Below are 230,198 nucleotides of genomic sequence, written 5' to 3'. Positions count from 1 at the left end.
GGATCGTGGTGACCTTCGCGGTGCTCGTCGCCTGGATCATCGCGGTGGCCAGCAGCGGCTGCCGCATCAGGGACCGGGTGGCCCGCAGCAGCGTCTCGAAGATCTCGTCCTGCGGGGTCGACGCGGGCTGGGCGCGCCGCGCGAACCCCTCCCCCATCTGGTCGATCTGATCGACCATGACCGCGACGAACAGGTGCGTCTTCGACGGGAAGTAGCGGTAGAGGGTGCCGATCGCGACGCCCGCGAGCTTCGCGACCTCGTGCATCTGCACCCGCTCGAGTTCCTTCTCGGTACCCAGCTGCGCCGCCGCCGCGAGCATGCGCGCGAACCGCGCCCGCTGTTCGGCCGAACTCGGCTCGGCCGCGTCCCGCGCCTCGGCAACTCTCGGCACCGCCGACCCCCTACTCTCTGCATCGTTCGACGACCGAACGGCGTCATCCCATCGTCGCGCACCGCGACGGACGCACGCGAACACCCCCCACGACACCGGAACGTCACCGAACCGGCCGGTGGGCTTCCGCTGAGTGGGAGTCCGGCTGCACCGAACAAGCACGTGCGATTGCGTTCATATGGAACCCGAATTATATGGAGGACACAACCATGACGGACTGGACAACCGAGTGCGACGTCGTCGTCGTCGGCTCCGGTGGCGGCGCGCTGACCGGCGCGTACACCGCTGCCGCGCAGGGGCTGCGCACGATCGTGCTGGAGAAGACCGACCTCGTCGGCGGCACCTCCTCGTACTCGGGCGCGTCCATCTGGTTGCCCGGCACCCAGGTTCAGGAGCGGGCCGGGCTGCAGGACTCCACCGAGAACGCCCGCACCTACCTGCGTGCCCTGCTCGGCGACACCGAGGCCGTGCGCCAGGACGCGTACGTCGACACCGCCCCGGTCGTCGTCGAGTTCCTCGAGCGCGATCCGCACATCCAGTTCGAGTACCGCGCGTTCCCCGACTACTACAAGGCCGAGGGCCGGATGGACGCCGGACGCTCCATCAACCCGCTCGACCTCGACCCCGCCGACATCGGCGACCTGGCCGCCGTGGTGCGCCCCGAGCTGGATCAGGACCGCACCGGGCAGACGCATGCGCCCGGCAAGCTCATCGGCGGACGCGCCCTGATCGGACGCCTGCTGGCCGCGTTCATGGGTACCGGCAACGCCGAACTGCGCACCCACACCGACATGTCCGAGCTGGTGATCGAGGACGGCCGCGTCGTCGGTGTCGTCGCCGACACGAAGGACGGCCAGGTCCGGATCAAGGCGAACCGCGGCGTGCTGCTGGCCGCCGGCGGCATCGAGGCCAACCCGGAGATGCGCACCGACGCCGGCACCCCCGGTGAGGCCGCGTGGAGCATGGGCCCGTTCGGTGCCAACACCGGCGCCCCGATCGCGGCCGGTGTCGCGGCCGGCGGGGCCACCGATCTGATGGATCAGGCGTGGTTCTGCCCCGGCGTCGCACAGCCCGACGGCTCGGCGGCGTTCATGGTCGGCGTCCGCGGCGGCATCCTCGTCGACCAGAAGGGTGAGCGTTACCTCAACGAGTCGCTGCCCTACGACCAGTTCGGTCGCGCGATGGACGCCCACGACCGGGAGACGGCCGACAACAGCACGCTGCCGTCGTACATGATCTTCGATTCGCGGGAGAAGGGCGGCCTGCCCGCGATCTCGCTGCCGAACACCCCGCCCGCCACCCTGCTCGACGCCGGCGTGTGGGTGTCGGCGGACACCCTCGACGAGCTGGCCGGGAAGGTCGGCATCCCCGCGGACGCCCTGCGCGCGACCGTCGAGCAGTTCAACGACTTCGCCAAGCACGGTGTGGACGAGCAGTTCCACCGCGGCGAGGACCCGTACGACGCGTTCTTCTGCCCGCCGAACGGTGGCCCCAACAACGCGCTGACCGCGATCGAGACCGGCCCGTTCTACGCCGCGAAGATCGTGCTCAGCGACCTGGGCACCAAGGGCGGCCTGGTCACCGACGCCGACGCCCGCGTCCTCACCGCCGACGGCACCGCGATCGACGGCCTGTACGCGGCCGGCAACACCAGCGCCTCGGTCAGCGGCAAGGTGTACCCGGGCCCGGGTGTGCCGCTGGGCACCGCGATGGTGTTCGGCTACCGCGCCGTCGCCCACATGCTGGCGAACTGATCCGCCCCGGTCGGGGACGACCCGGTCGCACTCAGACCAGGTTGTCCTCGACCGGCAGCCCGAACGCGCCCCGCCCGTACAGGGAGAGGGCGCGTTCGGCGTCGTTGGCGACGTGCACGCTGCCCGCGTGCGCGTCCCGCCACGCCCGCTCGATCGGGTTGCCGCGGCCGAGCGAGTTGCCGCCCGCGGTCTTGAACAGCAGGTCGATGGCCTCGAGGGCCCGTTCGGCGGCCCGCACCTGGTCGCGGCGCACCCGCAGCCGCATGCTCATCGGCAGCGGCTCACCGGCCTGCGCCAGCTCGTACAACTCCCGGATGTTGCGGTCCATCTGCAGGATCGCCGCATCGATCTCCGACGACGCCCGCGCGACCGCGACCTGCGCGAACTGGTCCTCCGCGAACCGTCCACCACCGAGGCTGAGCCGGACCCGGTCGCGCATCGCGGCCAGATACTGCTCGTAGCAGCCGGCGACCGTCCCCACGACCGGGGCGGCGACGGTGCTCGTGAAGATCGCCGCGAACGGCAGCTTGAACAGCGGCGCCGTGTTCACCTTGTGGCCGGGGGCCCGCAGCTGCGCGACCTCGTAGTTGCGGATGGTCCGGTACTCCGGCACGAACGCCTTCTGCACGGTGATCTCGTTGCTGGCGGTGCCGCGCAGGCCGACGACGTCCCACACGTCGTTGATCCGGTAGTCGGTGCGCGGCACCATCACCGTCATGAAGTCGACGGGCCGGCCCTCGTCGCCGACGACGAGGCCGCCGAGCAGCGCCCACGACGCGTGGTCGCAGCCCGACGAGAACCGCCACGTCCCGCTCAGTTCGTAGCCGCCGTCGACCGGCACCAGCTCCCCGACCGGCGCGTACGCCGACGACACCAGCACCGAGCTGTCCTGCCCCCACACGTCGTCCTGCACGCGGGCGTCGAACAACGCCAGATGCCACGGGTGCACGCCGAGCACGGCCGTCACCCAGCCCGTCGACCCACACACTCCCGAGATCGCGCGAACCACCTCGTAGAACTCGACCGGATTCGATTCGAATCCGCCGTAGCGGGCGGGCTGGAGCATCCGGAACACCCCGGCGGCACTCAGATCCTGGATCGTCTGGTCGGAGACGCGACGGGATTCGTCGACGGTCTGTGCACGTTCGGCGATGGCGGGCAGCAACTCGCGGACCGACTGCAGAACCTCGCGGGCCATGTGGTTCTCCTCTTCGACCCCGGTCGGGTCGGCTGTCGCAGATGGGGGTCCTCGCATGGTAGGGCCGGAGACGAGCCGCCCGTCCCGTGGGAGTCCTGTTCGTACGAATCGGGCGGGCCGACGGTTCCGCCCTCCGACGGTCCCGGCCAGTGGGACCATGAAGTCCCGGGTGACCGCAGTCACCTACCGTGTCGGTCAGATGCCACAGGTGTGCATCCTGCACATAGGACGCCACCGGCGGCAGGCGCTCGATCTTCGAACGCTCTCGAACTCGACACGCATTCCCTGAAAGGACGGACGAAGTGACGCTCAAGTCCGAAGAAGCCGAAGTCCGCGAAATCGTCGCCGGCGACGCCCCCACCCGCTTCGCCCGCGGCTGGCACTGCCTCGGCCTGTCCGAGTCCTTCAAGGACGGCAAGCCGCACTCGATCGAGGCGTTCGGCACCAAGCTCGTCGTCTTCGCCGACAGCAAGGGCGACCTGAAGATCCTCGACGCCTACTGCCGTCACATGGGTGGTGACCTGAGCCAGGGCCAGATCAAGGGCGACTCCGTCGCATGTCCGTTCCACGACTGGCGCTGGGGCGGCAACGGCCGCTGCACCTCGATCCCCTACGCGCGCCGCGTCCCCCCGATCGCGAAGACTCGCGCATGGCCCACCCTGGACCAGGACGGCATGCTGTTCGTCTGGCACGACCCCGAGGGCAAGGCACCGACCGACGAGGACATGTACATCCCTCGCATCGAGGGCGCGCTGAGCGACGAGTGGTCCGACTGGGTCTGGTTCACCACCGAGGTCGACACCAACTGCCGCGAGATCGTCGACAACATCGTCGACATGGCGCACTTCTTCTACGTGCACTACTCGTTCCCGACGTTCTTCAAGAACGTCTTCGAGGGTCAGGTCGCCAGCCAGTTCATGCGCGGCACCGCCCGTGAGGACGAGCGCCCGCACGCCGCCGGCACCCCGAAGATGAAGGGCAGCAACTCTGCCGCGTCGTACTTCGGCCCGTCGTTCATGATCGACGACCTGGTCTACGAGTACGAGGACCACAACGTCGAGTCGATCCTGCTGAACTGCCACTACCCGGTCAGCCCGGACAAGTTCGTGCTGATGTACGGCATCATCGTCAAGAAGTCCGAGAAGTTCCAGGGCACCGCCGCCGCCGACATGGCGAAGAACTTCGGCACGTTCATCGCCAAGGGCTTCGAGCAGGACATCGCGATCTGGAAGAACAAGACCCGGATCGAGAACCCGCTGCTGTGCGAGGAGGACGGCCCGGTCTACCAGCTGCGCCGCTGGTACGACCAGTTCTACGTCGACCGCGCCGACGTGACGGCCGACATGACCGACCGCTTCGAGCACGAGATGGACACCACGAAGGCCGTCGCCGCATGGCGCAAGGAAGTGGACGCCAACCTCGAACGGAAGGCTCAGGAGAATGCAGCCGCTGGAGTGTGACCGCTGCGGGGCCTGCGTGCAGGTCCAGAAGCACAGCTGGGAACACACCGCCGTGCAGTGGAACGAGGCCGCCCAGCAGGCGTGCCAGGAGATCCACGAGTGGGTCGGCCGTGAAGGCCGGCCCGGCGCGCCGGTGATGCGATGCGAGTCGCTCAGTGCCACCATCCAGAAGGCGGCGCTCGACGGCCGTCTGGACATCACCAACGAGGACCCGGTGCCCACCCCGCAGGTCGTCGACCACTGAGTCGACCTGCCCACGAGAAGGATCGTTCATGATCGACAAGAACCAGTACGGCCCGTGGGCCGTCATCGCCGGTGGCTCCGAGGGTGTCGGCGCCGGTTTCGCCGACGAGCTCGCGCAGGCCGGTCTGAACCTCGTGCTCATCGCCCGCAAGCCGGGCCCGCTCGAGGAGACCGCGGAGAAGGTGCGCTCGCACGGCGTCGAGGTCCGCACCCTCGCGCTGGACCTGCTGGCCGCCGACGCGATGGACCAGATCCGCAACGCCACCGACGACGTCGAGGTCGGCCTGCTGATCTTCAACGCCGGCGCCAACAGCTACGGCCACGAGTTCGTCTCCGGTGACCTGTCGGGCTTCAACGGGGTCATCGCGCTCAACATCGGTAAGCAGCTCGAGCTGTCGCACCACTTCGGTGGGCTGATGAAGGAACGCGGCCGCGGCGGCATCATGCTGCTCGGGTCGCTGGCCGGCTACATGGGCTCCGAGCACCAGAGCATCTACGCGGCGTCGAAGGCGTTCAGCCGGGTGTTCGCGGAGTCGCTGTGGCTCGAGCTCGAGCCGTACGGCGTCCACGTCGTCGAGTTCATCCTGGGTGTCACCCGCACCCCGGCGATGATCCGCGCCGGCCTCAACTTCGACATCCCGGGCATGATCGTCCAGGAACCGGAGGACGCGGCCCGCGAGGGCCTCGAGCACCTCGCCGACGGCCCCGTGTGGGTTGCGGGCGGCAACTACGAGGCTGCGGTCAAGCGCAGCGGCTTCCCCCGCGACAAGATGGTCAAGGGCGCGGCCGAGGCGATGCGCAAGCTCCTCAACCGCAAGTAGATTCACGTGTACGGCTGTGGCCGCGACCCGCGAGGGTCGCGGCCACAGCCGTCTTCGCATCCGAACTGGTCACCGGACCGTTGCACGGCCCCGGCGAGGTGGTGACACTGATCCGCTCGTGCAGGATTCCAGCCGTGACCCGGAACATATCCTGCGCGAATCGACTTCACGAGCAGGTCCGGCGCGGTACCTTACGGTGCATTTTCGTTCCTGAGCTTGGCTTCCCGACCGATGGGGGTTCGTACTGATGTGGGGTTCCGATCCGATGCGCACGTCGCTGCGCCGAGCCGGGCGCGGCGCGCTCGGCCTGTCGCTCGCCGTGCTGGCCGCCCTGCCGCTGGCCGGCACGGCCGTCGCCTCCCCCGGCAGTGCAGGCAGTTTCGGTAGCGCCGCCGGATCCAGCGGCGCCAGCTCCGACGGCGGCAGTGTCAGCGCCGGCTCGCTCATCCCCGGCCCGTGGCAGAACGAGCATCCGCCGCTGCCGGAACTGCGGGACGACATCACCACCGCCGCGATCGTCCATGAGGAACAGAAGACGGATCGGCTGGTCCGCTTCACCGTGGCCTCCCCTGCCCTGCACCGCGAGGTCGGTGTGGAAGTGCTGCTACCGAAGGACAACTCGGTGCCACGACCGTCGATCTACGCGCTCGAAGGTGTCGACGCCGGCGAGGACACCAGCGGCTGGGTGACGATGGGCGGTGTCCCGGAGTTCTTCGCCGACAAGAACGTCAACGTCGTCATGATCAACGGCGGCGTGTCCGGCATGTACACCGACTGGGATCGCATCGATCCCGGTGTGGGACTGCACAAGTGGGAAACCTTCATCACCGAGGAGCTGCCGCCGCTGCTGGAGGAACGACTGAAAGCCAACGAGACCAAGTCGCTGCTCGGCCTGTCGATGGGCGCGCAAGGCGCGATGATGCTGGCACACCGGCATCCCGGCATGTACCGCGGCATCGCCGTGTTCAGCGGCTGCTACTCCACCACCGACGACCTCGGCCGGATCAGCGTCCAGTCGACGGTGTCGTCGCGCGGCGGCGACCCAGCCAACATGTGGGGCGAGATCGGCGGCCCCGAATGGGCGGCCCACGACACCGTCCGCAACGTGGACGCGTTGCGCGGCATGGACATCTACGTCTCCACCGCCACCGGTATCCCCGGCAAGTACGAGACACCGGGCGCGTCGGACTTCGTCGACCGGGTGTTCATCGGCGGGCCGATCGAGGCGATGTCCAACGCGTGCACGCAGCGTCTCGGCGCCGCCCTGTCCCGCGCGAAGATCCCCGCCACCGTCGACTACGAGATGCAGGGCATCCACGGCTGGTCGTACTGGCGGGACCGGCTGCCGAAGGCGTGGCCGACGCTCGCGAAGTCGCTGGATCTGCCGGCCTGACACCGGTCGCCGCACGAAAGGGGCCCCGCACGGATGATTCCGTGCGGGGCCCTTGTCGGGTTCCTGGTGATCAGGCCTTCGGGATGAACGCCTTCAGCGGTTCGGAGGCCGACCAGTCGTGGCCCCAGTAGCTGTCGGCGGTGATCTCTTCGGCCGTGTAGTACCGCTCGTCGACGAGCGAGCCTTCGGTGCCGAACTCGAGGTCCCAGCCGCCGGGGGCGCGCACGTAGAACGACACCATCTTGTCGTTGGTGTGGCGGCCCAGGGTCGACGAGATCGTGAAGCCGAGCTTCGCGACGCGGTCGAGTGCCTGGCCGACGGCGTCGAGGGTGTCGACCTCCGTCATGAGGTGGACCATGCCGGGCTCGTCGCTCTCCGGCGCCGGGCACAGCGCGAGGCTGTGGTGGCGCTGGTTGACGCCGAGGAACCGGACGCGGTTGACGCCGTCCTGCAGGCGGACCGCGCCGCGCGGCAGGAAGCCGAGCACCTCGGTGTAGAAGGCGTACGACTCGGCGAACTTCGGGGTCGGCAGCACGACGTGGCCGAGGCCCTGGTCGCCGGTGATCCAGCGGCCACCGAACGGGGTGACGATCGGGCTGTGGTCGAGGACCGGTCCGAAGAACACCTCGACGCGGGTACCGGCCGGGTCGTCGAACGCGATGACCTTCTCGGCGTCGCGGTACAGCGATTCCTCCGCGGAGAGGACGTCGACCTGGACGCCGGCCTTCTCGACGGCCTCACGGACACGCTCGAGGGCGAACTCGTCACGCACCTCCCAGCCGACGGCGAGGGCCTTGTCGGACTCGCCCGGCAGGACGACGAGGCGGGCACGCCGCTCGTCGATCCGCAGGTACAGGCCGTCCTCCTCCGGGCCCTGGCCGACCGACATGCCGAGGCCGTCGACGACGAGCTCGCGCCAGCGGGCCACGTCCTGCGTCTGAATCCTGAGGTATCCGAGACCCCGAATTTCCGTCATATCAATCCGTCCCTGAGTGTGGAATGCAGAGGGCTGCGATCAGATCATCGAGCGGTGGACGCCCTGCGGCTCGCCACCGAGCTGCGTGAGCGCCGATGCGTGGTTGATCGAACCGGGCACGTGGATGGCGTGGGTGAGGCCGACGTGCGCGTCACGCCAGAAACGCTGCAGCGGCAGCGTCACCTTCATGGCACCGCCACCGGCGCGGGCGAAGACCTCGTCGAGGGCGCTGACGGCACGCCACGCGGCGTTCGTCTGGGTGCGGCGACCGATCGCCCGCTCCTCGAACGAGATCTTCTCGCCCTTCTCGGTCTTGTCCCAGAACCGGTCGACGGTCTCGAGGATCGCGACCCGCGACGCATTGATCTCGTCCGCGGCCTGACCGATGGCGTACATGACGTACGGGTCGTCCTTGATCGGGATGCCGGTGACCGCGACGCGCTCCTTCTGCATGGCGATGTACAGGCCGAGTCCGCCCTCGGCCATGCCGATCAGCGACGACGAGATACCGAGCGGGAAGATGCACGAGAACGGGAACTTGTACAGCGTCTCGTCGCGGCCGGCGTGTGCGGCGCCGTTGCCCTGCAGGACGATGTCGGCGTCGATCGTGCGGTACTCGGGCAGGAACGCATCCTTGACGACGAAGTCCTTCGAGCCGGTGCCGCGCAGGCCGACGACGTTCCAGCTGTCGTGGTCGACCGTGTAGTCCGACTTGGGGACCAGCACGTGCAGGTTCTTACCGGTGCGCTTGCCGTCCTTGTCGCCGAGAGCGGCGCCGATCATGACCCACTCGCAGTGGTCGTTGCCGGTGGAGAACGACCAGCGGCCGTTGAGGATGTAGCCGCCGTCGACGGGGACCGCGACACCCATGGGGGCGTACGGCGAAGCGATCCAGGTGTTGACGTCCTCGCCCCAGACCTCCTGCTGCGCCTTGGGATCGAAGAACGCCATCTCCCACGGGTGCACGCCGACGATGCCGGAGACCCAGCCGGTGGAGCCGTCGATGGCGCCGATGCCCATCGCCGTCTCGGCGAACTCACGCGGGTGCGCCTCGAGGCCGCCGAACTCCTTCGGCTGCAGCATCCGGATGACGCCGGAATCACGCAGACGCTTCGCGTTGCCGTCCGACAGGCGCATGAGCTTTTCGCCCTCGACGCCCTCGGCGCGGATCTCGTCCGCGAACTGCATGATGTTGTCCAAAACCTGACCCATGGCTAACCAGCCCTCTCTGTGTCGATCCCACGGCGACGCGGGTCAATTCTCACGGACGGACCCACTGCGTTCCAGAGCAATTGGTCTCTTTGTCCTCCCGCTCCGCATCCGGTCGGTGACCGGATGCGGAGTGGGGGTCAGCGTGTGCCGAAGCGCGCCGGAGCGTGTCGGCCTCGCACTGATCGTGTCTCGAACGGTCCCAGGAACGGGATCGGGGATCACGACCTCTCCCGCTCAGCGGGACTGGGATCCGACCACGTCAGAGCCGGTTTCCCAGTCCCACTGAATGACCACGGGAGTTCCGTGAACCTACTACTTGCCGGCCGTCGCCGACAGGCGGTCGGTGATGTTGTCGGCGACGTAGTTCGCGGCCACGTAACCGAAGATCATCGACGGGCCGATGGTGGCGCCGGCGCCGGCGTACTCGTTGGCCATGACGGAGGCGGCGGTGTTGCCGACCGCGAACAGACCGTCGATGGCCGAGCCGTCCTCACGCAGGACGCGGGCCTCGGCGTCGGTCATCAGACCGCCCTTGGTGCCCAGGTCGCCGGCCTCGATGCGGACCGCGTAGAACGGGCCCTTGGTGATCTCGTCGAGTGCCGGGTTCTTCATCGTCGGGTCGCCGTAGTACTGGTCGTACGCGCTGTCGCCGCGGCCGAACTCCTCGTCCTTGCCGGTGCGGGCGTACCCGTTGAACCGGTCGACGGTCTCGAGCAGGTTCTGCGGCGGGACACCGATCTTCTCGGCCAGTTCGCTCAGCGAGTTCGCCTTGTGGACGATGCCCTCGTCGTAGAAGCCCTGCGGGAACGGCATACCCGGCAGGACCTGCGCGAACGGGTACCGCGAGCGGGCCTTGCTGTCCATGACGAAGTAGGCCGGGACGTGGCCGCCGTCGATCTGGTCGTGCACGAAGTTGACGTACGGCGCCGACTCGTTCGTGAAGCGCTTGCCGTCCTTGTTGACGATCACCGAGGGCGGGATCGACCGCTCCGACACCAGCGGGATGACCGCACCCATCGGGTGCTTCACCGACGGCATCCACCAGGCGTCGTCCATGAGGTCGACGGCCGCACCGAGCTTCTGGCCGGCGACGATGCCGTCACCGACGTTCTCGCGGGCGCCCATGCTGATGTTGTCGACACCGTTCTGCGGCAGGTACTTGGCGCGCATCTCGTTGTTGTGCTCGAAGCCGCCGGTGGCGAGCAGGACACCCTTGCGGGCGCCGACGCGCACCTTCTTGCCGTCCTTCTCGACGACGGCGCCGACGACCGCACCCTTGCTGTCGGTGATCAGTTCGGTCATCGACGTCTGCAGCCACAGCGGGACGCCGGCGTCCTTGAGTGCCATCCGCATGCGGGCGACGAGCGCACGACCACCGGTGGACATGTGGCGACGACGGACCACGTTCGACGCGACACGCCACGCGGCGACCATCGAGGCACGGCGGCCACGCCACGTGCGCTTGACCATCGCGAGGTCGTGGTAGTCCTTGCCGGTGACCCACAGGCCCAGCGGGCCCTTCATGCTGTTGGGGCGCTGGAACTTCTCGTCGTCACCGAGCTTGCGGGTGTCGAACGGGGTGCACTCGACGGTGCGGCCGAGGGGTCGTCCGCCCTCGAGTTCCGGGTGGTAGTCGGAGTAGCCCTTGACCCAGTAGAACTCGACGTGCGGGCTGCGCTCGAGCAGTTCCATCATCTTCGGGCCGTTGTCGATGTAGGCGTCGAGACGGTCGCCGGCGACCTTGTCCTCGGTGAGGATGTCGAGGTAGCGGCGGATCGACTCCTTCGAGTCCCTCGGCGCACCCTTGCGCTGCAGCACGGGGGCGTTGGGGATCCAGATGCCGCCACCGGAGATCGCGGTGGAGCCACCGAACGTCTTGCCCTTGTCGACGATCAGCGCCGACATACCCCGGTCGGCCGCGGTGATGCCGGCGACCATGCCGCCGCCACCGCTTCCGATGATCAGGAAGTCGACGATGGTGTCGAAGTTCTCATTGCCGGCTTTCTTGTCTGCCATGGGTTTCGCCTACTTCTCGTCACGCAACAGGAAGGCCAGGACCGTGGCGATCCAGGCGTCCCGCGCCTCGATCATGGTCCAGTGGCCGCACTTGGGGAACACGTGGAATTCCGCGTTCGGAATGTCGCGCATGGGCAGCAGGCCCATGTCGACGGGGCTGACGCGGTCGTCGCGACCCCAGGTGATCAGGGTGGGGGCCTTGATCTTGCCGAACTGGGCCCAGTACGGGGCGACGTCGGACTGCGCGGCGGCCGCGCCCATCGCGGCGAACGCCTTGGAGCTGTACATGCGGCGCGCGATCTCGAGCGTCTTCGGCTCGGTCGCGAGTGCCCAGCGCTCCTCGATGAGCTGCTCGGTCACGATCGCCGGGTCGTAGACCATCGACGTCAGCCAGCGGATCAGGCCCTCACGGGTCGGGTTGTCGGTGAACTCCATGAGCAGCTTGATGCCCTCACCGGGGGCGGGCGAGACGACACTCTTGCCCATGCCGCCGATCGAGACGATCTTGTTCACCCGATCGGGGTGCGACATCGCGAACCGGCCGGCGACGATGCCGCCCATCGAGTTGCCGATGACGTGGACCTTGTCCAGGCCCAGCCCGTCGAGGAATGCCGGAACCGCGGCGACGGCCTCGACCATCGGATGGCCGTCGCACGGGTCGGAGACGCCGAAGCCGGGGAACTCGAGCACGTAGCAGCGGAAGTGCTTCGCGAAGTCCGCGAGCACGCCGCGGTAGTTGCGCCAGCCGGTGACACCGGGACCGGATCCGTGCAGCAGCAGCAGCGGCGGCCCGTCCCCGGCCTCGTGGTAGCGCAGCACGCCGTTGTCGGTGTGCAGTTCCTTCAGAGTGTCCTCGTAGCTCAGCTCAGTAGTCATCGTCGCCTCTGCGTAGTCGCCAGTGTCGTCCGGGTCCGCAACTGTCGGTGGGGTCCGGTGGAGTCACAGCCCATCCGGGCGAAGGGTGCCAGCCCGCACGGACGGCGGCCATCACCCATCCCGATCAGCGAGACCCTCCCGGCTTCCACGGGCCTCCCGATGTCCGTTTCCGCTCAACGAGACCGCAGTTCAGGACGCATATCCGGCGACCATACGCTCGCCGTCATCAACCAGTTGTCCCGCTCGAACAGTTCCGCAGGAGGTGGCTTATGACCGCAGAGACGATTGCACGCCCGACCACGGCAGGCTCGTGTGCTCCGACGCCCGACGAGATGCGTCGCGTCATGGGCCAGTTCGCGACCGGCGTGACCGTCGTGACCGGTATCGACGAGGAGGGCCCGATCGGGTTCGCCTGCCAGTCGTTCGCGTCGGTGTCGCTCGAGCCGGCCCTGATCCTCATCTGCGCCGACCACCGGGGCCGTGCCTGGCCGCGGATCCGCGAGGCCGGCCGTTTCTGCGTCAACGTCCTGCACGAGGACCAGTCCGAGCTGTGCGGCCGCTTCGGGTCCAGCCGCGGCCGCAAGTACGAGGAACTCGACTGGGAGCTGTCCCGCTGGAACACCCCGTCGCTGCCGGGCGTGCTGATGCGCGTCCACGCCGAGGTGGAGAACGTGCACGTCGCCGGCGACCACGACGTCATCATCGCCCGGGTCCTCGAACTCGACACCGTGTGCGAGGAACGCCCCATGGTGTTCTTCCGCGGCAAGTTCGGCATCGAAGCACCCGCGCTCGTCTGACGCACGGAACCGCTGAACGGGAAACGGCGGCACGCTCCGAAGCCGGATGCGTGCCGCCGTTTCCCGTTCGGCGTTACAGGATCGGATCCCGCTAGATCCACTGACCGCTCTGGATCGACAGCAGCCGGTCCATCGCGTCGGCCGACCACGTGTCGGCGGGGGTGGCGGCGGCGCGGCGGCCGCGGCGCGGCTGACCGAGCTCCGGGTACAGGGTGCGGGACACCTCACGGGCGGCGTCGACGACGAGCGGGGCGACGCGCTCGAGCTGCGCGGTGCGGGCGTCGCCGCACAGCGAGATCCCGGCGACCGGGCCGTCGTGACCACGGATCGCGACACCGACGCATGCGACGCCGCGGACCGATTCGCCGCGCTCGAACGCGAGACCGCGGCGCTGCCGGATCCGGTTGAGTTCCTGGTGCAGGGTCGCGATGTCGGTGATGGTGCGGTCGGTGCAGCGACTGAGCCGCTCCTCGTACAGACCGTCGACACGCTCGGGGTCGAGCCACGCGAGCATCGCCTTGCCACCGGCGGTGGAGTAGGCGGGGCCACGTCCACCGACCCGTGACGGCAGGGTGGTCGCGAATCGTCCGCCGACCTTGTCGAGGTAGATGCTCTCGCTGCCGTCGAGGACCGCGAGGTGCACGACCATGCCGGTCTGCATGTGCAGTTCGTGCAGCAGCGGGGCCGCGGCGGCACGGATCTCGCTGTGACCGCCGTCGCCGCCGCCGAGACCGAGTGCGCGGCGTCCGAGGCAGTACCCGAACGACGCGTGCTCCACCCAGTTGAGCCGGACGAGTTGGTCGAGGATGCGGTGCACCGTCGAACGCGGCAGCTGGGTCCGGCAGGCCACCTCTTCGAGCGTGAGCCGGGATGCGCGGCCGTCGAATGCGTCGAGGATGAGGGTCATGCGCTCGACCATGGACGGGGGCAGTTCGCGGCGTGCCGCGGGAGCGGCTACGGCCTCACTGGGATCGACGATGGTCATCGACACCTCCAAAACAGCGTCCGCGCCCCTGATCGGAGGGGCGGTGCGATGCAAAATTGAAATGAATTCTGACAGGTTAGCAGGTCCATCCCGCTGGGCGGGAGTATTTGTGGACGAATCTCACAGGACCACCCACGGACCCGGCCGGATCGGACACCGCCATCATGGCCGGTGCGGCGCCGATCCGCACCCTCGGAGGCAACGTGCGATCGGCTCCGGCACGTTCCCGGTGAACGGAAGAACCGCAGCGAACCACCCGGCCCACCCGGTAGAAACTGAGGCGATGCCGCTCGACCCAGCAACGGAGGCGCAGTGATGCACATCGGAATCGTCTCCCCCATCGTGGTCCGGCTTCCCGGCGCCCACGCGGAGTGGGAGCGCACCGGCGGGATCGACGATCTCGCCGCGATCGCCGAGACCGCCGACCGGCTCGGTTTCCACCACGTGACCTGCAGCGAACACGTCGCCGTGCCCGTCGACGTCGCCGAGAGCCGCGGCGGCACGTACTGGGATCCGCTGGCCACGTTCGGCTACCTCGCGGCCCGCACCACCCGGATCCGGCTGGCCACCCAGGTCCTCGTCCTCGGCTACCACCACCCGCTCGAGATCGCCAAGCGCTACGGCACCCTCGATGTCGTCAGCGGCGGACGGCTCGTCCTGGGTCTCGGAGTGGGCACGCTGAAGGAAGAGTTCGATCTGATCGGCGCCCCGTTCGAGGATCGTGGCGCCCGCGCCGACGACGCGCTCGCCGCACTGCGGGCGGGCCTGTCGCGCCGGGTGCCCGAGTACCACGGCACGTTCTACGACTTCCAGGACCTCGTCGTCGACCCGCACGCCGAGCAGGACCGGGTGCCGCTGTGGATCGGGGGACGCACCCTGCGGTCGCTGCGCCGCGCGGTCACCCACGGTGACGGCTGGGTGCCGTTCGGGCTGCGGCTCGAGGAACTCCAGACGATGCTCGGCAAGGTCGACGTCCCGGACCGCTTCGAGGTGGTCCTCAGCGCCGGCGGCCCCCTCGACCCGCTCGGCGACCGGGACCGCACGGCCCGCGCCCTCGAACGCCGCCGGGACGCCGGCGCCACCGTCGCGAGCGCGTCGATCGCCTCGACCGGGCCCGCGCACTTCCGTGAGCAGCTCGAGGCGCTGCGCGATCTGGGTGTCGAGCTCGGGCTCGCGTTCGAGCCTCCGCACCGCTGATTTCCACCTCCACACCGACGCACTAGGAGATTCGATGACCGATACCGCCGCACTCGTCCAGTCCCTGCTCGAGCGGGTCCAGTTGCTCGAGGACAAGCTCGCCATCCAGGAGCTCATCACCGCGTACGGCCCGGCCGTGGACGCCGGCCAGGCCGAGAAGGTGGGTGCGCTGTGGACCGAGGACGCGGTGTACGACGTCGACGTGCGGATGATGGACGGTCGCGAGGAGATCATGGAGATGGTCCGCACCAGCCCGCACCAGGACTACATCAAGGGCGGCTGCGGTCATCTGCTCGACCCGATGCACATCGTCGTCGACGGCGACACTGCGATCGTGACGTGCCATTCGCAGCTGCTGCGCCGCAACACCGACTCCGATTCGTTCCGGGTGTGGCGGGTGACCGCGAACCGGTTCGAGCTGGTCAAGGTCGACGGCGAGTGGAAGATCGCGCGCCGCACCTCGCGGGCCCTCAACGGCAGCCCGAAGGCCGTCGACCTGCTGGCCCGCGCCGGCAGCTGACCGCTTCCCCGTAACCGCAGAACGGCCCGCCCCTCCGGATGCGAGGGGCGGGCCGTTCGTGTGTCAGGACCGGATCAGCCGGCAGCCTCGAGCGTGGTCTTGGCCCACCGGTAGTCGGCCTTGCCGCTGGGCGAGCGCACGACGTCGGGGACGACGACGACGGTGCGCGGCACCTTGTAGCCGGCGATCTTGGTGCGGCAGTGTGCGATCACCTCGTCCTCGTCGAGGTCGTCGACGCCGCCGCGGGCCGAGATGACCGCGGAGACCCGCTGCCCGTAGGTGGGGTCCGGGATGCCGGCGACGAGCGCGTCGAGCACGTCGGGGTGGCTCTTGAGCGCCTCCTCGACCTCCTCCGCGTACACCTTCTCGCCGCCGGTGTTGATGCACGACGAGCCGCGGCCGAGGACGACGATGGTGCCGTCCGCCTCGACGCGGGCGAGGTCGCCGAGCACGGACAGTCGCACGCCGTCGACGACCGGGAAGGTGGCCGCGGTCTTGACCGGGTCACCGAAGTAGCCGAGCGGCACGTGCCCGGCGCGGGCCAGGTAACCGACGTTGTCCGAGCCGGCCTCGATGGTGGAGAAGTCGGTGTCGACGACGCGGGCCTTCGGGGACGGCGGCATCCGCAGCAGTCCGTCCTCGTCCTTCTTGAGTTCGCCGTCGTTGCCGGACTCGGACGAGCCGAACGCGTCCCGCAGGTACGTGTTGGGCAGCAGCTTGCCCAGCTTCTCCCGGACGCTGGCCGACCACAGTGCGCCACCGGAGCCGATGATCCACAGCGTGCTCAGATCGAACCGGTCGCCGTGCTCCTCGATCGCGTCAGCGAGCGGGCGGGCGATGGCGTCGCCGACCACCATCACGACGTTGATCTTGTGTTCGTGGACGAGTTCGAGTGCGGTGACCGGCTCGTACTTGGGCATGAGAACCTGCTTGGAGCCCATGAACATGCAGGTGAACAGCGAGTACGACGCCGCACCGTGCATCAGCGGCGCGGTGACCAGGTACGTCATGGAGAACTGGTTGGCGGCGGCGGCCGCGCCGAGCTCCTCGGGGGTGAGGATCGGGTCGCCGCCCATGACGGCGCCGCCGGACAGGGCCGCGTGGTAGAAGTCCTCGTGCCGCCACATGACGCCCTTGGGCATGCCCGTGGTGCCGCCGGTGTAGATGATGTAGATGTCGTCGTCGGAGCGCTCCGGGAAGCCCCGCTCGGGCGACTGGTCGGCGACGGCCTTGTGGTAGTCGGCGACGGACACCCCGGCGGTGGCGGCGGCGTCGGCGAGCGCCGGTCCGGCCGGCTCCCCGACGAGCACGATGTGCTTCAGCTCGGGGCAGGTGGGCAGCACCGCGGCGATGGTGTCGCTGAACTCGCCGTCGGCCACGACGGCCTTCAGCTTCGCATCGTTGTACAGGTACTCGAGTTCGGCGTCGACGTACCGGAAGTTGACGTTCACAGGGACGGCCCGCACCTTGAGGCAGCCGAGCAGCGCTTCGACGAACTCGATGCTGTTGCGCGCGTGCAGGCCGACGTGGTCACCCGGCTGCACACCCTGCGAGGCGAGGAAGTGCCCGATGCGGTTGGCGCCGGCGTCGAACTCGGCGAACGTCCGCGACTCGGAACCGCACGCGAGTGCAACCTTGTCCGGGATGGCGTCGACCACCGCTTCCGTCAGATCCGCGAGATTGAGTGACATGACTGGCCCTTCAGGTGGTTCGCACTACGAATAGAGTGCGTTCTACCACAAATCGGACGCTTGTGTGCTGGGCATCACAGCGGGTTTGGTAGAACATATTTCGGTATTGCGCACCGGAACGAACCGATGGGTCACCCCGGCGGTGGCGGTGTGAACGGTCGAGGTGCACGTCATCCGTGGCGGGCCGCGTCGACGACGCCGGTCGCAGTCAGTGGGAACCCGTTGCAATTCGACTAGAATGAATACTAGTTTTTAGGGAACTGCACGAAAGGTAAAAGGAGCCTGACATGGTGGAGAATCTGAGCTTGGCCGGTAAGACGGCCATCGTCACGGGCGCGGGTGCGGGCCTCGGCCGCGCCGAAGCCCTCGGCCTCGCGCAGGCCGGCGCGGCCGTCGTCGTCAACGACATGGGTGCCGCCGCGCACGACGTCGTCGACGAGATCAAGGCCGCCGGTGGGCAGGCCCTCGCGATCACCGGCGACGTGTCGGACTGGTCGCTCGGCGAGCGCATGGTCGCCGAGGCCGTCGCGAACTTCGGTTCGATGGACATCCTCGTCAACAACGCGGGCATCCTCCGCGACAAGATGATCTTCAACCTGTCCGAGTCGGACTGGGACGACGTCATCCGCGTCCACCTCAAGGGTCACGCCGCCACCTCGCACGCCGCCGCGGTGCACTGGCGGGCCGCCAGCAAGGCCGCCGACGCCCCCGTCTACGGCCGCATCATCAACACCTCGTCGGAGGCGTTCCTGTTCGGCGCCGCCGGCCAGCCCAACTACTCGGCCGCCAAGGCCGGCATCACCGCGCTGACGCTGTCCAGCGCGCAGGGCCTGTCCCGCTACGGTGTCCGCTCCAACGCGATCTGCCCGCGCGCCCGGACGGCAATGACCGCCCAGGCGTTCGGCACCGAGGACAACAGCGGCACCCAGGGCCTCGATCCTCTCGCCCCCGAGCGTGTCGCCACCCTCGTCAACTACCTGGCGTCGCCGGCGTCCGACGAGATCAACGGCCAGGTCTTCGTGGTCTACGGCAAGATGGTCGCGCTCATGGCCGCACCGCAGGTCGAGAACCGTTTCGACGCCGCAGGTTCGGAGTTCTCCGTCGAGGAGCTCGCCGGCCAGATGACGCCGTACTTCTCGGGCCGTGGCCCGTACGAGACCTACGCCGCCTACGGTGTCGCCGGCCTCGAGAAGTTCGCGCTCGCCACCGAGGCCCCCGTCGAGGCCTGATACGCGACAACCATCCGGGGTGTACCAATTTTCCGGTACTGCCTCGTAACCTCCTCTGTCGGCGGTATAACGCTCGCAGCCTGCACAGCTGTCCAGGCAACCGAACAAACCGCCGACAGAGGAGACACATGTTCGAAAACCGGGCGAACAAGACTGCTGCAACTCGGGGGGTTGCATCCGTCTCACGCCGCCGATTCATCGCCGGAGCGGGCGTGGCCGCGGGAGCCGTGGCGCTCTCCGCAACCTCGGCCACCGCCTCCGCCGCACCCCGCCGCGCGCTCTCGGACGGCGACCGTATTCCGGCACTCGTGATCGGCAGCGGATACGGTGGCGCAGTCGCCGCCCTCCGCCTGACACAGGCAGGCATCCCCACCCAGATCGTCGAGATGGGCCGCAGCTGGGACACCACCGGCGGCGACGCCTTCTGTGGCATGCTCAACCCCGACAAGCGCTCGATGTGGTTGTCCGACAAGACCGCCCAGCCCGTCAGCAACTTCATGGGCTTCGGCATCGACAAGAGCATCGACAAGTACACCGGCGTCCTCGACTGCGAACGCTTCGGCGGCATCAGCGTCTACCAGGGCCGCGGCGTCGGCGGTGGCTCGCTCGTCAACGGCGGCATGGCCGTCACCCCGAAGCGCGCCTGGTTCGAGGAGATCCTGCCCTCGGTCGACGCCAACGAGATGTACGGCACCTTCTTTCCGCGCGCCAACACCGGACTGGGCGTCAACAACATCGACCAGTCGTGGTTCGAGTCGACGCCGTGGTACCAGTTCGCCCGCACCGGCCGCAAGACTGCGCAGCGCTCCGGTTTCAACACTGTGTTCGTGCCCAACGTGTACGACTTCGACTACATGAAGAAGGAAGCCGCCGGGCAGGTCACCAAGTCGGGTCTCGGCGGCGAGGTCATCTACGGCAACAACCACGGCAAGAAGTCCCTCGACAAGACGTACCTCGCGCAGGCCGCCGCGACCGGCAAGCTCACCGTCACCACGCTGCACCGCGTCACGCAGGTCGCGCCGGCGTCGGGCAGCGGCTACAGCGTCACGATGGAACAGATCGACGAGCAGGGCAACGTCGTCGCCACCAAGACCGTCACCGCCGACCGGGTGTTCTTCGCCGCCGGCAGCGTCGGCACCAGCAAGTTGCTCGTGGCGATGAAGGCGCAGGGCCACCTGCCGAACCTGCCGTCGCAGGTGGGTGAGGGCTGGGGCAACAACGGCAACATCATGGTGGGCCGCGCCAACCACGCGTGGGACGCCACCGGCTCCCAGCAGGCCACCATCCCGACCATGGGTATCGACAACTGGGACGACCCCACCGCCCCGATCTTCGCCGAGATCGCCCCGCTGCCCGCCGGCCTCGAAACGTTCGTCAGCCTGTACCTGGCGATCACGAAGAACCCGGAACGTGCCCGCTTCCAGTTCAATTCGGGCACCGGCAAGGTCGACCTCACCTGGGCGCAGTCGCAGAACCAGGTCGGCATCGACATGGCCAAGAAGGTCTTCGACAAGATCAACAAGAAGGAAGGCACGATCTACCGCACCGACCTGTTCGGCCTGTACAAGACGTGGGGCGACAACTTCACATACCATCCGCTCGGCGGCTGCGTCCTGAACAAGGCCACCGACAACTACGGCCGCCTCCCCGGCCACCCCGGCCTCTACGTCGTCGACGGCTCCCTCGTCCCCGGCAACGTCGGCGTCAACCCGTTCGTCACCATCACCGCACTCGCCGAACGCAACATGGCGAAGGTGATCGCCGAAGACCTGAACTGACGCAACACCTTCCGCACCCCTGTCGGTGAGATATGTTCACCGGCGGGGGCGCGGTTCGTCAGCACACCTCCGCGGCAAGCGGTTTCACGATTCCCGGCAGCTCCACCTTCGCGGCTGCGCTCGCCACCATCGGCCTGCTGCCGAACCAGCACGCAATCCTCTGCAGGCTGTACGGCCCGGCCGATCCGGATGCCGGCTGAACGTACCGACCGGGGACGTTGATCGAGTACCTCACTCACCCTTGACTGTTCACGGGCCGTGCTGTCTCCGGCGGGGTTCCGATCTCGTCGATACCGTGGCCGCTGCAGGCGATGGTGGTGACGCCGGCGCGCTCGATACGGGACACGAGGAACCACCGCATCCCGTCGCGCAGCCTGCACCACCCGATCAGGTACCAATTGCCGTTCGTGTAGGCGAACATCACCGGCTCGACGTCCCGGGTCGTCGTGTCGCCGTCACGCGAGGTGTAGCGGATACGCACCACCCTCTGCTCGGCCATCGCTTCCTCCAACGCCGACTTGATCGCTCGCGGAGGAGGAGAAGGAGCGTCGACCCAGATGCGACCGGCCAGTTCGTCGGCCTTCGTCCGGGTCCGTGGATCGAGCACGTCCATGATCTTCCGCACGCCCGCCGAGGCGAGATCGGCGTAGGGGGCGTCGGGTGCGGCGGAGACCGCCGCGAGGAGCGCCACTGCCTGCGCCGGGGTCAAGGTGACCGGGGGCAGGGCGCCTCGGGCGACCAGTCCGTAGCCACCACCGGGGCCCGGGCGCGACCAGATCGGCGCGCCACTGTTCTCGAGTGCGGTGAGGTCTCGCTTGACCGTTCTCACGGACACGCCGAACTCTTGTGCCAGGCGCTCGGCAGTGCATCCACGCGGTCCGCTGCGTCGCAGCATCTCGGACAGGGCGTGGAGCCGTTCCGCCCTCTTCATGTCCCGACCCGGCAAAAAATCATGCCAGAAATGGTGACATACCGTTGTCCGGGTGGTGCGGGAGCATCGTGGTGTGACGAACAATGCGAGTAGCCCGACCATCGTCCTGATCCCCGGCCATTGGCTGGGAGCCTGGGCGTGGGACGAGGTGCTGGAACACCTGACCGCTGACGGCCGGCGAGCCATCTCGATGACGCTGCCCGGCCTCGATGAGCGGGACCCCGAGCGGGCGTCCAGGACGCTCGACGACCAGGCGGCGGCGATCGCGCAGACCATGACCCAGGCTGAGGCTTCCGAGGCCCGACCCATAGTCATCGTGGCGCACAGCGGAGCCAACGCGCCGGTGAGCCTGGTGCTCGATCGGCACCCTGAGCTTGTCCGCCGGATGGTGTGGGTCGACAGTGGACCCGTCGCGTCCGGCAGTGTCTTCGCCCCGGATACGCCCGAGGATCTGGTCGAGTTGCCGCTGCCGCCCTTCGACGTGCTCGGGGAGCAGGCCAGCCTCGAGGGCTTGAGCACCGAGATTCTCGAGCGTTTTCGAGCCCGGGCCGTTCCGGAGCCCGGTCCCGTGCTGCGCCGACAAGTGGAACTCACCAACGATGCGCGTCTGGCGGTCCCGACCACTCTGGTGTGCTGTTCGATCCCGAGCGCGCAGCTCATGGAGTTGGCCGACGCGGGTCATCCCATGTTCGCCGAGGTGTCGAACCTCGACCATGTCGACCTCATCGACCTCCCGACCGGGCATTGGCCCATGTGGAGCCGCCCCGGCGACCTCGCCCAGATCCTCGCCGCAGCAGCGACTCGGGGTTGAAGCACCGGGCAGTACAGCTAACCGAGTCCGAACAGCGTCGCCGCATTGTGGTGGACGACGCCGCGCACCCAGTCGTCGCCGAGGTCGAAGCGCTCGAGTGCCTCGAGGGCGTCGAGGTAGCGGTAGGGGATGTTGGGGAAGTCGCTGCCGAACAGGATCTTGTCGCCGAGGTCACGGAGGCGGGGGACAGCGTCGCGGGGGAACGGGGTGGCCGATTCGGTGAAGTCGGTGAACGCCATCGTGGTGTCGAGGCGCACCCTCGGGTAGTGCTCGGCGAGGTCGAGGAAGTCGACGTATTCGGGCAGGCCCATGTGGGCGACGATCAGCGGGAGCCGCGGGTAGCGGGCGAGCAGGGCCGCGATGCGGTCGGGGCCGGTGAACCGTCCGGGGGCCGGCCCGGAGCCGCAGTGCATCACGATCGGGGTGTTCGCGTCCCCGAGGATCCCCCACACCGGGTCGAGCAGCGGATCGTTCGGGTCGTAGTCGCCGACCTGGATGTGGGACTTGAACACCCGCGCCCCTGCGTCGAGGGCGTCCGTGACGTAGCCGGGGGCCGACGCCTCCGGGTAGAACGTCGCGGTGTGCAGGCAGTCGGGGGTGCGGGCCGCGAAGTCCGCCGCCCACTGGTTGAGCCACGCCGCCATGTCCGGCTTGTGCGGGTACAGCATCGACGTGAAGCGTCGTACCCCGAAGGCCCGCAGTTGGTCGACCCGCGTCTGTTCCTCGGCGCGGTACCGGATGGGCCAGTGCCGGCCGGTGAGCGGGCCGGCGGAGTCGAAGTACGCCCACACCTTGTCGAGGACGTTCTGCGGCATGAAGTGGGTGTGCACGTCGATCAGGGATTCCAACCCCAGCCGCTCCCGGAACGCGGCCACGTCGGCCACCTCGGACGCCCGGTCGGGTGTCGTCTCCACCGGTTCGCACATGGGCGTCCCCTCTCCGTCGAAGCTCGTGCAGGCGTTGCCGCCGACCCTAGCCGCGAGCGGCTCGCACTGGGTGAGACCTCGGTTTGACGGCCCGGAACACACCTGGAACTCTACCTAGCAATTGCTTGGTTAAAGGACGATCCCGAGAAGGCACTGACGACATGACCACTTCATCTCCCCTGTTCCAGCCGCTGACGGTCCGTTCCCTCGAACTCGCGAACCGCATCGTCATGTCGCCGATGACGCGCTCCTACTCGGTCGACGGCATCCCCGGCGACGACGTCGCCGGCTACTACCGTCGCCGCGCCGAGGGCGGCACCGGCCTGATCGTCACCGAGGGTGTCGCGATCGACCACCCGAGCTCCGTCGACAACTCCCGCGTCCCCCGCCTGTTCGGTGACGACGCCCTCGCCGGCTGGCGCACGGTCGTCGACGGTGTCCACGAGGCCGGCGGCAAGATCATCCCGCAGCTGTGGCACGTCGGCCCGCTGTGGGGTGCGATGGGCACCGTCGATCCCGCGATCAAGCCGATGCGTCCCTCCGGCGAGTGGGGACCGCTGGGCACCACGTCGTACCCGGAGTCGTACACCTCGTGGGCGCAGCAGGCCACCGAGGCGATGACCGAGCAGGACATCGCGGACGTCATCTCGGCGTTCGCCCGCGCCGCCCGCAACGCGATCGACGTCGGCTTCGACGGCATCGCCCTGCACGGCGGCCACGGCTACCTGCTGGATTCGTTCCTGTGGGCCGGCACCAACAAGCGTGACGACAACTGGGGCGGCGACATCGAGCGCCGCACCCACTTCCCCGTCGCGGTCGTCGAGGCGATCCGCGCGGAGATCGGCGACGACTACCCGATCTTCTACCGCTTCTCGCAGCACAAGCAGCAGAACTACACGGCCCGCATCGCCGAGACCCCCGAGGAACTGAAGATCATCCTCGGTGCACTCGCCGACGCCGGTGTCGACGTGTTCGACGCCAGCATCCGCCGCTTCGACTTCCCCGCCTTCGAGGGCAGCGAGCGTTCGCTGGCCGGCTGGGCCAAGGAGGTCACCGGCAAGATCACGATGGCCGTCGGTAGCGTCGGCATCGGAAAGTCGCTGCGCGACAGCCGTATCGAAGGCTCGGCACCCGTCGTCGACAACATCCCCGAGCTCGAGAAGCGCATCGGTGGCGGCGAATTCGATCTCATCGCGATCGGCCGCCTGCACCTCGCCGACCCGGCCCTGGCATCGCGCCTGCGCGCCGGCGAACCGCTCCCCGAGTTCGTCCGCGAGGTCCACGAGGGCTCGCTGACGTAAGTGGTGCTGTGCGCCTTTTTGGTAGTGGCAACTACCAAAAAGGCGCACAGGTGGCTTCAGAACAGTGTCATCTCCGGCTCCGGTGCCCGCTCGGGTGCCGGGGCCGGTGTCGTCGTGGCGAGGCCACGCCACGGCCGTGCCGCGGCCGGGTCGCTGCGGACAGCTCGGGCGGCCTCTCCTGCCAACTGGTCCGCTATCTCGTTGAAGTGGTTTCCGACGTGCCCGCGCACCCACCGGAACCGCACCGGGCCGGACCGCTCGGTGATGGCCCGGTCGATGTCCTGCACCAGTTCGAGGTTCTTCACCGGCGCCCCCGACGACGTCTTCCAGCCCTTGCGCTTCCAGCCGGGTAGCCATTCCGACGCACACTTGATGGCGTACTGCGAGTCCGATTCGATGACCAGCGGTTCCTCCCCCGGATGCGCGACGATCGCTTCCACCAGCGCCCACAGTTCCGCGATCTGGTTGGTACCGGAGACATCGCCCCCGGAGTCGCTCGGCCCGTCGTGCTCGACCCACGCCCACCCGATCGCGCCGCCGGGATTCTTCAGGCACGAGCCGTCCGTACTCACGATGATCACGGATGTGAACAATAGGCGCCTCCCTCCCCTGTGCGCCTTTTTGGTAGTGGGCGCTACCAAAAAGGCGCACAGGGGAGCAGCGCCCACCCTGGCCGGTATGCAGCGCGAGGTGGTCACGGCGCGGCCTGTGGACCTGGTGTCGACGTTGTCGCTGCGTCGTCGGGGCCGGTCACGGACCGGCGGCAGCCTTGACGCCGTCTACTCCGCGGGCAGCTTCGTCGTATCGACGACGAGGATCTCGGTGGTGTCCTGGGTGCCGTCGGCGAGGATCTTCGGTTCGAGGGTGTACGGCGGGGTGTCGTTCGCCAGGCCGACGAGCCCGAAGTCGCTGTCGTTGACGATGTACAGCGTCCTGCCGCCGTCCGGGGTGACGATGCCTTCGACCTTGTCGTGACCGTAGATCTCGCCTTTGGGGTTCATCCGGTCGACGAGTTTTCCGAGGTCCAGTGCGACCGTCTTCGTCACCGGGGTGACACCGACCTCGGTCAGTTTCCGTTGTGCCGTATCGGAATCGGTGACACCGACGATCGTCTCGACGGCCCGCCCACCGATCAGCAGCCCGCCGCCGTCGGCGCGGTATTCGGTGTTCGGGACGGTCGCGTCGGGGCCGATGTCGGTGGCGTCGGCCGTGTCGATCCGGTAGATCACCTTGTTCGCGCCGGGGGCGAGTTTGCCGTCCCGTTCGACGACGAGGAACTCGGTGGCGCTCAGTGCGGTGATCGCCGAGACCGCCTTCTTGGTGTCCTTCGGATTGTCGAGTACGTAACCGAATTCTTCGACGGCCTCGGTGTTCAGGTCGACGGTGACGATCCGGGTCAGCGGCACGCTCTTGGCACTGCCGTCGAGTCCGGGGGCACGCAGCCCGGACTGCATCATGCCGACCAGGGTGGTGCCGTCCGGGGTGATCGTGAGTCCCTCCATGCCCTGGTTCGGGGTGCGCAGCGCCAGTTCTGCCGGCAGCCCGTGGCCGGGGGACAGTCGTTCGATCTCCTTGCCCTGCGCATCGAAGTGGACGAGGAACGGACCGTATTCGTCGGAGATCCAGAAGGTTCCGTCGGGCAGCGCCACCAGTCCCTCCGGGTCGAAGCCGTGGTCGGACTGCGGCAGGACGGTGCCGTTCAGGTCGACGATCGTCTCCCCGGTGGTGGCGCCGGGATGCACCTGGCCGTCGAAGCCGGCACCGTCGGGGCCGGTGAGATCGATCGTGCCCAACAGTTCCGCGGTGCCACCGGAGAGTCGGAACCGTCCGATCTGCGGCACGAAATCCGGTGTGGGTTCCACCTTCTGCCCGTCCACGACACCGTCGACGTTCGGCCCGCGGTCGGTCAGACCGTAGAACTCGTCCGTCGTCCCCGGCACCGCGGCGAGCGCCGAACCGTAGGCGCTGGCCTGGATCGTGACCCCGCCGATCTCGGCGAGCGGCGCGATGTCGGTGGTGTACACGGCGACACCGGGCGGCAGCGCACTCGCCGACGGCTCCACCTCATCCGCCGTGTCGGCACCGCTCGAGCAGGCCACGAGTGTCAGGGCGGCGGCAACGGCTACGGGCAGGACGCGCAGGTTCGCTTTCACGAGGACTGTGTCTAACGGTGCAAGATGACCGGTGGGTGGCCGGGCGGCGAACACTGCTGCGGCGCACTCATCTACCGGAGAGTGCCGTCAGATCCGGATAGTTGGACAGTTCCCAGCCGCCGTCGACCGTGAGGCTCGCGCCGGTGATGTATCCGGCGTCGTCGCTCGCCAGGTACAGGCACGGTGCGGCGATCTCTGCCGGGGTCGCGGGACGCCCCATCGGGATGCGGTCGAGGAAGCCGTCCAGCAGTGGCTGCCGTCCGGTGACACCGGCGACCAATGGGGTGTCGACGAGGCCGGGCAGCACGGTGTTGACGCGAATCCGGTGCGCGGCCAGTTCGAGTGCCGCGTTCTTGCCGAACATTTCGACGCCCGCCTTGCCGGTGGCGTACGGGCTGCCGCCGGGCATCGGCACGTGCGCGTTGAGGGAGGCGACGTTGACGATCGCGCCGCCGCGAGCACGCCGGCGAACTGTGCCCCGAGATTTCCGGCCATGCGGTCGAGTCCGTCGCCCGTGATGTCGATACCGACGACCGACGCGCCCTCGTGGATCAGCCGGGTCGTGATTGCGGCTCCGATTCCCGACGCTGCACCCGTGACGACCGCGACACGCCCCGCGAACTGTGCACTGCCGCTGATGTTCTCACCCATGCGGCACCTCCACCAGGATCTTCGTCCGCGTGCCGTCGGATGCCTGCCGGACCCCGTCGACGATGTCGGCGAGCGGGATCCGCGACGTCCACCCGTCGAGTGGGTAGATGCCGGTGGCCATGCGGTCGATCACGGTGCGGAACTCGTTGCGTGTGTAGGTCAGGGACGACATGACGCGCATCTCCCCGAACATCATGGTGTACGGGTCCAGCGGGATCGGTTGCCGATAGGTGGCGAGCAGGACGACGACGCCCCGCGCCCGGACCGCCCGCAGTACGGTCGCCACGGCCACCGCGGCACCGGCGCATTCGAACACGGTGTCCGCACCCGATCCGTCGGTCCGGTCATGAACCGCGGCAACGGGATCCGTCGTGTTCGGGTCGATCACATCGAAGCCGAGGGCGGCGGCCACGACGCGCCGGGACTCCGACGTCTCGCTGAGCAGGATGCGGTCCACCCCACCGGCCCGCAGATTCAGTGCGGTCGCGATCCCGATGGGTCCGGCACCCACGATCAGCGCCGACTGTCCCGGTTCGATTCCCGACAGCGCGACCGCGTGCAGTGCGACGGCCAACGGTTCGACCAGCGCCCCCTGTTCGAGGGTCACCGTGTCCGGGAGGACGTGGACGGATCCCGCCGGGACGGCGGTGCGCTCGGCCAGTCCCCCACCGGGGGCGTTGATGCCGTGGAAGGCGGTGTGCGCGCAGAGGTGGTCGAGGCCGTCCCGGCAGCGCGGGCAGGTGCCGCACCGGTAGGTGGGCTGCACGACGACCCGGTCGCCGACGGTGATGCCGTCGACGTCCGGGCCGAGTTCGCGGACGGTACCGGAGAATTCGTGCCCGAGGATCTGAGGGCCGCACGCCCCGGTCAGCGGATGCGGCGCCCGGGCTGCGTCGAACGCGCCGATGATCCCGAGATCCGAGCCGCAGATCCCGTTGTAGGCCACGTCGATCAGGACGTGACCGGCCCGCAACTCGGGCTCCGGCACGTCCTCGACGCGCAGGTCGCCGACCCCGTGGAGGACGGCGGCTCTCACGCCTTCGGCCCGCCGGCCACGTAGATCACCTGGCCGGACACGTATCCGGCGCCCTCGCTGACGAGGAACGACGCGGTGTGGGCGATGTCGTCGGGCACCCCGACACGCCGGACCGGGGTGTCGGCCGCGATACCGGCCTTGAAGTCGTCGAACGACATCCCGAGTCGCTGTGCGGTGGCCTCGGTCATCTCGGTGGCGATGAATCCGGGTGCGATGGCGTTGGCGGTGACACCGAACGGGCCGAGTTCGAGTGCGAGCGTCTTCGTCAGCCCCTGCATGCCGGCCTTGGCGGCGGAATAGTTGGCCTGGCCGCGGTTGCCGAGCGCGGAGATGCTGGACAGGTTGACGATGCGTCCCCACTTCGCGTCGACCATGTGTTTCTGCACGGCGCGGGTGAGCAGGAACGCGCCGCGCAGGTGCACGTTCATGACGGCGTCCCAGTCGTCGACGCTCATCTTGAACAGCAGGTTGTCGCGGGTGATGCCGGCGTTGTTGACGACGACGGTGGGCGCACCGAGTTCGTCGGCGATCCGGTCGACGGCGGACGCGACCGCGACCTCGTCGGACACGTCGGCACCGACGGCGAACGCCTCGCCGCCGGCCTCACGGATCGCGGACACCGTGTCCGCACAGGATGATTCGTCGAGGTCGAGGACGGCGACGGCCAGGCCGTCGGAGGCGAGTCGCTCGGCTGTCGCCGCGCCGATACCCCGTGCCGCACCCGAGACCACTGCCACCCGTCGTGTCGCGTCTGTCATCGCCCGCTCCTTCCGTCACCGGTTGTCGTCGAGGGCCAAGTTACGCGGAAAAGTCGTTCAGGACAGGGAGACCGGGACGATGTCCGCGTGGATCCGGTGGATCGCGCCGTCCACGAGGTCGAACGTCTCGACGATCTCGACGGTCATCAGTCGCTGCCCGCCGATCCCGGAATCGAGCAGGTAGCGGGTGCGGACGGTGTCGCCGGTATCGGTCAGCGTCAGGTCCCGCACGCCCTGGACGACGCGGTACTGGATGCCGTGGTTCAGGTCGTTCGTCAGTTGCGGGCCGTCGAATCCGGTCTGCAGCCCGACCTCGACGCGGGTGGCACCGGGGGTGAAGCGTACGGCGCTCGCGTCGTGGCTGACGAGCGCGTCGATGTAGGCGCGGGCCATGGCCTGGTTCGGCGTGTCGGCCGGGTTCGGGGCGGCCGTGGCCACGGCGGGGGCGGTGACGGCGACGGCCGCTGCGGCGAGCACGGACAGGGCGGTGGTCGAGGTGATGCGCATGGCGCATCCTAACGAGAACACGTTCTCGTCGACGGATTTTCCGTGCATTCCCGGTCAACGAGACGAACCCCTGTTACCGCCGACACAGCTCGTTAACTTCGTGACATCGGCAACGACAGGAGTCACCCCATGAGCGAGACGGTCATCGTCACCACCCCGATCGCGGAACTGCCCCGGATCCTCGACACGCAGAAACGTGCCGCCGTCGAGCAGGGTCCGGCGTCGGCGGACGTGCGCCGTGACCGCCTGCAGCGGATGATCGATCTCCTGGTGCGCCACCACAAGCCGCTGACCGAGGCCATCGACACCGACTTCGGGGGCCGGCTCGCCGCGTACTCGATCATGAACGACATCCTGGGTTCGCTCACGTCGCTCAAGCACACCCGTGACGCGTTCGAGTCGTGGATGGCCGACGTGGAGCGGCCGGCGTTCGCGCCGTACGACCAGCTGGGCGCCCGGGCGTACGTCCAGTACCAGGCCAAGGGCTCGGTCGGCATCATCGGCACGTGGAACGCCCCTCTGTTCACGCTGCTCAGCCCGCTCGCGTGTGCGCTGGGCGCCGGCAACAGGGCGATCCTCAAGCCGTCGGAGATCGTGCCGCGGACCGCGCAGGTCCTCGCCGACGCCGTCGCCGAGGTCTTCGACCCGTCCGAGATCGCCGTCGTCACGGGCGGACCGGATCTCGCGGACACGTTCACGTCGCTGCCGTTCGATCATCTGGTGTTCACCGGCAGCACCGAGGTGGGCAAGCTGGTCATGGCCAACGCCGCCAAGAATCTCGTCCCGGTCACCCTCGAGCTGGGCGGCAAGTCGCCGACCGTCGTGGGCCGCAGCGCAGACCTCGACGCCGCCGCGAACAAGATCGCGATCGCGAAAGCGAGCAACGGCGGACAGCTGTGCGTCTCCCCCGACGTCGTCTACGTGCCGCGCGAGCACCTCGACACGTTCGTCGAGTCTCTCGAGAAGTCGTACGCGTCGCTGCTGCCGACCATCACCGACAACCCGGATGTGGTTGCGATCGTGAGCGATCGACACCTGGCCCGGGTCGAGGGCCTCGTCGCCGACGCCCGTGACCGCGGTGCACTGATCGTCGCGACCCCGGTCGACGAGTCCACCCGCGTCGACGGCGACCGCAAGCGTCCGCTGCGCCTGGTGGTCTCACCGCCCGAGGATTCGAAGATCATGCAGGAGGAGATCTTCGGTCCCGCCGTCATCCTGCTGCCGTACGACCAGACCGAGGACGTCATCGCCGATATCAACAGCCGGCCGAAACCGTTGGCTCTCTACTACTTCGGGACCGACCCGGTGGAACAGCACACGGTGCTCTCCCGCACCAGTTCCGGCGGTGTCACCGTCAACGACGTCATGATGCATCCCGGCATGACCGACGCCCCGTTCGGCGGTGTCGGCGCGTCCGGCATGGGGCACTACCACGGCCGGGAGGGCTTTCTCGAGTTCAGCCATACCCGCACGGTTTTCGAGGCACCCGGCCACGATCCGCGTGCCGAGTGGGGGACGCTGCCGCCGTACGGGGACGGTTTCCTCGAGGCCATGCAGGCCCAGGTCACCCCGTAGCCTCGGCCCATGACCCGCGAACCCGCCGATCGTCTCGCCCTGTCGGATCTCGTCGCGCAGTACGCGATCGCCGTCGACCGGCGCGACGCCGCAGTCCTGGCCGCCCTGTTCACCACCGACGCCCGCCTCGTGCAACCGCCCGCCCTGGTGCGTCGCGGCATGGACGCGGTCCTGTCGGGTGCGTCGGGGATCGCGTCGGGCATCCTCGGGGCCGTCGCGCACCTGCACTCGACGCGGCACGTCGTCGGACAGCAGCTCGTCGAGCTCGCCGGCGACACCGCGCGTGGCGAGGTGTACTGCGAAGCGCACCACGTGTATCCGTCCGGGGACGGGCATCACGACCATGTGGTCGCGCTCCGCTACCTCGACGAGTACCACCGGACGGACGGTTCGTGGCGGATCGACCGCCGCGAGTTGATCGTCGACTTCACCGAGAACCGCACCGTAGCCCTGCCGACGAACGGAAAGTGATCCGATGACCGAGACCTGCACCGATGCACTGACCCTGTCCCCCGTCGAACAGTTGCTGGCGATCGAGGAGATCAAGAAGGTGTTCGCGGCCCGGCTGCGGGTCATGGACACCAAACAGTGGGATCTGTACGGCACCTTCCACACCGAGGACGTGGTCAGCGAGACGTGGGGCGGACTGCCCGACGACAAGCAACCGCAGACGAACGGTACCGGCGGCCGCGTCGTGGGCCGGGAGGCGCTGACGAAGGCGATCAGCGGCATGCTCGGCAACTCCACCCACGTGACCACCGCGCACCACGCGCACACCCCGGAGATCACCCTCACCTCCGACACCACCGCCACCGGTATCTGGCCGATGGAGGACGAATTGTGGTGGACCAACGGCGATGTCGAGGAGCACCTCCACGGCTACGGGCACTACCACGAGGAGTATCGCCGGGTCGACGGCCGCTGGCTCATCAGCTACCGCACCCTCACCCGACTGCGGGAAGTCCACACGCCGAACTTCTTCGACTACATGAAAGCCCTCTAGTCACCGACCGCGCCACTGCGGTGTGCGCCGCTGCGCGAACGCCTCGAGTCCGGTACGGAAGTCCTCGGAGGCCAGGACGGTGCGCAGGGCGTCGGCGGTGACGTCCCAGCCGCGCTCGTCGTCGGCGGTGATCTGCGCGTCGAGGGCACGCAGGCTCTCCCGGACGGACACCGGTGCGGCCTCGCAGATCTCGCGGGCCATGACCAGTGCGGCATCCAGTGCGGCGCCGGGTGCGGCCACCTCGTTGACGACCCCGAGACCGTACGCGCGGTCGGCGGTCAGAGTGCGTCCGGTGATCAGCAGTTCGCGGGCCACGTTCAGCGGCAGGGCGCGCGGCGCCCGGAACAGTGCGCCGGACGTCGCCACCAGGCCCCGGCGCGTCTCCGGTAGCCCGAACGTGGCTGTGCCGGACGCGACGATCAGGTCGCAGGCCAACGCGATCTCGAAGCCGCCGCCGAGCGCGTACCCCTCGACCGCGGCGATCAGCGGGGTGGAGCGACGCCGACGGACGATGCCGTACTCGCCGCCGCGCGGCATCCGCAGGTCCGCGCGTTCCCGGATGTCGGTGCCGGCGGAGAACACTCGCGGGGTCCCGGTCACGATGCCCGCCCACAGGTCCGGGTCGTCGTCGAGGAGGTCGAACGCCTCCTCGAGCCCCTCGGCGGTGGCGCGGTCGATGGCGTTCCGCCGTTCCTCGCGTTCGATCCGTACCACGAGGATTCGTCCGTCCCGCTCGTATCGCACCGTCATGGCGTCGCCTCCACTGCTTCCTCAGGATGTCGTGTTTGCGAATATTACCGCCGGATCGCCGCCGTTCCGGGTAGTTTTACGATCCATATTCCAACCGGAACCTGCCGGTCGAGGATCGTCGGGGCAACAGACACGGGGGACGGGTATGACGGACGAGCGTGACACCGCCGCGCGCCGCGCTGAGCGCAAACAGCGCACCCGCGACCGCCTGCTCGACGCCGGTCGGCGCCTGTTCACCGAGCAGGGCTACGACACCACCACCATCGACGACATCGCGGCCGCCGCATACGTCTCCCGGGGCACCTTCTTCAACTACTTCGACGGCAAGGACGCCGTCCTCGCCGCACTGCACCAGGTGCACATGACGAAACTGCCCGGCATCGTCGACGACCTCCTCGCCCGCCCCCTCACCACCGCGCAGCGGATCACGTCCCTGTTCGACGACGTCGTCGATGCCGCCGTGACCCTCGAGAAGTACTTCCGGGCCACCACCCGCGAACTCGACCGGGACCTCGCGACCCCCGCGCTGAGTGCCGCCCGCACCGAACGGTTCATCGTCCAGTTCCAGCGCATCCTCGAAGCCGGACTCCCGGCAGGTGAAGTGCGGCAGGACTATCCGCTGCGGTTCCTCGCACAGATGGTGACCGCTGTCTACGTCACCACGATCCGGTACTGGCGGCAGGACACCGTGTTCGACATGCGCAGCGAGTTCGAGCGTGCCGCCGCCTTCGTCACCGAGGCGGTCGCGCCGCGCTGAACCGATATCACGGCAGGCCGATCGCGGGCCGGATGCGTCCGCGCACCTCACCGAAACCGATGCGCCCACCCGACAGGCCGGGCGACGTCGCGGTGATCACCACCTCGTCACCGTCCACGAGGAAGGTGCGGTGCGCTTCTCCTACTGCAACGGGATCCGTGCCACCCCAGGACAGTTCGACGAACGATCCCCACTGATCGCGTCGAGGGCCCGATATCGTTCCCGAGCCGAACAGGTCACCGGTCCTCGCCGACGCCCCGTTCGCCGTCAGGTGTGCGAGCATCTGCGCCGGCGACCAGTACATCTGCGCGTACGGCGGACGGGAGACGACGTGGCCGTTCCACCCGATCTCGAGGTCGACGTCCAGACCCCACGCCTCCTGCCCCCGCAGGTACGGCAGCGGCTCCGGGGCCTGCGCCGGGGTGTCGGTGCGGGCCGCGTCGAGCGCGGGCAACGGCACCACCCACGCCGAGATCGAGGTGCCGAAACTCTTGCCCAGGTGCGGCCCGAGCGGCACGTACTCCCATGCCTGGATGTCACGGGCCGACCAGTCGTTCAGCAGCACCACCCCGAAGCAGTGCTCGGCGAACGCATCCGGGGCGATCCGATGCCCCATCGGGGATCCGGCACCCACGACGAAGCCGAGTTCGGCCTCGATGTCGAGTCGCGTCGACGGCCCGAACGTCGGTGTCTGCTCGGACGGTGTCCGGCGTTGCCCGCACGGGCGGACGATGTCGGTGCCCGACACCACCACCGTGCCCGACCTGCCGTGGTAGCCGACCGGGAGATGCTTCCAGTTCGGTAGCAGTGCAGGCGAATCGGGTCGCAGTATCTTCCCGAGGTTGGTCGCATGGTGTTCCGATGCGTAGAAGTCGACGTAGTCGGCGACCGTGAACGGCAGGTGCAGGGTGACGGCGTCGACATCGTGCACGGCCTCGCCCGGAAGGTTGCCGGTGATCGCGTCGGAGATCCGCTCCCGCACGGTGATCCAGCGGTCCGGTCCCTGCGCCATGAACGCGTCGAGTGTCGGTCGGGCGAACACGTCGTCGCCGAGTATCCGGGTGAGATCGACGACGCGGTCCCCCACCCGGACACCCACCCGCGGTGCGGTTCCCGGTGTCGAGAACACCCCGTAGGGCAGGTTGTCCGGGCCGAACAGGGAACCGTCGGGGATCGCGATGCGGGTCATCCGCGGGCCTCCTCGCCGGTGACCGGCAGTCCCAGCACGGCCAGGTCTGCGAGCGGCTCGGTGATGCTGCACGTGCCGAAGGACCGGAAGGACGCCCGGATGCGGGCCACCGCTTCCGAGGTGAGCCGCGACAGGCCGCCCACCAGTCGCGCCCCGTCCCGGATCGCCAGCGCGGCGGCCACGTCGTCGACATCGGAACCGTCGGCTGCCAGGTGTGTCGCCCACAGCACGTCGAGGAACCCGTGCTGTTCGAATCTCGTTACGGGGTCGGTGTTCCGGACCGCACGATGCAGCCCGGCCGTCGCCTTGAACGGCACCTCGAGGGTGACGGCCGTGTGGATCGCGGTGGCGAGTTCGGCCTCGTCCGGGTACGCGGACGCCACGACGCCGCCCGTGCGGAATTTCGCGGCGTACCGTGTCCCGGACAGTGCCGCGAGCACGGACGGGCCGCGATCGCTGCGGGGAATCTCGAGGTAGATGTCGACCCCCGCGGTGTCGGCATCGTTGTCCTGCAATTCGTGCAGGACGTCGCCGAGTGCGATGGTCTCCGGGATCGCGACCTCGAGCGCGGCAAGCGTGATGCCGTCGAGGTCACGCACCCGTGCGAGGGTGTCCCGTACCGTACCGGCGGACACCGTGACACTCACGGTCAGCGGATCTACCTGCACGGCAGGAAGTTCCCCCAACCGCGGCGCCGGCACCACGAACGGGCCGACGAGATCGCGGTGAGCGCTGCGCCGGTGCGCGACATGCGCGGCGACCGCGGTACCGGGCGGCACGTTGCCCGGCGGGAACAGGGCCGCGTCGTCGAGCAGCCCGGCCAGCAGCGGCGGAACCGTCACGACCCCGGCCCCCGCCCCGACCACGTCCACGCGTATCCCCGGGCCTCGCAAGCACGTCCACCCTCACCGAGCTCGAGGGGTCGGAACGTGTCGACCATGACGGCGAGTTCGTCGAAGAAGTCGACCCCGATGCTGCGTTCGTAGGCGCCCGGCTGTGGGCCGTGCGTGAACCCGCCGGGATGCACCGACACCGAACCCGGGCCGATACCGGACCCCCTGCGGGCCTCGTAGTCGCCGCCGCAGTAGAACATGACCTCGTCGGAGTCCACGTTGGAGTGGTAGTACGGCACCGGGATCGACAGCGGGTGGTAGTCGACCTTGCGGGGCACGAAGTTGCAGACGACGAAACCTCGTCCGGCGAACACCTGATGCACCGGCGGCGGCTGGTGGATGCGTCCGGTGATCGGTTCGTAGTCCGCGATGTCGAACGTGTACGGGTACAGGCAGCCGTCCCAGCCGACCACGCCGAACGGGTGCTGCGCGTACACGGTGCGGGTACCGGAAATCGCCCCGCCGACGCGATGCTTCACCAGCACCGGGACGTCCGTGCCGTCGACGAGCAGTGGGGCGTCCGGTCCGTGCAAGTCACGCTCACAGTACGGCGCGTGCTCGAGGAACTGCCCGTACCGGGACAGGTAGCGGGCCGGCGGCGTGATGTGACTGTTGGCCTCGATTACATACGCGCGCAACGGTTCCGGTCCGACGGGTACCCATCGGTGGATGGTGGACATCGGGATCAGCACGTAGTTCCCGGCTCGCACGGACAGTGTCCCGAACACGGTGTCGACCGTCGCGGACCCGGATTCGACGTACACGAGTTCGTCGCCGATCGCGTTGCGGTACAACGGGGAGGTGGTGCCGGCCACGACGTAGGAGATCCGGACGTCGGTGTTGCCGAGGAGTAGGCGGCGGCCGGTGACGGCGTCGGCGCCCGTGCCGGCAAGGAACAGGTCGTGCGGTTTCAGATGCCGCGGGAGCAGTGGATGGTTGGGGACCGTCACACCGTCGCCGGGGTGCCACGCGGTGGCGTCGACGATCGACGACGGAATGTTCCGGTGGTACAACAGGGACGAGTCGGACGAGAAGCCGTCCTCGCCCATGAGTTCCTCGTAGCGGAGCCGACCGTCGGCGTCGCGGTGCTGCGTGTGGCGTTTCGGCGGCACGTCCCCGACCTGCCGGTAGAACGCCATGACCGACCTCCCACTCGTCTCGCCTCAGTCTAGGCCCGCCCCTCCCCACCCACCCCGCGTTTCGCGCACTTGTCGCGCCCGGATCCCGCCCGAAACGCGCGGCAAGTGCGCGAAACGCGGGAGAGGGGAATACTCACGGGTAGGTCTCTCTTCGAGGAGGCGGATCATGGCGTCACCGACTCATGTGACGGAAGAACAGGCCCGCGCGGTCGCCGAGGAGGCGCGGGAGAGCGGATGGGACAGACCCTCGTTCGCGAAGGAGTTGTTCCTCGGCCGGTTCCCGCTCGAGCTGGTGCATCCCTTCCCGCGGCCGGATGCCGACGAGACTGCGCGGACCGATGCGTTCGTCGCCGAACTCGATCGGTTCTGCCGCGGCCTGGACGGGGCGGTGATCGAGCGGGACGCCCGGATACCCGACGACTACGTGACGGGCCTGACGGAACTGGGCTGTTTCGGGTTGAAGGTGCCCACCGAGTACGGCGGTCTGGGTCTGTCGCAAGTGGCATACAACCGGGCGTTGGCGGTGGTGTCGGCGGTGCATCCGAGTCTCGGCGCGCTGCTGTCTGCGCACCAGTCGATCGGGGTGCCCGAGCCGTTGAAGCTGGCCGGCACCGAAGAACAGAAACGAAAGTTCCTGCCGCGCTGCGCGAACGGGGCTATTTCGGCGTTCCTGCTCACGGAACCGGATGTCGGCTCCGATCCGGCGCGGCTGGCGGCGACGGCCACCCCCACCGAGGACGGGGCCGCGTACCTGCTCGACGGCGTCAAGCTGTGGACCACCAACGGGGTGGTCGCCGAACTGCTGGTGGTGATGGCACGGGTACCGGACGTCCACCACGGCGGCGGCATCAGCGCGTTCGTCGTGGAGGCGGATTCGCCGGGCATCACCGTCGAACGCCGCAACGCGTTCATGGGGTTGCGCGGCATCGAGAACGGTGTCACCCGCCTGCACCGGGTGCGGGTGCCCGCGGAGAACCTGATCGGACGCGAGGGCGACGGCCTGAAGATCGCGCTGACCACGCTGAACGCGGGCCGGCTGGCGATTCCGGCGATGTGCACGGCGGCCGGCAAGTGGTCGTTGAAGATCGCCCGCGAGTGGTCGGCGGAGCGGGTGCAGTGGGGCCGGCCGGTCGGCGAGCACGGTGCGGTGGCGGCGAAGATCTCGTTCATCGCGGCCACCACGTTCGCGCTCGAGGCGGTGGTGGAGTTGGCGGGCCGGATGGCCGACGAGGACCGTAACGACATCCGTATCGAGGCGGCGCTCGCGAAGCTGTGGTCCAGCGAGATGGCGTGTCTGATCGCCGACGAACTCGTGCAGATCCGTGGCGGCCGCGGCTACGAGACCGCCGCGTCCCTCGCCGCGCGCGGGGAGCGGGCAGTACCGGTCGAACAGTTGGTTCGGGATCTGCGGATCAACCGGATCTTCGAGGGGTCGAGCGAGATCATGCGGCTGCTCATCGCCCGTGAGGCCGTCGACGCGCATCTGGCGGCGGCCGGGGATCTGGCCGACCCGAAGGCCGACCTGCAGCACAAGGCCAAGGCTGCGGTCGGCGCGAGCGGCTTCTACGCCAAGTGGCTGCCGCACCTGGTGTCCGGCAAGGGACAGCTGCCGGCGGCGTACGGCGACTTCGGCAGTCTGGCAACACATTTCCGGTTCATCGAACGCAACTCCCGCAAGCTGGCCCGGTCCACGTTCTACGGCATGACCCGCTGGCAGGCCGGCATGGAGAAACACCAGGCGTTCCTCGGACGCATCGTCGACATCGGTGCCGAACTGTTCGCGATGTCGGCGGCGTGTGTGCGCGCCGACATGGAGGCGAGCACCGACGACCACGACCGGGGTGCGTCCGCCGTGGACCTGGCCGACGCCTTCTGCCGGCAGTCCCGGCTGCGGATCGACCGGTTGTTCGCCGCCCTGTGGGACAACACCGACGACGTCGACCACGAGATCGCACGTGCCGCCCTCGCCGGCGACTACGCGTGGCTCGAGGCCGGGGTGATCGATCCCAGCGAGGGCACCGGGCCGTGGATCGCGTCGTGGGAGGCGGGTCCGTCGGCCGAGGAGAACGTGGCCCGGCGGTATCCGAAACCCTGATCGAGGGCTGTCGGTACCGCCCGGCACACTGGACGCCGTGAGAACGGTGCTGGTCCTCGACGGTGACGGTGCCACGCTGATCCGGACCGACGAGTCCGGTACCCCCGTGGCGCCGCCGCAGCGCACCACCGACGCCGCCGCCACGGTCCGGGACGCCGAGGCGGCCGAGCAGCCGCGCTGGGTGATCGAGGACGCAGCCCGGGTGTGCCCTCCGCTGCTCGCGGCGGGAGTGCGACTGCGGAAAACCCACGACCTGCGCCTCACCGGTGCCCTGCTCGACGCCCGCGCCGGACGCTTCGGCACCGCCGTCGACACCCCGGTCGACGACCGGCCGGGACTGTTCGACGCGGTCCCGTCCACCCCGCCGGAGGTCGTCGTGGACCGGCATGCCCGCCAGATCGCGGCGATCGGGGACGATCCGCGGCTGCGGCTGCTGGTGGCGGCCGAGTCGGCGGGCGGCCTCGCGGGTGCGGAGATGGGGCATGCCGGTCTGCCGTTCTCGGCGGCCGCACACCTCGACCTGCTCGAACGTTCGTTGGGTCCACGCACCCCCGATCACGTGCTGCCCACCCGGTTGCAGGCGGCGGCCGGCGAGGTGTCGGCGGCGTTCGGGCGGACGGTCAATCCGGCGTCGCACCCGGAGGTGGTGGCGGCATTCGCACGGGAGGGCATCGAGGTGACGTCGACCCGCAAGTACGTGCTCCGGGAGATCGACCATCCGGCGGTCGAGCCGCTGCTGCACTACCGGGATCTGGCGAAGCTGCATGCCGCGAACGGCTGGTCGTGGCTGGACGCGTGGGTGCGCGGCAACCGGTTCCGGCCGGTGTACGTGCCGGGTGGGGTGGTGTCGGGACGGTGGGCCAGCCGCGGTGGTGGCGCCCTGCAGATCCCGAAGACGTTGCGCACGAGTGTGATCGCCGATCCCGGGCACACGTTCGTCATCGCCGACGCCGGCCAGCTCGAGCCGCGGATCCTGGCGGCGATGTCGGCGGATCCGCGGATGACGGCGGCGGCCGGATCCGACGACCTGTACGCGCTCGTCGCGGCGGAGGCGTTCGGCGGCGACCGGGCGCAGGCGAAGGTCGCGATCCTCGGCGTCCTGTACGGCGCCACTGCCGGGGAGGCCCGGTCGCTGCTGGCGTTGCTGCGCAAGCGTTTTCCGGTGGCGGTGCAGTTCGTGGAGGATGCGGCCCGCGCCGGGGAACGCGGTGAGGTGGTGTACTCGTGGCTGGGGCGGGCGTGCCCGCCGCCGTCGGACGGATGGTGGTCGAGCGGGGATGCCCACGCCCGCGGCCGGTTCACCCGCAACTTCGTCGTGCAGGCGACGGCCGCCGAGTGGGCGCTGTGCCTGCTCGCGGATCTGCGTCGACGTCTCGGTGACTCGCCCGACGACGGCGAGTTGGTGTTCTTCCAGCACGACGAGGTGGTCGTCCACACGCGTCGCCCCGACGCCGCCGGCGCGCACGTCCTCGCGGCCGCGGACGCCGCAACAAGGCTGCTGTTCGGCAACACGACCGTCCGGTTCCCGATGGATGTCGGGGTTCGGGACTGCTATGCCGACCCCGAGTCCCTGTAACCGGGATCACACGACCCGGAGCTCACGAAAATCCGTATCGTCGGTTCCGAACGGAGGTCGTATTCACCACGACCACAACCACATCGGAGGACAAACATGAGGCTCGAGGGCAAAGTCGCGATCGTCACCGGCGGCGCGGGCGGTATCGGGCGCGGCATCGTCCGCGCGTTCACGAAGGAGGGCGCGAAGATCCTGGTCGTCGACATCAACGACGACGCCGGTGCCGCGCTCGAGGCCGAACTCGGCGACGCGGTCCGCTACCTGAACGCCGACATCTCGAAGCTGGAGAGCGCCGCGCGGATCCGCGACGCGGCCGTCGACGCGTTCGGGTCGGTGAGCGTGCTGGTCAACAACGCGCACGCGTCCCGGCAGGCGCCGCTGCTCGAGACCACGCAGGAGATGCTGGACCTGTCGTTCGGTACCGGCTTCTACCCGACGTTCTGGCTGATGCAGGCCTGCCACGAACAGTTGAAGGCGAACCAGGGCTCGGTCATCAACTTCGCCTCGGGCGCCGGCATCGAGGGCAAGGTGACGCAGACGTCGTACGCGGCCGCGAAGGAAGCGATCCGCGCGATCAGTCGAGTCGCCGCGAACGAGTGGGCGACGGACGGCATCAACGTCAACCTCATCTCGCCGCTCGCGCTCACCGAGGGCATCCAGGCGTACATCGAGGCGAACCCGGCGATGGAGGAGCGTCTCCTCTCGAGCACCCCGATGCACCGTCTCGGCGACCCGGAGTCCGACATCGGCCGGGTCGCAGTGTTCCTGGCCAGCGCCGACGCGTCGTACATGACCGGGCAGACCCTCATGGTCGACGGCGGCACCATCAAGCTGCGCTGACGCCGCACGCCCGGTCGGGCCGATCGCCCCACCCGACCGGGCGCCGCGTGCTGTACTGATCTGCGTTGGTACTCGGCCGCATTCGTCGACGAGGAGCCCCGATGGCACGTGTGGAATCGCCCCGGCGCCGGTGGCCCGTGTTCACGGTGGTGGCGGTCGCGATCGTCGTGTTCCTCCTCGGCGGTCTGGGAGGCGGGTTCCAGAGCAAGCTCGCCGAGGTGCAGAAGAACGACAATGCGTCGTTTCTGCCGCCGCAGGCGGAGTCGACGATCGTGACGAACGAGTCGGCGAAGTTCATGAAGGTCGAGACGGTACCGGGGGCGGTCGTCTTCCAACGGGCCGGTGGGTTGACGGACGCCGACCGGGCCGGGATCGAGCAGGCGCGCACCGCGATCTCGGCGGTCGACGGGGTGGATGCGAGTTCGGTGACGCCCACCCAGTTCTCGCCGGACGGCGCCGTCGCGTCGGTGTTCGTGCCGCTGATCGCGAAGCAGGACGGGACGGCGGTGACCGGGCCGGCGCTGGCCGCCGCCGAACAGCACGTCCTCGATGCGGCCCGCGGGGCTGTCGACACCGGGGTGGAGGTGCTGCCGGCCGGTCCGGGCGGGCTGCTGGTCGCGTTCATCGACGCGTTCGAGGGACTCGACAGCACCCTGCTGCTGGTGGCACTGCTCGTCGTGATCGTCATCCTGCTGGTGGTGTACCGCTCGCCGGTGCTGTGGGTGTTTCCGCTGTTCTCGGCGCTGCTGGCGCTGGGATTGTCGTCGATGGTGATCTATCTGCTCGCGAAGCAGGATCTGCTCACCCTCACCGGGCAGAGTCAGGGCATCCTGTTCGTCCTCGTGATCGGTGCGGGCACCGACTACGCGCTGCTGTTGATCGCCCGGTATCGGGAGGAACTGCACTTCCACGACAACAGGTTCGACGCCATGATCAAGGCGTGGCGGGAGTCGGTGCCGGCGATCACGGCGTCGGCGGTGACGGTGATCCTGGGTCTGCTGTGCCTGGGGTTCTCGCAGTTGAACTCCAACAAGAGCCTCGGGCCGGTCGCCGCGATCGGTATCGCGTGCACCTATGTGGTGATGATGACGTTCCTGCCGGTGGCCCTGTCGGTGGTGGGGCGGTGGGTGTTCTGGCCGCGTCGGCCGCGGGTCGACGGTGCGACGGATCTTGCCACGCACGGGATGTGGGGGCGGATCGCCGAGTTCGTCGGACGCCGCGACCGGCCCGCCTGGATCGGGGCGACGGTGCTGCTGGCCGTGTTGTTCGCGGTCGGGATCGGCAGCCTGCAGACCGACGGGCTGACCGCGACGGAGAACTTCACCAACACCCCCGACGCCGTCCGCGGGCAGGCCCTGTACGACGCCAACTTCGATCCGGGTGCCGGTGCACCGGCCGTCGTCACCACGAACGCGGCGGCGGTCGACGCGGTGATCGCCGCGGCGAGCGGTGTCGAGGGGGTGCGGCAGGGGCCGGGATCGGTGTGCGTGCAGACCGACTTCGAGAAGGTCAAGGCCCTGCTGCAGAAGTCCGGCGGCGTCCCACAGCAGCTTCCCCCCGGTTGTCCGCCCGCGATCCTGAACGTCGCCCCGATCGACGGGCGCACGGTCGTCACTGTGGCGCTTGCCGATTCGTACGATTCACCCGAGGCGCTGCAGACGGTGCAGCGACTGCGGGACACTCTGCACGAGGTGCCCGGCGCCTCCGCGCTCGTCGGGGGCAGTTCCGCCGCGACCCTGGACGTGCAGACGGCGTCGGTGCACGACCGGAATCTGATCATCCCGATCGTGCTGGTGGTGATCTTCGTGGTGCTGGCGATCCTGTTGCGGGCGCTGCTCACCCCGCTGATCCTCATCGGGACGGTCGTCCTGAGTTTCGCGGCGACCCTCGGCGTGTCCGGACTGTTCTTCACCCACGTGTTCCATTTCGCGGGCGCGGATCCGTCGTTCCCGCTGTTCGCGTTCGTGTTCCTGGTGGCGCTGGGCATCGACTACAACATCTTCCTGATGACGCGGGTCCGGGAGGAGACCCTCGAACACGGCACCCGGTCCGGTGTGCTGCGCGGTCTCGCCGTGACCGGTGGGGTGATCACGTCGGCGGGCATCGTGCTGGCCGGCACATTCGCGGTGCTCGGGGTGCTGCCGCTCGTCGTCCTCGCGCAGGTGGGGTTCGCGGTCGCGTTCGGTGTCCTCCTCGACACGATCATCGTCCGCAGTGTGCTCGTGCCCGCGCTGTCCCACGACATCGGCAAGACGATCTGGTGGCCGTCGGCACTGGCCCGCACGAAGGACTGAGCACACGGTCGGTTGACGGATCGCCGCCGAAGTGGTCTGGCTGGTAGACAGTGGGGCCGGACGGGCCGACCCTGCTGCAGGACCACCACCTGATCGAGAAGACGGCCCAGTTCGATCGGGAACGGATCCCGGAGCGGCAACCACAGGCGAAGGGCGGCGGCGCGTTCGGCACGAAAGGCGGCGCAGGAGAAGGCGTGATGCCCGTGTGATCCCTCCCCGTGATAGACAACTTCCGCAGAGGAAGTGAACTGTCACGGGGAGGGACATGAGCGACGACGACACCGGGTCGGGGTCACCGTCACGCCGGATCGCGGCCTGGAGTTTCGGGCTGTCGGTGGTGTCCGTCGTCGCGGCGGGTGTCGTCGTCGCGGGGCTGCTGCACACCCCGGAACCGGAGCTGACGACGGCGCCGCCGACCACGACCACACCGCCGCCCTCGCCGGAGCGCCCCGAATACAGCTATGTGACACCGTCGGTGACGTATCCGACGCAGATCACCGGCTGCGATGTCGTGGAACCGCCCTCGAAGGGAGAATTCGTCGCGTACCTGCGCGACAAGTCCCCCGGCTACGACAACCCCACCTACCCGTGGTTCTCCGGGCCGAAGGCGCTCGCCATGTCGGAGGCGCTGGTCGGCGCTCTCCCCGCCGGGACGGAGGTGGAGTTCGCGTCGCCGGAGGCGTCGCTGTACTTCCGGCCGATCGTGAGCGACGAGGAATCCGCCCCCGATCTCGGCGGCAGCACCGACACGTCCGGAACACTGCTCCGCGGCGACGCCCGCGGTTCTCTGTGGGTGTCGGTGCAGCAGAATGCCGATCCGGTGCCGCCGTGTGTCGCCGGGGCGCTCGATGCGCGCCGCACCCTCGGCGACGGCACCGTCGTCGACGTGCAGGACACGTGGTCGGAAACCGACGGCGAGCGGACGCTGTCGCGCAGTGCGACGGCGTACACGACGGACGGCAGCCGGATCCACCTGTCCGCGTCCGACAGCTCGTACTCCGGCGGCGAGGAAAAGCTCAGCGGTACGGTCCCGTTGAGCATCGACGAGCTCGTCACGCTTGCCACGCTGCCCGCGTTGCGGGTGACCGCGCCCGTCCCGCCGGGCACGGGTATGCCACCCACGTCCTGCGCCGCGTCGGTCGAGGGCGGTCCCGCGATCGACCGCACCACCGCGGCCCGGGTCGGTGCAGCCCTGGCGGTGGTGCCGCTGCCCGGCGTGACCACGGATCGTCCGCTCGGGGCGCTGTGGCCGGCGGGGTACGACGCGGGCACCCTGTGCCAGGCGGTGCAGGTCACGACACCCGGTAGCGAGTCGGAGTTGCGGGTGGCGATCTCCGGCGGACAGGATCTTCCGAACACGTCCGAAACCTCTTCCGGGCGAGGGTCGTACGACGGCACGGTCACCGAGTTCCGCACGCTCGCGGACGGCAGCATCGTCGAACGCCGCGAACATCACTACGCACAGGTCGGCATGGAGGCGGGTGCGCAGTCGACACAGATGACGTCGCGGACCGTCGCGGTCACCCGGCCGTCCGGCGGCTACGTCCAGGCGGTGTCGAATGCAGCCGTACCGGTACCGCCCTTGTCGTTCGAGCAGCTCGAGGCGATCGTGCTCGCCCCCGGCCTGGAGGTGACGTCGTGAACCGTGAGGTCCGCAACCTGACGGTGGCCGCCGCCGTGGCCGCCGTCACCGTCACCGGTGCCGTCGTGACCGTCGTCCAGGACGGCGGTGACGGCACCCGCAAGATCACCGGAACCGTCGATGCGGCACCGGGCCTGGGCTGGTCTCTCGACGCGGCCGCGATGTACGGGCAGTCGTTCGCCGAGTTCCGTGATCCGGTCACCGGTAGCGAATACGACTGGGGAAATACGGGTTTCGTCGACGCGGGCGACATGCTGGTCTCGATCGTCGGCATCTCGAACGGCGGCATGAGCCTGGGAGATCCCGTGACGGTTGGGGTCGACGCGGCGAGCGGCGATGTGCGCTGGCGCAGCCCCGCCGAGGAGCTGGGCGGGTGCACCTCCGCTCCTGTCGACGGCGAAATCGTGTGCTTCACATCGCCGGTGGCGGACGAGCCCGCGCTCGTGGGATTCGACGTCACCACCGGGGACGTCACCCGGACCCCGACGGACTGGATCGTGTTCGCGGTGGCCACCGTCGACGATCGCCTGTACGTCGCCGAGGGCAACATCGAGGACGCCGACGTCCGCGTCCACGCCGGCACACTCGACGACCCGGACGCGTCGTGGTCACGGTCGTTCGACATGGAGGGCTGGTGGGAGGACGATCTCTCCCATGCTCTGGACGTCGCGCACGGGCAGGGTGTCGTTGTGCTCGGCACCGACCTCGCCGGGTTCGATCTCGACACCGGCGAGCCGACGTGGACGTCGTCACTCGACGGCTGCTCACGGGTGGAGCCGACGGCCGGCGCCCTGGTGGTGACGACCCGCATCGAGTGCGACGGCTACCGTCGTACCGGAACCGAGGTGATCGACGGCGCGGGACGCGTAATCGCCGCCGTAGACGGTGAAGTGACACAGTCACCGTCGTTCGACGATCCCGTCGACGCGACGGTTCCCGTGCTCGTCGGCGACGGCGGACACGATCGGGCCACCGGCGAACGGCTGTGGACGAGCACCGATCTGGTGTCCACGCCGCGCGAGGTCGACGAGGACAACGCGAACACCAGGTTCGGGACGGCCACCGCGGTCGTCGGTGACATCGCGATCCTCCGGGACGGTGACGCGACGACGGCGCTGGATCTACGCACCGGGAAACGGTTGTGGCAACGGGACGAGAGCAACTTCGGCACCGTGCAGGGGCACGACGACCGGGTGGTGGTGACAGTGGATCACGAGGCGATCCGCGCGTTCGACCTCCGGACCGGGGAACCGAAATGGGAGACACCGTTCCTGGCGATCGACGACGATCCGAATGCGCTCGGGTCCGACGGCATGCTGCGGGTCGGCGGCGATGGACGCTACAGCTACGTCTCGAACCGCACGATGATCGGGCTGCGCCAGCTCCCCCGGTGACGGCGACTCACAGGTACGCCTGCGCCGTCCACAGGTGGAACAGGGCGTATGCCCGCCAGGGCCGCCACCGCTCCGATGCCGCGGCGGCCTCGCGGGCGGTCGCCACGCCGAGGGCGCGTCGGAGCACGAGGTCGCCGGACGGGTAGGCGTCCCGGTCGCCGAGGACCCGGACGGCGAGGTAGTCGACGGTCCACGGCCCGATACCGGGTAGTGCGTGCAGTCGGGTCCGGAACTCGTCGGGGTCCGTGCCCGGTCCGAGGGGAAGACCGTCGCAGGCCGCCGCGGCGAGGGCGTGAACGGTGCGGGCGCGGGTCCCGGTGAGGCCCACCGCTTCCCGAATGACCGACGGATCGAGTCCGGCAAGGACTTCGGGCACAGGGAAACTCGTGAAACCGTCGACGCCGGTGGGCGCACCGAATGCCGCCACCAGACGGGACCCGAACGTCCGGGCCGCCGGTAGCGACACCTGCTGCCCCAGCACGGTGAGCACCGCGGTCTCGAAGCCGTCCACCGAGCCGAGGACCCGCAACCCCGGTCGCGCGGAAACATGGTGTGCCAGAACACTGTCTGTCGACAGCGCCTCGTCGACGACGTCCGGGTCCGCATCGAGGTCGAGCCAGCGGCGCAGCACCGCCTCGAGGTGCGGGACGTCGTCGCCGTGCGCGGACCGGATCGTCGCCTCCACGTGGTCGGTGTCGAACCGGACCTGCACCACCGCCGGCCCGTGCGGGGCGGGTACGACGCGGGTGTGCGCGCCGCGGTCCGGGGCGTGCCGTTCGAGACCGGCCACGGTGTGCGCGGACAGTGCGGCGAGCAGCGGGGCCGACGCGAGCGGCGGGCGGAACGGCAGGCGCAGCGTCACGCCGCCTCCAGATCCAGCAGCGCCCGTTTCACCTCGACACCGCCGGCGTAGCGGCTCATGGTGCCGTCGCTGCGGATCACCCGATGGCACGGCACGAACACCGGCAGCGGGTTGGTGGCGCATGCGGTGCCGACGGCCCGCACCGCGCGCGGGCTGCCGGCGGCCTCGGCGATCTCGGTGTAGCTGGCGGTGGTGCCGTAGTCGATGTCGGGCAGCAGGGTCAGGACCGTGCGCCGGAAGCCGCGGGTGAGCCGCAGGTCGAGGGGCACGTCGAAGCGGGTGCGGCGGTGTTCGAAGTATTCGTCGAGCTGCCGGGCGGCGGCGTCCAGACGTCGTGGCGCCGCGAGGATGCGGGGGCTGATCCGGTCGGCGAGATCGACGAGGACGGCGTCGTGGTCCTCCCGCGGATACGCGACCCGGACCAGGCCGATGTCGGTGGCGGCCAACAGGAGTCGACCGACGGGGGTGTCGACGGACCGGTAGCCGACGTCGAGGATGCCGTCGCGATCGGCGGCGGCGGACAACCGGGCATGCAGGCGGTCCAGGTCCGCGGCGGCCACGTCCGGGGTGGGGAGAGCGGGCAGCGTGGGCAGGATGGTCATCGGGGGACTCCTTCCGAGGCGAGGGCCGGGTAGGTGCGGCGCAGCCGGGCGATGCCGTCGGCGGCGGCGCGTCGGGCGGCGTCGGTGCTGTTGCCGAGAATGGCGGCGACCTGCGCGTACGGCAGCCCGGCCAGATGGTGGTGGACGACGGCGGCCCGCTGGGTGAACGGCAGGTCGGCGAGCGCGTCCCATAGTTCGTGATTCCACGTGCCGGGCACGTCCCGGGCGGTGGCGCGCTCCGGAATCTCGTCGGTGGGGATCGGGATGCGGCCGCGCACCCGGTGGATGTCGACGGCCTTGCGGTGCGCGATGGTCACCAGCCACGCCTCGACGTTCGCGTCCGGCGGCAGCTCCGGGTAGGCGCGCAGCGCCGCCAGGAACGTCTCGGACCAGGCGTCGTCGGCGTCGGCCGGCCCGAGCAGCGCACGGCACACCCGCAGAACCACCGGCCCGTGCTCGGTGACGATCTGCTCGAACGGTGTCGCTCCCACACCCGGTAGACGCTCCGGGCGGCCGGAACGTGAGATCGGATCGTCAGAACAGTCCATCCTGGACTCCCGCGGCGCCCTCGAGGTCGAGTAGGAACCGTTTGCGGTCGAGCCCGCCCGCATAGCCGGTGAGGGATCCGTCGCTGCCGATCACGCGGTGGCAGGGGACGACGATGCCGATCGGGTTGCGGCCGTTGGCGGCGGCGACGGCCCGGATCGCGGCGGGATTACCCAACTGCTCCGCGAGCTGCAGGTACGTCCAGGTGTCGCCGTACGGAATGGTGCGCAGCGCCGCCCACACCCGCTGCTGGAACTCGGTGCCGGACGGTGCCACGTCGAGAGTGAACGCGGTGCGCTCACCGGCGAAGTACTCGGCCAACTGGTCGATCACCGCATCGAAGCCGGTGTCGCGGCGGGCACCGAACCGCTCCGGAGCCGGCAGGTGCCGCTGCTCGTGCATGTACAGCCCGCACAGACCGTCGGAGCCCCGGACCAGCGTCAGCGGTCCGATCGGGGAGTCGACGACAGTGTGCACGGTATCCACGTCACCGATACTGCCAGCCATCACCGACATCTCACGGGCGGACCGACTTCGCCAGCAGCGGCACCGACCGGTACGGGACCACCTGGGACAGCACGACGACGGACACCGACCGGGCGACGGTCGACGAGTGGTGCAGGTCGACGAGCAGGGCCTGCAGGTCGTCGTGGGACGCGGCCGCGACCCGGCACAGCACGTCCCCGGCCCCGGTGGTGGCCCACGCCTCGACCACCTCGGGGATGGCCTCGAGTTCCCCGGTGAGCTGGGTGAGCGAGCCCTGCGCGATCTCCAGGGTGACGAACGCCTGCACCGGGAATCCGGCCGCCCGCAGGTCGATGTCGGGTCCGTAGCCGGTGACGATCCCGGCCTCCTCGAGCCGGTGCAGCCGGGCGGCGGCGGTGGCGCGGGCGACCCCGGCACGACGCGCGAGCTCGAGTACCCCGATCCGGGGATCGCGGCGCAACCGGGCGATCAGGTCGACGTCGAGTCCGTCGAGCCGATGCCCCTGCCGGTCCACGCCGGGCCGCCGGTCAGGGGGTGGCCCGGGTGCGGGCGACGATGACGGGGCATTGCGCGTGATAGAGCAGCGACTGGCACGTCGAGCCGAGCAGCGCGCTCTCGAAGCCGCCCCGGCCGCGGTTGCCGACGACCATCGCACGGGCCGTCGAGCTGAGTGCGACGAGATGCTTGGTCGGGCCGGCCTCGGCGAGCACCGTCTCCACCGGCACCGACGGGAACTTCGCACCCCATGTCGCGATCAGCCGGTCGATGCGGGCGCGGGCCTCCTCGTCGGCCTCGTGGCTGCCGCGGCGGCGGCGCGCATGTACGGCGGTCATCTCGGCGTGCCGGATGGACGCCTCCTGCATCGCGGTGCCGACGACGATGTCGGCACTGTCCGAATGGTCCACGCCGGCGACGACGGGACCGGATGTGGGTGGGACGGGGCTGCCGTCGGCGCCGCGGATCACCGCAACCGTGCACTTGGCGTGGTGTGCCAGGGACAGGGCCGTCGACCCGAGGACCATGCGGGTGAAGAAGCCGCTGCCGACGGAGCCCACGACGAGCAGGCTCGCATGCTCGGACAGATCCACGAATGCCCGGTTCACCCGGCCACGCAGCAGTTCCACCTCGATGTCGAGCGTGTAGTCCTCGATCGTCGCGGCCTCCCGGGCCGCTTTCAGCGCTTCCCGACCGAACGCCTCTTCCTCCTCGAGGTCGTCCGCGGCGAACGGGAAGTCGTTCTCCGTGTCGATGACGTGCACCAGTTTCAACGAAACCTTGCGGGCGTGTGCCTCGGCGGCCGCCCACTGCACGGCATGGCGGGAGGCGTCGGATCCGTCGACGCCCACGATCACCGGCCGGGTCTCGTTCACGGGTGACATCGCCTGCTCCGATCGCCTCGACTACTGCGGCACGTGCGCTGTTCAGACTAACGCCGAACGCGGGTGCGCGGCGGCCTCCTCGAGTTCGTCGAGACGCCCCCGGATCAGATCGAGATAGTGGCCGGGGTCGGGCATCGACGCGGCATCGGCGACGACGGTGAGGGTGAGCCGGTCACCGTCCGCCGCGATCACGAAGTGGCGCAGACCGTCACCGTCGACCGGGGGTTGTCCACCGATCGCGGCGACACCGGGCGCCCCGTTCAGCGTGAGACCGTCGACGGTGAACGGCATGTTGCTCACCATCGTGTGCTGGTAGCGGGGACGGCTCGGGTCGTGGTCGTTCTTCTTCCGCGCGTACGCGATGAGCCGCATCAGTGGCGGCGGGGCGGTCTCCGACGCCGCGGCCTGCCGACGCACCGCAGGATGCGCGGTGCGGGTCTTCTCCGACCGCGACGACCGGACGATCGCCGTCAATCGGTCGATCGGGTCCGCGATGTCGGTGTGCATGTCGACGCCCATGATCGCCAGTCGGTTGGCCGACTCCGATTCCTCCACCGTCCGCATGGATCTGGGTACCGTCGCGACGAGTGAGCCACGATGCGGTTCGTGCTGCCGCTCCAGGTAGTCGGCGAGCCCGGCACCGACGGCGGTGAGTACGACGTCGTTGACGGTGGAGCCGGGGACCATCTCCTTGATCCGACGAATCCGGTTCAGGGAGAAGACGGTCGACGACAGGGCGACTCGCCCACTGACCGCACCGTTGAATCGGGTCGACGGCTGCTCACGCTCACCGTCCCAGGTGCCGGCGGCCAGTTCCTCTGCTACGGCACTGCCTGCGTCCCGGCTGTCGGGGACGGCCCGGACGAAACGCAGGACGCGACCGGGGAATTCCAAGATCGAACGTGCGAGCATCCGAACGGGCAGGAGCGGCGCCTGTTGCGCCTGTGATACCGACATTGTCCGGTCGGAGAAGAGACTGTGGGCCATCCCGAGGACTGCCAACCCGTCGCCGGCGCTGTGATGAACCTTGAACACCACAGCCGTCATGCGGTGGGGTAGATCGTCGAGTCCTTCGATACCGGTGAAGAAGTGCAACTCCCACGGCGGTCGCGCGAGGTCCATACGTGTGGTCAGCAGGACGCTCAACTGCTCCTGTAGTGGCGCCCAGCCGGATCCGATGATCGGGGTGACACGGACGTGGTCACGGGCGTCCACGGAGACCGGCTGCCAGTAGGGGTGTTCGAGCCCCAGGGGTACGCGCCGGACCGCGTGTGTGAACAGGTCGTGGTGACCGAGTCGCTCGGCAGTCCACCGGAGTGCCTGCTCGTGCGTGAACTCCGACTCGGGATGTCCGGTGGTGTCGAACAGATACACGGCGAAGACATGGCCGAGGTGCCCGTCGGACTCGTTGTAGACGAAGTCGGCGTCGTGGGAAGACAGCGTCATGGCACTCCTCGGGAGATCGTCACGGAACCACAGTGGGACGACGATTACTGGGCCCGAAGATGATTCACCTTCGAGCCCAGCATCTTCACACCACCATGTGCGAGTCGATCACTTCGGGGTCTTGAGGAGCGTGCTCCCCAGAGCCGTGAAGCCCACGATCGATTCGACCGAACCGATCAGAAAGTTGTTGATGTACTTCTGCAGCATCGCCGGTTCCTTTCGTCAGATTGTGGGCGCGAGGGACAGCGCGTTCAGGAACTTCGTGAACGTGGCGACCAGATCGACGGACCCGAACTTCGAGATGTCGGAACTGTAGGTGACAGACAGATCGAACATGCGTTCTTCCTTCCCTGGTTACTGGCCTGCGGCGGAGCCGAGACCGGTGAGGAGCGCATCGACACTGCCGTTCGCTGCGCCGGACCCTGCCGGCCAGAGGCCGATCACGTCACCGACGACCTTGAACAGCGCATCGACCACATCCTTCATCGATGCGATCGGGTCCGTGAGGGATCCGAGGTCGACACTGGTGACCAGGTCGACGAGACTTCCGGTATCCACTATGTTTTCCCCTTCCGTGTAGTTTCAGAAGCCTGATCAGACAGGCAGAACGGGCTCCCAGCCCATGTCGACGGAGCCCTGCAGCGGCATGAACAGCAACTGCGCCATGACGCTGTTGATGAGCGCAGCGAAGGGGCCGTCGAGGACATCGGCGAGCGAACTCAACTTCATCGGTCACTCCTCTTGTCGGAGAAAATCATTCAGATTGATCGGGCTCAGCTGAGCCGGAGAACGTCTGCCAGCGAGCTGTTCAGACCCCCGACTCCCGGCATGACCGAGCCGGAGAACAGGTCTGTCAGCAGACCATTCAGCAGATCCGATGCCGCCTTCAGGAACGACACACTCATACGAAAACCCACCCTCTCGGTCGGTGTTGGAACGGTTCGTAGAACTTCTGCACGACGTCGCACCCACCTTTACGCACGAGCGACATCGGGCAGCACGCAGAACACTCGGGGTAACTCACGCCGGACGGTTGTTGCCATGTTCCGGCACCCTTCGCGATCGTGATCGAAAGGAAAGTAACGCATAACCTTCGCCTCCGGAAGGGTTTTGGCAAAGATTGCCCCAAGTTCACCTCGACACCACCCCGCCGGTCAGAAGTGTTGAGAGGTAGACGGTTCCACACTCGACGCAGATGTCGACCAGACCACATTCCATACTGGACGACCGTCCATCTTTACGATTTCCTCGGTATGGGAAATCACTGCATTACCTGCAGCCGATCACTACCACCGATTGCACACATTGACCACCCCACGGGTGATTCTGCGGACTCGAACGTGCACTCCGTCCACCGCCGCCGGCTGATATTGCTCGGCCGAGCGCACAGCAGTGTGATCGATGTACACGACACGGGAGGTCGCCATGACCGTCGATCAGTCCGTTGCCCGATCGCTGCACCGCCTCGACGATGCGTCGCTGCGTCAACTGCTCGGACTCGTCGAACACGATCCGTCGGCCGATCCGTTCCCCGTCGTCGGCTGGGACGCGATCGTGTGGGTGGTGGGCAACGCGACCCAGTCCGCGACGTACTACCGCACCGCGTTCGGCATGGAACTCGAGGCGTACTCGGGCCCCGAGACCGGTAACCGTGACCACCGCTCGTTCGTGCTGCGCAGTGGCACAGCACGATTCGTGATCATGGGCGGGGTCGCCCCGTCGAGCCCGCTGCTCGATCATCACCGCCGGCACGGCGACGGCGTCTACGACGTCGCCCTCGAGGTCACCGACGTGGACCGGTGCATCGCGCACGCCCGCAGCCAGGGCGCCACGATTCTCGTCGACCCGCACGACGACACCGACGGTCACGGCACCGTCCGGTCCGCGAGCATCGCCGCGTACGGCGACACCCGGCACACCCTCGTCGACCGCTCCCGCTACACCGGCCCGTATCTCCCCGGATTCGTTGCGCGCACAGCACAGTTCGGTACCAGTCGGCAGGTGTTCGAAGCTCTCGACCACGTGGTCGGCAACGTGGAACTGGGGAAGATGAACGAGTGGGTCGACTTCTACCACCGGGTCATGGGATTCACCGATCTGGCCGAGTTCGTGGGCGACGACATCGCCACCGAGTACTCGGCGCTGATGAGCAAGGTGGTCGCGAACGGTAGCCACCGCATCAAGATTCCCCTCAACGAGCCCGCTGCGGGTCGCAAACGGTCCCAGATCGATGAATTCCTCGAATTCTATTGCGGCCCAGGATCACAGCATCTCGCACTCGCCACGTCCGACATCGTCGAATCGGTGGACCGACTGACGGAGTCGGGTGTCGAGTTCCTGCCGACACCCGCGTCGTACTACGAGGATCCCGCCCTGCGTGCCCGCATCGGCGACGTGCGGATCCCGATCGCGGAACTGCAGCGTCGCGGCATCCTCGTCGACCGCGACGAGGACGGCTACCTGCTGCAGATCTTCACCACCCCGATCGGGGACCGCCCCACCGTGTTCTTCGAACTCATCGAACGCCACGGCTCCCTCGGCTTCGGCAAAGGCAACTTCCAGGCCCTGTTCCTCGCGATCGAACGCGAACAGCAGCGCCGCGGGAACCTGTAGGCGGCTGCGCCGCTTGTGCGCCTTTTTGGTAGCTCCCACTACCAAAAAGGCGCACGGGTGCGGAGCGCCTAGATCGTCGTCAGCCCCAGGTCGAGGGACATCTGGGCGCCGGTGACGGTGCGGGACTGCTCGCTCGCGAGGTAGAGGACGGCGTCGGTGATGTCGTCGACGCTGCACTTGGTGAGGCCGGCCAGCGGCCACTTGTAGTTGTCGATGTAGCGGGGGTACTGGGCGAGGAGTTTGCCGACGTTGGCGTCCTGGCCCATCGGGGTGTCGACGGCGCTGGGGTGGATGGAGTTGACGCGAATCCCGTACTCGCCCAGTTCGATTGCGGCGGTCTTGGTGAGTCCGACGAGGCCGTGTTTGGCGGACGTGTAGTTGGCGGTGCCGGGGCTGGCCTTGATGCCGGCGGCGGAGCTGACCACGATGATCGAGCCGCCGCGGCCGCCGTCGATCATGGCGGGCACGGCTGCCTTGAGGGTGCGCCACACGCCGCTGAGGTTGATGTCGATCATCGTCGTCCACTGGTCTTCGGGCATCTCCCAGAAGCGGTTCCAGGTGGAGATGCCGGCGTTGGCGACGACGACGTCGAGGCGTCCGAAGCGCTCCATCCCGGCGTCGACGGCGGCCTGCAGCGCCGCCTGGTCGCGGACGTCGCCGATCGCGGTGACGATCTCGCGGCCCTCGGCGCGCACCAGTCGGGCGGTCTCCTCGAGGTCCTCGGGGGTGGCGGCCGGGTAGCCGACGTCGCCGGACACGGGGGCGCACACGTCGAGCGCAACGATGTCCGCGCCCTCCCGTGCGAACCGGATCGCGTGGTTGCGTCCCTGTCCACGTGCCGCACCCGTGATGAAGGCGACCTTGTTCTCGAGCAGTGCCATACCGATCCTCCGCGATCCGTCGTCGTGCCGTGTCCCCGCAGGTTAGGGCGGTCACGGGCGGGCTCGAGCCGCTGCTTCCGATCACCGGGACCGGCACCGATGCGGGGATTCCGGCCGCGTCGTGTACTGTAGGTAACGCATCGCGGGGTGGAGCAGCTCGGTAGCTCGCTGGGCTCATAACCCAGAGGTCGCAGGTTCAAATCCTGTCCCCGCTACCACCGGAAAACCCGGTATCGCATCTGCGATACCGGGTTTTTCTCTGTCCGGACCCATCCTGCACGCGAGTTGACGTCCCGCACGCGCGATCGTGCGCGCAGGAGACGAATCCGCGCGCAGCGGCCGCGTCCATGGCGGCACCACCGTCCACCCGTCGGGCGCACCCTCCCCACACCCCGTCTCGAGCGTTAGATTGCTTGTATGGCGGACCGTGATCGGGACACGCTCGGCAAGCCCCGCAACGCCCGCCCCCGGGATCGGCTGGGGCGGCCGCTGGCGTGGGGTGAGGAGGGGTTTCCGACGATGCCCGACGATCTGGATCTGGACCCCGGTGCGGCGATCACGGAGGCGCAGCGGCTGTTGGATCACGAGTTGCCGTTCCATGCGCACGAGGTGCTCGAGGCGGCGTGGAAGAAAGCGCCGCACGAGGAGCGCGGGCTGTGGCAGGGGTTGGCGCAGTTGGCGGTGGCGGTGACGCATCTGCTGCGCGGCAATCCGGCGGGGGCGGTGTCGCTGCTACGGCAGGGCCGGCATCGGATCGTGCCGTTCGAGGTGGATCCGCCGCATGCCCTCGACGTCACCGGACTGGTGGCGTGGGCGGATCATCTGATCGCCGAACTGGATGCCGGTACCCCACCGGAGACGGTGCCGGTGCCTCGACTGCGGATGCCGTGATGACCGAACCGTTGACCGTCCTGCCGATGTTCCCGCTCGGCGCCGCACTGCTGCCCGGGGAGCGGTTGCCGCTGCACGTGTTCGAGCCGCGCTATCAGGCGCTGGTGCGGGACTGTCTGTCCGCGACTGCCGGCCCGGTGTTCGGGACGGTACTCATCGAACGGGGCCGGGAGGTGGGTGGCGGGGAGGACCGCTACGACGTCGGCACGTCGGTGCGCATCGTGTCCCACATCGGGATCGGCGACGGCCGAACCTCCCTGAACTGTGTGGCGGAGGAGCGAATCCGGGTGCGGCACTGGCTCGGTGACGATCCGTACCCGCAGGCGGAGGTGGAGTCGTGGCCGGTGGAGGCGTCCGGGCGTCTCTCGGACGGCCAGTTGCAGCATCTCACCGACAAGATCACCGAGCTGTACATCCTGCTGACCCGGGTGCGGGAGTTGCGGGAGGATCCGCCGCCGGCGCCGCCGCGCATGTTCGACGTGCTCGCCCAGCCCGGTGACCACCTGTATGCGCTGGCGGCGTGGGTGCCGATGGGTGCGGCGGACAAGTTCACGATCCTGGCAGCCGAGTCGGCGGACGAGCGGCATCGGGCCTTGTCCGACGCGATCGACCACACCCGCGAGATCGCCGAGTTCCGACTTTCCGGACGTCGGTGACGCGGGTCACTCCCGACGTGTACTAGTGTCCGACTTCCATCGGAGGGAGGAACACATGATCCACGTTCGACACAAGGCCGTCGCCATCGTTCCCGTCGAGCTCGCGTTCGCGCACATCGACGACTACCGGAACGTGCCCGACTGGATGTTCGGCATCACCCGGTTCGATCCGATCGGTGAGCAGGTCCAGGGTCTGGGCGCCCGCTACGCCGCAGCCATGCAGATCGGGCCGAAGACGTTCACGTCGACGGTCGAGGTCACCGAGTGGGAGCAGGACCGGATCATCACGCTGTCGTCGGTCGACGGCTTCGGTAACCGGTCGAGCTGGATGTTCGCGCCGGTCGGTGACGACCGCACCGAACTGTCCGTCGACTTCGGCTACGAGCTGCCCGGCGGCGTCGCAGGGCGCCTGCTCGGCAAGCTGATCGAGCCGTTCGTCGTCACCGCGATCAAGCAGACGGAAGCGAACCTGCGCAAGCAGATCGAGGCACACGGCCGGTGACGGTCACGCCGCGTGCCGGCCGCGGTGGCCGAGCGCGCGGCGCACGAAGTCGAGGCTGAACGCGATCGTCATGGTGGCCTCGTTCAGATAGGTGCCGATCACCGGGTAGGCATGGATCTGGCCGCTCCACACGTGGGTCTCGACGGCCTGCCCGGCCGCTGCGAGCCGCTCGGTCATCGTCTCGACGTCGGGCCGCATCAGCTCGTACTGGGCGACGCTGAAGAACACCGGTGGGAACAGGCTCGGGTCGGCCTCGACGGGCGAGTCGGCGCCGACGATCGGATCGGGCCCACCGGCCCATCGGTCCTTCAGCTTCTCCACCTGGCTCATCGGCAGGTAGGCGTCACGGCGCATGTAATCCGGGTCGTGCTCCTCGAGCGCCAGGTTGAGCAGCGGCGAGTACCCGATCACCGCGGCCGGCGTGGCCAGGCCGCGGGTGGCGGCGAGTTCGGCGACCTTCATCGCCAGGTAGCCGCCTGCGGAATCTCCGGCGAGGACGATCTTGGACGGGTCCGCGCAGCGGTCGAGCAGGTCGGTGTACGCGGCCATCGCGTCGTGGATCGACGTGCCGACCCCGCCGTACGGCAACTGCCGGTATTCGACGGAGATCACCGGCACCCCGGCGCGGGCGGCGAGCACCGCACACAGGCTGCGGTGGGTGGCCAGGCCGCAGAACACGAATCCGCCGCCGTGGAAGTACAGGATCGTGGCGCCGGCGAGTGCGTCCGCGGCCTGCCGATGGTGGGTGACGCATTCGCTGGGCACCCCGCCGAGCGTCATCGGCTCGACGGTGACACCGGGCGGTTTCGGCAGCCGGTCGACGAGCTTCTCGAGATGCGCGAGCGCCGCGATCCCGCGGTCCGTCGTCGGCCACAGCGTGAACAGCGGTTTGACGAGGATCCGGACGATCCAGAACACCAGCCACGCCCGCAGGCTGACCTTCCAGTGCCGGACGATCGTCGTCTCACGCGTGCGCATGCCACTCCCCCAGTCGTCGTTGCCGAATCCGTCCGCCACCCTAGAGTCCGGCGCCGCGGCGCGCACCCACTCTCACACCTGCAGCAGCGGGACCAGCAGTTCGTCGTCGGTGAGGGCGCCGTGTTGGCCGATCAGCCGCGACATCCGCGGTTCGGCTTCCCCGCGGACGAGGGCGACCGTGCCGCGGGCGATCGCGACGACGTCCCCGACCCGTTCGAGCGCGTCCGATGTCGGGTCGGGACCGAGGAGTCCGGCGGCGACGACGTCGCCACGGGTGCCGACCCACGCCCGCTCCCCGAGCACGTCCCGCCACCGCCGCAGCACGGCGTCGGCACGGCCGGGTGCGGTGTGCACGTAGCGGCAGCGGGCCTCCCCGGCGATCGCGGCGACCCCGTCGGTGAGAGCCCGGTCGGTGTCGACGTCGACGCGTTCGTCGACGGTCACCATGCCGTGATCGGCGGTCACCAGCAGTCGGACGTCGGAGCCGAGGTGCGCGACGAGGTCCTCGACGAGCCGGTCGACGATCGTCAGTTGCGCCGTCCAACCGCCGGTTTCGGGTCCGTACACGTGGCCGAGGGTGTCGATCTCGCTGAGATAGCAGTAGACGAGGGTGCGGGGCCCGACCGACGCGGCCGCGACGGTGGCGTGCAGCAGGTCCCCGTATGCGATCCTCCCGGCGAACCGTCCGCCGCGCAGCGCCGCGCGGGTGAGTCCGGTGCCGCCGAACTCGCGGGGCAGCACCGTGGTCGCGACGACTCCGGCGGCGGTGGCCCGTTCGAACACGGTGCGGTGCGGCTGGATTCGTTCCGGCACCACCGTCGGCAGCAGATCGCGCCGGTCCCCGACCCGCTGCCAGCGCAGCCAGTTCAGCGGCCCGCCCGCGTCGGCGACGACGGACGTGTAGCCGGTGACCCCGTGCCGGCCGGACGGCAGCCCGGTACCGAACGTGGTGATGGAGGTGGCGGTGGTGGTGGGGAATCCGGCGCGGATCGGTTCCGTCGCCACACTGTTCAGGAAGGGTGCTGCATCGGTGTTGCGGCGCAGCAGATTCCATCCGAGGCCGTCGACGAGCAGCACGACGACCCGCGCGGCGTCCGGCAGCGCCAGCCGGTTCGCCTCACCGGGCACCCCCAGCGCGGCGAGTACCGACGGCAGTACGTCGGCCAGGGTGGGCTCGGAATACACGTCCCGCAACGGAAGTTCGTCGGACACGCCTCCGACGGTACGCGTGGACGCGGGACGAGTTCGCCGAATCGGCGCCGGGAACCGCCCCGGAGTGTCAACCTGGAGCGATGGACGGCAACGACGTTCGACGCGGTGATCGCTGATGGCCCGCCCGGTACGTGTCGTGGTGCTCGGCTCCGGTTCGTGGGGGACGACGGTGGCCGGGCTCGCGGCCCGCAACACCCCCACCCTGTTGTGGTCGCGCAGCCCGGAGACGGCCGACGAGATCAACCGCGAGCACCGCAACAGCCGCTACCTCGGCGACCGGGCGCTGCCGGACGGGTTGCGGGCCACCTCCGACATCGTCGAGGCCGCGAACGAGGCCGACGTGCTGGTGGTGGGGGTGCCGTCGCACGCGGTGCGCGCCACACTGAGCCTGATCTGCAACGAGGTGCGGGCGTGGGTGCCGGTGCTGTCGCTCGCGAAGGGCCTCGAACCGGGCACCCGGCAACGCCCCACCGAGGTGATCTCCGAATGCCTGCCCGGTCATCCGGTCGGGTTGCTGTCCGGGCCGAACATCGCCCGTGAGATCGCCGACGGCCTGGCCGCGGCCGCGGTCGTCGCGACGCAGGACGAGGACGTCGCGACCGCGCTGCAGCCGCTGTTCGCGTCGCCCGTGTTCCGCGTCTACCGCAACACCGACGTCCTCGGCTGCGAACTCGGCGGCGTCCTCAAGAACATCGTGGCGATCGCGTCGGGCATGGCGGACGGCCTGGGTGTCGGCGACAACACCCGCGCCATGGTCCTGGCCCGCGGGCTGGCGGAGATGACCCGACTCGGGGAGGCGATGGGTGCCAACCCGCGCACGTTCGCGGGACTGACCGGGGTGGGTGATCTGATCGCGACGTGTATGAGTCCGGCGTCGCGCAACCGCCGCGTCGGGGAGGCGCTCGCCCGCGGGCTCACCGTCGAGCAGGCGGTCGAGGAACTCGGTCAGGTCGCCGAAGGTGTCAAGACCGCCCCGACGGTGATGGAACTGGCCCGCGACTACGCCGTCGAGATGCCGATCGCGGCCGAGGTGGAGGCCGTCGTCGCGGGCCGGCACAGTCCCGCCGAGGCTTACCGTGGCCTGCGGAAAGTCCAGCCGGGTGGCGAGGACGAGGTGGCGTGACACGTCCCACCGATTTGTCTTGAACACTGTTCAAGTTGCACACTGACCTGCGTCGGGCAGTGAGGGGAGCGCTGCGGAATTCCCAGGGATCGGAAAAGCAGCGTGTCACAGGTTCGTCGTAGTCGGGTGTTGATCGTGGGAGCCGGGTTCGCCGGACTCGGCACGGCCCTCGACCTGGCCCGCAGCGGGGACCGTGATTTCGTGGTCCTCGAACGGTCCGACGCGGTCGGTGGCACCTGGCGGCAGAACATCTACCCGGGGTGTGCGTGCGACGTCCCGTCGGTGCTGTACTCGTATTCGTCCGAGCCCCGGCACGATTGGCGGGGTTCGCACGGTACGCAGCCCGAGATCCTGGGCTACCTCACGGAACTGACGCGGCGCTACCGGTTGGGCGACCACATCGAGTTCGGCACCACGGTCTCCGGCGCCCACTGGGACGAGTCCGAATGCCGCTGGCACGTCACCGATTCCGCGGGGCGGGAGTTCGTCGCCCAGTTCCTGGTGGTGGCGACGGGCGCTCTGAATGTGCCACGACTCCCCCGCATTCCGGGTGCGGAGTCGTTCGAGGGACCGAGCATGCATGCGGCGGCATGGCGCGACGACGTCGACCTCACCGGCCGGCGGGTCGCGCTGATCGGCACCGGCGCCAGCGCGATCCAACTGGCCCCGCAGCTGGCCGAGGCGGCGTCACACCTGCACGTCTTCCAGCGCACCCCGGCGTGGGTGCTGCCGCGCCGAGAGCATCCGGTCGTAACTGCACTCTCCCGTCGAAGCATGCTGGCACACAAGCTCTTCCGATCCGCCACCTACTGGTCCGACGAAGCGCTCGGGCTCGGCCTGAGTCGCTATCCGAGACTGCTCGGCGTCACCGAGGCCCGCGCCCGCCGCCATCTGCATCGGCAGGTCGCCGACCCGGGCCTGCGGGCGGCGCTCACCCCCGGCTACCGGATCGGCTGCAAGCGCATCCTGCGCTCGAACGACTTCTATCCCACCCTCGCCCGGACGGACACCACCCTCGTCACCGATCCGATCACCGAGATCCGGCCCGACGCGGTCGTCACCGCCGACGGCACCGCCCATGAGGTCGACGCGATCGTCTACGCCACCGGCTTCCGGGTGGCCGGGGCCCTGAACCGCATGCACCTGGTCGGCCGCAGCGGCGTGAGCCTGCTCGAGCGGTGGCGGCGCGACGGTGTCCGCACCCACCTCGGGATCACGGTGTCCGGGCTGCCCAACGCATTCCTGCTGTCCGGACCCAACACCGGGCTGGGCCACACGTCGGTACTCGTGATGATCGAGGCGCAGATCCGGTACGTGCGCGACGCGATGCGCCTGGTCGACGCGTCCGGAGTCGACGCGCTCGACGTCCGTTCCGGCGTCCAGTCCGTGTTCGATGAGGAACTGCGCGACCGACTGTCCCGCGGCGTGTGGAGCACGGGCGGCTGCGCGAGCTGGTACCTCAACGGGCGCGGATCCAACCACGCGCTGTGGCCGGGGTCGTCGTGGGGCTATCGGCGCCGGACCCGGCGGGTGGATCCCGACGACTTCGAACTGCTGCGTGCCGCGCGATATGCACAGATGCATACGTAAGTCTTTGACAATCATTTTCAACAAGGGATAGACCTTGCGGCATGAACCGCACCGATCCCCGCCCCCGACGTTTCACGCTGGCCGCATCCGTCGCGGCGTGCACGGCACTTCTCGCCGGCTGCACGGGCACCGACGCCGCCACGTCCACCACGACGAGCCCGGACGCCTCGACCACCGCGCCCGCCCAGGTCCGGTCCGCGACGCCACGGCTGGCCGTCACCTACGACGGCGGCGTCCTCGTTCTCGACGCCGAAACCCTCACGGTGGTAAATGAATCCGAGCTTTCCGGATTCAATCGGCTGAGCCCGGCCGGCGACGACCGGCACGTGATCGTCTCCACCGCAGGCGGCTTCCGGGTCCTCGACACCGGCACGTGGTCGCAGACGCACGGCGACCACGCCCACCACTACACGGCGGCACCGACGCTCACCGACATCATGTTCGGCGCCGACGAGCCGGGCCACGTCGTGCGTCATGCCGGACGCACCGTGCTGTTCGACGACGGCACCGGGCGCATCGCATCGTTCGACCCGACCGCACTCGCCGACGGTGTCCCGCCCACCTCGACGTTCACCACCCCGCACCCACATCACGGCGCCGCCGTCGAACTGCCCGACGGCCGGCTGATCACCACGCTCGGCGACGAGACGGCCCGCACCGGCATCGTCGTGTACGACGCGGGCCGCACCGAGATCGCCCGCAACGAGCAGTGTCCGGGCGTGCACGGGGAGGCGATCGCCGCCGACGGCGCCGTCGTCTTCGGCTGCCAGGACGGCCTGCTGATCTACCGTGACGGCGCGATCACGAAGATCACCAGCCCGGATCCGTACGGGCGGATCGGCAACCAGGCCGGATCGGAGGCGTCCCCGGTGATGCTCGGCGACTACAAGACCGACCCAGACGCGAAGCTCGAACGCCCGGAGCGGGTGTCGCTGACGGACACGGTGACCGGGGAGTTGCACCTGGTGGATCTCGGGACGAGTTACACGTTCCGGTCCCTCGGCCGCGGCCCGTTCGGAGAGGCGCTCGTGCTCGGTACCGACGGCGCCCTGCACGTGCTCGACGCGTCGTCCGGTGCGGTGCTCCGACGCCTGCCCGTCGTCGACCCGTGGACCGAACCGGTGCAGTGGCAGACTCCGCGACCGGCACTGTTCGTGCAGGGTTTCACCGCGTACGTCACCGATCCGACGACCCAGCGGATCCATGCCGTCGATATCGAGACCGGCGAGGTCACGACGTCCGCGGAACTGCCGCACACCCCGGACGAGATCACCGGCGTCCACGGCTGACGGTTGCATGCCCCCGGAGTCGCGCCTAGACTTCTCGGCCATGCAGCGCATCGAGGTAGTAGTTCACCGCCGTAGCGGGGTCTGAATCGGACCGACCCCTCGCTGCGGGTCGTCGAGCTATCTCCCGTCGGTCCTTCCTTCAGTTCAGGAAGACCTCGCATCATGCGCACCTCTCACGCTTTCGCCGCCCCCTCTCCGTCGTTCTCGGACGATCCGTTCTTCCACCGTTTCGGTGCCCGTCTGCCGCGTGACCTGCGCGCCCAGGCGCATGGCCTGAGCTGGTCCGAGTTCACGGCGCGGTTCGCCCCCACCGGCGGCCCGGTCCGTCTCGGCGCCTGGACCGCGGCCACGCTCGGTGCCGGCCGCAGCACCTACACCGCGACGCTCGGCATCGGTGACCGCATCACGTCGGCGTCCGCGGCGGCGACCGGTCCGATCGCGGCACTCACCGCGATGCTGTACGACGCGGGTTTCCAGCTCGAGATCCTCTCGTTCCACCAGCAGTCCACGCCCGCCGGCACCGCGACGTTCGTCCTGTGCGAGCACGACGGGCAGCGCCGCTGGGCGACGGCGATCGACGCCGACGGCATCGCGTCGTCGCTGTCGGCGATCATCGCGGGCGCCAACCTGCTGCACCGCTGACTACTCTCGACGGTCATGGAGACTCCGTGCGCACCGTTCGACATCGACGCCGACGGTGTGCAGGGGTATCTGCACCGGCCTGACGGGGACCCGGCCGGTGCGGTCGCTCTGACGCACGGTGCGGGCGGGGACTGCACGTCGGAGTTGTTGCGGGCCATGGCCGCCGGGTTCGCCGAGCGGGGACTGCTGGTGCTGCGGTACAACCTGCCGTTCCGGCAGCGGCGGGCGTCGGGTCCGCCGCACCGGGCGCATGCGGCACAGGATCGGGACGGCATCGTCGCGGCAGCCGCTGCGGTCCGCGCGCTCGAGGACGGGCCGCTGATCCTGGCCGGCCATTCGTACGGGGGACGCCAGTCGACGATGCTCGCCGCCGAATGCCCGGATGTCGCGGATGCCCTTGTGCTGCTGTCGTATCCGCTGCACCCACCGAAGAAGCCGGAGAAGTCGCGGATCGAGCACCTGCCGCAGTTGCGGACTCCGTCGGTGTTCGTGCACGGCGACCGGGACCCGTTCGGTACCCCCGACGAGATGCGGGCCGCGCTCGAACTCGTCCCCGCCGAGCACCGGCTGATCCTGATCGAGGGCGGCCGGCACGGACTCGATCCCGGCCGCGGCGACGTGGTCGCGCGCACCGTCGACGCGGCGGCGGACCTGACGTCCGGGCGCTGAATCCCGGCCGGTCGTCGAAACCCTGCCGAGGCTTGCCGTCGTGGGTACGCTGAAACCGACCAACTACCGGGAGGTCGAGGAATGCTCTACAGCGATATTCCGAGTCACGCCGAGATCCGTCGGCTCGCCGGGGTGGAGGGCCAGACCTGCATCTCGATCTACACCCCCACCGAGGACGACGTCCAGGAACCGGGCAAGAGCCGCATCGAATTCACCAACCAGGTCAAGGCCGCGCTCGACGAGGTCACCGATCCCAAGGAACGCGCGACGCTGGAGAAGGCGTTCGGTGACCTGATCGACGACGAGGCGTTCTGGCGCTACCAGGCGCGCACCCTCGTCGTGCTCGCCACACCGGAGAGGGTGCGCCGCTACCGGCTCCCCAATCGACTCGGAGCGTGCGCGATCGTCAGCGACCGCTTCTACATCAAGCCGCTGCTGCGGACGGTGACGTTCCCGCAGACCGCGTTCGTGCTGGCCCTCGCGGAGGGGTCGGTCCGGCTGATCGAGGTCACCGCCGACCAGGCACCGTCGACGGTGCACGTGCCCGGTCTACCGGCCGACGCCGCGAGCCACGCCGGTGTCGAATCGCTGGGACGCACCGCACCGGGCCGCGTCCACGGCCGGGTGCAGGGCACCGAGGGCCGCAAGCTCCGCGTCCACGAGTACGTCCGCGCGATCGACCACGAACTGCGCAGCGTCCTCACCGGCCGGGACATCCCGATGATCCTGGCGGCCGCGGAACCGACTGCGTCGCTGTACCGTTCGGTGAACAACTATCACAAGCTGCTCGACGAGGGCATCCCCGGCAATCCGGAGGAGATGACCGACGAGCAGATCGCGCAGGCCACCCGGAAGGTTCTCGACGGCTTCTACGCACAGCAGCTCGCCGACACCCGCGCACAGTTCGACGATCTGCGGTCGAAGGGACGCGCCCAGGTCGAGATCACCGACGTCGCCCGGTCCGCCACGTTCGGCCGGATCGACACCCTGCTGGTCGACATCGAGGGTGTCGTGCCGGGCACCATCGACCCCGAGAACGGCACGGTCGCCCTCGCCGAACTCGACGGCAACCACGCGTACGGTGTCGTCGACGAGATCGCCCGGCGGGCACTGCTCACCGGGGCGAAGGTGCTCGCGGTGCGGTCCGGCGACGTCCCCGAGGACGTGCCGGCCGCCGCGATCCTGCGGTTCGCCGAGTAAGGCTCCCTACCGGGTCTGCTCGCCCTGCGCGGCGACGATCGCCGAGAGCACCTCGGTGACGAAGGCATCGGTCGCGGCCTTGTCGACTCCGGCGTCGGCCAGCACCCCGGCCCCGTCCTCCTGCTCGAGCAGCGCCAGCAGGAGGTGTTCGGTACCGATGTAGTTGTGTCCCAAGCGAAGCGCTTCCCGGAAGGTCAGTTCGAGGACCTTCCGGGAGGCCGCGTCGAACGGGATGAGATCGGGGACGGCGTCGACGCGGGGCGGGAGGACCGCGGTCGTCGCGACGCGCACGGTGTCGGCGCCGATGCCCTGCACGGCGAGAGCCCGCACCGCGAGCGCGTTCGGGTCGCCGAGCAGACCGAGCACCAGATGCTCGGGGGTGATGGTGTCGTTGCCGGCTGCGCGGGCCTCGTTCTGCGCGGCCATCACCACGTTGCGGGCACGTGGCGTGTACCGGCTGAATCCCTGGCTCGCATCGAGGTCGGCCGGCTCCCCCGGCCCCTTCGGGACGAACCGTTTCTGCGCAGCCTGCTTGGTGACGCCCATGCTGTGGCCGATATCGGTCCACGAGGCGCCGGTGCGGCGGGCCCGGTCCACGAAGTGCCCGATCAGATGGTCGGCCAGCTCACCGAGATGTTCGGCCGCGAGCACCGCATCGGTCAACTGTTCGAGGGCGTCGACGTGCACCTTCTTGATCGCGTCGATCAGATCGTCGAGTCGGACGGGATTCGACATCGGTACCGGATTCGTCATACGTCAACAACAAGTTGACGATCCCCTGTCGTCAACCAACGGTTGACGATCGAGCGTTTTCAACTCTTCGCCGTCACGAACCCCTGGCCGACCATCCAGTCCCGTGCGACGACCGCCGGGTCCTCACCGTCCACGTCGACCCGGCGGTTGAGGTCGGTGATCACCGCGTCGGTGAGGAGCGCGGAGACCGGGGCCATGACCTCCGCGATCGCGGGGTGGTCGGCGGCGAAACCCTCCCGCATGATGATCGCCGGGTTGTACTTGGGGAAGAACTGCCGGTCGTCCTCGAGGAGCACGAGGTCGAGGGCCGCAATCCGGCCGTCGGTGGTGAACACCTCACCGAACCGGCACTGGCTACCGTCGGCGGTCGCCTGGTAGATGATGCCGGTCTGCAGGATCCGCCGCTCCACCCCCTTCGGATCGAATCCGTACGCGGCCGCCATGCCCGGGAATCCGTCCTGCCGGACATTGAACTCGGTTTCGACGCACGTCGCCGCGGCCGCCGGATCGCGGTGCACGAGTTCGGCGTAGTCGGACAGGGTCCGCACCCCGGTCTCCTCCGCGACCCGCCGGCTCGTCGCCAGCGCATACGTGTTGTTCATCGGTGCCGGATCGATCCACACCATGCCGTTGCGTTCGAGGTCCTCGTCGCGGACCGCCTCGTACTGGGCACGGGAATCCGGGATCGGCTTCTCATGGCCGAGATAGTTGATCCAGCCGGTGCCGGTGTACTCGTAGGTGACGTCGATCTGGCCGGCGATCTGGGCGTCCCGGACACTGTTGGAGCCCTGGATGTTGCTCAGGTCGCGGACGTCGGCACCGGCCGCCGCGAGCGCGAATTCGATGATGTAGCCGAGGATGATCTGCTCGCTGAAGTCCTTGGAGCCGACCGTGATCCGGACACCCGCGAGGTCCGGCACGGGCTCGATGCTGCCGGCCCCCACCTTCAACGGGACGGCGCTGCCGGATTCGAGTCCGCAGCCGGCCGCGACGACCAGTGTCAGCATCAACGTCGCCAGGACCCGGACCCGCCGTGTCACCGTCATGTCACCGCAGTCCCTTCGGTCCGAGGAACGATTCGGCGAGGGCGCCGAGCCAGTCGACCAGCAGCGCCAGCGCGACCGCCAGGACGGCGCCCACGACGAGAGTCACGTTGTCGCGCAGCTTGTATCCGGTGTCGATGAGGATGCCGAGCCCACCCGCGCTCACCAGGAAGCACAGGGTCGCGGTGCCGACGGCCAGCACGAGCGACGTCCGCAGACCCGCCAGGATGTACGGCACGGCCAGCGGGAACTCGACTCGTCGGAGCACCGTCGGCGCCGACATGCCCTGGCCGCGGCCGGCGTCGATCAGCGCCGGATCCACCTGCTGGTAGCCGAGGATCGTGTTCCGCAGCACCGGCAGCAGCGAGTAGAACGCGATCGGCAGCACCCCGATCCAGAAGCCCGTCGTCCGCGTCGCGAGATAGAACAGCACCAGCAGACCGATCGCGGGCGCCGACGCACCGATGTTCGCGATGCCCACGAATATCGGTGCGAGCCTGCGGAACCCGGGACGGGTGAGCAGGGTGCCGAGCGGCACCGCCAGCGCCAGCACGATCACCACCACCACCACGGTGATGAGCACGTGCTGCCACGTCAGGGTCGCGATGTTGCCGACGCTGATGCTCGCCTGCTGGGTCGCCGTCAACTCGCGGGTGAACGCCCAGCCGAGGACGCCGGCGGTCAGCAGCAGCACCAGCAGCGGCTGCACCAGCAGTCGCATGCGCTCGGCACGCGCGGTGGCCTCCCGGCCGGTGTCGGCGGTCACGACGACGGGTCCACGGCGTGGTCCCCGGCAGGGTCCCCGGCGTGGTCGTCGGCATGTTCGTCGCGCACCACCTGCAGGGCTTGGACGAGTGAGTCGATCGTGACCAGTCCGACGAACCGGCCGCCCCGATCCGTCACTGCCGTGGACGCGCTGGCCTGCACGAGCAGTGCCTCGAGTGCGTCCTGCAGGGTCGAGGTGACCGAGACGTTCTCGCCGACCGGGTCTCCGACGGATTCGAGCGAGGCCGCCGACACCAACTGCTCGGCCGACACCCAGCGCACCGGACGGTCCCGGCCGTCGAGGATCACCGCCCACAGGGCGTCCTGCTCGTCGAGGGCCCGGCGCAGATCGGCGACCGACCCGTCCGGATAGGCGGTGGGGCACGGTGTCAGCTCGATGTCGCCGACCCGGGACAGGGTGAGCTGTTTGAGGGATGCGTCGGCACCGATGAACCCGGCGACGGTGTCGTTGGCGGGGTTCGCGAGGATCGCCTCGGGGGTGTCGTACTGCATGATGTGCGACCGGTTGCCGAGGACCGCGATCCGGTCACCGAGTTTGACGGCCTCGTTGAAGTCGTGGGTGACGAACACGATCGTCTTGCCGAGATCGGACTGCAGCCTCATCAACTCGTCCTGCAGCAGTCCGCGGGTGATCGGGTCGACGGCACCGAACGGCTCGTCCATGAGCAGCACCGGCGGGTCGGCGGCCAGTGCCCGGGCCACCCCGACCCGCTGCTGCTGCCCGCCGGAGAGTTGCCGCGGATAGCGCCCGCGGTACGTGTCGGGGTCGAGACCGACCAGGTCGAGCATCTCGTCGACCCGTTCGGAGGTGCGTTTCTTGCCCCAGCCCACCAGGCCGGGCACGGTGGCGACGTTCTTCGCGACGGTCAGGTGCGGGAACAGCCCGGCCTGCTGGATCGAGTACCCGATGCCGCGGCGCAGCCGGTCCGGGTCGATCGCGTGGGTGTCGTGACCGGCGATGGTGATGGTTCCGGACGTCGGCTCGATCAGCCGGTTGATCATCCGCATGGTGGTGGTCTTGCCGCAGCCGGACGGCCCGACGAACACCACCGTCTCCCCCGCCGGGATGGTCATCGAGACGTGGTCGACGGCCGGATCGTCCTGCCCGGAATAGTGTTTGACGACGTCGTCGAGCACGATCTCGACGCCCTTGCCGGTGCGTTCCTCGTCGGTGAGCAGTTCAGTCACGGATCCCCCTCGAGGTGGTGAGGCGCCCGAGGAGGACCAGCAGTCCGTCGAGGGCGAGCGCGAGAACGACGATGAGCACGGTGCCGGTGAGGGCCTGCGGTACCGCAGTGGGGCTGCCCACCCGGGACAGGCCCGAGAAGATGAGGTTGCCCAGGCCCGGCCCCTTGGCGTAGGCGGCGATCGCGAGGATGCCCATGAGCATCTGGGTGCTCACCCGGATGCCGGCGAGGATCGACGGCCACGCGAGCGGCAGTTCGATCCGCCCCAGCACGTGCAGTCGGCCCATCCCGACGCCCTTCGCGGCGTCGGTGATCGCGGGATCGACCGCGCCCAGGCCGACGATGGTGTTGCGGATGATCGGCAGCAGTGCGTACAGCACCAGCGCGGTCACGGTCGGGGCGACACCGAGGCCCAGGACGGGGATGAGCAGGCCCAGCAGGGCGAACGACGGCAGCGTCAGGACCGTGCTGGCCAGGCCCGTCGCGACCGCCGACCCGGCCGGGCTGCGGTAGACCACGATCCCGATCACCACCGCGATGACACCGGCAATGACCACCGACTGCACGACTGCGCTGACGTGGAGGAACGAGTCGGTGAGCAGTTGCTGCCGCCGCACCGACACGAAGTCCCACCAGGTCCGGAAATCCATCCGGGGCCTCCTTCCGGCACCGAGTCGATCCCCCTACCCTTCCCCGGATCGTGACATTCTGCTGGGCAATCGGCCGATGAAGATCACTGAGCGAGAAGCGGCCTTCCGTTCACGCCGACCCCGCACCATCGTCGGGGTGGGCCGGGCAGTCCGGTCCACGACGCACTACGGAGGACGCATGGCACGGCTCGACGGCAAGGTTGCGATCATCACCGGAGCGGCCCAGGGTATGGGCGCGGCGACGGCCCGACTCTTCGCCGCCGAGGGCGCCCGGGTGGCACTCGGCGACGTTCTCGAGGATCGGGGCCGCGCGCTCGCCGACGAACTGGGCGACGCCGCGTTCTTCGCCCCCCTCGACGTGAGCAGCGAGGCGTCGTGGACGGCGTTCACCGAACAGACGGTCGACCGGTTCGGGGCCGTCGACATCCTCGTCAACAACGCCGGCGTGATGCACTGGGCGCCGATCGAGGACCTCGACGTCGCGAAGACCGAACGCCTCCTCGACGTCAACGTGCTCGGAAACCTGCTCGGCGCCAAGGCCGTCGTCCCGACGATGAAGAACGCCGGGCGCGGCGTCATCGTCAATATCTCGTCGGTGGACGGGCTGCGCGGCGTCAACGGACTGGCCGCCTACACGGCCAGCAAGTGGGCGGTGCGGGGACTGACGAAGGCCCTGGCCTACGAGTTGGGGCCGTCCGGGATCCGGGTGTGCTCGGTGCATCCCGGTGGCGTCGACACCACCCTCGGCAATCCGGCCGGCCTGAGCGGCGACGACCTGCAGAGCAAGTACGTCGGGGTGCCGCTGCAACGGATCGGGGAGAGCGAGGACATCGCCCGCGCCACCCTGTTCGTCGCGAGCGACGATGCCGCCTACATCTCGGGTGCCGAACTCGCCGTCGACGGCGGCTGGTCGGCCGGCACCTACTATCCGGGTCTGCCCGGCACCCCGGCAGCCCTGCTGCCCTGAGCTATTCGTCGTCCTCGTACTCGTCGAGTCCCGTGTCGTCGAGGTCGCGCCGCCCGGCGGTGACCTCGACGACACCGTCGATCGACGCGAGCCGATCCGCCAGTCCCGCCAGCCCGCCCCGGCCCTCGACGTCCATCGTCAGGCGCACGGTGCCGTCGAGTTCGGACCGGCTGGTGCCGACGTGGGTGACGGCGTAGTTCATGTCGGTGGCGGTCTGCAGGATCTGCCGCAGCAGACCCCGGCCGTCCACGTAACGAAGCTGGATCGGTTCGCGTCGTACCCGGCTGCCGGGCACCCGCCGCAGAATCGGCGGGTAGACGTACACGACCACGAAGTAGGCGACCGTCACCGCGGCCGCGAGGACCGGCAGACCGGCACCGCACGCCGACCCCACGGCCGCACTGATCCAGATGGCGGCCGCGGTGGTGAGCCCGCGGACGGCATCCTGCCGGACGAAGATGATTCCGGCACCGATGAATCCGATACCGGAGACGATCTGGGCGGCGACCCGGGACGGATCGAGGTTCACGGTGCCGACCGCAACCACGTCCGAGAATCCGAACTTGCTGATCAGCACGAACAGTGCCGCCCCGACACCGACGATCGCGTACGTCCGGATACCGGCGCTCTTGCGCCGGAACTCGCGTTCCAGGCCGATCGCCGAGCAGAGGAACAGCGCGTAGCCGAGGGCGATCAGCTGCGCCCAGCCCTGCCCGGTGGTCTGCCCCCACCAGATGGAACTCACCGGCCCCATTCTGGCACCCGGACGGCGATCCGGTATCCGTTCGACCACACCCGTTCGAGTGTTTTGTCCCCGATCGGCGACCGAAGTCCATACCGAATAAGCAACTTCGGGTCACGGAACCGAATCCTTCATGCATCGTGATGGCAGCACACGTAGGCATTCCGCAGGCATTTCCCGTCCCGGAAGGACCCACCGATGCCCGACACCTCACCTCGACCGCACGTCCCGCCGACACCCCGCGGCGCGCCGCCGGTGATGTTCGTCCACGGGTTGTGGCTCGCCGCGGCGTCGTGGGATCGGTGGCAGGACAAGTTCGCCGCCGCCGGGTTCCCGACACTCGCCCCCACCTGGCCGGGAGAGGTGCCGAGTATCACCGACACCCGCGCCCGCGCCGACGCCCAGGCGGGTATCGGCCTCGACGAGATCACCGCGCACTTCGCGGAGGCCATCGCCCCGCTCAACCGGAAGCCGATCGTCGTCGGGCACTCGTTCGGCGGTCTGATCGCGCAGAAACTCCTGGCTGCCGATGTTGCGGCGGCCGCGATCGCGATCGATCCCACGGCGATCCGGGGTGTCCGCGCGGCCCCGCTCGCGCACCTGAAGTCGTCGTTCCCGGTGCTCGGGAACCCGGCGAACGCCAAACGCAGCATCACCCTGACACCGGATGCGTTCGCGCACCGCTTCGGCAACACACTCGCCCGCGACGAATCCGACGAACTGTACGAGCACTGGACGATTCCGTCCCCGGGTCGGCCGCTGTTCGAGACGGCGCTGGCGAACCTGCGCCCCGGTTCCCCGACTCACGTCGACACCGACGTCGAGCGCGGTCCGCTCCTGATCCTCGGCGGCGGGCAGGATCACACGGTTCCCGAGTCCGTCAGCCGCGCCACGCACCACCGGTACCACAAGGCGCACACCGACAACGACTACGTGGTGTTCGCCGATCGCGGGCACTCCCTCACCGTCGACCACGGCTGGGAGGAGATCGCCGACACGGTCCTCGACTGGTTGGCGGCCAAGGGTTTCAGCGCCTGACCGGTTTCAGCGCCCGATACTGCGCAGCAGATCGTTGAGGTGCGTGCAGGTTCCGACACCGCGGAAGTCGCGGCGCACCCGCTCGTCTATCCGCTCCAGGGTCGTTCCGACGAGCGTGCCCGCGCTCGCCACGGCGCCGGGGCAGTCGAACCACGGCAGTACACGCGGTGTCGCGACCGCGTGTTCGATCACGCCGGTCGCCTCGTCCGCGACGACCGCCAGCTCGTACTCGTGGATCACGGTCTCGACGCCGTCCACCCGCCGATAGGTGTCGCGGAACATCGCGTCGACGCGGATTGCCCCGTCCATGTGGTGGCGGTCGATCCGCCGGATGCGCCGCATCCCGTGTTCGGCGAGCGGCTCGGACATCCACTCCGGCGCGTCGAGTGCGGGTGCGTCGGGGCCGTCCGCGACCGGGCTGCGGCCCCGCTCGGCAATCGCCGTCATCAGCGCGCCGCCGGCCGCGTAACCCGCGCACTGGTCCGCGACCGGAATGTATCCGCTACTCACAGTGACACTTTCATTGCCGGATGTCCGGGCCGCCGATACCGCGTGCCCGGAGATCAACACTCCGACCGGAAGGTCGTCGAGCAGCGCGGCCAGCGGCGCCGAGATGCCGGCCACCGTGTCGAGGTCCGCCCGGCCGCGGAAGCCCGCAATCACCGACGCCCCCACCAGCGCCGCGAGTTCCGGCAGTTCCGGAGAGGTTTCGAGATGGAGCAGGACGCGGCCACCGTGGTAGTCGACCGTGGCCTCGAGCCGGGCATCGTCGTACGACACCGGTCGGCCCCCGGAGTCCGTCGTGACGTCGAGGGCCCGGCCGCGGACGGTGAGGTCCCCGGCCGGGCCGTGCGGCCGGACGAGATCGAGGCAGGTGAGGCGCCGCCACGAACCCGGCTGCGCGGCAGGCATGTCGGCTCGCGACTGCCGCACGTCACCGTGCAGTTGCCGATCCGGCGGGTATGCACTCATGCTGTCGACCGTGCCACGATCCGTGGCGCGGTATCGAACCGGTTCTCACGAGACGGGACGCCGGAGGCACGCGCAGCCCCGATTTCCGGGTTTGCGATGATCAGATCAGTCGAACGGCTGGGGGTGGTTCCGGGTGGGTCGAAACAGAGACGTCCGCAGCGTCGGTCGTGTGCCGCGCCGTGCGGCCGGGTGGGCTCCGCCGCGCACCCGGCTTCACGCCCGCCTGGACCGCAATGCGCCGGTCACCGTGATCCGTGCCCCGCACGGATTCGGCAAGACCGACCTCGTGTCCTCGTGGTCGGAGTCGGTGCGGCCCGGTTTCCACGCGGTTCTGCAGGTGCCCGCCCCGGACGACGTCGTCGATGCCGACACGTTCTGGAATTCACTGATCGACGTCGCACGATCGATCGGGATCGTTGCCGGGGAAGGGATTACGGATCCCGCACTCGCAGCCGCCGAGAGAGTTCGGGATCTCCTCGCGTGCAGCGACGCACCGATACTGCTCGTGCTGCCCCGGATCGACCTGGTCGACGACGACCGACTCGAGGACGAGATCGAGCATCTGCTCGACCGGTGCCACAACGTCACCGTCGTCGCCACCGCGTGTGCCCGCACCCTGCTCGGGGATCCGATCCTGATGGAGCCGACCCACGAACTCGTGTCGGCTCGCGACCTGCAGTACACACTCGACGACGCGGCGGAACTGTTCGAGTACGCCGGAATCGACCTCGGGCCAGGGGAATTGGAGTACATTCAACAGCGGGTCGGCGCGCTGCCCGAACTGATGCGGGTCGCCGTGGCAGTCGCGAAGAGCCTGCCCGACGTGCCGGGGCGACGCGAACTGCTGACCCACCGCCTCGACACCGCGATCGACCGTTTCGTGCACGACGCCGTCCTCGGACATCCGGCGGTCGAGGGTGACCGCGACTTCGTGACAGCGGTGGCGTCCGCGCGGATCGTCACGGCGGAGGTCGCGGCCCTGCTCACCGGTGTCGACGACCCCGCGTGCCGGCTCACACGGCTCGAGCGGGCCGGAATCGTCACCTACTGCGAGACGACGGTGGGCGACGCGTGGGAGTTCCCCGGCCCCGTCCGCGAGCGCCTCCTCGTCCTGCAGGACCGGGCCGGTCTCGAACCGGGACGCCGCCTGACGACGCTGGCACACCATGCGGCGGATGCGGGTGACGCCGCCGGCGCCCTGTCCTACGCGATCGAGGCCCAGGACTGGGCGCTGGTCGTGGAACTCCTCGAAGCGCACTGGATCCACTTGGTGGGCAGTCATTTCGGACTGTTGCGGGCAACCCTGCGGGATCTGCCCGACAGCCTGATCGCAGAGCGTCCCGTCATCAAGGCCGGACGCGATCTGTTCCTGCTGCTCGGCACCCAGCCGACCATTCCCGCGGACACGTTGCCGAGCGACCCGGCCGCCATGGAGGCCCTCGGCGCCACCGACGCGGCCCGCGACGCCCTCGCCGTCGGGTGCATCCAGTCGCTCATGCTTCGGCTGGCCGGGGAGCATGCGCGGGCCGCCGCGACCACCCGACTGCTCTCGCATCTGGTGCGCGGTGCGCTCGCGGCCCGCCCCGACGACATCGGCCCGGGTCTGCCGATCATGCGCCTGCAGTGGGGTATCACGTATCAGCTCGCCGGTGCGATCGCCGAGTCCGCGGTGGAGTTGCGCCTGGCCCACCGCGGTGCGTCGGGCCCGCATGCCCCGCCGTCCGAGGGCGTCAATCTGGTGGCCCGCAACGCGGCCGGGAATTCAGCCCTGAACTGGGCGATCATCGGTGAACCGCGGCGAGCCGAGGAATGGATCGACCTCGAGGACGCCCACCCGGACCCGGACGGCTGGCTCGAACCGATGGTCAAGGTCGGCGGACTCGCCGCCCGGGTGATCGTCGCACTCGACCGACTCGACTTCGCCGCCGCCGGCCGGTGGCTCGACGAACTGGGTGAGGCACCGGATCGGGAAGAGTTGTGGCCGTACGTCACCTATGCCCACTGCCGCTACGCGCTGGCCACCGGTCAGGCGTACACGGGGATGGCGGTGCTGCAGCGCGCGATCGCCTCCCGGGCGGCGGTGCTGCGCCCCGGTTCGGTGGCCGCCCGGGTGCTGACCACACTCGACGTCAATCTGCGTCTCGCCCTGGGGGAAGGCAACCGCGCCCACTCGATCCTCGACACGCAACCGCTCGAGTACCCGCTGACGGTGGTCACGGCCGCCCGCGCCCACATGCTGACCGGCGCACCGGAGACCGCGCTCGCACTGTGCCGCACGTGCGATTGGTTCAGTTACCCGTTCACCCGCACCCAACTCGAGGTGCTGCTGGTCGAGGCCGCCTCACATCTCGCGCTCGGCGAGAGGATCGCCGCGGTGCAGGCGTGGACGCAGGCCACGGCGATCGTCGACCGCACCGGACTGCTGGGCACGCTCGCGACGGTGCCACGGCGCGTCGTCGTCGAACTCGACGCCGCTGCGCCGCACCGGTCGTCGTCCGCCGCCACGTTCCTCGCCTCCGACGCCCCCGAGATGTACCCGCCGACCGTCCACCGGGTGGGGCTCACCGAACGTGAGCACGCCGTCCTCGCCGCGCTGGCGCAGGGGCTGTCGACGCTCGAGATCTCACGGGAACAGTTCGTGTCGACGAACACCGTCAAGAGCCAGCAACGGTCCCTGTACCGGAAGATCGGTGCACACTCCCGCGACGAGGCACTCGAAATCGCTTACCGGACAGGTTTGTTGAGCTGACTATCGCATCGTGCCCGTCTCGAGGAAGCGCTGGTGGAACGAGAGTGCTCCACCGAGCAGGTGCGGGGTGTGCCCGGCCGACGGAGCGTGCTCGGCGCGGTCGACGTAGTCGAGCAGCATGGCCCGGTAGTCGGGGTGCGCGCACTTGTCGATGACGACACGGGACCGCTTGCGCGGGGACAGGCCGCGCAGGTCGGCGAGGCCCTGTTCGGTGATGAGTACCTGGACGTCGTGCTCGGTGTGGTCGACGTGCGGGACCATCGGCACGATCGAGGAGATCGCCCCGTTCTTCGCGGTGGACGGGCTCAGGAACAGCGACAGGTAGCCGTTGCGGGTGAAGTCGCCCGAGCCGCCGATCCCGTTCATGATCTTCGTCCCCATGACGTGGGTGGAGTTCACGTTGCCGTAGATGTCGGCCTCGAGCATGCCGTTCATCGCGATCACCCCGAGGCGGCGGACGATCTCCGGATGGTTGCTGATCTCCTGCGGCCGCAGCACGATGTGCTTGCGGTAGAAGTCGATGTTCGACACCAACTCGTCGATCCCGGCGTCGGTCAGGGCCAGCGACGTTCCCGACGCGTACCGCACGGTGCCGTTCTTGATCAGGTGCAGCATGCCGTCCTGGATGACCTCGGAGTAGCAGGTCAGTCCCTTGTGTGGGCCCGCGTCGAGGCCCTGCAGGACGGCGTTGGCGACGTTGCCGATACCGGACTGCAGCGGCAGCAGACCGTCGGCGGGCAGCCGCCCCTTCGACACCTCGTACTCGAAGAAGTCGATGACGTGCGCGGCGATGGCCTTGCTGATCTCGTCCGGCTGGGCCAGTTCGCTGGCACTGTCGCGGGCGTTCGTCTCGACGACCGCGACGACCTTGCGCGGGTCCACCGTCATGGTGGGCTGCCCGATCCGGTCCTCGACGTCGGTGAGCAGGATCGGCTTGCGGTGCGGCGGCAGCGCGGTGCCGTAGTAGACGTCGTGGATGCCCGTCATCTCCTCCGGCACCCACGAGTTGACCTCGAGGATCACCCGGTCGGCGACGTCGAGCCACGTCTTGTTGTTGCCGATCGACGCGGACGGGATCAGTTCCCCGGTCTCGGTGATACCGGAGATCTCGACGACGGCGACGTCGACGTTGCCGTAGTAGCCCTCCCACACCTGCTGCGCGACGTGCGAGAGGTGGATGTCGACGTAGTCCATCCGGCCGCTGTTGATGTTGCCGCGGGCGGTGGGCTCGGACTGGTACGGCATCCGCAGCGAGATGCCGTCCACCTCGGCGAGCATCCGTTCGGTGCTCGCGGACACCGAGGCGCCGGTCAACAGATCGACGGTGAAGTTCGCGCCCTCACCGCGGACCTGCCGGATCCGTTCGGCGAGCGCCGGAATCACCTCCTTCGGGGTGCCGGCGCTGGCGAAACCGCTGATCGCAACGGTGTCGTGCGGGTGGATGAATTCGACAGCCTCCTGTGCGGAGGTCACCTTGTTACGGAACACCGAACTGCGGATCCTGGTCGAGGTCCCGGTCAGATCGAGTGATGTCCCCGTGTCGTCTACGTGCTGCGTCACAGTGACAAGGCTAACGCCGGACGGGCCGATGACTCCCCGACCACGAACCGATGAAAACGCCGTGACGTGCGGTTTCGATCACACGTGAGGGATGTGAATCGGTGACGCGTCCGGAATGTGCGCCGAACGTGCGTCCCGGCGCGACGAACTGCATCGGTTCAGAAATCTGTTCAGACGAACAGCCAGTTGTGGAGGACGACGAACGCCGCGGTGCCGCCGACGATGCTCAGCAGTGCGTGCGACCGCCACAGGTGCAGTCCGACGGTGACGGCCAACGCGACGGCGACCGGCACCGACGACGCGGGCGCCGGCGTCATGTTCCGGAGCGTGTAGACGGCGAGGATCAGCATGATCCCGACCGGCATGTGCGCGCCCAGGTAGTGGACGACGGCCGACGAGCGCAGCGGCGCGATCACCGCGAACGGCAGCGCCCGCAACGCGAACGTCACCACCAGGATCACGGCGAGGGCCGAGAGGATGTACGACACGTCAGGCACGGGCGGCGCTCCTGCGCTGCCACCCGTAGCGCACCAGCAGGGCCGCGACGAACAGGCCCATCGCGACCACGAGCATCTGCTCCCGGGCGACGACGAGGGCGACGAGGGCGCTCAGCAACGCGAGGACCGTGGCCGGGACGTCCCGGCGGGCACGGAACGCGTCGATCGTGAGCACCACGAACAGCGCGGTGAGCGCGAAGTCCAGGCCCTCGATCTTCATCGGCAGCGCATTGCCGACCAGGGCGCCGGCCACCCCGCCGAGCACCCAGTACAACTGGCAGCACACCTGAATGAGCAGGATGCGGCGTCCGGTCAGCGATTCTGGATCCTTCGACGCGGTGACCGCGTACGTCTCGTCGGTGAGCGCGTACATGCTGTAGATCCGTGCCGCCCGGCCTTTGATCCGGTGCAGTGGGAACGACAGCGCGTAGAAGACGTGCCGGAAGTTGACGAGCAGCGTCGTCATCGCGATCGACGCGAGCGGGGTCACCGCGAGGACGAGGCCGATCACGAGGAACTCGAGCGAGCCCGCATAGATCGTCACGGAGAAGATGGGCGTCCACCACCAGGCGAAACCCGACTGCACCATCAGCAGGCCGAACGCCAGGCCGAGCGGGAACAGACCGAATCCCACCGAGACGGTGTCCCGGGCCGCGGTTCGCAGGTCCTCCCACACCGAGGTGGCGGTCGGATCGGCGACAGCCCGATCGGTAAACGTACTGGTCACACGGCAATATTAGTGCTCATTGCAGGAAATATGGTTGCCGGATATTGCCCACAGAGCACCTGTAGCGCAATATTTCACCGTGGATGATCTCGACCGCGCAATATTGCGCGAACTCACCGTGAACGGGCGTCTCTCCAACGCCGAACTGGCCGACCGAGTCGGCCTCACCCCGTCGCCGTGCCTGCGCCGCGTCCGCCGACTCGAGGCCGACGGCGTGATCACCGGATACCGGGCCGTCGTCGATCCCGATGCCGTCGGACGCGGCTGGGAAGTTCTCGTCAACGCCGAGATCGTCTCGCAGGACCGCCGCACCGTCGAGGCGTTCGAGGCCGCGGTCGGCGCGTTCGACGAGGTGGTCGAGTTCCGGCGGATGATCGGCCGGCCCGACTACTTCATCCGCGTCGCCGTCCCCGATCTGAGCGACTTCGAGGTGTTCCTGCGCACCAAACTCATGGAACAGCCCGCGATCGCGAAACTCGAGTCGCACCTGACGATGAAGAAACTGAAGGGATGACGTGGGTTGCGCTAACTCGCCTTCTGCTTGCCGCGCCCGCGCACGACCACCACCGACACGGCGATCGCCGCCAGCAAGCCTGCACCACCGCCGACCAGCCAGGCCGGATTGAGATCGCTGCCACTGGACATGCCCGTGTCCGCTCCCGGACCGCCACCGCTGATGGTCTCCATCACCCAGCCGTACTGCTCGGCGACGGGCGCATACGCGGCGACCTCGGAAATCCCGCCTTCGCCCTGCCCCAAGGAGGCCGACAGCGTGCCGGCCACCTTTCCGTCCACGAAGAGCGGGCCACCGGAGTCACCGGGCTGCGTCTTTCCGCCGTTGTGGGTGTCGACGTTGATCATCTGCTTGCTCCCGAACAGCGACATGTCCAAGAGTTCCGTGATCTGTCCCTCCGCAACCGGTAGCTTCGTCGTCTTGCCGCTGCCGTCCGGCGACCAGCCGTACAGCCTTGCGGCACCCGACTCGGGCACCGTGTCCGCCACCTTCGGGTAGCCGGCCAACCCCATGTCCTCGACCGTGTGCAGCAGCGCCACGTCCCCCGCTGGGGCGGACTCCCAGTGATCCACCTTCACCCGGCGTTGCTGGTCCCCCTGCCCCAGTCGCACGCTGCCGCCCGGGGTCGGGAACGGTTCGACGCAGTGCCGGGCGGTGAGTACCCACTGCGGCGCGATCGCGGTGCCGGTGCAGTCGCCGTCGAGCGAACCGGTATCGGAGATCTGCGCGGACACCACCGCCGCGGACTCGGCGTTGTCCTCGGCGAAGGTATCGCTGTGCAAGGCCTGCGCCGTTCCCGCCGGCCCCAACGCCACGAACGCGAACCCGGCAACACCGGCGGCGAACAATCGGGATGTGAACATGTTGATCCTTTCCATGGGCCGCGCATTCGGCGCGGCCACGAGTACGTAGAGAAGAAGAGAGTGATGTCGACGGCGAAGGCCGATATCGCGCTATCCGCGCGCCAGTTCGGGACGTGGCGGCAACGTGCGGTCGGCGGCGATCTTGCAGCAGCGCGCCATCGCCCACTCGCACGGCCCCTGTCTGAACCAGAGCGACAGCAGGGTCGAACCCGCAAGTGACACCGCGATCGTGGTCCACCCCAGCACCGGCAGCGAGGTAGGTGCGCTCGGGGTCGAGAACGGCCCGGCGGAGACGATGTGGGCCACGTAGACCGTGAGCGACATCGAGCCCATCACCTGCAGCGGCCGCGTCCAGCGCACAGGGCCACGCCACACCAGCAGGCACAGTGCCAGCGCCGCGAGCGCCCCGGCGGCGACGGTGACTGTGTCCAGCAGGCCCCCGCTGTGCGGGGTGGGGTCGACGAGGGCGACGCCGATGAGCCCGTTGCGGTCTCGGGCGGCCCGCGTGGCCTCGTAGTCGATCGCGCCGTTGCGCATTGCCGCACCGGCGACCGCGACGGCGGCGCCGACGACGAGTGTCCACACTTGTGCCTTCGGGGAACCGAGAAGATGGCGGTACGCCAGGATGCCGGCCACGGTCAGTGCCGCCCATACGGTCACCGGGTAGGGCGGTGTCAAAAAGACAGGCAGCGCCGTGAAACTGGCCACCGCGTGGATGACGGCCGAGGCCGCGACCAGCCACACCGCAAGCACCACAAGCGTTCTGGTGCGCCACCGCGGCGCGACGGCCAGGGCGATGTAGCAGATGCCGATGGTCTGCAGTACCACGAAGATGGTGCCCGACACCGGGGCCAGCAGTTGCTGAAGCAGGATCAGCAGCACGCCGCGCACCATCAGACTGTGACGAATGCCGGCGAGTTCGTCACCACCCGAACGGTTGCCGCGGTCGGCCATGATCGCAAGCGAGACGCCCGACAGCACGGCGAACAATGCCGACGGAAAACCGAGAAAGACCCTCCCCCAAGCACCTTCCGGCGGCATGAGATGCGAAACGATCATGCCGATGAGGGCGAGGGCGCGAGCAACATCGACAGCCACGATGCGCGCGCGACCGCTGCCGACGGCCGCCGGCGGTGACTCCGCCGCAGCAGCGGCGAACGACTGTGTATCGAACATCTTCGCAACGCTACGAACAACGGTGTTGTCATAGTGTTAAAGAAAATCGTCCGCTGCGACCAGCCACCGCCGAGCGGAGCGGCCACCGAGTCGAGGAGTCATCATTCGCGTCCTGGTCGTCGAAGACGAACCCTATCTGGCGCAGGCGATCGCCACCGGCCTGCGGCGTGAGTCGATGGCGGTGGACGTCAGCGGCGACGGTGCCGAGGCACTCGAACTGATCGCGTTCAACGACTACGACGTCGTGGTGTTGGACCGCGACCTGCCGACGGTGCACGGTGACGACGTCTGCAGGCACATCGCCACCACGCACCCGGAGATCCGTGTCCTCATGCTGACCGCCGCGCACGCGCTGGCCGAACGTGTCGAGGGCTTCGAGATCGGCGCCGACGACTATCTGGTGAAGCCGTTCGAGTTTCCCGAGCTGGTGGTGCGCCTGCGCGCGTTGGAGCGTCGCAGCCAGCCCGCGCGGGGGCCGGTGCTGGAAGCCCACGGGGTGCGCCTGGATCCGCTGCGGCACGAGGTGTGGCGTGACGGTGAGACGGTGCGGCTGAGCCGCAAAGAGTTTGCGGTGCTGCACACGTTGATGAAAGCCACCGGTGACGTGCTGTCGGCGGAGACTCTGCTGGCGAAGGCGTGGGACGCGAACGCCGACCCGTTCACGGCGTCTCCGCGCGTCACCATCTCCCATTTGCGCAAGAGGCTCGGCGAACCGCGGGTGATTCAGACGGTGATCGGCGTGGGTTACCGTTTCGGCGTGGCAGAGGAGAGCTGACACCATGCACTTGCGGGGCTTCGCCGCGGCTGTGCCGCAGACACCGATCGGCCGTGCCCGACGCTTGACCATTCGCGCCCGGCTCACTCTCACCTATGCCGGTCTGGTGACGGCCGTGGGTGCGGCGCTGATCGCGATCGTCTACCTGTTCATGTACTTCATGTCGGTCAACTTTCGGTTGGCGGTGCCGGCGACCCCGGAGGGCGTTCTCGAGGTGGATGTCCCACTCACGGCGTTGACGAACTTCCTGGACACCATGCTCGTCACATCGATCGTCACGCTGGCCGTACTGGCGTTGGCATCCGCGGCCGTGGGCTGGTTCGTGGCGGGGCGGATGCTCGCTCCACTGGCGGCGTTGAACGCGGCCGCCACCCGCGCCGCCGCCGGCGATCTGAGTCAGCAACTCGCGCTGAGCGGCCCGCGCGACGAGCTGCGCGATCTGGCCGATACGTTCGATCGGATGTTGTCTTCTCTGGCCGAGTCACTGAACTCGCACCGCCGTTTCGCGGCGAACGCTTCGCACGAACTGCGCACGCCGCTCGCCGCGACACAGACGATGATCGACGTTGCGCTCGCGGACCCGCAGGCCACCACGGCGGATCTGCGGGCGCTGGCCGAACGCATCCGGGAAGTCAATCGGGCGAACGCGGAAACCGTGACTGCGTTGCTCGAGTTGGCGCAGTCACAGTCGGGTCTACTGACGCGCGAGGAGGTCGATGTGACCGCCCTCGTGCACGAGAGCCTGACGGTGGTTGTGCCCGAGGCTGCCGCGCTGAAGGTTGCACTACCGCGGCCCGCATCGCAGCCTGCGACGGTGAACGGCGACCGGGTGCTGCTGCGGCAGGCACTGACCAATCTGCTCCGCAACGGGATTCGGCACAACGTTCCCGACGGTGCCGTGCAACTGGAGTGCGAGGTCGATGCGGCGGCGGTACGCATTCTGGTGCGCAATGACGGCCCGCCGGTGCCGGCCGAACTGCTGGCGACGCTGACCGAGCCGTTCGTGCGCGGCAGCGGCCGTGCCCGCACGCACGACGGCGGCCACGGGCTGGGGCTCGCGCTCGTGGCGGCGGTGGCCGAGGCGCACGCCGGCCAGTTGACGCTCACCGCGAATCCCGACGGTGGCTTGACCGCGCTGTTGCAGTTGCCGCGCTAGACGGACGAGCTCATGACGCCGGTGTGGAGTCGGGTCAGCCGGCGGAATCTCCCCCACCGAACGCGGCGGTGATCGCGCCCATGTCGAAGTAGTCGCGCCACGCCGCGATCTTCCCGTCCACCACTTCGAACACGCCCATGACGGGCAGCGGGGTCTCCTTGCCGAGGCCGCGGAGGACGTCGGTGCGCTCGTTCATGACGACGGAGCCGGACGCCGTCTGGCGGTGGACGACGAAGTCGATGCCCTCGAACGTGGCCAGGAAGCCGACGAGGAATTCGCGGATCGCGTTGCGTCCGACCACCGGATCCATCGGAATGTTGTGGTACACGGCGTCTTCGGTGAAGTAGCTCGCCAGGACGTCCGGGTCCGGATCGGACCATCGGGTGCAGAATTCGGTGACCAGATCGGCGGCAGCGCTCATGTGTCCACTCCTCGTCGTGCCGTTACGTACGTGCTCGGCGGAATCTACCGCGGCAGCGTCCCGTGCAACACGATGTCGACGAGTGCCGTCGCCAGCCCGTCCTGATCCTGCACGTCGCGCACCGACTGCGCGAAGATCGCCGCGCCGGCGATGACGTCGAGCAGGACGTCGGCGTCGACCCCGTCGCGGATCTCGCCGGCAGCGACGGCGTCGGCGATCCGCTGTGCCAGCACGTCACGGATCACGTCGATCTGACCGGTGACCAGTGCCATCCGGGCCGTCTCGTCGGTGCGGCCCTCGCTCATCAACCCCGGCACGGCCTCCCGCGTCGCCGGGGCCCCGAACAGCGCGACCGCACCGCGGGCAAGGCGTTCGATCTCGTCGGCGATCGGGAGATCCGACTCCCACTCGGTCACCACCGTCGGATAGACGGCGTCGTGCACGACGTGCGCCTTCGACGGCCAGCGCCGGTAGATCGCGGGACGCCCGACCCCGGCTCGGGTGGCGATAGCGTCGATCGATGTTCCGGCGTAACCGTTCTCGATCAACAGTTCGCGTGTCGCCTGCAGCACCGCGTCGTCGATCGCGGGATTACGCTGCGGACCCAACCGGTGCTGCGCAGGAATTTTCGACGACATTCTTGAAACCTCTTACACAAAAACGTGACAGTCGTTACATTGTGTCACGGCCCAGTCGATACGGGATGCATCGGGTAGGCAGATCGAGTTCGTAGACCGCGAGGCCTCGTCTTCATCACCGGCCTCCCGACCACCGAGGGGGCAGTCATGAGTGCCGAGCACACCACCGGAAGCCCGGATTTCTCCGAGGTGGCCCGCCCCGGCGCGTCCCGCACCGACCCCGGCGAACTCGCGCACCGACTGCAGGACTGGCTGCGCACGGCACTGCCCGCCGACGCGGACCCGCAGGTCACCGACGTGCAGGTACCCGCGGCGAACGGCATGTCCAACGAGACGATCCTGTTCGACGCGGTGTGGTTCGAAGCCGGGGAGCGCCGGCACCACGACCTGGTGGCCCGCATCGCGCCCGCCCCGTCCGGGGTGCCGATCTTCCCGTCGTACGACCTCGACCGGCAGTACCGGATCATGCAGGCCGTCGCCGAACGCTCCGACGTCCCGGTGCCACGCGTGTACTGGTCGGAGACGTCCCCGGACGCTCTCGGCGGCGAGTTCTTCGTCATGGAACGATGCGACGGCCTGATCCCACCGGACGTGATGCCGTACAACTTCGGGTCGTGGCTGTCGGAGGGTTCCGACGCCGACCGCCGCCGACTGCAGAACACCTCGGTTCGCATCCTGGCCGATCTGCACGCGACACCCGAACCGGCGCAACTGTTTCCGGACGCCGCTGCCACGTCGGCCACTGCTGCTCTGAGCGCCCACATCGACGGACAGCGCCGCTACTACGCGTGGGCGACGGAGACCGGGCCGCGGTCGCCGCTCATCGAACGCGGACTCGCGTGGCTCGACGAGCACCGGCCGTCCCCGTCCGGGCCGGCCGTGCTCTGCTGGGGCGACGCCCGGATCGGGAACGTCGTCTACCGTGACTTCGAGCCCGCCGCGGTCCTCGACTGGGAGATGGCGGCGCTCGGCCCCCGCGAACTGGACCTCGGCTGGATGATCTTCATCCACCGCTTCTTCGAGGACCTCGCCACCGTCGCCGGGCTGCCGGGCCTGCCGGACCTGCTGCGCCGCGGTGACGTCGCCGGCACCTACACCGATCTCACCGGGCACACCCCCGAGAATCTGGACTTCTACACGCTGTACGCGGCGCTGCGACACGCGATCATCATGTTCCGGATCCAGTGCCGCGCAGTGGCGTTCGGTCAGGCCGAGGCGCCCGCCGATCCGGACGACATGATCCTGCATCGGAAGACGCTCGAGGAGATGCTCGCCGGCACCTACTGGGACCGCGTCGGCGGGACGGAGGTGGCGTGATGCTCTCCCCGATGGACGACTTCCCGGTGCACCAGATCGCCGAACCGATCCGGCACGTCGGCACCTCCGACCGCAACTTCTACGACCGCTACTACTTCAACTGCCATCCCGGCCTCGACTACGACGGGCAGCCACTGTTCCTCATCGTCGGGCTGGGCCAGTACCCGAACCTCGGTGTCACCGACGGGTTCGCGGTGCTGCGCCGCGGCGACGACCACATCGTGGCGCGGGCGTCCAAGGCGCTCGGCAACGACCGGATGGACGTCTCCGTCGGGCCGCTGCGGATCGAGGTGATCGAGGGACTGCACCGGCTGCGGGTCGTGCTCGACCCCACCCCGGAGGCGCCGGATCTGTCGTTCGATCTCGTCTTCACATCCGGCACCCCGGCCGCGTTGGAGGCCAGGCACTTCCACCGACAGCTCGAGCGGGTCACGTTCGACACCCAACGGTTCGTGCAGACCGGACGGTGGGAGGGCACCCTGACCGTCGACGGCGACACGATCGCGGTCACCCCCGACACCTGGCGCGGCAACCGGGACCGCTCGTGGGGTGTGCGCCCGGCCGGCGAGGCCGAACCACCCGGCCGGCGCGCCGATCCGGCGCTCGCCGGGGAGCAGAACTTCTTCTGGATCTACGCGATCATGCAGTTCGACGACTTCTCGATCGTCGCGATCGTGCAGGAGGATCGGCACGGCCGCCGGATCGTCGAAGACGCCACCCGCGTGTGGACCGACCGCAGCCGCGAACCCGAATGGCTCGGCCGCCCCGAACACGACCTGACGTTCGTCTCCGGCACCCGTGAGATCGCTACCGGCACACTCGAATTCCACCGGTCCGGCGGCTACGGCAGACCCGACGACGTCCTCACCGTCACGTGCGACCCGGTCCTCCCCCACTATCTCGGCGTCGGCACCGGCTACGGCCTCGAACAGGATTGGCGGCACGGCATGTGGCAGGGCGAACTCGTCGTGCAGGGCCTGCGCGAGAAGGTCGCCGACATCGAGCCGTGGAAGAAGCTGTTCTGTCCCGTCGACAACCTGTCCCGGTTCACGCTCACCGAGGACGGCGTCACCCACGTCGGTTCCGGACTGTTCGAGGTCGCCGTCATCGGCCCGTGCGACCGCTACGGATTCGACGGCGCCGGCGACGTCGCCCCCTGAACCACCCCGACCCGCGAACGAGAGTCCACCCCTCGATTCTCGTTCGCCTCCCCGCCCGGGCGGTCCTGCCCTCCTCCCCCGACCAGGACCGCCCGGGCTCCTCTTTCCTCGATCGAGCACGGCATCACAGCACAGATCACACCCACAGATGGTGAACATCACCGTGAACCCACCTGAACACTCGGATAAGCCCAGGTAAGTTGCCTTCGTATGCATTGATGACCACACTCGTTTTCGCCGGAGACGACAGCGTGTGATCACCAGGGAAGGCACCATGGACAGCAGTTCGCCGAAAACCACCATCGTTGTACCCACGTACAACGAACGCGACAACCTGCCGAAACTGGTCGAACTGCTGGCAGCGTTGGAGGTCGAGAACCTGCACCTGCTGGTGGTCGACGACAACTCCCCCGACGGCACCGGCGATGTCGCCGAGAAGCTCGCCACCGAGTCGACGCTCCCGATCCGGGTGCTGCACCGCACCGTCAAGGACGGTCTCGGTCGCGCCTACGTGGCCGGCATGACCCAGGCCCTCGACGAGGGCGCCGACATCGTCGTCCAGATGGACGCCGACCTGTCGCATCCGACCGAGGTCGTCCCCACGATGGTCCGCACCCTCACCACGACGGACGCCGCCGTGGTCCTCGGCTCCCGGTACGTGCCCGGCGGCGCGGTCGCCAGCGACTGGCCGTGGCACCGCAAGGCGCTGTCGGCGTGGGCCAACTTCTACGTCAACGCGATCCTGCGACTCGGTGTCAAGGATGCGACGGCCGGCTTCAAGGCGTGGCACGCCGACACCCTCCGCGCGATCGACGTCGCGTCCATCCAGTCCAACGGCTACTCGTTCCAGGTGGAGATGAACTACCGCACCACCAGCCGCGGCATGCGTATCGCCGAGGTGCCGATCCGCTTCGAGGAGCGCATCGAGGGTGTGTCGAAGATGAGCCTGAAGGTGCAGCTCGAATCGGCGCTGGTGCCGTGGAAGCTGCGGTTCGGCAAGAAGGCCTGATCGGCGGTTCACCCGCCGCGGGTGATTTCGGCTCGGCCGCACGCATTCTCCGGAACTGTGTGCGGCCGAGCCGTTAGCGTGGGCGCCTCACCGACACGAAGGGGCTGCCATGCGCGTCTCCCGCACCTCCGCCGCCGTCACCGCGCTTGCCGGGGCCGCCGTCCTGGCGTTCGCGCCGGCCGCGTCCGCCGCCACCGTCTACGACGTCACCGTGATCCCGCCGATCGGCACCGTGTACGCGAACACGATCACCACCCTCGGTGTCGTCGTCACCCCCACCCCGTCCGGCGCCGACGCGACGACACCGGTCACGGCCCGGATCACCGAACCCGACGGCGACGCGCGCACCGTGACGATGCCGCTGACGCTCGGCGGGGCGACGGCGGCCACCCGGCTGCACGAGGCCGGGCGGTACACCGTCGCCTTCACCTACGCCCCGCCGTCCGGGGCGACGGCCACCACGACACTGCAGTTCGACGTGGCGCCGTCGCCGTTCGGGTTCGGCAGCGCGTCCTGACGCCGCCCGTCAGAGCCGGGTGATCTCGAGGTTCCCGTCGTGGAAGTCGGCGCGCAGCCGCTTCTTGTCGAACTTGCCGACACTGGTCTTGGGGACTTCCCGGATGCGGGCCCAGTTCTCCGGCAGCTGCCACTTGGCGACCTTGCCGGCCAGGAAGTCGCGCAGCTGGTCGAGGGTGGTGTCGCTGTCCTCGCGCAGCACCACCGCCACGAGCGGGCGCTCGTCCCACTTCTCGTCGGGGATGCCGATCACCGCGGCCTCCGCGACCGCCGGGTGCGCCATCACCGCGTTCTCCAGGTCCACCGACGAGATCCATTCGCCACCGGACTTGATGATGTCCTTCGTCCGGTCCGACAGGGTCAGGAAGCCGTCGGGGGTGATGGAGCCGACGTCGCCGGTGCGCAGCCAGCCGTCGCGGAACTTGTCGGGGGCGTCGACGCCGTAGTACGCCGCCGCGATCCACGGCCCGCGCACCTCGAGTTCGCCGATGCTGCTGCCGTCGTGCGGGACGGTGTCGCCGGCGTCGTCGATCAGCCGCGCCTCCACGGACGCCGGGAACCGGCCCTGCGTGTAGCGGTAGCGCCAGCGGTCGTCGCCGCTCGCGTCGGCGGGTGGGCGGGCGACGGACCCGAGCGGTGACGTCTCCGTCATGCCCCACGCGTGCAGCACCGACACCTGATGGTCGTCCTCGAACGCGTGCATCAGCGACGGCGGCACCGCGGACCCGCCGATGAGGACCTCCCGCATCGACGAGATGTCCTGCGGATGCTGCTCGAGATACAGGTGCAGACCCTGCCAGATCGTCGGGACGGCGGCCGCGAACGTGGGCCGCTCGGACGCGATCAGCTCGGCCAGCGGGGCGGGCTGCAGGAACCGGTCCGGCATGATCAGCGACGCCCCGATCATGAACGCCGCGTACGGCAGACCCCACGACATCGCGTGGAACTGCGGCACCACCGCGAGCGCCCGGTCCCCCTGCTTCAGATTCGGACCGTCACTCATGCACACCTGCATCGAATGCAGGTAGATCGACCGGTGCGAATACACGACGCCCTTCGGGTCGCCGGTGGTGCCCGACGTGTAACACATTGCGGCCGCGGACCTCTCGTCCACTTCCGGCCACTCGTACTCGGTGGGTTGCGCGGCGAGCAGCGCCTCGTAGCTGTGCACCTGGACGCCGTCCGGCGCCTCGAGGCCGGCCGTGGAGTCGCCGGTGACGATCACATGCTCGACGGTCTTGAGCTGCGGCAGCTGCGGTGCGAGCAGCGGGATCAGCGTCGCGTCGACGATGACCACCCGGTCCTCGGCATGATTCGCCACATGCACCAACTGCTCGGGGAACAGCCGCACGTTGAGGGTGTGCAGCACCGCCCCCATCGACGGCACCGCCAGATACGCCTCGAGATGTTCGGCGTTGTTCCACATGAACGTCGCCACCCGGTCGTCGCCGTCGACACCGAGACCGCGCAGCGCGTGCGCGAGGGCCGCGCACCGGCGTCCGACCTCCGCGTACGTGCGACGCCGCGGACCCGACTCCGTCCACGTCACCACCTCGGCGCTCCCGTGGACGGTGCTGCCGTGACGCAGCAACTGTGCGACGGACAGCGGCAGTTCGTTCATCGTGCTCAGCATGAGGCGGCTCCTGGTTTCCGTGTCCACCGGTGACGGACACGTCGTGAATGCAACCTACGCCACGAATGAGATGTGCGTCACTACCCTCTGTCGGCGGCGGCACGACGGCATCGGCGTCCGCCGAACAGTGCCCGGCCCGTTCGAAAACTTTCGATCCCGACTGCGCGAAAAGTAGTACGTGTGCACTTCCACCCGGAATACAGTGTCCCGCATGACGAAATTCCTCGACGGGTACCTGAAGTCACCGCTGTCGGGTATCGCCCCGTGGATTCTCATGGCAGTCCTGTCGGCGCCCGGCCGGTTCGAGGAGGCCGTCTGCGCCGCCCTGGGCCTGACGCTGCTGACGATGTGGCTCGGCACCCGTCGCGGAGTCAGGATCCACGCCCTGGACACATTCGGTGCGCTGTTCTTCGCGGCGCTCGCCGTCGTGGGTCTCGCCGCGTCCGACAGTGCTGTCGACTGGATCGAGGTGTGGGCCGGTGAGATCACCAACGCCGCCCTGGCACTGTTCGTCGTCGTCACGATTCTCGTCCGGCGGCCGTTCACGCTGCCGTATGCGAAAGAACAGGCACCGCAGGAGTATTGGGACACACCCCTGTTCGTCAAGATCAACTATGCGATCTCGTCCGTGTGGGCCGGTGCGTTCGCCTTCTCCGCCGGGGCCGGACTGTTCGGCGACGCGGTCCTGGACGACCCGGGCAACTTCTGGGCTGCCTGGATCCTGCCGCTGGCCGCGATCTTCTTCGCGGTCGCGTTCACCGAGTTCTACCCCGACCACGCCGGCGCCGCAGATGCGGCGACCCGCGGGGAGATCGAAGTCGCACCGTCGATCGTCACCCTGTTCGCGTGGGTGCCGATGTTCGTCGTGATCGCCGGCATCTTCGGCTGGGTGACCGATGCCCTGCCGGACGCCGCCGGAATCGGCATGATCGTCGTGGGTGTCGCCGGGAACGTGCTGGTGTCCAGGCTCGCCCCGAAGCCGCAGGCGGATCCGGCTTGACCCGGCAGGAACGCCGCAGAGCCTCCACCCGGGCACGGATCCTGGCAGCCGCCGACGCATTGTTCGACGAACGCGGCTACGCCGAGACCTCGATCGAGAACATCTCCGAGGCCGCCGACGTCGCGGTGCGCACCGTCTATCTCCACTTCCCGTCGAAGGCCGCGATCCTGCTCGCCTACTTCGACGGTTGGCTCGACGCGTTCGTCGACGCGATTCTCGAACGCCCCGTCGACGAACCGGTTGTCGACACCGTCCGGGACGCGCTGCAGGCGATGACCGCGGCCGGGTGGACCGACCGGGTCGAGAACACGGACACCCGCGTGCATCCTCTCGTCGCCCACCTCGATTCGGGGCCACCGGACGTCGCCGGACACGTGTTCCAGCGCTGGATGGGCGTGCAGGCCCAACTGATCACCGATGCCGTGGAGCGCGGGAACCACCCGGCCGATTCCCTCGTCCCCCACGCCCGGGCCGCCTCCGTGTTCGCGGCCTGGATCGCCGCGATGTCCGCGGCACGGGCCGCGGAACGGGGCGCCGCCCTGCCCGCGAACGCCACCGGCAACAGCCTCGGACTCGAGGCCCTGCAGCACGTCACCGGCGGACAACTCTGAGCGGAGCCACGAGGTCGATCACCTCGGCCCGGCAGTTCGACAACTACGAAACAACTCGCATCCCGATAGGAAAAGCATCCCTACCTGCACTTACACCGCCGGTAGATCCGTATCGGCAGGCCGCCCGACGCCATGCCGCCGACAAGTTGTTTCATAGTTGTTTCAACAACTATGAAACAACTGTGGGTACCATCCACACATGGCACCCACCCTCCCCGATACGGTCCACACCGCACTCGACGCGATCTGGGCCGGGGCCACGGGCGACTCACAGGAATCCACGGTGCTGGACTTCAAGGAGGATCCCGCTCGAGTGCCCGGCCGTCCCGTCGGCCGCGGGAACCCCGACGCCGCGGTCACCGAGACACTCATCGACGAGTGCATCTGCTTCGCCAACGGCGACGGCGGTGACGCCCACGTCGTCCTCGGGGTGTCCGACAAGCGTTCCGGACCTGACGCGTTCAGCGGCACCGACCGCGACGCCGAATGGATCGAACGGAAGGTGTTCGACAAGACCCGCCCCAACCTGCGGGTGGAGGCCGGCGCCGTCGACTACCACGGGCACCGACTGCTCCTCGTCCGCATCCCGGCCGGACTGTCCGTCTACTCGCGCACCACTGGGGCGGCCTCACGGCGCATCGGAACCGACTGTGTCCCCCTCACCGAACACGAACGCCGCGACTTGCACTCCGCGCGCGCCAACCCGGATATGACAGCGCGCGCCTCCGTGCTCACCGCGGACGATCTCGATCCACTTGCGATCACTCGCGCCCGGACCCTGCTCACCGCGAAACGTCGCGCCGTCGGCGACAGCACCGCCGTCCCTGAACAGTCACTCGCACTGCTGCGCGAGTTGGGACTGCTGACGTCGTCTGGATCACTCACCGTCGCAGCCGAACTGCTGTTCGGTCAGCACCGACCCGAGGTGGTGTCCGTCCGCTACCTGCGCCGCACCGTGCCCGGTGGCGAACCCGCCGTCACCGATCTCGGTGGCGCGCTGGTCCTCGTGTTCGATCAGGTGCAGGATCTGGTGCGCCGACACGCGGACGCGGAGATCGCCCGCGTGAATCTGCCCGGAGGGCAAGAGGTTGCGGTGCCCGCCTTCCCGAACAGGGCCGTCGACGAGGTGGTCTCCAACGCGCTGATCCACCGGGACTGGTCGATGGCCTCTCCGGTCGTCGTCGACCAGTCTCCCCGGGTCCTGAAGTTGTGGTCTCCGGGCGCCCTCCCCTTCGGTGTCACATCCGACCACCTGCTGACCACCCAATCCGTCCCGCGCAACAATCGACTCATGGCCGGGATGCGCGCGCTCGGTCTCGCAGAGGAATCGTCCCGAGGATTCGACCGAATGTGGTCGGCGATGCTCTCGACCGGACGCACCGCGCCCGAAGTCGAGGCGGACGACTTCCACGTCTGCGTCACGCTCGTCGCCTCCCGGCCCGATACTGCGTTCGTCGCGGGCCTCGCCCGGCTCCGACACCGGTACGGAACCGACACCATCGACGCCGTCAACACGCTCATCGTGCTCAAACACCTGTCCAAGGCGCCGTTGATGACGCTCCGGCAGGTCACCGCACAGACCCAGACCGGAACCAGCGAGGCGTTGCAGACGATGGAATGGCTCGTCGATATCGACATCGTCCAGCCTGTCACCGAGCGCGGCGACGAATGGGTGCTGACCTCGACTGCTCGCACCTGCCTGGGCGGCGCGTCGGGGATCGACATCGCGGCCGTGTCGGTACAGGACTGGATCGAGGAACGCCTCCGCGCCGGAGATGCCGTCACCAACCGGGACGTCGTCGCCGCGACCGGCGCCGACGGCAAGGACGTGACTGCACTGCTGCGCTACCTGCGCCAGTCCGGGCGCGCCGTCAAGGATCCCTCCGGACCGAGCCGTGGCCCCGGAGTTCGCTGGGTCGCCCCCGGGATGTGACGAACACCGTCAGCGCAGGACGCACAGCACCACGACGGAATCCTCCGCCGCGACGAGTCGGTGCACGATGCCGGTGTCGAGGTTGACTGCGGTGCCCGGCACGAGATCGACGGACGTGCCCTGGGTCTCGAACGCCACCTTCCCCACGAGGCCCTGCACCAGGATCGGGGCCGCCGCCTTGTGATCGTCGAGGACCTGACCGGCCGTGAAGCTCATGCGGACGACGGTCACGCCGGGGCCGGCGGACAGGCGTTCGATCCGCGGCATCGGACCGTCCTTCGGCTCGAACGTCACCAAACCGTCGATCCGTACCAGGCTCGTCTCCGCCGTCATCGCTACGCCTTTCTCGCAATCACCTCGATGGCTGTCAGATGGTCACGATACGTCGTGAAGGTGCGCCGCATGGCGAGCACACGGGTGCGGGCGTCGGCGTCGCGCAGCAGATTTCGTACGAACCGCAGCGTCCCGCGGACACCCTCGTCGGCGATCAGTCGACGCGGCCGCAGCAACGCCATCGGCGCGAACGACACCGTCTCGACACGGAAACCGTTGTCGTCCAGCAGGGACCGCCATTCGTCGGCCGTCAGCGGACGCGCATTGACCTTGATGGACCGGGCCAGTGCCGTGCGGATCTCGTCCTTGGTGTCGTCGGCGAGATCGTCCGGTGTCAGCGCCAGTTCGTGGATCGCGTACCGGCCACCGGGCCGGAGCACCCGCCGCGCCTCCTCGACGATCTCCCGCTTGTGCCGATCCGTCTGCATCGTGAGCATCGCCTCCCCCACGACGACATCGGCCGTCGCAGCGCTGCGACCGGTCGCCGACGTCTCCCCGCGCACCACCGTGCCCGCCGCGCCGACCGCGGACTGCGCCAGTCGTACCGCGTCGTCGTCGGCCTCCACACCGAGATAGCTGCGCGGGCCGCGGGCGACGATCTCCCGGGCCGTCCGTCCCAGGCCGGGCGCAAGTTCGACGACGTCGGCGCCGGAGACACCGGCGTCGGCCAACATGCGTTCGGTCAGCTCACGCCCACCCGGCCGCAACACCTTCTTTCCCAGCCGGGCCAGGAGCCAATGTCCGGGCAGATGGGTGGCATCGCGGTCCGCGAGCGGCATACGTGCCGGCTCGGCACCCTGTCCGTGGTCCGTCACCGTGATCAGCCTCCTTCGGGTCGATCCCCCTCTGCATCGACTCTAGGAGAAAATCTTGAAATAGGTAAGGCTATGTTTAGTTTCGATGTGTTCGGTTCCGGTGGGCTCAGTTCAGGCGTCCGAAGCCGACGACCGCATGATCGGACTGCCAGTCCAGATCGTGGACCCGGATCTTGCCGAGTTCGTTCCCGCCGACCGTGGTGGCGGTGTCACCGTCGACCGCGACCACGACATTGGTGTGCTGACCGAGCCGGAACTCGTTGTCGTACAACACCACATCACCGACCACCGGACGGTAGCCGTTGCCGATCGACTCGAGCCGGTTCTGCGACTGGTAGTACTCCTGCAGTGTGTACACGCCCGGGATCCGCCACGACCCCGAGTTCGGATTGGACAGCGGCTCGCCGGCCTCCCGCATGATCCAGCTGACGAAGTTGGCGCACCACGGTTCCTGCGCACCGTCCGAATAGAACGTGCCCGGACGCTGATCCGCATGCTCAGCCTCGAGCAGGTCGACGACCCGAACCTGCGTGGGCGACAAGGCCGTTCGATCCACATCCGGGAACGACGCCGTGTCCCACGGAAGATACCGGGGCGGCGCCCACACCAACACCGCACCCACCGCCACCGCCAGCACCGCAACGATCGACGCGATCCACACGGCAACTCTCCGGCGACGGGACGACTGCGCATTCATGGCGTCGAGAGTAGCCGCCGAGAGAGATCGCTACCCTCGGCCGGCATGGAGCAGCCCGGGTACGACGCCGTCGCCGACCTCTACGTCCGCACGTTCCCCTCCCCCTACCTCACGGTGCTCGAACGCCACGCGGTGGCGATGTTCGCCGAACTCGTCCACGCCGGCCCGGCCGCAGGCACCGTCGTGGACGTGGGCTGCGGCCCGGGCCGGATCACCGCCGACTTGGACCGCGCCGGCCTCGATGTGATCGGTGTCGACCCGAGTACCGAGATGCTGCGGATCGCGCGGACCGAACACCCGCACCTGCGGTTCGTGCTCGGTGACGCCGTGCTCGACACACTCCCCACCGTGACCGTCCGCGCAATCCTGGCGCGCTACAGCCTGATCCACGTCGCTCCCGCGAATGTTCCAGCGGTACTGGACCGATGGTTCCGGCTACTGGTACCGGGTGCGATCGTCGCGATCGTCGGGCAGGCCACCGACGAGGTCGGTGCCGTCACCGAGTTCGACCATGCCGTCGCCCCGGCGTGGCGCTGGCACCCGGACCGACTCGCCACGGTGCTGGATACCGCCGGCTTCGACGAGGTCTGGCGGACCGTCAGCCGTCCCGACGCAGACCACCGTTTCCCCGACGTGCACCTCGCCGCGCGGCGGCGGTGAGCGGACGCTACGACCGGACGGCCGCGAGGTCGATCCATCGGAGCCGGCCGAGACGGCTACAGGTGCGGTCGATGTCCACCGGAAGCCCCGCGCGGTCACCGCCCAGGGTGTCGAGCGATGCGTGGGCGAGGAAGATCACCGTGACGTCGCGATCGTAGAGTACGTCGATGACGTTCGCGAAGCGTTGCGCAGCATCTCTTTTCACATAGCGTAGCTCTGGAACACCGGACACCACCCACCGAGGAAAGTCCCGGGCGAGCACCAGATAGTCGGCCGGGGCCGTCGCCCGCTCACACAGATCGGCGAAGTCGATCCACAGGTGGTCGGCGGCCCGGTGGACGTGCACGGGGTGTCCGGCGGGCCGCAGGGTTCGGCATTCGGTGGGCGTCGGCACGTGCAGACCGAGTCGCGTGAGCTGCCCGGGCGTTCCAGGCGACACCCAGAATCCGGCCGCGAAGCCGCTGTCGTGTGCCGCAACCGTGCGGTAGTCGACCGGACCGTCGAGGGTGACGACCGTCAGACTGCGCTCGATCAGGTCGATCGTGGGCACGAAACCATCGTGGAACAGTGGATTGGGCATCAGGGATCTCGGTGGATAGTTCGATGTCAGCACCACCCGGATCTCGCGCTTCACGAGCACCGGCAGCAAGCGGGCGATGAACTTTCCGTCCGCGGGGTCGTACACGTGGAACTCGTCGAAGCAGACCACGTCGAGTCCGTCGAGTATCCGGTCCAACGCGACCCCGAGATCGTTGCGGGACGCCCGGATGGCCGCGTGCAGGTCCCGGAAGAACTCATGGAAATGCACCCGCAGCTTGCGTCCGTCCGGCAGCGCATCGAAATACGTTGCCATGAGCCAACTCTTACCCCGGCCGACAGGGCCCCACAGGTACAGATCGCGGTCACCCGCGGCGAGGACAGCAGCGGCGTGCCGCTGCGATGCGTCGAGCACGAATCCGAGTTCCGCTGCCGCCGTGTCGAACACGGCAGGATCGACGGATCGACCGGACTGTTGCGGTGGGGTTTTCCGGGACCAGCGCATGACGAGACTCTAGCATCGTAGAGGGTGCGAGGATGGAGACATGCCTCACCGCCCGTCCCGCCGCGAACTCATCTGCGAGGCCGCCCTCGACCTCGCCGCCGAGGGCGGCAACCATACACTCACCCACCAGGCCGTCGACGCGCGACTCGGGCTCGCCCGCGGGTCGACGTCGTACTACTACCGAACCCGCCACGCGCTGGTCACGGCCGCGGTGGCACACCTGACCGACCGCTCCCGCGCCGCCTTCCACGACCACCTCCCCGACGAGCCGCCACGGACATCGTCCGAGGCCGCTTCACTGATCGTCGACCACCTCGCAATGTCGACGGTCGAGCGGCGTCGGGACGTCCTCGCCCGCTACGCACTTCTCACCGACGCCGCCGGCGACGACGAACTGCGGGCCGGACTCGCCTCGTGCCTGCTCTCGATCCCGGAAGCCACCACACTGATGGAGGGACTGGGTGCGGCCGACCCGACCGGCGCCGGACGCGATCTCGTCAGCCTGCTCGAGGGGCTGGTGTTCGATCTCGCGTACGGGTCCCGCGCCGTCGATTCCCGAGCCGCGTTCGACGACCGCCGGGCCGCCCTGCAGACGGTGATCGGACGGTGGATCGAGATGCTGACCGCGAACCCTTGACTCGAACTTATGTTCGAATTAATCTCGTGTCATGAATCCGGGGGGGATCGCCGCAACCAGTCGCAGCACTCTCGCTGCGCGCCGAGGATGTCGACAACCTTCCCGCGCCGGCACTTCTGGACAGCACGCTCGAGGTGTCCCGCGAGATCGAACGCCTCGAGGCTCTCCGAGTGTCGCTGGTCGCCGAGATCGCGGAGCGTCCGGTGCCGCTCGACACGCTCGGCTACCGCAGCGTCAAGCAGTGGCTCGCCGCCCATACACTGCTCGAAATACCTGCTGCTGCACGAATTCTCAATCTTGGGTCGGCGCTCCACCGCGAACCCGATGTCGCCGCCGCCTTCCACGACGGGCGCCTGTCCGCCGACCATGCCGCCCTCATCACCGGATTCTGTGAACGACCACCGCGCGGCATGCCCACCGAGGCACTCGACTCGTGCCGGCAGATTCTGCTCGACGCGGCTACCGGCCCGAACGCCACCACCACCACCGTCCGCACCTGCATCGCCCGACTCGAGCGCATCTTCGAATCCGACGAACTCCCGCCCGCGGAGGACGCCGACCGCAACGAGTTCCACGCCGCGAAAACCCTGAACGGACGGGTCGCCGTCAAGGGAGATTTCGACGCCGTCACCGGCGAGATGCTGCTGAGTGCGCTCTCCGCACTCACCAGACCGGGCAACCCCACCGACGATCCTGCCGGCACCCGCACCTCGGGGCAGCGTCGCGCCGATGCCTTCACCGAAATTCTGCGCCGCTACCTCGATTCCGGCAACACCCCCATCGACGGTGGTGAACGCCCGCACCTCAACCTGCACGTCGACGCCCACGACCTGGCCCGGACGGCCGCGGACCACCCGGATCTGTTCGGCGGCAGTGACATCGCGCGCATGCCGTGGCTCGGGCCGCTGTCGATCCCGACCACCCGACTGATCGCGTGCGACTGCCACCTCACGCCGATCGTCTTCGCGGACGGCGCCCCGATCGACCTGGGTCGCACCACCCGCACCGTGTCCAAGAAGCAGCGCCGTGCTCTCACCGCCCGCGACCACGGCTGCGCGTTCCCCGGGTGCGGGGCCCCACCCGCCCACTGCGATGCGCATCATGTCCGGCACTGGGTCGACGGCGGCCCCACCGATCTCGACAACCTGGTCCTGCTCTGCCGACACCATCACCGGACGCTCCACCACACCCCCTGGACCGTCGCCATCGCCGCCGATCGCCGGCCGTGGTTCACCCCGCCCACCAGCGTCGACCCACACCGACAACCCGTTCCGGCCCACGGGCGGGCCGGCCCCCACGCCGCGTAGGCGCAGAAGCCCCGGACAACCACAGAGAACCGCTGTAGCCGACGCTCCCCGGGAGTGCCGGCCGCAGCGGCATGTGCAGGGTCAGACGCCGGGGCGGTACACCCTCGGATCGAGCGGCCCCGGCACCGGATGCGCCTTCCCGGTGCCGTCGGCCACCCGGTAGCTCATCCCGTGCCGGGCGGTCCCCCGCGGATCCGTCGGATCGTCGACGTAGAACCAATCCATTTGCGCGCCTTGCTTGTCCACCTCGAATACGCCGTAGCCGTGGGAGTCGAGTTCGACGTACCGCACATGACGGTTGATCGTTTTGAATGCTTCCTCCGCGGCGACGGTCGCCGTCCGCGGCGGCACGTTCAGCATGTCGTCGATGTTCGGTGACGTCACCGACGGCACCACGAACTCGGTGCCGACGGTGCCGGCGACCGGATAGTTCGCGGCGTCCACCGGCAGGTCGCACGCCCACGACGTGTGGATGTCCCCGGTCAGGAACACGGTGTTACGCACCGCATTCCCGGTGATCGCGTCGAACAGTCGACGTCGGTCGGCGGTGTAGCCGTCCCACTGGTCGGTGTTGTAGGGAATGCCCGCGTCGGGGACGCCGATCATCTCGGTGATCGCCGCCGTGGTGCGGGTGTCGAGCGGCGGGAACACACACGGCGTGATCATCACCGGGTTGCCGACGAGCTTCCACCGGGCCGGGGAGGTGACGATGCCGCCGGTCAGCCAGTCCATCTGGGCGCGCCCGGTGATCGTCCGGTCGGGGGCGTCGACCGTGCGCCAGCCGGCACCGGCGGACGCCTGCTCGTCCCGGTAGGTGCGCAGGTCCAGCATCGACAGTTCGGCGAGATTCCCGAACCGGAAACGCCGATACAGTGCGGCATCGGTTCCGGTTCCGTTGACCCGCACCGGCATCCACTCGAAGTACGCCTGCGTCGACGCGGCCTTACGGGCACCCCACTCCCCCTCGGTGGCGGGATCGTGGTTCTCGGCGCCGCCGTCGTAGGCGTTGTCGGCGGACTCGTGGTCGTCCCACGTGGCGATGAACGGCACCTTCGCGTGCAGGGCCGTCAGATCCGGGTCGGTCTTGTACTGCGCGTGCCGGATCCGGTAGTCGGCGAGGGAGACGATCTCGTGCGCCGGATCGTGCAGGCGCACCGATCCGGTGCGGGCACCGTATTCGCCGCGGCCGTACTCGTAGATGTAGTCGCCGAGGTGCAGGACGGCGTCGAGGTCGTCACGGTCGGCGAGATGCCGGTACGACGCGAACCAGCCGGCCTCCCAGTTGGAGCAGGACACGACACCGAACCGCAGCCGCGGCACGTCGGCGTCGACGGCGGGCGCGGTGCGGGTGCGTCCGGTCGGCGACGTCTGCCCCAGTGCGGTGAACCGGTAGAAGTAGCCGGTGCCCGGACGCAGACCGGTGACGTCGACCTTGACGGTGTGGTCGCGGTCGGGGCCGGTGGGGACGGTGCCGCTGCACACGATGGTCGTGAAACCGTCGTCGGCGGCGACCTGCCAGGTCGTCGGCACCGTCGGCCCGACACCGGAGCCGGGTGCCGCGTCGGCGGACGGGGTGACGCGGGTCCAGATGATCACACCGTCGGGCAGTGGATCACCGGACGCGATGCCGTGCCCGAAAACCGCGGACGGGGTCGCGGCGGCCGCCTTTCCCGCCGTCGCGGCGACCAGTCCGGCCCCCGCGAGCATCACGGAGCCGCGCAGGACACCGCGACGGCTCACTCCTGACATGTCGGTGTTCTCCAGGTTTTCCTGCACCACGTTTTCCAGCACCCCAGGATCACAACCCACATTCGGACGGGTGTTCAACTCGATTCCGGGGAATGCGGCGAGTGTTCATCGACTGTTCCGCGGACCGTCAGACCGAGGTGTGGCTCCCCGGCCGGTGCACGACTCCGCGGGCCACCAGTTCCATCGTCACCGCCACCGCACACGACTGCGCCAGCAACAGGGCCACCAGCACCAGGATCTGCACGGCCCCGGCCTGCACCGCGGACCCGGTGGCGAGCAGGACACCGACGAAAGCACCCGGCAGCGTGACGAGTCCGACGGTGCGCGTCTGGTCGAGGCCCGGCAGCAACGCGTCGGACGCGGCCGACCCCACCACCTCCATGCGCGCGTCCCGCACACTGAATCCGAGGCTCAGTCCGGCCTCCACCTCACCCCAGCGTTGCTCGATCGCGTCGAGACCACGTTTGGCGGCGAGCGCGGTCGCGGTCATTGCATTGCCCAGCACGATGCCCCCGATCGGGACGAGCGCCACGCCCTGCAACGGGACGACGCCGCTGACCAGCATCATCGGCACCACCAGGCCGACCCCCGACGCGAGCGCCACCGCCAGCCAGGCCGCGGATCGTCCGGCGCGGGCACGACGGGCCGCGGTGAAGACTGCGGCCACGAACATCACGGCCAGCACCAGCAGCGACGACCACAGGTGCGCGAGCGCGGCCACCAGGATCAGCGCGACCACGGCCAGCTGCAGGGCTCCGCGCACCGCAGCCCACGGTGCGGTCACCGGCCGGCCGAGGTGGGCGACACAGTAGACGACGGCCGTGCACGCGAGCATGACCGCGCACAGCAGCAGCAGTGCGACACCGGGGTTCGCCAACGATGCACTCATCGTGGACACCTTCCCACGGCCGAGACATGCCTCGGGCCCGGAGTGGTGGCGACTCCGGGCCCGAGTTCGGCGCGGCCACCCCTGGCCGGCCCCGTCCTACTTCAGCAGTGCAGCGAACGCCCCGACTGCGGCGACCAGTCCGGCGAACGCACCCACTGCTTCCGCCCCGGCGATCAGCTGGTCGAAATCCACCGAACCGGCGGCCGCCGCGAAATCCTCAGAACCCATTGTCATTCCCCTTCGTTTCTGCGAAGCCGACGCCTCACCGTTCCGCCGTTCTCGGCGACAAGGCATGTGTAGCCGAGCACGAGACCGGTTTCCAAGCCCCGAAGGTGATCTGCGGCAGGCTCTTACAGAAAAGAAACGCCCGAGGCCGCCGGCGTAAAGACGGCGTCACATCGCGTTAACACCGCGCCGCCCGCACCCGGAGATCGCGGGCGAGATGGTCGCGCTGTTCGAGCACCAGGCGGCGCAGCGCGTCGGGGGCGTCCGGGTGGGCGCCGAGCCAGGTGTCGACACCGTCGAGGGATTCGGCGGCGGGAAACAGGCCGAGCACGATGCGGCGGGCGATCTCGATGCTGCGCCCGGCCCACACGTCACCGATCGCCGCGAAGTAGGCGTCGTCGTACCCGGCGATCAAATCGCGCCGGCCACCGGACCGGAAGCCGCCGATGACGGCGTCGAGCTGGTCGTTGCTGAGCGTGGGGTCGTCGAGCGCGGACCGCCAGGCGTCGGCCTTCACGTCCGGGTGCGGGCGGGCCGCGAGGGCCCGCAGGTGTGCGGTGCGCCCGGAGGCGGTGTCGTCGCGGGCCAGTTCGGTGTCGACGTCGTCCGGGCCGGCATGCCCGGTCGCCGACAGCGCCGTCCACCACGCCCACCGCAGGTCCGGGTCGAGACGCAGCCCGTCCGGACCGGGACGGTCGCCGGCGAGGATCGCGCGCAGGTCGGCCGCGTGCCGGTCGTCGACGGCGGCGGCCGCCGCCACGGCCCGCGCCCACGCCAACTGCGCTCCGGAGCCGGGTGCAGCGTCGTGCATCGTGGCCCAACAGGTGTCGAGCCAGTCCTGCCTCCACCGGTCACGCGTCGCGTCGGGCAGGTAGTGGGCGATCGCGTACGACGCGTTCGCCAGGACCGCCGCGGTGAGGGCGGTGTTCGTCTCCGCCGGAGCGAACCGCCGCGCCGCGTCCAGGTAGCGGACGGGATCGAGTTCGCCGTCACGGACCGCGTTCCACAACGCCGACCAGATCAGACCGCGCACGAGGGGGTCGACGACACGATCGAGTGACTGTTCCACCGTGGCAAGAGAATCCGCGTCGAGTCGCACCTTCGCATAGGTGAGGTCGCCGTCGTCGATCAGTCGCAGCGCGGCCGCGGGAAGGTCGACGGGGGTCCGGGGGTCCACCACATCGAGTTCCATCCGGCCACTGCGCACCAGGTTCCCCACGTCGTCGACGTCGTAGAGGCCGACGGCGAGCCGGTGCGGCCGCGGATCGGTCTGCACGATCTCCCACCCGTCGGCCGCCCGTTCGAGGGTGAGCGTCGACATGCCGGTGGTCTGCAGCCAGGCCCGCGCCCACGACTCGAGATCACGGCCCGACGCCGTCGACAGCACCGCCAGCAGGTCGGCGAGAGTCGTGTTGCCGTAGGCGTGTTCACGGAAGTAGCGTCGGGCGCCGTCGAAGAACGCGTCCCGGCCGACGTACGCGACGAGCTGTTTGAGGACACTGGCCCCCTTCGCGTAGGTGATGCCGTCGAAGTTGAGTTTGGCGGCCTCGAGGTCGACGATGTCGGCGACGATCGGGTGCGTCGTCGGCAGCTGGTCCTGCGAATACGCCCACGCCTTACGGCGATTCGCGAACGCCACCCACGCGTCGGTCCACTCGGTGGCCTCGGCGCTCGCGAGGGCACCCATGTAGTCGGCGAACGATTCCTTGAGCCACAGGTCGTCCCACCACACCATCGTCACGAGATCGCCGAACCACATGTGCGCCATCTCGTGCAGGATCGTGTTGGCGCGCGCCTCGTACTGCGCGGCGGTCGCGGCGCCACGGAAGACGTACGCCTCGGTGAACGTCACACAGCCGGGGTTCTCCATGGCGCCCAGGTTGTATTCGGGCACGAACACCTGGTCGTACTTGCCCCACGGGTACGGGTAGTCGAAGTGTTCGGCGAAGAAGTCGAGGCCCTGCTTCGTGACCTCGACGATCGTGTCCGCGTCCAGGTGCCCGGCCAGCGACGCCCGACACATCACCCCGAGCGGAACCTTCAGATCGCCTCGACGCCACACGGATTCGATGCGATGGTATGGCCCCGCGACGATCGCGGTGATGTACGTGGAGATCGGCAGCGTCGGCGAGAACTCCACGAACTGGCGGTCCCCGTCGTCCTCGACGACGGCCACCGGACGGTTCGACGTCACCTCCCAGCCGCTCGGGGCGGTGACCACGAACGTGAACGGCGCCTTCATGTCCGGCTGCTCGAAGCACGCGAAGACCCGACGCGCGTCCGACGGCTCGTACTGCGTGTACAGATAGGTCTGCTCGTCTACCGGGTCGACGAACCGGTGCAGGCCCTCCCCGGAACGGCTGTACTCGCCGACCGCGCTGACCACGACCGTGTTGGTGCTGCGCAGCCCGCGCAACCGGATGCGGGCACCGTCGTGGTCGACGTCCACGAACTGGCCGTTGACGATGACGGACCGGATCTCGAGGCCGATGAAGTCGAGCCACGTCTCGGCGGCCGACGCGTCGAACTCGACGGTCGTGGTGGTGAGGAAGCCGGCTTCCGTCGGATTCGGCGCACCGGTGACGTCCAGTTCCACCCGGTACGAGCGGACGGTGACCTCGGCGGAACGGGCGGCGGTCTCGGCACGGGTCAGATTCGCGATACTCACGTCCCCGATCCTGCCAGGACAGCAGGACGACGGCGGGATCTCGACCTAGCATCGAGACGTTCCGACGATCACGGGAAAGGTGCGCCATGACCGACACGACGGACAGAGCAGTCCGGGCCGATATCGACCGCGGCTCCGGAATCGCCACACTCGTCCTGGACCGACCGCGGCAGCGAAACCCGCTTTCCACCAGCACGATGCGGGAGGTGACGGCGACACTGCGCACGATTGCCGACGATCCGGACATCCGGGTCGTGATCGTCACGGGGACCGGACCGGTGTTCTCCGCCGGCCACGACCTGTCCGAGATGGTCGACCGCACCCTCGACGACGAACGGACGGTGTTCGAGGTGTGTACCGAAATGATGGACGCCGTCCAGGCGATTCCGCAGCCGGTGATCGCCGCCGTGCAGGGACCGGCCGTCGCGGCCGGATGCCAACTGGTGGCGTCGTGCGATCTGGTGGTGGCGGCGTCGACCGCGGTGTTCGGGACGCCCGGCGTGCGGATCGGGCTGTTCTGTTCCACCCCGATGGTCGCCCTCAGCCGCGCGGTGGGCCGCAAGCGGGCGATGCAACTGCTGCTCACCGGGGAGACGATCGACGCGGCCACCGCGGCCGACTGGGGGCTGGTCAACATCGTCGTCTCCCCCGACGAACTGGACGCTCGTACACGAGCATTGGCGACGCGGATCGCCGAATCGAGTCCGCTGACCCTCGCGATCGGCAAACAGGCGTTCTACCGGCAGATCGACCTGCCGCAGGACGAGGCGTACGAGCTGATGTCGGAGACCATGGCGACCAACGCCGTCACGTGCGACGCCCAGGAAGGCATGAGCGCGTTCCTCGCCAAGCGGGCGCCGACGTGGACGGGGCGATAACCGCAACAGCCCGACACGCGGGGAGAAGTTGACGCGCGCGGAAACAGTTCGCGTTCTAGCCTGTGGTTCACCCCGCGTAGGTTCGTCCACGCACCGCGACAGAGAGGCACACCATGGCACTGCCCACCTTGACCCCCGAACAGCGCGCTGCCGCCCTCGAGAAGGCGGCCGCGTCCCGCAAGGCGCGCGCCGAGATCCGGGAGGGGCTCAAGTCCGGCAAGCTCACGCTGGTCGAGGTTCTCGACAAAGCGGAGACCGACGAGTTGGTCGGTAAGACGAAGGTGCTCTACCTGCTCGAATCGCTGCCGAAGGTCGGCAAGATCAAGGCCCGCGACATCGCCGAGTCCGTCGGCATCGCCGAGACCCGCCGGGTGTCCGGTCTGGGCGCCCGTCAGCGCGCCGACCTGATCGCCAAGCTCGGCTGAGCATCTCGACCCGGGCAGTGCCCCGCACCGTCCGGTGCGGGGCACTGCCCGTCTACGGCATCAGCATCCGGGCGATCGCGGCCTGCTCGGCCGGCAGGTGCCGGGCGCCGTCCTCGACGGCCCACAGCCCGTTCTGCAGGATCCGGGCCAGGGTCCAGGCGCGGGCCCGGTCCCGGTCGAGGCCGAGTGTCTCGGTCATCAGGTCGAACCGCCACCGGACCTCGTCCGCGTCGAAACGGTTGACCAGGGCGGGCAGCAGTTCGAAACCGGGATCCCCGGCGAGCGGTTTCGGGTCGATCGCGAGCCACGGTTCCCGATCGGAGGCCAGCACGTTGTCGAAGTGCAAGTCCCAGTGCAGCAACCGATCCCCCGGATCCGACACGACCTCGCGTAGGGCTGCCGCGCAGTCCGCGAGGACCCGGGCATCCGCCGGGTCGGTCATCGCCGCGACCACGGCGGGGGCGGCGTCGAGCATCCCCGTGGCCACGTCGCCGAGTCGGCGCATCCCGTCCGGAGCGGGGCGTGTGGACAGGCATCCGAGCAGTTCCGCGAGGACCCGGACGGCGACGCGGGTGTCCGCGACACCCGACAGCGGCCGCGACGCATCGAGTCGTTCGAGGAGCATCGAACCGGTATCGGGGTCGTGGGCGTACAACCGGGCCGCGCCGTCACCGTCCCACTCCCGCAGCGCGTCGGGTTCACCGGCGGTCTCGTCGTCGACGTCCTGCAGTTTGAGGACCGCGTCGCGACCGTCCCGCCGCCGTACCGGCAGCACCAGCGCGACGTTCCCGCGCATCGGCGGGCCGGTCACCCGCAGGTTCCACCGCCCGAGCATCTCGCCGACGAGCGGTGCGGAAACCTCGATCACCGTCCGACCGTATCCGAGGGCCGAGTGATTCCGGGAACCGGGAAACCGGGCTACCGTGCAGTGAGAGCGTGATTCCCCGGCACGACACGGAGGTCCCGATGACCGAGTCCGACACGGATGCACCACGGCACGTCGACGTGCTCGTCATCGGGGCGGGCCTGTCCGGGATCGGGGTCGCGGCCCGGTTGCGTCGCGAGCATCCCGAACGCACGATCCTGATCCTCGAGTCGCGTTCCGCGTCCGGTGGAACGTGGGATCTGTTCCGCTATCCCGGGATTCGTTCCGACTCCGATGTGCAGACGTACGGGTACGACTTCAAACCGTGGCGAGGGAACAAGGCTCTGGCGCCGGCCGCGGACATCCTCGCCTACATCCGGGAGACGTCCCGCGAGTACGGTCTCGACGAACACATCCGCTACGACCACAAGGTGATTCACTCCGACTGGTCGTCTCGGAACGCCCGCTGGACCGTCACCGCGCAGACCGACGACGGGACCGCCACGGTCACGGCGAACTGGCTGTTCTGCGCCACCGGCTACTACAACTACGACCGCGGATACACACCGGAACTGCCCGGAACCGGACGGTTCACCGGACGACTCGTGCACCCGCAGCAGTGGCCGGAGGACCTCGACTACGCGGGCAAACGTGTCGTCGTCATCGGGTCCGGGGCCACCGCCGTCACCCTGATCCCGGCGATGGCCGACGCCACCGCACACGTCACGATGCTGCAGCGGTCACCGTCGTACGTCATTCCGCTGCCCGCGGAAGACGCGCTGTACCGGGTGTTCCGACGGGTCCTCGGGGACGAGCGCGGCTACCGGCTCACCCGCAAGAAGAACATCGCCCAGAACGTGTGGGTGTACAAACTGTGCCAACGGTTCCCGCGGCAGGCGCGGGCCGTGATCCGGTGGCTGAACAAACGTCGACTGCCCGCGGGTTTCGACGTCGACACCCATTTCAATCCGCGGTACGAGCCGTGGGATCAGCGGTTGTGCGTCGTCCCCGGCGGTGACCTGTTCGCGGCGATCCGTCACGGCACGGCGTCGGTCGTCACCGACACCATCGACACGTTCACCGAGACCGGGATCGCCCTCACGTCCGGCCGGCACCTCGACGCCGACATCGTCATCACCGCAACGGGACTCGACCTACTCGCCCTCGGCGGCGTCCACCTGTCCCTCGACGGTGCACCCGTCGACATCACGACGCGACTCGCATTCAAGGGCACGATGCTCTCGGACGTCCCGAACTTCTCGTTCGCGGTGGGCTACACGAACGCCCCGTGGACCCTCAAGGTCGATCTGGTCGCCGAATACCTGTGCCGGGTGCTCACCACGATGGACCGACTCGGCGCCGCCGTCGCGGTCGCCGAGAACCCCCGCCCCGACATGCCGACCCGCCCGCTGCTCGACTTCGCCGCCGGCTACGTCCAGCGGTCGCTGGATCTGTGGCCGCGGGCGGGCACCGTGGATCCCTGGAATCTGCAGATGGACTACTACAAGGACATCGCCGTGCTGCGGGACACGCCCGTCGACGACGGCACCCTCACGTTCTCAGTCGCTGCTGCTACTGCTGGAGACGCTGCTCGACGACGGGATCTGCTGCCGTAGCCAGGCCACGAAATCGGTGGTGCTGCGAGTCTGCATCCACACCCGGCCCGGCCCGGTGAACTCGGTGACGACGCCCTCCCCGCCGAGGAACAGGGACTTCCAGCCGCCGGCCTTGCGGATGCGGTACTCGACGGTGTCCTCGAAGGCGACGACGTGCCCCGAATCCAGGATCATCGTCTCCCCGGTCGACAGGGTCAACGGCCGGATCGCCCCGTAACTGGACAGCAGGATCTGGCCGTGCCCGCTGCACCGCAACAGGACCAGACCGGCACCGCTGAAGAAGCCCTTCGCGCCACCCCACTTGGATTCGACCTCGATGGTCGGGTCGGATGCGATCCAGCACCCGGACTGGACGAGCAGCGCCGCCTCCCCGGTCACCGCCGTTTCGACGAGGTCGCCGGGCAGGGCGCCGGCGACACCGACAATTCCGCCGTTCTCACTGCTGAAGTCGTTGACGAAGAAGCTGGATCCGCCGAGGGACCGGCGTAGCCCCTTCATGAAGCCGCCCTTCGTCGAGGTGGTGATCGTGACGTCGCCGCGCATCATCGCCATCGCCCCGGCCTCGACGCGGACCGATCCACCCGGCGGGACATGGATTTCCGCGATCGCGAAGGCAGGTCCGCAGCTGATGTCGGTTTTCATGGGCATCCCCTCGTCCGTCGGCATCACGAACATAGCGCCCGAACCGCCGTCGGGCCGGACGAACGGTACGAATCCCCGACACCGAGCGTGATCCCCACGCCACCGCACCGGGGTCACGGGGCAAATCCCCCTACACCCCGCCCCACTGTCGAACTAGCGTTCATCATGTCGATCGGCTCGTCCGATCGACCCACGGTCCCCCGGACCCCCGACCTGGTGGACCGTGGTCGGGCGGTGGCGCCGGACCCCTTCCGGCACCACCGCCCGATTCCCCCCGGGGGATTCCTCTCAGCCCGCCGGTGTCGGCGTGGCCTCCGCGGTCGACTCGGATCCCGCGACCGGACTCTTCTGTGGCGGCGTAGTGGTGACCGTCGTGGACGGGGCCGTGGTCTCGACCGCGGTCGGCGGGGCCGTGGTGCCGACGACCGCGTCCGGGACTGTCGCTGTCGCCGACCGGGCCGACTCCCTGGACTCGGTCGCCGACGGCATCCCGGCCTCCTGCCCGTGTGTCTGCGGTGCGTCCGCACTCGACTCCCGGGACTCGGTGTCCGGGGCGGCGTCCGGCGTGGTACCCGGGGTGCCGCTCGGCGGCTCGACCTCAGTGAGGGCCACCGACAGTTCCGTCGCACCTGGCCTCACCGACGCGTCCACCCGTTTCCCGTCCTGCACCTGCTGCGCGAGGTGCGTCAACCACGCCGCCGCATACGCCGCCGACGTCAGCGGACGGCCGTCGGCGGCATCCCGCCAGTAGTCGAAGTGGTGTCCGACGCCCGGCGCCAACGTCAACTGGTAGGGGTCGCTCATGATCACCGGGACGGTGTTCTGGTTGGTGACGATCAGCCCGACGATCTCCTTGAACAGCTTCTGCGGCAGATAGGCGAGTGGCGACATCGTGTCCGCGTCGATCGAATCCTTGCCTCCCGCAGCAGGAGTCGTTGTCAAGACGTCGGCGGCAGCAGTATCGGTGGCGGTGGGCCGCGTGTACGACGGGTCCGACACCTTCAGTAGCACCTCGAGGAACGTCTCGTCGCTGCGCATCCAGTCCGGCTGCGATTCGATGTCGGCGAACGCGTCGAGCGCGATCCGCGACAGCACGGTCGCGACGTCCATGCCGGTGGCCGGCGTCAACTGTTCGCGTTCGAGCGCGTCGACGTTCAGTTGCCGGCCCACGTTCACCACCAACTGGAGCAGTGAAATATTCTGCGGCGCAGAGCAGGTGAGGTCCCCATCCGAGCAGAACGACGCGATCCTGCCGTCGAGGGCGCCGAAGTCGTCGCCGCCGGTGTCCGGGAGTGCGCCCTGGCCGGGTGCCGGGGTCGCCCCGTCCTGGTACTTGGTGTCGAATCCGTCCGGGTTCGTGAACGGGTTCTTCGCACCGGGGAACGGGCCCTGACCGGACGCGCGGCCGGCATCGGCGAGGATGACGACACCGACGACGTTCGCCGGATCCACGAGCCCGTATACGCCGTCCGCGCCGGCCGTCTGATGGCCGACGTTCATCGCGACCCGACGGGCCACGTCCGCGCCCTCGCTGTAGCCGACGATCGCGAACTTGGTGTCCGGACAGGAGATTCGGATCGCCTTCATCACGGACTCGGCGTTCGTGACACCGGTCGTGACGGCGTTCTCGTAGCTCGCCATATCGGCCGGGTACGCGATGTACATCGCCGCGTACGAGCCCGGCTCGACGGCGCCGAGTGGCGCATTGGACGCCTCGTCGATCCACGAACTGACGTAGTCGTCCGCCGATGCCGCCGGCAGTTCGTTGCCGTTCGCATCGACGAGCATCTTCGTGGTGCCCGGCCGTGGCGTGTCCCCACGCCCGGCGATCGACAGGGTCACCATGTCGTGGCAGTCCTTGGTGGACGCCGTCAACTCGGTGTCGACGGTGCGGGTCGGAGTGGACCACAGAGCCCACGCCAACACCACCAGCAGGGCCACGCCCAGCGCGATCGGTGTCGTCACCCGCACCGCGAGGCGGTGCCGTGTCGAGAATCCGCGAACAGTCATGTGCACTCCCCAAACCCGACTCACGGTCGACGCCCGGTGCGACCCCCACCCCGTGCATCACGTCAGGGAGAACGTCGGAAACCCGGCGGGCAGCGTTACATCCCAGCGATATCAGATGACGAGGAGGGCACCGGACTCGGTCATCGACTCGTTGCACCGGCTGATGCTCGCGACGACCGGGCAGGGTAACCCGGAGAAGCGGTGTCAGCTCGGTGCGAAGCCACCTATATCGAGCGATCCGAACACGGCGGCGAAGAGTCCTCCGACGCCCAGGAATGCGATCAGCAGCGCAATCACCAACGGCCGCAACGGCCGCAACACCCACAGTGCCCCGGCCAACACGACACCGGCAACGAACGGGACGATCCACGTCACCCAGTACATCGCAGTCGGACCCTGCCCATCGGGGCGACGCAGACCGGACGGAACCGGCGACATCTCCGGCACATGCAGCATGTCCTGCAAGGCCACCGGAATCGTCACCACGGCGAGCACACCGAGACCCGCGCCGAGCAACAGACCGACCGGCACCCCGAGGCCGAAAGCTCAGTCGTCACCGGCGCTGCGGTCGGTGTCCGCACGCGGATCAGTCATGGCTGCACTCGTTTCCGGGGCAGTCGACGGCTACTCAGGAACTCGTGGCCGAAGGCGAATACGACGGCCACCAATGCGATCGGAAGGTAGAAGCCGTAGACACTCGCCGCATAGTCGGAGGTGACGAAGCCTCGCAGCGATCCGAGCAGCAACAACCCGGCGGCCGCGCCCGCGACCCAACCGAACGGTGCCACCACCGGAAAGACGCAGAGCAACACCGGAACCGCGAGCATGCCCACGGTCGCCGGACCGAAGTAGTCACCGATCGGTTGCTGACACAACTCGGACGGGTAGAGCCCCGGAAGAAATTCGACCTCACACGACGTGACCTGCAGCATCGGCTCCCCCGCCACGAACCAACCGAACGCAGCGGTCAACGTGGCCAGGACGATCCAGGCGAGTCGGGCGAGAGTCATTCGGCCACACTACCGGTGGATGGATGCCCGTCGACCCGCACGATCGGCAGCCACGTCGCGAGCGTGCGTCCGAGCGAATTCACCAGTCGCTCACCGAACACGCAGAGCGTCTGTTCCCACGGATGGCCGAACGTCCCCTCTGTCACGGACGGAGTGCTCAGATCGAACGTCAGCGACAGCGTCGGTTCCGCGATCACCGGCCACGACGACGCATCCACGCCCGGACGGAACCCGAACCGGTCCACGAACGCCCGCCAGTAGCGATCTTGATCGACCGGATCGCTCCAGCCGGGCGGCAGAGGATTACCGAAATCGAGGGTGTGTCACACCCCGCCACTGTAGAGACACACCGGCCCCGGACTCCGCACACCGCTACCCTCGTGTCGACATCCGACTGCGAGGAGGACACGTGCGGTTCACGCTGGAAAGCCTCATGGTCGATGTGCCCTCCGAGCAGATCACGGAGGCGCAGGAGTTCTACCGGGCGCGGGCGGCCGGCCGTGGCCCCGGCACCTTCGAGGACCTGGTGGAAGCACGGGCTGCAACACCTGCTCCCACACCCGCCGAGCCGCCGACCGTCGAGGAGACCGTCGAACTCGCGGAAACCCGTGTGCCGGTGCGGATCTTCCTGCCCACCGACGGCCCGGTGCGGGGCGTGTACCTCGACTTCCACGGCGGCGGCTTCTACCTGGGGTCCGCGGCCCGGGACGACATACGCAACCGTGCGCTCGCCGACGCGCTGCACCTGGCCGTCGTCGGCGTCGACTACCGGCTGGCACCCGAGCATCCGTGGCCGGCCGCACCCGACGACTGCGAGGCGGTGGCACTGTGGCTCGTCGAACATGCCGCCGAACGATTCGGGTCGTCGCGGCTGACGATCGGGGGACGGTCGGCGGGAGCCACGCTCGCGGTGACAACGCTGCTCCGCTTGCGGGACAGGGGAGTGGCGGGCCGATTCCACGGTGCTGCACTACAATTCGGCACCTACGACATCAGCGCGCAGACACCGGCCGGACACCGGATCGCCGACGAATACTTCATCCAGGCCTACGCCGGCCACGTCGACGACCGCACCGCCGCCGACATCTCACCCGTCTACGGGGACCTGCACGGCCTGCCGCCGACACTGCTGGTCGTGGGAGCCGACGACATCCTGCTGGAGGACAATCTCGCCATGGCGGGACGTCTGACTGCCGCCGGCAACGACATCGAACTCCGCATCTATCCCGAAGCGCCGCACGGGTTCACGACCCACCCCACAGCACTGGCGAGGACGGCCCGCGTCGATGTCGAGGCGTGGCTGCGCGAGCGGGTCGGGCCCGCACGGAACGACAGCGACAGCGGATAGACGCCGCGGGCGGTTGCTGCACCGAACACCGAGAGACGGTCGCAGCAACCTCCCGCAGTGGGGGTTGTCAGCGGCAGTACGGCGACCTACCCCCGCGCCATGTCCACGAACCGCGAGTAGTGCAGCTGGTGCGCGACGGTGATGTTGGCGGTGGGGCCGCCACGGTGCTTGCCGAGGATGATGTCGGCTTCGCCGCCGCGCGGGTCGTCGCGTTCGATCGCGTCGGGCCGGTGCAGCAGCATGACCATGTCGGCATCCTGCTCGAGCGAGCCCGATTCACGAAGATCGGACACCTGGGGGCGCTTGTCGGTGCGCTGTTCGGGACCACGGTTGAGCTGCGAGATCGCCACCACCGGCACCTCGAGTTCCTTCGCGAGCAGCTTGATGTTGCGGGAGAACTCGGAGACTTCCTGCTGCCGGGATTCGACCTTCTTGCCGGACGTCATCAACTGCATGTAGTCGATGACGACGAGCTTGATGTCGTGCTTCTGCTTGAGCCGGCGGGCCTTCGCCCTGATCTCCATCATCGTCAGGTTGGGGGAGTCGTCGATGAACAGCGGCGCCTCGCTGATCTCACTCATCCGCCGCGCCAGGCGCGTCCAGTCGTCGTCGGTCATCCGACCCGACCGCATGTCGGCGAGTTTGATCTTCGCTTCCGCCGACAGAATGCGCATGACGATTTCCGTCTTGCTCATTTCCAGCGAGAAGATAACGCTCGCCAGACCGTGCTTGATGGAGCACGAACGCATGAAATCCATAGCGATCGTGGAGTTGTGCGTCGGAACCATCGAACGGCCGGCGAGGTACATGTGGTCGTCGTTGTCGACCTGGACGCAACGAACCGGAACGCTGTCGATCTTCCGAACGTCGACGATGTACCGCGAACCGATCCGGGCTGTGCCACTAGCCGCGCGACGCTCCTTGTGCAGCAGTGCTTTTCGCGTCAATCCGAACACGTCGTCATCCGCCCCGAACGTGAGGGTGTATGCGATGGACGAGGCTTCCGTGCGACCCTCAACCTTCTTCGCGCTCATCTGCACCCGGTACCCGAGACCGACGACGAGCTCGGATACGTCGTCGACGAGACGCTTGTTCGTGCCGGTGAACTGCACCGAGCCACCATGGGTGACAGTGCCGTCGGTATCGAGCAAACCGGCGAGCAGTGCCCGCCGCTGCGCTTCCGACGCCCGTAGGTACTGCACCGGAATGTGCTTGTTCCCCAGGACGCCGATCGTGCGCAGCCTCGAGTCAACGCTGCCGATCGTGGTCCAGCACGTGCGGCACATGTGTCTCCCGATCGACGGCCCACCGCAGATCGGGCACGTCGGTACCGGTACCGGTACCGGATCGGAGAGGAACCACGCCTTTCCGCCGCACGAACGGCCGCACGTACGGACCTCGCTCGTATACGGAACGAACTCCTTGCCGCAGACCGCACAGTCGCGGGGTTCGACCTCCGGAGCCTCAGGAAGCTTCAACTGGTAGCGCAAGTACGTGGCCGTAGGCTCGGCCACGATCCCCTCGGCCTCGATCAGCATGATCGTCTCGGGGTCCGCGGTCGTGAACGTGGCGGCCTGCGACGTTCCGTCGCCCAACCAGGCGCCGAGAGTGTAGGGCGGAACGAGGAATTCCTGCGCCGGCAACTGCAACGGCTGCGTATTCGTCACCGAATGGTTGATCCGCCGATCCGCCGTCTCGCACCGCAGGGTCGACGCGATGTCCGCCGTGGTGCGGACCTCGGCGAACATCCGCTGGTTCTTGTAGCGGTTGTAGCCCGTGGCGGCCTGCTGTGCGGAGCGGCGCGACGCCCGTGTCTCGGTCAGCCACTGATGCTGTTCGTCCGCAACGATGACGGTGCCGTCGGAAAACTCGACTTCGTAGCAGGGGCGCCCCGTCATCACCTCGGTGGCGGCGACGACCGTGGTCGGCGTGCCGTCCGCACCGACGAGTCGGTCGCCGACCGTGACCTCGCCCATCGTGGTCCAGCCGTCGGGCGTCGGGAGAGGTGTATCCAGCGACAGCGCCTTGCCGACGCCCGGCCGGGCCGCCACGATAATCATCTGACCTGGGTGAAGCCCGTTGGTGATCTCGTCGAGTTCGCTGAATCCGGTGGGCACGCCGAGGGAGATTCCGCCGCGGCTGGCGATGGAGTCGATTTCGTCCATCGTGGGCTGCAGCAGTTCTTCGAGGGGCATGAAGTCCTCGGTGGTGCGGCGTTCGGTGACCTCGAAGATCTCCGCCTGCGCGCGGTCCACGACCTCGGCGACGTCCTGCCCGTCGGCGCCGGCGTAGCCGAACTGGACGATGCGGGTACCGGCGTCCACGAGGCGGCGCAGCACGGACTTCTCGGCGACGATCTCCGCGTAGAAGGCGGCATTCGCGGCCGTCGGCACCGTCTGGGTGAGCGTCACCAGGTACGGGGCGCCACCGATGCGACGCAGGTCGCCGCGGCGTTCGAGTTCCGCGGACACCGTGACCGGGTCGGCGGGCTCACCACGGCCGTACAGGTCGAGGATCGCGTCGTACACGGACTGGTGGGCGGGACGGTAGAAGTCGCCCGGCCGCAGCACCTCGAGCACGTCGGCGATCGCGTCCTTGCTCAACAGCATGCCGCCGAGTACCGACTGCTCGGCGACCATGTCGTGCGGGGGTTGCCGGCCGAACTCCTCGGTCGGCTCCTCGGGCGGCTCCGGGTACTCGGAACGGCCCCGATCATCCACAACAGCCACGCGAACGCCTTTCCCGCAACGAGCTCTCCGACGGCCTGCGCGGTAGCCCGTACCGCCGCCGTGTCCACTCTGTTTGTACCCGCATGCCCCGACAATCCGTGCCGCCGTCCGGGGCAGCTCGAGCGACACGCCCGCAACGACGGTAAGTGCCCGGACAGGCCCCCGCAACCACCCCTGTGGATAAACTTGGGGATGAAATGGGGACGCGGCGGCCCTGAGTGTTAATCGTCCGCGGACAACTGGGGACAAGCTGTGGATGAACTGGGGACAGACGAACATCACACTCAACAAAGAGCAGGTCAATACGGGTTTTTTCGCACACAACCCTGTGGATGAAATTCTGTTCGGCGTGTCGCACGAGTTGACAGTGCGCGAGTGTGCGGCGAACAAAGTCTGAACATCGATATGGCCTGGGTAACAAAACTGTCCTGACGTGGCGAATTCATCCACAGCTCTTCCCCAGGCATGCGGAAGGCCCCGCGAACGATGTCCACGGGGCCTTCCGAGCGAACGCGACGACTAGGCGGCGACGACGTTCAGGTTGAACTTGGCGGCAACCTCGGGGTGCAGGTTGACCACGATGAGGTGCTTGCCGGTCGCCTTGATGTGCGACTTCGGCAGCTCCAGGTTGCGCTTGTCGACAACCGGGCCACCGGCAGCCTTGAGGGCGCCCGCAACATCGGCAGCGGTGACGGAACCGAACAGCTTGCCGGCGTCGGAGGTCTTCACCGACAGCGACACACCCTCGAGACCCTCGATGGCAGCCTTGAGCTCCTTGGCGTGGTCGAGACCACGGACCGCGCGGGCCTCCTGGGCACGACGGATGCCCTCGACCTGCTTCTCGGCGCCACGGGTGGCGACGATGGCCAGGCCACGGGGGAGCAGGTAGTTACGGCCGTAACCGTCCTTGACCTCAACGGTGTCGCCGGGCGCACCGAGGTTGTTCACGTCAGCGGTGAGGATCAGCTTCATGTCGTCCCTCCCTTTCCTCAGCGAGCCGTCGAGACGTAAGGCAGCAGGGCCACCTCACGCGAGTTCTTCACGGCAACGGCGATGTCCCGCTGGTGCTGGACGCAGTTGCCGGTGACACGGCGGGCGCGGATCTTGCCCCGGTCACTGACGTACTTACGCAGCAGCGTCGTGTCCTTGTAGTCGATCTGCGTGTTCTTTTCCTTGCAGAACGTGCAGACCTTCTTCTTCATAACCTTGTCGCGCAGCGGCGGCTTCGGCATGTCTATCTCCGTTTTCTGGATGTTCCGATCGAGGTACGGATCAGAACGGCGGTTCGTCGTCCACGGGCTGAGAGCCTCCGAAGGAGCCCGCCTGCGGCGCGCTACCCCACGGATCCTCTCCGCCCTGACTGAAATTGTTGTTGGACGCCGGACGTCCGCCGCCGGATCCGCCGGAGGAGCCACCGAAGCCGCCCCCGCCACCACCACGGTTGGCCTTGTTGACCTTGGCCGTGGCGTAACGGAGCGAAGGGCCGATCTCATCGACCTCGAGCTCGACGACAGTGCGCTTCTCGCCCTCACGGGTTTCGTACGAGCGCTGCTTGAGCCGGCCGCTCACGATCACTCGCGAGCCGCGGGTCAAGCTTTCCGCCACGTTCTCCGCTGCCTCACGCCAGATGTTGCAGCGCAAGAACAGTGCCTCGCCGTCTTTCCATTCGTTGGACTGACGGTCGAAGACTCGGGGCGTGGACGCGACGGTGAAGTTCGCGACCGCAGCACCCGCGGGGGTGAAACGAAGCTCGGGGTCAGCCGTCAGGTTTCCGATGACGGTGATGACGGTGTCGCCTGCCATGTGGTTCCTCCTGCAGTGTGGGGAGTTCCTGTTGTTCCAGAGCCTAGGTGCCGGTACCGACATCGGTGCCGACGAATTCCCGGGTCAGGATCACACGGGAATCACTTGCCGTGGCGCAGGACCTTCGTACGCAGCACCGACTCGTTCAGACCCAGCTGACGGTCGAGCTCTTTGACGGTGGCCGGCTCCGCGGTGAGATCGATGACCGCGTAGATGCCTTCGGCGTTCTTGGCGATCTCGAACGCGAGACGACGCTTGCCCCAGACGTCGACCTTGTCGACACTGCCGCCGTCCTTACGGACGACATTGAGGAACGTATCCAGCGACGGAGCGACAGTGCGCTCGTCCAGGCTGGGGTCCAGGATGACCATCAGTTCGTAATGACGCATAAGACCTCATCACCTCCTATGGACTGTGAATCGGCCACGGACTGTCCGTGGCAGGAGGGTCGTTGCGTCAGCAACCTTTGCAGGGTACACGAGTGGCCTGTGACCTGCGAAATTGATCGTGCAGCAGTGCTGTGCCCGGCTACGCTCGACGACGTGTTCCGTGCCCGGCGTCTCACCGCACCCGCGGCCGTCGCGGCAGCAGCGGTCGCGGTGTGCGGGTTCGTCGTGTGGGCCGATCCGACGACCCCGGGCGGGGTGATCCCGGCCTGTCCGACGAAGACCCTGTTCGGGATCGACTGCCCCGGCTGCGGCGGCACCCGCATGCTGTATTCGCTCCTGCACCTCGACATTTCGGCGGCGCTGCGGTTCAACGCGGTCGGGGCGATCGCCGTCGTCCTCGCCGTCACGGGCTACACCGTGTGGACGTGGGGGCGGGCGCGAGGCCGACCCGCCCGACTGCCTCGCGGCAAATGGATCCCGGTCACCGCCCTGGCCGTCACGGTGGCCTGGTTCGTGGTGCGCAACATTCCGGTCGCACCGTTCACGGCACTTCGGGTGTGAGGAGCCGATCTGCAGAACACCCCGACACGACGTGATGTCGTCCGCGCGTTTCACACCGGGATCGAAACAGGAAACGTAGTCTGCTCTGTTGCCCTTGTTCGAACCCGATGAGAAGGACCGAGTGGTGCCCAACCCACATCCTGCGCGCCCGGAGTACTCGTACGCCGTCCCCCCGTACCCGCCGCGCCCGACCAACACCCTCGCCGTTCTCGCCCTGGTCTTCGGGATTCTCGGCGGCGTACTCGCGATCCCGTTCGGGCATATCGCGCGCCGTCAGATTCGGCGCAGCGGGGAGGACGGCAACGGTCTCGCATTGGCCGGGTTGATCCTCGGATACATCTGGCTCACCGCCGCAGTCGTCGCCGCGGTCTGCTTCGTATTCCTCGTGCGATCGATCAACGACACCTCGACGGATCTGCCCCGCGCCTACGCCGATTACGGATACTCGGCACCGAACACATCGGCCGGACCGACGAGCCGTTCCACCCCTACGACGCACTCGGCCGCGACGTCAGCCGTCCCCTTGCCGTCGCGCATCCCGGGCACCGACGATCAAGGCTTCCTCAGAGGCACCGGACCACGATGCAATTCGACCAACCCAGCCGTCGTGATTGCGCGCACCGCCGAGTCTCGGGTTGTGGTGTGCCGAACGGGCGTCGGCCGCTACTACTACAAAGGCGTACGCGTGTCCGACGGTTCGTCGATCGAACTCGACGACCCCGTGCCGACCGGGTCGGGATTCGTCGCCACCAACGGAAGTGTCCGCTACACCCTGAGTTCCGACTCGCTCGTCATCACGGATGGGACGCGTGCACTCGGGAACGAACCGATGCACGCCTACTGGCACCGATGATCCACCGAAAGGCTCGTGAAAGCGGCCCGCCACCCGGGGCGTGGTGATGTAACAGCAGCTACCCGGATCCGACGGCCTCCCGCGGCCGCAGCCATCGCGGCAGCCGGCGCGGGGGGGCGTCGTCGGCCTGGTCGAGGACGCCGCCGGCGGGGTCGTCGATGAACCCGAATCGGACGAGGTCCTCGGTGGGCCGATAGATCTGCCGCAGCACCAGCACGCACAGTGCGATGACGGCGAGGTCGCGGACCGCGACGGTGGCGGTGAACCACTGTTCGGGTAGTCCCTTGTTGGTGACGCCGAGGTAGTACATCATCCGCGGCACCCAGACGAGGGCGTCGACCGTCATCCATGCCAGCAGGATCCGGCGGTGGGGGAGCGCGAGCACGGCGAGCGGCACCAGCCACAGCGAGTACTGCGGGCTCCACACCTTGTTGGTGAGCAGGAACCCGGCGACGAGCAGGAAACACAGTTGCGCCACCCGCGGCCGTCGGGGTGCGGTCAGCGCCACGTAGCCGATGCCGGCGCACACCGCGACGAACGCGAGCAGCGACACCACGTTGAGCATGCTCGGCGCCTCACCGGGGGCGAGGGGTCCGTCGAACCCGGTCCACCCGGTGAACGAGGAGAGCACGTTGTAGATCGAGTCGGGGTCGGCGCCGCGGTCGGAGTTGAGTCGGAAGAATTCGGCCCAGCCGCGTGGGAACAGCAGCGCGATGGGCAGATTCACTGCCAGCCAGGCGCCGGCGGCGGCCAGCGCGGTCTGCGACCACGCCCGCATCCGGCCGGCCCGCAGACACAGCACCAGCAGCGGTCCGAGCAGCAGCAGCGGATACAGTTTCGCGGCCCCGCCGAGGCCGAGCAGGATGCCGGCGAGCACGGGCCGTTTCCGGGACCATGCGAGCAGGCCGCCGGCCGCGAACGCGGTCGCCAGCGGGTCGAAGTTCGTGAACGCGTGCACGATCACCAGCGGCGAGCACGCGATCAGGGCCGCGTCCCACACCCGTCGGCCGGCCAGCAGCGCACTGGCCCACACCGTGATCAGCCACGCCAGTGCCAGCCCGAACGCGACCACGTCGAAGTAGATCGCGACCTGCAGACCACCGGGCAGCCACGGGGTGGCGTGCCACGCCTTCGCCACGATCATCGAGCCGTACTGGTACAGCCCGGACAGCACCGGATACTCCATGTAGCGGCGCTGCACGGAACCGTCGGGAAGTGGTTCCTCCCACCATTTCTTGTACGGGAACGCGCCCTCGTCGAGGTGTTCGGCACCGTACAGCGGGACGGTGTCCGAGTAGCACATCGCGACGTACTGACGGTTGCCGCTCCAGTCCAGGCCGAGCGCCCCGTCCGTGCCGACGGGGGCCTGCTGGATGCACGCGGCCTTGGCGAACCAGCCGAAACTCAGGAACACGAGTGTCAGCAGCAGGATCACCCGCATCGGGGTGAAGAACCGGGTGCGGCCGATCAGGGCGTGCCGGCCGACGGGGCCGCCGATCGTCGCCGTCAACTGCGCGGTGAGCGGATCCGTCCGGCCGGGCACGTCCCGCCAGTCCGCCGAACGACGATCGGCGGCGAGGGGTGCCGGGGACACCCACTCGCCGCCGTCTCGGGTGGCCGATTCGCCCCCCGGCTCACCTGTCGTGCTTCCGGTCACCCCGCGAGGCTACCGGGATGCGGCTATCCGACGGGGACGGGCCGCTGCTGCTGTCCGCGTGCCGCCGGGCCGCCCTCGGGCAGCGCCGGTTCCGTCGTCGACTCGTCGGTGGTGCCGCCGTAGCCCGGTTCCGTCGTCTCGGTGGTGCGACCCGGCGCGATACCCGGGATCGGGATCGTCACACCCGGCAGGATCTCCACGTTGCTCGTGGTGATCTGCAGCGGCGGGGTCGTCGTCGTGGACGGGGCCGAGGTGGACGGTGCGGACGTCTTCGGCGGTGCGGGCGCCGTGTAGGCGGGTACGCCCGCGACGCCGGCGATCGGATCGGGGGTCGGGAACTTCTCGACGTCGGTGCCCTTGAGTGCGCCGTCCATCGTGCCCTTCCAGATGTCCGACGGCAGACCGGAGCCGTAGATCATGCCGCCCCAGCTGTTCTCGAGCGGCAGGCCCTGCTCGGTACCCACCCACACCGCGGTCGACAGCGACGGGGTGTAGCCGACCATCCAGGCGTCCTTGTTCTTTCCGGTGTCGCCGAGCTGCGCGGTACCGGTCTTCGACGCCGACGGGCGACCACCGGCGAGGTTGTGGCCGTTGGAGTACCCGGCGATCGGGACCATCGCGGCCGTCGTGTTGTCGGCGACGGCGGCGTCGATGCGCTTGTCCCCGGTCGGGGTGCCACGGTCGAGCAGAGTGGTGCCGTCGGAGGTGACGACCTTCTGCACGAAGTACGGCTCGTGGTAGACGCCGGACGCGGCGAGCGTCGCGTACGCGGACGCCATGTCGAGCGGACGGGACTGGTACTGGCCCAGCACGATGCCGTTGTTGGGGCCGTTGCCGTCCGGCTCGGTGAGCGACGCGCCCACACCCGGGATGTCCTTCGGGATTCCGGCCTCGTGCGCCAAGTCGGCGATGGCCTGCGGGCCGTTGTCCATCTGCAGCATCATCCGGTAGAAGCTCGTGTTGAGCGACCGCTTGAGCGCCTCGGCGATGGTGCAGGTGCCGCAGGATTCGCCGCCGACGTTGCCGATGGAGATGCCGTGGACGTTGAGTGGACCACTGTCGTACATCTGCGACAGCGGGATGCCCTGGTCGAGGGCCGCGGCCAGACCGAACACCTTGAACGACGAGCCGGTCTGCAGGCCGGCGTTCGCGAAGTCGTAGCCGGTGCCGTCGGTGCCGCCGTAGTAGGCGCGTACGGCGCCGGTGTGCGGGTCGACGGAGACGACGGCGGTGCGCAGCTCGGACGGCTCGCCCTCCATGTACGTCTCCACCGCGTTCACCGCGGCCTGCTGCGCCGCCGGGTCGATCGTGGTGGTGATCTGCAGGCCCTCGGTGTTGAGGTCCTGGTCGCTGATCCCTGCCGCCGACAGTTCGGTGAGCACCTGACGTTTGATCAGCCCCTCCGGACCGCCACTGTTGCCGTAGTCGACCTCGGCGCTGGGGATGGTCTGCGGGAACTGGGCGGCGGCCCGATCGGCGGCGGCGAGCGTGCCGGTGTCGACCATGCCTTCGAGGACGTAGCCCCAGCGGGTTTCGGCGCCGGCCCGGTTGAACTCGGGGTCCAGCCCGGACGGCTGCTGGATGACCGCGGCCAGCAGTGCACCCTCGGAGACGGTGAGGCTCTCGACGGGCTTACCGAAGTACGACTGCGATGCGGCGGCGATGCCGTACGCGCCGCGCCCGAAGTAGATGGTGTTCAGGTAGGCGGCGAGGATCTCGTCCTTCGACCACTGCTTGGCCATCTTCGACGAGATGACCAGTTCCTTCATCTTGCGGGTGAGGGAGCGTTCGGAGCCGACCATCGCGTTCTTGACGTACTGCTGGGTGATGGTCGAGCCACCGCCGGCGCTGTCGCGGCCGAGCAGGTTGTCGCGGGCGGCACGCCCGAAACCGCTGATCGAGAAGCCGGGGTTGGAGTAGAAGTTGCGGTCCTCCGCCGCGAGCACGGCGTTGCGCACGTGCAGCGGGATCTGGTCGATGGTGACCTCGGTGCGGTTGCCTTCCGGCGGCACGACCCGGGTGATCTCCGTCGTCCCGTCCGAGGCGAGGAGCGTCGCGACCTGGTTGGTCTTCATGTCGCCGGGGCGGGGCACGTCTGCGGCGACGTACGCGACCATGAACGTCAGGATCGGCACGATCACACCGAGCGCGACGGCCGCGAGCACCGTGCGCCGGACGATCTTCCAGCGCTTCGGTGTCATCTTCTTGTTCGACGGCTTCGGCGGCTCCCCGTCGGATCCGCCACCGGACTTGCCGGGGGGCACGGGCGGCGGTCCCGGAGGACGGCCGCCACCGCCGCCCTGCGCGGGACGCGGCGGGGCCGGACGCGGCGGGACGGGCTGCTGCTGGGTGGGACGTGGCGGGACGGGACGCTGCTGGGCGGGACGCGGAGCTCCCGGCCCCTGGCCCTGGCGGGGCACGGGCCGACCGACCGGCGGCGGACCCGGGTTGCGGCGCGGCGGCGGACCGGCGGGCCCGTTCACGGGACGGCCGGGCTGTTGCCCGGTCGGTCGTCCACTCTGTTGGGGCCCGCCGGGCCGGTTCGGCCCGTCGGGTCGGCCGCCCTGCGGCGTGTTGGGGGAACTCACGTACCAATCTCCAGTAGTCGGGTGACTGTCGAACAGTCCTCGGTTGCCGGTGGGCGCAGCTGTCGGCGTCCTACTCGCTGGCGGTGCGGCGGGAGCGACTCGCGGCGGTTCGCCTCCGCTGTTTCGGTACCGGCACCGCACCGAGAACGTAGGACTGGACCAGGTGGTTCCAGCTGCATGTGCGGCACACCTCGACCACGTGCACCGAGAATTCCTCCTCGGTCGCGGCCAACCGGACGATCTCCTCGGGGGTCCGTGCCGAACCCGTCACCGGGCCCAGCTTGTCGCCGAACACCCAGGACACCAGGGTCAGTTCTTCCTTGCGGCAGACGGGGCACATCACCTCGCTGCCGCGGCCGTGGAACTTGGCCGCACGCAGCAGGTACGGGCTCGCATCGCAGACCTCGCTGACGCCGGTCCGCCCCGAGTACACCTCGGCGAGCAGTGACCGTCGCTGCAGCGCGTAGTCCACGACCTGCCGCTGTATCCGCACGCGACCAGAGTACGTGCGTCCCGGACGGACAGGACCCGTCGGACCGTCGCACGTGGGGACCGACACACGCTCTTGACAGGCGGTGTCCGATGGCTCCCAGACGTGGTCGAGCGGCATTTCGGACAATTTCCTAGGATCCCAGGAGTGTCCCGGCAAGCGTCACCGCGAACCCGTGCGCGCGACCTCGATCGGGTCCGCACGTGCGGGATGCTCGACGTCGGCTACAGCGACGGCCAACTCGACGCGAGCGAGTACCGGTCCCGCACCGACGTGGCGATGACGGCGAAGACGCTCGCCGACCTCGATGCCCTCACCGAGGATCTGCAGATCCCCGACCGCCTGCTGGGCGACGTCCCACCGCCGCCGCGGCGGCCGATCCCGGCCCGGTTCGCCGCGGCCGTGGTGGCCGCGGTGACCGCGGTGACCGTCGTGGTGGCTGTCGTGACCCTGGTGGTCGTGGGGACCCGCGACGACGGCGATCCGACGCCGCCCGCCGAGACGGTCGCCGCCCCGGCACCGGTGCAGCCCGCGCGGCCCGAGGGGGAGCCGGCGCCGATCGTGATCGAGCCGATCGACACGGCGACCGCCGACGGGTTCGCGGAGTTCCGGCGGCAGTTCCACGACAAGTTCGGCGACGGGATCGTCGACGATCTGTATCTCGCGCAGAGTCACGGCACGTTCACCCGCATGCTTCCCGAGCAGCCGCATCGTGCCCAGCGCTGGGACTACTACCGCGGGTTCGAACCGAGCGGGCCACCGACCTCTCGTACCTCCGATTCGACGGTCGATCTCGCGGAGATCGAGATCGACCGGTTCCGTGACCTGATCGCGGAGGCTCCGATGCGGGTGGGGCTGCCGGCGGGCCGGATCGACTACATCATCGTCCGTCCCGATCCGATCACCGCCGACCCCGAGATCGGCATCTACGTCAAGGATCCCTCCACCCGCACCGGCTACCTCTTTGCGACGTTCGACGGTCGGGTCACCTTCGTCTCCACTCCGTCGGCCGGAGGGAACTGACGATGTCCGGCACTCGTCGTGTGATCGCGGCACTCGCCGCGGCAGCGGCCCTCGCGATCGGTGGCATCGCCGCCGTCGCCGGACTGTCGAACTCGAGCGATTCGCCCGTATCGGCCAGGTCCGAGGCGGACGCGGCGGAGCTGACCACCGCGGCGGGACTCGACCGGTTGCTCGACGAGATTCGACAGAAGTTCGGGGACTCCGAGGTCGACGAGCTGGATGTGCATCCCGGGTACGCGCGGCTGGAACGCCGGGTGCCGGGGAAACCCGCACTGGCGCAGGCATACACCTATGAAGTCGATGGGGGTGCCGCCCAGTTCACCGAGTCCGGTGTCCCCTCGCCGCGCCGCCCCGGCGGTGATCCAGCAGTCGATCTGGCACCGCTGCGCCCGAACGTGCCCACCCTGATCGGCCTGTTCTACGGCGCCGAGCGCACACTCGCCGTCGACGGCCCCACGGCCGCGCACATCTCCGTCAAGCAGAACGAGCACGGTCCCGGGGCCGGGATCTATCTGAGCAACCCGGACCAGGGCACGCGCGGCTACCTGACCATGGGCTTCGACGGCGAAGTCCTGGAAGTCCGGCGCGCCGACCGCTGACCGGCACACCCCGACATTCCGGTCGGTTCTCTAGGATCGGCCGGGTGCCCCAGCGAGCCTCGTCCGGAATGCGTGCGCGTGACCGCGATCGGGTCCGCGCGTGCACGCTGCTCGACGCCGGGTACGGAGACGGCCAACTCGACGAGGCCGAGCACCGGGCGCGGACCGAGAAGGCCATGGAGGCGAGCACGCTCCGGCAGCTCGCGGCCCTCGTCGCGGATCTCCAGGTCCCCGAACACCTCACCGCGGCCGAGCCGGCACCAGAGTCCGCGGCGCCGGTGGATCGTCGGATCCCTGTCCGTGCGGTGGCCGCGGTCGCCGTCGCGGTGGTGGCGGTCCTCGCGACGGCGCAGTACACGAACCGTGGCGGTGCGGCGTCCGACCCGGTGTCCGTCGCCGAACCGGCACCGGCCGGCGAGCCGGAGCCGATCGTGATCGAGCCGCTCGACCCCGTCTCGCCCGCGGGGGTCCGCGACTTCCTGCACCGGTACGAGGAGAAATTCGAGGATCTGCGGGTGGACGACGTGATCTTCTTCCCGGACTACACGATGGCGACCCGGATGCTCGCGGACCAGCCGCACCGCGAGCAGGAATGGGTCTTCCGCGGCGGCTTCTCGGCGGCGGGGCAGCCGGACAGCCGCGACATGGGCACGGTCGACGTCGACCTCGCGGACCTCGACGTCGACCGGCTCGCCGACGTGCTCGCGACCGGGCCGGGCCGGGTCGGTCTGCTGTCGGCGACGGTGGAGCACATCCACGTGCGTCCGACGTTGGCCGGCGACGTGCTGGTCTCGGTGCTGTTCGAGGACCGGGAGGAACGAACGGGCATGATCGACACCCGCATGGACGGCACCGTCGTCGACGTCTTCCCCGTGGAGGACCGGTGAACGCGCAGGCCACTCGCTGGATCGTCACGCTCGCGGCCGTCGTCGTCCTGGTGTGCGCCGGCGTCGCGGTCACGTCGGAGCCGCGGCCCGCCGGTCCGGCCGCCGCCGCGACGGGCACCGACCTGACCACCGCGGCGGGGCTGGGACGGATGCTCGACGACGTCGCCCGGCAGTGGGGGGACCTGCGGGTCGACCAGCTGACGGTCTCCCCGGGGTACGCGTCGATCTCGCGACCGGTGCCGGGGTCGCCCGGTCTCGGACAGTCGTACACGTACGAGGACGGCCGCCTCACCGACCACGGCACGTCTCCGGGCCGCACCGAGGGGGTGCCCGTCGACCTGGCCGAGTTGCGGCCGAACGTGCCCAGGCTGATCGGGTTGCTCCGCGGCGCCGATCGCACGCTGCGGGTGAGCGACCCGACGAGCGTCCGGTTGATCGCGGACCGGGACGACGACAACGGTCCCGTGGTGAGCGTCGACGTGCGGAACGAGAACTCCGGTGCGCGGGGTTTTCTGACCGTCGGATTCGACGGCACCGTCCACCAGGTCTACCGGGCCGACCAGTAGGTCCGCGGTGGAGATGCGACTCGTCAGTGTGTCCGTATATATCGGTGCGATATAGTTGGGCATCGCATCGATCGGTTATGTTCCGGACACTCAGGGGGTGTAGTCATGCTCGAACTGGCGATTCTCGGGCTGCTCCTCGAGTCACCGATGCACGGGTACGAGCTGCGTAAGCGGCTGACCGGTCTGCTCGGCGCGTTTCGCGCCTTCTCCTACGGTTCGCTCTATCCGACGCTGCGTCGGATGCAGGCGGACGGCCTGATCGTCGAAGGTGGCAGCGAGGACGGCGCCGTCAAGCGTCGTGCCCGCCGCGTGTACGAGCTGACCCCGGCCGGAAAGAAGCGTTTCTCCGAGCTGGTGGCGGACACCGGGCCCCAGAACTACACCGACGACGGGTTCGGCGTGCACCTCGCCTTCTTCAGCCGCACCCCCGCAGAAGCGCGGATGCGAATCCTGGAAGGCAGGCGACGTCAGGTCGAGGAGCGCCGGGAAGGTCTCCGCGACGCCATCGGGCGGGCAACGGGGTCTCTCGACCGCTACACCCGTCAGCTCCACCAGCTCGGACTCGAGTCCAGCGAACGCGAGGTGCGGTGGCTGAACGAGCTGATCGCCGCAGAACAAACATCAACAGCAGCAGCAGCCAAGAAGAAAGAAGGAGAACCCGACCATGGGTGACAACAGCACCGCGGTGCGCGTAGCCATTGTGGGCGTGGGCAACTGTGCCTCGTCACTGGTCCAGGGCGTGCAGTACTACCAGGACGCGGACGAGAACTCGACCGTCCCCGGTCTGATGCACGTCAAGTTCGGCCAGTACCACGTCCGCGACGTGCAGTTCGTCGCCGCCTTCGACGTCGATGCCAAGAAGGTCGGGTTCGACCTCTCCGAGGCGATCAACGCCAGCGAGAACAACACCATCAAGATCGCCGACGTCCCGCCGCTGGACGTCCCCGTCCAGCGTGGCCCGACGCTCGACGGCATCGGCAAGTACTACGCGCAGACCATCGAGGTCTCCGACGCCGAGCCCGTCGACATCGTCGCCGCGCTCAAGGCTGCCGAGGTCGACGTCCTCGTCTCCTACCTGCCGGTCGGCTCGGAAGAGGCCGACAAGTTCTACGCGCAGTGCTGCATCGACGCCGGTGTCGCGTTCGTCAACGCGCTGCCCGTGTTCATCGCCTCCGACCCGGAGTGGGCCGAGAAGTTCCGTGCCGCCGGTGTCCCGATCGTCGGCGACGACATCAAGAGCCAGGTCGGCGCCACCATCACCCACCGGGTGATGGCGAAGCTGTTCGAGGATCGCGGCGTCATCCTCGACCGCACCTACCAGCTCAACGTCGGCGGCAACATGGACTTCAAGAACATGCTCGAGCGTGAGCGTCTGGAGTCCAAGAAGGTGTCGAAGACGCAGGCCGTCACCTCCATCCTCGAGGGCCCGCTGTCCGGCAAGGTCCACGACCGCAACGTCCACATCGGCCCGTCCGACTACGTCGAGTGGCTCGACGACCGCAAGTGGGCGTACGTCCGCCTCGAAGGCCGCAACTTCGGTGACGCCCCGCTGAACCTGGAGTACAAGCTCGAGGTGTGGGACTCCCCGAACTCGGCCGGCATCATCATCGACGCCATCCGCGCCGCGAAGATCGCCAAGGACCGCGGCCTCGGTGGCCCGATCCTGCCGGCATCGGCGTACCTGATGAAGTCCCCGCCGGTCCAGATCCCCGACGACAAGGCTCGCGCCGAGCTCGAGGCCTTCATCATCGAGGCGTAAGCGCCTGCTTTCTCTGTGCGCGGTCGGTGAATTTCCCTGTTCACCGACCGCGCACAGCTGTATGGTCACTCTTTGTGGGAACTCTGAATCACTAGATCGGGACGCCGCGTCGAGCATGCTCCGCGGTGGGTCCTGTGCGCACCCTCTTCCACCGAATCCGGTCGAAGACGCCTGTGCGAGGACATCTTCCGCTCTCACCGGATCCGTCCGGGTTTCAGGAGTTCTCCCATGCCCGTTCCTCGACTGTCCCTGCACGCCGCCACGAAACGCTACGGTGACCATCTCGTTCTCGACGCCGTCGACCTGTCGATCCCGCCCGGCACGACCGTCGGTGTCGTCGGCGACAACGGCTCCGGAAAATCGACGCTGCTCGCACTGCTCGCCGGGCGCATCCGTCCTGACGACGGGGATGTGCGGGCCATCGCACCGGGCGGCATCGCGCACGTCGCTCAGGTGCTCGACGTGCCCGCCGACGCGACTGTCGCGGACGCGATCGATCACGTCCTCCGCGACATCCGTGCTCTGGAGGAACGTCTCCGGGAGACGGAGGTGCGGATGGCGGCCGCCGACGGGGCTGCCCTCGACGCCGTACTCGACGAATATGTCCGTCTGGGAATACTTTTCGATGCCCTGGAGGGCCACACGGTCGACGATCGGGTCGACGCCGGACTGCACGCGCTGGGGCTGCCGTACCTGGACCGGGCGCGGCCGGTGGCCACACTCTCCGGCGGGCAGCAGACGCGACTCGCCCTCGCAGCGAGCCTGGCGTCGAATGCCGAGGTGCTGCTGCTCGACGAGCCCACGAACGACCTCGACGACGATGCCGTCGCCTGGCTCGAGCACCGACTGCTCGCCCACCGCGGCACAGTGATCGCGGTGACCCACGACCGGGTGTTCCTCGGTCGACTGACGTCGGTGATCGTGGAGGTCGCCGAGTGCCGGGTCCGGCGCTACGGCGGCGGGTACACCGGATACCTGGCCGCGAAGGCAGCCGAACGGCGAAAGCGTCTGGCCGACTACGAACAATGGCGATCCGAACTCGACCGCAGTGCCCGACTGGTCGACGCCAACGCCACACGACTCGACGCGATCCCCCGCAAGCGGGAGAAAGCCGGCTTCGGACACGGCGCCTTCCGGGCCCGGGGCCGTGGCCACGGAACGATGGGGCGAATCTGCAACGCCAAGCAGAGAATTCGTCACCTGACTGCCGAACCTGTCACGCCGCCGCCCGATCCGCTGCGATTCACGCCGGTCCTGGACGCCGAGCCCCGCACTGCCGGACCCCTCGTCCGGCTCCGCGACGTGCAGGTGGGATCGCGTCTCACTCTCGGCGAACTCGACGTCGAACCGGGAGGCCGACTGCTCGTCACCGGCAGGAACGGCACCGGGAAGACGACTCTGTTGAATGTGATTGCGGGGGAAATCGTTCCGGACAGCGGTTCCGTCGTCGTCCCCGATCGAGTCGGGTACCTGCGACAGTCCGCCCCGCCCCGGCCCGGGTCGACGACCCTGCTGGGTGCATTCGCGGCCGCACGCGGCCTGCACCGTGACGATGCGGCCGAGCGACTGCTCGCGCTCGGCCTGTTCCGCTCCAGCGACCTTCCCCGACCGCTGTCCGAGTTGTCGTACGGGCAGCAGCGCCGACTCGACGTGGCTTTGCTGGTCACGAGCGGCGCGGACCTGCTGCTACTGGACGAGCCGACGAATCATCTGTCACCGGCACTCGTCGAGGAACTCGAGGCCGCCCTCGACACGTTCACGGGTGCCGTGGTGCTGGTGACACACGATCGGCGGATGCGCCGGCGGTTCCACGGAGCCCACCTGGCTTTGTGACACGGTCGGGGCCTGTGCATAATGACCGCAGAATTGCTGACGCCCAGTCAGGGGAAGTCCGGTGAGAGTCCGGCGCTGACCCGCAACGGTGTGCCACCTCGGTGGTGAGCCCGATTACCTGGCCGGACGTTCGCGACTCCACCTATCGCCGTGGTCTGCGATGCGGGGTCCGGCGAGACGGTGTGCCGCGCGTCGCGGGCCTGCCGTCGACGGTCTGCGTGTCGCACCACCTGAAGCAGAACGTCGAGGTCCGTCTTGTTTCGTCGCTCCCGTCCCGTTGTCGTACTGACGCTCGCAGTCGGCACCGTTGTCGCGCTCACGTCGTGTTCCCGCGGCAGTGCCGTCGAGAACACTGCCGCTGCTGCATCTTTCGACCAGCCGGTGACGATCACCAACTGTGACCGCACCGCCACCTACGACGCGCCGCCGCAGCGGATCGTCACGATGAACGACCACGTCACCGAGACCCTGATCCAGATGGGGGTCGGGGACCGGATCGTCGGCATGGGGTACGCCACCCAGAACGACGTGCTACCCGAGGTGGCCGAGCAGTTCGCGGCGATCCCGGCCCTGGCCGAGCAGTATCCGACGGCCGAACAGATCCGCGACCTGGAACCCGATCTGGTGGTGGGCGGCATGCGCAGTGCGTTCGACGACAAGTCGGGGCTGAGTCGGGACACCCTCGAGCAGGCCGGAATCCACACATTCCTGTTCTCCGAGTACTGCGGGGCCGGCTTCCCCGAGATCTCGTTGCTGGAGAACGACTTCGCGCAGCTCGGGGAGATCCTCGGCGTCCAGGAGCAGGCCGCGGCCCTCACCGGGCGGGTGACCGACGGCCTCGACGCCGTCCGCGCGCGTCTCGATGCCGCCGGGGTGACACCGGTATCCACGTTCTTCTACGACAGTGGTGTAGCCGAACCGCTGTCCGTCGGCGGCGTCGGCGGCGGCCATCTCGTCGGCGAGTACGCGGGCGCCGCGAACATCACCGCGGAGGGCCCCAAGCCGTACTTCAAGACGAGCTGGGAGCTGGTGGGGGAGCGGGCCCCCGAGGCGATCGTCGTCCTCGACTACGGCACCGACGGCGCCGACAAGGTTGCGTTCCTGAAGAGCCAGCCGATCATGGCCACCACGCCGGCAATCCGAAACGACCGCATCGTCGTCGTGCCGCTCGCGGACTTCTTCGAGAGCTCGCGCATGGTGACCTCCGCCGAGACGATCGCCCGCGGACTGCATCCGCAGGCCTTCGCGGGCTGACGCCGTGACCGCCGTCGCCGAGAAAGTCGAGTCCACACCGCTGCCGGTCGCCCACCTTGCCCGTCGACGACCGTTGTGGCAGTTACTGATTCCTCTACTGGCGGCCGTCGCGACGGCCGTCGCGGTCGCCGTGTCGCTCGGCACCGTGTCGATCCCGGTGGGGGACGTGTGGGCGATCGTCGCGCACCGTCTGGCCCCGGAGTCGTTCGCGCCGTGGTGGACTGCGGCGCGGGAGGCGATCGTCGTCGAGTCGCGGCTGCCGCGGGCGCTGACCGCCGCGGCGGTGGGCGCGTCGCTGGCCGTCGCGGGTGCCGTCGCGCAGGCGGTGACCCGCAATCCGCTCGCCGACCCGTACCTGCTGGGCGTCTCGTCCGGGGCCGGATTCGGGGTGGCCGCGGTGACCGTCCTCGGGATCGGCGCCGGCACGTGGGGCGTGTTCACCCTGCCGCTGGCCGCGTTCCTCGGGGCGCTGCTGCCACTGGCCGGGATCGTGCTGGTCGCGAGCCGCGCCCACGACGCCACCGCCGTCGTCCTCGTCGGAGCGGCGATGACGATGGTGTTCTCCGCGGCCGTCACGTTCGTGCTGCTGGTGCTCGGCGACGACCACCAGCTGGGGACCGTGATGCGCTGGCTGGCAGGCGGATTCGGGGACGCCACCTGGACGACGCTGATCGCCCCGGTGACGCTGCTCGTCGTCGCCGGTATCGGGGTGCTCCTGTGCAGTCGGCGGCTCGATCTGCTGCTGACCGGCGACGACGGCGCCACCGCGCTGGGCATGAACGTGCCCCGGTTCCGGATCCTGATGCTGCTCGCGGTGTCGGTGCTCACCGCCGGTGCGGTCGCGGTGTCCGGCACCATCGGATTCGTCGGGCTGCTCGTCCCGCACCTGGCCGGGTTCCTGGCCGGGCGGACATCGGCGCGTCTGCTGCCGACCGCCGCGGTGCTCGGGGCACTCGTCCTCGTCCTCGCCGACATCGTCGCCCGCTCCGTGTCCAGCACCACCGAGTTGCCGGTCGGGGTGGTCACCGGCATCGTCGGCGGTCCGGTGTTCATCGCGATGCTGTGGCACCGCTACGGAAAGGCGAACCGATGAGCAGGCTGACCGCGACCGCGGTGGAGGCCCGGCTGGGCAGCCGGACGGTACTCGGCGGGGTCGATCTCGAGGTGCGGCCCGGGGCGGTGACCGCGCTGGTCGGCCCCAACGGCAGCGGCAAGACGACACTGCTGCGCACCTGTTACCGGGCGCTGCCGGTCCGCGGCGGGGTGATCGCGCTCGACGGCGACGACGTCACGGGTCTGCGCCGCCGGCAGCTGGCCCGGACGGTCGGGGTGAGCACGCAGGAACCGGTGTCGCTCGGCGGGGTGACGGTGCGCGAGTCGGTCCGGTTGGGCCGCACCGCGACCCGCGGCTGGCTCGAACCGCTCGGCGCCGACGACACGGCCGTCGTGGACCGGGTGCTGGCGCAGGTGGGACTCACTGCGCTCGCAGACCGGGACGTGCTCGCCCTGTCCGGCGGTGAGCGGCAACGGGTCTCGATCGCCCGTGCGCTCGCGCAGCAGCCGGAGGTGCTGCTCCTCGACGAGCCCACCAACCACCTGGATCTGCACCAGCAACTGTCGGTGCTCACACTGCTGCGTCGGCTCGCCGCCGACGGGATGGCGGTGCTGGTGACATTGCACGATCTGCGGCTGGCCACCGAGTACTGCGACGAGATCGCGGTGCTGCACGGGGGCCGGGTGGCGGCGGCCGGGCCGCCGGAGGACGTGCTGACCCCGGATCTGCTCGCCCGGGTGTTCGGGGTGCACGGCGCGGTGCGTACCGTCCGAGGCACCCGTACCCTCGACATCTTCGGACTCGCTGATGACTGATTTGCTACCCGGACGGCTGCTCACCGACGAGGCGTGGCTCGCCGACCGCGTCGCCGACACCGGACGCCGCTGGGACTTCCCGGACGACCGCATCAACGGCACCCTGTGGTGGTATTCGGCGAGTTCGACGATCGTCGCAGCATCGGTGAAGACCCTGCTCGCCACCGGGCACGCCCCCGACCCGACCCCGGAACACAACCGGATCACGTTGCGGGACAACGGCTACCTCGAGGCGTTGCACTCCGATCGACTCCTCGCGTCGGCCGAGGAGTACGCGCCGGCGCTGCGGGCGGCGTACGCGGCGGTCATCGCGCCGCTCGCGGCGGTCTCCGGTGCCGCACCACGCGCACTGTGGGCGATCGCGTCGGATTCGGTCGCCGGGCGTGCCCTCGACGCGGGCCGCGAGACGGACCGGGTCGACGACGCGTGCGCGGCGGCGGCGGCGCTGGCGTCGTCGCCGCTGCTGCCGCCGCGCTACGTCGACCTCACCGGCCCCGCAGGGGGGCGCCGGTTCGTCCGACGCAGTTCGTGCTGCCTGATCTACGAGGTGCCCGGCGGCGGCAAGTGTTCGAGCTGCCCGCGCCGCACCCCCGCCGATCGGGCGGAGGTGCTGGCGCGGTACGTGGCGGGCTGACGGGCGCCGGGCGTCACGGTATGCGCTCGAACGAGAACGCTTCTCACCATGTCGGTGCAGAAAACCGCAATTTCGCGCTCGACTGTTGAATACTCGGACGAAGGCACCCGGAAAGGACCGATCCTCATGGCTGTTCTCGTCAATGTCGACAATTTCGTGCGGGCCGAGACGGACCGCATGTTCACCGACCTGCAACGCGACGCCGGCGGCGTCAACAGGTTGCTACACAACCGAGAGCCGGCGTCGGTCGACCGGCAGACTGTGATCCGCCTCAACCGGGACACTCTGTACAGCTTCGCGGTCGTGGACGTCTCGGCCGGAGCGGTACTCATCCTGCCGGAACACGGCGATCGGTACCTCTCCGCGATGATCGTCGACCGGGACCACTACGTCACAGAGATCCACCACGACGCCGGCACGTACCGGTTGACCGCCGACACGACCGGATCCCCGTACGTATTGGTCGCTGTTCGGATACTGGTCGATCCAGCAGACCCCAACGATGTGCGGGCCGTCGCCGACATCCAGGACGGTGTCATGATCGACTCCGCTTCCACCGTGCCCTTCTCCCCACCCGGGTACGACACGGCAAGTCTCGACAAGACCAGGTCCGCGCTGCTCGAACTCGCCAACGGGCTCACCGGGTTCGACGAGACGTTCGGCCGCCCGGACCAGGTCGATCCGGTCCGGCATCTGATCGGCACCGCCGCCGGCTGGGGTGGGCTACCCAGCGACGAAGCCGCCTACATCGGAGTCGCACCGAACGTGCCGTCCGGCTGCTACGAGCTGACACTGCGGGATGTTCCGGTGGACGGATTCTGGTCGGTGTCCGTCTACAACGCGGCCGGTTACTTCGAGCCCAATACCCGAAACCTCTACAGCGTCAACAGCATCACCGGCGTACCGAACAACGACGGCTCGGTGACGGTACGGTTCGGCGACTTTCCGAACGGCACGCCCAACGCGATTCCGACCACCGACGGATGGAACTTCCTCGTCCGCCTGTACCGGCCGCGGGCCGCGATCTCGGACGGCACATGGCAGCTGCCGGAGTTGCGTCCCGCACGCTGACCTCCGTCAGCGCACCACCAGGTCGTGGTCGGTGGCGCTGAGGGTGATCGGTGCGATCTGCTTGCCGCGCATCCAGTCCCGCACGAACGCGTCGAGTACCGGATCGTTACCGCGGGCGGCGAACTGCTCCTGCGGGATCTCGATCGCGCCGACGAGGTGCCGCGGGGTGCCGTCGAGTCCGGCGCCGCGCGGCGCGAACCGCAGTCCGTCGGCGGTGTGCACGATCACCTCGATGGCGGTGCCGTTCGGGGCGGTCACGGTGGCGGTGCGGGTCGTCGCGATCGGGTCGAAATGTTCGAGCGTCAACCGGTATCCGGACGGCCCGGCGTGCAGGCCGACCTGGTCGAGCAGGCGCGGGTCGAGGATCGAGTACGGCAGCACACTGTCGACGAGGACCTGTGCGTCCACCGCGGCGTCCCGTGACGGCAGCGTCGTCGACAGCGTCCACGGCGCGGCCGGGGCGAGGGTGTCGGCGGACCGGTCCCGCGACGAATTCTCCAGTGGGGTGCCGGGCAGGTCGGCACCGGTCGCGGTGAACGCCCAGTCGCTCGCGGTCAGGTGTTTGTGCCAGAACCCGGTGGTGCCGCCGCTACGTCCGGCGACCCGCAGTTCACGGGCGTCCGGGCCGACGCCGGTGGAGTGCACGCTGATCGCCGACGTGATGTCGCCGGGAATCTTGGGCTGATGCACCCAGTCCTGCGCGGGCAACTGGATGGCCGCGTACCCCTTGAACCACGACTCGAACGCCGAGTTCGGCGCCGTCGGCTTCCCGGTCTGGGCGTCCCAGCTGTAGCGGAAGAAGATCGAGTCCGAACCGGAGCCGTCGACGTCGAAGTTGCGGGTGTACATATCGCCGTACTCGTTGGTCACGAACGTCGTCGACGCGGACGACGACAGCGCCACCGAACGGAACCGGCCGCCGAGCGGGCCACCGATCTCGTAGCTGTCGTCGTTCGGCAGCCACGGGTCGGCGTACGTGATGCGGCTGCCGTCCCCGGTCAGCGACGGCACCATCGTCATCTTCGCCAGCCCGAAGTAGTGCAGGCGTCCGGCGACGTCCGCGTACGTCTGGTTGTCCCACGGAGACGCGACGGACAGCGACCACTGTCCGGGTGCGCCGCCGAGGAGCCGCTTGCCGCCGCCGGTCCAGATGGGGGCACCGAACGCCGACGTCCAGTTCCAGGTCAGCGGCGTCTGCGACGCGTTGTCCATCGTGTAGATCCAGCCGTCGGTGTCGAGCGCGACCAGTTCGTCGTCGTCGGCGGAGATGCCGACGAGACGGTTCCGCAGGCAGTCCGGCAGCGGCGCGTACCGCCACGGCTCGGTGTTGGTGCCGGTCCACGACCGGGGCCGGGTGAGCAGCGCCCAGTCGACGAGCGCGAAGTCCCAGAACTTCGTGAACTGCGTTGTCTGCGTGCGCAGCTCAACGGATGTCGGGGCGTGGTCACCGAGGAACAACGGCAGGTTCGCCAGGCCGTCCCGGGCTCCCATCGACGGCAGTCCCGGCGGCAGCTGCGCGGTGCCGAACGGTACGCACGACGCCGGTCCCGGCTCCGCCGCCGACGCGGGTGCGACCGTCAGCACCCCCGCCAGCACCCCGGCGCACGCGACCGCGATGCCGAGTCGGGACAGGGGACGCTGACGGAAACCACGATCACTCACGCCGGTAACTATCCCAGAAATTCAGACAATCGTTACCAACGCGGAGGGTCAGCCGGGGAGCGGGATCCGGATGCCCGGCAGGATCTCGAGGAACCGCGGGGCCGGCGGCGGCGCCGGTTGCGCGGGCGGGGGAGCGTCGGGTGCCGCCGGGGCGGGCGTGGTCGCGCCCGTCGGCGGCGTGCCGGTGGAGACCCCGGTGAACGCGGAGACACCGGCCTGGCCGCCGATCGGATCCGGCCACGGGAACTTCTCGACGTCGGTGCCCTGCAGGGCGCCGTCCATCGTCTTCTTCCAGATGTCCGACGGCAGACCCGAGCCGTACACCAGTCCGCCCCAACTGTTCTCGACTGCCTGCGAGTCCGCGGTACCCACCCACACCGCGGTCGACAGGGACGGCGTGTATCCGACCATCCACGCGTCCTTGTTCTTTCCGGTGTCGCCGAGCTGCGCGGTACCGGTCTTCGACGCCGACGGACGACCACCGGCGAGGTTGTGGCCGGCCGAGTACGCCGCGATCGGCAGCATCGCCTGGGTGGCGTTCTCGGCGACGGCGGCGTCGAGGCGACGCTCCCCCTCGGCTGCGGGCCGGTCCAGCAGCACCTCACCGTCGGCGGTCACGACCTTCTGCACGAAGTACGGCTCGTGGTAGACACCGGACGCGGCGAGCGTCGCGTACGCGGACGCCATGTCGATCGGGCGGGACAGGTACTGGCCCAACACGATCCCGTTCTCCGGTGCGTCCCCCGCCTGCGTGAGCGTGGGGTACTCCCAGCCGGGGACGGTCTCCGGGATACCGGCCTGGTGGGCGGCGTCGGCGACCTTCTGCGCCCCGTCCTCCATCGACAACGTCAACCGGTAGAAACTGGTGTTGAGCGACCGTTTGAGTGCCTCGGCGATGGTGCACTTACCGCACGATTCGCCGCCGACGTTGCCGATCGTCACCCCGTAGATGCTCAGCGGGGAGCTGTCGTACGTCTGGGACAGCGGAATGTCCTGCTGCAGTGCGGCCACCAACCCGAAAATCTTGAACGACGAGCCGGTCTGCAGGCCGGCCTGCGCGAAGTCGAAGCCCTTGCCGTCGTCGCCGCCGTAGTAGGCGCGCACCGCACCGGTGTGCGGATCGACCGACACCACGGCCGTCCGCAGATTCTCCGGCTCGCCGTCGAACGTGGACGCCACGGCGTCGACTGCCGCCGCCTGCGCGGTGGGGTCGATCGTCGTGGTGATCTTCAGGCCCTCGGTGTTCAGTTCCTGCTCGCTGACACCGGACGCCGCGAGCTCCCGCAACACCTGGGCGCGGATCAGCCCCTCCGGGCCGGGTGCGGCACCCGAGTCCACGACCGGCGCCTGGGGCAGCGCGGCCGGGAACACCACGGCCTGCCGTTCCTCCGGCGACAGCGTCGACATCGTCACCATGCCGTCGAGGACGTAGTTCCAGCGGGCCGTCAACGCGGCCGGCGCGGTAACCGGATCCAGCGCGGACGGCGACTGGATCACCGCCGCCAGCACCGCCGACTCTGCGACCGTCAGATCGGCGAGCGGCTTGCCGAAGTAGGCGTCGGACGCGGCCGCGATGCCGTACGCGCCGCGACCGAAGTAGATGGTGTTCAGGTAGGCGGCCAGGATCTCGTCCTTGGACCACTCGCGGGCCATCTTCGACGAGATGACCAGTTCCTTCAGTTTGCGGTCGATCGACCGCTCCGATCCGACGAGCGTGTTCTTCACGTACTGCTGCGTGATGGTGGAACCGCCGCCGGCGCTCTCCCGGCCGAGGACGTTGTCGCGGGCCGCCCGCGCGAAACCGGACACCGAGAAACCGGGGTTGGTGTAGAAGTCACGGTCCTCCGCGGAGAGCACCGCGTTACGCATCTGCAGCGGGATCTCGTCGATCGACACCTCGGTGCGGTTGCCTTCCGGCGGCACGACACGGGCGATCTCCGTCGTGCCGTCGGCCGCGAGGATCGTCGACACCTGCTTGGTGCTCATGTCGGCGGGACGCGGCACATCCGCGTCCCGGTAGGCGACGCCGAACGCCACCAGCGGTGCCGCGATCAGCAGCAGCACGACCACCAGCGACACGTACAGCGTGATCCGCAGGCCCCTCCGGCGGGGCTTGGTCTGCTTGGATGCGGGCTTCCGGCCGCCGGGCTTACCGGGCTTCGGCGACGTGCGGGACTTGCCCGGCGTGGAGGTGGTCTTCCTCGCCGTGGGCTTCCTGGCCGGGGCCTTCTTCCCGGCACCACCGGGCTTCGTTGAATTCACAATCGAACTTCCGTCTCGAACAGCACGTCACCGGCATTTTCGCACCGGGTATCGGCGTGACCCGGCATTTGACCCGACACGCGCAGAACCTCTCGAACAGGTTGACATCCGGCATCCGTTCCCTGCAACCTCTATTCCACTAATGTTGTAGTGGAATGGAGGTTCGGTGTGGTCGAGTTCCACATCAACCGGAGATCCGGGATCCCGGCCTACGTCCAGTTGGTGCTCCAGGTGAAGCAGGCGCTGCGTCTCGGCGACCTGGAACCGGGCGACCGCCTGCCCACCGCGAAGGACGTGGTGACGGCATGCACCGTCAACCCGAACACCGTGCTCAAGGCGTACCGGGAACTCGAGAACGACGGGCTCGTCGAAGCGCGGCCCGGGCTGGGCACCTTCGTCACCCAATCCCTGCGCAAACCCGGCATGGCGGAACGGCAGGCACTGCAGGACGAACTGACCGCCTGGGCGCGGCACGCCGCGGCCGCGGGCCTCGACCGCTCCGACCTCGAGGCCCTCGTGATCGCGGCCCTCGACAGCGAATTCGGCGAAGACACGGGAGAAACGAAATGAGCGAGACAGGCAGCAGGACAACCGTGGCCCTGTCGGTGCGCGACGTCCACAAGCGGTTCCGCCGCACCGACGCCCTGCGCGGCTGCAGCTTCGACGTACAGCGCGGCAGCATCACCGCCCTCGTCGGCGCGAACGGCGCCGGCAAGTCCACCCTCATGTCGATCGCGGTGGGGCTGCTCGAACCCGACGCCGGTGAGGTGACGATCCTCGGCCGGCGACCCGGCCGTCGCGGCATCGCCCCCGGTCTCGCGTACGTCGCGCAGCACAAGCCGCTCTACCGCGCGTTCACCGTCGCCGACCTCCTGTTGTTCGGGGAGAAGTCGAACACACAGTGGGACAACGTATATGCGAGCCGACTGATCGCCGACGCCGGGATAGACCCGTCGGCACGGGTGAAGACGCTCTCGCCCGGACACCGGACGCGGGTCGCCCTGGCCCTCGCACTCGGACGCCGCCCCGACGTGCTGCTGCTCGACGAGCCACTCGCCGAACTCGACCCGCTCGCACGGCGTTCCGTCGTCCGCACCCTCATGGAGGACGCCGCCGACCGCGGCACCACCGTCGTGCTGTCGTCCCACGTGCTGTCCGAGGTGTCCGAGATCGCCGACCGGATCGTCATCCTCGGCTCCGGACGCACCCGGCTCACCGGCGCCCTCGACGACATCGTCGACGAGCACTACCTGCTCACCGGCCCCGGCGACCCGCGGGACGTCGTCGCCGACGGCACCGTCGTCGACACCCACCGCAGCACCCACCTCGTCCGCGGACCCCGCCCCACCGAGCCCGCCGGATGGCGCATCGAACCCGCGAACCTCGACGACATCGTCCTCGCCTACCTGACCGACACCGCCGAGGAGGCAGCATGATCTGGACGACCTGGCGGCAGTACCGGACGACGATCCTCACCGCCGTCGGCACGATTCTCGCGCCGGCGGTGGTGGCCGCACTCTCCGGAATCGTCGTGCGCCCGAAGTCGAACCAGAGTTTCGAGAACGCCTTCGGGTGCACACCTACGCGCGGCGTCGGGTGTTGGGCCGAAACCAGTCTCACCCTGATCACACTGTTGACGCTGGCGCTGCCGGTCCTCGTCGGCGCCCTCGTCGGCGTCACCGTGTTCTCCCGCGACATCGAACGCGGCACCCACGTGCTGGGGTTGACACAGTCCGTCAGCCGCATGCGGTGGTACTGGACGCGAATCCCGGTGGTGTTCGCGCCGATCGTGGTCGCGATGACCATTCTCGGGGCCGTGCTCGAGTGGACGCGTGGCCGATCCGGCGGGAACTACTCCTACGTTTCCCAGGTCCTGTTCAACGGTCACTCGCAGTTGTCGTATCCGATGTTCCAGTCCACCGGGCTGATCGCCGGCGCGTACACGATCCTCGGCCTCGCCGTCGGCAGTTGCCTCGCCCTGCTGCTGCGGAACACGCTGGGCGCCATGGTGATCACTCTGATCGCGACGACCGCAGTACTCGTCGGATTCCAACTCGGGGCGCGGCCGCACTATGCGACGCCGAGAGTGGAGGTGCAGGCGCTCGGATCCAACCCCTACGGAGCGCAGTACACCTCGGACAACGAAGCCAAGTGGACGATCGGTTCGGCCTACGTGGACGCGAACGGCCGCGACGTGGACTTCGACTACTCGAGCTGCACTCACGTGTGGAACAACCCCGAGTGGGAACAGCGACCCGACGAGACCGGTGCCGAGTACGAAGAGCGCAGAGATGTCGTCCAGGCCACCACGAACCGCGAATTCGCTACCTGCCAACGCGCCCAGGGCATCGACCGTTTCGAGGTCCGTTACCACCCGGACAGCCTGTTGCGCCGTTTCCAGGTGATCGAGGTGCTGTTGGCGTCGACGCTGTCGGCGCTGCTGTTGATTCCGTCGCTGTGGGCGGTACGCCGGCTGCGGCCCTGACCCGGACCTGCGACGGGCGAAGCGTCACATTTACGACGCTTCGCCCGTCGCCGTCTCGAAACATCCTATCCGTGAGGATGTTTCGGCACTCGGGGCAGCAAGTCGGGCGGGTTCCCGAACATCCCACTGAACGGACATGTGACTGGCGTCACTGCGTTCGCATCAGTGTCATGTGAGAACTCGAACTCACTCGAGCTCACCCCCGTTTGGGTGTCCGAAAGGATGACACGGATGGCCTTCACTCCGACCGACGGCGCGACGCCGTCGCACACCGCCCCACAGGGCGGCTGGAATCTCCGGCTCGCGCTCTCGCTGGCCGCGATCGTGCTCCTGCTCGAACTGCTCGCCGTCAGTTACATCATGATCTCGACGGCCCTCCCGGCGATCGCCACGCACTACCAGACCACGCAGGGCGCCTGGCTGTTGACGGCGTTCCTGCTGGTCGGCGCCATGTGTGCCCCGTTGATCGGCAAGCTCGCCGACATGTACGGCAAGCGGAAGATGCTGCTGGCGTGCGTCGCGATCTCCCTCGTCGGATCGCTGGTCTCCGCGGTCGCCACGTCGTACGCGGTGATGATCGTCGGCCGCTGCCTGGCCGGCCTGATGGTGCCGACCCTGTTCCTGAGCTACTCGCTGATCCGCGACGTCTTCCCGGCGAAGACGGTGCCGCTCGCCGTCAGTATCGCCACCAGCGGCATGGGCCTGATCGCGATCCCGGCACCGTTCCTCACCGGCTGGCTGCTCGACGACTACGGTTTCCGCGCCATCTTCTGGTTCTTCGTGGTGTGCCTCGTCGTGCTCGGTGGCCTCATCCAGCTGACCACCCCCGAATCGAACGTTCGACTACGGTCCCGTATCGACCTCGTCGGCGCGGTCCTGCTCGGCGCCGGTATCGCCGGTGTCCTCATCTCCCTGAGTTTCGGCCCGTCGTGGGGGTGGACGAACGGCGGCACCCTCGCATTCCTGGCCGGCGGTATCGCACTCCTGGCCGGCTGGCTCGTGTCGGCCCGCACGATCACCGAACCGCTGATCGACCTGAACATGCTCGGCAAGCGCCCGGTGCTGCTCACCACGATCAGCTCGGGTGTGGTCTACGGGTCGTCCGGCCTGTTCACGATCCTGCTGCCGATGATGGTGATGACCCCGGCGGTCCTGGGCCTGGGGTACGGATTCGGTGTCGACGCCGAGGGTTTCGCGCTGTACCAGCTGCCGGTCGGCGGCGCCGTCGTCCTCGGTGGGCTGCTCGTCGGCACCCTCGTCGGCCGGGGGACCCGTCCCCGCACGACGCTGGTGACCGGACTGCTCCTCAACGCCGTCGCGTTCGCGCTGATCGCCCAGACCCACGACACCACGGCGATCATCCTGATCATCTGCGCGATCTTCGGTTTCGGCATGGGCATGGGCTACGCGTCGATCCCCAACCTGCTGATCGAGGCCGTGCCGCCGCAGCTGCAGGCCAGCTCCGCGTCCATGGTGGGGGTGGCGCAGTCGGTGTTCCCGGCCGTGCTGCCCGTCGTCGCGTTCGCGATCATGAACAACTCGCACATCGTGACGTTCCCGGCCGAGATGCAGGCGCAGCTGCAGGGTGCCGTGTTCTACGCCGAGAGCGGCTACCAGATCGCGTTCTGGATCGGCGCGATCGTCGCCCTCGTCGGTGCCGTGGTGGCATTCCTGTTGCCGCGCAACATCGAACAGATCGCGGTGCCGACGTCGGCCACGCGAGTCGACGCGGGCGGCGACGAACTGGTCGCCGCGGGCTGATCGGCTGCCGGGTGAGCCGCCGTCACCGCGGCAGCGGGATGGTGATGCCCGGGAGGATCTCGATCCCCGGCGCCGGAGCGGGGACCGGCGCCGGGGGTGGGGGCGCCGGTGCCTGCTGTTGCGGCACCGGCGCATTCCACTGTGGTTGCTGCTGCTGTTGCAGCGGCTGGGCTTGCTGCGGAACGGGATTCGCCTGGACGGGGGCCGGTGGCACCGTCGGCGGGGGTGCCGACCACTCCGGTTCCTCCGCGTACGTCTGCGCCGGCCGCTGCCGGGTCGGGGCCGGTTCACTGTACTGCTGCTGCGTGTACTGCTGTCCGCCACCGGAGGACTCGGCGGCGGACGACCGGGTGGCCGGCGGGTTCGAGGCGGGGCTGCCCTGCGGGGACGAGAACTGTTCGTTCGTGGTGCCGGCGAGTGCGCCGTCCATCGTCTCCTTCCAGATGTCCGACGGCAGACCGGATCCGTAGATCAGTCCGCCCCAACTGTTCTCGATGGCCTTCCCGTCTGCGGTACCCACCCACACCGCGGTCGACAGCGACGGCGTGTACCCGACCATCCACGCATCCTTGTTCTCCCCGGTGTCGCCGAGCTGCGCGGTACCGGTCTTCGACGCCGACGCCCGCCCCCCTGCGAGCCCGTGCCCGCGCGAATAGTCGGCGATCGGGGTCATCGCGCGGGTGACGGTGTCCGCGATCGCCGGGTCGATCCGCTTCTCGCCCTCGGACGGCTGCCGGTCGAGCAGCACCCGGCCGTCCGCGTCGACCACCTTCTGCACGAAGTACGGCGGATGGAACGTCCCCGACGCCGCGAGCGTCCCGTACGCGGACGCCATGTCGATCGGCCGGGTCTGATACTGGCCCAACACGATTCCGGTTTCCGGGGCTCCGCCGTCCTGGGTGAGGGTGTCGTGGTCGAGGCCCGGGACCTGCTGCGGGATCCCGGCCTGGTGGGCGGCGTCGGCGATCTTCTGCGCCCCGTCCTCCATCGACAGCGTCAACCGGTAGTAGCTGGTGTTGAGCGACCGTTTGAGTGCCTCGGCGAGGCTGCACGTCCCGCACGTCTCGCCCTCGACGTTCCGGATCGTCAGATCGCCGACCGTCAACGGTCCGCTGTCGAACGGCGTCGACAACGGAATCTCGTTCTCCAACGCGGCCACCGCCCCGAACACCTTGAACGACGACCCCGTCTGCAACCCGGCCTGCGCGAAGTCGTAGCCGGCGCCCTCCGTCCCGCCGTAGTAGGCGCGTACCGCCCCCGACCGGGGGTCGACCGACACCACCGCGGTGCGCAGGTCGTCGGGCTGGCTGCCCAGAGTGCGTCGGACCGCGTTCGCGGCCGCCTGCTGGGCCTTCGCGTCGATCGTGGTGGTGATCTGCAGGCCTCCCGTGTTCAGGTCGCGTTCGCTGACCCCGGACGCCTGCAACTCCCGCACCACCTGCGTGCGGATCAGCCCCTCCGGGCCGGGTGCGACATCGGCCGGTGCCGTCGGCAGCACGTCAGGGAACGCGATACCGGCGCGTTCGGACGCCGCCAGCACCCCCATCTCGACCATGCCGTCGAGCACGTAGTTCCAACGCGCCGTGAGCGCGTCCCGGTTCGTGTCCGGGTCCAGCGCGGTCGGGGACTGGACGACGGCGGCCAGCACCGCCCCCTCCGGGAGGGTGAGCTGGTCGACGTGTTCACCGAAGAACGCGTGCGACGCGGCCGCGATACCGTACGCGCCGCGTCCGAAGTAGATGGTGTTGAGGTAGGCGGCCAGGATCTCGTCCTTGGACCACTGCCGCGCCATCTTCGCCGACACCACCAGTTCGCGGGCCTTGCGGATCACGGTGCGGTCGGTGCCGACGAGCGCGTTCTTCACGTACTGCTGGGTGATCGTCGACCCGCCGCCGGCGCTCTCGCGGCCCGTCAGATTGTCGCGGGCGGCGCGCGCGAACCCCGAGATCGAATATCCCGGATTGGAGTAGAACTCGCGGTCCTCCGCCGACAGCACCGCGTTCCGGACATAGCCGGGCACGTCGTCGAGCGGCACCTCCGTCCGGTTGCCCTCGGGTGGGATCACCTTCGCGACCACCGTCGAACCGTCGGACGCAAGGATCGTCGCCACCTGGTTGGGGCGCATCTCCTCGGGGTTCGGGACGTCGGCGAGCACATAGGCGGCGCCGAGCAGGATGATCGGCACGATCACGACGAGCGCGAGGGCACGCAGAATGCGACGGCGTCGTCGGTGCTGTGGGGGTTTTTCGGGTGTCGCGCTGCTCGTGGAGTTCACGTAGGCAACTTCCGGTCCGCAATCGGTGACCCGCCCGGTGTCGGTCGGATCCGGTCGTCACCCGATCGTGGCACTCCGCGCCGCTGTCGGCACGCCGTTCACCCCAGATCCGCCCCAGATCCGGGGACGGACGGGACGTACCCGACGCCCACTCCTCGCGTTGTGCGCACTTGGCGCGCGGCCGCCGCGGCGTGGCGTCGCGCCAAGTGCGCGAAACGCGGGGGGAGAGGGGGTCCCGCCTACAGCCGCCGATGCGCGACGAGCACCCCACCGAGTGCCAGGACACAGCCCAGCAGCACGAGGGACGCCGTCGCCGACGGTTCGCCGCGCACGATCGGCACGACCGCCGCGAGGAACGCCATCGCGGTGAAGAACCCGACGATCCCGATGAGCATTTCGAGGGACTGGCGGCCCCGCTGTGGTCTAGACACGGTCGGCCACCATGTCAGCTTTTCACGCCGCCCGCGGTCAGACCCGAGACGATGCGCCGCTGGAACAGCAGCACCATGATCACCAGGGGGATGGTGACGATCGTGCCGGCTGCCATGATCGCCGCGTACGGCTGCTCCCACGAGTTCGCGCCCGCGAACCGGGCGATCGCGACGGTGACCGGTTCGGTGCTCTCCGTCGACAGCAGGCTCGCCAGCATGAACTCGTTCCAGGTGGCGATGAACGCGAGGATCGCCGTGGTGAACAGGGCGGGCGCCGCCAGCGGCAGGATCACCAGCCGGAACGCCTGGAAGCGGGAGGCGCCGTCGATGCGGGCGGCCTCCTCGAGTTCCCACGGCAGATCCGACAGGAACGAGGTGAGCGTGTAGATCGTCAACGGCAGCACGAACGAGATGTTCGGGATGATCAGCGCCTGGTACTGGCCGATCCAGCCGAAGTCGCCGAACAACTGGAACAGCGGCGTCATCAGCGCGACCGTCGGGAACATCGACGCACCCAAAATGATGCCGGTGACGACGAACTTGCCGCGGAACTCGATGCGGGCCAGCGCGTACGCGGCGAACACGCCGAGCAGCAGGCCGACGGCCGTCGTCACCACACCGATGATCAGGCTGTTGACGATGGCGCCGAGGAAGTCGTTGCCCTTGTCGGTGGACAGGGCGGCCCGGAAGTTGTCGAGCGTCACGTACGTCGGCCAGGGGGTGGTGTCGAAGGTGTGGTCGACGCTCCGGAACGCGGTGACGACCATCCAGTAGAACGGTGCCAGACCCCAGATCAGGATGATCGCGACACCCAGGTAGGTGCGGGCGGCCTTGCCGCGGTCGGTGCGCCGGCGGGGCACCGTGACCGGTTCCGGGGCAGGCGGTGGGGGAGTGCGGACCGCGGTCGCGGTCGGCACCGACGACGTCGGCGTCACCGTGTGCGTGTCGTCGGACGCCTCGGCTGGCGCGTCGAGGTCGTCGGGTTTGCGGTGGCGTCCCATCAGTGGTCGGCTCCCTTCCGCTGCTCGTCCTGGGTGCGGACCGCGTTGGCGCCGAGGAACTTCACCATCACGAACGCGACCGCGAAGATCAGCAGGAAGATGAGGGTGGACAGCGCGGACGCGCTCTGGAAGTTGCCCTGCCGGATGTCGGCCATCACCAGGATCGACAGTGTCGTGTTCGGGGTGGCGCCGGAGGTACCGGACAGGATCGCGGGCAGGTCGTACATGCGCAGCACGTCGAGGGTACGGAACAGGACCGCGACCATCAGGGCCGGTTTGACCAGCGGCAGCGTGATCTTCGTGAACCGCTGCCATGCGCTCGCCCCGTCGACCTTCGCGGCCTCGTAGACGTCGTTCGGGATCATCTGCAGGCCGGCGAGGATGAGCAGCGCCATGAACGGCGTCGTCTTCCACACGTCGGCGATGATGACCGCGAACCGCGACGCCCACGGGTCGGTGGTCCAGGCTATGGACGTGCCCATCAGCCGGTTGGCGATGCCGTTCTCGGCGAAGATGAAGAACCACAGTTTCGCGGTGACCGCGGTGGGGATGGCCCACGGGATGAGCACACTCGCCCGCAGCAGGGACCGGCCCCAGAACGTCTTGCCCATGACGGTGGCCATCCACAGGCCGAGGAGGACCTCGACGGCGACGGTGACGACCGCGAAGAACAGGGTCACCCACAGCGCCGGCCAGAAGTCGTGGGCGAGGGTGCCGGGCGGGCACGTGGCCGCACCGGCGCCGCAGTCCTGCACGAGCCACTGCAGGTAGTGCTTGAACCCGGCGAACCCGCCCTCGGTGAACCGGCCGGTGGCCGGGTCGATGCCCTTGTTCGCCTGGAACGACAGGTACACCGCACGGATCACCGGGTACACGATGACGACGGCCAGGATCGCCATCGTCGGCGCGATCAGCCAGATCGGACGGAAGTCCCGCTTCGTGTGCGGGGTGATCGTCGTCGGTTCGTCGTCGTGACCCGTCCGCGTGGTGCCGGGGCCGGGCCCGGACACGCGACCGCCGTGGTCGGGGTCGTCGACCCCGACCACGGCGCGGGCCTCGTCTGCTCGCCGCAGCTCAGCAGAGTCAGCCATCGTGCGTTACCTGATCTCTCGTGTTGCTCGGCGGCTTACTTGGCCGCGTTGGTGATCGCCGCGGCCATGTCGCTGGTCGCTTGATCGACGGTGACCTTGCCGTTCAGGGCAGCGCTGGCGTTGTCCTGGACGGCCTTGGAGATCGCCGTGTAGTACGGGGTGACCGGGCGCGGCTGCGCGTTCTCGAGCGCCGACTTCAGTGCCGGCAGGTACGGGTACTTCGCGATCAGGGCCGCATCGTCGTACACCGACTTGAGGACCGGCGGGAACGACGCGTCCGCGAACGACATCTGATTCTCCTCGTTCTGGACGAACGCGATGAAGTCACGCGCGGTCGCCTTGTTCTTGGAGAAGACGTTGATGCCGTTGTTGTAGCCGCCGAGGGTGGAGGCGCCGGGGCCGTTCGGTCCGACGATCGCCGCGACACCGACCTTGCCCTGCACCTTGGAGCCGGTCTTCTCCGCGTTGTCCCACATGTACGGCCAGTTGTAGGCGTACGCGGACTCGCCGCCGACGAACGCGAGGTTCGTCTCCTCCTCGGTGAAGCCGGTGGAGCGCTTCGCGATCACACCGGACTGGTAGGCGTCGACCATCGCCTGCACGCCCGCCTTCGCCTCCGGCGACGTGACCTCGGGGGTCTTGCCGTCGGCGCCGACGACCGCGCCGCCCCACGAGTTGATGAACTGCGTGGTGGCCACGGTCAGGCCCTCGTACTGCTTGAGCTGCGTGACGACGCAGTCCGGCACCGTCTTGACCTGCTCGGTGGCGCAGCTGTCGGTGAGCGCCTTCCAGTCGGCGGGCGCCTGCGGCACCAGGTCGGTGCGGTAGTACAGCAGCTGCGCGTTGGTGTTCTGCGGGGCCGCGTACAGGGTGCCACGGTAGGTCGCGGAGTCGACGGTGGCCGGCAGCAGCGGCGCGGTGTCGATCGCCAGACCACCCTCGAGCGGCTGCAGCCAGCCGTTCGCGGCGAAGCCCGCGGTCCACACCACGTCGAGCGCCATCACGTCGTAGTCGGCGTTGCCGGCCTGCAGCGACTGCTCGAGCTTGTTGCGCTGGTCGTCGGCCTCACCCGGGAGCTCCTTGAGGGAGACCTGCTCGTTGGGGTGCGTGGCGTTCCACTTGGCGATCACCGGCTGCAGCTTGTCGGTGTCGGTCTTGCCCATCGCGAAGGAGATCGCGCCGCGGCCGTCGAGGTTCTGCTTGACGGCGTCGGCCGTGTTGCCGCCGCCCCCGTTGTCGCTCGAGCAGCCGGCGAGCGCGAGCAGTGCGACGGCCGAGGCCGCGACCGCCACCCGCGAACGCGTAGTGAAAGAACGCATGGTCCACCTTTCCGATAGACGATTCGGCGGCGATGCCGGATGCCACGAGACGTGGCTGACACCGGGCCGAGGCATATGTCGCCGTTTACTCTGGCACGAACGGCGACTGATTTCGGTCATTACACCCGGACTGGATCGGTCAGGGTCATCCGAGCCGACGACCGTCGGTGACGGAGAACAGGTGCACGGACGCCGGATCGACGTGCAGGGTGATCCGGTCACCGCGCTGTGGGGGCGTGCGCCAGTCGACGCGGGCGACCAGCGGGTGTTCACCGGGGCCGCCCAGCGAGGTGCGGCCGTAGACGAAGGCGTCGGCACCGAGTTCCTCGACGACGTCGACGTCCATCGGGATGCCCTCGCCGTTGGGAGCCGGATCGAGATGCTCGGGGCGGATACCGAGGACGACCTGCCGTTCCGGGATCTCCGCGATGGTTTCACGGGAAACATGGACGATCGTCTCGCCGAGGACGACGCCGGCGTCGGTGACCGGCAGCGTCAGCATGTTCATCGACGGCGACCCCATGAATCCGGCGACGAACTGGTTGGCGGGGCGGGCGTACAGTTCGCGCGGCGGCGCGCACTGCTGCAGGACACCGTCCTTGAGCACCGCGACCCGATCCCCCATCGTCATGGCCTCCACCTGGTCGTGGGTGACGTAGACGGTGGTGGTACCGAGACGGCGCTGCAGCTGCGCGATCTGGGTGCGGGTCTGCACGCGCAGCTTCGCGTCCAGGTTGGACAGCGGCTCGTCCATGAGGAACACCTGCGGGCTGCGGACGATCGCCCGGCCCATCGCCACCCGCTGCCGCTGACCGCCCGAGAGCGCCTTGGGCTTGCGGTCCAGGTACGGCTCGAGGTCGAGCATCTTCGCCGCCTCCAGCACGCGGCGACGGATCTCGTCCTTCGGGGTCTTCGCGAGTGTGAGCGCGAAACCCATGTTCTCGGCCACCGACATGTGCGGGTAGAGGGCGTAGTTCTGGAACACCATCGCGATGTCCCGGTCCTTGGGTTCCTGTCCGGTGACGTCCCGGTCGCCGATGAGGATGCGTCCGTCGTACACCTCCTCGAGGCCCGCGAGCATCCGCAGCGACGTGGACTTGCCGCAGCCCGACGGGCCGACGAGAACGAGGAACTCGCCGTCCTCGATGTGCAGATCCAGCTTGTCGACCGCGGGGGTCGCCGCGCCCGGGAACAGGCACGTGGTCTTGTCGAACGTCACCGAAGCCATGGGTGATGCGGTCCCTTCACCGGCAGGAACGTGCCGGACGATCCGAGTAAGGGTGGGCGGGCGGAGAGTAGCGCCTGGTTGCGGTCCACGTCACATCGCGGTGGTGACGCCGGGGTCGACCTACCCCACCGGCCGCAACCGGACGAAGTGGATGCGGCGTCCGGCCTCCCGGAAGTCGTCGACGCCGCCGTCGACCTCCAAGCCCATCACCCGGCACAGCCGAATGCCCAGCTTGGGATGTTCGACGCCGTAGCGGGCCATGAGGTCGCCGCCCTCCTCGGTGCCGAGGAAATCGGCGTCGACGGCCGATCGGCGGCGACCCGACTGCACGTGCGCTCGAGGATGCGCGGTCAGGTTCCGGTACCAGTCGGATGTCGCACCGAACCCGGCCGCGACCACCCAGCCGTCGCCGATGTCGTCGTGGTTGACCACCTCGAGCACCACCTGCCGGGTGATGCCGCTACGCCGGCCGACATGTTCGAGATACACGAACCGATGCCCCAACAGCGCACCGAGCCGCCACCGGTACAGCAGGATCGGCAGCCGCAACAACCGGCGCTTCACACCGGTGGGCGGGGTCGGACGCTCGAGGATCCGCATGGGTCCAGTGTGCGCCCGGAACTACCCGTGCAGGGCGTGTACGGCCCCCAACGTCGACAAATCCACAGGCTGCCCGGTCCCGACATCCAGGGTGTCGCCGCTGTGCGCGTCGACCACCGTCATCAGCGCGCCGGTCGCGGGCGGTGGTACCGAGACGTTCACGGGGCGGCTGTGCCGGTCGTTCGCGAAGGTGCCCTGGGCCTGAATCAGATACACAGGTGTGTCGTCGGGAATCCCGCTACCGACAAGTTCGACGACGCGTGCCCTCGTCGTGTGCACCGCCTGCACATTCGTCGGGTGGTCCTCACCGAACCGCGTGGCCGTAGACATGGCGATCTCATATAACCGGGCGTCGCCGACCTGCGGCTGCGGCGTCTCCTGAACACTCGACGCCGACGCGACTTCCGACGTCTCGGTCCCGCATCCCTCCGACAGCAGAGCGACTGTGAGAAGGGCGGCGGCCATGGAGGATCGGGCGAATCGCATGCATCGAGATTAGGTGAGTGCCGATACGCTCGCCGGATGGCTGGAGAGGTTTCCACGGTCGGGTGGACTCCGATGCTCGTCGGTATCCTGACCGGCTCGCTCGCACCGCTGTTGCTCTACCTGTTCACGGTCCGGATGCTGGGACGCGTGGGACGTCGCCCCTCGTCCGTCCGCCGGCGCCATGTACTGGGTGTGCCTGTTCCTACCGCTGTTCACCGGCATCGTGTCCGCCACACTGACAATGCTGGTCTGGCACCGCGCACGACCCGCGATCTGGGCGTTTATGGCGACCTTCGTGGTGCTCGGCGTCGGGATGGCCGCGTTCCAGAACTTCCTCGACACGTTCCCCGGCCCCACGTGACCGAAGTTCGAGCGCAGCATCCCGATCACGGGTCTACCGTGAAGATGCACGTCCCGTCGTGAAGGAGCCCGCATGACCCGCCCCGTGCGTATCGGTATCCAACTGCAGCCGCAGCATGCGCCCGATTACGGCAGGATCCGCGACGCGGTGCTGCGGGCGGAGGACGCGGGGGCGGATGTCGTCTTCAACTGGGACCACTTCTATCCGCTGTACGGCGATCAGGAGAGCACCCATTTCGAGTGCTGGACGATGCTGGGGGCGTGGGCCGAGCAGACGGAGCGGGTGGAGATCGGGGCGCTGGTCAGTTGTGCCGGCTACCGGAATCCGGATCTGCTGGCGGACATGGCGCGCACCGTCGACCACATCAGTGGCGGCCGGCTGATCCTGGGGATCGGGGCGGGCTGGTTCGAGAAGGACTACGACGCGTACGGCTACGAGTTCGGCACCCCGGGGTCGCGGATCAAGCTGCTCGGTGAGGCGTTGCCGCGGATCACCGGACGCCTCGACAGGCTCAATCCCGCACCGACACGGCACATTCCGCTACTGATCGGCGGGAGCGGCGAGAAGAAGACGCTGCGCCTGGTCGCCGAGTACGCCGACATCTGGCACGGTTTCGGGGACCGCGACGAGTTCACCCGCCGGTCGGCGATTCTCGGCGAGCACTGCGGCGACGTGCAGCGCGACCCCCACGAGATCGAACGGTCCACGTGGTGGCACGGCCCCGAGCTGGCGGCCGCGTACGTCGATGTCGGTGTCACCCTGTTCACCGTCAACGCCAGCGGCCCCGACTACGACCTGACCGAACTGCGGGAGGCCCTGGCGTGGCGGGACGAGCACACGCCGCCGCAACTGGCCGGGCTCGCGTAGAACGCCGAAGACCGTGTCCGCCACCGCAGCTCCTCGAGTCCGCGCGGTGGCGGTCGTGCTGATGCTGCTGGCGGCGCTCGTGGCGTGTTCGTCGACGAGAACGTCGTCGGCACCCACCGATCTGTGCTCCCCGCCCGGCGTGGACAGCGCGTCGGCGCTGCCCGCCAATTTCGATGCCGCGGCCACCGATGCATCCGGGGACCGGTACACCACTGCGAACATCGTGCCGCGCAGCGACATCGACGTCGGCGCACTCGATCTGGTCACCCCCGGCACGTTGACGGTCGGGACGCTGTCCGACGCGCCACCGAGCATCTGCGTCAACTCGGCCAACGTCTACACCGGCTTCGACAACGAGTTGCTGCGTGCCGTCGCCGCGACCCTCGGATTGCGGATCCAGTTCGTGGGCACCGACTTCGCGGGTCTGCTCGCGCAGGTCGCCGGGCACCGGTTCGACGTCGGCTCGTCGTCGATCACCACCACCGCGGCCCGACGCGACCTGGTCGGGTTCACCAACGGCTACGACTTCGGCTATTTCTCCCTCGTCGTCCCGAACGGTAGTGCGATTCACGGTTTCCCGGATCTGACGGCGTCGACCCGGATCGGGGTGGTACAGGGCACCGTGCAGGACGACTACGTCGTGAACACGCTCGGTTTGGATCCGGTGAAGTTCCCCGACTACAACACCGCGTACGCGAACCTGAAGACCGGGCAGATCGACGCGTGGGTGGCGCCGTCGCAGCAGGCGCAGGGGGCGATCGCGCCGGGTGATCCAGCGTCGATCGTGGCGAACACCTTCAGCGTCGAGAACTATGTGGGTTGGGCTGTCGCGAAGGATCATCCCGCCCTGCTCGACGCCTTGAACTCCGGCCTGGACGCGGTGATCGCCGACGGGACGTGGGCGCGGCTGTACTCGGACTGGGTGCCGCGCGAGCTGCCGCCGGGTTGGAAGCCGGGCAGCAAGGCGGCCCCGGCACCCGAACTGCCCGATTTCGCGGCCATCGCGGCGCAGAAACCGCCGACGGAACAGACCGCAGCGCAGCCGAAGTCGACGCTGCAGCAGCTCGGGGACACGTTCTTCGACTGGGAGTTGTACAAGCGGGCGTTCCCCGATCTGCTGCGCACCGGCCTGCCGAACACCCTGATCCTGGCGGTGACGTCCGGTGTCGCCGGTACGATCCTCGGGATGCTGCTCGCGGTCGCCGGCATCTCCCGCACCCGCTGGCTGCGGTGGCCGGCCCGCGTCTACACCGACATCTTCCGCGGGCTGCCCGCCGTCGTCATCATCCTGATCGTCGGGCTCGGGGCCGGCCCGATCGTCAAGGGGATCACCGGCAGCAACCCGTACTGGCTGGGGGCGGCGGCGTTGTCGCTGCTCGCGGCCGCCTACATCGGTGAGATCTTCCGTTCCGGTATCCAGAGCGTCGAACCCGGACAGATGGAAGCCGCACGCGCCCTGGGATTCTCGTACCGGCGGTCGATGACACTCGTGGTGGTGCCGCAGGGGGTGCGCCGGGTGCTGCCGGCGCTGATGAACCAGTTCATCTCGCTGGTGAAGGACTCGTCGCTGATCTACTTCCTGGGACTGTTGGTGACGCAGCGGGAACTGTTCGCCGTCGGCCGGGACCTCAACGCGCAGACCGGGAACCTGTCCCCGCTCGTCGCCGCGGGCCTGTTCTATCTGGCGTTGACGATCCCTCTCACCCACCTGGTCAACTACATCGACCGGCGGATGCGCACCGGACGCCCCGACTCCGGGACGCTCGACGACCTCGAGCAGGCGATCGTCGTCGAGGGAGGCTGACGCATGACCGAGTCCGATTCCGTCTCCCTCACCGGCACCGGGCTGCACCTCGCGTTCGGCGCCAACCGGGTGCTGCGCGGGGTGGACCTCCACGTCGACGCCGGCCACGCCGTCACCGTGATCGGGCCGTCCGGGTCCGGGAAGTCGACGCTGCTGCGGGTCCTCAACCGGCTGCACGAACCGGACGCCGGGGACATCCTGCTCGACGGGCGTTCGGTCCTGCGCGACAACCCGGACGCGCTGCGGCAGCGGATCGGGATGGTGTTCCAGCATTTCAACCTGTTCCCGCACCGCACGGTCGCCGACAACGTCGCCCTCGGACCCCGCACGCTCAAGAAGTTGCCGAAGGACGCGGCCCGGGCGGTGGCGCTCGAGCAACTCGACCTCGTCGGACTCGCCCACAAGGCCGACGCCCGCCCCGGTACCCTGTCCGGCGGCCAGCAGCAACGGGTCGCGATCGCCCGCGCACTGGCGATGACCCCGCAGGTGATGTTCTTCGACGAGGCGACGTCGGCGCTCGACCCGGAACTCGTCAAGGGGGTGCTGGCGCTGATGACCGACCTCGCCCGCGGCGGCATGACGATGGTGGTGGTGACCCACGAAATGGGATTCGCCCGGTCGGTGTCCGACACCGTCGTGTTCATGGACCGCGGCGTCGTCGTCGAATCGGGGGAGCCGGAACAACTGTTCGACAGTCCCACCACGCCCCGGTTGCAGAGCTTCCTGTCCGACGTCCTCTGACCGCGTTTCGCGCACTTGTCGTTCCCGTGGAGGGGCGGAACGGCACGACAAGTGCGCGAAACGCGGGGGGTGCCGCACCGAATCTCCAACCGAAGTTGGGGAATCGTTCACCCAAAAGTTGCCTCCGCCTCGTTCCCGCCTCCTACGGTGCGTCCGTATTGTCGTAGTCGATCTCGGGAGCCCTCGGTGAATCTCAAGCCCCTCGCACTGTTCGTCAAGCACGACGGAATGTCGTCGCGTGCGTCGATCACGTGCCAGTACAAGTGCGGACACGCCTGCGCCCACGATGTTCCCAACAACTCGAACGGCGAGTACTTCGGCGACATCGTGAAGTCGGCGATGACGCGGCGCGGCATGCTGCGCGGCAGTGCCGCGACGGTCCTCGCGGTCGGTGCGGGCAGTGTGCTCGCCGCATGTGGCAACGAGACTGCCACCGCTGCAACCGGTTCCGTCGACAGCGGATCGGCCGGTTCCGCGACGGGTTCGACGGCTCCGGGCACCGTGTTCTCGCCGGTCGCCCCCAACAAGCAGGATGCGCTCGTGGTCCCCGACGGCTACGAGCAGGGTGTCGTGATCCGTTGGGGCGACCCGATGTTCGAGGATGCCCCCGCCTTCGACTTCGACAACCAGACGTCCGCGGCCGCCGAGAGGCAGTTCGCGTTCAACAACGACTTCGCGGCCCTGCTGCCGGTCGAGGGTCAGCCGAACGCCTACCTGCTGGTGGCCAGCAACGAGTACACCACCGAGCCGTTCATGTTCCGCGGCTACGACCCGGAGAACCCCACCGAGGAGCAGGTGAAGATCGGCTGGGCCAACCACGGTCTGTCGGTGGTGCAGGTGCAGGGCGAGGCCGGATCCGGCCGGCTCACCCCGCAGTTCGGTCAGTACAACCGGCGCATCACCGCACGCACCGAGTTCGCGGTCACCGGCCCGGCCGCCGGCTCCGACCTGCTCGAGACGTCCGCCGACCCCACCGGCACCCGTGTCCTGGGTACCATCGCGAACTGCTCGGGCGGCCTGACCCCGTGGGGCACGGTGCTCTCCGGTGAGGAGAACTTCAACAGCTACTTCGCGAACGGCGAGCAGGTCACCGACCCCACCGCTGCCGCACGGCTCAAGCGGTACGGCGTGGAAGGCGCTGCGTCCGAACGCAAGTGGGAGCGCTTCGATTCCCGCTTCGACGTCGCCGCGGAACCCAACGAGGTCAACCGGTTCGGCTGGGTCGTCGAGATCGACCCGTGGGACGCGTCGTCGACGCCCGTCAAGCACACCGCGATGGGCCGCTTCAAGCACGAGGCCGCGACCGTCTACATCACCGGCGACGGCACCGTCGTCTCGTACAGCGGCGACGACGAGCGCTTCGACTACATGTACAAGTTCGTCTCGTCGCGCAAGATGCAGCCGGGTAACAGCCGGGCCGCGATGCGCCACAACATGACCCTGCTGGACGCGGGCACGCTGTACGTCGCGAAGCTCACCGGTGACGACCCGGCCGCGATCGACGGCTCCGGCAAGCTGCCCGCATCGGGGGCGTTCGCCGGTACCGGACAGTGGATTCCGTTGCTGCGCACCGGTGAGGACGGCCGCGGCGAGTCCCTCGTCGACGGCATGACCGCCGAGGAGGTCGCGGTGTTCACCCGGCTGGCCGGCGACAAGGTGGGCGCCACCAAGATGGACCGCCCGGAGGACTTCGAACCCAACCCGCACACCGGCAAGGTGTACGTCGCGCTCACCAACAACACCAAGCGCGGCGTCGACGGCAAGGCCGCCGCCGACACCGCGAACCCGCGCAACAACAACAAGAACGGCCAGGTCCTCGAGATCGACGACCAGCACGCGGGCACGTCGTTCACATGGAATCTACTGCTGGTGTGCGGCGACCCGGCCACCGCCGACACCTACTTCGGCGGCTTCGACAAGTCGAAGGTCAGCCCCATCTCGTGCCCCGACAACCTGGCGTTCGATCCGCACGGCAACCTGTGGATCTCCACCGACGGCAACGCCCTGAAGTCCAACGACGGCCTGTTCTCGGTGGTCCTCGAGGGCGACCGCCGTGGCGAGACGAAGCAGTTCCTCACCGTCCCGATCGGTGCCGAGACGTGCGGTCCGATCGTCGACGAGAAGCGTGTGATCGTGTGCGTCCAGCACCCGGGTGAGACCGACGACGCGTCCATCGAGACGCCGGCGTCGCACTGGCCCGACGGTGGCAGCTCCCAGCCGCGGCCGTCCGTCGTGGCGGTGTGGAAGTCCGGTGGCGGCCGCATCGGCGTCTGATCGCCTCTACACGAGCAGCCGCACGGTCCGGCCGGGATACTTTTCCCGGCCGGACCGTGCGGCGTCACCGGTCCGGCCCGACCTCGTCGTACTTGACCCAGAAACGGGCCCGCAGCCGGTACCGGATCCGTTCGTCCAGGTCGTACATCTGCATCGCATCGGACGCGTCGAGCAGCAGCGCCCGGTCGATTCCGGGCGGGATCGACGGCCGGGCCCGCTCGAGCTCGAGCTTGTCGTCGGTGGACGAACTCTTCCGGAACGACGCGAGTACCCGCAGCACCACCTCGTCGAGCTGCTCCGCCTGCTCGTGGTCACCGCCGTAGCCGGGGACCACGTGCGCGGGGGAGCCGGTCGAGGAACTGTAGGCGAGCACACTCGTCGGGCGGGGAGGCGCCGGCGCCTGCGCGACCGTCACCAGGTCGAGCGGGGTCGGGACACCGGTCCGGGCCGCGGGCCGATCCGGCGCGGGCGCAGGTGTCGCCGGGGCCGACGCGGGCTCTGGCTCGGGTTCGGGGACGGGTTTGCGAACGACCTTCATGACGGCGGCATCGACCGCCGCACCGTCGATGGTGTCGAGTTCGTCGGCGGCGCGGACCAGGTGCCGACTCACCCCGTGCGGTCGCCCCAGGACGTTCGGCACCGCGAACACCACCACCTGCACCCCGTGCACCTGTGCCTCTTCGACGGCCTCGGTGAGGTCGTCGTCGCCGGAGACGAGGAAGAAGACGTCGGACGCCCCGTTGCGGGCGTGCGCGACGAGGTCGAGGCCGATCCGGAGGTCGACGCCCTTCTGCTCGCCGTTGACGCCGAATCGGCCGAGCCGGAGCTTGACCTTGGAGAGTTCCCCGATGCGTTCCTGCTGCGCGTCGGGCAGGCCGTTGCGGGCCGAGTCGTACCAGTGCACGCGCAGCACCGGCAGACCGGACCGGGCCTGCGCGGCGTCCACCAGCGCACTGATCAGCACCGAGTAGTCGACGTAGATTCCGCTGCGTAACGACGTGCCCGTGGCCCGCGTCGCCGCGGACGCGAGCAGGTATCCGGCATCGATGTACAGAGAGCAGGTCGACCGCATGCACCCACTATGGCATGCACCGGCGCCGGACCGGGGTCAGCTCCCGAAGAAGTTGCGGGCGTACATGTTCAGGTCGCCCATCGATCCGCTGTAGACGTTGAGGTCGATGTTGGCGTTGACTCCCGGGATCCGGCCGCTGTCGGTGTACTGCCAGAACGCCCAGTTCTTCCAGCCGCCGGGCAGCGGGCCCGGCGCGTTGCCGCCGTTGTAGTCGGCGATCCACAGCGGATAGTTGGTGAACTCGGTGGTGTTCGCCATCGCGGTGCGCCAGAAGTTGGGGTACGTGTAGATGATCGGGGTGCGGCCGGTGAGGCCCTGCACCGCATTCAGGTACCGGTGGGTCCAGTCGATCAGCTGCGGCGCCGACAGGCCCCCGGTGCTCTCGAGGTCGAGGACCGGTGGCAGGCCGCCGATCTGGTTGACGGCCAGCGCGTTGGCCGCGAAGAACGCCGCCTGCGCCTCGGGGGACGCCGCCGGATCCGCGTAGTGGTAGGCGCCACGCGCCACCCCCGCGACGCGCATCGCGAGCGAGTCCTGCGCGAAGTACGGGTTGGTGTAGGACAGGCCCTCGGTGGCCTTGACCATCCCGAACTCGTGCCCGGACGCTCGCACCTGGAACCAGTCGATCGGCGCCCCGTTCGGGTGCTGCCAGGACGCGACGGCGACGCCCCGCGGGTTGGCGGCAGCGAGCGCGGGCGTGGCGAACGTGACCGCCCCGGCCAGAAGGAGAACGGCGACACGCGGCAGGGAGCGACGAAAGTTCCTCGGCATGGACCGACACTAAACGACTTCCGCACCGCACGCGCCGATTTCGCGGTGATGTTCATCTTCGTCCGGTCGACGCCGGAGATGTCCGGAACAGGCGGTTCGGGGCGGTGTCAGCCCAGCCAGTCCAGGACCGCCGCCGCCGTCCACGACTGCTGCATGCTGCCGAGCGGCTCCCCGGTGAACGGTTCGTAGTATTCGGCGAAGCTGCCGTCCCCGGCCTGCCGCAACCCCTCCGCGCGCAGCAGTGCCGACCGCTCCGCCCACCCGCGCCGGGCGAACGCCCACGAGAACAACCAGGTCGTCACCGGCCACACCGGGCCGCGCCAGTACTCGCGGGCCCGGAAGTCCGGGGAGGCCGGCGACGTCGACGGCGGGACCGCGAACCGCAGGTCCGGGTGACCGCAGAACCGGGGTCCCTCGAACGTCCGCAGCAGGGACCGTTCGACGTCCCGCTCGAGGCCCCCGCACAGCAGGGGCGCGAACGCCGCGATCGTGTCGGTGGCGATCCACTTGTCCGTGCGCACATCGAAATCGCGTGCCGCGCCGCTGTTCTCGTCGGTAGACGCGACGACACCGGCCCGGAACCGCCCGGCCCACCGGCGCAGGTCCCGGACGTCGGCGGCCGGCCGGCCGTACTCCTCGCCGATCTCGGCGAGCACATCGCACGCGAGCGCGAAGATCGCGCTGACGAACACGTCCTGCACCGCGAAACTCGATGTGTCGGAGACGATGCCGTCGTCGTAGCGGGCGGTCTTCATCTCCTCGAGCAGCCACAGGTACCGGTCGTACTCGCGGTCGCTGGGCCGCTGCGACGCGTCGGTGACGACCGTGACATCCGCCCTGCGGTACACCGGCACCGGACCGGGAATCACGTTGGCGTACGCCGCATCCCAGCGCGGCGAGTTGTCCATACCAGATTCCCAGCCGTGGTGGACGGTGATGCGTCCGCTGCCGCCCGGGTCCCGCGCGTCCGCGAGCCAGCGGTGCCAGCGCATCAGCGCACCCCACCGCCGGTCCAGGAAGTCCTCCGCGACCGCGCGGGTGCCGGCGCCGCGGCGCCGGGCCTGCTCGAGGATCCGTGCCACCGCGATCGCGTGCACCGGCGGCTGGGTGATCCCGGACGTGTCCACCCCCGTCGGTGCGGACACGGCCAGTTCCCGGCACTGCCAGCGGGCCGGGCCCGGGAAGTAGCCGTCGACCCCGTTCGCGAACACGATGTGCGGGATCATCCCGTTGCCCCACTGCGCCGACAGCAGCGTGTCGAGTTCGGTCACCGCCCGTTCGACGCTGAGCGGCGCCAGTCCCACCGCCACGAACGCGGCGTCCCAGCTCCACATGTGCGGGTACAGCCGCGGCGCCGCGGTGGTCATGGTGCCCAGATCGTTGCCGCGCAACAGGTAGGCGGCACGGGCCGCGAGCTGGGTCGGAGTGAATCCCGGATCGGTCACGCCCCCATTCTGCGCCCGCACCGACGTTCGGTCGGTGCCGACGCGCGGCGGGCGGACTACCCTCGATCCCATGTCGCCCCAGCGTCCGATCGCCCTCGTCACCGGCGGGAGTCGCGGCCTCGGTGCCGCCGTCGCCCGCGCTCTCGCCCCCACCCACCAGTTGATCCTCGGAGGGCGCAGCGCCGACACCCTCGAACCGATCGTCGGGGAACTGGGGGCGGCGCCGTGGCCCGTCGACCTCACCGACCATGCCGCGGTCGCGGACGCCGTCGCCGACATCGACCGTCTCGACGTACTCGTGCACAACGCGGGTGTCGCCGAAATCGGCACGATCGAGGAGACCCCGGCCGACGTGTGGCGTCGAACCTTCGACGCGAACGTGGTCGCCGTCGCCGAACTGACCCGGCTGCTGCTGCCCGCACTACGCGCCGCCCACGGGCACGTCGTGCTCGTCAATTCCGGTGCGGGACTGCGCGCCAACGCCGGCTGGGGCGCCTACGCGGCCAGCAAGTTCGCGCTGCGGGCGTTCGGGGACGCGCTGCGTCTCGAGGAACCGTCGCTGCGGGTCACGTCGATCCACCCCGGCCGCATCGACACCGACATGCAGCGGGCGATCGTCGCGGCGGAGGGCGGCGAGTACGACGCCGGACGCTTCCTCACCCCGGAAACGGTGGCGGGTGCGGTCCGCGACGCAGTCCGGACGCCGGCGGACGCGCACCCCACCGAGATCGTGCTGCGGCCGATCCTGCGGCCGTAGCAGTTTCGCGTCTCAGGCGACAGTCATGTCCGACTGCGCCCAGTAGGCGCGGGTGCTGGTGATCCTGGCGTCGTCGTCGAACGTCATGACGTCGATCGGCTCGATGACGTACGTCCGGTCCCCGGCCTTCGTGGTGACCCGGAAGTGGAAGGCCGCGCTGTTGCCGGCGACCCGGACGGTCAGCAGTTCCGCCGACTGGTCCAGCTTCTCGATCGCGGTGAAGAAGGCCCGGATCTCCTCGACGCCACGCTTCGGCTCGGTACCGACCGGGTCCTCCACGGTGGCGCCGTCGGCGAACAGCGCCGCCACTCGATCCGCACTCCTACTGCCCAGCGCCTCCATGTACGCGGCGACGGTGCCCTTGATGTCCTCTGCGGATGCCATGCGTTGAACCTCTTCTCGTGGAACGACTTCCGTAAATATTCGACTTCTCGTCGGAGGGCAGCGTAGCCGGACGAAATACGTACCAGGCGGTCCAATCCCGCCTATCGGGCACTCGTGACAATCCTCCGAAGCGGTGCGGCCCGGAACGTGCCACTGTTAGCGTCCCGCGCATGCCGAAATCAGGTGGGGGATTCTGGTGCCGGGCGCTCGTCGCCGCACTGGCCGTGGGAACAGTCGTCTCGTCCGGGATCGGAGGCACCGCCGCGGCCCAATCCGCGGGCAGCGCCATGCCGAACACCAGCAACGGTGGCATCGGATCCACCGGCAGTGCCGCCGGCCAGGGCTTCATCGGACCCGGATCCCTCACCGACGGCACCGGTTCGGACGGCACCGCGTCCAACGGCACCACCCCGGTCACCGGGTCGTGGGGGACCGCGTCCCTCGCCCGATCCGCATTCGGGTCGTGGATGCCCGGCCTCGTCGGCTCCGTGATCTCCGAGCCCGACCTGCCGCCCCCGCCGCTCGACACCCTGCACACCGAGATGCTGCCGTCCCCGATCGGCGACCCGTTCTTCGACTACTACCCGCCCGGCCTGGACGGCATGGCCAACGGTCAGGTCATCACCACCCGCGACGTCACCCCCGTCGCACAAACCGTGCTGTCCCAACCGGTGCGGGAAGTCCACCAACTCAAGGTGAAGACGACGGACGCGTCCGGCAACCCGTCGTTCGCGACCGCCACCCTCGTCGTCCCGGCCCTCGCCTGGCCCGGCCCCGGCCCGCGGCCGATCCTCGTGAACAACGTGCCGATCAACGGACTCGGGCGGGCCTGCACCCCGTCCCACACGCTCGCGAACGGAATCACCCCGTCCACCAACATCTTCGAACGGCTACGGCCGGTCACGGCGAAAGCCGAGGAACGCGGATACGCGGTCCTGATCCCCGACCACGAGGGCCCGAACATGACGTACGGCGAACCGTTCGTCGCCGGACACGCGATCCTCGACACCATCCGCGGTGTCCGCAACGAGTACCCCGCGGAGTTCGGTGCCGGCAAGCTCGCCATGATCGGCTACTCCGGCGGCGCGATCGCCACCCACGGCGCCGCCAAACTCCTCGACTCCTACGCCCCCGAACTGGCCGGTGACATCGTCGGCGCCGCCATGGGCGGTGTGCCCGCCGACTACGACATGCTCGGCCGCACCATGAACGGCAACCTCTCCAGCGGACTGTTCCTCTCGGCGATCTTCGGGATCGCCCGGGAGAACCTCGACATCCTGCCCCTCCTCAACGGCCTCGGACAACGCGTCGTCACCTCGTCCGTCAAGGACCTGTGCGTCAACGACCTCTCGATCGCCGGCCTCCTCGGCATGCCCGCCGAAGCCCTCGCCAACGTCAAGGATGCCCTGAATACCCCTGCCGCACACCAGATTTTCACCAAGATGAAAATGGCGAACCTCGCCTCCGGCACCCCGCTCTACATCTACAACGGCGGACAGGACTTCTGGATCCCCGCCCTCGGCGCCCGCAACCTGTACGACGAACAATGCGGATTCGGGGTCCGCGCCGTCTACCGCCAGGTCCCCGGCGAACACCTCCTCGGCGAAGCCTTCGGCAACTCCGGCGCATTCGACTGGATCGACGCCCTCTTCCAGGGGCAACCCGCACCCGACGAGTGCTGAGGGTTCGCCCCCTTTCGAGCTGAAGGGTCCGTTCGTGCGCCACAAGCGAACGAAGGGTCCCTTCAGCAGGAGAACCCCGGTGGGCGGATGGTGACTTTCGCCCTGTTCTGGCCGTTCAGCCGGGTCCGCCGACGGTCGGTACGTCGCATGTATCCGTCCGAACCGGGGAGGTTTCCGATGCTCGACCAGACGCCCACCGAATCCGAGAGTGGTGGCACCTGTGCCGCCTCGGACGATTCGTCGACGCCGGCGAAGAAGCCGTTCGAGTTCCCGGGGCCGGTGACGATCCTCGCGGGCGTCACCGTCCTGGTGTGGATCGCGGCCCTGTTCATTCCGTCGGGCCGCTTCGCTACCGACGGCGACGGCTCCCCGATCCCCGGCACGTTCGAGAACGTCGACTCGCCGCTGACGTTCACCGAACGCGTCCAGCAGCTGATCCTCGCCCCCGTCAACGGCCTCTACGGCGTCAAGGACACGGTCACCGGGTTCGTCGACACCGGCAACGTCGGCACCCTGTTCGGGTCCGTCGGCATCGTCATGTTCATCATGGCGCTCGGCGCGTTCATCTCGGTGAGCTTCGCGACCCGCAGCCTCGAGACGGCCGTGTCGCAGCTCGCCACCCGGTTCGGCGACAAGGGCTGGCTGCTCATCGCCGCCGTCATGGTGCTGTTCTCACTGCTCGGCTCCACGATGGGGTTCTCCGTCGAGACGTTCGGGTTCTACGCGCTGCTCGTGCCGCTCATGACGGCGCTCAGCTACGACCGGCTGGTCGCCGCCGCCACGATCGTCGTCGGCGCCATGGTCGGCACGATGGCGTCGACCGTCAACCCGTTCTCCATCGGCGTCGCATCCGGCGAGGCCGGTGTCTCCATCGGCGACGGCATCGTGCTGCGGGTGATCCTGTGGGTCGCACTCACCGCCGTGGCGGTCGCGTTCGTGCTGCGGTACGCCGCCCGCGTCCGCACCGACCCGTCCCGCTCCCTCGTCGGCGTCGACGCCCCCGATGCTTCCGACAAGCCCGATGCCGACATCGTTCAGGGTGGCGAAACCCTCACCCGAACACAGAAACTCGTCCTCGTGATCACCGCGTTCACCTTTGCGCTGATGATCTTCGCGGTCATCCCGTGGTCGAGCATCTTCGGTGGCGTCACCGGCCCCGCCGAGTACGACGCCTACCACGTCACCACCGCCGACCCGTACTGGTTCGAATTGAACTGGTGGTTCCCTCAACTGGCGATGCTGTTCGTGCTCGCCGCTGTCCTCACCGGCCTCGTCGCGAAGACGGGGGAGAAGCAACTCGTCTCCCTGATCACCCGCGGCGCCGCCGACATGATCGGTCCTGCGATCGTCATCCTGCTCGCGAGCGGCGTCTCGGTGATCATGACCAACACCGAAACCCTCGACACCATCCTCAACGCGATGGAACACCTCGCCGCCGGCGCTTCCGCGGGCGCGTTCGCGATCCTCGTGACACTCGTCAACATCCCGCTCGCGTTCCTCATCCCGTCCAGCACCGGCCACGCGACCCTCGCGATGCCGCTGCTCGCCCCGCTCGGCGACCTCGCCGGGATCAGCCGCTCCCTGGTGATCAGCGCCTTCCAGATGGGCCACGGGCTGATGATGATGGTGTCCCCCACCAACGTGGTCGTCGTCGGCGGCCTGGCCATGGCCAAGGTCGGCTACGACAAGTACCTGCGGTTCGTGTGGCCGCTCATCGCGACCAACCTCGCGATCGTCGTCACCGTCATCGGCGTCGCCGCCGTCCTGGAGTGAGGTGCTGTGCGCCTTTTTGGTAGTGGGAGCTACCAAAAAGGCGCACGGGCGCGAAGCGCCTAGAGAACGATGTTCACCATCTTGCCGGGGACGACGATGACCTTGCGGGGGTCGTTGCCGTCGAGCATGGCGACGATCTTGTCGTCGGCGAGGGCGATCTTCTCGATGTCCTCGCGGGCGGCGTCGGCGGCGACCTGGATGCGGCTGCGGACCTTGCCGTTGACCTGGATGGGGTATTCGACGGTGTCCTCGGTCAGCCACTGGTCGTCGGCGGTGGGGAAGGGGCCGTGGGCGAGGGACTCGGTGTGGCCGAGGCGCGACCACAGTTCCTCGGCGAGGTGCGGGGCGACGGGGCCGAGCATGAGGGCGAGCGGGTCGACCACCGTGCGCGGCGCACCGTCCGGGTACGCCTTGGTGAGGTGGTTGGTGTACTCGATCAGCTTGGCGACGGCGGTGTTGTCGCGCAGCGCCGCGTAGTCCTCGGAGACGCCGGCGATGGTCTTGTGCAGGGCACGCAGGGTGTCCTCGGACGGGTCGGTGTCGGTGACGCGCAGGTTGCCGGTCTCCTCGTCGACGACGACACGCCACGCCCGCTGCAGGAAGCGGTGAGCGCCGATGACGTCCTTGGTGGCCCACGGCCGGGACGTGTCGAGCGGGCCCATCGCCATCTCGTAGACGCGGAGGGTGTCGGCGCCGAATTCGTCGCAGATCTCGTCGGGCGCAACGGAATTCTTGAGGCTCTTGCCCATCTTTCCGTATTCGCGCTTGACCTCGGCGCCCTCGAACCAGAATGTGCCGTCCTGCTCGGTGACCTCGGTGGCCGGCACGTAGACGCCGCGGGCATCGGTGTAGGCGTACGCCTGGATGTAACCCTGGTTGAACAGGCGACGGTACGGCTCGGACGAGCTGACGTAGCCCAGGTCGAACAGCACCTTGTGCCAGAACCGCGAGTACAGCAGGTGCAGCACCGCGTGCTCGACACCACCGACGTACAGGTCGACGCCGCCGGGATCGTTGGGACCGTGGATGTCCGGGCGCGGACCGGTCCAGTAGGCCTCGTTCTCGGGGGCGACGAACTGCTCGCTGTTGGTGGGGTCGATGTAGCGCAGCTGGTACCACGAGCTGCCCGCCCACTGCGGCATCACGTTGGTGTCGCGGCGGTAGGTCTGCAGTCCGTCACCGAGATCGAGTTCGACGTTCACCCAGTCGGACGCCTTCGCCAGCGGCGGCGACGGCTCGGACGCGGCGTCGTCCGGATCGAACGACACCGGCGCATAGTCCTCGACCTCCGGAAGTTCCACCGGCAGAGCCGATTCCGGCAGCGGATGCGCGACGCCGTCGGCACCGTAGACGATCGGGAACGGCTCGCCCCAGTACCGCTGACGCGCGAACAGCCAGTCGCGCAGCTTGTACTGGATGGTGCCGCGTCCGACGCCGTCCGCCTCGAGCCGGGCGATGACGGCCTTCTTGGCGTCGGCGACGGTCAGCCCGTCCAGACTGAATCCGTCTTCTCTCCGAGAGTTGATCAGGGGGCCGTCGCCGGTGTACGCGGCCTCGGACAGGTCCGAGCCGCCCTTGATGACCTCGAGGATGTCGAGGCCGAACGCGGTCGCGAACTCCCAGTCCCGCTGGTCGTGGCCGGGCACCGCCATGATGGCGCCGGTGCCGTAGCCGGTGAGCACGTAGTCGGCGATGAACACCGGCAGCTTCTGCCCGTTGACCGGGTTCACGGCGTAGACGCCGAGGAAGACACCGGTCTTCTCCTTGTTCTCCTGGCGTTCGAGGTCGGTCTTCGCGGCGATCGACGCCCGGTACGCGGCGACGGCGTCGGCGGGGGTGGCGGCGCCACCGGTCCAGCGCGGATCGACGCCGTCCGGCCACTGCGCGGCGACCAGTCGGTCGACCAGCTCGTGCTCGGGGGCCAGGGTCACGTAGGACGCACCGAACAGGGTGTCGGGGCGGGTGGTGAACACGTCGATGCGCTCACCCAGGGCAGTGAACGTGACCTGCGCGCCGTGCGAACGCCCGATCCAGTTGCGCTGCATGGACTTGACCTTCTCCGGCCAGTCCAGGTACTCGAGGTCGTCGACGAGACGGTCCGAGTACGCGGTGATGCGCATCATCCACTGCTGCAGGTGCTTCCGGAACACCGGGAAGTTTCCGCGCTCGGAGCGGCCGTCCGCGGTGACCTCTTCGTTGGCCAGCACCGTGCCCAGCCCGGGGCACCAGTTGACCATCGAATCCGAGTGGTAGACCAGGCGGTACGAGTCGAGGACGGCAGCCCGCGCCGCCGCGTCCAACGACGCCCACTCCCGGCCGTCCTCCAGAACGCGCTCACCGGAAGCGAATTCGGCCTCGAGCTCGGAGATGCGGCGCGCCTTGCCGGCCGCCGTGTCGTACCAGGCGTTGTAGATCTGCAGGAAGATCCACTGCGTCCAGTGGTAGAAGTCGACGTCGGTGGTCGCGACCGAGCGACGGGTGTCGTGGCCCAGGCCCAACCGGCGCAGCTGACGCTGCATGTTCGCGATGTTCGCCTCGGTGGTGGTGCGCGGATGCGTGCCCGTCTGCACCGCGTACTGCTCGGCCGGCAGACCGAACGCGTCGTATCCGAGGGTGTGCAGCACGTTGTGGCCCTGCATGCGGTGGTAGCGGGCGTACACGTCGGTGGCGATGTAGCCGAGCGGATGCCCGACGTGCAGACCCGAGCCCGACGGGTACGGGAACATGTCCTGCACGAACAGCTTGTCGGCGGGCACGTCGCCCTTCAGCGCGCCCACCGGGTTGGGGGCATCGAACGTGCCGCGCTCGCTCCACAGGTCCTGCCAGCGCGTCTCGATGCGGCCGGCAAGGTCCGCGGTGTAGCGGTGCTGCGGCGTCGAGTCGTCGGGGGAGGGGGTGTGCTGCACTGGCTCGGTCACGGTGATCGCTATCTACTTGGACGACAGGAATTCCGTCAACCAGGGTAAAGCCTGGTCGACCGCGGGGGACACCAGGGAACACCCAGGAAGCCACGTATCGGCGCGCGGGGCTTATCGTGGACGCGTGGTCATTGTTGCTGTGCTCCTGTTCGTCGCTGCGCTCGCCTTCGGTGCCCTCGGTGTCGCCGGCCTGACCGGCAAGCTCTCGCGCAACCGGTGGCTGGGTATCCGTACCCCCCAGTCGCTGCGTGACGACGAGACGTTCGCCCTCGCCAACAAGGTGGCCTCACCGAGCCTGTTCGGTGCCGCTTCGGTGCTGGTCATCGGTGGTATCGCCACCTTCGTGCTGCCCACCGTGGCCGGGGTGATCGCCACCGTCTTCGTGCTCGCGGCGGCCCTGTTCATCGCCGCCACCGGCGGCGCCCTCGGATCCAAGGCGGCCGGCGCCCTCCCGGACACCAGCGGCTGCGGCACGTCGTGCGGTTCGTGCAGCCTGCAGGGGATGTGCGGCCCCGCCTGACGGCCCCCGGACCGGTCCGGTCTGGTTGAGTTGCCGGGTGTGAGCACACCCACACCGACATCCCGCGTCGTCGATCCGGCCGGTGCCGTCTTCGGCATCGTCGTCCCGCTGCTGGCGGCCGCGTCCGGCGTCGCCCTGACGTACGCGCTGCTGCCGCGACTGCCCGAACGGCTCGCGACCCACTGGTCCGGTAGCGGTGGCTCCCCGGACGACTTCATGTCACCCACTGCGAGCGCCTGGACGATGGCCGCGATCGTGGCCCTCGTCGGCGGCGGCTGCTGCGCGATCGCGGCACTCGCGCAGGCGCAGCTGATGATGCGCCGGCTCATGCTGTTGATCGGGCTCGCCGTCACCGGTCTGATCGTGGCCGCCGAATTCGCGATGATCCTCGGGCAGGTCGATCTCACCGACACGTCCGACGTCCCCCTGCCCACCGGCACGATCGTCACCGGGCTGCTGATCGGCACCGCCGTCGGCCTGGCCGGCGCCGCTCTGCTGCGCGATCACCGGGTCCGGGTCCCCGCCACCGCACCCCCGGCCGCGGACCTGCCGCGCGGTGACGCGGCCCTGCCGATCACCGACGAGGTGGGGATGAGTACCGCCGGACTCGCCGGGACCGCACTGGCCGTGGCCGCGCCCGCCGCCCTGGTGTGCTGGCTGGCCGGAGGGTGGTGGCCGATGGGCGTGTACCTGCCCGCCGTGCTCCTGGCCGTCGTGGTGCTGCAGTTCCGGCTCGTCGTCGACGCCGACGGCATCCGCGTCAAGAATCTGGGTATGGCGACGATCGCGTACGGCGTCGACGAACTCGAGGGCGCGAAGGTGGAGCATGTGCGCCCGTTCCCGGACTTCGGCGGCTGGGGCATCAAGGTCAAGGGGCGTGGCAACTACGGCGTCGTCACCCGCACCGGGCCGGCCGTCGTCCTCACCTTCGCGAGCGGCGACCGGCTCACCGTCACCACGCCGAAGGCCGAGGAGATCGCCGGGGCACTGAACGCGCTCGCGGACCGGTCACGGCGCTGACGACCGGATCGCGTCCATGAGCGCCGCCTCCGGGCCGCTGGGGACGCTGGTCCGACCGAGGAGCACGAATTCGACGTCCCCCGGGTCGGGCAGGCCGAGACGGTCACCGACGGGAGCCAGCTCGGTCGGCAGCAGCGACTGGGCGTGCACGACGACGCCGAGTCCGGCGAGCACCGCGGCCCGCAGCCCGGCCCGGCTGTTGGCCTGGCACGTGATCCGGCTCGGCAGCCGGGCCGCCTCGAGCGCGCCGAGCGCGCACGCCCGCGTGATGCTCGGCGGCGGATAGGCCACCAGCGGCACCGGGGTCGCCGGATCCCACCGCGAATCGGCCGCGCCGCCCCACACCAGCCGGTCCCGCCACACCAGGTCGCCGTGGGTCTCGCCGGGCCGCCGCATCACGAACGCCAGATCCAGGTCCCCGGCCCGCAACTGCTCGTGCACCGTCCGGCTCAACCCGACCGTGAGCTGCAGGTCGACGAGAGGATGCGTGCCCCGGAAGTCCCGCAGGATCTGCGGCAGTCCCTTGGCGACGAGATCCTCTGCGGCCCCGAACCGCAACCGCCCGGTGAGCGTCGATCCCGCGAAGTGCCGGCTCGCCCGCTCGTGGGCGTCGAGGATGGTGCGGGCGAACCCGACCATCGCGGTGCCGTCGGCGGTGAGTTCGACGGTGTGAGTGTCGCGGGCCAGCAGAACCCGTCCGGCGGCCTTCTCGAGTCGGGCGATGTGCCCGCTGACGGTGGACTGCCGCAGTCCGAGGCGACGGGCGGCCGCGGTGAACCCGCCCGTCTGCTCGACGGCGAGGAACGTGCGCAGGAGAACCGGATCGAACACCCGTCCTTCCTATCACGATTCACGATCACAGTGAACGTGACCAACGACTTTCACGATTACTTTGCCCGCGTATACCGTTGAGCGGTGAAGTTTCTGAGCAGGTTCTACATCGACGGATTCATCCTCTCGATCATCGTCGTCGCCGTTCTCGGCAGCCTGTTCCCGGTATCCGGCAGCGGCCAGACCGTCCTCGACTGGGCCACCAAGATCGCGATCGGCTTCCTGTTCCTGCTCTACGGCGCCCGCCTGTCCCCGGCCGAGGCGCTGCAGGGCCTCAAGCACTGGCGGCTGCACTCGGTGGTGTTCGCGGCCACGTTCGTGCTGTTCCCGCTCATCGGCCTGGCCCTGCGGATCCTGGTGCCGACGGTGATCACCGACGAGATGTACACCGGCCTCCTGTACCTGTGCCTGGTGCCGTCGACGGTGCAGTCGTCGATCGCGTTCACCTCGATCGCCCGCGGCAACGTCGCCGGTGCCATCGTCAGCGCGTCGTTCTCGAACCTGCTGGGCGTGTTCGTCACCCCGATCCTGGTGATCCTGCTGATGAACACCACCGGTGAGGCCACCGTCGACTTCTCGTCGGTCGTCGACATCGTCCTGCAGCTGCTGCTGCCGTTCCTGGTCGGCCAGCTGATCCGTCCGCTCGTCATCGACTGGCTGAAGAAGTACGCCGAACCGACCAAGCTCGTCGACCGCGGCTCGATCCTGCTCGTGGTGTTCTCGGCGTTCAGCGCATCGATGAACGAGAACATCTGGAGCACCGTCACGATCCTCGAAATCGCCGCCGTCGTCGCGGTGTGCTGTCTGATCCTCGCCGTCGTCCTGGGGCTCACCGCGTTCACCGGGAAGAAGCTCGGGTTCTCACTGCCGGACCGTATCGTGATCGTCTTCTGCGGCTCCAAGAAGAGCCTCGCGACGGGCCTGCCGATGGCGTCGGTGCTGTTCGCCGGCCAGCCCGTCGGCCTGATCGTGCTGCCGCTGATGATCTTCCACCAGATCCAGCTGATCGTGTGCGCCGCGCTCGCGCAGCGGTACGCCGCGCGCACCGATCCCGAACCGGTCACGTCCTGACCGGAGGCCTGTCGCACACCGCGGGACCGCAGTAGCGTCCTCGGATGGGGGCCTGTCGCGACCCTCGGAGGCGAACGTGAGCAGACATCACCATCAGGAACCGCGGGGCGTGATCGCCCCCGCCTACACGGGACGGCTCGCGACGGAACCGGTTCCGGCGCTGCGTCTGCCCGACGGGCCGATGGATCCGGGTGCCGCGTACCGGTTCGTCCACGACGAACTGATGCTCGACGGCAGTTCCCGGCTCAACCTGGCGACGTTCGTGACGACGTGGATGGATCCCGAGGCCGGGGACCTGATGGCGGAGACGTTCGACAAGAACCTCATCGACAAGGACGAGTATCCGGCGACGTCGGCGATCGAGCAGCGGTGCGTCAACATGGTCGCGGCCCTGTTCCATGCACCCGATCTGTCCGAGGACGATCCGGCGTCGGCGACGGGAGTGTCGACGGTCGGATCGAGCGAGGCCGTCATGCTCGCCGGTCTCGCCCTCAAATGGCGGTGGCGGCAGGCGCGGCAGCAGGCCGGGCGGGACGCGTCCACCCCGAAGCTGGTGATGGGCAGCAACGTCCAGGTGGTGTGGGAGAAGTTCTGCCGCTACTTCGATGTCGAACCGGTGTACCTGCCGATGGCGCCGGGACGGTACGTGATCACCCCGGAACAGGTGACGGCCGCCGTCGACGAGCACACCATCGGGGTCGTCGCCATCCTCGGCACCACGTTCACCGGGGAACTCGAGCCGGTCGAGCAGATCGCCCGTGCGCTCGACGCCGTGGCGGCCGCCGGTGGGCCGGACGTGCCGGTGCACGTCGACGCGGCCAGCGGCGGATTCGTGGTGCCGTTCCTCGACCCGGAACGGGTGTGGGACTTCCGGATTCCCCGGGTCGTCTCGATCAACGTGAGCGGCCACAAGTACGGGCTGACATATCCGGGGATCGGGTTCGTGATCTGGCGGGACTCCGGGCACCTACCCGAGGAGTTGGTGTTCCGGGTGAACTATCTCGGCGGTGACATGCCCACGTTCACACTCAACTTCTCGAGGCCCGGCAACCAGATCGTCGGCCAGTACTACAATTTCCTACGCCTCGGCCACGAAGGCTATCGCGGCATCATGGCGTCGCTGCGCGGCACCGCACAGTGGTTGAGCGGCAAGCTGTCCGAGCACGGCGACTTCCACATCATCAGCGACGGCACGGCCATCCCGGTCGTCGCCTTCGATCTCGTCGGCGACCCCGGCTACACCGTCTTCGACGTCTCCCACGAACTCCGCGCCCGCGGCTGGCAGGTGCCCGCCTACACGATGCCCGCCGACGCGGAAGACATTGCGGTGCTGCGCGTCGTGGTCCGGGAGGGGTTCAGCGCCGACCTGGCGCGACTGCTGTTCGACGACATCGTCACCGTCTGCGACCGTCTGCGCCACGAGGGTGTCGCGGCCCACTCGACGGCACAGCACTTCGCGCACTGACCCGCAGGTCAGTTCAGGTCGACGTCGATCGGATGCGTCGCCAGCAACGCCAACGGCAGCGGCTGGCGACGCAGCACCCGCCCCCACACATCCGTACGGGGCGGGCTGACGATGTCGGACGCCAACGCGGACACCACGATCCAGTCGTCGTTCTCGATCTCGGCATCGAGCTGACCGAGCGTCCACCCGGCGTAGCCGGCGAAGATCCGCAGCCCGTCGACGACGGGGGCGATCGTCGCGGGATCGGCGTCGAGGTCGACGATCACGACGCGCCCGTCGACGCGGCGCAGGCCCGCGATCCCGGTGATGTCGGCGCCGACCTTCAGCGTCGCCAGGCACAACGCCGCATCCCGGGTCACCGGACCGCCCACGTGGATCGCCTTCGGGTCGGACGCCAGGTCCGCCCACTGCGGCAGGATCTCCTGCACCGACGTCTCGCTGATCTGGCCCACGACGACCCCGAGGCTGCCGGCGTCGTTGTGTTCGAGCACGTAGACGACACTGCGCCGGAACGTCGGCTCGAACAGTTCGGTGGACGCCACCAGCAGGCTGCCCGGGCGCACCACCGGATGCGTCGATGCCGTGCGGTCCTCCGGGTCCTCCGAGTGCGCCATCCGGTCATCATCCCACCGTCGGCGCCGCCGCGGGAGAGGTCAGCCGGTGACGTCGAAGCCGGCCCGCCGCCACGCGTCCATACCGCCGCGCACCGAGTACGCCGTCACCCCGACGCGGGCCAGGACGCGGGCCGCGGTGGCCGACCGCCCACCGGAGCGGCAGATCGCGACCACCGGACGGTCGCCGGCGACCTCGCGGCCGCGGTCGATCACCTCGTGCAACGGCAGATGCGTCGCACCGGGCGCGTGCCCGGACTCCCATTCCGGACCCGAGCGCACATCGAGCAGGAGCGCCCCGGCCGCGACGAGACACTGCGCCTCGGCGGCGTCGACGACCCCGTACGAGCGGCGGAACAGCTTCGACAACAGGGCCACGATCTTCTCCAGACGTCCTACGGGTCGGCCGACGCGTCACCCCGACCCGACGATCCGGTCCAGCACGGTCGGATGGTGCTCGAACAGTGCGCCGGGGTCGGTGAACGTGTCGGACCCATACTGCCCGAACACCTCGAAGCTCACCGCACCGAACAGTGCCGCCCACGCCGTCACCCCGCACGCGAGGACCGCGTCGGGAACCGTCAGTCCCATCTCGCCGACGCCGCCGCCTCGACCGTCCGGTGGTGGCGCGGCGAGGTGGCCGTGGCCCGTTAGGGTCACCGTGTGCGCAGAGGGAGTTCGATTCGCGATTCGGTGGCGGCGGCCGCCACGACCCTGCGTCACTCGCCGGGACTGGCCCGGCTCACCGCGGTCCGGTTCGCGAGCCAGTTCGGCGACGGCCTGTTCCAGGCAGCGCTCGGCGGTGCGATCCTGTTCAACCCGGAACGCGAAACCGAACCGCTCGCCATCGCCGCCGGATTCGCGGTGCTGCTGCTGCCGTACTCGGTGATCGGACCGTTCACCGGCGCCCTCCTCGACCGCTGGGACCGGCGGGCCGTGCTGCTGTGGGCGAACCTGCTGCGCGGCATCCTCATCCTCCTCGTCGCGGTCCTGCTCGTCACCGGGGCGGGGGAGGCGCCGCTGCTGGCCCTCGCGCTCGCCGCGATCGGGGTGAGCCGGTTCGTGCTCGCCGGTGCGTCGGCGGCGCTGCCGCACGTGGTCCGGCAGAGTTGGCTGGTGCCGACGAACTCCGTCCTCGCCACCGTCGGATCGGCGTGCTCCGCGGTGGGGGCCGCGGCCGCGGTCACCGTCATCGGTGTCGCCGGAGCCGGGAACATCGGGTCCGGTGTCGCCGTCGCGGTCGGCGCGACCGGGTCGGTGATCGCGGCGTGGGCGGTCCGCGGGTTCGGCCGACGATCACTGGGACCGACCGACACCGACCCACCGTCCGGAACGGTGACCGCAGTCCTGTCCGGACTGCGGACCGGTGCCACCGCGGTATGGGAGAAACCCGGTGTGACAGCCGTACTGATCGGAATCGGTGCGCACCGTGTCGTTTTCGGCGTCAACACCCTGATCATGGTGCTGGTGTTGCGGGCCCCCGCCGGCACGTCCGGGTTGCCCGCCGGACTCGCCGGTTTCGGTGTCGCGGTCGGGGCCACCGCGGCCGGGATGCTCCTCGCCGCGCTCGCCACCCCGTGGCTGATCCCCCGGCTCGGCCGGTCCTGGACGGTGATCACCGCCCTCGTGTTCGCGATCCTCGTGCAAGTGACGTTCGTGGCCTCTCTGTCCCAGCCGCTGCTGCTGGCCGGCGCGTTCCTCCTCGGATTCGCCGGACAGAGCATCAAACTCACCGGCGACGCCGCCATGCAGATCGAAATCGACGACGACCGCCGCGGCCAGGTGTTCGCGTTGCAGGACACCGTCTTCAACATCGCGTTCTGTGCGGCGATCGCGGCCGGCGCCACCGTCGTCGCCCCCGACGGGCACTCCCTCGGACTGGTCCTCGCCGGGGCCGGCATCTACGCGGCCGGGCTGCTCGCGGTCGCCGCCACCACCCGCCGCGCCACCCGCTGACCGTCACGGATCGCCGCGAACCGTATCGAGCCGGCCGTCACCGTCGGTGTCACTGAGCCGCACCGACATCCGCGCCGGGTCGTCCCCGGCCACCAGGATCGTGTCGTAGCGGCCGTCCCCGCGGGTGGAGAGCAGCACTGCATCGGGGATCCCGTCGCCGTCCAGGTCGGCGACGGCGTCGGTCGTGCCGTCCCCGTCGTGGTCGACGCTGCGCCACACCGACGGCTGCGACTCCGGCAGCGGCGTCACCGACGGCACGGGTGGGGCGGGTGCCTGGTCCACCTCCAGGCCCCACACCCCGTCCCCCACCGGATCGGCGAACCACCGCTCCTCCGGACCCCCGAGGTCGAGCACCACCCGGTCGGCCCGGCCGTCACCGTCGCTGTCCCACATGACGTCGTCGACCAGTCCGTCACCATCGAAGTCGAGTCGCACCGCGTCGTTCACTCCGTCCCCGTCGACATCCGTGTCCATGCCGGACTGCCACGTGGTGACCTCGCCGTCCCCGGTGCCGAACCAGTACTCGAGTGTGTCCATACCCGTGTGGACGCAGCGGGGACGCCTCCGGTTCCGTCACTGCGCAACCGGATTCACGGGGGTCGGCGTGCTGCCGTCGGCGAGCAGCACGTTGCCCGGGAGTCCCGCGACGACGGCCGCCAGGTTGTAGCCGCTGGTCCGCAGCCGGCCGGCCGCATCCGCGCGGGCGTACTCGCTGTGCCCGGACGCCCCCACCCGCTCCGTCCCGTCCGGGGTGGTGGCCGATTCGGTCGACAGGTGGACGACACCGTCGGCCGTGTCGGGTCGGGGACCGAACCGGCCCAGGCGGGCGACCACGTCGCCGTCCGCGGTCATCTCGTACAGGTGGCCGGGTGTGAGACCCACATCGGTCGGGGAGTGCGCGGCGACCAGTCCGGGGGAGCCGTACACGACGGCGTCGTCGACCTGTCGGTGGCCGGGTTCGCGGAGCGCGAGACCGGTGGTGACCGACCCGTACGAGTGCCCGATCGCGGTGAGATGCAGATCCGGCCCCCGGTGTGCGACACCGAGTCCGTCGTAGAACCGGGCCAGATCCCGCGCGCCCGCCCGGGCCCGGGACTCCGACGCCACCGCGAGACCCCCGACCCCGATGTCGGTGACGTTCCCCGCGGTCCGGGGCGGGTCGTAGCCGATCCAGGCCACCGTAGCGACGGTGCCACCGGCACCGTTGTCCTGCAACTGGTTCGACGCCTCGCCCCGCAGCAGCTCCGCCTCGTCGACCATCGACCCCAGGCTCGACCGGACGGTCGTGTTCATCCCCGGGGCGGTCACCGCGACATGGTCGGCGGTGTCCGGGTCGCCGACGGCCACCGCGGCCCGCACCTGCAGGCCCGTGTCGGCGTCGAGCAGCAGCAGCCGCCGGTCCGGGTGATCGCGCAGCACCACCTCGATCGCGTCCAGGTCGGCGATCCGGTCGGTGACGTCGGACAGTTCCCGGTACACGGACTGCGCCTCCATCGCGTCGAGGTGAACAATACTGTCGGACAACGTTTTCTGTACCTCTACCAGTTCGGCGCGCACGATCGGGAGACGGGCCAGATTGGCCCGGTGCCGGACGTCGGCCGGTAGCCCGTCCCGGCCACCGACGTCGTCGGAGGCCGCGGCCCGCTGCCGGTCGGGGGTGAGGCTGTCCCACCAGCGCCGGTTGTCGACGGCGGACGCGTCCACCGGGGGCGGTATCGGCACCGGGACGACGCCGGCCCATCCCGTGCCGGCCTGCCCCTCGCCCGGCAGCAGCGCGAATGCCGACGCGATCCGGGACCGCGCCGTCTCGTCGACCGCCCCCAGGTCACCGAGCGCGGCCCGGATCGTGGCACCGTGCTGCGCGGCCCGCCGTTCGAGCACCCGGAACGCGAACGCCCCGGCGACCCCGAACGTCGACGACAGCACCGTCGTCATCGCCGCGGACACCGCGACCGCACCGTCGTCCCCGACGTCGAAACCCGCGGTCCGCGCCTCGTCGACGGCGTCCAGGACATCGATGCGGGCGTGGCCGAGCCGGGACGCGGCCTCGCTCGCCGCATCCGCGGCCGCCGCCAGCACGACCACCGTCCGCGCGCCCAGTTCGCGGATCTGCTCACCGCGGCGCCGGGCCGCGTCGGCGACGCCGCCGCCCCAGTGGTCGCGGGTGTCGTCGACGGCCCGGGCCACGCCGGCCAACTCGGCGTCGAGGACGGCTCCGCACCGGCGCCACTCGTCGGCCTGCCGGGCCAGCGCGGACGGCGTCCACGCCCGCGCCCGCGCCACGGTCGGCGTCGTCACCGCCGATCCCCCGCGGTGAGCAGCAGGTCCGCGGTCGCCGTGTCGGTGCGCGCGTAGTCGTCGGCCGTCCGCCCCACGAGCTGCGACCAGGAGCCCAGCAGCTCGGCGACCATCTCGACGACGCGTCCCGCCGTCCGGGAACCGGTGGTACACGCGTCCGCGACCGACGCCCCCTCCAACAACGGAAGTATCTGCACGTCAACAATTTTTGTGGAACGCATTCCGTCGCCTGCCGCCCCCACGGCCGCGGCCGCCGCGGTCAGTCGCTCCGGGTCCACCCACACGTCCGACATTCCACCCCCTGTTCCCGGCATCCCCCGATGCCGCCACCCCGGACGCTACGGCACCGACTCCCCGGACCACCCCGATCCGCACCGGGTTATCCACAGGCTGTGCACCTGTGGACAACCTGCCCTTGTGGCCGAATGTCACACCGGTTCAGTCCAACTGAACGCGTGTGACATTCGGCCGGTCACGCAGAGGGATACAGTGCGACCTCGGTGGCCTTGACGGTGCACCACACCTCGTCGCCCGGGACGAGGTCGAGGGCGGCGACCGCGGCCGCGGTGACGTCGGCGATCAGTCCGGGGGAGCCGTCGGCATGGTCCTCGGCCCGGACCCGGACGGTGTGCCCGCCGCGCGCGACGACCTCGACGATCCGCGTGCGGAACCGGTTGCGGGGGCTGCCGTCGGGTTCGCGCCGGTGGAGCGCGACCGCGGTGGGCGCGAACACGGCAACGGCCCGGTCGCCGGGGACGACACCGTCCCCGGCGATACCGTGCACGATCCCGACGGCGGTGTCGAGGCCGTCGGCGCCGAGTTTGCCGACCAGCAGGTTGACCCCCGCGATCCGGGCCGCGAACGCGCTGCGCGGCCGGCTCAGGACCCGCTCCACCGGACCGTCCTCGACGATCCGGCCGCCGTCGACGACGATCGCCCGGTCGGCGAGTGCGAGCGCGTCGAGGACATCGTGGGTGACGACGATCGCGGTGCGCCCACCGCCGCGCAATACCCGCCGCAGCAGGGCCCGCACGGCGGGGGCGGCGGCCACGTCGAGGGCCGCCATCGGCTCGTCGAACAGCAGCAGTGCGGGTTCGGCGGCCAGGGCTCGGGCCACCGCCACCCGCTGCGCCTGCCCCCCGGACAGTTTCCGGGGGCGGCGTCCGGCGAGGTCGGTCGCGTCGACCTCGCCGAGCCACCGGTCCGCGGCCGCATACGCTTCCGAGCGGCCGCGGCCCGCACTGCGCGGACCGAACGCGACGTTCTCCCGCACCGTCAGGTGCGGGAACAGCAGCGGCTCCTGCGCCAGCAGTCCGATCGACCTCCGATACGGCGGCACTGCAACATCTTCCGCGGTGTCGGTGAGGACACGATCGTCGAGGACGACCCGCCCGGTGTCGGGGACGAGCAGTCCGGCGACGACGTCGAGGAGGGTCGACTTGCCGGCCCCGTTGGGTCCGAGGACCGCGAGTACCTCACCGGGTGTCACCGCGACATCCAGTGTCACATCGCGTGATTCGACACGGACGGACACTTCGAGCCCGCTCACAGGGCGCCCACCGCACGACGGGACCGCACCCCGACGACGATCACGACGGCCACCACTACCAGCACCAGCGACAGCGCGACGGCGGCGTCCGGGTCGGTTTCCCGCTGCAGGTAGATCTCCAGCGGCAGTGTCCGGGTCACCCCCTGCAGACTGCCCGCGAAGGTGAGGGTGGCCCCGAACTCGCCGAGCGCGCGGGCGAACGCCAGTACCGCCCCGGAGATCACACCGGGCAGCACGAGCGGCACCGTGACCCGCCGCAGCACCGTCGTCGGCCGCGCCCCCAGGGTGGCGGCGACGGCCTCGTAGCGGTGCCCGGCGGTGCGCAGCGCCCCCTCGAGACTGATCACCAGGAACGGCAGCGCCACGAACGTCTGCGCGAGGACGACGGCGGTCGTGGAGAACGCGATCTCGATGCCCGCCACCTCGAGGTGCCGGCCGATCAGGCCGTGCCGGCCGAACGTGTACAGCAGCGCGAGCCCGCCGACGACGGGCGGCAGCACCAACGGCAGCAGCACGAGCGCCCGCAGCGCGGCGAGGCCGGGGAAGGCGCAGCGGGCCGACACCAGTGCCATCGGCACCCCCAGCAGCAGGCACAGCAGCGTGCTCGTCGACGCCGTCTGCACACTCAACCACAGTGCTGCCCTGGATGATTCGGAGGTCACGAGGGGTACGAAGTTCCCCCAGTCGACCCCGGCGAGCATCGCGACGAGCGGCAGCACCACGAGCAGGCCCCCGACGGCCGCGGGCACGAACACCCAGCCGGGCAGCCCGGCCGGGATCCGGCCCGGCGACCGGTCGGTCACGGCGCCCCGAACCCGGCGTCGGACAACACCCGACGACCCTCCTTGCCGAGTACGAACGCCACGAAACGTCCTGCGGTGTCGGCGTTCTCGGATTCCTTCAGGACCGCGATCGGATAGGTGTTGACCACCCGCTCCGCCTCCGGGAACGGGACGGCGACGACCGTGTCGCCCGCACCGGCGGTGTCGGTCACGTACACCAGGCCGGCGTCGGCCTGACCGGTGACGACCTTGCCGAGCACATCGGTCACGGACGACTCCTCGCTGACGGGTGTCAGCCCGATCCCGGTGGCGTCCTCGATCTTCCGGGTCGCGGTACCGCACGGCACCTGCGGCGCACACACCACCACCTTCACGCCCGGGCGGGCCAGATCGGCGAACGACGCGATGTGCGCCGGGTTGCCCGGCGGCACCGCGATGGTGAGGATGTTGGTCGCGAAGTTCACCGGACTCGCGGCGGGTAACCCGGCCTGCACCGCCTTGGTCATGTTCGCGGTGTCCGCGGACGCGAACACGTCACCGTGCGCGCCCTGGTCGAGTTGGGTGACCAGCGACGACGAGCCGCCGAACGAGAACGCGACGGTCGTACCCGGATTCTGCTGCTCGAAACGCCGGCCCAGTTCGGTGAACGTCGACTGCAGCGATGCCGCCGCGAACACGGTGATCGACTGCGTGCCAACGGTCTCGGTGGCGGTGTCCGTCTCCCCGGAAGAGCCCGCGCCGCATCCGGCGAGCAGCAGGGATGCGGCCGCGACGACCCCGACCACGGCCGTCCGCAGCCGCCTCACGCCGCCACGCCCGGTGTCTCGACGATCACCGTGGTCGCCTTCATCACGGCGACCGCGACGCTGCCCGGTTCGAGCGCGAGTTCGCGGGCGGCGTCGGCACTCATCAGCGAGACGACGGCGAACGGGCCGCACTGCATCTCGACCTGCGCCATCACCGAGTCCATCACCACCCTGGTGACCAGGCCGGGGAACCGGTTGCGCGCCGAACTGCCCACCCCCAGAGGATCTTCCGGGGTGCGGGTGGCGTTGGTGCGGGCGAACTCGGCGAGCTGCCGGCCGTCGACGACCATCCGGCCGGCGTCGTCCTTGTGGGCGTCGAGGGTGCCGGCGTCGACCCACCGGCGGACGGTGTCGTCGCTGACGCCGAGCAACTGGGCGGCGTCGCGGATACGAATCTCGGGCATACCCGAAGTCTAGATCCGTGGATACGGAACTCTCAACGCATCCGCGACGCAGATGCGGCTACTCCTGCTGCTGCGCCCACCACGTCAGCAACTCGGCCTCGGCCGCGTCCCGATCCAGCGGACCCCGGTCCAGACGCAGTTCCTTGAGAAACTTCCACGCCTGACCGACCGGCGGGCCGGCCGGAATCCCGAGCAACTCCATGATCGCGTTGCCGTCGAGATCCGGGCGCACCCGCGCCAGATCCTCCTGCTCGGCGATCCGGGCGATCCGCGTCTCGAGGTCGTCGTAAGTGGCCTGCAGCTTCGCGGCCCGCCGCTTGTTGCGAGTGGTGCAGTCGGCGCGGACCAACTTGTGCAGCCGCGGCAGCAGGTCACCGGCATCGGTGACGTAGCGGCGCACCGCCGAATCCGTCCACTGCCCCTCGCCGTAGCCGTGGAACCGCAGATGCAGGAACACCAGCTGACCGACCTCGTCGACCATCTGCTTGGAGTACTTCAGCGCCCGCATCCGCTTGCGGACCAGCTTGGCGCCCACCACCTCGTGGTGGTGGAAGCTGACGCCGCCGCCCGACTCGTGCCGACGGGTGTCCGGCTTCCCCACGTCGTGCAGCAGCGCCGCCCAGCGCAGCACCAGATCCGGGTCGCCGTCCTCGAGGTCGATCGCCTGCTTCAGCACCGTCAACGAATGCTGGTACACGTCCTTGTGCTGGTGATGCTCGTCGATCTCGAGTTTCATCGCGGGAATCTCCGGCAGCACCCGCTCCGCGATCCCCGTCTCGCACATGACGTCGATACCGTCGATCGGATACTCGCCGAGGATCAGCTTGTCGAGTTCGGCATGCACCCGCTCCGCGGTGATCCGGTCGATCTGCCCGGCCATCTCCACGATCGCCTGCTGCACCCGCGGCGCGAGCGTGAACCCGAGCTGCGCGACGAACCGGCATGCGCGCAGCATCCGCAGCGGATCGTCGCCGAACGAGATCTCCGGGGCCGCCGGCGTGTCCAGGACACCCTCGAGCAGCGCCGCCAGCCCGTTCAGGGGGTCGACGAACTCGACGGCACCGTCGCCACCGATCCGCACCGCCATCGCGTTGACCGTGAAGTCCCGGCGGACCAGATCCTCCTCGAGTGTCGTGCCGTACTGCACCTCCGGGTTGCGGGTGACCCCGTCGTACGTGTCGGTGCGGTACGTGGTGATCTCGATCTGGTCGGCGCCCTTGACGGCGCTGATCGTCCCGAACGCGATCCCGGTGTCCCACTGGTTGTCGGCCCAGCCGCGCAACAACTGCTGCACCTGCTCGGGGCGGGCGTCCGTGGTGAAGTCCAGATCGGTACCGAGCCGGCCCAGGACGGCGTCACGCACACTGCCCCCGACCAGATACAGCTCGTGCCCGGCGGCGGCGAACCGCGCCCCGAGCGGGGTCAGCACGTCCGACAGGGCGCTCAGGGTCTCGTGGGCACCGCGGAGCAGTCGGGCACGCCGGTCGGCGTCGGGGGTGGGGTCATTCACGTCCGTAAACCTTACCGAGGTCGGCAAACGCCCGGCGGGGAACGCGGCGGTGCCGGTGTGGGAATCCGGCCGAACCCGCCGCGTCAACTACGATCGATGAGGTGTCCGCCGCCGAACGTGCCAACCGCAACCGCCGCTCCTCGCGGCGGCGTGGTTCGGGCGCGAATTCCGGCGCACCACACCTGCGGACGGTACGGGAAACATCCGCCGGGGGACTGGTCGTCGACGGGCTCGGCGGGCCCCGCGACAAACTGTGCGCCGCCCTCATCGGCCGCACCGACCGGCGCGGCCGACTGCTGTGGTCGCTGCCGAAGGGGCACATCGAGCAGGGCGAGACCGCCGAGCAGACCGCGATGCGGGAAGTCGCCGAGGAGACCGGCATCCGCGGGTCCGTCGTCGCGTCCCTCGGCAGCATCGACTACTGGTTCGTCACCGAGGGCCGCCGCATCCACAAGACCGTGCACCACTATCTGATGCGCTCGCTCGGCGGGGAACTGTCCGACGCCGACATCGAGGTCACCGAGGTCGCCTGGGTGCCGCTGTCCGAACTGGACTCGCGCCTCGCGTACGCCGACGAACGCAAACTCGCCGAGATCGCCGGCCGGCTCATCGCGGACATGGAGCACTCACCCGTCGGGAGGACCGGCGCGGAATGACAGTGGCATCGCGTCCGGCATGGCGACGGCCCGGTGCCACGATCCTCGCGGCGCTGACGCTCGTCCTCATGCTGATCGGCGCCGTCGCGGCGATCGGCGCCGGCACCGCGTCCGGGCAGACGTCCGGGCAGACCGGGACCCCGGCACAGCCCGGCACGGCGCCGTCCACCACCCGGGTGCCCGCCACCAAGTCCCGGGGGCAGCCGAAGTTCCTGGCGCTGAGCGTCGATGCCGTCACCCCGACCGCCGTCACCACCACGACCGACCCGGTCGTCACCGTCACCGGCACCGTCACCAACGTCGGTGACCGCCCGGTCTCCGACATCGGGGTCCGGTTGCAGCGGGCGGCCGCGGTGTCCGCGAGCGAGGAACTGCGCACCTCCCTGGACCTGGACCAGGGCGAATTCGACACCGTCGGCCCGTTCGTGCAGGTCGCGTCGAACCTCGACCGGGGGGAGCGGAAACAGTTCACGCTGTCGCTGCCGCTGCGCACCCAGAGCGGCTGGTCCCTCGACATCACCGCACCCGGCGTCTACCCGCTGCTGGTCAACGTCAACGGCAGCCCCGAGTACGGCGGCCCGGCCCGCCTCGACGACGCCCGATTCCTGCTCCCGGTCCTCGGACTGCCGCAGGCGGCCGGCTCGTCCGAGACGGCACCGCAGGGCTCCCAGTCCGGGTCGACGACCGCCCCCGTCCCCCCCGACACGTCGGATCCGCTGGCGATCACGATGCTGTGGCCGCTCACCGACGAGCCCCGGCTCGCGGCCGGGATCCCCGGATCGGTCGGCGACAAGGTGCGGCTCGTCGACGACGACCTGGCCGGCTCACTGGCCTCGGGTGGCCGGCTCGACGGACTGCTCGGCGCCGCCGAATACGCGACCGGACCCGACGTGGACCGGGACCGGCGGCTCGCCGACAGCATGTGCCTCGCCGTCGACCCGGACCTGCTCGTCACCGTCGGCAACATGACCCGCGGCTACCTGGTGGTCGACGACCCCGCCGACCCGACGGGACCCGCCCGCGACGGGACCGGACGGGACACCGCCACCGCGTGGCTCGACCGGCTCGCCGCACTGGCCCGCTCGATGTGCGTGACCGCGGTGCCGTTCGCGCAGGTCGACGTCGCGGCACTGAGCCGGGTGAACGATCCCGCACTCACCGCGAACGCCCTGACGTCCCCGTCGGACATCGTCGACTCCATCCTGGGGGTGACATCGCAGCGCGGCATCACCTGGCCCGATGCCGGTGTCCTCGACGACCACGGCGCACGACTGCTGCAGCAGCTCGGATCCACCACCGCCGTACTCGCCGCGAACGCCGTCGAAACATCGTCCACACCGTCGTCGACCACCGACAGCAAGGTCACCGTCGCCCGCGACGGTGCCACCGCCGTCGACGCCGCCCTGTTCGACGTGTCCGCCGCCGCCGCACTGGCCGCCGTCGGCACGACCCCGCAGACCCCGTCGTACGTGCCCGAACGGGCGCGCTACACCCTCGACCGGGACTCGCGCACCGCCCGACTGCAGGACGCCCTCGGCGCCGTGACCTGGTCGGCGCTGCAGAAACCCGCCGGTCGCCGGGCAGGGGACCGGTCGATGCTCGTCGTGCCGCCGCAACAGTGGTCCGCCGGCAGTGACGAGGCCGCGACGATCCTGTCCACCGTCTCCACCCTGCTACGGACCGGTCTCGCCGCACCGCGCCCACTCGCCCGGGTGCTCGCGCAGCAACCGGCGTCCCCCGACGTCGCGGCCCTGGCCTACCCGCAACGGGCGATCGTCGACGGCACCCCCGAAACCGTCGAGCAGGGGGTCGACGCGCAGATCCCACGTATCGACGAGATGGCCGCCGCACTGGTCGAGGACCCGCAGGTGCCGTTGACCCCGGCCCGGTTCCTGACACCGCTACGCGAGGACCTGGTGCGCGCGATGAGCCTGTCCGGGCGCCGCGACCAGGACACCGAGTCCGTCACCGCCGCCGACCGGGCCGCACACACCCGGGTGGACACCGTCGCCGCCACCATGGACGGCATGTTCCGGGCGGTCACCATCCTGTCCCCCGGCGGCGTGTACACCCTCGCGTCCGAACAGAGCCCCCTGCTGCTGGTGGCGCGCAACGACCTGCCGGTGGCGATCTCGGTACGGCTGCGGATCGACGCCCCCGACGAGATGCACGTCACCGACATCGGCCCGCAGCAACTGCCGCCGCGCGGCAGCCGGTCACTGCAGGTACCCGCGGAGGTGTCCGACTCACGGACCATGGTGGTCGATTTCTCACTGACCACCGAAAGCGGCCACCATCTGGGCGAACATGCATCCGTCACGGTGCGGTCGAACGCGTACGGTCAGGCTTTGGCGATAATTACCGCGTGCGCTGGTGCGCTACTGCTGTTCCTCGCCGGACGACGACTCTGGCACCGATTCCGAGGCCAGCCCGACCGAGCCGACGAAGGATTTGAACGCCGTTGACCGAGAACTCTCCCGGAGAGGGCCATCGGTCGCCCGGCCGCCCGCTCCCGCCCGGCCGCCCGCCCTTCCCGCCGAACCCGCCGCGTCCCATCCCGCCGAACGCCCGGCGGCCGCTGCCGCCCGGTGGTTCTCGCCCGGTGCCGCCGGGTGCCCAGCGCCCGCTGCCGCCCGGTGTCCGGCGTCCCCTGCCGCCCGGCGCGCAGCGCCCCCTGCCGCCGCGGGTCGGTCCGCCCGGCGGCCCGCACGATCCCCGCCGACTGCCGCCGCCTCCGCTCCCGCCCCGGCCTCTGCCGCCGCGCCCGGTGCCGACTCAGGCACCGGCTACGGCTCCGACACCGGTCGGGACGGCAACGGAACCGGAGAAGAAGAGCCTGCTGGCGGCGACCGGATCGATCGCGGTCGCGACCCTGATCAGCCGCATGACCGGCTTCCTCAAGCAGTTGCTGCTGCTGACCGCGCTCGGCCCCGCCGTGGCGAGTGCGTTCACCGTCGCCAGCCAGATCCCGAACATGATCTCGGAACTGGTGCTCGGCGCGGTGCTCACCGCGATCGTCGTGCCGGTGCTGGTGCGGGCCGAACGCGAGGACCCGGACCAAGGTGCGGCGTTCGTCCGACGACTCTTCACTGCGGCGCTGGCGCTGCTGGGCACGGCGGCACTGTTCGCGACGGCCGCCGCCCCGATCCTCACCACGTACGTCTTCCTCCCTGATGACGGCGAGGTCAACACCGCGCTCACCACGGCACTGTGTTTCCTGCTGCTGCCGGCGATCCTGTTCTACGGCCTGTCTGCGCTGATGACGGCGATCCTCAACACCCGGCAGGAGTTCAAACCGGGTGCGTGGGCTCCGGTGCTCAACAACGTGGTGGTGCTGTCGATCCTGGCCGCCTACTGGCTGCTGCCCGGGGACATCTCCCTCGACCCGGTCCGGATCAGCGACCCGCACCTGCTGCTACTCGGCCTCGGCGTCACCGCCGGTGTCGTGACGCAGGCGATGAGCCTGATTCCGGCGATCCGCCGGCAGGGCATCTCGCTGCGTCCGCTGTGGGGGATCGACGACCGGCTCAAGCAGTTCGGCGGCATGGCCGTCGCGATCGTGCTGTACGTGCTCATCAGCCAGGCCGGCATGGTGTTCGCGACGCGTGTCTCGGCGCACGCCGACGAGGCCGGTCCCGCGATCTACAACAACGCGTGGCTGCTGCTGCAACTGCCGTACGGCGTCCTCGGTGTCACGGTGCTGACCGCGATCATGCCGCGGCTGAGTCGTAACGCCGCCTCCGACGACACTCCCGCCGTCGTCGACGACCTGTCCGTGGCGACCCGGTTGACGATGATCGCGCTGATCCCGGTGATCGCGTTCCTCACCTTCGCGGGCCCGCAGGTCGGGCACGCACTGTACGGGTACGGCAACTTCGGTGCCGGGAACGCCGAACGGCTCGGCGAGGCCGTCAGCTGGTCGGCGTTCACCCTCGTCCCGTACTCGTTGGTGCTCATCCACCTGCGCGTGTTCTACGCCCGCGAACAGGCGTGGACCCCGACGTGGATCATCCTCGGCATCACCGGTGTGAAGATCGTGCTGTCGGCGTTGACGCCGCTCGTCGCCGCCGACAACGAGCAGGTGGTGGTGCTGCTCGGTGCCGCGAACGGTATCGCGTTCGTGGCGGGCGCGTTCATCGGCGGATTCCTGCTGCACCGCAGTCTCGGCGATCTGCGGATGGCCAACGTCGGCAAGACGGTGTGGGTGGTGCTGCTCGCGTCCGGTGCGGGCGCGGTCGCGATGTACGCCGCCGACACCCTCCTCGGTCTGGACCGGCTGTCCGAGAACTTCGGCGGTCCGGGCGCGATGATCCGGGTCGCGGTCACCGGTGGTCTGATGCTCGTCGTCACGTTCGTGCTGCTGTGGCTCGCGAAGGTGCCGGAGATCCTCGCGATCACGGTGGCGGTCCGACGCCGCATCCCGGGCCTGGGCGGACACACCCCCGGCACCCCCGACGACGTGCCGTCACCCGAGCCGGAAACCGAGCTGATTCCGGTGGTTCGGGACCTGTCACGGTCCTTCGATAGACCGGACGGTCTCCCGTACCCTGGACGCAGCGCATACGTCGGTCAGGACTACATTCCCGACGAGTTCATAGAAGGAGCGCGTGTGAGCGACGACGACGGTGCCGGCGAGAAGAACGGCACGGCCGGCGACCCCCCGTCGGGCAATCCCACCGTCGAGCACGACACCGCGGCAGCGGACCGTCGGCGCCGCCGCGACCTGAACGTCGACACCGGGGTGTTCCCGATCGGGTCGCCGCAGCTGCCACCGATCCGCGTCACCGGCCCCGACCCCGAGTCGCGGCGACCGCTGCGCGGCCCCCAACTGATCGCCGGCGCATCCGTGGCCGGTGGACGCTACCGACTCCTTGCACCGCACGGCAGTGCCCGCGGCCTGCAGTTCTGGCAGGCCCTCGACGTCAAACTCGACCGTGAGGTCGCGCTCACGTTCGTCGACGCCGACCAGCGGGCCGACGGTGTCACCACCACCGGCCCGGACGGCCCGCAGGCCATCCTGTCGCGGACCCTGCGGCTGGGCCGGATCAACTCGCCGGGCCTGGCCCGTGTCCTCGACGTCGTCCGCGGCAGCTCCGGCGGCATCGTCGTCGCCGAATGGACGCCGGGACGGTCGTTGAAGGAGATGGCCGAGACGGAGCCGTCGCCGATCGGTGCGGCCCGCGCGGTCCGCGCGCTCGCCGCTGCCGCCGAGGCGGCACACCGCGGCGGCAGCGCCCTGTCGATCGACGATCCGGACCGGATCCGGATCAGCACCGCAGGGGACGCAGTCCTCGCGTTCCCGGCCACCCTGTCCGACGCCGACCCGGCCGCCGACGTCAAGGGACTCGGTGCGATGCTCTACGCCCTCGTCACCGACCGCTGGCCGCTGGCCGACACTGCGGACGGGGCGGGAATGCAGGCCGCCGACCGGGACGAGGCGGGCCGCCCCGTCGAGCCTCGGGCCGTACGCCCCGATGTGCCGTTCGAGATCTCCGCGGTTGCGGCGCGCGCACTCGGCGGGGACAGCGGCATCCGGGCCGCCGCCACCGTCCAGCACATTCTCGACCAGGCGACCGTCGTCGACCAGAAGACCGATCTCATGCCGGCGCTGCGGCTGGGGCAGCGGGTACCGGGCAGTTCCGGGCACGCGCTGGCCGACCCGGAGGCCGTGGCCGCCGAGAAGCAGAAATCGAACCGAACCCTGATCGCGCTGGTGTCGCTCGGTGCGCTCACCGTGCTGGTGCTCGCGCTGATCGGCTGGTGGTTGGCGAACCTGTTCACCGGCGGCAGCTCCGACGAGCCGCTCACGAACCAGAACTTCGGGTTGACGACCACGGTGGAGGCCCCACCGTCCCCGGCCGAGACCCCGACGGAGGCGCCACCGGCCGCGACGGTGCCCGTCGTCCCGTCGTCGGTGACGGTGTTCTCGCCGCAGGGAACCCCGGACAGTGCCGCCAACGCCCGGCTGGCGATCGACGGCGATCCGGCGACGGAGTGGAGCACCGACGCGTACTTCCAGCCGTTCCCGTCGCTCAAGTCCGGGGTGGGGCTGATGGTGACACTGCCGGAGGCCGCGAAGCTGTCCGCCGTGCAGATCACGTCGGGCACACCGGGCACGCAGGTGGAGATCCGCACGGCACCGGCACCGAACACGTCGCTCGACCAGACGCGGGTGATCGGGAACGCCACCCTGAAGGACGGGGTGACGGAGATTCCGGTGACCGCCGAGGGTGCCACCAAGAACGTGCTCGTGTGGATCACCGGGCTGAGCACCAAGGACGGGACGAACCAGTCCAGCATCTCCGAGGTGGCGTTCACCGCGACCCCGTGACCCGCAGCAGACAAGTGTCTGATACTGCCCGTGTATAGGTACTGCGCAATCGATCGGTTAACATCCGCCGGTGCGAATCTTCAGGGGGGTCGCCAAGGCGGATCTGTCGGATGCAGATCTCTTGGCAGCGCACGCGTCGGGCGACAAGGACGCGTTCGCGGAGTTGCTGAGCAGGCATTACGAGCATCTGTGGCTGGTGGCCCGGCGGACGAGCTACACCGTCGAGGACGCCGAGGACGCGTTGCAGGAGGCGTTGACGTCCGCGCATCGCAAGGCGGGGACGTACCGGGCCGACGCGGCGGTGCGCAGCTGGCTGCACACGATCGTGGTCAACGCCTGTCTCGACCGGCATCGCCGGAACCGGGCGCGTCCGGCGGTGTCGTTGTCGACGGACGATTCGATCGACCCGCACGACGAACGGGACCGGATCTCGGAACGGGAGACTTCCCTGCTCGTCGACCGGGCGCTGCAGCAGTTGCCGGCCGAGCAGCGGGCCGCGATCGTCGCGGTCGATCTGGAGGGCTATTCGGTGGCCGAGGCCGCCCGCCGGCTCGGGGTGCCGGAGGGGACGATCAAGAGCCGGTGCGCGCGGGCCCGACTCAAGCTCGCATCACATTTGGAATACTTGCGCGACGCAGGGAACCGATCTTGATTCCCTCGCGTCATATCTGATCGAAGGCACATTCGTGCACCGGAACTGTGGACGGGAGGTGGGATGACGGTCCACGACGACGAGATGCTGGGACCTCCGTTCTCGGCGGAGTCGATCGCCGATCTGCACGCCGGTGTCCTGTCCGACGAGGAGAGTGCGCGGCTGTGGCCGCTGGTGCGGCAGGATCCGGCCGCGGTCGAGGTGCTCGCGGCGCTCGATGCCGTGTCCGGCCGGCTGCGGGAGACCGGACGCGACCACGACATCGGCATTCCCGTCCCGGACGACGTCGCCCGCCGTATCGGCGCCGCTCTGGCACTGCAGGCTCCGGCCGACCCCGCCACCGTCACTGCGCTCGACACCGCCCGGTCACGGCGGCGTCGGGGCGGGTGGATCGGTGCGGCGACGGTCGCGGCCGCCGCCGTCGGCGCGGTGTTCGTGTTCGGCGGCGTCGAGAACTCCGGCCCGTCCGACGACACCCCGCTCGCCGCGTCACCGACCGCGTCACCGACCGCGGGCCCGGCCTCGATCACCGATCTCGGGTCCGATCTCGACGGCACCCAGGTCCTGACCCTGCTGGGCAATGCCACTGCAATGGACCCGGCCGGGCCGCTCACCGACCCGCAGAAGCGGGAGGGGTGCCTGCAGTCGATCGGTGTCGCCCGCACCACTCCGGTCCTGGCGATCCGGGAGGTCCGGTTCCGTGGGGCCGTCTCCGTGCTGGTGCTGGTGCCGGGGCCGCGGCCGCCGGGACTCACCGCGCTGGTCGTCGGGTCGGGCTGCGACGCCACCCATCCCGATCTGCTCACCAGAACCGACATCGGCTGAACCCGGTCGCCGGTTTCTCCCGGGAAGGTGTCCGTCCGCCGCGACCCGGTGCGCCGCGTCTGTTCCACGTGAAACAGTCGGTGCCCCGGGCCGCGCACGCCACCGCCGGGGAACAACACCCACTAATCTGTTGTTGACCTCACCGCCCCGTGTTCCGCGCCGACCTCGGCGCGGGCCGCGCGGGCACAGTGAACACGACGCCCGCAGGACAGGAAAGGCCCGCATGACTACTCCGACCACGGTCCGTGACCTCATCATCGTCGGCTCGGGACCGGCCGGGTACACCGCCGGTGTGTACGCCGCCCGCGCGGAACTCGAACCCCTCCTGTTCGAGGGCACCCAGTTCGGCGGCTCGCTGATGACGACCACCGAGGTGGAGAACTTCCCGGGCTTCCGGGAGGGCATCATGGGCCCGGATCTCATGGACGAGATGCGCGAGCAGGCCAAGCGGTTCGGCGCCGACATCCGCACCGAGGACGTCGAGGAACTCGAGCTCGGCGGCCCGGTCAAGAAGGTCGTCGCGAACGGGGAGACCTACTACGCCCGCGCCGTGATCCTCGCGATGGGTGCCGCGGCCCGCTACCTCGGCATCGAGGGGGAGGAGCGTCTCCTCGGCCGCGGTGTCAGCGCGTGCGCGACGTGCGACGGCTTCTTCTTCCGCGACCAGGACATCGTCGTGGTCGGCGGCGGCGACTCCGCGATGGAGGAGGCCACCTTCCTGACGAAGTTCGCCCGCAGCGTCACACTGGTGCACCGCCGGGAGGAGTTCCGGGCGTCGCGCATCATGCTCGAGCGTGCCCGGGCGAACGAGAAGATCCGTTTCCTCACCAACGCCGCACCGGTCGAGGTGCTGGGCGAGAACTCCGTCACCGGCCTCGTCGTCCGGGACACCGTCACCGGTGAGCAGTCCACCCTCGACGTGACCGGCATGTTCGTCGCGATCGGCCACGATCCGCGCAGCGAGCTGGTCAAGGGCCAGGTCGACGTCGACGCAGCCGGCTACGTGTCGGTGCAGTCGCCCACCACCGCGACGTCGCTCCCGGGCGTGTTCGCGGCCGGTGACCTGGTGGATCACACCTACCGGCAGGCGATCACCGCCGCGGGCACCGGTTGCGCCGCGGCGATCGACGCCGAGCGCTGGCTGGCCGACCAGGGTGACATCCCGGAGAACACGCTCGCCGCGGTCGGCGAGTCTGTCACAGCCTGACCGTTTCCCCCGTCAATCGACATCCGAGGAGTATCCCCGTGGCGAACACCATCACCATCAGTGACGATTCGTTCCAGAAGGACGTGCTCGACGCCGACAAGCCCGTGCTCGTCGACTTCTGGGCCACATGGTGCGGGCCGTGCAAGATGGTGGCCCCGGTGCTCGAGGAGATCGCCGGTGAGCACGCCGACACGCTCACCGTCGCCAAGCTCGACATCGATCAGAATCCGGGCGCGGCACGCGACTTCCAGGTGATGTCGATCCCGACGATGATCCTCTTCCAGGGCGGCAAGGCCGTGAAGACGATCGTCGGCGCGAAGGGCAAGGCGGCCCTGCTGAAGGATCTCGCCGAGGTTCTCTGACCTCGTCCGGCACGGCCGTCCCGTTCGGCCCGATCATCCGGTTTCCGGCCACGGTGTGACCCGACTGCCACCGCAGTCTTGTCACACTGTGGCCGAACTTACGTGCCGGGCTGTCGGGGCAGTCTGAAAGAATCGTTCGAGTACCCCCACGCTCGAGTACCCGGCGTTCGAGTCCCCGGCGTTCGAGTCCCCCTACGAAAGGCCCGCCAGCATGCAGCTACTCCGTCACGGCGACCACGGCCCCGCCGTCGCCGAGATCAGGGGTACCTTGACCGGCCTGGGGTTCCTCCACAACGGTGCGGCGCAGACGCACGGCGATGCCGCCGGCGGCTCGCACTGGATCGCTCCCGACGCCGTGTTCGACCACCCCCTCGACTCGGCCGTGCGCGCGTTCCAGCAGCAGCGGGGCCTGCTCGTCGACGGCGTCGTCGGCCCGGCGACCTACCGGTCGCTCAAGGAGGCGTCGTACCGGCTCGGTGCCCGCACCCTCGTCTACCAGTTGTCGGCCCCGCTGTGCGGCGACGACGTCGCGCAGCTGCAGACCCGGCTCGAGGATCTCGGTTTCTACATCGGCCGCGTCGACGGCTGTTTCGGGCCGCGGACGCACGGCGCACTGAGTTCCTTCCAGCGGGAGATCGGGATCGCGTCGGACGGCATCTGCGGGCCGGCGACGCTGCGGTCGCTGGAACTGCTCGGCACCCGGGTGTCGGGGGGGTCCCCGCACGCGATCAGCGAGGAGGAGTTGGTGCGCCGCTCCGGCCCGCAGCTGAGCGGCAAGCGGATCGTGATCGACCCGGGCCTCGGGGGCGTCGACACGGGCCGGATCGTGCACGGCCCGCACGGGCCGATCAGCGAGGCCGAGATCCTGTGGGATCTGGCGAGCCGGCTCGAGGGCCGGATGGCGGCGACGGGCATGGAGACGTTCCTGTCGCACCCGCACGGCACCAACCCGTCCGAGGCCGAGCGGGCGGAGACGTCGAACGGGTTCGACGCCGATCTGATGATCGCGTTGCGCTGCGACAGTCACCCGAGTCCCGCGGCGAGCGGGGTCGCGAGCTTCCACTTCGGGAATTCGCACGGCTCCACGTCGATGATCGGGCAGATCCTCACCGGATTCGTCCAGCGGGAGATCGTGGCACGAACCCCGTTGCGGGACTGCAGGACTCACGGTCGGACGTGGGATCTGCTGCGGATCACGAAGATGCCGACGGTGCAGATCGACATCGGTTACCTGTCGAACGCGGCCGACGTCGCGGTCCTGGCCGATCCGCGGCAGCGGGACGTCATCGCCGAGGCGATCCTCGTCGCCGTCAAACGCCTGTACCTGTTGGGGCAGGACGACGCACCGACCGGCACGTTCACGTTCGCGGAACTGCTCGCCCACGAACTCGCGACCACCGAACGGACCCGATAACCGCCCGGCGCGGCACTCCGACCGAGAGGACCGTCGTGTCATGAGCAACCTCGACGCCCGCCCCGACGAGGTCGTCTGCGGGAACCGCGACGGCCGTGTGCCCCGACTGCTCGACTACCGCGAGGTGCCGCTCGGCGGCCCGCGGGCGATGACCGTGCGGCGGACGCTCCCGCAGCGCGGGCAGACGCTGATCGGCGCGTGGTGTTTCCTCGACCACTACGGGCCCGACGACGTCCGGGTCGGCGGCGGCATGGCCGTTCCCGGGCATCCGCACACCGGGTTGCAGACGGTGTCGTGGGTGTTCGACGGCGAGATCGAGCACCGGGACACCACGGGTGCGCACGCGATCGTGCGACCGCGGGAAGTGAACCTGATGACCGCGGGTTCCGGGATCGCGCACTCCGAGTACTCCACACCCGGCACCGCATTCCTGCACGGCGTCCAGCTGTGGGTGGCCCTGCCTGACGAACACCGTTCCACCGCACCGTCTTTCGAGCATCATGCGCCGCCGGTCCTCGACGTCGACGGTGCCGAGGCGGTGGTGTTCCTCGGCAGCCTGTTCGGGCAGACGTCGCCGGTGCGGACCTTCACGCCGCTGCTGGGTGCGGAGTTGACGCTACGCCCCGGGCAGGCGCTGCACGTACCGGTGGATCCGACGTTCGAGCACGGGGTCCTGGTCGACACAGGGTCGGTCACCGTCTCCGGTGTCGACGCGGCACCCGGACAGTTGGTGTATCTGCCCACAGGTTTCGGATCCGTCGATCTCGTTGCCGCGGAAGATGATCCGGTGCGACTGCTGCTGATCGGCGGCGAACCGCTCGGCGAGCAGATCGTGATGTGGTGGAACTTCGTGGGCCGCGGCCACGACGAGATCGCGGGGTTCCGGGAGGACTGGCAGCGCGCACGCACGGAATCCGTACCGGGCCGATTCGGGGCGTTCCCGGACGAGTGGTCCGAGACGATTCCCGCCCCGATCCTGCCGAACATCCGCCTCGTGGGTCGCGGCTGACCGGATCCCGTCCCGGGATACGTCCTAGCAGGCCCCCACGGTGCTGCGTTCGCCGATGCCGACCACCGACAGGGCCGCAACCTCGAGGAGTCGCTCGAGGGCCGCTTCGACGTCCGCCTTCCACAGGTGGTCGCGGTCCAGTTCGAGGCGCAGTCGGGGGAACCGGTGGTGCGGTGCGATCACCTCGAAACCGACGTCCTCGAGGAAGTCGGCGCTGATCATGCATTCCTGCGGGGAGCATTCCCGCGCGGCGGTGGCGGTCGGGATGTCGTGCGGGGAGCGGTCGCCGCGGATTCCGAACGCCTCGAGCGCGCGGACACCGCGGCGGACCAGGTCGCCGACCGCGGCCTGGATCAGCGTCGCGCCGAGGGCGTATTCGTCGCCGATCGGTTCGAGTCGCATCGTGGTCAGCAGGACTGCGTCGGCGCTGACGGGGGAGGTGGGGAACAGTTCGGCCCGCGGCACGGTGCCGGGTGGGGCGTACAGGGCGCAGCCGGCGGGTTTGTCGTCGACGAGCGCCACCTGTCCGCACGATCCCCATTCGAGCATGACCATCGACAGCCACGCTTCCTTCTCGAATTCGGGATCGTAGAAGTCGCGGGAGGTGCGGACCGCGGCCGGGTCCATCTCCCAGAAGACGCAGCGGCGCGCGTGGGAGGACAGCTTGTCGAGGCCGTCGAGAGTGAGGGACGTGACGCTAGTCGACACCGTGTACGCCAGCCTCCATGCCCAGCCTCCGGACCGTTCGGGGAATCACCCGCACCCGCGGAACTTGCCCTTCCAGGATAGGCGATCCGTCCGGTGTCAGCGCGGTGGCACCGGGGCACGGACACCGCGGCCCCGGATCGACGGATACCGACCCATACACGAGCACCCCGTAGCTTCGTCACTGTGACGAAGCTACGGGGTGCTCGTGGTGGACGCGTCCGGTCTCAGTCCCCGGCCTGCTGCTCCATCATCTTCACGATCCGCTCGAGATCGTCGACCGACCCGAACTCGACGACGATCTTGCCCTTGCGCTTACCGAGGCTCACCGTGACCCGGGTGTCGAACGAACTCGACAATCGTTCGGCGACGTCCTGCAACCCCGGCATCTGGATCGGCTTCCGCTTCGCCGCCGGGGCGGGGGAGGGGGCCTCCCGGTTCGCCAGCACGACGGCCTCCTCGGTCGCCCGCACCGACATGCCCTCCGCGACGATCCGGGCCGCCAGCACCTCCTGCGCGTCGGCGCCGGCCTCGAGAGCCAGCAGTGCCCGCGCGTGCCCCGCCGACAGCACCCCGGCCGCCACCCGGCGCTGCACCGGGATCGGCAGCTTGAGCAGACGGATCATGTTCGTCACGACCGGGCGGGACCGTCCGATCCGCGACGCCAGTTCCTCGTGGGTGACTGCGAACTCCTCGAGCAGCTGCTGGTACGCGGCCGCCTCCTCGAGAGGGTTGAGCTGGACCCGGTGAATGTTCTCGAGGAGCGCATCCCGCAGCATCGACTCGTCGGCGGTCTCCCGGACGATCGCGGGGATCGTGTCGAGGCCAGCGAGTTGGCCGGCCCGCCACCGGCGTTCGCCCATGATGAGCTGATACTGCTCGGGTCCGGTCCGGCGGACCACGATCGGCTGCATCAGCCCGAACTCGCGGATCGAGTGCACCAGTTCGGCGAGTGCTTCCTCGTCGAACACCGAGCGGGGCTGCTTCGGGTTCGGCTCGATCAGGTGCGGCGCGATCTCGTGGTAGACCGCACCGGTGGGGGAGGGTGCCTCGTCAGCGGGGGCGGTCGCCGCCTTGCCGGCAGCCTTACCGGTCGTCTTCACTGCGGTCTTCCGCGCGGTTTTCGGCTTCACCGGCGGTGCCACGACGGCAACGTCCACGGCCGGGTCCTCGGTACTGAAGAGATCCGGGACGGGGGCCGCGGTGCCGATGACGACGTCCGCGGCCGCGGTGCCGAGTCCCGGTCCGCCCCCGGTCGGTCCGGTCGGGATCAGCGCTGCGAGTCCCCGACCGAGTCCGCCCTTGCGTGTCTGCGTCATCCCTACCGCTCCTGCGTCGTGGTGGACATGCCGCGGGCCGCGAGTTCCCGGCCGGCGTCGAGGTAACTCATCGCGCCCCGCGATCCGGGATCGTAGTCGAGGACGGTCATCCCGTAGCCGGGGGCCTCGGACACCTTGACCGAGCGGGGGATGATGGTGCGCAGGACCACGTCGCCGAAGTGGTTACGGACTTCCTCGGCGACCTGGTCGGCGAGCTTGGTCCGGGCGTCGTACATCGTGAGCAGGACGGTGGACACGTGCAGGTCCGGGTTCAGGTGGGCCTGCACGAGTTCGATGTTGCGCAGCAACTGTCCGACGCCCTCGAGTGCGTAGTACTCGCACTGGATGGGGATCAGCACCTCCTTCGCGGCGACCATCGCGTTGACGGTGAGCAGCCCGAGCGAGGGCGGGCAGTCGATGAGGACGTAGTCGATGTCGAAGTCGGCGAGCGCCTTCTCCGACAGTGCGTTCTTGAGCCGGTTCTCGCGGGCGACCATCGACACGAGTTCGATCTCGGCGCCGGCCAGGTCGATGGTCGCGGGAATGCAGAGCAGTCGCTCGCTGTGCGGGCTCTGCTGGATCGCGTCCTTCGCGGTCACCTCGCCGAGCAGGAGTTCGTAGCTCGACGGGGTCCCCGACGTGTGCGGGACTCCGAGCGCGGTGCTCGCATTGCCCTGCGGGTCCAGGTCGACGACGAGGACACTCAACCCCTGGACCGCGAGAGCCGAGGCGAGGTTCACCGTCGACGTCGTCTTGCCGACGCCGCCCTTCTGGTTCGCGATGGTGAACACGCGTCGCTGCGTCGGCTTCGGCAGTGCGACGGAGCCGGGATGCAGCACCTGGCTGGCCCGCTGCGCGGCCGCCCCGATCGGGGTGTCCGCGAGGGAGATCCCGTCGTAGGGGGAGGAGTGGGCGAAGTCGCGATCAGGACTGCCGTCTGTCGACTCCGGTGGGGTTGCGGTTTCACGTGAAACCGTGTCCCGTGAAACGGCGGATTCAGCTCCAGCCGACATCTACTGCTCCTTCGCTTGTTGTCCACTCATGACGCAATTGTCGACCCTGGCACCGACAATTGCCCGCAACTCAGCGCTTCCGGCGTCCGTGTTGTGCGACGCGTTCGGCGCGAACCACCACCGTCGCCGCCGGCAGCACCGCGGCACCGCACTCGACCACCGCGAGTTTCCCCGCGCCCAGTCGGGCGAGGACCGCGCGATCCCGGTCGATCTCCTCGGCCGCACTCGACCCCTTCAACGCCAACATCCTGCCACCGACCCGCACCAACGGCAGCGACCACCGCGCCAGTTTCTCGAGTGGCGCCACCGCCCGCGACGTCACCACGTCGGCGCTGCCGGCCGCCTTGACGACGTTGCCCTCCTCGGCGCGGCCCCGGATCACGGTGACGTTGTCCAGCCCGAGCGAGTCGACGATCTCCTGCAGGAACACCGAGCGCCGCAGCAGCGGCTCCACCAGGGTCACCCGGACGTCGGGTCGCGCGATCGCCAGCGGGATGCCCGGCAGGCCGGCACCCGATCCGACGTCGACGACCGACTCGTCCGCGACGACCAACTCGCCCAGGACTGCACAGTTGAGGACGTGGCGCACCCACAGTCGCGGCACCTCCCGCGGCCCGATCAACCCCCGGATCACACCGTCCGTCGCCAATGCCTCCCGATACGACTCGGCCAGCCCGGCCCGCTCGCCGAACACCTGCGCCACCGATCCGGCGACATCCCACTGCTCATCAACCAGTTCCACGTGAAACATCCTCACCGATGCGTCCCGGTGTCGCTCACCCGGGGGAGGGGAGGAGGGTCCCGGACTCGGCGGCTCCCCGTTTCACGTGAACCGTTTCACGTGAAACATCGCCTTGCGGCGACCTCAGCCGTCACAGTGACGAAACTCCCCGGTGCGACGGGGGGGAACGTGAATGGGATTCGAGCACCGGAGGCCCCGCGGGTAGCGGTCCGCCGTCGGTGTCGTCGCCACGACGATCGCCGCGCCCCGGTTCTCACCGGGTCCAGCGGCCGGGCACGTCCTCGACGCTCTCGATCCGGGGCATCAGCGGCCGGCACCGCGCACACCTGTCCTGCCGTTCGCCGGGGGCTGACCGGCCGACTCGGCGAGCATGCCCAGCAGCCGCATCGCGTCGTCGTCCGGGGTGCCGGGTTCCGCCTGGTACACGACCAGGCGCTGCTGCGCGTCGGAGACGTCGAGGACCTCGTAGGTCAGGTCCATGCGCCCCACCTTCGGGTGGTCGAACAGTTTGCGACCGGTGGACAGGCGTCGGACGTCGTGCCGACCCCAGATACGGGGGAATTCCTCACTCTTGATGCATAATTCGTGAATGAGGTCGGACAGGTCACGATCGTCCGGGGCGATCCCGGCCATCGCCCGCAGATGCGCGACCGCACCGTCCGCGATCGCGTTCCAGTCCGCGAAAAGTGTTCTGGCCGTAGGGTGGAGAAAGATGTAGCGGATGGTGTTGCGTCGTTCGGCGGGCCACTGGTCGAGCCCCGCCAGCAGGGCGGTCCCGGCCGGATTCGACGCGAGCACGTCGTTGGTCCGCGAGAGTACGTAGGCGGGGGACGAGCCGAGGGTGCCGAGCAGCTGGCGGATCGCGGGGCGGACCCCGCACGAGGGCAGCGAATCCTTCTGCGCGCGTGCATGGTTCCCGGTGTGTGCGGCGATCCGGAAGAGGTGTTCGCGTTCCCCGGAGTCGAGGAGCAGGGTCCGGGCCAGCGCCGCGAGTACGGCCTCGCTCGGGTTGCGTTCCCGACCCTGCTCGAGCCGGGTGTAGTAGTCGACGCTGACACCGGCGACCGCGGCGACCTCCTCGCGGCGCAGTCCGGGAGTGCGACGCGCACCGGTCCCGGCCGGTAGACCGAGGTCCGCGGGCTGCACCCGGGCCCGCCTCGACCGCAGGAACGTGCTGATCTCCGACTGCGCCATACCGTCATGGTGTCAGCGCCGGCGCGACCCCGGCAACCATGCTGCCGGGGTGCACGACACCCAGGATCACTGCACCCCCGGTGCGGTGCGCCCTGGTTGCCCCGCGGATCACCGGCGATGCTCGATCTCGTCCCCATCCGACGCCACCCCACGAGGAGCGACATGACGACGACAGCAGCGTCCGCCACACCCGATCGACACAGCCCCGGATCCCGGATGCTCGGCGACCGGGTCGGCCCCCTGGGGTTGGGCTGCATGGGCATGAGCGAGTTCTACGGCCCCGCCGACGACACCCGGTCCGTCCGGGTCGTCCGCGCCGCCCTCGACAACGGCGTGCACGTCCTCGACACCGCGGACATGTACGGCGACGGCCACAACGAGGAGTTGGTCGGGCGGGCGCTGCGAGGCCGTCGCGATCAGGCGTTCGTGGCGACCAAGTTCGGTATCCGCCGGGACGGCGCCCGCCGCTGGCACGACGCCGGGCCGGACTACACCCGTCGGGCGTGCGACGCCAGCCTGCGCCGGCTCGGTGTCGACACGATCGACCTGTACTACCTGCACCGTCTCGACGAGCACACACCGATCGAGGACACCGTCGGTGCGATGGCCGATCTGGTCCGGGCGGGCAAGGTCCGGTATCTCGGGGTGTCGGAGGTCAGTGCGCCGATCCTGCGTCGCGCCCACGCCGTGCACCCGATCACCGCGCTGCAGAGCGAATTCTCGCTGTGGACCCGCGACGTGGTCACCGACGGGGTCCTCGCCACCGCCCGGGAACTCGGCACCACCCTGGTGGCCTACTCGCCGCTCGGCCGCGGCATGCTCACCGGGGAGATCGCGGCACTCGACGCGCTCACCGACGACGACATCCGCCGGGTGATGCCCCGCTTCGTCGACGGCAACCTCGACACCAACCTCCCCCTGCTCGCGTCGGTGCGGGCGGTGGCCGCGGCACACTGCGCCACCGCCGGCCAGATCGCGTTGGCCTGGGTCCTCGCCCAGGGGGAGGACGTGATTCCCATCCCCGGCACCAAACGGCTCGACTACCTGGCCCAGAACCTCGCGGCCGCCTCGATCGCGCTGCCCGCGGAACATCTCGCGGTACTGGACGCGGCATTCCGTCCCGACGCCGTCCGGGGCGCGCGCTACCCGGCCGCGACCCTGCCCGACACCCGCCCGACCCGCGAAGGAGTCTCGGCATGAGCTGCCCCGAACATCCGGTGCCGAGCGAGCGGGAACTCCGCGGCGGCGACGTCATGCGCAGCATCGGCCTCGACCCCGACGCGGTCGTCGCCTCGGTGGCGCCGGTGGACGAACGGTTCGGGCACACCGTCGTCGAGTACGCGTTCGGTGAGATCATCGCCCGCCCCGAACTGGATCTGCGTACCCGGCAGTTGGTGACCGTGGCGGTCCTCGCCGCGATCGGGGGATGCGAGGCGCAACTGGAGGCGCACCTCCCGGCCACGGTGCGGGCCGGTGCCACTCCCACGGAGATCGTCGCGGCGCTCACCCACATCACTCCGTATGCGGGCATTCCCCGCACTCTGAACGCGCTGTATCTGGCCAAGCGCTTGCTGCCTGCCGAACCCTGAGCGCCGCGGCCGTCGGGCGGGGGAGTGGCCGTCAGTTCCGGTGACCGCGGTGCCGGTGCCGGGCGACGCGTTCGGCGCGGACCACGATCGTCGCCGCCGGCAGCACGTCGGCACCACACTCGAGTACCTCGAGTTTCCCCGCGCCCAGCCGGGTGAGGACGCCGCGGTCCCGGTCGATCTCCTCGGCGGCGCTCTCACCCTTCAGGGCGAGCATCCTGCCACCGACCCGCATCAACGGCAGCGACCACCGGGCGAGTTTCTCGAGCGGCGCCACCGCCCGCGACGTCACCACGTCGGCGCCACCGGCCTCCTTGACCACCCCCGAGTCCTCGGCCCGGCCCCGCACCACGGTGACGTTGTCCAGCCCGAGGGAGTCGACCGCCTCCTGCAGGAACACCGAGCGCCGCAGCAGCGGCTCCACCAGGGTCACCCGCACGTCGGGTCGCGTGATCGCCAGCGGGATGCCCGGCAGGCCGGCACCCGACCCCACGTCCACCACGGACTCACCGGCCCCCACCAGTTCCCCCAGCACTGCACAGTTGAGTACGTGCCGCACCCACAGCCGCGGCACCTCCCGCGGCCCGATCAACCCTCGGACGACCCCGTCCGACGCCAACAGCCCGTGATAGGACTCGGCCAGCCCGGCCCGCTCACCGAACACCCACGCCACCGACCCTGCGACATCCCACTGCTCATCGACGAGTTCCACGTGAAACATCCTCACCGACCCGCTGCGTCGCCACAAGGAAAGGCCGCGGCCCCAGTCGATTCGACTGGGGCCGCGGCCTACGGATCGGAGTGATCAGTCTTTGATCACGACGACGCACCGGTTCGGCTCGGCACCCTCGCTCTCGCTCGACACCCCGGCCACCTGCGCGACGGCGTCGTGCACGATCTTGCGTTCGAACGGCGTCATCGGCGTCAGAGACTCACGCTCACTCGAGGCGAGGACCCGCTCCGCGGCGGCCTTGCCGAGAGCACTGAGCTCGGCTCGGCGACCGGCACGCCAGCCGGCGACGTCGAGCATCAGGCGGCTGCGCACCCCGGTGGACTGCTGGACCGCGAGACGCGTCAGCTCCTGCAGGGCGTCGAGCACCTCACCCTTGCGTCCGACGAGCTTCGACAGGTCGTCGCCGCCGTCGATGCTCACGACCGCGCGGTCGCCCTCCACGTCGAGGTCGATGTCGCCGTCGAAGTCGAGGACGTCGAGCAGCTGTTCGAGGTAGTCGCCGGCGATCTCGCCCTCCTCGACCAGTTCGTCCTCGCCGTCGATGTCGCCGTCGACGGTGTCGACGGCAGCAGCACTGTCTTCGGCCTGTGTCCCGAGTGTCACGTCCGTGCTCTCCCCGTTCTCCCCGCCCGCGCCCTCCCGGGCGATGTCCTGCTCACTGGTCATCGTCGTTCTCTCTTCTCGAGGTCAGCGCCGCTTGCGCTTGTTGCTCTTGGGGCGGTTGGCGGCCGGCCGCGGTTTCGGCTTCGACGACCGGGTCGACGTGCCATCGTCGGACGCGGTGCCGTCGGCATCGGAGGCGGTGGACTCGTCCAGGGCGGACTCCGACGTGGCGTCGGAGGCGGTCTGCGCGGCGCCCTTCTTCTTGTCGAGCTTGGGACGCGCACCCGGCTTGGGGGCGCTGTCCGAGCGGCGCTCGAGCGCGGCCTGCTGCTTCTCGGCCTCTTCGGCGTCGATGCGACGGAAGACGAGGTGCTGCTGCGCGTAGGTCCAGATGTTGTTCGCCACCCAGTACAGCAGGATGGCGATCATCAGGAACGGGCCACCGACGAGCACACCGAGCGGGAACACCCACAGCGCGAGCTTGTTCATGATCGCGGACTGCGGGTTCGCGGCCGCGGCGGTACTCTGCCGGGCGACCGAGGCACGCGAGTTGAAGTGGGTCGCGATGGAGGCGACGAGCATCAGCGGGATCGCGACGAGCGCGATGTTCAGCGGCGACGGGACACCACCGAACGGTGCGAAGGACTCCAGCACACTCGACGGCGAGGTGATCGCCGCGGAGATCGGGGCACCGAACAGTCGGGCACTCAGGAACGACTGGACGTCGTCCGGGCTGAACGCGTAGTTACCGATCGAGGCGTTCTGCTCCGCGGTCAGACCCAACTGCCCCATGCCGGTGCCGGTGCGGTTGAACGAACGCAGGACGTGGAACAGGCCGATGAACACCGGCGCCTGCAGCAGCACCGGCAGGCAGCCCATCAGCGGGTTGAAGCCGTGTTCCTTCTGCAGCTTCTGCATCTCCAGCGCCATGCGCTGGCGGTCCTTGGAGTACTTCTTCTGCAGTGCCTTGATCTGCGGCTGCAGTTCCTGCATCTGCCGTGTCGTGCGGACCTGCTTGACGAACGGCTTGTAGAGGATGGCACGCAGCGTGAACACCAGGAACATGACGGCCAGCGCCCAGGCGAAGCCGTTGTCCGGCCCCAGCACTGCGCCGAACACCTTGTGCCAGACCCACAGGATCCAGGACACCGGATAGTAAATGAAGTCGAGCACGGCTCTGAGTACTCCTCTGTTCGTCCATGTTCACCACCGCGGTGGTGTTGGCAAGTTCCGGGCGAGCGGTGCGCGTCAGCCCCGGCTCCCGTGGTGGAGGTGCCGGTCCCGCCGTTCGGGGACCGGATCCCATCCTCCAGGGTGCCAGGGCGCGCACTTGACCAACCGCACCACGGTCAGTGCCGAACCGACGACGACCCCGCGGGTGCGCAGGGCCTCGACCGCGTACTCACTGCACGTCGGAGCGAACCGGCAGGTCGGCATCCGCAGCGGCGACACATAGGTGCGGTACAGCTCGATCAGGAAGATCAGGACGCGCGCGGGGAGGGATCGCAGCATCCGCAGCACGGTCCGCGAGGTGGCCACGAACGACGACGAGCGCGGACCGGGATCGGTCCGCGCCACGTCGTGTTCGATACTCATACCGGGTCGCCTTCGCCAGCGAGCAGATCCAGCTTGCGCAGTACGGATCGCAACTGCTTGTCGAGTTCCCGGGAACTCGCCGCCGCCGCACCCGGCAATGCGCGGATCACCACGTCGGTGTCGGCGGGAACGACGTCCACCAACCCGGCACAGATATGACGAAACCGGCGAGCGACTCGATGTCGAATCACCGCCGGCCCGACAGCCTTACTCACGACGAGCCCGAAACGGGGCCCGTCCACACTCACCAGCGACTCCCGTGTCTCACGCCCGAAGGCGTGGACGACGAGATCCCGCCGACCCATTCGACGCCCACGACGGACCGTGACGGAGAAGTCCGATCGTCGACGCAGGCGATACGGCTCAGGTAGCACCCCGAGCTCCCGAAGTCCGGGTCGGAATCAGGCGGTGAGCGAAGCGCGGCCCTTGCGGCGACGCGCCGTAACGATTGCACGGCCCGCACGGGTCCGCATACGGAGACGGAAGCCGTGAACGCGCGCGCGGCGGCGATTGTTCGGCTGGAACGTCCGCTTGCCCTTGGCCACGGTCAACACTCCTCGAAATTCGGTGACGCCGGTCGGCGTCGACATACAGGTGAAACAGAAAACTCGATGACGACCCGACGGTACGAGGGCGATGATGCAGCGGCGATGACACGGGGGTATAGACCTCCGGCCAGCACACATCCTCCACCATCGGGTGACCGTTCGAGGGTACTGACAGGCCCGGGAGAGGTCAAACCGGGGCCGGGCGAGACACGCCGAGACCGCCGACGGTCCTTGCCTCGCCTACTCGTCTGTGCACAACGCGCGGCCGCCGCGACGCGGCCGGAACCCCATACTCCGAGGTTGTCCACATCTGTGGATAATTATGTGGAAACACAGATCGGGTGGCATATTCGGTGCCCGATCACGGGGCCGCGGACGCGGCTGCGTTCCCCATTCGAGCACACGCAGGAAGCCGGTCGGCGGGCCCAGGAGGACAGACAGTGAACGACGATCCGAACGCCTTGGCGGATGTCTGGCGCGACGTCGTTACAGAGCTGACCTCCGACACCACCGACACCCGGCTGACCAAAGCGCAGCGGGCATGGTTGGCGCTGGTCAGGCCGTTGACGTACGCGCAGGGTTTCGCCCTGCTGTCGGTGCCGTCGCCGCTCGCGCAGGAGGCGATCGAACGCGACCTGCGCGAACCGATCCTGCGGGCACTCAACCGCCATCTCGGACAACCGGTCGAGGGGATCGGAGTCCGCATCGCCGCCCCCGAGGACGTCGCCGAGCCGGAGTTGCAGCTGACTCTGGGGGAGCCCACGAAGGCGCCCGCCCCGACACCGGTGCGGGGCGACAGCTTCGAAGGCGACGGCTCCCTGCGCCGGCGTCAGCGGGTACGCGCCGCCGGCGAGCCGGCCACCGACACCGCCGACACCCCCGAAACCGAGGAGGTCGACGACGATCGGGACGCGCTGGCCAGCGTGCACGAGTCGTGGCCCTCGTACTTCACGAAGCCGCCGGCCGGGTCCTCGAGTGGTTCCTCGAGTGGCACCAGTCTGAACGCGAAGTACACGTTCGACACGTTCGTCATCGGTGCGTCCAACCGGTTCGCCCACGCGGCCGCCGTCGCGATCGCAGAGGCCCCCGCCCGGGCCTACAACCCCCTGTTCATCTGGGGGGCGTCCGGGCTGGGCAAGACGCATCTGCTGCACGCCGCCGGCCACTACGCGCAGCGGCTGTTCCCGGGGCTGCGGGTGAAGTACGTCTCCACCGAGGAATTCACGAACGACTTCATCAACAGCCTGCGGGACGACCGGAAGGTGGCGTTCAAGCGCCGCTACCGCGAGACCGACATCCTGCTCGTCGACGACATCCAGTTCATCGAGGGCAAGGAAGGTATCCAGGAGGAGTTCTTCCACACCTTCAACACGCTGCACAACGCGAACAAGCAGATCGTGGTGTCCTCCGATCGGCCCCCGAAGCAGCTCGCAACCCTCGAGGAACGTCTCCGTACCCGCTTCGAGTGGGGACTGATCACCGACGTCCAGCCGCCCGAACTCGAGACCCGGATCGCGATCCTGTCGAAGAAGGCGAGGATGGACCGCCTGGACGTCCCGCACGACGTCCTCGAGTTGATCGCCAGCCGCATCGAACGCAACATCCGTGAACTCGAGGGTGCGCTCATCCGGGTGACGGCGTTCGCGTCGCTGAACAGGCAGGCGCTCGACCTCAAGCTCGCCGAGGTGGTGCTGCGTGACCTGATGCCCGACTCGGCGGCTCTCGAGATCAACGCGGCGACGATCATGGCGGTGACGGCCGAGTACTTCAACACCTCCATCGACGACCTGTGCGGCCCCGGTAAGGCCCGCCCGCTGGCGCAGGCCCGGCAGATCGCGATGTACCTGTGCCGCGAGCTCACCGACCTGTCCCTGCCCAAGATCGGGCAGACGTTCGGCCGCGACCACACCACGGTCATGTACGCGGACAAGAAGATCCGCAAGGAGATGACCGAACGCCGGAAGGTGTACGACCAGGTGCAGGAGTTGACGGCCCGGATCAAGCAGCGCTCCAAGAACTGATCCGATCGCGTGCGTGACGCGCCGCCAGGAAGCCGTCCTGTGATCACCGATGCCCGCACGGAAACCCGTGCGGGCATCGTCGTTCCGGCAGCGTTCCGGCAGCGTTCCGGCAGTGACTCAAGACACGAATCCGAAAGAATTCACACCTGTGGATAGGTGTGTGTATAAGGTGTACAGGCTGTGGAGAACCGGTGGACAACTTCGGGACAACTCGAGGTATCCACAACCCTCCTCGAGTTGTCCTCGAGTTCATCCTCGAGAAGTCCCCAGGCCTCGAGGTGGGTGGACCAGCGGCTTCGGGGTGTTATCCACAGATTCCACAGGACCTATTACTGTGATTGTAGTTTTCTCGAGAGAAGATCTTTTGAAATAGGGGCTGTGAACAACTCGCTGTGAGCGCGCTGTTCACAGGCCGTCTCGAGCGTCCTCGAGAGGCCGGCGCTCGCTTTCCAACTCGCGACGCAACGCATACGGTGTCCTTGCCGCTGTGTCAGACTTCTGACGCAGCCCGTGCAGCCTTCGTACGCGGCCGCCGCCGATCGAGACGTCTACCGAGAGGATTGCCCGAGCGATGGAGCTTGGAAGTATGAAGTTTCGCGTTGCTCGGGAGGACTTCGCCGACTCGGTCGCATGGGTCGCGCGCAGCCTGCCGTCCCGGCCGCCGGTTCCCGTCCTCGGCGGTGTGCTGCTCGGCGCCGACGAGCAGGGGCTGACCGTCTCGGGGTTCGACTACGAGGTGTCCGCACAGGTGCGGGTCTCCGCCGAGGTCACCACGACCGGCCAGGTGCTCGTGTCCGGCAAGCTGCTCGCCGACATCACCCGTGCGCTGCCCAACAAGCCCGTCGACGTCACCCTCGACGGCACCCGCGTGCTGATCACGTGCGGCAGCGCCAAGTTCTCCCTGCCGACGATGCCGGTCGAGGACTACCCGCAGCTGCCGACGCTGCCGCAGCGGACCGGTTCGGTGCCCGTCGACCTGTTCTCCGAGGCGGTCGGTCAGGTCGCCGTCGCCGCCGGCAAGGACGACACCCTGCCGATGCTCACCGGTATCCGGGTCGAGATCGAGGGCACCGACGTGGTTCTCGCGGCGACGGACCGGTTCCGTCTCGCGGTCCGCAAGCTCGAGTGGATGCCGCTCGCCGGTGAGACGTCCGCGGCCGTCCTGGTTCCCGCGAAGACCCTGTCCGAGTCGGCGAAGACGTTGGGCGGCAACACCCTTTCGCCGGTCGAGCTCGCGCTCGGCTCCGGCGCCTCGGTCGGCACCGACGGCATGCTCGGCATCGTCGCCGACGGCCGCCGCACCACCACCCGACTGCTCGACGCCGAGTTCCCCAAGTTCCGGCAGCTGCTGCCGGCCGAGCACACCGCGATGGCGACGGTCGAGGTGGCCCCGCTGATCGAGGCCATCAAGCGTGTCGCGCTGGTCGCCGAGCGTGGCGCCCAGGTGCGTCTCGAGTTCGACGAGGACGGACTGCTGCTGTCCGCGGGCGGGGACGACGCCGGACGCGCAGAGGAAGCCCTCCCGGCGGACTTCCTGGGGGAGCCGCTGACCATCGCGTTCAACCCGGGCTATCTCATCGACGGACTGTCGTCGCTGCACTCGGACCGGGTGTCGTTCGGGTTCACCACCCCCAGCCGCCCGGCCGTGCTGCGTCCGGCCGGCGAGGACGAGCCCGAGCGCGGCGAATCGGGTGCCTTCGCGGCCCCCGACAGCGACTACACCTACCTACTGATGCCGGTGCGTCTGCCCGGCTGATCGACACCGGCTCGCAACCGGCGGAAGATGGAGCCCAGCGCGAATCGGCACGAGTGGAGGGACATCTCACGATGCAACTCGGACTGGTCGGACTCGGCAGGATGGGTTTCCACATGCGTGACCGGCTGCGGGAACGCGGCCACGACGTCGTCGGCTTCGATCCGCGACCGGAGGTCACCGACGTCGCCTCGCTCGCCGAACTGGCGTCGGCACTGACGGCCCCGCGGACGGTGTGGGTGATGGTGCCCGCCGGCGAGATCACCCGGGACACGATCACCGCGCTGGCCGCGGTTCTCGAGTCCGGGGATCTGGTGATCGACGGCGGCAACTCCCGCTACCGCGACGACCGCGGTCATGCGGAGGCCCTCGCCGCCTCCGGGATCGGCTACCTCGACTGCGGCGTCTCCGGCGGCGTGTGGGGGCGCGACGAGGGCTACGGGCTGATGGTCGGCGGCGGTGCGGCCGATGTGCAGCGGGCCATGCCGATCTTCGACGCGCTGCGACCGGACGGTGACCGGGCTGCCGGGTTCGTCCACGCCGGTCCGGTCGGCGCCGGGCACTACGCCAAGATGGTGCACAACGGTGTCGAGTACGGGCTCATGCAGGCGTACGCGGAGGGCTACGAACTGCTCGAGGCGGAAGATCTGATCACCGATGTGCACGGCGTGCTGCAGGCCTGGACGCACGGCACCGTGGTCCGGTCGTGGCTGCTCGACCTGCTGGTCAAGGCGCTCGCCGAGGATCCGGGTCTCACCGGGATCACCGGGTACGTCGAGGACTCGGGGGAGGGCCGCTGGACGGTGCAGGAGGCCCTCGACCATGCCGTTCCGGCGCCGGTCATCTCCGCGGCACTGTTCGCGCGATTTGCTTCACGACAGTCCGATTCCCCTGCCATGCAGGCAGTTTCGGCGTTGCGCAACCAGTTCGGTGGGCACGCCGTCCGGCGGGCCGGACAATCGGACACCGCGCATCGCACGGGACAGACGGGTCCGTAGTGTTCGTTCGCACGTTCTCGGTCCGTGACTTCCGTTCGTGGGACGCCGTCACGGTGGATCTGACGCCCGGCACCACGGTGTTCGTCGGCCGGAACGGGCACGGCAAGACCAACCTGCTCGAGGCGCTGGGGTACCTGTCGACGCTGTCGTCGCACCGGGTGTCGTCGGATGCGCCGCTGATCCGGGCCGGTGCGGCGGCGGCGTTCGCGGGGGCGCAGGTGGTCAACCGCGGTCGCGAGCTCGGTATAGATGTCGCGATCAACGACGGAAAAGCCAACCGCGCCAGGATCAATCAGTCACCGACCCGGCGACCGCGGGAGATCGTCGGGATCCTGCAGACGGTGTTGTTCGCGCCGGAGGACCTGTCGCTGGTGCGCGGTGATCCGGGGGAGCGGCGCCGGTTCCTGGACGAACTGCTCACGTCCCGGCGGCCGCGGATGGCGGCGGTACGGGCCGACTACGACAAGGTGCTGCGGCAGCGGTCGGCGCTACTCAAGACGGCGGGCGGTGCGTTGCGCCGCGGTACCCGGTCGTCGGACGGCGCGAGTGCTCTTGCCACACTGGATGTCTGGGACGGGCATCTGGCCGTGCACGGTGCGCAGCTGCTGGCCGCGCGCCTGCGGCTGGTGCACGATCTGGCCCCACACCTGGTGGCCTCGTACCGGTCGCTGGCGCCGGAGTCGCGGCCGGCATCGGTGCGGTACCGGAGCAGTCTCGGATCATCCCTCCCCGACGAATTCCTCGACCAGGCAAGGGAACCCGACGAGGACGACGTCGAGTTGCTGGAAGCGAGCTTCCTGCACGAACTGTCGGTGATGCGGCAGCGGGAGATCGAGCGCGGCGTGTGCCTGGTGGGACCGCACCGCGACGACCTCGAGCTGTATCTCGGTGACCAGCCGGCGAAAGGTTTTGCCAGCCATGGTGAATCGTGGTCGTATGCACTGTCGATGCGGCTCGGCGCCTTCTTCCTCCTGCGTGCCGACGGCAGCGACCCGGTCCTGATGCTCGACGACGTGTTCGCGGAACTGGACCGCAAGCGGCGCACCGCGCTCGCCGGGGTCGCCGCATCCGCCGAGCAGGTGCTCATCACCGCGGCTGTGCCCGAGGACGTGCCCGACGAATTGTCCGCCACCCGGCTGTCGGTGGCGGCCCACGACACCGAGCGGGGGCGGATCTCGCAGATCACCCCGGCGGGTGCGGATGTGACGGTGGGAGGCGAGCGATGACCGGATCCGAGCCGGACCGGCCCGAACAGCCGGAACTCAAGGGCGTCGACCTGGCGCGCCGAGCCCTCGAGGAGGCGCGGGCCGCGGCCAAGGCGAAGGGGAAATCGGTGGGCCAGGGGCGGTCGTCGCCGCGGGGCGGGATCCGGGCGCTGCGGTCCCGGCGCCGGTCCTGGTCCGGGGCCGGCCCGGACGAGCGCGACCCGCAGCCGTTCGGTGCGCTGATGGGGTCCGTCTCGAAGCAGCGGGGCTGGTCGGCGCAGGTGTCCGAGGGCGCCGTGCTCGGCCGGTGGGCGGACGTCGTCGGCCCGGACATCGCCGCGCACGCCACGCCGACGGGTCTGCGGGACCGGGTGCTGAGCGTGTCGGCGGAGTCGACGGCGTGGGCGACGCAGTTGCGGATGATGCAGTCGCAGATCCTCGCGAAGATCGCGGCCGCGGTCGGGGGTGGGGTGGTGACGTCGTTGCGGATCACCGGCCCCGCCGCGCCGAGCTGGCGCAAGGGCGACCGGCACATCCCGGGCCGCGGTCCGCGGGACACGTACGGCTGACCCGGGAACGACCCTGGATATACCTATTACCGCGTGTTACATTTACGGCTCCCATGTCGAGTGAACCAGGTCACTGCAGCCGTCGCGGTGCGGCGGACGGTGGCCCGGGCGAAGTAGCCGGGAGCAGTCATGGCAGTCACCTCCGAGTCGTCCTCGGCACGCACGGACGCGTCGGCGTCGGACACCCTCGAACCGGACCACATCCTGTTGCAGGCCCGGAACGTCGAGTTCGACTGGTCGGATCTGCCGATGCACTGGATGCCCGGCGACCCCTTCACCACCCATGTGTTCAACGTCCTGCACATGCTGCTGCCCGCCGGTGAGGAGTGGTTCGTCGCCACCTACAAGGAGGCGCTGCCGCTGATCGAGGACGAGAAGCTGCGCGCGGACGTCGTCGGGTTCATCGGGCAGGAGGCCATGCACGCCGGCGCCCACACCGGCGTGCTCGAGCATCTGCGGGCGGGCGGTCTCGATCCGTCGCCGTACACCGACCAGATGCACTGGGCGTTCGAGAAACTGCTCGGCCCCAAGCCGCTCACCGGGCAGCGGGCCCGGAACCATCTGATCGAGCGGCTCGCGATCATCGCGGCCGTCGAGCACATCACCGCGTTCCTCGGCGACTGGGTCCTCAACGCCGACGGCCTGGACCGGGCGGGTATGCATCCGACGATGCTGGACCTGCTGCGCTGGCACGGCGCCGAGGAGGTCGAACACCGGTGCGTCGCCTACGACGTGATGCGGTACTTCGACAAGCGGGAGTCGCGGCGGATCCGCACGCAGCTGATCGTCACCCCGATGATCGTGTGGCTGTGGGTGCGCGGCACCCGGTTCCTCATGGGCAACGACCCGGAACTGGCGAACTGGGCACCGTCCCGGCGTCGCCCGCATCTCTCCGACTTCGTGGCGTCGGGCCGTCGCGGAACCCTGCCCACCGCAATGGAATTGGGCAAGCGCATGTCGACGTACTTCCGCCGGGACTACCACCCCGGCAAGGAGGGGTCGACGGCGCAGGCGGTCGCGTACCTGGCGTCGTCCCCGGCCGCGCGGGCGGCGACGCGGTGAAGGTGAAACTGCCCCGCGTCCGGGACCTGCTCGCAGGGTCCGAGGGACTGACCCGCCCCGACCCGCCCGCGGACCTGCAGGGCCGTGGCCGGCCTGACCGGGCCATGACGATCGTCGAGGCCGTCGCCGACAAGTACCTGCGGGTGCTCACCGCGTACGACTACGACCCGGCCGTCGCCGGCCACAACCCGGACAGTGCGATGACGCTCGTCGTCACCGACCGCACGATCGTCGCGGAGGACGAGAACGTCGCGGCCCTGACGTTCGCCGCCGTCGGCGGCGGTGACCTGCCCGACTGGCAGCCCGGCTGCCACCTCGACGTCCACCTGCCGTCCGGCCGGCGGCGGCAGTATTCGCTGTGCGGTGATCCCGCCGACCGCCGGCACTACCGGATCGCGGTGCGGTCGATCCCCGACGGCGGGGGCGGCTCGATCGAGATGCACGGACTCGCGCCCGGCACGACGGTCACGGTCCGCGGTCCACGCAACGGGTTTCCGTTCGTGCCCGAGGGCAGTGCCCTGTTCGTCGCCGGCGGTATCGGGATCACCCCGATCGTCGCGATGGTCCGGGCCGCCCGCCGCGCCGGGATGGAGTGGCGGTTCGTGTACTCCGGGCGTTCCCGGGAGTCGATGCCGTTCCTCGACGAGATCGCCACCTGGGAGCCGGACCGGGTGTTCGTGCGCCCGGACGACGAGTTCGGTCTGCCCACCGCCGCGGATCTGCTGGCCGACGCACCGGCCGGAGGCGCGGTGTACTGCTGCGGTCCCACCCCGATGCTCGACGCCGTCCGCGCCGGGTTCGCCGACTCCGGTGCCACCGCATTGCATTTCGAACGGTTCGGGTCCCCGCCGGTCCTCGACGGCGCCCCGTTCGAGGTGCAGTTGGTGAGCACCGGCGAGGTGCTCGAGGTGCCCGCCGACGAATCGGCGCTCGCGGTGATCGTGCGACGGCAGCCCGGCGTCGGCTACTCGTGCCGGCAGGGGTTCTGCGGCACCTGCAAGGTGCGGGTGCTCGCGGGCACCCCGGAGCACCGGGAGAACCGGCTGTCCCCGCAGGAACAGCAGGACCACATGTTGATCTGCGTCTCCCGCGCCGACGACGGCCGCCTGATCCTCGATCTCTGACTTCTGCGCGACCCCTGAAACTGCCCGACCGGGAGGAACTGTCATGAGTGTGTTTCACGTGGAACCACGTTTCGTCACCCGCGGCGACGTCCGGCTCGCGGTGTTCGAGCAGGGCAACCCGGACGGGGAGACGCTCGTGCTGGTGCACGGCTGGCCCGACACCCACGACCTGTGGCGGCACGTGGTCCCGCACCTGGCCGAGACGTTCCGGATCGTCTCCTACGACACCCGTGGCGCCGGCGCGAGCAGTGCCCCGGCGGCGGTGTCGGCGTACACGCTGCCCGAACTCGCCCGCGACCTGTTCGCGGTGATCGACGCCGTCAGCCCCGACACTCCCGTGCACGTACTCGCCCACGACTGGGGGGCGGTCGAGGCGTGGGAGGCGGTGTGCGAGCCGGGCGCGGGGGAGCGGATCGCGTCGTACACGTCGATCTCCGGACCGAACCTCGACCATCTCGGGGCGTGGATGCGGCGTCGGCTCGCCCGGCGGAGCCCGGCCGGGCCGCTCGCGCAGGCGGTCGCGTCGTCGTACACGGTGCTGTTCCAGATCCCGGTCGTGGGCACGCTGCCGTTCCGGCTGGGTCTGTCCCGGATCTGGCCGACGTTCCTGCGCCTGTTCGATCGGATGGATCCGGCGCTGGTGCACCCGGCACCGACCCTGCGGGCGGACATGATCACCGGGTTGAAGCGGTACCGGGCCAACATCAGGCCGCGACTACGTGCGCCCCGGGAGCGGCGTACCGAGATTCCGGTGCAACTGCTGGTGGGCCGGCGCGACCGGGCGGTGCGTCCGGTCGGCTACGAGGACACCGGGCGGTGGGTACCGAACCTGCGTCGCCGGGAACTGGACGCCGGGCACTGGTCGCCGATCTCCCATGCCGAGGACGTCGCTCGGCACACCGCGGCGTTCGTCGGCGACCTCGGTCGGGGCAGTGCGGCAGACGCGGCTGGTGGCGACTCGGCCTAGGGTTCTACCCGTCCGGGGGCGCGAAATCGCGCCTGTGGGCCGATCAGGGGCGTGTTAGGTCCCCTGCGTGTCGGTGCCGACCCGTAAGATGTGCCCGTAACCAGCGGCGCGTCCGACGCCCCGTTCGACGGAGAAGGAGAGCTACCCACTCGTGGCTGCGCAGAAGTCAGACAAGAGCACCTCCAACAAGGACTACGGCGCTTCCTCCATCACCGTCCTCGAGGGACTGGAAGCGGTCCGCAAGCGTCCCGGCATGTACATCGGTTCCACCGGTGAACGCGGCCTGCACCACCTGATCTGGGAGGTCGTCGACAACTCGGTCGACGAGGCCATGGCCGGATATGCGAGCAAGGTCGAGGTGACCATGCTCGAGGACGGCGGCATCCAGGTCATCGACGACGGCCGCGGTATCCCCGTCGCGATGCACGCCTCCGGTGCCCCCACCGTCGAGGTCGTCCTCACCCAACTGCACGCCGGCGGCAAGTTCGACTCCGACGCCTACGCGGTGTCCGGCGGCCTGCACGGTGTCGGTATCTCCGTCGTCAACGCGCTGTCGACCAAGCTCGAGGTCGAGATCAAGCGCAACGGTCACGTGTGGCGGCAGACGTACACGTACGCCAAGCCCGGCCAGCTGGTTCAGGGCGAGGAGACGGACGGCACCGGCACCACCGTCCGGTTCTGGGCCGACCCGGACATCTTCGAGACCACCGTCTTCAACTTCGAGACCGTCGCCCGGCGCCTGCAGGAGATGGCGTTCCTCAACAAGGGCCTGACGATCACCCTCACCGACGAGCGGGTCGCCGAGGAGGAGGTCACCGACGACGTCGTCAGCGGCACCGCCGAGGCCCCCAAGACCGCCACCGAGACCGAGGACGAGGCGGTGGCGCAGAAGGCTCCCAAGGTCAAGTCCCGTGTCTACCACTACCCGGGCGGCCTCGAGGACTACGTGCGGTTCATCAACCGCACCAAGCAGCCGATCCACAACACGGTCGTCGGGTTCACCGCGAAGGGCACCGGGCACGAGCTCGAGATCGCGATGCAGTGGAACTCCGGTTACTCGGAGTCGGTGCACACGTTCGCCAACACCATCAACACCCATGAGGGTGGCACCCACGAGGAGGGCTTCCGTGCGGCCCTCACCAACGTGGTGAAGCGGTACGCCAAGGACAAGAAGCTCGTCAAGGACAAGGATCCGGAGCTGTCCGGTGACGACATCCGCGAGGGCCTGGCCGCAATCATCTCGGTGAAGGTCGCCGAACCGCAGTTCGAGGGCCAGACCAAGACCAAGCTCGGCAACACCGAGGTCAAGTCGTTCGTGCAGAAGGCGTGCAACGAGCACATCGCGCACTGGTTCGAGTCGAACCCGGCCGACGCCAAGACCATCGTCACCAAGGCGGTGTCGTCGGCGCAGGCCCGCACCGCGGCCCGCAAGGCCCGTGAACTGGTGCGCCGCAAGAGTGCCACCGACATCGGCGGCCTGCCCGGCAAGCTCGCCGACTGCCGCTCCAACGATCCGAGCAAGTGCGAGATCTACATCGTGGAGGGTGACTCCGCCGGTGGTTCCGCCAAATCCGGCCGCGACTCGATGTACCAGGCGATCCTGCCGCTGCGCGGCAAGATCATCAACGTCGAGAAGGCACGCATCGACCGGGTCCTCAAGAACACCGAGGTCCAGTCGATCATCACCGCGTTCGGCACCGGTATCCACGACGAGTTCGACATCGCCAAGCTGCGGTACCACAAGATCGTGCTCATGGCCGACGCCGATGTCGACGGCCAGCACATCGCGACGCTGCTGCTGACGCTGCTGTTCCGGTTCATGCGCCCGCTCGTCGAGCAGGGTCACGTGTACCTGGCGCAGCCGCCGCTGTACAAGCTCAAGTGGCAGAAGGGTTCCGCACCGGAGTTCGCGTACTCCGACCGCGAGCGTGACGGCCTGCTCTCGGCCGGACTGTCGTCGGGCAAGAAGATCAACACCGACGACGGCATCCAGCGCTACAAGGGTCTGGGCGAGATGAACGCCAAGGAACTGTGGGAGACCACGATGGACCCGAGCGTCCGCGTCCTGCGTCAGGTCACCCTCGACGACGCGGCCGCCGCCGACGAACTGTTCAGTGTCCTCATGGGTGAGGACGTCGAGGCCCGCCGCAGCTTCATCACCCGCAACGCCAAGGACGTCCGCTTCCTCGACGTGTGACCGGCCCGAGGCCGCGCGCGACCCACCGGACACCCCCGGGTCGCCGCGGCCTCGCCGGTCCGGGGTGTCCGGACACGACCGGGTCGCGGAATAGCGGCATTCGTGCTTCGCGGCCCGTCCTCCAGCCTCTACACTCCGGAATCGCCTAATAGTCGGATTTCTGTGTCCTTGCGCACACCTCGATGGTGGGGGAGGACGGTGCGGTCGGGTAACCGCACCAGCCCGGGTGGAAAGTGAGCGTGGGAAAGATGACCGGAACAGCACGGCCTGCACGCAGGCTGTGGAACCTCGAGGGCTGGGGCGTGCGGTGGAAGATCACCGCGGTCCTCGCGATCCCGTTCACCGTGGCGATGGTGCTCGGCGGACTGCGCGTGCAGAACGAGATCAGTAACGCCGTGCACTACGGTCGGGCCGCCGACGAGGTCGCGGACGTGCCCGCCATCGTCAAACTCGGCACCGACTTCGGTCTCGCGTCCGCCGGCTACTCCGTGAACACGCTGCTGCCCGAGGACCTGGCCGGCCTCGCCGGCTCCGTCGACGCGGTCCGTCAGGTCGCGGACGACACTGCGCTGCCACCCGACATCGTCGACCGACTCCGCGTCGCCCTCGCCTTCATCGAAGGTGTGCAGCAGGCGATGGAGTCCGGCGTCCCGGCACGCTCCGAACTGCCCGGACAGACCACCGAGGTGCGCGAGGACCTGACGCAGATCATCGACGAGATCGTCGGTCCGATCGACGATCTGGCCGTCGTGACCGCACACACCCATCTGATCGACGCCTGGTCGGCGCAGCGCCGGCTCGCGGACCAGGTCACCGGCGCGACGGCGCTGATCACGAACCCGAACGCGTCCCGCGTCGACCTGTTCACCGCGTCCGGTGCGGAGCTCGCGATGATCGACTCGCTGACCCGGTCGTTCCCCGCTGCGGCGGAGCGACTCGACGTGCTGCGGCAGGCCGTGCACACCCGGCTCGGCATGTTCGACGAGGCGCGGGGCGGCCCGCTGCCGCTGCTCGACCTGCGTGCATCGCTCGTCGAGAGCGTCGAAACGTACAGTGCGCTCGTCGCGGAGGCATCCGACGCGATCTCCGCGACCGTCACCGCCCGCGCGGAGGAGACCCGGTCCGCCGCCGTGCGGGACGCGGTACTGATCGGCGCGGCGCTGCTCGCGGCGCTCGTGCTCGCGCTGCTCGTCTCCCGGTCGCTGATCGCGCCGATCCGCCGGCTCCGGCTCGGTGCGCTCCAGGTGGCGCGCGAGGACCTGCCCGACGCGATCGACCGGGTCCTGGACGGCGACCGGGACGCGGTCACCCACTTCGAGCCGGTGCCGGTGTACACCACCGAGGAGATCGGGCAGCTCGCCCGCGCCGTCGACGACATCCACGGTCAGGCTCTCCGGCTCGCCGGCGATCAGGCCGCCCTGCGCCTGCAGATCGGCGACATGTTCGAGACCCTCGCGCGCCGCTCGAAGTCGCTCGTCGACCAGCAGCTCGGGCTGATCGAGAACCTGGAGTTCGAGGAGAAGGACCCGAGTCGGCTCGAGAGCCTGTTCCGTCTCGATCACCTCGCCGCCCGCATGCGTCGCAACGGTGACAACCTGCTGATCCTCTCCGGTCACCGGGTGCATCGCACGCAGTCCGCGCCGGTGCAACTCGGTGACACGGTCCGTGCCGCGATGTCCGAGGTCGAGGACTACCGGCGTGTGCAGGTCGGCTCGACCCCGAACGGTGCGCTGAGCGGGACCGTCGCGGCCGACGTCGTGCATCTGGTCGCCGAACTCCTCGACAATGCCCTGCGGGCCTCCCCACCGGACAGCTCGGTGCGGATCTCCTTCGCCCGCGCGGTCGACGGCGGAGTACTGGTCGAGATCACCGACCACGGCATCGGGATTCCGCGGGAACACCTCGCCACGGTCAACGAGCGGCTCGCCGCCGGCGGCGAGGTCGGCCCGGAGACCGCCCGCCACATGGGCCTGTTCGTGGTCAGCCGGCTCGCGGCCCGCCACGGGCTCATCGTCCGGCTGCGGCGGACCCACGACACCCCGTCGAATCCGGGAATCACTGCGAGCGTGCATATTCCGGACACCTTGCTGGTCTCGCCGCTGGAAATGGTGCACACCGGCCCGCTACCGCGGGTGGACACCGGTGGTCTGCCGCCGGTGACCGTCGTCCCGTCCGGGGCGATGCCGCAGCTCGTCACCGCGCCCGCCGCACCCGCCGCACCCGCCGCGGCACCCGCCACCGGCCTGCCGCAGCGGACGCCCGGCGCGACGGGCCTGCCGCAGCGGACCCCCGCCGCGACGAGCCTCGCACGCATGCAGGACGCGCCGACCCCACCCGTACCCCCGGGACCGCCGGCACCGCCTGTCCCGCCGGTGCCCGAGCCCGAACCGCTGTCGGTCGACGATTCCGGTCTCGCGCGGCGGCACCGCTACCGGAGCAACGCGGTCAAGACCGCGTCGTTCTTCGGGTCCCGACCGGCCGCCGCCGCGGACACCGCAGCGTCCCCGGACACCACGATCGGTGGGACACCGATCTTCTCCGACATGGTCACGGACTGGCTGGCCGATCCGACCGAGTCGAAGGATGTCGGACGGTTCGAGTGGGCGTCGGCGGCCGACGCGGGCTGGGACGCCGCGCACCGGGTGAGCGAAGCCCCGGTGGAGGACCGGACCGAATCGGGTCTGCCGCAGCGCCGGCCGGGGCATCGGCTGGTGCCGGGTGGTGTCGGCGGGACGGGCGAGACCGGCGGTGCCGGCGAGAGGTCCGGTTCGCGTCCGCGACTCCGCGATCCGGAGGCCGTCCGTGAGAACCTGAGCCGCCATCAAAAGGGAACGCGGTTGGGCCGTGCCGCGAGCGCGGCCGAGCGCACCAGTATCGGAGGAGACAGATGAGTACCGACCGGGAGATCATGGCGGACACCGGCCAGGGCGCCCACGGCGGGCATCCGCTCGACTGGCTGGTCTCGAACTTCGCCCGGGACGTCGCCGGTGTCTCGCACGCCGTCCTGGTGTCCGCGGACGGACTGCTCATGGCGGGCAGTGCGCACCTTCCGGTCGATCGGGCCGAGCAACTCGCGGCGGTCACGTCCGGGCTCGCCAGCCTGTCCTCCGGGGTCTCGAACCTCTTCGACGGTGGTGGCGTGCTGCAGTCGGTCGTCGAGATGCAGCGCGGCTATCTGCTGCTGATGAGTGTCGGTGACGGTTCGCACCTGGCCACGCTGACGTCGTCGTCGTGCGACATCGGGCAGGTCGGTTACGAGATGGCGTTGCTCGTCGAGCGGGTCGGCAGTTCCGTGCAGGCCGCACCGCGCGCGACGTCCGGACTCTGACCCGGGCCGGGGCGATGAACGACGAGCACGACAACGTGAGCGGTCGCGGACCGAGCCTGGTCCGCCCCTACTCGCTCACCTCGGGGCGGACGAAACCGGCCGTGGAACTGGCGTTGGAGGCCCTCATTCAGGCGCTGCCGTTGCCGGATCATCGGCTGCCGGAACTGGGTGACATCGAGGCGACCATCGTCGCCCTGTGCGCGCAGTCGCCGTCGGTGGCGGAGATCGCCGCCCGGGTCGGTGTGCCGATCGGGGTGGCGCGGGTACTCGTCGCGGATCTCGTCGAGTCCGGTCACCTGCGGATCCTGGCAACCCTGCAAGACGACGCGAGCGACATCGAACGTCGCGAACTTATCGAAAGGGTCCTCGGTGGACTACGCAGCATCTAGCGCCCGGAACGATCGGGTGACGTCGACGAAGATCGTCGTCGCGGGCGGGTTCGGGGTGGGCAAGACCACCCTGGTCGGTGCGGTGTCGGAGATCGTGCCGCTGCGGACCGAGGCGCTGGTCACCGATGTCTCCGACGGCGTCGACGATCTGGTTGCCGTCCCGCAGAAGGCGACGACGACGGTCGCGATGGACTTCGGCCGGATCAGCCTGGCCCCGGATCTGGTTCTGTACCTGTTCGGCACACCGGGCCAGCAGCGGTTCTGGTTCATGTGGGACGACCTGATCCGCGGCGCGATCGGCGCGATCGTGTTGATCGACACCCGCCGACTCGACGAGTCCTTCGCCGCCGTCGACTACTTCGAGGCGAAGGGTCTGCCGTTCGTGGTCGCGGTCAACGAGTTCGACGACGCGCCGCGGTACCCGCTCGAGGAGATCCGGCAGGCGCTCGCCGTGCCGGCGCACGTGCCGATCCTGTCCGTCGACGCCCGCGTCCGGGAGTCCGCGAAGGCGGCGCTGGTCGCGATCACCGAGTATGCGCTCACCCGGCTCGGCCAGTCGGCCGGGTAACTCGTCGGGCCGCCCGGAAGTGCCTGATCCGCACGTAGATCAGGGTTCACGGCGAGTGCTGCGGGATCTGGCTGACCTGCACCTATAGACTTGACGGGTTGCGTGTGCCGGGCATCGGAGCCGCTGAACTTCGATGCTCCGCACACGCGGGGTCCGCAGGCTCTACCTGGACCGTTTGCTGAGAAGAAGAGGAGCCGATGACCGACACCACGTTGCCCCCCGAGGAACCGACTCACGACCGGATCGAACCGGTCGACATCCAGCAGGAGATGCAGTCCAGCTACATCGATTACGCGATGAGTGTGATCGTGGGCCGCGCGCTGCCCGATGTGCGCGACGGCCTCAAGCCCGTGCACCGGCGCGTGCTGTACGCGATGTACGACAACGGTTACCGCCCGGACCGCGGCTACGTGAAGTCCGCGCGCCCGGTCGCCGACACGATGGGTAACTACCATCCGCACGGCGACAGCTCCATCTACGACACGCTCGTGCGTATGGCGCAGCCGTGGTCGCTGCGGTACCCGCTGGTCGACGGCCAGGGCAACTTCGGTTCCCGCGGCAACGACGGCGCTGCCGCGATGCGCTACACCGAGTGCCGGATGACGCCGCTCGCGATGGAGATGGTCCGCGAGATCGACCACGACACAGTCGATTTCGTTCCCAACTACGACGGCAAGACGCAGGAGCCGACGGTGTTGCCGTCGCGTATCCCGAACCTGCTCGTCAACGGCTCCGGCGGTATCGCCGTCGGTATGGCCACCAACATTCCGCCGCACAACCTGCGCGAGGTCGCCGAGGCCATCTACTGGGCGCTCGAGAACCACGAGGCCGACGAGGAAGCCACCCTCGACGCCGTCATGGAGCGGATCAAGGGCCCCGACTTCCCGACGTCCGGCCTCATCGTCGGCGGACAGGGCATTCAGGACGCCTACCGCACCGGCCGCGGCTCGGTCCGGATGCGCGGTGTCGTCGAGATCGAGGAATCCGATCGCGGCGCCACCCAGATCGTCATCACCGAACTGCCCTACCAGGTCAATCCGGACAACCTGATCACCTCGATCGCCGAGCAGGTGCGGGACGGCAAGATCGCCGGCATCTCCAAGATCGAGGACCAGTCGTCCGACCGCGTGGGCATGCGGATCGTCGTCGTCATCAAGCGGGACGCCGTCGCGAAGGTGGTGCTCAACAACCTCTACAAGCATTCGCAGCTGCAGACCAGCTTCGGTTGCAACATGCTGTCCATCGTCGACGGGGTACCGCGCACGCTGCGCCTCGACCAGATGATCCGGCTGTACACGGCGCACCAGCTCGAGGTCATCGTCCGGCGCACGCGCTACCTGCTGCGCAAGGCCGAGGAACGGGCCCACATCCTGCGTGGTCTGGTCAAGGCCCTCGACGCCCTCGACGAGGTCATCGCGCTGATCCGCGCGTCGCAGACCGTCGACGCCGCCCGCACCGGCCTGATGCAACTCCTCGAGGTCGACGAGATCCAGGCGCAGGCCATCCTCGACATGCAGCTGCGGCGTCTCGCGGCCCTCGAACGGCAGAAGATCGTCGACCAGCTGGCCGAGATCGAACGCGAGATCGAGGACTACAAGGACATTCTCGCGAAGCCGGAGCGGCAGCGCGCGATCGTCCGCGACGAACTCGCCGAGATCGTCGACAAGTACGGCGACGACCGCCGCACCCGGATCATCGCGGCCGACGGCGACGTCACCGACGAGGACCTCATCGCCCGCGAGGACGTGGTCGTCACGATCACCGAGACCGGCTACGCCAAGCGCACCCGCACCGACCTGTACCGGTCGCAGAAGCGGGGCGGCAAGGGCGTCAAGGGTGCCGAACTCAAGCAGGAAGACATCGTCAAGAACTTCTTCGTCTGCTCGACGCACGACTGGCTGCTGTTCTTCACCACCAAGGGCCGCGTCTACCGGGCCAAGGCGTACGAACTGCCGGAGGCCAACCGGGCCGCCCGCGGCCAGCACGTCGCGAACCTGCTGGCGTTCCAGCCGGAGGAGAAGATCCAGAGCATCATCCACATCAAGTCGTACGAGGACGCGCCGTACCTGGTGCTCGCGACCCGCAACGGCCTGGTGAAGAAGTCCAAGCTCGCCGACTTCGACTCCAACCGCAGCGGCGGCATCGTCGCGATCAACCTGCGCGGCGAGGACGAACTGGTCGGCGCGGTGCTGTGCTCGGCCGACGACGACCTGCTGCTCGTCTCCGCCAAGGGACAGTCGATCCGCTTCGCCGCCACCGACGAGGCGCTGCGCCCGATGGGCCGTGCGACGTCCGGTGTCCAGGGCATGCGGTTCAACCAGGACGACGAACTGCTGTCGCTCAACGTGGTTCGGGACGACACCTACCTGCTGGTCGCCACCTCCGGTGGTTACGCCAAGCGCACGCCCATCGAGGATTACGTGGCGCAGGGCCGTGGCGGCAAGGGCGTTCTCACCATCCAGTACGACGTGAAACGTGGCACCCTGGTCGGTGCGGTCATCGTCGACGTCGAGGACGAGTTGTACGCGATCACGTCGAGCGGTGGTGTCATCCGCACCGCGGCCAAGCAGGTCCGCAAGGCCGGCCGGCAGACGAAGGGCGTGCGGTTGATGAACCTCGGGGACGGTGACACGCTGCTCGCGATCGCCCGCAACGCCGACGAACCCGAAGACGGTGCAGTGGACGCTGCCGATGCGTCCGATGGAGCGAAGGAGTCGTAGTTGAGCACTCCCCGAAAGCCCGGCGAGCAGGGGGACGGCACCACGCGTGCCGTGCCCGCCGAGTCGGCACCCGAGGCGAACGAGCCGAAGGCGTCCGGGGCACCGGAAACCGGTGAACCCGGCGCCGCCGCGGCGCCGCCGCAGCGGCCGGCCCAGACACCGCCGTGGCAGCGGGGACAACAGCAGCGGTCGGCCCAGCAGTCGACTGCCCAGCAGTCGACTGCACCGAAGCCGTCGGCTCGCCCGGTCGTCACCGGCACCGCCGCACCCAAGGCCCCCGGCAAGGGTTCTGTCGGGAAGCCCGCCGCCAAGCCGGTGGTCACCGGCACGGCGGCACCGAAGCCCGTCGTGACGGGAACCGCGGCACCGAAGCCCGTCGTGACGGGAACCGCGGCACCGAAGCCGCCGGCGGGGCGGGCGAAGGCCGCGGCCCTCGACGGCCCGACCCGCAGCATCGCGCGTCCGGACCTGGCGAAGGACATGCCGGATCTGTCGGAGGTCAAGCATCCGACGCCCACCGCGGCGCCGACACCGGCCGGCTGGATCCGGAAGGCGGCTGTGTCGTCAGCTGTGTCGGCGGCGCTCGTCGCGCCGGCACCGGCGGAGGGGGAGGGGCTGCGGGCCACGGTGCAGGTGCGCCGGGTCGACCCGTGGTCGGCGCTCAAGGTGTCGCTGGTGATCTCGGTGGCGCTGTTCTTCGTGTGGATGGTCGCGGTCGGCCTGCTGTACGTCGTGCTCGACGGCATGGGCGTCTGGGATCGACTGAACAGCACCTTCAGCGAGATGGTGTCGGATTCGAGCGGTGCGGGGCTGGTGACCTCCGGTCAGGTCTTCGGCTACTCGGCGCTCGTCGGTCTGATGAATGTGGTGCTCTTCACAGCGATCGCGACGATCGGGTCGTTCATCTACAACCTGTGTTCCGATCTGGTCGGCGGCGTGCAGGTCACGCTGGCAGACCCGGACTGACCAGGGGGAACAGTGCCTCGCCGGAGCCGTTTTGGTATCCGGTGCTTCGGTGAGGTACTGTTCTGCCTGGTTCGAGGGCCTATAGCTCAGGCGGTTAGAGCGCTTCGCTGATAACGAAGAGGTCGGAGGTTCAAGTCCTCCTAGGCCCACTCCACGTGCCGACGAAGGGGTCGCCACCATGAAGGTCGTCCTGATTGCAGGTGCCGGATTGCTGGTGGCGCTCGGCTTCGCCGCACTGCTGCGCAAACGTCGCGGCAGTGAAGTCTGGCACGAGGTCACAAATCACTGAATCCTTTACGGACACAGTGCACACGGGGCCTTAGCTCAGTTGGTAGAGCGCTGCCTTTGCAAGGCAGATGTCAGGAGTTCGAATCTCCTAGGCTCCACACACGAAAGACGCCATCCCGGTCGGGACGGCGTCTTTTTCGTTGTGGGGCCTCCGACGCCTGAGCGGCCGCTGCGCGCGTCTTCGTCTCCCGCGCGCACGATCGGGCGCGCGGGGCGCGAACTCGCGCGCAGCGGCCGTGCCGCCGGCGGGTTCAGCGCTGGACCATGTCCTCCGGGCCCCACACGGCGCGCATGCCGACGATCTTGCCGGTGTCGTCGAATTCCATGACGTCGATGGGGGTGATCTCGGTGATGTTGCCGGCGAACTTCGTGGCGATCCGGAAGTGGAAGGCCGCGGTGTTCCCGGCGATGCGCAGCGTCAGGAGTTCGGCCTCCTGCTCGAGCGGTTCGATGATCGCGTAGAACTCGCGGATCGACTCGCGGGTGGTGCGGACCGGGGTGCCGACCGGATCTTCGACGGTGGCGCCGTCGGCGTACAGCGCGAGGACGTCGTCGGCGGTGCCGGAGGCGACGGCCTTGATGTAGCTTTCGACGGTGCTGCGGATGCTTTCGGGTGACGCGGCCATGATGCTCCTCGATGACGAACGCTGAGTGGAACGTGTTTCAGCGGTGAGGGTAGTCGAGCGGCCCCGCAGTACGACCGAATTCGGACACGGGTGTCGGTGTTGCGTCGCCCCGACGCCGGTCGGGTGGAGGCGCAATCCGGGGGAAACGGCCACACGAACGTCCGATTGACGGTCCAATGGAGCCGTGAATGCGGACGAATTGGTACGCCGGCCGCTGCGGGTGGCGTCCCGTGGCCTCGCGTCGGCCTGGCAGCGGATCGCTGCGGCCGGGTACGAGCCGATGCTGGCCGACGCGGAACGCCGCGGCATGGCGCAGCGGCGTCGGCGTCTGCTCGCGGACGCGCACGGCGTCGTCGTCGAGATCGGTGCGGGAACCGGCCTGAACCTGCCGCACTATCCGGCCGGGTCGGTGTCGTCGCTGGTGCTCACGGAACCGGTTCCGGCGATGGCGGCGCATCTGCGGGCCCGGGCACGGGCGGTGCGTCCCGGTGCCGAGGTCGTCGAGACCACCGGTGACCGGTTGCCCGCGGCCACCGGGACGGTGGACACCGTCGTCGGCACGCTCGTGCTGTGCACGGTGCCCGACCCGGATGCGGTGCTCGACGAGATCGCGCGGGTCCTACGGCCCGGCGGACAGTTCCTGTTCTGCGAACACGTTCGTTCGGACGATCCGGCGGCGGCCCGATGGCAGGACCGACTCGCCGGCCCGTGGGCGGTGTTCGGCCAGGGCTGCCGATGCGACCGCCGTACGCTGTCGTCGATCGCGCGGACGTTCGGGGACGTCGAGGCCGATCGGGGTACATGGCAGGGGATGCCCACCGTGGTCCGCCCGCTGGTGACGGGGCGGGCCACACACGCACACGAGACCCGGTGAGGGTCCGTGGAACAGGGGGAACGAAAGTGACACGCACAGCAGGTACCGACACCGGCCGTCGAGGCAGGCCCGACAAGAGAGCCGAGATCCTGGCGGTGTCGTCGGAACTGTTCGCGGCGAAGGGGTACACGGGCACGTCGATGCGGGACATCGCCGCCGACACCGGCATGCTGGCCGGCAGCCTGTACTACCACTTCGATTCGAAGGAGGCGCTGGCCGCGGAGATGGTCGGCGCGCTGCGTGACGACATCACCGACGCCGCGCAGCGGCCCGGCCGTGACACGGATGCTCCGGTCGAGGCGATTCGACGGTTCGCGCTCGCCGTCGCGGACGCGTCCGCCCGGCATCCGGGTGCACTGCAGGTGTGCCTGGGTGTGCCGGACACCCGGGACGACGATCTGCGGGATCTGCTGGCGTCGGAGTCGCGGTGGTCGGAGAAGAAGTGGCAGACGCTGATCCGGGCCGCCGACGATGCGGGTCTGGTGCGTCCCGAGGTGGACACCCGGATCCTGCGGGAGGTGCTGCGGGTGACACTGTCCTACAGTGCGACGCTGGCGCCGACCGGGTTCTCCGCTCGTAAGGTCGCCGACTGCACGATCTCGATGCTGTTCGACGGTCTCGCCACCAAACCGGCCGACGACGACCTGTCCGATTCGCCGGCGGCGCTCGCGGCCCG

218 protein-coding genes, 3 tRNA genes and 4 pseudogenes (2 of these 225 running past the window's edge) are annotated in these 230,198 nt (G+C 69.0%); 116 read left to right on the top strand and 109 right to left on the bottom strand.

All coding sequences use genetic code 11. The features are described 5' to 3' along the window. On the bottom strand, positions 1-391 hold the 5' portion of the coding sequence (locus E0497_RS01835) for a TetR/AcrR family transcriptional regulator (RefSeq protein WP_137723054.1). It extends 239 nt beyond the left edge of the window; 391 of the gene's 630 nt are visible here — the first part of the coding sequence; it begins with the start codon at positions 389-391; its stop codon lies beyond the left edge, outside the window. 209 nt (positions 392-600) lie between these two features. Between E0497_RS01835 and E0497_RS01830 the strand changes: the two genes are divergently transcribed. Then, positions 601-2,145, top strand: a complete 1,545-nt coding sequence (locus tag E0497_RS01830; protein WP_137723053.1) for an FAD-dependent oxidoreductase — start codon at positions 601-603, stop codon at positions 2,143-2,145. 31 nt (positions 2,146-2,176) lie between these two features. On the opposite strand, the gene hsaA is transcribed toward E0497_RS01830, so the two are convergent. Continuing rightward, a complete protein-coding gene (hsaA, locus tag E0497_RS01825; protein WP_137723052.1) occupies positions 2,177-3,343 on the bottom strand; it encodes a 3-hydroxy-9,10-secoandrosta-1,3,5(10)-triene-9,17-dione monooxygenase oxygenase subunit in 1,167 nt (388 codons plus the stop codon). A gap of 302 nt (positions 3,344-3,645) precedes the next feature. Here hsaA and E0497_RS01820 point away from each other — a divergent pair, with 302 nt between their 5' ends. From E0497_RS01820 to E0497_RS01805, 4 genes are all read left to right on the top strand, one after another. Beyond that, on the top strand, positions 3,646-4,803 hold the full coding sequence (locus E0497_RS01820) for a 3-ketosteroid-9-alpha-monooxygenase, oxygenase component (protein ID WP_137723051.1): 1,158 nt from the start codon (positions 3,646-3,648) through the stop codon (positions 4,801-4,803). Further along, a complete protein-coding gene (locus E0497_RS01815; protein WP_137723050.1) occupies positions 4,784-5,047 on the top strand; it encodes a hypothetical protein in 264 nt (87 codons plus the stop codon). The genes E0497_RS01820 and E0497_RS01815 overlap by 20 nt, the downstream gene beginning before the upstream one ends. A gap of 28 nt (positions 5,048-5,075) precedes the next feature. Then, on the top strand, positions 5,076-5,867 hold the full coding sequence (locus E0497_RS01810) for an SDR family NAD(P)-dependent oxidoreductase (protein ID WP_137723049.1): 792 nt from the start codon (positions 5,076-5,078) through the stop codon (positions 5,865-5,867). 247 nt (positions 5,868-6,114) lie between these two features. After that, on the top strand, positions 6,115-7,260 hold the full coding sequence (locus E0497_RS01805; protein WP_170312830.1) for an alpha/beta hydrolase: 1,146 nt from the start codon (positions 6,115-6,117) through the stop codon (positions 7,258-7,260). 70 nt (positions 7,261-7,330) lie between these two features. Here the strand turns inward: E0497_RS01805 and bphC are convergent, their stop codons facing one another. The 4 genes from bphC to E0497_RS01785 form a co-directional block, all read right to left on the bottom strand. Beyond that, entirely contained in the window at positions 7,331-8,236 is a 906-nt protein-coding gene (gene bphC, locus E0497_RS01800) for a biphenyl-2,3-diol 1,2-dioxygenase (protein WP_137723048.1), read from the bottom strand. Positions 8,237-8,275: 39 nt separating this feature from the next. Beyond that, positions 8,276-9,448: an acyl-CoA dehydrogenase family protein gene (locus E0497_RS01795; RefSeq protein ID WP_137723047.1), complete on the bottom strand. Its 1,173-nt coding sequence runs from the start codon at positions 9,446-9,448 to the stop codon at positions 8,276-8,278. A gap of 312 nt (positions 9,449-9,760) precedes the next feature. Next, positions 9,761-11,464 (bottom strand): FAD-binding protein, encoded by a 1,704-nt coding sequence (locus tag E0497_RS01790; protein WP_137723046.1) that lies wholly within the window; start codon positions 11,462-11,464, stop codon positions 9,761-9,763. Between the two features lie 9 nt (positions 11,465-11,473). Next, positions 11,474-12,340, bottom strand: a complete 867-nt coding sequence (locus E0497_RS01785) for an alpha/beta fold hydrolase (protein ID WP_137723045.1) — start codon at positions 12,338-12,340, stop codon at positions 11,474-11,476. A gap of 269 nt (positions 12,341-12,609) precedes the next feature. On the opposite strand from E0497_RS01785, the gene E0497_RS01780 reads away from it, so the two are divergent. Next, entirely contained in the window at positions 12,610-13,137 is a 528-nt protein-coding gene (locus E0497_RS01780) for a flavin reductase family protein (RefSeq protein WP_137723044.1), read from the top strand. A 91-nt stretch (positions 13,138-13,228) separates the two neighbouring features. On the opposite strand, the gene E0497_RS01775 is transcribed toward E0497_RS01780, so the two are convergent. Then, positions 13,229-14,122 (bottom strand): IclR family transcriptional regulator, encoded by an 894-nt coding sequence (locus E0497_RS01775; RefSeq protein WP_137723043.1) that lies wholly within the window; start codon positions 14,120-14,122, stop codon positions 13,229-13,231. 315 nt (positions 14,123-14,437) lie between these two features. Here E0497_RS01775 and E0497_RS01770 point away from each other — a divergent pair, with 315 nt between their 5' ends. Together E0497_RS01770 and E0497_RS01765 are read left to right on the top strand one after the other, a co-directional pair. Then, positions 14,438-15,319, top strand: a complete 882-nt coding sequence (locus E0497_RS01770; RefSeq protein ID WP_137723162.1) for a TIGR03619 family F420-dependent LLM class oxidoreductase — start codon at positions 14,438-14,440, stop codon at positions 15,317-15,319. 34 nt (positions 15,320-15,353) lie between these two features. Beyond that, positions 15,354-15,839: a nuclear transport factor 2 family protein gene (locus E0497_RS01765; RefSeq protein ID WP_137723042.1), complete on the top strand. Its 486-nt coding sequence runs from the start codon at positions 15,354-15,356 to the stop codon at positions 15,837-15,839. A gap of 74 nt (positions 15,840-15,913) precedes the next feature. Here the strand turns inward: E0497_RS01765 and E0497_RS01760 are convergent, their stop codons facing one another. Further along, a complete protein-coding gene (locus E0497_RS01760) occupies positions 15,914-17,530 on the bottom strand; it encodes an acyl-CoA synthetase (protein WP_137723041.1) in 1,617 nt (538 codons plus the stop codon). Positions 17,531-17,817: 287 nt separating this feature from the next. On the opposite strand from E0497_RS01760, the gene E0497_RS01755 reads away from it, so the two are divergent. The 3 genes from E0497_RS01755 (at position 17,818) to E0497_RS20370 (ending at position 20,737) form a co-directional block, all read left to right on the top strand. Beyond that, complete coding sequence (locus tag E0497_RS01755) at positions 17,818-18,759, top strand: 3-oxoacyl-ACP reductase (RefSeq protein WP_137723040.1); 942 nt, start codon at positions 17,818-17,820, stop codon at positions 18,757-18,759. A gap of 212 nt (positions 18,760-18,971) precedes the next feature. Then, the gene (locus E0497_RS01750) at positions 18,972-20,537 is read left to right on the top strand and encodes a GMC oxidoreductase (protein ID WP_479681061.1); all 1,566 of its coding nucleotides are present in this window, start codon (positions 18,972-18,974) and stop codon (positions 20,535-20,537) included. Between the two features lie 32 nt (positions 20,538-20,569). Continuing rightward, complete coding sequence (locus E0497_RS20370; RefSeq protein ID WP_161987376.1) at positions 20,570-20,737, top strand: hypothetical protein; 168 nt, start codon at positions 20,570-20,572, stop codon at positions 20,735-20,737. Between the two features lie 35 nt (positions 20,738-20,772). On the opposite strand, the gene E0497_RS01745 is transcribed toward E0497_RS20370, so the two are convergent. After that, positions 20,773-21,468 (bottom strand): helix-turn-helix transcriptional regulator, encoded by a 696-nt coding sequence (locus E0497_RS01745; RefSeq protein WP_137723161.1) that lies wholly within the window; start codon positions 21,466-21,468, stop codon positions 20,773-20,775. Positions 21,469-21,541: 73 nt separating this feature from the next. Between E0497_RS01745 and E0497_RS01740 the strand changes: the two genes are divergently transcribed. Beyond that, positions 21,542-22,279: an alpha/beta fold hydrolase gene (locus E0497_RS01740; RefSeq protein WP_137723038.1), complete on the top strand. Its 738-nt coding sequence runs from the start codon at positions 21,542-21,544 to the stop codon at positions 22,277-22,279. A gap of 17 nt (positions 22,280-22,296) precedes the next feature. Here E0497_RS01740 and E0497_RS01735 read toward each other — a convergent pair whose 3' ends face one another. Then, positions 22,297-23,205, bottom strand: a complete 909-nt coding sequence (locus E0497_RS01735) for an amidohydrolase family protein (protein ID WP_137723037.1) — start codon at positions 23,203-23,205, stop codon at positions 22,297-22,299. Between the two features lie 161 nt (positions 23,206-23,366). On the opposite strand from E0497_RS01735, the gene E0497_RS01730 reads away from it, so the two are divergent. Next, positions 23,367-24,506 (top strand): NADH:flavin oxidoreductase, encoded by a 1,140-nt coding sequence (locus E0497_RS01730; protein ID WP_137723036.1) that lies wholly within the window; start codon positions 23,367-23,369, stop codon positions 24,504-24,506. 56 nt (positions 24,507-24,562) lie between these two features. Here the strand turns inward: E0497_RS01730 and E0497_RS01725 are convergent, their stop codons facing one another. The 7 genes and pseudogenes from E0497_RS01725 to E0497_RS01700 form a co-directional block, all read right to left on the bottom strand. Then, entirely contained in the window at positions 24,563-25,087 is a 525-nt protein-coding gene (locus E0497_RS01725; protein ID WP_137723035.1) for a ribonuclease H family protein, read from the bottom strand. Between the two features lie 198 nt (positions 25,088-25,285). Further along, positions 25,286-26,659, bottom strand: coding sequence for an esterase-like activity of phytase family protein (locus tag E0497_RS01720; RefSeq protein ID WP_241665654.1), 1,374 nt, complete (start codon positions 26,657-26,659; stop codon positions 25,286-25,288). A 67-nt stretch (positions 26,660-26,726) separates the two neighbouring features. Further along, positions 26,727-27,068, bottom strand: a complete 342-nt coding sequence (locus E0497_RS21055; RefSeq protein WP_241665670.1) for an SDR family NAD(P)-dependent oxidoreductase — start codon at positions 27,066-27,068, stop codon at positions 26,727-26,729. Between the two features lie 122 nt (positions 27,069-27,190). Then, positions 27,191-27,310 (bottom strand): annotated as a pseudogene (locus E0497_RS21050) (SDR family NAD(P)-dependent oxidoreductase); the annotation flags it as partial. After that, positions 27,303-28,346: a 2,3-butanediol dehydrogenase gene (locus E0497_RS01710; protein WP_137723033.1), complete on the bottom strand. Its 1,044-nt coding sequence runs from the start codon at positions 28,344-28,346 to the stop codon at positions 27,303-27,305. The gene E0497_RS01710 and the pseudogene E0497_RS21050, both read right to left, overlap by 8 nt. Next, positions 28,343-29,104 carry a 3-oxoacyl-ACP reductase FabG gene (gene fabG / locus E0497_RS01705; RefSeq protein ID WP_137723032.1) on the bottom strand — a complete coding sequence of 254 codons (762 nt, stop codon included), beginning with the start codon at positions 29,102-29,104 and terminating at the stop codon, positions 28,343-28,345. Before fabG ends, E0497_RS01710 begins: the two co-directional genes overlap by 4 nt. 57 nt (positions 29,105-29,161) lie before the next feature. After that, on the bottom strand, positions 29,162-29,611 hold the full coding sequence (locus E0497_RS01700) for a DUF8021 domain-containing protein (protein ID WP_137723031.1): 450 nt from the start codon (positions 29,609-29,611) through the stop codon (positions 29,162-29,164). 129 nt (positions 29,612-29,740) lie between these two features. Here E0497_RS01700 and E0497_RS01695 point away from each other — a divergent pair, with 129 nt between their 5' ends. The 3 genes from E0497_RS01695 to E0497_RS01685 are packed head-to-tail and all read left to right on the top strand — an operon-like array spanning position 29,741 to position 32,189. Further along, the gene (locus E0497_RS01695) at positions 29,741-31,186 is read left to right on the top strand and encodes an aldehyde dehydrogenase family protein (protein WP_137723030.1); all 1,446 of its coding nucleotides are present in this window, start codon (positions 29,741-29,743) and stop codon (positions 31,184-31,186) included. A gap of 9 nt (positions 31,187-31,195) precedes the next feature. Beyond that, the gene (locus tag E0497_RS01690) at positions 31,196-31,657 is read left to right on the top strand and encodes a nuclear transport factor 2 family protein (RefSeq protein ID WP_137723029.1); all 462 of its coding nucleotides are present in this window, start codon (positions 31,196-31,198) and stop codon (positions 31,655-31,657) included. Positions 31,658-31,661: 4 nt separating this feature from the next. Then, on the top strand, positions 31,662-32,189 hold the full coding sequence (locus E0497_RS01685) for a nuclear transport factor 2 family protein (RefSeq protein ID WP_137723028.1): 528 nt from the start codon (positions 31,662-31,664) through the stop codon (positions 32,187-32,189). Here the strand turns inward: E0497_RS01685 and E0497_RS01680 are convergent, their stop codons facing one another. Beyond that, complete coding sequence (locus tag E0497_RS01680; protein WP_137723027.1) at positions 32,190-32,939, bottom strand: enoyl-CoA hydratase-related protein; 750 nt, start codon at positions 32,937-32,939, stop codon at positions 32,190-32,192. A 145-nt stretch (positions 32,940-33,084) separates the two neighbouring features. On the opposite strand from E0497_RS01680, the gene E0497_RS01675 reads away from it, so the two are divergent. Then, positions 33,085-33,696: a TetR/AcrR family transcriptional regulator gene (locus E0497_RS01675; RefSeq protein WP_137723026.1), complete on the top strand. Its 612-nt coding sequence runs from the start codon at positions 33,085-33,087 to the stop codon at positions 33,694-33,696. 7 nt (positions 33,697-33,703) lie between these two features. Here E0497_RS01675 and fahA read toward each other — a convergent pair whose 3' ends face one another. Genes fahA through E0497_RS01660 form a run of 3 tightly spaced genes read right to left on the bottom strand, consistent with a single transcriptional unit; the run spans position 33,704 to position 36,917 of the window. After that, on the bottom strand, positions 33,704-34,885 hold the full coding sequence (gene fahA / locus E0497_RS01670) for a fumarylacetoacetase (protein ID WP_137723025.1): 1,182 nt from the start codon (positions 34,883-34,885) through the stop codon (positions 33,704-33,706). Further along, positions 34,882-35,727, bottom strand: coding sequence for a hypothetical protein (locus E0497_RS01665; RefSeq protein ID WP_137723024.1), 846 nt, complete (start codon positions 35,725-35,727; stop codon positions 34,882-34,884). The genes fahA and E0497_RS01665 overlap by 4 nt, the downstream gene beginning before the upstream one ends. After that, a complete protein-coding gene (locus tag E0497_RS01660) occupies positions 35,724-36,917 on the bottom strand; it encodes a homogentisate 1,2-dioxygenase (protein ID WP_137723023.1) in 1,194 nt (397 codons plus the stop codon). The genes E0497_RS01665 and E0497_RS01660 overlap by 4 nt, the downstream gene beginning before the upstream one ends. Before the next feature lie 166 nt (positions 36,918-37,083). Between E0497_RS01660 and E0497_RS01655 the strand changes: the two genes are divergently transcribed. From E0497_RS01655 to E0497_RS01625, 7 genes and pseudogenes are all read left to right on the top strand, one after another. Beyond that, entirely contained in the window at positions 37,084-39,012 is a 1,929-nt protein-coding gene (locus E0497_RS01655; RefSeq protein WP_137723022.1) for an acyl-CoA dehydrogenase family protein, read from the top strand. Positions 39,013-39,049: 37 nt separating this feature from the next. Beyond that, positions 39,050-40,588 (top strand): bifunctional 3'-5' exonuclease/DNA polymerase, encoded by a 1,539-nt coding sequence (locus E0497_RS01650; protein ID WP_170312829.1) that lies wholly within the window; start codon positions 39,050-39,052, stop codon positions 40,586-40,588. A gap of 96 nt (positions 40,589-40,684) precedes the next feature. Next, positions 40,685-41,428, top strand: coding sequence for an SDR family NAD(P)-dependent oxidoreductase (locus tag E0497_RS01645; RefSeq protein ID WP_137723020.1), 744 nt, complete (start codon positions 40,685-40,687; stop codon positions 41,426-41,428). A 101-nt stretch (positions 41,429-41,529) separates the two neighbouring features. Next, positions 41,530-43,722 (top strand): MMPL family transporter, encoded by a 2,193-nt coding sequence (locus E0497_RS01640; RefSeq protein WP_137723019.1) that lies wholly within the window; start codon positions 41,530-41,532, stop codon positions 43,720-43,722. A 47-nt stretch (positions 43,723-43,769) separates the two neighbouring features. Next, positions 43,770-43,892 (top strand): annotated as a pseudogene (locus E0497_RS01635) (catalase); the annotation flags it as partial. A 95-nt stretch (positions 43,893-43,987) separates the two neighbouring features. Continuing rightward, positions 43,988-45,364, top strand: a complete 1,377-nt coding sequence (locus E0497_RS01630; RefSeq protein WP_137723018.1) for a hypothetical protein — start codon at positions 43,988-43,990, stop codon at positions 45,362-45,364. Beyond that, entirely contained in the window at positions 45,361-46,758 is a 1,398-nt protein-coding gene (locus E0497_RS01625; RefSeq protein WP_137723017.1) for an outer membrane protein assembly factor BamB family protein, read from the top strand. Before E0497_RS01630 ends, E0497_RS01625 begins: the two co-directional genes overlap by 4 nt. Positions 46,759-46,765: 7 nt before the next feature. Here the strand turns inward: E0497_RS01625 and E0497_RS01620 are convergent, their stop codons facing one another. The 9 genes from E0497_RS01620 to E0497_RS20940 form a co-directional block, all read right to left on the bottom strand. Next, positions 46,766-47,620 carry a DNA-3-methyladenine glycosylase family protein gene (locus E0497_RS01620; RefSeq protein ID WP_137723016.1) on the bottom strand — a complete coding sequence of 285 codons (855 nt, stop codon included), beginning with the start codon at positions 47,618-47,620 and terminating at the stop codon, positions 46,766-46,768. Continuing rightward, positions 47,617-48,222 carry a methylated-DNA--[protein]-cysteine S-methyltransferase gene (locus E0497_RS01615; protein WP_170312828.1) on the bottom strand — a complete coding sequence of 202 codons (606 nt, stop codon included), beginning with the start codon at positions 48,220-48,222 and terminating at the stop codon, positions 47,617-47,619. Before E0497_RS01615 ends, E0497_RS01620 begins: the two co-directional genes overlap by 4 nt. Beyond that, positions 48,219-48,770, bottom strand: coding sequence for an RNA polymerase sigma factor (locus E0497_RS01610; RefSeq protein ID WP_137723015.1), 552 nt, complete (start codon positions 48,768-48,770; stop codon positions 48,219-48,221). Before E0497_RS01610 ends, E0497_RS01615 begins: the two co-directional genes overlap by 4 nt. After that, a complete protein-coding gene (locus E0497_RS01605; RefSeq protein ID WP_170312827.1) occupies positions 48,757-49,275 on the bottom strand; it encodes a methylated-DNA--[protein]-cysteine S-methyltransferase in 519 nt (172 codons plus the stop codon). Before E0497_RS01605 ends, E0497_RS01610 begins: the two co-directional genes overlap by 14 nt. Before the next feature lie 10 nt (positions 49,276-49,285). Further along, entirely contained in the window at positions 49,286-49,768 is a 483-nt protein-coding gene (locus E0497_RS01600) for an Lrp/AsnC family transcriptional regulator (RefSeq protein ID WP_137723013.1), read from the bottom strand. Between the two features lie 13 nt (positions 49,769-49,781). Continuing rightward, on the bottom strand, positions 49,782-50,633 hold the full coding sequence (locus tag E0497_RS01595; protein ID WP_137723012.1) for a universal stress protein: 852 nt from the start codon (positions 50,631-50,633) through the stop codon (positions 49,782-49,784). Between the two features lie 42 nt (positions 50,634-50,675). Beyond that, on the bottom strand, positions 50,676-52,079 hold the full coding sequence (locus tag E0497_RS01590; RefSeq protein WP_137723011.1) for a wax ester/triacylglycerol synthase domain-containing protein: 1,404 nt from the start codon (positions 52,077-52,079) through the stop codon (positions 50,676-50,678). 354 nt (positions 52,080-52,433) lie between these two features. Further along, positions 52,434-52,637 (bottom strand): hypothetical protein, encoded by a 204-nt coding sequence (locus E0497_RS01585; RefSeq protein ID WP_137723010.1) that lies wholly within the window; start codon positions 52,635-52,637, stop codon positions 52,434-52,436. 36 nt (positions 52,638-52,673) lie between these two features. Then, positions 52,674-52,808 (bottom strand): hypothetical protein, encoded by a 135-nt coding sequence (locus tag E0497_RS20940; RefSeq protein WP_277751659.1) that lies wholly within the window; start codon positions 52,806-52,808, stop codon positions 52,674-52,676. 696 nt (positions 52,809-53,504) lie between these two features. Between E0497_RS20940 and hppD the strand changes: the two genes are divergently transcribed. After that, complete coding sequence (gene hppD / locus E0497_RS01580) at positions 53,505-54,692, top strand: 4-hydroxyphenylpyruvate dioxygenase (RefSeq protein WP_137723009.1); 1,188 nt, start codon at positions 53,505-53,507, stop codon at positions 54,690-54,692. A gap of 68 nt (positions 54,693-54,760) precedes the next feature. Here hppD and E0497_RS01575 read toward each other — a convergent pair whose 3' ends face one another. Beyond that, positions 54,761-55,573, bottom strand: a complete 813-nt coding sequence (locus E0497_RS01575; protein ID WP_137723008.1) for a mycofactocin-coupled SDR family oxidoreductase — start codon at positions 55,571-55,573, stop codon at positions 54,761-54,763. Between the two features lie 141 nt (positions 55,574-55,714). On the opposite strand from E0497_RS01575, the gene E0497_RS01570 reads away from it, so the two are divergent. The 4 genes from E0497_RS01570 to E0497_RS01555 all read left to right on the top strand — a co-directional run bounded on the left by E0497_RS01570 (position 55,715) and on the right by E0497_RS01555 (position 57,622). Beyond that, a tRNA-Met gene (locus E0497_RS01570) sits at positions 55,715-55,791 on the top strand. Positions 55,792-55,990: 199 nt separating this feature from the next. After that, positions 55,991-56,464, top strand: coding sequence for a DUF309 domain-containing protein (locus E0497_RS01565; RefSeq protein ID WP_137723007.1), 474 nt, complete (start codon positions 55,991-55,993; stop codon positions 56,462-56,464). Between the two features lie 11 nt (positions 56,465-56,475). Next, positions 56,476-57,120, top strand: coding sequence for an LON peptidase substrate-binding domain-containing protein (locus tag E0497_RS01560; RefSeq protein ID WP_137723159.1), 645 nt, complete (start codon positions 56,476-56,478; stop codon positions 57,118-57,120). A gap of 55 nt (positions 57,121-57,175) precedes the next feature. Further along, a complete protein-coding gene (locus E0497_RS01555) occupies positions 57,176-57,622 on the top strand; it encodes an SRPBCC family protein (protein ID WP_137723006.1) in 447 nt (148 codons plus the stop codon). A gap of 3 nt (positions 57,623-57,625) precedes the next feature. On the opposite strand, the gene E0497_RS01550 is transcribed toward E0497_RS01555, so the two are convergent. Next, positions 57,626-58,600, bottom strand: a complete 975-nt coding sequence (locus tag E0497_RS01550) for an alpha/beta hydrolase fold domain-containing protein (RefSeq protein ID WP_137723005.1) — start codon at positions 58,598-58,600, stop codon at positions 57,626-57,628. Positions 58,601-58,672: 72 nt separating this feature from the next. After that, positions 58,673-59,812 (bottom strand): alkaline phosphatase family protein, encoded by a 1,140-nt coding sequence (locus tag E0497_RS01545; RefSeq protein ID WP_241665652.1) that lies wholly within the window; start codon positions 59,810-59,812, stop codon positions 58,673-58,675. 115 nt (positions 59,813-59,927) lie between these two features. Here E0497_RS01545 and E0497_RS01540 point away from each other — a divergent pair, with 115 nt between their 5' ends. The 6 genes from E0497_RS01540 (at position 59,928) to E0497_RS01515 (ending at position 66,325) form a co-directional block, all read left to right on the top strand. Next, complete coding sequence (locus E0497_RS01540) at positions 59,928-60,935, top strand: NAD(P)H-dependent glycerol-3-phosphate dehydrogenase (RefSeq protein WP_137723004.1); 1,008 nt, start codon at positions 59,928-59,930, stop codon at positions 60,933-60,935. A gap of 126 nt (positions 60,936-61,061) precedes the next feature. Beyond that, the gene (locus E0497_RS01535) at positions 61,062-62,525 is read left to right on the top strand and encodes a flavin-containing monooxygenase (RefSeq protein ID WP_241665651.1); all 1,464 of its coding nucleotides are present in this window, start codon (positions 61,062-61,064) and stop codon (positions 62,523-62,525) included. Between the two features lie 41 nt (positions 62,526-62,566). Continuing rightward, positions 62,567-63,814 (top strand): zinc metallochaperone AztD, encoded by a 1,248-nt coding sequence (gene aztD / locus E0497_RS01530; RefSeq protein ID WP_137723002.1) that lies wholly within the window; start codon positions 62,567-62,569, stop codon positions 63,812-63,814. A gap of 162 nt (positions 63,815-63,976) precedes the next feature. Then, positions 63,977-64,456: an alpha-isopropylmalate synthase regulatory domain-containing protein gene (locus E0497_RS01525; protein WP_137723001.1), complete on the top strand. Its 480-nt coding sequence runs from the start codon at positions 63,977-63,979 to the stop codon at positions 64,454-64,456. Positions 64,457-64,471: 15 nt separating this feature from the next. Continuing rightward, positions 64,472-65,125 carry an alpha/beta hydrolase family protein gene (locus tag E0497_RS01520; RefSeq protein ID WP_137723000.1) on the top strand — a complete coding sequence of 218 codons (654 nt, stop codon included), beginning with the start codon at positions 64,472-64,474 and terminating at the stop codon, positions 65,123-65,125. A gap of 81 nt (positions 65,126-65,206) precedes the next feature. Continuing rightward, positions 65,207-66,325, top strand: a complete 1,119-nt coding sequence (locus tag E0497_RS01515) for a baeRF11 domain-containing protein (RefSeq protein WP_137722999.1) — start codon at positions 65,207-65,209, stop codon at positions 66,323-66,325. A gap of 6 nt (positions 66,326-66,331) precedes the next feature. Here E0497_RS01515 and E0497_RS01510 read toward each other — a convergent pair whose 3' ends face one another. Genes E0497_RS01510 through E0497_RS01490 form a run of 5 tightly spaced genes read right to left on the bottom strand, consistent with a single transcriptional unit; the run spans position 66,332 to position 70,744 of the window. After that, a complete protein-coding gene (locus E0497_RS01510; RefSeq protein ID WP_170312826.1) occupies positions 66,332-67,078 on the bottom strand; it encodes a Clp protease N-terminal domain-containing protein in 747 nt (248 codons plus the stop codon). Between the two features lie 59 nt (positions 67,079-67,137). After that, the gene (locus E0497_RS01505; protein ID WP_137722998.1) at positions 67,138-68,124 is read right to left on the bottom strand and encodes a glycine betaine ABC transporter substrate-binding protein; all 987 of its coding nucleotides are present in this window, start codon (positions 68,122-68,124) and stop codon (positions 67,138-67,140) included. Position 68,125: 1 nt separating this feature from the next. Next, the gene (locus E0497_RS01500; RefSeq protein ID WP_170312841.1) at positions 68,126-68,842 is read right to left on the bottom strand and encodes an ABC transporter permease; all 717 of its coding nucleotides are present in this window, start codon (positions 68,840-68,842) and stop codon (positions 68,126-68,128) included. 41 nt (positions 68,843-68,883) lie between these two features. Next, entirely contained in the window at positions 68,884-70,095 is a 1,212-nt protein-coding gene (locus tag E0497_RS01495; protein WP_137722996.1) for an ABC transporter ATP-binding protein, read from the bottom strand. Next, complete coding sequence (locus E0497_RS01490; protein ID WP_137722995.1) at positions 70,088-70,744, bottom strand: ABC transporter permease; 657 nt, start codon at positions 70,742-70,744, stop codon at positions 70,088-70,090. Before E0497_RS01490 ends, E0497_RS01495 begins: the two co-directional genes overlap by 8 nt. A gap of 178 nt (positions 70,745-70,922) precedes the next feature. On the opposite strand from E0497_RS01490, the gene E0497_RS01485 reads away from it, so the two are divergent. Beyond that, a complete protein-coding gene (locus E0497_RS01485) occupies positions 70,923-71,711 on the top strand; it encodes an SDR family NAD(P)-dependent oxidoreductase (protein WP_137722994.1) in 789 nt (262 codons plus the stop codon). 1 nt (position 71,712) lies between these two features. On the opposite strand, the gene E0497_RS01480 is transcribed toward E0497_RS01485, so the two are convergent. Next, on the bottom strand, positions 71,713-72,456 hold the full coding sequence (locus E0497_RS01480; protein WP_241665650.1) for an MgtC/SapB family protein: 744 nt from the start codon (positions 72,454-72,456) through the stop codon (positions 71,713-71,715). Between the two features lie 195 nt (positions 72,457-72,651). Here E0497_RS01480 and E0497_RS01475 point away from each other — a divergent pair, with 195 nt between their 5' ends. Further along, positions 72,652-73,491, top strand: coding sequence for an alpha/beta hydrolase (locus E0497_RS01475; protein WP_137722992.1), 840 nt, complete (start codon positions 72,652-72,654; stop codon positions 73,489-73,491). A gap of 6 nt (positions 73,492-73,497) precedes the next feature. On the opposite strand, the gene E0497_RS01470 is transcribed toward E0497_RS01475, so the two are convergent. After that, complete coding sequence (locus E0497_RS01470) at positions 73,498-74,463, bottom strand: DUF2889 domain-containing protein (protein WP_137722991.1); 966 nt, start codon at positions 74,461-74,463, stop codon at positions 73,498-73,500. A 169-nt stretch (positions 74,464-74,632) separates the two neighbouring features. Between E0497_RS01470 and E0497_RS01465 the strand changes: the two genes are divergently transcribed. Further along, a complete protein-coding gene (locus tag E0497_RS01465) occupies positions 74,633-77,212 on the top strand; it encodes a LuxR C-terminal-related transcriptional regulator (RefSeq protein WP_137722990.1) in 2,580 nt (859 codons plus the stop codon). Here the strand turns inward: E0497_RS01465 and E0497_RS01460 are convergent, their stop codons facing one another. The 3 genes from E0497_RS01460 to E0497_RS01450 all read right to left on the bottom strand — a co-directional run bounded on the left by E0497_RS01460 (position 77,213) and on the right by E0497_RS01450 (position 79,996). Next, positions 77,213-78,772: an acetyl-CoA hydrolase/transferase family protein gene (locus E0497_RS01460; RefSeq protein WP_137722989.1), complete on the bottom strand. Its 1,560-nt coding sequence runs from the start codon at positions 78,770-78,772 to the stop codon at positions 77,213-77,215. 170 nt (positions 78,773-78,942) lie between these two features. Continuing rightward, complete coding sequence (locus E0497_RS01455; protein ID WP_137722988.1) at positions 78,943-79,269, bottom strand: branched-chain amino acid transporter permease; 327 nt, start codon at positions 79,267-79,269, stop codon at positions 78,943-78,945. Beyond that, complete coding sequence (locus tag E0497_RS01450) at positions 79,262-79,996, bottom strand: AzlC family ABC transporter permease (RefSeq protein ID WP_137722987.1); 735 nt, start codon at positions 79,994-79,996, stop codon at positions 79,262-79,264. The genes E0497_RS01455 and E0497_RS01450 overlap by 8 nt, the downstream gene beginning before the upstream one ends. 79 nt (positions 79,997-80,075) lie before the next feature. Here E0497_RS01450 and E0497_RS01445 point away from each other — a divergent pair, with 79 nt between their 5' ends. After that, positions 80,076-80,510, top strand: a complete 435-nt coding sequence (locus E0497_RS01445; RefSeq protein WP_137722986.1) for an Lrp/AsnC family transcriptional regulator — start codon at positions 80,076-80,078, stop codon at positions 80,508-80,510. An 11-nt stretch (positions 80,511-80,521) separates the two neighbouring features. On the opposite strand, the gene E0497_RS01440 is transcribed toward E0497_RS01445, so the two are convergent. Both E0497_RS01440 and E0497_RS01435 read right to left on the bottom strand, forming a co-directional pair. After that, a complete protein-coding gene (locus tag E0497_RS01440; protein WP_137722985.1) occupies positions 80,522-81,412 on the bottom strand; it encodes a S1 family peptidase in 891 nt (296 codons plus the stop codon). Between the two features lie 51 nt (positions 81,413-81,463). Next, on the bottom strand, positions 81,464-82,549 hold the full coding sequence (locus tag E0497_RS01435) for an acyltransferase family protein (RefSeq protein WP_137722984.1): 1,086 nt from the start codon (positions 82,547-82,549) through the stop codon (positions 81,464-81,466). A 103-nt stretch (positions 82,550-82,652) separates the two neighbouring features. Here E0497_RS01435 and E0497_RS01430 point away from each other — a divergent pair, with 103 nt between their 5' ends. Next, positions 82,653-83,324: a response regulator transcription factor gene (locus E0497_RS01430; RefSeq protein ID WP_137722983.1), complete on the top strand. Its 672-nt coding sequence runs from the start codon at positions 82,653-82,655 to the stop codon at positions 83,322-83,324. A gap of 4 nt (positions 83,325-83,328) precedes the next feature. After that, positions 83,329-84,480 carry a sensor histidine kinase gene (locus E0497_RS01425; protein WP_137722982.1) on the top strand — a complete coding sequence of 384 codons (1,152 nt, stop codon included), beginning with the start codon at positions 83,329-83,331 and terminating at the stop codon, positions 84,478-84,480. A gap of 34 nt (positions 84,481-84,514) precedes the next feature. On the opposite strand, the gene E0497_RS01420 is transcribed toward E0497_RS01425, so the two are convergent. Continuing rightward, entirely contained in the window at positions 84,515-84,901 is a 387-nt protein-coding gene (locus E0497_RS01420; protein ID WP_137722981.1) for a limonene-1,2-epoxide hydrolase family protein, read from the bottom strand. Between the two features lie 44 nt (positions 84,902-84,945). Then, positions 84,946-85,539 (bottom strand): TetR/AcrR family transcriptional regulator, encoded by a 594-nt coding sequence (locus E0497_RS01415; protein ID WP_137722980.1) that lies wholly within the window; start codon positions 85,537-85,539, stop codon positions 84,946-84,948. 147 nt (positions 85,540-85,686) lie between these two features. Between E0497_RS01415 and E0497_RS01410 the strand changes: the two genes are divergently transcribed. From E0497_RS01410 to E0497_RS01395, 4 genes are all read left to right on the top strand, one after another. Continuing rightward, positions 85,687-86,856 (top strand): phosphotransferase family protein, encoded by a 1,170-nt coding sequence (locus tag E0497_RS01410; RefSeq protein ID WP_137722979.1) that lies wholly within the window; start codon positions 85,687-85,689, stop codon positions 86,854-86,856. Then, a complete protein-coding gene (locus E0497_RS01405; RefSeq protein ID WP_137723156.1) occupies positions 86,856-88,016 on the top strand; it encodes an Rv3169 family protein in 1,161 nt (386 codons plus the stop codon). The genes E0497_RS01410 and E0497_RS01405 overlap by 1 nt, the downstream gene beginning before the upstream one ends. A gap of 274 nt (positions 88,017-88,290) precedes the next feature. Beyond that, complete coding sequence (locus E0497_RS01400) at positions 88,291-89,025, top strand: polyprenol monophosphomannose synthase (protein WP_137722978.1); 735 nt, start codon at positions 88,291-88,293, stop codon at positions 89,023-89,025. A gap of 109 nt (positions 89,026-89,134) precedes the next feature. Continuing rightward, positions 89,135-89,542, top strand: a complete 408-nt coding sequence (locus E0497_RS01395) for a hypothetical protein (RefSeq protein WP_137722977.1) — start codon at positions 89,135-89,137, stop codon at positions 89,540-89,542. Between the two features lie 9 nt (positions 89,543-89,551). Here E0497_RS01395 and E0497_RS01390 read toward each other — a convergent pair whose 3' ends face one another. Then, a complete protein-coding gene (locus tag E0497_RS01390; RefSeq protein WP_137722976.1) occupies positions 89,552-91,174 on the bottom strand; it encodes a long-chain fatty acid--CoA ligase in 1,623 nt (540 codons plus the stop codon). A 211-nt stretch (positions 91,175-91,385) separates the two neighbouring features. Between E0497_RS01390 and E0497_RS01385 the strand changes: the two genes are divergently transcribed. From E0497_RS01385 to E0497_RS01375, 3 genes are all read left to right on the top strand, one after another. Next, the gene (locus tag E0497_RS01385; protein WP_137722975.1) at positions 91,386-92,174 is read left to right on the top strand and encodes a hypothetical protein; all 789 of its coding nucleotides are present in this window, start codon (positions 91,386-91,388) and stop codon (positions 92,172-92,174) included. Then, a complete protein-coding gene (locus tag E0497_RS01380) occupies positions 92,171-92,785 on the top strand; it encodes a TetR/AcrR family transcriptional regulator (protein ID WP_161987375.1) in 615 nt (204 codons plus the stop codon). Before E0497_RS01385 ends, E0497_RS01380 begins: the two co-directional genes overlap by 4 nt. Before the next feature lie 199 nt (positions 92,786-92,984). Next, positions 92,985-94,718 (top strand): ATP-binding protein, encoded by a 1,734-nt coding sequence (locus E0497_RS01375; RefSeq protein WP_137722973.1) that lies wholly within the window; start codon positions 92,985-92,987, stop codon positions 94,716-94,718. 9 nt (positions 94,719-94,727) lie between these two features. Here E0497_RS01375 and E0497_RS01370 read toward each other — a convergent pair whose 3' ends face one another. The 3 genes from E0497_RS01370 to E0497_RS01360 form a co-directional block, all read right to left on the bottom strand. Then, complete coding sequence (locus E0497_RS01370) at positions 94,728-95,051, bottom strand: cupin domain-containing protein (RefSeq protein ID WP_137722972.1); 324 nt, start codon at positions 95,049-95,051, stop codon at positions 94,728-94,730. 2 nt (positions 95,052-95,053) lie between these two features. Next, on the bottom strand, positions 95,054-95,830 hold the full coding sequence (locus E0497_RS01365; RefSeq protein WP_137723155.1) for a class I SAM-dependent methyltransferase: 777 nt from the start codon (positions 95,828-95,830) through the stop codon (positions 95,054-95,056). Between the two features lie 142 nt (positions 95,831-95,972). After that, positions 95,973-96,563, bottom strand: coding sequence for a CHAP domain-containing protein (locus E0497_RS01360; RefSeq protein WP_137722971.1), 591 nt, complete (start codon positions 96,561-96,563; stop codon positions 95,973-95,975). A gap of 45 nt (positions 96,564-96,608) precedes the next feature. On the opposite strand from E0497_RS01360, the gene E0497_RS01355 reads away from it, so the two are divergent. Beyond that, positions 96,609-97,223: a class I SAM-dependent methyltransferase gene (locus E0497_RS01355; protein WP_137722970.1), complete on the top strand. Its 615-nt coding sequence runs from the start codon at positions 96,609-96,611 to the stop codon at positions 97,221-97,223. Positions 97,224-97,230: 7 nt separating this feature from the next. On the opposite strand, the gene zapE is transcribed toward E0497_RS01355, so the two are convergent. Beyond that, the gene (gene zapE / locus E0497_RS01350; protein WP_137722969.1) at positions 97,231-98,265 is read right to left on the bottom strand and encodes a cell division protein ZapE; all 1,035 of its coding nucleotides are present in this window, start codon (positions 98,263-98,265) and stop codon (positions 97,231-97,233) included. Positions 98,266-98,305: 40 nt separating this feature from the next. On the opposite strand from zapE, the gene E0497_RS01345 reads away from it, so the two are divergent. Then, entirely contained in the window at positions 98,306-98,902 is a 597-nt protein-coding gene (locus tag E0497_RS01345) for a TetR/AcrR family transcriptional regulator (protein ID WP_137722968.1), read from the top strand. 31 nt (positions 98,903-98,933) lie between these two features. Then, positions 98,934-100,209, top strand: a pseudogene (locus E0497_RS01340) (HNH endonuclease signature motif containing protein). A gap of 81 nt (positions 100,210-100,290) precedes the next feature. Here E0497_RS01340 and E0497_RS01335 read toward each other — a convergent pair. The 4 genes from E0497_RS01335 to pepN form a co-directional block, all read right to left on the bottom strand. Then, on the bottom strand, positions 100,291-101,958 hold the full coding sequence (locus E0497_RS01335; RefSeq protein ID WP_137722967.1) for an alkaline phosphatase D family protein: 1,668 nt from the start codon (positions 101,956-101,958) through the stop codon (positions 100,291-100,293). A gap of 127 nt (positions 101,959-102,085) precedes the next feature. Then, positions 102,086-102,847, bottom strand: a complete 762-nt coding sequence (locus tag E0497_RS01330) for an ABC transporter permease (protein WP_137722966.1) — start codon at positions 102,845-102,847, stop codon at positions 102,086-102,088. Positions 102,848-102,943: 96 nt separating this feature from the next. Beyond that, positions 102,944-103,075: a hypothetical protein gene (locus tag E0497_RS20935; RefSeq protein ID WP_277751658.1), complete on the bottom strand. Its 132-nt coding sequence runs from the start codon at positions 103,073-103,075 to the stop codon at positions 102,944-102,946. 175 nt (positions 103,076-103,250) lie between these two features. Then, entirely contained in the window at positions 103,251-105,740 is a 2,490-nt protein-coding gene (pepN, locus tag E0497_RS01325; protein WP_137722965.1) for an aminopeptidase N, read from the bottom strand. Between the two features lie 86 nt (positions 105,741-105,826). Here pepN and E0497_RS01320 point away from each other — a divergent pair, with 86 nt between their 5' ends. Then, positions 105,827-106,618 carry an enoyl-CoA hydratase gene (locus tag E0497_RS01320; RefSeq protein ID WP_137722964.1) on the top strand — a complete coding sequence of 264 codons (792 nt, stop codon included), beginning with the start codon at positions 105,827-105,829 and terminating at the stop codon, positions 106,616-106,618. Positions 106,619-106,731: 113 nt separating this feature from the next. Beyond that, complete coding sequence (gene mihF / locus E0497_RS01315; RefSeq protein ID WP_137722963.1) at positions 106,732-107,043, top strand: integration host factor, actinobacterial type; 312 nt, start codon at positions 106,732-106,734, stop codon at positions 107,041-107,043. A 52-nt stretch (positions 107,044-107,095) separates the two neighbouring features. Here the strand turns inward: mihF and E0497_RS01310 are convergent, their stop codons facing one another. Continuing rightward, positions 107,096-107,911, bottom strand: a complete 816-nt coding sequence (locus E0497_RS01310) for an aminoglycoside phosphotransferase family protein (RefSeq protein WP_241665649.1) — start codon at positions 107,909-107,911, stop codon at positions 107,096-107,098. A gap of 98 nt (positions 107,912-108,009) precedes the next feature. Here E0497_RS01310 and E0497_RS01305 point away from each other — a divergent pair, with 98 nt between their 5' ends. After that, a complete protein-coding gene (locus E0497_RS01305) occupies positions 108,010-109,524 on the top strand; it encodes a flavin-containing monooxygenase (protein WP_137722962.1) in 1,515 nt (504 codons plus the stop codon). On the opposite strand, the gene E0497_RS01300 is transcribed toward E0497_RS01305, so the two are convergent. From E0497_RS01300 to E0497_RS01280, 5 genes are all read right to left on the bottom strand, one after another. Then, positions 109,468-110,166, bottom strand: coding sequence for a TIGR00266 family protein (locus E0497_RS01300; RefSeq protein ID WP_161987374.1), 699 nt, complete (start codon positions 110,164-110,166; stop codon positions 109,468-109,470). The two genes, E0497_RS01305 and E0497_RS01300, sit on opposite strands and share 57 nt — an antisense overlap. Positions 110,167-110,454: 288 nt before the next feature. Continuing rightward, a complete protein-coding gene (locus E0497_RS01295; RefSeq protein WP_137722960.1) occupies positions 110,455-112,176 on the bottom strand; it encodes a cutinase family protein in 1,722 nt (573 codons plus the stop codon). A 204-nt stretch (positions 112,177-112,380) separates the two neighbouring features. Then, positions 112,381-112,707, bottom strand: coding sequence for a hypothetical protein (locus E0497_RS01290; RefSeq protein ID WP_137722959.1), 327 nt, complete (start codon positions 112,705-112,707; stop codon positions 112,381-112,383). Between the two features lie 59 nt (positions 112,708-112,766). After that, positions 112,767-113,186 (bottom strand): hypothetical protein, encoded by a 420-nt coding sequence (locus tag E0497_RS01285; protein ID WP_137722958.1) that lies wholly within the window; start codon positions 113,184-113,186, stop codon positions 112,767-112,769. After that, positions 113,183-113,485 carry a DUF2716 domain-containing protein gene (locus E0497_RS01280; protein ID WP_137722957.1) on the bottom strand — a complete coding sequence of 101 codons (303 nt, stop codon included), beginning with the start codon at positions 113,483-113,485 and terminating at the stop codon, positions 113,183-113,185. Before E0497_RS01280 ends, E0497_RS01285 begins: the two co-directional genes overlap by 4 nt. Before the next feature lie 110 nt (positions 113,486-113,595). Here E0497_RS01280 and E0497_RS01275 point away from each other — a divergent pair, with 110 nt between their 5' ends. Next, a complete protein-coding gene (locus tag E0497_RS01275; RefSeq protein WP_137722956.1) occupies positions 113,596-114,534 on the top strand; it encodes an alpha/beta hydrolase in 939 nt (312 codons plus the stop codon). A gap of 86 nt (positions 114,535-114,620) precedes the next feature. Here the strand turns inward: E0497_RS01275 and dnaB are convergent, their stop codons facing one another. The 5 genes from dnaB to rpsF all read right to left on the bottom strand — a co-directional run bounded on the left by dnaB (position 114,621) and on the right by rpsF (position 119,455). Further along, positions 114,621-117,263, bottom strand: a complete 2,643-nt coding sequence (gene dnaB / locus E0497_RS01270; protein WP_137722955.1) for a replicative DNA helicase — start codon at positions 117,261-117,263, stop codon at positions 114,621-114,623. 519 nt (positions 117,264-117,782) lie between these two features. Further along, positions 117,783-118,235 (bottom strand): 50S ribosomal protein L9, encoded by a 453-nt coding sequence (rplI, locus tag E0497_RS01265; protein ID WP_137722954.1) that lies wholly within the window; start codon positions 118,233-118,235, stop codon positions 117,783-117,785. A 17-nt stretch (positions 118,236-118,252) separates the two neighbouring features. After that, positions 118,253-118,495, bottom strand: coding sequence for a 30S ribosomal protein S18 (gene rpsR, locus E0497_RS01260; protein WP_127917760.1), 243 nt, complete (start codon positions 118,493-118,495; stop codon positions 118,253-118,255). Between the two features lie 40 nt (positions 118,496-118,535). After that, the gene (locus E0497_RS01255; RefSeq protein WP_137722953.1) at positions 118,536-119,066 is read right to left on the bottom strand and encodes a single-stranded DNA-binding protein; all 531 of its coding nucleotides are present in this window, start codon (positions 119,064-119,066) and stop codon (positions 118,536-118,538) included. A gap of 101 nt (positions 119,067-119,167) precedes the next feature. Beyond that, positions 119,168-119,455, bottom strand: coding sequence for a 30S ribosomal protein S6 (gene rpsF / locus E0497_RS01250; protein WP_137722952.1), 288 nt, complete (start codon positions 119,453-119,455; stop codon positions 119,168-119,170). A 129-nt stretch (positions 119,456-119,584) separates the two neighbouring features. Here rpsF and E0497_RS01245 point away from each other — a divergent pair, with 129 nt between their 5' ends. Further along, a complete protein-coding gene (locus E0497_RS01245) occupies positions 119,585-120,016 on the top strand; it encodes a DUF2752 domain-containing protein (protein ID WP_241665668.1) in 432 nt (143 codons plus the stop codon). Between the two features lie 124 nt (positions 120,017-120,140). Beyond that, positions 120,141-120,869, top strand: coding sequence for a DUF4190 domain-containing protein (locus E0497_RS01240; protein WP_161987373.1), 729 nt, complete (start codon positions 120,141-120,143; stop codon positions 120,867-120,869). 58 nt (positions 120,870-120,927) lie between these two features. Here the strand turns inward: E0497_RS01240 and E0497_RS01235 are convergent, their stop codons facing one another. From E0497_RS01235 to E0497_RS01225, 3 genes are all read right to left on the bottom strand, one after another. Next, the gene (locus E0497_RS01235; protein WP_137722949.1) at positions 120,928-122,526 is read right to left on the bottom strand and encodes a glycosyltransferase family 87 protein; all 1,599 of its coding nucleotides are present in this window, start codon (positions 122,524-122,526) and stop codon (positions 120,928-120,930) included. A 23-nt stretch (positions 122,527-122,549) separates the two neighbouring features. After that, the gene (locus E0497_RS01230) at positions 122,550-124,727 is read right to left on the bottom strand and encodes a transglycosylase domain-containing protein (protein WP_137723153.1); all 2,178 of its coding nucleotides are present in this window, start codon (positions 124,725-124,727) and stop codon (positions 122,550-122,552) included. 457 nt (positions 124,728-125,184) lie between these two features. Continuing rightward, entirely contained in the window at positions 125,185-125,607 is a 423-nt protein-coding gene (locus E0497_RS01225) for a DUF5318 domain-containing protein (protein ID WP_137722948.1), read from the bottom strand. A gap of 144 nt (positions 125,608-125,751) precedes the next feature. Between E0497_RS01225 and E0497_RS01220 the strand changes: the two genes are divergently transcribed. The 12 genes from E0497_RS01220 to E0497_RS01165 all read left to right on the top strand — a co-directional run bounded on the left by E0497_RS01220 (position 125,752) and on the right by E0497_RS01165 (position 137,099). Beyond that, on the top strand, positions 125,752-126,627 hold the full coding sequence (locus E0497_RS01220) for a DUF1707 SHOCT-like domain-containing protein (RefSeq protein ID WP_241665647.1): 876 nt from the start codon (positions 125,752-125,754) through the stop codon (positions 126,625-126,627). A gap of 2 nt (positions 126,628-126,629) precedes the next feature. Further along, positions 126,630-127,226: a hypothetical protein gene (locus E0497_RS01215; protein ID WP_137722947.1), complete on the top strand. Its 597-nt coding sequence runs from the start codon at positions 126,630-126,632 to the stop codon at positions 127,224-127,226. A 68-nt stretch (positions 127,227-127,294) separates the two neighbouring features. Then, positions 127,295-128,113 (top strand): DUF1707 SHOCT-like domain-containing protein, encoded by an 819-nt coding sequence (locus tag E0497_RS01210; RefSeq protein WP_241665646.1) that lies wholly within the window; start codon positions 127,295-127,297, stop codon positions 128,111-128,113. Continuing rightward, complete coding sequence (locus tag E0497_RS01205; RefSeq protein WP_137722945.1) at positions 128,110-128,679, top strand: hypothetical protein; 570 nt, start codon at positions 128,110-128,112, stop codon at positions 128,677-128,679. The genes E0497_RS01210 and E0497_RS01205 overlap by 4 nt, the downstream gene beginning before the upstream one ends. Positions 128,680-128,784: 105 nt before the next feature. Continuing rightward, on the top strand, positions 128,785-129,351 hold the full coding sequence (locus E0497_RS01200; protein WP_137722944.1) for a PadR family transcriptional regulator: 567 nt from the start codon (positions 128,785-128,787) through the stop codon (positions 129,349-129,351). Next, a complete protein-coding gene (locus E0497_RS01195; RefSeq protein WP_137722943.1) occupies positions 129,344-130,438 on the top strand; it encodes an inositol-3-phosphate synthase in 1,095 nt (364 codons plus the stop codon). Before E0497_RS01200 ends, E0497_RS01195 begins: the two co-directional genes overlap by 8 nt. Positions 130,439-130,666: 228 nt before the next feature. Beyond that, positions 130,667-132,271 carry a ribosomal protection-like ABC-F family protein gene (gene abc-f / locus E0497_RS01190; protein WP_137722942.1) on the top strand — a complete coding sequence of 535 codons (1,605 nt, stop codon included), beginning with the start codon at positions 130,667-130,669 and terminating at the stop codon, positions 132,269-132,271. A gap of 255 nt (positions 132,272-132,526) precedes the next feature. Further along, positions 132,527-133,525, top strand: a complete 999-nt coding sequence (locus E0497_RS01185; protein ID WP_137722941.1) for an ABC transporter substrate-binding protein — start codon at positions 132,527-132,529, stop codon at positions 133,523-133,525. A 4-nt stretch (positions 133,526-133,529) separates the two neighbouring features. Further along, positions 133,530-134,618 carry a FecCD family ABC transporter permease gene (locus tag E0497_RS01180; protein ID WP_137722940.1) on the top strand — a complete coding sequence of 363 codons (1,089 nt, stop codon included), beginning with the start codon at positions 133,530-133,532 and terminating at the stop codon, positions 134,616-134,618. After that, on the top strand, positions 134,615-135,394 hold the full coding sequence (locus E0497_RS01175) for an ABC transporter ATP-binding protein (protein ID WP_137722939.1): 780 nt from the start codon (positions 134,615-134,617) through the stop codon (positions 135,392-135,394). Before E0497_RS01180 ends, E0497_RS01175 begins: the two co-directional genes overlap by 4 nt. Then, positions 135,387-136,028 carry a (2Fe-2S)-binding protein gene (locus E0497_RS01170; protein ID WP_137722938.1) on the top strand — a complete coding sequence of 214 codons (642 nt, stop codon included), beginning with the start codon at positions 135,387-135,389 and terminating at the stop codon, positions 136,026-136,028. Before E0497_RS01175 ends, E0497_RS01170 begins: the two co-directional genes overlap by 8 nt. Before the next feature lie 126 nt (positions 136,029-136,154). After that, positions 136,155-137,099 carry a DUF1214 domain-containing protein gene (locus E0497_RS01165; protein WP_137722937.1) on the top strand — a complete coding sequence of 315 codons (945 nt, stop codon included), beginning with the start codon at positions 136,155-136,157 and terminating at the stop codon, positions 137,097-137,099. 6 nt (positions 137,100-137,105) lie between these two features. On the opposite strand, the gene E0497_RS01160 is transcribed toward E0497_RS01165, so the two are convergent. Next, positions 137,106-138,761, bottom strand: coding sequence for a hypothetical protein (locus E0497_RS01160; protein ID WP_421958294.1), 1,656 nt, complete (start codon positions 138,759-138,761; stop codon positions 137,106-137,108). A gap of 48 nt (positions 138,762-138,809) precedes the next feature. After that, positions 138,810-141,023 (bottom strand): transglycosylase domain-containing protein, encoded by a 2,214-nt coding sequence (locus tag E0497_RS01155; RefSeq protein WP_153269344.1) that lies wholly within the window; start codon positions 141,021-141,023, stop codon positions 138,810-138,812. A gap of 168 nt (positions 141,024-141,191) precedes the next feature. Between E0497_RS01155 and E0497_RS01150 the strand changes: the two genes are divergently transcribed. From E0497_RS01150 to E0497_RS01135, 4 genes are all read left to right on the top strand, one after another. After that, positions 141,192-141,593, top strand: a complete 402-nt coding sequence (locus E0497_RS01150; protein WP_137722936.1) for a GntR family transcriptional regulator — start codon at positions 141,192-141,194, stop codon at positions 141,591-141,593. After that, a complete protein-coding gene (locus E0497_RS01145) occupies positions 141,590-142,459 on the top strand; it encodes an ABC transporter ATP-binding protein (protein WP_137722935.1) in 870 nt (289 codons plus the stop codon). Before E0497_RS01150 ends, E0497_RS01145 begins: the two co-directional genes overlap by 4 nt. Continuing rightward, the gene (locus tag E0497_RS01140; protein WP_137722934.1) at positions 142,456-143,508 is read left to right on the top strand and encodes an ABC transporter permease; all 1,053 of its coding nucleotides are present in this window, start codon (positions 142,456-142,458) and stop codon (positions 143,506-143,508) included. The genes E0497_RS01145 and E0497_RS01140 overlap by 4 nt, the downstream gene beginning before the upstream one ends. 231 nt (positions 143,509-143,739) lie before the next feature. Beyond that, positions 143,740-145,269, top strand: a complete 1,530-nt coding sequence (locus E0497_RS01135; RefSeq protein ID WP_137722933.1) for an MFS transporter — start codon at positions 143,740-143,742, stop codon at positions 145,267-145,269. A gap of 22 nt (positions 145,270-145,291) precedes the next feature. Here the strand turns inward: E0497_RS01135 and E0497_RS01130 are convergent, their stop codons facing one another. From E0497_RS01130 to E0497_RS01095, 8 genes are all read right to left on the bottom strand, one after another. Continuing rightward, positions 145,292-147,544, bottom strand: coding sequence for a transglycosylase domain-containing protein (locus E0497_RS01130; RefSeq protein WP_277751657.1), 2,253 nt, complete (start codon positions 147,542-147,544; stop codon positions 145,292-145,294). 239 nt (positions 147,545-147,783) lie between these two features. Next, entirely contained in the window at positions 147,784-147,975 is a 192-nt protein-coding gene (locus tag E0497_RS20530; protein WP_137722932.1) for a hypothetical protein, read from the bottom strand. 14 nt (positions 147,976-147,989) lie between these two features. After that, positions 147,990-148,976, bottom strand: a complete 987-nt coding sequence (locus tag E0497_RS01120) for a carbohydrate ABC transporter permease (RefSeq protein WP_137722931.1) — start codon at positions 148,974-148,976, stop codon at positions 147,990-147,992. Continuing rightward, on the bottom strand, positions 148,976-150,067 hold the full coding sequence (locus E0497_RS01115; RefSeq protein ID WP_170312825.1) for a carbohydrate ABC transporter permease: 1,092 nt from the start codon (positions 150,065-150,067) through the stop codon (positions 148,976-148,978). Before E0497_RS01115 ends, E0497_RS01120 begins: the two co-directional genes overlap by 1 nt. Positions 150,068-150,102: 35 nt before the next feature. After that, positions 150,103-151,386: an ABC transporter substrate-binding protein gene (locus E0497_RS01110; protein ID WP_137722930.1), complete on the bottom strand. Its 1,284-nt coding sequence runs from the start codon at positions 151,384-151,386 to the stop codon at positions 150,103-150,105. A 145-nt stretch (positions 151,387-151,531) separates the two neighbouring features. Further along, positions 151,532-152,614 carry an ABC transporter ATP-binding protein gene (locus E0497_RS01105; RefSeq protein ID WP_137722929.1) on the bottom strand — a complete coding sequence of 361 codons (1,083 nt, stop codon included), beginning with the start codon at positions 152,612-152,614 and terminating at the stop codon, positions 151,532-151,534. A gap of 120 nt (positions 152,615-152,734) precedes the next feature. Then, positions 152,735-153,214, bottom strand: coding sequence for a nitroreductase family deazaflavin-dependent oxidoreductase (locus E0497_RS01100; RefSeq protein ID WP_137722928.1), 480 nt, complete (start codon positions 153,212-153,214; stop codon positions 152,735-152,737). A gap of 21 nt (positions 153,215-153,235) precedes the next feature. Further along, positions 153,236-153,700, bottom strand: coding sequence for a hypothetical protein (locus tag E0497_RS01095; protein WP_161987372.1), 465 nt, complete (start codon positions 153,698-153,700; stop codon positions 153,236-153,238). 181 nt (positions 153,701-153,881) lie between these two features. On the opposite strand from E0497_RS01095, the gene E0497_RS01090 reads away from it, so the two are divergent. The 5 genes from E0497_RS01090 to E0497_RS01070 all read left to right on the top strand — a co-directional run bounded on the left by E0497_RS01090 (position 153,882) and on the right by E0497_RS01070 (position 159,747). Further along, complete coding sequence (locus E0497_RS01090; RefSeq protein ID WP_137722926.1) at positions 153,882-154,061, top strand: hypothetical protein; 180 nt, start codon at positions 153,882-153,884, stop codon at positions 154,059-154,061. Positions 154,062-154,133: 72 nt separating this feature from the next. Beyond that, positions 154,134-154,928: an LLM class F420-dependent oxidoreductase gene (locus E0497_RS01085; RefSeq protein ID WP_137722925.1), complete on the top strand. Its 795-nt coding sequence runs from the start codon at positions 154,134-154,136 to the stop codon at positions 154,926-154,928. A gap of 61 nt (positions 154,929-154,989) precedes the next feature. Beyond that, positions 154,990-156,732, top strand: coding sequence for an ABC transporter substrate-binding protein/permease (locus tag E0497_RS01080; protein ID WP_137723147.1), 1,743 nt, complete (start codon positions 154,990-154,992; stop codon positions 156,730-156,732). Positions 156,733-156,735: 3 nt separating this feature from the next. Beyond that, entirely contained in the window at positions 156,736-157,473 is a 738-nt protein-coding gene (locus E0497_RS01075) for an amino acid ABC transporter ATP-binding protein (protein ID WP_137722924.1), read from the top strand. A 186-nt stretch (positions 157,474-157,659) separates the two neighbouring features. After that, positions 157,660-159,747 (top strand): PhoX family protein, encoded by a 2,088-nt coding sequence (locus tag E0497_RS01070; RefSeq protein ID WP_137722923.1) that lies wholly within the window; start codon positions 157,660-157,662, stop codon positions 159,745-159,747. A gap of 64 nt (positions 159,748-159,811) precedes the next feature. Here the strand turns inward: E0497_RS01070 and E0497_RS01065 are convergent, their stop codons facing one another. From E0497_RS01065 to ggh, 3 genes are all read right to left on the bottom strand, one after another. After that, on the bottom strand, positions 159,812-160,819 hold the full coding sequence (locus E0497_RS01065; RefSeq protein ID WP_137722922.1) for an NYN domain-containing protein: 1,008 nt from the start codon (positions 160,817-160,819) through the stop codon (positions 159,812-159,814). Between the two features lie 36 nt (positions 160,820-160,855). Next, a complete protein-coding gene (locus E0497_RS01060; RefSeq protein ID WP_170312824.1) occupies positions 160,856-161,590 on the bottom strand; it encodes a glycoside hydrolase family 25 protein in 735 nt (244 codons plus the stop codon). A 107-nt stretch (positions 161,591-161,697) separates the two neighbouring features. Continuing rightward, positions 161,698-163,035, bottom strand: coding sequence for a glucosylglycerate hydrolase (gene ggh / locus E0497_RS01055; protein WP_137722921.1), 1,338 nt, complete (start codon positions 163,033-163,035; stop codon positions 161,698-161,700). Positions 163,036-163,105: 70 nt separating this feature from the next. Between ggh and E0497_RS01050 the strand changes: the two genes are divergently transcribed. Then, positions 163,106-163,792, top strand: a complete 687-nt coding sequence (locus tag E0497_RS01050) for an SDR family oxidoreductase (protein WP_137722920.1) — start codon at positions 163,106-163,108, stop codon at positions 163,790-163,792. A gap of 12 nt (positions 163,793-163,804) precedes the next feature. On the opposite strand, the gene E0497_RS01045 is transcribed toward E0497_RS01050, so the two are convergent. Beyond that, positions 163,805-164,176, bottom strand: coding sequence for a nuclear transport factor 2 family protein (locus tag E0497_RS01045; protein WP_137722919.1), 372 nt, complete (start codon positions 164,174-164,176; stop codon positions 163,805-163,807). Positions 164,177-164,346: 170 nt separating this feature from the next. Here E0497_RS01045 and E0497_RS01040 point away from each other — a divergent pair, with 170 nt between their 5' ends. Beyond that, positions 164,347-165,858, top strand: coding sequence for a lipase family protein (locus E0497_RS01040; RefSeq protein WP_137722918.1), 1,512 nt, complete (start codon positions 164,347-164,349; stop codon positions 165,856-165,858). Positions 165,859-166,035: 177 nt separating this feature from the next. Continuing rightward, positions 166,036-167,631, top strand: coding sequence for a YfcC family protein (locus tag E0497_RS01035; RefSeq protein ID WP_206663614.1), 1,596 nt, complete (start codon positions 166,036-166,038; stop codon positions 167,629-167,631). A gap of 59 nt (positions 167,632-167,690) precedes the next feature. On the opposite strand, the gene leuS is transcribed toward E0497_RS01035, so the two are convergent. Continuing rightward, positions 167,691-170,549 carry a leucine--tRNA ligase gene (gene leuS / locus E0497_RS01030; protein WP_137722917.1) on the bottom strand — a complete coding sequence of 953 codons (2,859 nt, stop codon included), beginning with the start codon at positions 170,547-170,549 and terminating at the stop codon, positions 167,691-167,693. 124 nt (positions 170,550-170,673) lie between these two features. Between leuS and E0497_RS01025 the strand changes: the two genes are divergently transcribed. Then, a complete protein-coding gene (locus E0497_RS01025) occupies positions 170,674-171,069 on the top strand; it encodes an SdpI family protein (protein ID WP_137722916.1) in 396 nt (131 codons plus the stop codon). Between the two features lie 39 nt (positions 171,070-171,108). Further along, on the top strand, positions 171,109-172,089 hold the full coding sequence (locus E0497_RS01020) for a DUF1648 domain-containing protein (RefSeq protein ID WP_137722915.1): 981 nt from the start codon (positions 171,109-171,111) through the stop codon (positions 172,087-172,089). On the opposite strand, the gene E0497_RS01015 is transcribed toward E0497_RS01020, so the two are convergent. Further along, positions 172,078-172,920, bottom strand: coding sequence for a LysR family transcriptional regulator (locus E0497_RS01015; RefSeq protein ID WP_137722914.1), 843 nt, complete (start codon positions 172,918-172,920; stop codon positions 172,078-172,080). The two genes, E0497_RS01020 and E0497_RS01015, sit on opposite strands and share 12 nt — an antisense overlap. 84 nt (positions 172,921-173,004) lie before the next feature. Here E0497_RS01015 and E0497_RS01010 point away from each other — a divergent pair, with 84 nt between their 5' ends. Then, positions 173,005-173,991 carry a bile acid:sodium symporter family protein gene (locus E0497_RS01010; RefSeq protein WP_137722913.1) on the top strand — a complete coding sequence of 329 codons (987 nt, stop codon included), beginning with the start codon at positions 173,005-173,007 and terminating at the stop codon, positions 173,989-173,991. Between the two features lie 76 nt (positions 173,992-174,067). Continuing rightward, complete coding sequence (gene gad, locus E0497_RS01005) at positions 174,068-175,456, top strand: glutamate decarboxylase (RefSeq protein ID WP_137722912.1); 1,389 nt, start codon at positions 174,068-174,070, stop codon at positions 175,454-175,456. Between the two features lie 8 nt (positions 175,457-175,464). Here gad and E0497_RS01000 read toward each other — a convergent pair whose 3' ends face one another. From E0497_RS01000 to E0497_RS00990, 3 genes and pseudogenes are all read right to left on the bottom strand, one after another. After that, complete coding sequence (locus tag E0497_RS01000; RefSeq protein WP_137722911.1) at positions 175,465-176,070, bottom strand: YqgE/AlgH family protein; 606 nt, start codon at positions 176,068-176,070, stop codon at positions 175,465-175,467. A 39-nt stretch (positions 176,071-176,109) separates the two neighbouring features. Next, positions 176,110-176,445, bottom strand: coding sequence for a rhodanese-like domain-containing protein (locus E0497_RS00995; protein WP_137722910.1), 336 nt, complete (start codon positions 176,443-176,445; stop codon positions 176,110-176,112). A 36-nt stretch (positions 176,446-176,481) separates the two neighbouring features. After that, positions 176,482-176,661: pseudogene (locus E0497_RS00990) on the bottom strand (TetR-like C-terminal domain-containing protein); the annotation flags it as partial. Positions 176,662-176,730: 69 nt separating this feature from the next. Between E0497_RS00990 and E0497_RS00985 the strand changes: the two are divergent. Further along, on the top strand, positions 176,731-178,023 hold the full coding sequence (locus E0497_RS00985; RefSeq protein WP_137722909.1) for an MFS transporter: 1,293 nt from the start codon (positions 176,731-176,733) through the stop codon (positions 178,021-178,023). Positions 178,024-178,026: 3 nt separating this feature from the next. Here the strand turns inward: E0497_RS00985 and E0497_RS00980 are convergent, their stop codons facing one another. The 8 genes from E0497_RS00980 to E0497_RS00945 all read right to left on the bottom strand — a co-directional run bounded on the left by E0497_RS00980 (position 178,027) and on the right by E0497_RS00945 (position 185,372). After that, positions 178,027-178,560 (bottom strand): hypothetical protein, encoded by a 534-nt coding sequence (locus E0497_RS00980; RefSeq protein WP_137722908.1) that lies wholly within the window; start codon positions 178,558-178,560, stop codon positions 178,027-178,029. A 36-nt stretch (positions 178,561-178,596) separates the two neighbouring features. Further along, the gene (locus E0497_RS00975; RefSeq protein WP_137722907.1) at positions 178,597-180,321 is read right to left on the bottom strand and encodes an alpha/beta hydrolase; all 1,725 of its coding nucleotides are present in this window, start codon (positions 180,319-180,321) and stop codon (positions 178,597-178,599) included. Beyond that, positions 180,318-180,614 (bottom strand): hypothetical protein, encoded by a 297-nt coding sequence (locus E0497_RS00970; protein WP_137722906.1) that lies wholly within the window; start codon positions 180,612-180,614, stop codon positions 180,318-180,320. Before E0497_RS00970 ends, E0497_RS00975 begins: the two co-directional genes overlap by 4 nt. A 179-nt stretch (positions 180,615-180,793) precedes the next feature. Further along, positions 180,794-181,870 (bottom strand): sulfate/molybdate ABC transporter ATP-binding protein, encoded by a 1,077-nt coding sequence (locus E0497_RS00965; protein ID WP_137722905.1) that lies wholly within the window; start codon positions 181,868-181,870, stop codon positions 180,794-180,796. Next, the gene (locus E0497_RS00960) at positions 181,867-182,673 is read right to left on the bottom strand and encodes an ABC transporter permease (protein ID WP_137722904.1); all 807 of its coding nucleotides are present in this window, start codon (positions 182,671-182,673) and stop codon (positions 181,867-181,869) included. The genes E0497_RS00965 and E0497_RS00960 overlap by 4 nt, the downstream gene beginning before the upstream one ends. Continuing rightward, on the bottom strand, positions 182,670-183,458 hold the full coding sequence (gene modA / locus E0497_RS00955) for a molybdate ABC transporter substrate-binding protein (protein WP_137722903.1): 789 nt from the start codon (positions 183,456-183,458) through the stop codon (positions 182,670-182,672). Before modA ends, E0497_RS00960 begins: the two co-directional genes overlap by 4 nt. Continuing rightward, positions 183,455-183,862, bottom strand: a complete 408-nt coding sequence (locus tag E0497_RS00950; RefSeq protein WP_137722902.1) for a TOBE domain-containing protein — start codon at positions 183,860-183,862, stop codon at positions 183,455-183,457. The genes modA and E0497_RS00950 overlap by 4 nt, the downstream gene beginning before the upstream one ends. 58 nt (positions 183,863-183,920) lie before the next feature. Next, complete coding sequence (locus tag E0497_RS00945) at positions 183,921-185,372, bottom strand: CCA tRNA nucleotidyltransferase (RefSeq protein ID WP_137722901.1); 1,452 nt, start codon at positions 185,370-185,372, stop codon at positions 183,921-183,923. Between the two features lie 101 nt (positions 185,373-185,473). On the opposite strand from E0497_RS00945, the gene E0497_RS00940 reads away from it, so the two are divergent. From E0497_RS00940 to E0497_RS00895, 9 genes are all read left to right on the top strand, one after another. After that, the gene (locus E0497_RS00940; protein ID WP_137722900.1) at positions 185,474-186,028 is read left to right on the top strand and encodes an NUDIX hydrolase; all 555 of its coding nucleotides are present in this window, start codon (positions 185,474-185,476) and stop codon (positions 186,026-186,028) included. After that, positions 186,025-188,493, top strand: a complete 2,469-nt coding sequence (locus E0497_RS00935; RefSeq protein ID WP_137722899.1) for a DUF6049 family protein — start codon at positions 186,025-186,027, stop codon at positions 188,491-188,493. The genes E0497_RS00940 and E0497_RS00935 overlap by 4 nt, the downstream gene beginning before the upstream one ends. 302 nt (positions 188,494-188,795) lie before the next feature. After that, complete coding sequence (locus E0497_RS00925; RefSeq protein ID WP_241665664.1) at positions 188,796-192,359, top strand: lipid II flippase MurJ; 3,564 nt, start codon at positions 188,796-188,798, stop codon at positions 192,357-192,359. Between the two features lie 70 nt (positions 192,360-192,429). Beyond that, positions 192,430-193,011, top strand: coding sequence for an RNA polymerase sigma factor SigM (gene sigM, locus E0497_RS00920; RefSeq protein ID WP_137722898.1), 582 nt, complete (start codon positions 192,430-192,432; stop codon positions 193,009-193,011). A gap of 63 nt (positions 193,012-193,074) precedes the next feature. Continuing rightward, complete coding sequence (locus tag E0497_RS00915) at positions 193,075-193,836, top strand: hypothetical protein (RefSeq protein ID WP_137722897.1); 762 nt, start codon at positions 193,075-193,077, stop codon at positions 193,834-193,836. A gap of 223 nt (positions 193,837-194,059) precedes the next feature. Beyond that, positions 194,060-195,043, top strand: a complete 984-nt coding sequence (trxB, locus tag E0497_RS00910) for a thioredoxin-disulfide reductase (protein WP_137722896.1) — start codon at positions 194,060-194,062, stop codon at positions 195,041-195,043. Between the two features lie 38 nt (positions 195,044-195,081). Beyond that, positions 195,082-195,405 carry a thioredoxin gene (gene trxA, locus E0497_RS00905; protein WP_137722895.1) on the top strand — a complete coding sequence of 108 codons (324 nt, stop codon included), beginning with the start codon at positions 195,082-195,084 and terminating at the stop codon, positions 195,403-195,405. Between the two features lie 211 nt (positions 195,406-195,616). Beyond that, a complete protein-coding gene (locus E0497_RS00900) occupies positions 195,617-196,819 on the top strand; it encodes an N-acetylmuramoyl-L-alanine amidase (protein ID WP_137722894.1) in 1,203 nt (400 codons plus the stop codon). Between the two features lie 40 nt (positions 196,820-196,859). Continuing rightward, complete coding sequence (locus E0497_RS00895) at positions 196,860-197,828, top strand: pirin family protein (RefSeq protein WP_137722893.1); 969 nt, start codon at positions 196,860-196,862, stop codon at positions 197,826-197,828. 24 nt (positions 197,829-197,852) lie between these two features. On the opposite strand, the gene E0497_RS00890 is transcribed toward E0497_RS00895, so the two are convergent. The 5 genes from E0497_RS00890 to E0497_RS00870 form a co-directional block, all read right to left on the bottom strand. Beyond that, positions 197,853-198,536, bottom strand: a complete 684-nt coding sequence (locus tag E0497_RS00890; RefSeq protein ID WP_137722892.1) for a GNAT family N-acetyltransferase — start codon at positions 198,534-198,536, stop codon at positions 197,853-197,855. A gap of 224 nt (positions 198,537-198,760) precedes the next feature. Continuing rightward, a complete protein-coding gene (locus tag E0497_RS00885; protein WP_137722891.1) occupies positions 198,761-199,852 on the bottom strand; it encodes a ParB/RepB/Spo0J family partition protein in 1,092 nt (363 codons plus the stop codon). 2 nt (positions 199,853-199,854) lie between these two features. Beyond that, the gene (locus E0497_RS00880; RefSeq protein ID WP_137722890.1) at positions 199,855-200,865 is read right to left on the bottom strand and encodes a ParA family protein; all 1,011 of its coding nucleotides are present in this window, start codon (positions 200,863-200,865) and stop codon (positions 199,855-199,857) included. Positions 200,866-200,935: 70 nt separating this feature from the next. Beyond that, entirely contained in the window at positions 200,936-201,616 is a 681-nt protein-coding gene (gene rsmG, locus E0497_RS00875) for a 16S rRNA (guanine(527)-N(7))-methyltransferase RsmG (protein ID WP_137723143.1), read from the bottom strand. Positions 201,617-201,910: 294 nt separating this feature from the next. After that, positions 201,911-202,801 carry a helix-turn-helix domain-containing protein gene (locus E0497_RS00870; RefSeq protein WP_137722889.1) on the bottom strand — a complete coding sequence of 297 codons (891 nt, stop codon included), beginning with the start codon at positions 202,799-202,801 and terminating at the stop codon, positions 201,911-201,913. A 216-nt stretch (positions 202,802-203,017) separates the two neighbouring features. Between E0497_RS00870 and E0497_RS00865 the strand changes: the two genes are divergently transcribed. Both E0497_RS00865 and E0497_RS00860 read left to right on the top strand, forming a co-directional pair. Continuing rightward, positions 203,018-204,001 (top strand): aldo/keto reductase, encoded by a 984-nt coding sequence (locus tag E0497_RS00865; RefSeq protein ID WP_137723142.1) that lies wholly within the window; start codon positions 203,018-203,020, stop codon positions 203,999-204,001. Beyond that, on the top strand, positions 203,998-204,390 hold the full coding sequence (locus E0497_RS00860) for a carboxymuconolactone decarboxylase family protein (RefSeq protein ID WP_137722888.1): 393 nt from the start codon (positions 203,998-204,000) through the stop codon (positions 204,388-204,390). Before E0497_RS00865 ends, E0497_RS00860 begins: the two co-directional genes overlap by 4 nt. Positions 204,391-204,421: 31 nt before the next feature. Here E0497_RS00860 and rsmG (E0497_RS00855) read toward each other — a convergent pair whose 3' ends face one another. The 6 genes from rsmG (E0497_RS00855) to rpmH form a co-directional block, all read right to left on the bottom strand. Further along, a complete protein-coding gene (gene rsmG / locus E0497_RS00855) occupies positions 204,422-205,108 on the bottom strand; it encodes a 16S rRNA (guanine(527)-N(7))-methyltransferase RsmG (RefSeq protein ID WP_137722887.1) in 687 nt (228 codons plus the stop codon). An 84-nt stretch (positions 205,109-205,192) separates the two neighbouring features. Next, a complete protein-coding gene (locus tag E0497_RS00850) occupies positions 205,193-205,786 on the bottom strand; it encodes a Jag family protein (protein ID WP_137722886.1) in 594 nt (197 codons plus the stop codon). A 21-nt stretch (positions 205,787-205,807) separates the two neighbouring features. After that, positions 205,808-206,896 (bottom strand): membrane protein insertase YidC, encoded by a 1,089-nt coding sequence (gene yidC / locus E0497_RS00845; protein WP_137722885.1) that lies wholly within the window; start codon positions 206,894-206,896, stop codon positions 205,808-205,810. 75 nt (positions 206,897-206,971) lie between these two features. Continuing rightward, complete coding sequence (gene yidD, locus E0497_RS00840) at positions 206,972-207,235, bottom strand: membrane protein insertion efficiency factor YidD (protein ID WP_241665663.1); 264 nt, start codon at positions 207,233-207,235, stop codon at positions 206,972-206,974. 80 nt (positions 207,236-207,315) lie between these two features. Next, on the bottom strand, positions 207,316-207,693 hold the full coding sequence (gene rnpA / locus E0497_RS00835; RefSeq protein WP_137722883.1) for a ribonuclease P protein component: 378 nt from the start codon (positions 207,691-207,693) through the stop codon (positions 207,316-207,318). Between the two features lie 27 nt (positions 207,694-207,720). Then, positions 207,721-207,864 (bottom strand): 50S ribosomal protein L34, encoded by a 144-nt coding sequence (gene rpmH, locus E0497_RS00830; RefSeq protein WP_040744549.1) that lies wholly within the window; start codon positions 207,862-207,864, stop codon positions 207,721-207,723. Between the two features lie 443 nt (positions 207,865-208,307). Between rpmH and dnaA the strand changes: the two genes are divergently transcribed. From dnaA to E0497_RS00745, 17 genes are all read left to right on the top strand, one after another. Beyond that, positions 208,308-209,888, top strand: a complete 1,581-nt coding sequence (dnaA, locus tag E0497_RS00825) for a chromosomal replication initiator protein DnaA (RefSeq protein ID WP_137722882.1) — start codon at positions 208,308-208,310, stop codon at positions 209,886-209,888. A 571-nt stretch (positions 209,889-210,459) separates the two neighbouring features. Further along, on the top strand, positions 210,460-211,644 hold the full coding sequence (gene dnaN / locus E0497_RS00820) for a DNA polymerase III subunit beta (protein WP_137722881.1): 1,185 nt from the start codon (positions 210,460-210,462) through the stop codon (positions 211,642-211,644). A gap of 71 nt (positions 211,645-211,715) precedes the next feature. Then, entirely contained in the window at positions 211,716-212,639 is a 924-nt protein-coding gene (gene gnd, locus E0497_RS00815; protein WP_137722880.1) for a phosphogluconate dehydrogenase (NAD(+)-dependent, decarboxylating), read from the top strand. Further along, complete coding sequence (gene recF / locus E0497_RS00810) at positions 212,639-213,865, top strand: DNA replication/repair protein RecF (RefSeq protein ID WP_137722879.1); 1,227 nt, start codon at positions 212,639-212,641, stop codon at positions 213,863-213,865. The genes gnd and recF overlap by 1 nt, the downstream gene beginning before the upstream one ends. After that, positions 213,862-214,413, top strand: coding sequence for a DUF721 family protein (locus E0497_RS00805; RefSeq protein ID WP_137722878.1), 552 nt, complete (start codon positions 213,862-213,864; stop codon positions 214,411-214,413). The genes recF and E0497_RS00805 overlap by 4 nt, the downstream gene beginning before the upstream one ends. 129 nt (positions 214,414-214,542) lie before the next feature. Continuing rightward, positions 214,543-215,475: a metal-dependent hydrolase gene (locus E0497_RS00800; RefSeq protein ID WP_137722877.1), complete on the top strand. Its 933-nt coding sequence runs from the start codon at positions 214,543-214,545 to the stop codon at positions 215,473-215,475. A 2-nt stretch (positions 215,476-215,477) separates the two neighbouring features. Beyond that, complete coding sequence (locus tag E0497_RS00795) at positions 215,478-216,599, top strand: PDR/VanB family oxidoreductase (RefSeq protein ID WP_137722876.1); 1,122 nt, start codon at positions 215,478-215,480, stop codon at positions 216,597-216,599. Positions 216,600-216,642: 43 nt separating this feature from the next. After that, entirely contained in the window at positions 216,643-217,566 is a 924-nt protein-coding gene (locus E0497_RS00790; protein ID WP_137722875.1) for an alpha/beta fold hydrolase, read from the top strand. Positions 217,567-217,717: 151 nt separating this feature from the next. Beyond that, positions 217,718-219,763, top strand: a complete 2,046-nt coding sequence (gene gyrB, locus E0497_RS00785; RefSeq protein WP_137722874.1) for a DNA topoisomerase (ATP-hydrolyzing) subunit B — start codon at positions 217,718-217,720, stop codon at positions 219,761-219,763. Between the two features lie 248 nt (positions 219,764-220,011). Next, the gene (locus E0497_RS00780; RefSeq protein ID WP_170312823.1) at positions 220,012-222,654 is read left to right on the top strand and encodes a sensor histidine kinase; all 2,643 of its coding nucleotides are present in this window, start codon (positions 220,012-220,014) and stop codon (positions 222,652-222,654) included. Positions 222,655-222,671: 17 nt separating this feature from the next. Then, a complete protein-coding gene (locus E0497_RS00775; RefSeq protein WP_137723140.1) occupies positions 222,672-223,091 on the top strand; it encodes a roadblock/LC7 domain-containing protein in 420 nt (139 codons plus the stop codon). Between the two features lie 14 nt (positions 223,092-223,105). Then, a complete protein-coding gene (locus E0497_RS00770) occupies positions 223,106-223,480 on the top strand; it encodes a DUF742 domain-containing protein (protein WP_137722873.1) in 375 nt (124 codons plus the stop codon). A 16-nt stretch (positions 223,481-223,496) separates the two neighbouring features. Then, positions 223,497-224,048 carry a GTP-binding protein gene (locus tag E0497_RS00765; RefSeq protein WP_137722872.1) on the top strand — a complete coding sequence of 184 codons (552 nt, stop codon included), beginning with the start codon at positions 223,497-223,499 and terminating at the stop codon, positions 224,046-224,048. A gap of 197 nt (positions 224,049-224,245) precedes the next feature. Beyond that, a complete protein-coding gene (gene gyrA / locus E0497_RS00760) occupies positions 224,246-226,768 on the top strand; it encodes a DNA gyrase subunit A (protein ID WP_137722871.1) in 2,523 nt (840 codons plus the stop codon). After that, a complete protein-coding gene (locus E0497_RS20705) occupies positions 226,769-227,734 on the top strand; it encodes a DUF3566 domain-containing protein (RefSeq protein WP_241665645.1) in 966 nt (321 codons plus the stop codon). It begins immediately after the preceding gene. 75 nt (positions 227,735-227,809) lie between these two features. Then, positions 227,810-227,883: transfer RNA gene (locus tag E0497_RS00750), tRNA-Ile, on the top strand. Between the two features lie 164 nt (positions 227,884-228,047). After that, a tRNA-Ala gene (locus E0497_RS00745) sits at positions 228,048-228,120 on the top strand. Between the two features lie 153 nt (positions 228,121-228,273). On the opposite strand, the gene E0497_RS00740 is transcribed toward E0497_RS00745, so the two are convergent. Then, positions 228,274-228,648 carry a nuclear transport factor 2 family protein gene (locus E0497_RS00740; protein ID WP_137722870.1) on the bottom strand — a complete coding sequence of 125 codons (375 nt, stop codon included), beginning with the start codon at positions 228,646-228,648 and terminating at the stop codon, positions 228,274-228,276. A gap of 184 nt (positions 228,649-228,832) precedes the next feature. On the opposite strand from E0497_RS00740, the gene E0497_RS00735 reads away from it, so the two are divergent. Beyond that, positions 228,833-229,522, top strand: coding sequence for a class I SAM-dependent methyltransferase (locus tag E0497_RS00735; protein ID WP_241665643.1), 690 nt, complete (start codon positions 228,833-228,835; stop codon positions 229,520-229,522). Positions 229,523-229,548: 26 nt separating this feature from the next. Continuing rightward, on the top strand, positions 229,549-230,198 hold the 5' portion of the coding sequence (locus tag E0497_RS00730) for a TetR/AcrR family transcriptional regulator (RefSeq protein ID WP_241665642.1). It continues 610 nt past the right edge of the window; 650 of the gene's 1,260 nt are visible here — the first part of the coding sequence; it begins with the start codon at positions 229,549-229,551; its stop codon lies beyond the right edge, outside the window.

The organism is Prescottella subtropica, from assembly GCF_005434945.1.
Lineage (GTDB): Bacteria > Actinomycetota > Actinomycetes > Mycobacteriales > Mycobacteriaceae > Prescottella > Prescottella subtropica.
This window is presented reverse-complemented; position numbering and strand designations above follow the sequence as displayed.

What these genes read in the sequence shown, in the direction of transcription:
- E0497_RS01830 (WP_137723053.1), top strand. Translation starts at nt 601, where the DNA reads ATGACGGACTGGACAACCGAGTGCGACGTCGTCGTCGTCGGCTCCGGT.
- hsaA (WP_137723052.1), bottom strand. Translation starts at nt 3,343, where the DNA reads ATGGCCCGCGAGGTTCTGCAGTCGGTCCGCGAGTTGCTGCCCGCCATC.
- E0497_RS01815 (WP_137723050.1), top strand. Translation starts at nt 4,784, where the DNA reads ATGCAGCCGCTGGAGTGTGACCGCTGCGGGGCCTGCGTGCAGGTCCAG.
- E0497_RS01810 (WP_137723049.1), top strand. Translation starts at nt 5,076, where the DNA reads ATGATCGACAAGAACCAGTACGGCCCGTGGGCCGTCATCGCCGGTGGC.
- E0497_RS01805 (WP_170312830.1), top strand. Translation starts at nt 6,115, where the DNA reads ATGTGGGGTTCCGATCCGATGCGCACGTCGCTGCGCCGAGCCGGGCGC.
- bphC (WP_137723048.1), bottom strand. Translation starts at nt 8,236, where the DNA reads ATGACGGAAATTCGGGGTCTCGGATACCTCAGGATTCAGACGCAGGAC.
- E0497_RS01795 (WP_137723047.1), bottom strand. Translation starts at nt 9,448, where the DNA reads ATGGGTCAGGTTTTGGACAACATCATGCAGTTCGCGGACGAGATCCGC.
- E0497_RS01790 (WP_137723046.1), bottom strand. Translation starts at nt 11,464, where the DNA reads ATGGCAGACAAGAAAGCCGGCAATGAGAACTTCGACACCATCGTCGAC.
- E0497_RS01785 (WP_137723045.1), bottom strand. Translation starts at nt 12,340, where the DNA reads ATGACTACTGAGCTGAGCTACGAGGACACTCTGAAGGAACTGCACACC.
- E0497_RS01780 (WP_137723044.1), top strand. Translation starts at nt 12,610, where the DNA reads ATGACCGCAGAGACGATTGCACGCCCGACCACGGCAGGCTCGTGTGCT.
- E0497_RS01775 (WP_137723043.1), bottom strand. Translation starts at nt 14,122, where the DNA reads ATGACCATCGTCGATCCCAGTGAGGCCGTAGCCGCTCCCGCGGCACGC.
- E0497_RS01770 (WP_137723162.1), top strand. Translation starts at nt 14,438, where the DNA reads ATGCACATCGGAATCGTCTCCCCCATCGTGGTCCGGCTTCCCGGCGCC.
- E0497_RS01765 (WP_137723042.1), top strand. Translation starts at nt 15,354, where the DNA reads ATGACCGATACCGCCGCACTCGTCCAGTCCCTGCTCGAGCGGGTCCAG.
- E0497_RS01760 (WP_137723041.1), bottom strand. Translation starts at nt 17,530, where the DNA reads ATGTCACTCAATCTCGCGGATCTGACGGAAGCGGTGGTCGACGCCATC.
- E0497_RS01755 (WP_137723040.1), top strand. Translation starts at nt 17,818, where the DNA reads ATGGTGGAGAATCTGAGCTTGGCCGGTAAGACGGCCATCGTCACGGGC.
- E0497_RS20370 (WP_161987376.1), top strand. Translation starts at nt 20,570, where the DNA reads ATGTTCACCGGCGGGGGCGCGGTTCGTCAGCACACCTCCGCGGCAAGC.
- E0497_RS01745 (WP_137723161.1), bottom strand. Translation starts at nt 21,468, where the DNA reads ATGAAGAGGGCGGAACGGCTCCACGCCCTGTCCGAGATGCTGCGACGC.
- E0497_RS01735 (WP_137723037.1), bottom strand. Translation starts at nt 23,205, where the DNA reads ATGTGCGAACCGGTGGAGACGACACCCGACCGGGCGTCCGAGGTGGCC.
- E0497_RS01730 (WP_137723036.1), top strand. Translation starts at nt 23,367, where the DNA reads ATGACCACTTCATCTCCCCTGTTCCAGCCGCTGACGGTCCGTTCCCTC.
- E0497_RS21055 (WP_241665670.1), bottom strand. Translation starts at nt 27,068, where the DNA reads ATGCCCGGCGGCAGCCCGTACGCCACCGGCAAGGCGGGCGTCGAAATG.
- fabG (WP_137723032.1), bottom strand. Translation starts at nt 29,104, where the DNA reads ATGACAGACGCGACACGACGGGTGGCAGTGGTCTCGGGTGCGGCACGG.
- E0497_RS01700 (WP_137723031.1), bottom strand. Translation starts at nt 29,611, where the DNA reads ATGCGCATCACCTCGACCACCGCCCTGTCCGTGCTCGCCGCAGCGGCC.
- E0497_RS01695 (WP_137723030.1), top strand. Translation starts at nt 29,741, where the DNA reads ATGAGCGAGACGGTCATCGTCACCACCCCGATCGCGGAACTGCCCCGG.
- E0497_RS01690 (WP_137723029.1), top strand. Translation starts at nt 31,196, where the DNA reads ATGACCCGCGAACCCGCCGATCGTCTCGCCCTGTCGGATCTCGTCGCG.
- E0497_RS01685 (WP_137723028.1), top strand. Translation starts at nt 31,662, where the DNA reads ATGACCGAGACCTGCACCGATGCACTGACCCTGTCCCCCGTCGAACAG.
- E0497_RS01680 (WP_137723027.1), bottom strand. Translation starts at nt 32,939, where the DNA reads ATGACGGTGCGATACGAGCGGGACGGACGAATCCTCGTGGTACGGATC.
- E0497_RS01675 (WP_137723026.1), top strand. Translation starts at nt 33,085, where the DNA reads ATGACGGACGAGCGTGACACCGCCGCGCGCCGCGCTGAGCGCAAACAG.
- fahA (WP_137723025.1), bottom strand. Translation starts at nt 34,885, where the DNA reads ATGACCCGCATCGCGATCCCCGACGGTTCCCTGTTCGGCCCGGACAAC.
- E0497_RS01660 (WP_137723023.1), bottom strand. Translation starts at nt 36,917, where the DNA reads ATGGCGTTCTACCGGCAGGTCGGGGACGTGCCGCCGAAACGCCACACG.
- E0497_RS01655 (WP_137723022.1), top strand. Translation starts at nt 37,084, where the DNA reads ATGGCGTCACCGACTCATGTGACGGAAGAACAGGCCCGCGCGGTCGCC.
- E0497_RS01645 (WP_137723020.1), top strand. Translation starts at nt 40,685, where the DNA reads ATGAGGCTCGAGGGCAAAGTCGCGATCGTCACCGGCGGCGCGGGCGGT.
- E0497_RS01640 (WP_137723019.1), top strand. Translation starts at nt 41,530, where the DNA reads ATGGCACGTGTGGAATCGCCCCGGCGCCGGTGGCCCGTGTTCACGGTG.
- E0497_RS01630 (WP_137723018.1), top strand. Translation starts at nt 43,988, where the DNA reads ATGAGCGACGACGACACCGGGTCGGGGTCACCGTCACGCCGGATCGCG.
- E0497_RS01615 (WP_170312828.1), bottom strand. Translation starts at nt 48,222, where the DNA reads ATGACCATCCTGCCCACGCTGCCCGCTCTCCCCACCCCGGACGTGGCC.
- E0497_RS01610 (WP_137723015.1), bottom strand. Translation starts at nt 48,770, where the DNA reads ATGGACTGTTCTGACGATCCGATCTCACGTTCCGGCCGCCCGGAGCGT.
- E0497_RS01605 (WP_170312827.1), bottom strand. Translation starts at nt 49,275, where the DNA reads ATGGCTGGCAGTATCGGTGACGTGGATACCGTGCACACTGTCGTCGAC.
- E0497_RS01595 (WP_137723012.1), bottom strand. Translation starts at nt 50,633, where the DNA reads ATGTCACCCGTGAACGAGACCCGGCCGGTGATCGTGGGCGTCGACGGA.
- E0497_RS01590 (WP_137723011.1), bottom strand. Translation starts at nt 52,079, where the DNA reads ATGACGCTGTCTTCCCACGACGCCGACTTCGTCTACAACGAGTCCGAC.
- E0497_RS20940 (WP_277751659.1), bottom strand. Translation starts at nt 52,808, where the DNA reads ATGAAGTTGAGTTCGCTCGCCGATGTCCTCGACGGCCCCTTCGCTGCG.
- hppD (WP_137723009.1), top strand. Translation starts at nt 53,505, where the DNA reads ATGACCGTCGATCAGTCCGTTGCCCGATCGCTGCACCGCCTCGACGAT.
- E0497_RS01575 (WP_137723008.1), bottom strand. Translation starts at nt 55,573, where the DNA reads ATGGCACTGCTCGAGAACAAGGTCGCCTTCATCACGGGTGCGGCACGT.
- E0497_RS01565 (WP_137723007.1), top strand. Translation starts at nt 55,991, where the DNA reads ATGGCGGACCGTGATCGGGACACGCTCGGCAAGCCCCGCAACGCCCGC.
- E0497_RS01555 (WP_137723006.1), top strand. Translation starts at nt 57,176, where the DNA reads ATGATCCACGTTCGACACAAGGCCGTCGCCATCGTTCCCGTCGAGCTC.
- E0497_RS01550 (WP_137723005.1), bottom strand. Translation starts at nt 58,600, where the DNA reads ATGCGCACGCGTGAGACGACGATCGTCCGGCACTGGAAGGTCAGCCTG.
- E0497_RS01540 (WP_137723004.1), top strand. Translation starts at nt 59,928, where the DNA reads ATGGCCCGCCCGGTACGTGTCGTGGTGCTCGGCTCCGGTTCGTGGGGG.
- aztD (WP_137723002.1), top strand. Translation starts at nt 62,567, where the DNA reads ATGAACCGCACCGATCCCCGCCCCCGACGTTTCACGCTGGCCGCATCC.
- E0497_RS01525 (WP_137723001.1), top strand. Translation starts at nt 63,977, where the DNA reads ATGCGCACCTCTCACGCTTTCGCCGCCCCCTCTCCGTCGTTCTCGGAC.
- E0497_RS01520 (WP_137723000.1), top strand. Translation starts at nt 64,472, where the DNA reads ATGGAGACTCCGTGCGCACCGTTCGACATCGACGCCGACGGTGTGCAG.
- E0497_RS01515 (WP_137722999.1), top strand. Translation starts at nt 65,207, where the DNA reads ATGCTCTACAGCGATATTCCGAGTCACGCCGAGATCCGTCGGCTCGCC.
- E0497_RS01510 (WP_170312826.1), bottom strand. Translation starts at nt 67,078, where the DNA reads ATGACGAATCCGGTACCGATGTCGAATCCCGTCCGACTCGACGATCTG.
- E0497_RS01505 (WP_137722998.1), bottom strand. Translation starts at nt 68,124, where the DNA reads ATGACGGTGACACGGCGGGTCCGGGTCCTGGCGACGTTGATGCTGACA.
- E0497_RS01500 (WP_170312841.1), bottom strand. Translation starts at nt 68,842, where the DNA reads ATGCGACTGCTGGTGCAGCCGCTGCTGGTGCTGCTGCTGACCGCCGGC.
- E0497_RS01490 (WP_137722995.1), bottom strand. Translation starts at nt 70,744, where the DNA reads ATGGATTTCCGGACCTGGTGGGACTTCGTGTCGGTGCGGCGGCAGCAA.
- E0497_RS01485 (WP_137722994.1), top strand. Translation starts at nt 70,923, where the DNA reads ATGGCACGGCTCGACGGCAAGGTTGCGATCATCACCGGAGCGGCCCAG.
- E0497_RS01475 (WP_137722992.1), top strand. Translation starts at nt 72,652, where the DNA reads ATGCCCGACACCTCACCTCGACCGCACGTCCCGCCGACACCCCGCGGC.
- E0497_RS01470 (WP_137722991.1), bottom strand. Translation starts at nt 74,463, where the DNA reads ATGAGTGCATACCCGCCGGATCGGCAACTGCACGGTGACGTGCGGCAG.
- E0497_RS01435 (WP_137722984.1), bottom strand. Translation starts at nt 82,549, where the DNA reads ATGTTCGATACACAGTCGTTCGCCGCTGCTGCGGCGGAGTCACCGCCG.
- E0497_RS01425 (WP_137722982.1), top strand. Translation starts at nt 83,329, where the DNA reads ATGCACTTGCGGGGCTTCGCCGCGGCTGTGCCGCAGACACCGATCGGC.
- E0497_RS01420 (WP_137722981.1), bottom strand. Translation starts at nt 84,901, where the DNA reads ATGAGCGCTGCCGCCGATCTGGTCACCGAATTCTGCACCCGATGGTCC.
- E0497_RS01415 (WP_137722980.1), bottom strand. Translation starts at nt 85,539, where the DNA reads ATGTCGTCGAAAATTCCTGCGCAGCACCGGTTGGGTCCGCAGCGTAAT.
- E0497_RS01410 (WP_137722979.1), top strand. Translation starts at nt 85,687, where the DNA reads ATGAGTGCCGAGCACACCACCGGAAGCCCGGATTTCTCCGAGGTGGCC.
- E0497_RS01405 (WP_137723156.1), top strand. Translation starts at nt 86,856, where the DNA reads ATGCTCTCCCCGATGGACGACTTCCCGGTGCACCAGATCGCCGAACCG.
- E0497_RS01400 (WP_137722978.1), top strand. Translation starts at nt 88,291, where the DNA reads ATGGACAGCAGTTCGCCGAAAACCACCATCGTTGTACCCACGTACAAC.
- E0497_RS01395 (WP_137722977.1), top strand. Translation starts at nt 89,135, where the DNA reads ATGCGCGTCTCCCGCACCTCCGCCGCCGTCACCGCGCTTGCCGGGGCC.
- E0497_RS01390 (WP_137722976.1), bottom strand. Translation starts at nt 91,174, where the DNA reads ATGCTGAGCACGATGAACGAACTGCCGCTGTCCGTCGCACAGTTGCTG.
- E0497_RS01385 (WP_137722975.1), top strand. Translation starts at nt 91,386, where the DNA reads ATGACGAAATTCCTCGACGGGTACCTGAAGTCACCGCTGTCGGGTATC.
- E0497_RS01375 (WP_137722973.1), top strand. Translation starts at nt 92,985, where the DNA reads ATGGCACCCACCCTCCCCGATACGGTCCACACCGCACTCGACGCGATC.
- E0497_RS01370 (WP_137722972.1), bottom strand. Translation starts at nt 95,051, where the DNA reads ATGACGGCGGAGACGAGCCTGGTACGGATCGACGGTTTGGTGACGTTC.
- E0497_RS01365 (WP_137723155.1), bottom strand. Translation starts at nt 95,830, where the DNA reads ATGCCGCTCGCGGACCGCGATGCCACCCATCTGCCCGGACATTGGCTC.
- E0497_RS01360 (WP_137722971.1), bottom strand. Translation starts at nt 96,563, where the DNA reads ATGAATGCGCAGTCGTCCCGTCGCCGGAGAGTTGCCGTGTGGATCGCG.
- E0497_RS01355 (WP_137722970.1), top strand. Translation starts at nt 96,609, where the DNA reads ATGGAGCAGCCCGGGTACGACGCCGTCGCCGACCTCTACGTCCGCACG.
- zapE (WP_137722969.1), bottom strand. Translation starts at nt 98,265, where the DNA reads ATGCGCTGGTCCCGGAAAACCCCACCGCAACAGTCCGGTCGATCCGTC.
- E0497_RS01345 (WP_137722968.1), top strand. Translation starts at nt 98,306, where the DNA reads ATGCCTCACCGCCCGTCCCGCCGCGAACTCATCTGCGAGGCCGCCCTC.
- E0497_RS01335 (WP_137722967.1), bottom strand. Translation starts at nt 101,958, where the DNA reads ATGTCAGGAGTGAGCCGTCGCGGTGTCCTGCGCGGCTCCGTGATGCTC.
- E0497_RS01330 (WP_137722966.1), bottom strand. Translation starts at nt 102,847, where the DNA reads ATGAGTGCATCGTTGGCGAACCCCGGTGTCGCACTGCTGCTGCTGTGC.
- E0497_RS20935 (WP_277751658.1), bottom strand. Translation starts at nt 103,075, where the DNA reads ATGGGTTCTGAGGATTTCGCGGCGGCCGCCGGTTCGGTGGATTTCGAC.
- E0497_RS01320 (WP_137722964.1), top strand. Translation starts at nt 105,827, where the DNA reads ATGACCGACACGACGGACAGAGCAGTCCGGGCCGATATCGACCGCGGC.
- mihF (WP_137722963.1), top strand. Translation starts at nt 106,732, where the DNA reads ATGGCACTGCCCACCTTGACCCCCGAACAGCGCGCTGCCGCCCTCGAG.
- E0497_RS01305 (WP_137722962.1), top strand. Translation starts at nt 108,010, where the DNA reads ATGACCGAGTCCGACACGGATGCACCACGGCACGTCGACGTGCTCGTC.
- E0497_RS01300 (WP_161987374.1), bottom strand. Translation starts at nt 110,166, where the DNA reads ATGAAAACCGACATCAGCTGCGGACCTGCCTTCGCGATCGCGGAAATC.
- E0497_RS01295 (WP_137722960.1), bottom strand. Translation starts at nt 112,176, where the DNA reads ATGACTGTTCGCGGATTCTCGACACGGCACCGCCTCGCGGTGCGGGTG.
- E0497_RS01285 (WP_137722958.1), bottom strand. Translation starts at nt 113,186, where the DNA reads ATGACTCTCGCCCGACTCGCCTGGATCGTCCTGGCCACGTTGACCGCT.
- rplI (WP_137722954.1), bottom strand. Translation starts at nt 118,235, where the DNA reads ATGAAGCTGATCCTCACCGCTGACGTGAACAACCTCGGTGCGCCCGGC.
- rpsR (WP_127917760.1), bottom strand. Translation starts at nt 118,495, where the DNA reads ATGCCGAAGCCGCCGCTGCGCGACAAGGTTATGAAGAAGAAGGTCTGC.
- E0497_RS01255 (WP_137722953.1), bottom strand. Translation starts at nt 119,066, where the DNA reads ATGGCAGGCGACACCGTCATCACCGTCATCGGAAACCTGACGGCTGAC.
- rpsF (WP_137722952.1), bottom strand. Translation starts at nt 119,455, where the DNA reads ATGCGTCATTACGAACTGATGGTCATCCTGGACCCCAGCCTGGACGAG.
- E0497_RS01230 (WP_137723153.1), bottom strand. Translation starts at nt 124,727, where the DNA reads ATGACACCGAAGCGCTGGAAGATCGTCCGGCGCACGGTGCTCGCGGCC.
- E0497_RS01215 (WP_137722947.1), top strand. Translation starts at nt 126,630, where the DNA reads ATGTCCGGCACTCGTCGTGTGATCGCGGCACTCGCCGCGGCAGCGGCC.
- E0497_RS01210 (WP_241665646.1), top strand. Translation starts at nt 127,295, where the DNA reads ATGCGTGCGCGTGACCGCGATCGGGTCCGCGCGTGCACGCTGCTCGAC.
- E0497_RS01200 (WP_137722944.1), top strand. Translation starts at nt 128,785, where the DNA reads ATGCTCGAACTGGCGATTCTCGGGCTGCTCCTCGAGTCACCGATGCAC.
- E0497_RS01195 (WP_137722943.1), top strand. Translation starts at nt 129,344, where the DNA reads ATGGGTGACAACAGCACCGCGGTGCGCGTAGCCATTGTGGGCGTGGGC.
- abc-f (WP_137722942.1), top strand. Translation starts at nt 130,667, where the DNA reads ATGCCCGTTCCTCGACTGTCCCTGCACGCCGCCACGAAACGCTACGGT.
- E0497_RS01175 (WP_137722939.1), top strand. Translation starts at nt 134,615, where the DNA reads ATGAGCAGGCTGACCGCGACCGCGGTGGAGGCCCGGCTGGGCAGCCGG.
- E0497_RS01170 (WP_137722938.1), top strand. Translation starts at nt 135,387, where the DNA reads ATGACTGATTTGCTACCCGGACGGCTGCTCACCGACGAGGCGTGGCTC.
- E0497_RS01165 (WP_137722937.1), top strand. Translation starts at nt 136,155, where the DNA reads ATGGCTGTTCTCGTCAATGTCGACAATTTCGTGCGGGCCGAGACGGAC.
- E0497_RS01145 (WP_137722935.1), top strand. Translation starts at nt 141,590, where the DNA reads ATGAGCGAGACAGGCAGCAGGACAACCGTGGCCCTGTCGGTGCGCGAC.
- E0497_RS01140 (WP_137722934.1), top strand. Translation starts at nt 142,456, where the DNA reads ATGATCTGGACGACCTGGCGGCAGTACCGGACGACGATCCTCACCGCC.
- E0497_RS01135 (WP_137722933.1), top strand. Translation starts at nt 143,740, where the DNA reads ATGGCCTTCACTCCGACCGACGGCGCGACGCCGTCGCACACCGCCCCA.
- E0497_RS01120 (WP_137722931.1), bottom strand. Translation starts at nt 148,976, where the DNA reads ATGGGACGCCACCGCAAACCCGACGACCTCGACGCGCCAGCCGAGGCG.
- E0497_RS01115 (WP_170312825.1), bottom strand. Translation starts at nt 150,067, where the DNA reads ATGGCTGACTCTGCTGAGCTGCGGCGAGCAGACGAGGCCCGCGCCGTG.
- E0497_RS01110 (WP_137722930.1), bottom strand. Translation starts at nt 151,386, where the DNA reads ATGCGTTCTTTCACTACGCGTTCGCGGGTGGCGGTCGCGGCCTCGGCC.
- E0497_RS01105 (WP_137722929.1), bottom strand. Translation starts at nt 152,614, where the DNA reads ATGGCTTCGGTGACGTTCGACAAGACCACGTGCCTGTTCCCGGGCGCG.
- E0497_RS01100 (WP_137722928.1), bottom strand. Translation starts at nt 153,214, where the DNA reads ATGCGGATCCTCGAGCGTCCGACCCCGCCCACCGGTGTGAAGCGCCGG.
- E0497_RS01095 (WP_161987372.1), bottom strand. Translation starts at nt 153,700, where the DNA reads ATGCGATTCGCCCGATCCTCCATGGCCGCCGCCCTTCTCACAGTCGCT.
- E0497_RS01090 (WP_137722926.1), top strand. Translation starts at nt 153,882, where the DNA reads ATGTACTGGGTGTGCCTGTTCCTACCGCTGTTCACCGGCATCGTGTCC.
- E0497_RS01085 (WP_137722925.1), top strand. Translation starts at nt 154,134, where the DNA reads ATGACCCGCCCCGTGCGTATCGGTATCCAACTGCAGCCGCAGCATGCG.
- E0497_RS01080 (WP_137723147.1), top strand. Translation starts at nt 154,990, where the DNA reads ATGCTGCTGGCGGCGCTCGTGGCGTGTTCGTCGACGAGAACGTCGTCG.
- E0497_RS01075 (WP_137722924.1), top strand. Translation starts at nt 156,736, where the DNA reads ATGACCGAGTCCGATTCCGTCTCCCTCACCGGCACCGGGCTGCACCTC.
- E0497_RS01065 (WP_137722922.1), bottom strand. Translation starts at nt 160,819, where the DNA reads ATGCGGTCGACCTGCTCTCTGTACATCGATGCCGGATACCTGCTCGCG.
- E0497_RS01060 (WP_170312824.1), bottom strand. Translation starts at nt 161,590, where the DNA reads ATGCCGAGGAACTTTCGTCGCTCCCTGCCGCGTGTCGCCGTTCTCCTT.
- E0497_RS01050 (WP_137722920.1), top strand. Translation starts at nt 163,106, where the DNA reads ATGTCGCCCCAGCGTCCGATCGCCCTCGTCACCGGCGGGAGTCGCGGC.
- E0497_RS01045 (WP_137722919.1), bottom strand. Translation starts at nt 164,176, where the DNA reads ATGGCATCCGCAGAGGACATCAAGGGCACCGTCGCCGCGTACATGGAG.
- E0497_RS01040 (WP_137722918.1), top strand. Translation starts at nt 164,347, where the DNA reads ATGCCGAAATCAGGTGGGGGATTCTGGTGCCGGGCGCTCGTCGCCGCA.
- E0497_RS01035 (WP_206663614.1), top strand. Translation starts at nt 166,036, where the DNA reads ATGCTCGACCAGACGCCCACCGAATCCGAGAGTGGTGGCACCTGTGCC.
- E0497_RS01000 (WP_137722911.1), bottom strand. Translation starts at nt 176,070, where the DNA reads ATGGCGCACTCGGAGGACCCGGAGGACCGCACGGCATCGACGCATCCG.
- E0497_RS00980 (WP_137722908.1), bottom strand. Translation starts at nt 178,560, where the DNA reads ATGGACACACTCGAGTACTGGTTCGGCACCGGGGACGGCGAGGTCACC.
- E0497_RS00970 (WP_137722906.1), bottom strand. Translation starts at nt 180,614, where the DNA reads ATGTCGGACGTGTGGGTGGACCCGGAGCGACTGACCGCGGCGGCCGCG.
- E0497_RS00950 (WP_137722902.1), bottom strand. Translation starts at nt 183,862, where the DNA reads ATGCCCGAGATTCGTATCCGCGACGCCGCCCAGTTGCTCGGCGTCAGC.
- E0497_RS00935 (WP_137722899.1), top strand. Translation starts at nt 186,025, where the DNA reads ATGACAGTGGCATCGCGTCCGGCATGGCGACGGCCCGGTGCCACGATC.
- E0497_RS00915 (WP_137722897.1), top strand. Translation starts at nt 193,075, where the DNA reads ATGACGGTCCACGACGACGAGATGCTGGGACCTCCGTTCTCGGCGGAG.
- trxB (WP_137722896.1), top strand. Translation starts at nt 194,060, where the DNA reads ATGACTACTCCGACCACGGTCCGTGACCTCATCATCGTCGGCTCGGGA.
- E0497_RS00900 (WP_137722894.1), top strand. Translation starts at nt 195,617, where the DNA reads ATGCAGCTACTCCGTCACGGCGACCACGGCCCCGCCGTCGCCGAGATC.
- E0497_RS00895 (WP_137722893.1), top strand. Translation starts at nt 196,860, where the DNA reads ATGAGCAACCTCGACGCCCGCCCCGACGAGGTCGTCTGCGGGAACCGC.
- E0497_RS00885 (WP_137722891.1), bottom strand. Translation starts at nt 199,852, where the DNA reads ATGACGCAGACACGCAAGGGCGGACTCGGTCGGGGACTCGCAGCGCTG.
- E0497_RS00880 (WP_137722890.1), bottom strand. Translation starts at nt 200,865, where the DNA reads ATGTCGGCTGGAGCTGAATCCGCCGTTTCACGGGACACGGTTTCACGT.
- rsmG (WP_137723143.1), bottom strand. Translation starts at nt 201,616, where the DNA reads ATGTTTCACGTGGAACTGGTTGATGAGCAGTGGGATGTCGCCGGATCG.
- E0497_RS00870 (WP_137722889.1), bottom strand. Translation starts at nt 202,801, where the DNA reads ATGGCGCAGTCGGAGATCAGCACGTTCCTGCGGTCGAGGCGGGCCCGG.
- E0497_RS00865 (WP_137723142.1), top strand. Translation starts at nt 203,018, where the DNA reads ATGCTCGGCGACCGGGTCGGCCCCCTGGGGTTGGGCTGCATGGGCATG.
- E0497_RS00860 (WP_137722888.1), top strand. Translation starts at nt 203,998, where the DNA reads ATGAGCTGCCCCGAACATCCGGTGCCGAGCGAGCGGGAACTCCGCGGC.
- rsmG (WP_137722887.1), bottom strand. Translation starts at nt 205,108, where the DNA reads ATGTTTCACGTGGAACTCGTCGATGAGCAGTGGGATGTCGCAGGGTCG.
- E0497_RS00850 (WP_137722886.1), bottom strand. Translation starts at nt 205,786, where the DNA reads ATGACCAGTGAGCAGGACATCGCCCGGGAGGGCGCGGGCGGGGAGAAC.
- yidD (WP_241665663.1), bottom strand. Translation starts at nt 207,235, where the DNA reads ATGCTGCGATCCCTCCCCGCGCGCGTCCTGATCTTCCTGATCGAGCTG.
- dnaN (WP_137722881.1), top strand. Translation starts at nt 210,460, where the DNA reads ATGGAGCTTGGAAGTATGAAGTTTCGCGTTGCTCGGGAGGACTTCGCC.
- gnd (WP_137722880.1), top strand. Translation starts at nt 211,716, where the DNA reads ATGCAACTCGGACTGGTCGGACTCGGCAGGATGGGTTTCCACATGCGT.
- E0497_RS00805 (WP_137722878.1), top strand. Translation starts at nt 213,862, where the DNA reads ATGACCGGATCCGAGCCGGACCGGCCCGAACAGCCGGAACTCAAGGGC.
- E0497_RS00800 (WP_137722877.1), top strand. Translation starts at nt 214,543, where the DNA reads ATGGCAGTCACCTCCGAGTCGTCCTCGGCACGCACGGACGCGTCGGCG.
- E0497_RS00790 (WP_137722875.1), top strand. Translation starts at nt 216,643, where the DNA reads ATGAGTGTGTTTCACGTGGAACCACGTTTCGTCACCCGCGGCGACGTC.
- E0497_RS00780 (WP_170312823.1), top strand. Translation starts at nt 220,012, where the DNA reads ATGACCGGAACAGCACGGCCTGCACGCAGGCTGTGGAACCTCGAGGGC.
- E0497_RS00775 (WP_137723140.1), top strand. Translation starts at nt 222,672, where the DNA reads ATGGCGGACACCGGCCAGGGCGCCCACGGCGGGCATCCGCTCGACTGG.
- E0497_RS00770 (WP_137722873.1), top strand. Translation starts at nt 223,106, where the DNA reads ATGAACGACGAGCACGACAACGTGAGCGGTCGCGGACCGAGCCTGGTC.
- gyrA (WP_137722871.1), top strand. Translation starts at nt 224,246, where the DNA reads ATGACCGACACCACGTTGCCCCCCGAGGAACCGACTCACGACCGGATC.
- E0497_RS00740 (WP_137722870.1), bottom strand. Translation starts at nt 228,648, where the DNA reads ATGGCCGCGTCACCCGAAAGCATCCGCAGCACCGTCGAAAGCTACATC.